The organism is Arcicella sp. BE140 (genome assembly GCF_031456255.1).
GTDB classification, from domain to species: Bacteria; Bacteroidota; Bacteroidia; order Cytophagales; family Spirosomataceae; genus Arcicella; species Arcicella aquatica.
Map to the genome: position 1 here is coordinate 57,672 of NZ_JAVDUE010000007.1, position 204,127 is coordinate 261,798.

Below are 204,127 nucleotides of genomic sequence, written 5' to 3' on the forward strand. Positions count from 1 at the left end.
TTCTTATCCTTAGCAAGTGACTTAAGTCACTCGCTAAGGATAAGAATTGATTTTTACCAAGGACTAATTCCTGTTTCATCCTCTATGTCATTGCTGTAAAACTGTCCTGTCGGAGCATTCTCATCTGTTAATGTATGTTTAATGATAAAAGTCGCCGCACTTTCTACTGTTCCTGGTCCACTATGGTGGTTAAAATCAGTGGCAGTATAGCCTGGATCAATCGCATTTACTTTAAATGACAAGTCTTTTAACTCAAAAGCCAATACTACTGTATAAGCGTTTAACGCAGTTTTAGACGTTCCGTAGCTTGCCGATTTAAAAGGGTAGTATTTCCAATTCGGATCGCTATGTAATGTCAAAGAGCCAAGTCCCGAAGTAATATTACTAATGCGTGGACTATCAGATTTTTTGAGCAGTTCCAAAAATACTTGTGTCACCCTAATAACTCCAAAGAAATTGGTGTCAAATACTTTTTGAATATCCTCAATGGAGGTATCTGAAGCAGTTTGAGGAAAATCTCCGCTTATCCCTGCGTTATTGATTAAAATGTCTAATTTGCCTTGCTCGTTTTCGATGCTATTTTTAGCAGCAATAATCGAATCAAGATTAGTAACATCTATTGCAATGGCTTTGATGTTTTGAAATCCATCTTCTTTTAGTGTTGTTACCACTGCTTCTCCTTTTGCAAGGTCACGAGTGCCTAAATAAACAAACAAATCTTTTTTCGAAAGTTGTTTTACTATTTCTAAACCAATACTTCTGTTGGCTCCTGTAATTAATACTGATTTCATTTTTGTTGTTTTTAAATTGATGATGCAAGTTGCATCGTTTAAAAATGAAATCATTTGCCATTTGGCAAAAAGCGATTTAGCGGATATTTTTTCTAATTCTGCTTAGTGAAGATTGCGTAATGCCTAAGTAAGAAGCGATATAAGAAAGCGGTATACGGTTCACAACAGTAGGATACCTTTCCATAAACTTTAAATAACGTGTTGTAGCATCTTCAGTCACCAAAGGACTTCTTCGTTCTACTTTTTGCATTAATGCTTTTAGAATAATTTTATGCACAATAGCATCCCAACCGACAATAGTGTTGAGTAATTCCTGCCAATCTTTTTTTGAAAAAATGATGATTCTGCAATCAGTAATCGCTTGCACATAAACAGTTGAAGGAAGTTCATTATCAAAGCTCTCAAAATCTACAAGGATATTGTTTTCTTCAATAAAGTATTTGGTAATTTCTTCGCCTTTATTATTATAATAACAAACGCGAGTAATACCCTCTAACATAAAGCCTACGTGTCGAAAAATTTTACCTGCTTCTGAAAAATATTCGTCTTTGTGAAGCACTATTTCCTTCGCTTTAGTAGCAACGAAGTCAATTTGCTGTTGGTTCAAATTTCCAAATCGCAATAAATATTCTATCAATTCTTTCATGATAGCAAGTTAGTCAAAGTTATCTTCTCTGGATTTGCCATTTGGCAAAAAAAGTTATTGATTGAAAAATCATCTCATGGCATAACTATAATATAATTTGAGTCTAAATAGAACACTTCCCAGTCATGCATGAGTATGCTAGATGGGTTTAAAGCTAACTCTTTGGAAAAATTATTCCCTTCCATTCTGACAAAAACCCTTCCATTTTGGAAGGGTTTTTTATCGCTCAAAAATCACTAAAAATTATATCTTATTGATTATCAGCGAGTAGTGTCCTTCTCTTTTTTCTTGGCTCATATTTTGGCATAAGGTTATCAAATAAAAAACTAAAACCATGATGACCTTCATTCTTTTACTCGCTGGGCTTTTATGCTTCGCATTCTTTTTAAAAGCCATAGATTTTTTTGAAAACATTTAACCTTAAACGAATCTAAAAATTCTTATAAAATCATGATGACAGCCCTCTTTGCACTATCCATCGCCGTATTTGGCTATTTGTGTTATGTTTTATTAAAACCAGAAAAATTCTAAGCAATGAATACTGAAATTTTAGGAGTAATCCTCACCTTTATCCTCACTATAGCTTGTGCTATTCCCTTGGGGAAATATATCGCAAAAGTTTTTGGTGGCGAGGCTACTTTTCTCGACTCAATCTTCAATCCTATTGAAAAACTTTTCTTTAAGTTTTCAGGTATCAATCCTAAACAAGAGATGACTTGGAAACAACATTTAGTAGCCCTCTTAACGATTAATTTACTGTGGTTTTTCTGGGCAATGTTTGTATTAATGAACCAAAGTTGGTTGCCTTGGAACCCAGACGGAAACCCATCGATGTCAGCAGATTTAGCCTTTAATACCGCTATTTCATTTTTATCAAATACCAATTTACAGCATTATTCAGGCGAAAGCGGAATGTCGTATTTAGGACAAATCTCTTGCTTGACTTTATTCCAATTTATCTCTGCTGGTGCAGGTATGGCTGTTTGTGCGATGGTATTTAATGCCATGAAAGAACGCACTACTGATAAACTAGGCAATTTTTACAATTATTTCCTTAAAGCTTGTACACGTATTTTATTGCCACTTTCTTTAGTAGTTGCGTTGGTTGTTTTATACAATGGCACACCGATGAATGTAGAAGGTAAAGCTTCATTTATATCAATGCAGGGCGATACTGTACAGGTTTCTCGTGGTCCTGCCGCAGCCATGATAGGCATTAAACAAATAGGTACGAATGGTGGCGGATATTTTGGCGTAAACTCTGCTCACCCACTCGAAAACCCCAACTACCTAACCAATATTGTAGAAGTAGGCAGTATCCTGTTGATTCCAATAGCGATGGTTTTTGCTTTGGGCTATTATTTAAAACGTAAAAAGTTAGCCTATACCATTTTTGGGGTAATGACACTCGGTTTTCTATTATTCTTGATACCGTCTATCTATTTAGAAATGAAAGGAAGTACAGACATTTCGACAATGGGAATTACCCAACAACTAGGCAGTATGGAAGGTAAAGAAGTACGTTTTGGCCCTGCGGCATCTGCTTATTGGGGTATTGCCACAACAGTTACCTCAAATGGTTCTGTGAATGCCATGCACGATAGCTTTACGCCATTAACGGGGATGTTCACGATGTTGGGTATGATGATTAATGCACTATATGGTGGGGTAGGAGTAGGCTTCTTGAACTTCTATATTTTTATCATCATTGCGGTATTTATTTCAGGCTTAATGGTTGGGCGTACACCTGAGTTTCTGGGTAAGAAAATAGAAGCAAAAGAAATGAAGATTGCAACCATTATTGCCTTACTTCACCCGCTGATGATTTTAGGGGCTACTGCCTTATCATCTTTCGTCTTTGTTAAAAATCCTGATATTGGCTGGTTAAATAATCCTGGTTTTCATGGCTTTTCAGAAATGCTGTATGAATATACTTCTTCGGCTGCCAACAATGGTTCTGGTTTTGAAGGACTAGGCGACAATACTGTTTGGTGGAACGTTACCTGCGGTATTGTGATGGTAATCAGTAGGTTTTTGCCAATTATCGGTCCAGTAGCCATTGCAGGGATTTTAGCTAATAAAAAATATATTCCTGAAAGTGCAGGTACTTTAAAAACCGATACTGGAACATTTGGATTGATGGTTTTTGCCGTAATTTTTATCGTAGCAGCCCTATCCTTCTTCCCAGCCCTGACATTAGGCCCAATTGCGGAATATTTTACAGCTTTTAGCTATAAGCCTTGAGCGATAAGCTTTTAGACTTCGGATTTGCTTATAAATCAAAAATTTAAAATACTTTAAAATATTCAAAGCTGATAGCTCATGGCTCACAGCTTAAAGCTTACTCCCATGAAAACCCAACCAACTTCGCTTTTTCAAGCAGATTTAGTCAAGGAAGCTCTTACAGCTTCTTTTGTAAAGCTAAATCCAAGAATAATGTTCCGAAATCCTGTAATGTTTACAGTTGAATTAGGAACACTTGTGATGCTATTTGTTACGATTTATAGCATCAACAATACAGATCAAGGCTCATTTGCTTATAATCTAACTGTTTTAATCATCTTATTGCTAACCCTTTTGTTTGCTAATTTTGCCGAAGCCATCGCCGAAGCAAGAGGTAAAGCCCAAGCGGACTCGCTCCGTAAAACTCGAGAAGAAACTCCCGCCAAATTAATTCGTTCGGTTGGGGAGATGTATTTGAATGAGATTCAAATCGTAAATTCAGCTCAGTTGAGAAAAGGAGATGTTTTTGTGTGTGAAGCAGGAGATACTATTCCTACCGATGGCGAAATCATTGAAGGCTTGGCGACGATTGACGAGTCGGCTATCACGGGGGAATCTGCCCCAGTCATTCGTGAGTCAGGTGGTGATAAATCATCTGTAACGGGTGGTACAAAAGTACTTTCTGACAAAATTAAAGTAATTGTTACGACAGAGCCAGGTGAAAGCTTTTTGGATAAAATGATTGCTTTGGTAGAAGGGGCTTCTCGCCAAAAAACACCTAACGAAATTGCTTTAACCATTCTTTTGGCTGGCTTTACCCTAATTTTTATCATTGTCTGTGTAGCCCTTAAACCTTTTGCAGATTACGCTAACACACCCATAACTATTGCGGCTTTTATATCACTATTTGTTTGTTTAATTCCTACTACTATTGGTGGTTTACTTTCTGCGATTGGTATTGCTGGTATGGACAGAGCTTTACGGGCAAACGTAATTACAAAGTCGGGTAAAGCGGTGGAAACAGCAGGAGATATAGATGTTTTGTTGTTGGATAAAACAGGGACAATAACCATCGGTAACCGTAAAGCCACCAATTTTTATGCAGCCAATGGCACAGATAATAAAACGTTTATGAATGCCACTATTTTAAGTTCTTTAGCCGATGATACTCCCGAAGGTAAATCGATTATTGAGCTAGCGGCTAGTCATGGCTTAAAGATTCCTGTACTACAAAGTGATGTAGAATTGATAAAATTCACGGCTGAGACTCGTTCATCAGGGGTGAATCTTCCAAATGGAACACGTATTCGTAAAGGTGCTTTTGATTCAATGAGAAACCTTGCAGAAAATGCAGGAAATACTTTCCCTGCTGAAATTACTGATAAAGTAAAATTCATTGCTAGTAATGGAGGCACTCCTTTGGTAGTAACTGAAAATGAAAAAGTGTTGGGCGTTATCGAACTACAGGATATTATCAAACCGGGTATTCAAGAACGTTTTGAACGTTTGCGTAAAATGGGTATCAAAACGGTAATGGTGACTGGTGATAACCCTCTGACAGCTAAATACATTGCTGAAAAAGCAGGTGTAGATGATTTTATCGCTGAAGCCAAACCAGAAGATAAAATGAACTATATCAAAGCCGAACAAGCAAGTGGTAAACTGGTAGCCATGATGGGTGATGGTACGAACGATGCTCCCGCCCTTGCACAGTCTGATGTAGGTGTAGCCATGAACTCTGGTACGGTGGCTGCCAAAGAAGCTGGTAATATGGTGGATTTGGATAATGACCCTACAAAATTGATTGAGATTGTAGAAATCGGAAAACAGTTATTAATGACCCGTGGTACACTGACTACCTTCTCGATTGCTAACGACGTAGCCAAATACTTTGCCATTGTGCCAGCGTTGTTTATTGCTAGTATTCCAAGTTTGCAGGGGCTAAATATCATGCACTTGCATTCGCCAGAAAGTGCCATTTTATCGGCTGTGATTTTTAATGCATTGATTATTCCTGCTTTGATTCCCTTGGCTTTAAGAGGGGTTGATTATAAGCCAATCGGAGCAAGTGCTTTATTAAGAAGAAACTTATTGATTTACGGTGTTGGTGGTCTTATCATTCCTTTTATCGGAATCAAGGTATTGGATTTAGCGGTTGGATTGTTTTTCTAAGAAAAAGAAATATAATTTTCAACTCACCACACTTTCAAATTTTCAAATTCATTTTATTCAGACAATGAAAACTCAATTATTCCCAGCTCTTAAACTCACTTTGATGTGTTTGTTGCTATTCGTTATTATTTATCCTTTAGTGGTTTTGGGCTTTGCACAGTTTGCTCCTAGCAAAGGTAAAGTGCCTTTTGTTGAGTACCATGGAAGAATTGTAGGAGCAGACAATATCGGTCAGAAATTCGACCAAGACCAATATTTTAATAGCCGTCCTTCGGCTGTGAGTTACAATGCTGCTGGTTCTGGAGGTTCAAACAAAGGGACTACAAACCCTGATTATTTGGCACAAGTGCAGGCTCGTATTGATACCTTTTTGGTGCATAATCCAACAGTTCCTAAAGCCGAGATTCCATCTGAATTAGTAACAGCTTCGGGTAGTGGGCTAGACCCACACCTTTCACCAAAAGGTGCTTTGGTACAGATAGATAGAATTGCCAAAATTAGAAATATATCAAAAGAAAAATTAGTAGCCTTAGTAAATGCCCAAACCGAAAAACCTCTTTTGGGCTTGTTCGGAACAGAAAAAGTGAATGTATTGAAATTGAATATTGCTTTAGAAGCTTTGAGTAGCAAGTAGTGAGCTTTGAGCCGTGAGCTTTAAGCTTTGAGCAAGAAGAGTTCACTCATGGCATGACTTCAAGTCATGCCATGAGTAGATTGAATGATTTATTATAGCTCAAAGCTCATTGCTAACTCTGAACCTATCAAACTATGAGATAAAACAATTCACAAAAACAATCTCATATCATGAAAACTATTTATTTTACTTTGATTGCCTTGTTCGTTTTTCAAACAAGTATTGTTGGACAAACTGAAAGCAAACCAAGCATTATTTGGTCGGCTTATCTGGAAACCTATTATGTCTATGATTTTAATCAACCAGCGAATCATGAAAGACCAAGCTTTTTGTATAATCATAACCGACACAATGAGTTTAATTTGAATCTGGGTTTTATCAAAGGTAGTTATAGTACAGAAAATACCCGTGCCAATTTAGCCTTGATGGCTGGTACGTATGCACAGTATAATTTAGCGGCCGAACCATCACTTTTACAACACGTTTTCGAAGCCAATGTTGGTGTAAAACTATCTAAAAACAACAACCTATGGTTAGATGCTGGTATTATGCCATCGCACATTGGTTTTGAAAGTGCTATTTCAAAAGATTGTTGGACCTTAACCAGAAGTATTTTAGCAGAAAACACGCCTTATTACGAGTCTGGGGCTAAAGTTACATTTATCAATCCAGATAATCGATGGACGCTTTCAGGAATGGTATTGAATGGTTGGCAGAGAATAAAACGTCCAGATGGAAACCAAACGCTTGCTTTAGGGACACAAGTACAGTTTAAACCAAACGATAAGACTACGCTTAATTGGAGTACTTTTATCGGAAATGATAAACCGAGTAATGAGAAGCAACAAAGGTACTTTTCAAACCTTTATGGTATATTTCAAGTATCTACAAAATTGGGTTTGATTGCAGGATTTGACTATGGTATGGAACAAGCGTCAACGGGTTCGTCAGATTATAATACTTGGTATAGTCCTGTTGCTATTTTAAAATATACAGCCAATTCTCAGTGGTCTGGGGCGGTTCGTTGGGAGTATTATCAAGATAAAAATGGCGTTATTATTGCCACTAATACACCTAATGGTTTTCAGACAAGTGGGTATTCGCTTAATGTAGATTATAAAGCCAGTGATAATATCCTTTGGAGAGTAGAAGGAAGATTATTAGAAAGCAAAGACAATATTTTTATGAAAGAAGGGCAAACCGTGAAAAATAATTTTTCATTAAATACCTCAATCGCTATCTCAATTTAAGATGCAAAAAGAGCAGTCAGCAGCATATTTTCTTGAACTAATCCGCCAGTCGAAGCGAGGGAAGTTTAAAATATACATTGGCATGAGTGCTGGTGTGGGCAAAACATTTAGAATGTTGCAAGAAGCCCACACCTTGCTTCGTAACAATGTCAATATAAAAATTGGTTATGTCGAAACCCATAATCGAGCAGAAACTCATGCATTGCTAGAAGGCATTCCTATGATTCCTCGTCGGAAACTTTTTTATAAAGGCAAGGAATTAGAGGAAATGGACGTTCAAGCAATTATCAATCAACGTCCCGAAATTGTGATTGTAGATGAGCTGGCTCATACTAATATCGAAGGTTCGAAGAATGAAAAACGGTGGCAGGATGTCATGGAGATTTTGAATGCTGGTATCAATGTTATTTCTGCGGTTAATATTCAACATCTCGAAAGCCTTAATGATGAAGTAAAGAAAATTACGAATGTAGAAGTAGCCGAAAGAGTACCCGATTGGGTTTTGCAACAAGCAGACGAAGTAGTCAATATCGACTTAACGGCTGATGAGCTTATTGTCAGGTTAAAAGAAGGTAAAATCTACGATTTGAAAAAAGTAGAAACTGCCTTGAATAATTTCTTTCAGCCCTCTAAGCTTTTGCAGTTAAGGGAGTTAGCCTTGAAGGAGGTAGCTCATCAGGTAGAGAGAAAGGTATTTAATGAGGTTTCAAGTAGTAAATTTACCCACGAACGTTTCTTAGCTTGTATCAGCTCTAATGCCAATACTTCTAAAAATATTATTCGAAAAACAGCACGTTTAGCATCGCATTACGATTCTAAATGGTTTGTTTTGTATGTACAAAGACCTTCGGAAGCGAGTGATAAAATAAATTTAGCTGCTCAGCGACACTTGATTAATAACCTAAAACTAGCTACTGAATTAGGAGCAGAAGTTATCAGAATACAAAGTGATTCGGTTGCAAAAAGTATCGTAGAAGTAGCCGAAAAATATGAAATCACAACGATTTGTATCGGGAAGCCACATTTTAGTTTATTCAGAATTATCTTGGCGACGAATTTATTTAATCAGTTATTAAAAAAACTATCGTCGTCAGATACTGATATTGTTATTTTAAGTTAAATAGATTACTCATTAATGGTTGTCTATTATTTCACTGGCAGGCAATCAAAAAAAGCTGAAAGCTCATTGCTCACCACTCACAGCTAATTACCATGAAAATCAAAGCAAAACTTCAACTGGGATTATTCTTCCTGTTTTCTGTCATCGTGCTGTTGGGTGGCATGGGAACTTATTATCTTAATCAGCTTAAAGCAGATTCCAGTAAAATTCTGCGTGACAATATCGAGTCATTAGAGTATGTGCAAGGCATGCAGGTAATCTTGAATACTTGGACAGCCGAGCAAAGCAAACAAAAGGCATTTGAGCAATTATTAGATAAGCAAGCACATAACGTCACCGAAATAGGGGAAAAAGAAGCCACACAAGCATTAAGGAAAGAATATACTAATTTTAAGAAAGATACTACTGCCAACCATTTGTTAAAACTCAACCAAGCATTATTTAAAATTGCTGAATTGAATCAACAAGGTATTGTTAGGAAAAATGACTTAGCCTTAAAAACGGCAGAGAGTGCAAGTAATTACCTGAAAACGGTGGCTATCGTTTGTATGTTGCTGACGTTCACCTTTATCGTTAATTTCCCTTCTTATATTGCTAATCCGATTAAAGAACTTACAAAAGGGATTCAAGAAATTACAAATAAGAATTACGAACAACGACTACATTTTTCTTCAGAAGATGAGTTTGGAGAATTGGCTTCAGCATTTAATTCAATGGCAGAGAAATTAAATGAATACGAACATTCAAATCTGGCTAAAATATTATTTGAAAAGAGTAGGATAGAAGCCATTATTAATAATCTGAATGATGCCGTAATTGGGTTAGATGAAAAGAATAGAATACTCTTCGTAAATATTGTAGCTATCAAAATGTTGAATGTACAAGCCGATGATTTAATAGGTAATTATGCTCCAGACATCGCACTTTATAATGATTTATTAAGAACACTTTTGAATGAAAAAGACGGCAACAAAGAAATCAAAATCTATGCCGACGAGCGGGAAAGTTATTTTACCAAAGAAAGCCTAATTGTAGAAAGTAATGATAAAGTATTAGGAAAAGTGATTTTATTAAAGAACATCACTCGTTTTCATGAATTGGACGAAGCCAAAACTAATTTTATCGCTACCATTTCACACGAATTAAAAACGCCTATTTCAGCCATTAAGATGAGTCTGAAATTATTGGAAAACGAGAAAGTAGGTACTTTGAATAGCGAACAAAGTCAGTTATTAGAAAACATCAAATCAGATAGCCAAAGGTTGCTAAATATCACAGGTGAATTATTGGATTTGACCCAAGTAGAAAGTGGTAAAATTTCTTTGACCATGCAAGAGGTTGAACCACATAAAATTATAGAATACGCTACTTCGGCAGTGCAATTTCAAGCTCAACAAAGTAATATTGAACTTGAAGTACAGCTTTCGGGCAATCTTCCAAAAGTGCAAGCTGACGCAGAAAAAACAGCTTGGATTTTGGTGAATCTATTAACAAATGCCATTCGATACAGCCCTGAAAATAGTAAAATCATTGTTTCTGCCATTCGTCAAAATAACATGGTGATTTTTACGGTACAAGATTTTGGGAAAGGTATTGCAATGGAATACCTAGAAAAAATATTTGACAAATATTTTCAAACACCTGATAGCCAGAAGGGAACAGGGTTAGGATTGGCCATTGCCCGACAGTTCATTGAAGCTCAAAACGGACATATCTGGGTAGAGTCTGTTGTTGGTGAAGGGAGTACTTTTTACTTTTCCTTGAGGGTTTAGTGTTGCCTTATGTAGCTTTAGGAATTAAATAATCCCCAAAGCTACATAAGGTATGAATTGATAGTTATTCTACTTCTACAACCATTTCAATTTCAACCGCCATATTTAACGGTAAAGCACTTACTCCTAAAGCCGAACGTGCGTGTTTTCCCTTTTCTCCGAATACCTGAATCATTAAATTAGAGCAACCATTGATTACTTTTGGATGGTCAAAGAATTGGCTATCACTATTCACGAATCCTACTATTTTTACGATTCTTTTTACTTTACTTAAATCGCCTAGTGTAGCTTTTAATACCGCTAATTGGTGAGTAGCAGCTAGTTCTGCGGCTTTGGCTCCTTCTTCTATGGTTAAGTCTTTTCCTAATTTCCCTGTGATATATTCTCCACTTGCTTTTAAAGGGCCTTTCCCTGAGAGAAATAATAAATTTCCTGTACGTACCACATTAACGTAGCTGGCAATGGGTTGTCCTACGGCTGGTAAAGTAATGCCCAATTTGGCTAAATTTTCTTCTGGCGTTTGGGCAAACGTTTGAAGACTAAGGAATAAAGCGAGAAAAAGAAGAGTTTTCTTCATGATGATTGTTGTTTTAGTAAGGATGAACAATACTCAAATATTGTTTAAAATTATTAGATATTCAAGTACATTATTAGGACTAAGCATTTATTCAGATGTATTTATGGCTGTATGGACTAATTTTTGATTCCAAAACCTTAAGACTTACCTTTGCTTTTATATAGGGTATCATATTGTAAAATATAAATAATGATTAAGTATTTAAATATTTTTGATTTTTCAAAGAAAGTAGATTATAAAGTAGAAATATTAGCAGGACTCACCGTTGCCATGACGATGATTCCAGAATCGCTATCCTTTGCCATATTAGCAGGTTTCCCACCATTAATGGGCTTGTATGCAGCCTTTATTATGGGTTTTGTAACGGCTGTTTTTGGAGGGAGACCGGGTTTAGTATCGGGTGGGGCTGGAGCAACCGTGATTGTACTCATTGCTTTAATGAAGTCGCATGGATTAGAATATGTTTTTGGGGCAATTATTATAGCAGGAATTATCCAGATAATGGTAGGGTTATTTAAACTTGGTAAGTTTATTCGCTTAGTACCTCAGCCCGTTATGTTTGGCTTTGTCAATGGTTTGGCTGTTGTTATTTTTATGGCACAAATTGAACAATTCAAAACAATTGTTAACGGACAATCAGTCTGGTTATCATCGACACCCTTATATACTATGCTGGCTTTGGTAGCTTTAACAATTGCTATTGTTTTAATTTTTCCCAAAATCAGCAAAGCCGTTCCAGCTTCCTTAATGGCCATTATAGCAGTCGGAATAGGAGTGTACTTTTTTAAAATTGAAACCAAAACGGTCAAAGATATTGCTTCTGTGTCTGGTGGATTTCCACCTTTTCATCTTCCTAATATTCCTTTTACATTTGAAACCTTGCAAATTATTTTCCCTTATGGTTTGATTATGGCAGGCGTAGGATTAACCGAAGGATTACTGACACTCAATGTAGTTGATGAACTTACACAAACCAAGGGAAATGGCAACAGGGAATCTTTGGCACAAGGAGCTGCCAATATTTTAAATGGGTTCTTCTTTGGCATGGGCGGTTGCCCGATGATTGCCCAAACGTTGGTGAATATTTCAGCAGGTTCCAGAGCCCGTCTTTCGGGTATTGTTGCTTCGCTGGCTATTTTATCAGTTATTCTGTTTGCTTCACCCCTTATTGAAAGCTTACCAATGGCGGCACTTACTGGCGTGATGATTATGGTAGCAATTGAGACATTTGAATGGATGAGTTTTAAAATCATCAACAAGATGCCCAATCAAGATATTTTTGTAGGAGTATTGGTAGCAGGCATTACCATTTGGTTTCATAATTTAGCTTTGGCAGTATTAATAGGCGTAATAATGTCTGCTTTATCTTTTGCTTGGGAAAGTGCCAAACGCATCAGAGCCAGAAAATTCATTGATAGTAATGGTGTAAAGCATTATGCCATTTATGGGCCGCTGTTCTTTGGCTCAACTACTGCTTTTGCAGAAAAATTTGATATTGCAAACGACCCGAACGAAGTAGTCATTGATTTTGCAGAAAGTAGAATTGCCGATATGAGTGCGATTGAGGCAGTTAATAAAATTACTGAACGTTACGCTCAACACAATAAAATGGTAAAACTTACTCATCTCAGCCCTGATTCCAGAGCTTTGCTGGCAAGAGCTGATAAAATAATAGAAGTAAATATTCTGGAAGACCCTACTTATCGTGTAGTTGAGGATTGATTTTTTACGCTTGTAGGACTAAAATTTCAAACATGATTGGTTTGTATATGCGATTGTACATATACAAACCAATAAGAATGATAAGATTAGTGAATTAATTCAGCTAGTTTTTTGTGAAGCTCTTCACTTCTAAGGTTTTTCGCAATGATTTTTCCATTTTTGTCTAACAAGAAATTCATTGGCACAGCACTTACGGCATACATTTTAGCAGCCTCGTTTTGCCAGCCTTTCAAATCCGACACGTGAACCCATGTCAATTTATCAGCATTAATAGCTTTTATCCAGTTGTTCTTTTTGTCGTCTAGTGAAACCCCTACAATTTCAAAATTTTTATCACGGTACTCATTATACGCTTTTACAACATTTGGATTTTCTTTCCTACATGGGGCACACCAACTTGCCCAAAAATCAACCAATACATACTTTCCTTTTAGAGATGCTAATGTAAAGGCATTGCCTGTAGTATCTGCCATGCTAAAGGCTGGAGCCATTCTGCCAACATCCACTAAAGCAGCTTTATCTAAAAATTCTTTTACACTTATTCCATAATAAGAGTCTTTTGCATTTTTAGCCAAAAGATTATAATACTCCTTCGCTTTATCTTCAGAGCCAGCTCTCATAAAATAGCTATTGATGATAAATGGACTAATGGTAGAATTAGGGTGCGTAGTAATGAATTGCTTACAGATACTATCAGCATAAGCTTCACCAGCAACAAAAAGCTCATGAGCTGTTTTTCGTAACGCAACACTGTCAGGGTCTTTCGTTTTTTGAACGGTCTTGTACAAATTATCTCCCTTGCTCATCAATGCATACGCACCTTCCATTTGCTTTCTATGTACCATCCAGTCTGTGTGTAGAGCAGAGCCTTTTACAGTGCCTTTATTCAAAGAATCTTTGGTTGCCTGTACTAAAATAGAACCACTTTGTACAAATATATTTAGACGGTCTTTCTTCGGATTTAAATATAAACTATAAATAGCAGGATACTTTAATTTGCCTTTGAACGCAAACTTTCCGTCAGTACTTACCAATGAATCTACATCAAAACCTTTGCCATTATACGTAGAGATGAAGATTTTTTCATCCTTAACTCCTTCAATTTTTCCACTAACATTGTATAATGCTTCTTTTTCTTTAGTAGGCTTGGTTTGAGCCATTATGCTTGAAGCAGACAAAGCCAATAAGCTTAGTGCCATTAATATTTTTTTCATAATCGTGCGTTGGTTGTTTGAAATGTTTTGTTAAAACTTATGATGTAAAAAAAGAGGAGTGTTGATAATTAAGCACAGAAAGTGCTTAATTATCAACCAAATAACAATTCACTCAATAATTAATATCCAGCATTCTGAGTTAGGTTCTTATTCGCTAATCGCTGGTTTTCAGGAATTGGATATAGCACCGCAGTCGATTTCCATGTCTTTGGTTTTTGCCCACCAATTACAGCATCAGCTCTATTTGTCCGTTTTAAATCTAACCAGCGGTGTCCCCACTCTCCAAAAAATTCTAGTTTTCGTTCTTTCTCAATCGCCAACAAGAGTTGCTCCTTTGTAATTGTACTTGACAAAGCTGCTAAACCTGCTCTTTTTCGAATAATATCTGCATCGGCTTTTGCTTCTACAAGTTTCCCTTGTTGTGCTTGTGCTTCAGAACGAATCAAGTATAATTCTGCAAAACGTAAACCAATGTTATATTCATTACCAGTACCTGTCCTTACTTTATACTTATTGATAAAGTAGTAATTGGTTGTGGCGATTTTGGTAACACCTGTCCAATTGATTTTTCTTAAGTCCACCTCTTCAAACGATTTATACAGCGTATCATAGAGTGAAAAATTTGGAATTACTCCTGTAGCAGCCAAGTAATTAGCCCCAAAAGTAGATACTCCTGTGGTGTTGGCTATTTGCCAAATCGTTTCAGTACTAGTATTTACAAAAGCATCTGCAGGTGCTGGCAAGGTATAGGCTTGTGCCGTAATTACCTGACTTGCCTGTGTTTCAGCATTTGCCCAATCTTTATTGTACAAATAGGCACGTGCCAACAATGTTGTGGCGGCATGTTTGTTGACACGTCCTTTGAAAGTACCCACATAGGTTGTAGGTAAATGCGTTTGAGCTTCTTTTAAATCTGTGATAATCTGAGCCCAGATAGTTGTAGCGGGTGTTCTTGGCGAATTTGCTTTAGCCTCATAATCAGCATCTGGCGTTAAAGACATGGGCACATCACCAAACAAATTGACTAAATAAAAATACGATAAAGCCCTGATGAATTTTGCTTCGCCCAATAACTGTTCTTTTACCGACGGCGTCAACGTTTGTGATTTGTTCAAACCAGCAATAGCATTATTGGCATTTTTTATTTGTTGATAGCCATAAAACCATGTCGTATTTTCAACCGAAGCATTAATAGACGTCAGTGCATTATTTTCAAATTCCTCAAAGGCACTGTTAGTATAATTATACTGAATATCATCAGCAGACATACCAGGATAAAAGCTAGCTCCTTGAATAAAATTTACCATAATGTTTCCATTGTATAAACCAAGTATTGCACTGTTTGCAGTAACATCGGCTTTGAATACATCATCAGAAACAACCTGAGTGGGTGGAGCCCCCAATTCTACAAATGACTCACACGAGGATAAAAGCGATAAAGAAGTAAAGGCTGTTGCCCATAAAACTCCTTTTATTTTTTTATGGATATTTATCATAGTATTTCCTTAATTAAAATGAGCAATTGATACCAAACAAAATAGTTCTAAGTGGTGGCAAAACCTGTGCAATAGTACCTGTCCCTAATCCCGGAGGGCCACCAGCAACTGTTGTTTCAGTATCTAAAATATATTTGTTTTTAGACCAAGTAAATAGGTTTTGCCCTTGTACATATAGTCTGCAATTAGTCATTCCCAATACTTTTGCAATGTTTTTAGGAACATTGTAAGCAATACTTGCAGATCTCAATTTTAAATAAGAAGCATCTCCCCAGAAAGCATCCGACGAACTATAGAAGTTATATGAATTATAAACCGCGGAACCTGCTACGGCTGTTGCCGCTGGAACATTGGTAATATCACCTTCTTTTTGCCAAACATCTAAATACGCTGTATTTTGGTTATTCAAAGTACCGGGTCTGTTATTAAGAATATTGGTTTGACCAAAACGATGGTTAAATTGGAAAAAGAAATCTAATTGAAAATTTTTGTAAGAAACACTATTTCCCAAACCTCCATAATAAGGCGTTCCGATTTTAGCAACGTATCGGTCGTCAAAAGTGATGGCTCCATCTTTATTAATATCCTCATATTGTGCTGCACCAGTTTTAGGGTCAACACCTAAATAGTGAAGTACCTTTGTAAAGTTGATTGGCTGCCCAACAATGTATGACCCGCTAGAGAATGTATTTTCTATGCCGGGAAATTCAACCAATTTATTTTTCGGTAAAGTAACATTAAAAGTAGAAGTCCATTTCCAATCGCCTGTTGAAATATTCGTCGTGCTTATATCGAATTCCAAGCCGCTGTTTTCAATCAAAGCAGGTAAGTTTGATAAAATTGAATTATAGCCCGTTTGGGTTGGCAAACGTAAGTAAGCAATCTGATTGCTTGAACGATTGTTATAATAGTCGGCTGTTAAAAGGATTTTATCTTTCAAGAAGCCCAATTCTAAGGCTACTTCAAACTTCTTGGTAGTTTCCCATTGAATATCAGCATTTGGTAAAGTAACAGGATTCATTGCTGGATTGCTCAGATACGTTCCTGATGTACTATAAAGCGGTAAGTACAAGTAGTTAGAAATCTGGTCGTTACCAGTAGTTCCATAGCTGGCTCTTAATTTACCAAAACTCAATACAGGTATTTTTTTAGCAAAATCTTCTTCACTAAATACCCAAGCAGCACCCAAAGCTCCAAAGTTTCCATAACGATTGTTCGGACCAAAACGAGAAGAACCATCTCTACGGAAAGTAGCATTGGCAAAATATTTACCTTTCCAATCGTAGTTTACACGACCAAAAAGAGCATTGTACTTGTATTCTACAATATTATTATAATTAATTGTAATCAAACCCGCTGCCGAAAGCGTATTCAACAAAGCCTCGCTACTATAGTTGCTTCCTGTGATGTAATAACCATCAGAAGTATTGTGTTGCCAGCTTGCTCCAGCTACTGCCAATAATTTACCTTGACCAATTTCTTTTGTATATTCTGCTGTTGGTTCAATAATATAGTTTTGGGCCTTGTTGTCTGCAAAAACCGAGTTACTTGTAGGGTTTGAAGCAGGGTTTAATACCGAAGCAGGAGTAAGGTTTTTTTGATCTAAATCTGTAATGGTATATCCAAAGTTTGATTTGATATTAAAGCCTGAAAAAACATTATATCTTACACTTGCATTACCAATCAAATTGGTAGTGTTTGATAGGTAAGTTCTTCCTAAAGTTGACAAGGGGTTGGTAAAGTTTGATGACCAAAATAATTTACCATTTGCATCATACAAAGGCAAGTTTGGCGGTAGATTATAAACCATACTTACATCACTTTGTGGTAGATTGGTGTTATCTTTTGAATAACTTACGGCAAAAGCAACATTTAGTTTTCTGTTTTTCGAGTTATGGTCTAAATTCAAACGACTGGTAAATCTTTTGCTTGAAAAGTCTCCTGGAAAAATCGTGGATTCAGTTCTGTAACCTGCATTAAACAAGAAGCGAGTATTGGCATCACCACCAGAAAGCGTTGTTTGAATGTCATTGATTTTACCAGTTCCACCCAAGAAATACTTTTGCCAGTCGGTCGTTTTGGTTTTATCCCAAACTAATAAATCTGGAGCATTGTTGGTATTAGGTGTTACGCCATCGTTTTTGAACGCTTGTGTTCTTAAATTATAATATTGCTCTGGATTAAGCATCGGGATAAAGCGATTCAACTCACTGAATCCAGTTGAAGCATTTACATCAAATTTTGTTTTTCCTGCTTTGCCTCTTTTTGTGGTAATCAATACTACGCCATTTGCACCACGTGAACCGTAAATAGAAGTAGCATCAGCATCTTTTAAAATATCAATACGTTCAATATCAGCAGGATTAATCATGCTGAAAGGGCTTACACCACCGTTAGCCCCCGACGTACCGAAAGCATTCAAGTTGTCTGTAGCAGGCGAACCGCCATTGAAGTTGGTGAAAGGCACGCCATCAATTACATACAAAGGAATTGTACCTGACGAAAGTGAGCCTTGACCACGAATTTGGATTTGTACGGCACTTCCAGGGAGACCATTGTTTTGAGCAATCTGAGCACCAGGAATACGACCAGGCAAGGCCGCCAATACATTGGCTACTGGTTGCTTACTAATTTCAGCTGAAGTAATAGAGCTTACTGAGCCTGTATTGATTCTTTTTGAGGAAGTACCATAACCTATCACTACTACTTCATCCAATGCCTTTTGTGAAGGCTTAAGACTTATTTTCAAGTCAGTAACATTTCCTACAGTTACTGTATATGACTCATAGCCTACATATGTAAATAAAAGGATGTATCCCTTTTTTGCCAAGATGCGGAATTTCCCGTGTTCATCGGTTATTGTTCCAAATGGTGTACCTTTGGCAGTTACAGATACCCCTATTAAAGGTTCGCCCGTTTCGGCAGAGGTAACAATACCTGTAACGTCCTCCTTTTGTTCTGACTCTGTAGATGTATTCGGTAAATTGTTTCCTTTTAATGCATTAAGCGAAATGCTGGTCGCTGGAATTCTGGATAAAATAATTAAATGTTCGTCTTTCACCGCATATTTAATCCCCATTGGCTTAAGCAAGCCATCCAATAAATTCCCTAGTGCTTCTTTTGAAGAATTGACACTTACTGTTTGATTTAGATTGATTTGGCTACTGCTATAAACAAACTTTACTTTAGCTTCTTTTTCTAAACGCGACAAAGCATTTTTGAGTGAAACGTTCTCAATTTTTATAGAAACACCTTGATTGAGAACACCTTGCGCAAAATTTACATGAGCGTTGATGATTCCCGTAAAAATCATAATTATGATGGCTTGATGCATTGTAAACCGCATAATTCTTAGGGTTAAGTCTTTGATTCGATAATTTTCTATCATACCTTTGATTTGGTTTTATTCTTTGTTGAAATGGAGGAATAAGACAATAGTTTCTCATCACCGTTACCAAACGGTGTGATGAAATGGAGTTAGCCAAGGCAGGAGTGCTGGGAACACTCTTGCCTTTTTTTAAGATTTTTTTTCTGTCATTAAGGATTACATTATTTTGGTTTATTGATTATTTAGTTTGGTTTTTTGCAAACATATTATCCGTAAAGTCAAGCCCTCCATCTCCTAATTACATCCCTCTGCTTTTAGCCATACGGTATTGTTTTCTCTCTCAAAAGTTCCATTTAAAGTTTGGCAAAGCACTTCAAATGTTTTTACTAAAGACTGATCTGTGAAGTCAGCCGTAATCAAACAATTCTGCAAATTGTTGTCTGTTAACTTTACAGTTACATCAAATTTTGCCTCAATCTTCTTAATAATATCACTCATTTTGGCATCTTCAAAATTCATATTGTATTCTGTGTTGGCCAAATATTCCTCTTTTTGTACGTTCACTTGTGCTTTTATTTCCTTTTCAGCTGGCATACAAATGGCTTTTTCTAGTGGTAGAATCAACATTTGTTTATTCGTATTAGGTAACGAAACCGTTACTTTACCCGTGAAAACCACTACTTCGATGTGTCCACCGATGTGTCTAATATTAAAACTTGTACCCAAAACTCGAGTATCCATCTGACCTGAATGTACAATAAAAGGATGATTAGCATCTTTGGCAACTTCAAACAACGCTTCACCATTTAAACTGACTTCCCGATTCTGTTTGTCAAAATGTTCTGGATATGTCAACGTACTTTTACCTTTCAACCAAATAATACTACCATCAGATAGCATTAGTTTCTTTGTTTGCCCGTCTGAAGAGGCGACTATCGTTTCATTCTTTAAATCAAACACATCATAGCCTATTGGACCCAAAGCAAATAATCCAATCAGTATGGCCAACACCGCCGCTATTTTAACATAATTGGCCAAGTTAAAAAAACGGATAGATTTTCGGGGCGAAACTGCTATCTCTTGCTTAATCTTAGAAAACATTCTTTGCTTTATCGCAAGCTTTTCGGCTTCTTTGATATTCTCAAAAGAATTTTGTTCAGTTGCCAACGAATCCATCCATTCTTCTACTATTCGTTTTTCAGCGACTGTACAAATGCCCTGTTGGTACTTCTCAATTAATATAATAAGCTTTGAATCTCCCATAGTTGTTTTAAGGTTTGAGTAGATAAAATATTATTTTGGAAGATTCATAAATGCCCAAATAATATTTTATGTATCCTCTTATAGTGAAGTAAATGCAAAGGCGTTATACACCTATCTCAAAATGAAAAAAAAATTCTTTTTTTTAAATTATGCATAAGTTTACCCTGAAAATGGCTACTTAATTAGGTAAATAGCTCGAAGAAAATGCTTAAAACCAGAAAATCACCCAATGAATTTCGTAAATGCTTTAAGGCTTTGGTTAAATGATTCTCAACGGTTTTATGTGAAATGTTTAGTTGAAGCGAAATTTCCTGAATGCTTAAATGTTGCGTTCTACTGAGTCGGAATACTTCCTGACATTTTTCAGGAAGTTCAGTAATGCTTTTTTCCAACATCATTTTTAAATCATTCAATGCCATTTGTTCATTGGTCGAATCATCGAACAATGCATCTCTGAAATGATTAAAACTATCAATATAATTATTGCGTACCTGAGTCGATTTCATAAAATTGAGCATCTGATACTTGACAGCTTGGAAGAGATAGCCTGAGAGTGAACTATTAATTTGCAGGTTTTGGCGATTAGACCAAAGTGAAACAAAAACATCTTGAATGATTTCCTCAGACGCTTCTTTTTCCCTTAGTCTATTATAGGCAAATGCATAAAGTTTTGCCCAATACCTTTCATAAATTTCATCAAAAGCAGAGGTTTCTCCTTGCTGAATCAGTAGGTATAGTTCTTGGTCAGTATGTGATATCGTTTTATTTATTTCTTTAAAGGTAAAGATTTTGAAAAGAAAAGAGTATTGTGAAATTACGAAAAATAATAACGCTTACCATACGAATCATAAAGCTACAAACAACTTATTTAGAATTTATAATTTTTCTAATAAATGTGTTTTTTAAATCCTTTAAAGCAGAAATAAACAAAATATAATTGATTTAATGGTAAATTCAACCCAATTAATAATTTTTTTGCAGAAAAATCAATGAATTTAGTGAAATTAGCACAGAACGTATATTTATGATGTTATTTCGTTATATTATTAATCTATATATTCTATAGGCAAAATTATATAATAAGGCTGATTGAACAAAATAATTCGCCTTTTTGTAGTATTATTGACCCCAAAAAATATAAAAAAAACTATATGATTATCATATAGTTCTATTTCCCGTAAAATATTTCTGTTCAATCAAAGGCTACTTTTTCTCTTTTTCCAACTGCTTTGAGTGCATGTATTCGGTGGGTGTAATATTAAAATGCTTTTGGAAATTGCGGGCGAAGTTACTTTGTGAGCTAAAGCCGACCATGTAAGAAACTTCGAAAATGCGATGATTTCCTTGGGCTAACAACTCTGCTGCTTTCTTGAGGCGAGTGATATTGATTAATTCGATGGGAGTTAAGACAGAGATAGCTTTAATTTTTCTGTAGAGGGTAATACGGCTCATATTCATAATTTCAGCCAGTTTTTCTACATCCAAATCAGTATCTTCAATGTTTTTGGTAATCGTATCATGTAGACTTTCCAGAAACAATTCATCCGCTTTGGAATGTGCCATGCTCTTAATATGAATCAAGGGAGAATTAGCAAAGTATTCACGAATAATATTTCGATTGTTCAACAAACTTGCCATTTGAGCTTGGAGGTATTCTTTGGAAAAAGGTTTTTCAATGTAGGCATCTGCCCCTAATTCTAATCCTTCTACCTTTGCTTGTATTGAGTTTTTTGCCGTAAGCAGTATGACTGGAATATGTGAAAATTCAAAGTTAGACTTTATTCTTTTACATAATTCAAACCCATCCATCACGGGCATCATTACGTCGCTGATGACCAATTGAATAGCCTCTCGTTCCAATATTTTCAATGCCTCTGCTCCATCTTCAGCTTTCAGAATAGTATATTTATTTCTTAACATTCTTTCTAAAAACTCTAGAATTTCTTCATTATCATCAACAAGTAAAATGATGGGTTGCATATCGTTTGTCATTAATTTCTAAGCGTTGAGTTGGTTTCTACTGGTAATTTTAATACAAATACAATTGAGCCATCTATCGTTTCCTTCAAAAATAAATCTCCATGAAGCAATTCTGTCAACGACCTCGCCAAGGCTAAGCCAATGCCTGTCCCTTCTTGTTTCGACTCTTTCAGGCGATAAAAAGGCTCAAAAATCTTTTCTTTCATCTCAAAAGGAATACTCAAACCATCATTTTCAAATTCAATCGTAATATAAACGGGATTTTCAGCTAAAGGTAATAATCGAATGGCTACCTTCTTTTTGGCAAATTTAATAGCATTGCTGAAAAGATTACTGAGGATTTTGTTCAGTGCTTCTTCATCAACCAATACGAAAATATCATTGGGAGGATACGCTATGGTGTAATCCAACTTTCGTTTTTTGGTTAATAAAGCAAAATTTGAATAAGCGTCTTTCAACATTTCAGTGATGTTTACTCGTACAAAATCTACCGTAAAGCTATTCGTTTCTACTTTCCTAAAATCCAGAATTTGTGTTACTAGTGCAATGAGGCGATTCGTGTTCCTGTCCATCATCATTACATCATCTTTAATATCAGGAATACCATCTACTTGCTCAAGCAGGTTTTCCACTGGCCCTTTTATTAAAGTAAGGGGAGTCCTGATTTCATGGGCTAGATTGGTAAAGAAGTCAATCTTAGCTTCATATATTTCCTTTGCTTTTTTATCTTCTATAATGGTAAGATAGCTTCGTAATAAGTAATAAATCAGCGATAATCCAAGAATGGCATATAAGAGATAAGCCCAGGTGGTAGCCCACCACGGAGGTAAGATATTGATTACCAATATCTTTTCTTCTTTACTCCAATTGCCATTGATAAATGCTTTTAAATGAAAAGTGTATTTTCTTGGCGAAAGATTGGTGAAATATACTTTACGATTGGGCTTAATAGCTGTCCATTCTTTGTCCAATCCCTGCATAAAATAGCTGTACTCCGTCATTTCTGGCGAGACATAGCTCAAGGCTGCAAAGTCGATATTAAAAGACGATTTGTCATAAGGCAGGGTGATTTCATTGGTATAAATAATAGATTTCTTCAAAAATGAATGGGCTCCATCAATGGTTTGTTCTTTATTTTCTACCCGAAAATCAGTAATATAAATGGGGGCTGTACTGTTGGTTTTTACAATTTTATCAGGCTCAAAGGTTATCATTCCTTTTACACTTCCGAAATACATTTTCCCTGCAGCATCTTTATAGCCCGAATTATAATTGAATTGATTACTCAATAAACCATTGTCTTTAGTATACGTTACCATCTCTTTATTGTCAGGGTTTAGGTGTACTAATCCTTTCGAGGTCGTCACCCACATTTTATGATTATTGTCTTCCAGCGCCTTGTAAATAAAATTGCTAGGAAATCCATCATTAGTGGTAGTACTCATAAGGGTTTTTCTGTCCTTGCTCAGTTTGCAAAGTCCGCCACCTTCCGTAGAAAACCATATACAATGTTTGCTGTCTTCGTAAATAGCATTGATGTCATTATTGGTCAGGCTGTTTTTATTATGAGGGTCGTGTTTGAAAGATCCTTTTTCTTTGGTAATAGGATTAAAATAGAATACTCCCCCATGCGTCCCCATCCAAATAGTATGGTTATAATCTTCTATCAACGAAGAAACCCAAATATTAGCAGGGGCTTCTGGTACTGCCTCAAAGCCATCAATTGTAGGATTATATTTTAACAAAGCATTAGAATTACCTACATAAATATCTCCAGATTTTGTTTGTAAAAAACTAACGATGAAACTACTCCTCAAATCATTTTTCCCTGTCCCTTCATCATAATGCTTTCGTACTTTTCCTGTGCGGATATCCATAATATCCAACCCATGTTCGAATGTGCCTATCCATACATCATTGCCTGCCGTCAATAATCCATGAATATTTGAATAGGCAATACTTGTATTTTCTCCAGTAGGCATAAACTGTGTAATGTCTCCCGTTTTAGGATTCAGCTTACTCAGTCCTACATCTTCTGTACCAATCCAAATATTTCCCAAACGGTCTTCACAAATCTCCCTGATGGCATTACCACTGATAGATTTCTTTGAATTATCAGCAAAATATTTCTGAAACAGTGAATGTTCTTTGGCATAATAGTTAATACCGCCAAAGTAGGTGCCGACCCAAACACCCCCTTCCTTATCTTTACATAGAGAGTAAACAGCATTATCAGACAATGAAAAAGGGTCGAGGAATTTCTTTTTAAGGTTCGTAAATTGTTTACTATTAGTATTCAAGATAAAAATACCCGATTCTGTAGCAATCCATAATTCATGAGCAGAATATTGTTGAATATCGCGTACATGTACTTTGGTTTTATCGGGGTTGATGCTCAATACATCTTTGTAGGTGGCTGTTGGTATATCAAATTCTTTTAATCCTTGGCTCGCTGTGCCAATATACATGGTATGTTTGCCCACAAAATACATTTTATGTATCCAGTGTGAAGAAACCTTAGGCGAATACTTAAAAACATCATAGCTTTCAAAAGCACCCGTTTTTGCATTAAATTTTTTAATTACCCCCTTGTCTGTAGAAGTCCATACTTCTCCATCATCATCGATTGCCAATGAAGTAGCAGGGAAAAACTTAGACAAAGGAAAGACAGTAGTAGTTTTGGTTTCAAAGTTATACCTACAGAGTGTTAACTGGGCAATAAACCAAAGCTGGTTTTTCCCATCTATTTCTAACCTATTTATTTCATTAAATTTTCCTGAATCTAACAAACGCACTAATTGCTCTTTTTGATTATCAAAATAGAATAATCCCTTTGTCGAACCTACCCAAAGCACTCCTTTTTTATCTGTTTTTAAACAATTAATCAAGTCTGGTTTAAAATCATGTAGCCCTTCTGTGGTTTTATAAATTTTAAAATGATACCCATCAAAACGATTTAGTCCGTCTTTGGTTCCAAACCACAGAAAGCCATTTTTGTCTTGGGTAGTGCAATAAACAGTATTGTTTGAAAGACCATTTTCTACCTGATAGTGCCTAAAAAAATAGGATTGAGCCATACCATGGTATGAACAAAACGACAAAATTGCGATGGCTCGTAAAAGGAATGATATATGTTTTTGTTTTTTCAAATAGTAAAATAGACGCTAATAATGAAAGATTGTCTTTGTGATATAAAGGTAAGAAATTATAAGACAGGCAATATGAAATGAAACATTTTGAAGAAATAATGATACTTATTGAATTGGGTATGGAAGATTGAAAGTCTAATTTTGTACTCATCTCTTCAAGTCCTTTGTTTAGGTAGCTGACTAATATATTCAATAATTTAACATAATGAAAAAACTGATTCTTTTAGGCTTGGTATTTTGTAAAACAGCCTTGACTTTTGCCCAAAGTACCAAAGCTCCAGCTTATCCTCTCATTACACACGATCCGTATTTTAGTATTTGGTCAACCACCGACAATTTGAATGCTTCGCCTACCAAACACTGGACAGGCACTGACCATTCGCTAATCGGTATGTTGAATGTAGATGGACAAACCTACCGTTTTTTAGGGGACGAACCTATTAGCTACAAAGCAATACTTCCTGCTGGTGATGAAGTAAATTATGCTACAAAATATACAGAAACCACTCCGTCTGCAAATTGGATGAGTCCAGATTTTGACGATAGTCAATGGAAGAATGGTTTAGCACCTTTTGGAAATACCAAAGGGGTTTCCAAAACCTTATGGTTGAGTAAGGACATTTGGGTTCGTCGTGAATTTACCTTAGAAACGCTTAACCTAAAAGACCCCATCTTGAAACTTCAACACGATGATAACGTAAAGGTATATTTGAATGGAGCGTTGATTTTTGATGCAGGTTGTTGTGCAGGTAAATATCTGTATTTGCCTATGTCGAATGACATGAAAAGTAAATTGAAGAAAGGAAAAAACGTTTTTGCAATTCATGTAATCAATACTGGAGGGGAGGCATTATTGGACTTCGGTATTGTTCAGAAGAATATTCCAGTCGCAAATAACAGTATGCACCTTGCCCAACAAAAAAGTGTAAAGCTAAATGCCACACAGACTATTTATGAATTTACTTGTGGTAAAACAGACCTTACTGTTACTTTCACATCTCCTTTATTAATTAACGACCTAGATATTTTAGCCAGACCAGTTTCATACATTAGTGTCAAAGTAAAGTCGAATGATAATGCTGTACATCAGGTGAAACTGTATCTAGGCGCTTCTACTGATATTGCAGCTAATACAAGTTCGCAACAAATTAATGCTCAGAAATACAACAGTAACAACCTGAGTATTCTAAAAGCTGGGACAATAGAACAACCTGTTTTAGAGAAAAAAGGGGATGACCTTCGTATTGACTGGGGCTATATCTATGTAGCAACGCCCACAGGAACGAATGTGAAACAATCTATCACCAATACTTTACCAAATCCGTTTCAAGCAGCTACTAAAGATATTTTGACAGGTAAAAAATTAGTACTCAATACAATTGTAGACATGGGTAAAATCGCAAGTTCAGGAAAAGAACAGCTGATTATGTTAGGCTATGACGATTTGTATTCAATTCAATATTTTGGCAAAAACCTGCGTCCTTGGTGGAATACAAATGGACAGACAACTATGGAACAGCAACTTGCCTTAGCATCACAAGAATATACTTCAATCATCAAAAAATGCCAAAGTATTAATGAGATGATTCATAATGATGCTTTGAAAGCAGGAGGAGAAAAATATGCCAAATTATGCGAATTGGCCTATCGTCAGAGTATTGCCGCACATAAATTATTAAAAAGCCCAGAAGGAGAAACTTTATTTTTATCAAAAGAGAATTTTAGTAATGGATCTATCAATACTGTTGATGTAACTTATCCTTCTGCTCCTCTTTTCTTGGTTTATAATCCTGAATTATTGAAAGGGATGTTAAATGGAATTTTTTATTACAGCGAAAGTGGCAAATGGACAAAACCTTTCCCAGCTCACGATTTAGGGACTTATCCACTTGCTAACGGACAAACCTATGGTGAAGATATGCCTGTAGAAGAGTGTGGCAACATGATGATTCTGGTAGGGGCTATTTGTAAAGCTGAAGGGAATATAGACTATGCCAAAAAACATTGGAAAACAATGAATATTTGGGCTGACTTTCTAGCCAAAGATGGTTTCGACCCTGCTAATCAGTTGTGTACAGATGATTTTGCAGGTCATTTAGCACGCAATATCAACCTTTCTGCTAAGGCGATTGTAGCACTTGAAACTTTTTCACAGTTGGCCAAACAAATGGGCGAAACAGCTACTTTCCAAAAATACGATTCAATTACCAAAGGCTTTGTGGTAAAATGGATGGAGATGGCAAAGGATGGCGACCACTATGCCTTAACTTTTGATAAAAAAGGGACATGGAGCCAAAAGTATAACTTGGTTTGGGACAAGGTTTTGAACTTAAATTATTTCCCGAAAGAAGTATTTGATACGGAAGTGAAGTTTTATTTAACTAAGCAAAATGAGTTTGGATTGCCACTTGATAGCAGAGCTACTTATACTAAATCTGACTGGGTAATCTGGACATCAGTATTGGCAAACGACTACAAAGATTTTGAGGCGTTGGTAAACCCAATGTTTGATTATGCCATCAAAACATCGTCTAGGGTTCCTATTAGCGACTGGCACCAAACCACTACTGGAAAAATGGTTGGCTTTCAAGCAAGAAGCGTTGTGGGGGGCTACTTTATGAAGGTGCTAGAGCAAAAAATGAAGAATAAGTAAAAATAGCCTAGCAATAAACAATTTTTAGCATGGCTAAAATTACCCGTAGTTAGAAACAATTAACCATTTTATACTTAACCTAAGCATAGGGACTATTCAAATCTGAATAAGTCCCTATCTTTTTTTATAACATTGTGATATATATTATTAATTGTTTTTCCAAGGAACAGATTATATGCTGATTTTACAAAACAATCAACTACTTTTGAGATAGAAACAAAATAATAAAATAATACAATTATTTATTTTTATTGTCCATAATGGCACTATTCTTGGAATAGTATAATAACCGTCAATATTATTTATTTTGACCATTTTTTAATATTAATATATAAATATATGAGTACCATTCTCGCCCGCCATCTACTCAAAACTCTTCCTTTGCCAATCTTGTTATTATCAAGTAATAATCAAGACTTTAATATTATTGAAATAAGTGATGCATACACCAAAATTTGTGGGCTAAAAGCTGTTGATTTAATAGGCAAGAGCGTTTATGAAATATTTTCGATGGATGCTACCACGATAGCTGAATTAAAGCAGTCATTGCAAGAAGCTACCAAGTATAAAGTGCCTCATAAAATAACTGGTAAACAATATGACTTTCAGGAAAATAATTCAGCTACCCAAAATAAATATTGGGAGATAGAACATGCCCCCGTATTTGATGATAAAGGGGAGATTATTTCTATCATGCATTCAGTGATAGATGTTACGGAGCAATTTATTCTAAATCAGCAACTAGCAGAGGCAAATATTATCATTGACAAAAGAAATGAACTACTTAAAAAAGCTGAAACTATTTCAAAATTTGGTACTTGGGAACTAGACCTCGTTACTAATGATTTGCAATGGTCTGATGGAGTGTTTAGTATTTGTGGTTATGAACCTCAGGCATTTGAAGTAACCTTAGAAAAAGGATTAGGCATAATTCACCCCGATGATAGAGGAATGGCTATCGAAGAAATGCAACTTACTATGCAATCGGGGAAAGAATATAGGATTGAAAAAAGATTTTTGTTAGAAGATAATACCATAAAACATATCATTTCCAGAGGAAGTATTATTAAAGATGTAGCAGGAAATCCTTTAAAATTGTTTGGTGTATTTCAAGACATCACAGATGAAAAAATACAGCAAATTGCCTTACAGAAAGCAAAAGATGAATTGAACAAAATCATGGATTCTTCGCTTGATATTATCTGTACAATAGATGGAGACGGTAATTTTGTACAAATAAGTGCTGCTTGTTTTAAAATTTGGGGTTATAAACCAGAAGAACTTATTGGTACTAATTTCATAAATCTTGTTCATGAGGATGACCGTGATGTTACCAATCAAAGTGGTATTGATATTAAAAGCGGTATCGAAACTACTAATTTCGAAAACCGTTACGTCAGAAAAGATGGTAGTATCGTCCCGATGGTTTGGTCTAGTCGTTGGGATGCCGTAGAGAATATACATTATTGTGTTGCCAAAGATGCTACAGAGAAAAAAGCTAGTGAAGCTGCCTTAGTAGAATCTGCTAAACAATACAAATATCTATTTGATAATAATCCTTCGCCCATGTTTATCTGGGATTTCAAGACATTAAAAATTGTTGAATGTAATGAGGAAGCACTCCTAAAATATGGTTATACTCGCGAAGAGATGTTGTCACTAACTATTTTAGATATAAGGCCCGAATCTGAAAAACCATTATTATATGCTGCAACTCAAAAGGAAGAAACGTATGGTAAAATTCACAAACGAATCTGGATTCATAAAACAAAAAATAATGAGTTGTTAAAAGTAGAAGTCATTGGTCATTTAATGGATTACAATGGCAGAAGGGTTTCGTTTGTACAAATAAATGACGTAACAGAAAAAGAAGGTGTATTACAAGAATTAAAAGACAGCGAAATAAAACTTCGTACTGCAACGAACATCGCCAAATTAGGGTATTGGCAAGTCAATATCGAGCAACAACATTTATATTGGTCTGATGAAGTCTATACACTTTGGGGAGTTTCCAAAAACTCTTTTGACCTAAATTTTGAATCTTTTGTCAATACTATACATCCAGACGATATAGCAATGTTCCTTCAAAAACAGAGAGAAGCATTGAATGAAATTAAGGTAGTTGATATAGCATATCGAATCATATTACCTGATGGACAGATAAAATGGATACATGAAATTGGTAAACCTATTAAAGACGATACAGGAAAAATTATTTCATTTGAAGGAACGGTTCAAGATATAAGCGAACAGAAAAATGCACAAAGAGCACTTGTTGAAAGCAATGAGCGATACAAATTTGTTTCAAAAGCAACATCTGATGCAATTTGGGATTGGGATTTACGAGATCAAACTATATATTGGGGAGAGGGCTATTTGAATATATTTGGACATACCTATGAACAGCTCTCTTCTATTGCTAACTCTTGGATTAAAAACATTCACCCTGATGATGTAGCGAGGGTTACGAAAGGCATTAAGATAGTTATTGAAAATAATGATAATATCAATAATTGGGAAGATGAATATCGTTATCGACGCGCTGATGGAAGTTATGCGTATGTAATGGACAAGGGTTTTACCATTAGAGACACTGATGGAAAAGCCATCAGGATGGTAGGTGCAATGAGGGATATTACTTTGCAAAAAGAAAAGGAACAACAATTAAAATTACTGGAATCTGTAGTGGTAAATACCAAGGATGCAGTAATGATTACAGAAGCAGAGCCTTTTGATTTTCCTGGCCCAAGAATAATATATGTAAACGAGGCTTTTACAAAAATGACAGGCTATACGGCCGAAGAAGTAATTGGAAAAAGTCCTCGTATTTTGCAGGGACCAGAATCTGACAAAAATGAGTTGTCTCGTTTAGGCAAATCATTGCGAGAATGGGAGACTGCTGAAATTACTATTATTAACTATAAGAAAAATGGAGAGAAGTTTTGGATAAACTTTACTGTCATTCCTGTGGCTGACGAAACAGGGTGGTTTACTCATTGGATAGCGATAGAAAGGGACGTTACTGAAATAAAAATTGCTGAAGAAGCCCAAAAACAGCTTAAACAATTAGAACTATCATTAGAAAAAGAGAAAGAGATCAATAGCCTAAAAACTAGATTTACAGCTCTCGCTTCTCATGAGTTCAGAACACCTATCGCTACTATTGTAAGTGGGATTGACATATTAGGCATCTATGTAGATATGATGCAGGATGAAAAATTGAAAGAAAAAATAAAACTTCATCTCAATAAGATTGTTTCTCAGTCAAATCGCCTCACCGAAATGTTGCGAGATATATTATTGCTTGAAAAAACCGCCGTAAATACCAAAGAATATAACCTTGAACTCATTGATATTGTCCAGTTGATTAATGATATCAATCAACAATATTATTCGGATAGAAACGATAATCGAACATTAGAAATACATTTGCCAGAAGAGCATAAACAGATTCTTTCAAATACCTCGTTTCTAAATCATATTATTAGCAATTTGGTAAATAATGCCTTTAAATATTCGTTGGGTTCAAAGAATCCAAGTCTGACATTATTGTTTCATCCTGATTGCTATCACATTGTTGTCACAGACTATGGTTTGGGAATTCCTTTGGGTGACCAAGAACATTTGTTTGAATTGTTTTATCGGGCAAACAATGTTTTACATATCGAAGGCACAGGGCTTGGACTGACTATCACTAAAGAGTTTACTAATAAGTTGGGCGGGCAGATTTCCTTTGTTAGTCAAGAAGGAATCGGGACAACTTTTACGTTGAAATTTCCTTATGAAGCACTGAGTATTACCCCTCGGCTAAATTAAGATATTGATAAAACTCAACAACCGTTTTGTTTTATAGTAACATTATTTAATTTTTTGTAACAATAGTTATATCGTTGCGGCTTTGCATATTGACAATAGGTTGATTTACAATGTATTATAAATTGTATCAAATTTGGAATTTTTGGAAAGATTAATACATCATTTTAAAAAACAAGAGTGATAATTTTGAATCAGTCAAAGGCATAAATCTATGTCTTACGTTTACTTCACTATTTAATGATGGAAAAAATGAGTTACTTTCAAACTTTTAAACGTATAACTATATTTTGTGTTGCCCTAATGTTACTTGTTATGCAGAAAGGATTAGGACAAAATAAGGATTTATATCATGAAAAACACCGCCCGAATTATCACTTTTCTCCACCAAAGGCTTGGATGAATGACCCCAATGGGCTGTTCTTTTATAAAGGAGAATATCATTTGTTTTATCAACATTTTCCAGACCAAAGTGTTTGGGGACCAATGCACTGGGGGCATGCTATTAGTAAAGATTTAACACATTGGGAAAACCTTCCAATTGCCCTATATCCTGATAGTTTAGGCTATATTTTTTCTGGAAGTGCTGTAGTAGACTGGAATAATACAAGTGGTTTTGGCAAAAACAATCAGCCGCCACTAATTGCTATTTTTACTTATCATAATATGGCAGCTGAAAAAGCTGGGAAAAATGATTTTGAAAGTCAAGGCCTAGCGTATAGTAATGATAAAGGTCGTACGTGGACAAAATATGCCAACAATCCTGTCATCAAAAATCAAGGTATCCGTGATTTTAGAGACCCCAAAGTATCGTGGGATGAAGCGCGTAAGCAATGGGTTATGGCTTTAGCCGTACAAGATCATCATGAATTTTGGGTATCAAAGAATTTAAAAGACTGGTCAAAATCAGGAAGCTTTGGCAAAGAATGGGGAAATCATGGTGGTGTTTGGGAATGTGCAGACTTGTTTCCTTTAAAAGACGGTAAGATTACCAAGTGGGTATTGATTGTCAATATAAATCCTGGTGCCCTAAACGGTGGTTCAGGAACACAGTATTTTATTGGTGAGTTTGATGGCAAAACATTTGTACTGGACGAGTCTTTCAAGCCTAGTGTGATGAATGGAAATGGAGTTTGGTTAGATTATGGCAAAGATAATTATGCAGGCGTGACGTGGTCAGATATTCCTAAAACGGATGGTAGAAGAATCTTAATCGGCTGGATGAGTAACTGGCAATATGCTAATATTGTTCCAACTACTCAATGGAGAAGTGCTACTACATTACCAAGAGAATTGACCTTGAAAGCGACAAGCCAAGGATATAGACTTGCGTCAACACCAGTCAAAGAACTTCAATCACTAAGAAATTTGGCAAAAAAACCTTTGCAGGTAAGTAATGTAACGATAAAAGATTCTTTAGATTTAAACACTAAGTTAGGTTTTGTTCCGACTTTATCAGAAGTGGAATTAGCATTTGAAAAACCTAAGCCAAATGACATCGTTAGTATTGAAATATCTAATGCTAAAGGCGAAAAATATATAATTGGCTATAACAGCGAAAAGAATACCTTTTTTAGCGATAGAACAAAGTCAGGTAAAAAGGATTTTTCTAATGATTTTGCAGCAAAAATTCATATCGCTCCAAGATTGTCTGACAGTAATATCATCAAAATGCATTTATTTTTTGATGTATCCTCAGCCGAATTATTTGCGGATGATGGTACCACAGTTATGACGGAAATTTTCTTTCCGAACGAAGATTATACAAAAATGAACATTAAAACTTCAGGAGCACCTATTAAGGTAAAATCACTGAAAGTCTGGAACTTAAAAAGAAGCTGGAAATAAAATTCATTGATGTAGCGTACAACTAGATAAACTGTTGGATAATAAAATCCAGCAGTTTATCTTTTTCTGCTTATAAAGCCTAGCTATTTTTACGCCTTTTAAATACTTAATTGTTGAAACAAAATCAGCTTATACCATCTCTTAATCTTAAATACATGAGAAAAATATATCAAATATTAGTGCCAATCTGCATAGTTTTGATGCTGTATGCTTGTAAGAGCAGTAAAGATGAAAAAACATTTCATATTGGTTTTTCGCAGTGTACTATGAGCGACAATTGGCGGAAGACTATGATTGAAGGAATGGAACGTGAACTTACTTTCCATAATAATATTGATATGGTTATCTCTAATGCAAATGGAAGTAGTAATAAGCAGATTTTACAAATTCAACAATTTATTAATCAAAAAGTAGATTTAATCATTGTATCGCCTAATGAAGCCAAACCCCTGACTTCTATCATAGAAAAAGCATATGATGCTGGTATTCCTGTAGTAATTGTTGACCGTAAAACAGCATCAGAAAAATATACGGCCTTTGTAGGGGCAGATAATAAATTGATAGGTCAAAATGCAGGGATATACGCTAACATTATTTTAAATGGTAAAGGTAATATTTTTGTAGTAGGAGAAGGTGCAAAAACCTCTCCGACTATCGACAGGCACCAAGGATTTGTAAAAACGATTAATCATTATCCTAACCTAAAGCTTGTTAAATCAGTCTTTTCAGCCCGTAAACCTCAAAATTTCCAGAATCAAGTATATGCTATTATCAGTCAACATCCTGATATAGATTTGATTTTTGCACATAATGATAGGCTTGCACTAATGGTAGCGGATGTTTGTAAAAGCTTGGGGTTGAATAAAAAAATAATTGGTGTCGATGGCCTATACGGCGATAATCAAGGAATTGATTTGGTCAGTAAAGGTATTTTATCGGCTACTATATTGTATCCTACTGGCGGAGAAGAGGCGATCAAAACGGCTGTTAAAATTTTGAAAAAACAGCCATTTGATAAAGAGAATCAACTTTTTACTACCATTATAGATAGTGAGAATGTAGGAATCATGTTGGCACAATATCAAAAAATAAAAGAACAAGAAGACGATATTAAACGCCAAGCGACAAGAATAAAAGACCTAACTCGTATCTTTTCGTCACAACAAAATACGCTTTACCTAACGGTAGTTTTTTTATTAGTGGTACTCTTGCTAGGGTTAATATTGTTGTACTTGTTGCGAGAGAAACAAAAATCGAATCAAATGCTAGGGAATCAGAATAGAGCGATTCTGGAACAGAAAGATGAGATTGAACGTATCTCGCAACTTGCCCGACAAGCAACCGAAGATAAATTACGTTTTTACTCTTACATTTCTCATGAATTTCGTACGCCCCTGAGTCTGATTCTGACCCCAACAGAAGATATACTTCAACGGAAATCTGTGGATGCCAAAGAAACTAGATATGCGCTACAATTAATTCATAAAAATGCGAATAGATTGCTACGTCTGGTAGACCAATTACTTGAATTAAGGAAAGTAGATGCTGGCAAAATGGAATTAGAAGTAAGTCAACAAGATTTAGTAAGTTTTGTAAAGGAAATTGTATCCGACTTCAATGTAAAGGCAAAAACTCAACAAATAGACTTACAATTTATCTGTCCGTTTAGCACAATGCCTATGGTTTTTGATACGGAAAAACTTGATAAAGTACTATTCAATATCATTTCTAATGCCTTTAAATATACTCCTAACGGTGGATTAATTCATATTTCATTATTGAAGAATATTGAGAAAATTGAAATATTGATTTCAGATAATGGAATTGGGATGAGTAAAGAAGAAAAAGAGCGGGCATTTGATTTATTCTATCGGGGCAATCAGAATATTTCCTTGGGTACAGGTTTAGGGTTAGCACTTTCACGTGAATTCGTTTCCCTTCATCAAGGTGATATTCAAGTAGAATCTGAAAAAGGGAAAGGAACTACGTTCAAAATCATTTTACCTTTTGTTCAAATGCAAAGTGGTAAAACCGAAGTAACTAAAAGTCTATATTCTCGCGAAAATATAGAGCCAGTTATACCTATCGTTTCAAACAGTTCAAAGACTCATGATAATACCATTGTATTGATAGAAGACAATCAAGATTTAAATCAATTTCTCACCCAAAAGCTCAATCAATCATACAATACCGTTGCGGTAGAAACAGCGGAAAAAGGGTGGGAGAAAATTTTGGATAATATTCCTGATTTAATCATCAGTGACGTAATGTTACCTGAAATGGATGGGTTTTCACTTACTCAAAAAATTAAAAATGACTTCAGGACTTCGCATATTCCTGTGATTTTATTAACAGCAAAAGGACAAATGGAAAGCCAGATTGAAGGTACAAAAGCTGGGGCAGATGCTTATATTTCAAAACCTTTTAATCAACAATTGCTAGAAGAAAAAATAAAAGGTTTACTTGAAAACAGAGACAGAATGCGTCGCCGTTTTTCAAGTGAAATTACTAATCCTAGTCAAATTCAAAAAAGTGAGCGTAAGTTTTTAGTAGAATTTGAATTATTGATTGAAAAGAATCTGAACGATAGTTCGTTGTCCGTTGAGAAATTGAGTAAAGAATTGGGAATGTCGCGCGTACAATTATTCCGAAAGATTTCGGCGTTGACTAACAAAAATGTAACTGATTATATTGGTGATTTTAAATTATTAAAAGCTAAGGCACTTTTAAAAGAAACCGATAAAACCATCGCCGAAGTAGCCTATGAAACTGGTTTTAACAATCCAAGTTACTTTACCACTTTCTTTAAACAAAAGACTAATCAAACCCCTTCTGAATGGCGAAATTCTTGATGTATCATTTATTGAAACGCTGTATCAATACTTATATTCAAGCGTTGATTATAGTGTGTGAATTTTACATACAATGCTGTTATTCAGTAAGTTAAATTAATGTATCAATACAGATACTCTTTGAAAGAATACTTACAGACATCCATATAATATTCTTCTAATTTTGGTTCATCAAAAAACTTATTAAAAGTTAACCATGAATCAAAACATTAAAATTTTCTTGTGGGCACTCTCTGCAGCTTTAGGGGGATTCCTTTTTGGGTTCGATACCGCAGTAATCTCTGGCGTAGAGCAAACGCTACAAAAATTATGGAATCTAAACGTAGTTGAACATGGCGTTACTGTTTCAATTGCTTTAATCGGAACAGTTTTAGGTTCTTTAATTGGTGGCTTACCCGCTGAAAAATACGGAAGAAGAATAACCTTGTTATTAGTAGCTATCTTTTATTTACTATCGTCTTTAGGTACTGCCTATGCTGCCAACTGGAGTATCTTTTTGGTTTTTAGATTTTTAGGAGGCCTAGGTGTGGGTGTTTCTTCTGTAGTTGCTCCCATGTATATTTCAGAAATAGCTCCAGCCCACAAAAGAGGTCGCTTGGTAGCCATGTTTCAATTTAATGTAGTGTTCGGTATATTGATTGCCTATCTTTCTAACTATTTGTTAGCAGATATTGGCGAGAATGCTTGGCGTTGGATGTTAGGTGTACAAGCACTCCCTTCTATATTATTTTTAGTAACTGTTTTTATCATTCCTGAAAGCCCGAGGTGGCTAATTCTCAAAAAAGGAGACGTCGCAACTGCTAGAAAAACATTGGAGGAGATAGACACTACAACCTCAGAAGAAATTATTGAGGCTATACGTAGCCATGCAGCAACTAGCGTTTCAAGCAATTTTACAACGTTGTTCAAACCTACGTATAGCAAGCCCGTAATGTTGGCAGTATTATTTGCCGTATTCAATCAAGTTTCGGGAATCAATGCCATTATTTATTTTGCTCCTCGTATTTTTGAAATGGCTGGTTTAGGAAAAGACTCCGCTCTTCTCTCTTCGGCAGGAATCGGTTTAATCAACTTAGTATCAACGCTTTTAGGCATTTCGTTAATTGATAAATTCGGCAGAAAAGTATTGATGTTTTGGGGTTCTATAGGCTTAATTGGTTCGTTGATATTAGTAGCGCAGGCCTTCTTTAGTGGTAATATTGGTCTTAACGTTTCTTTCTATTTATTCATCTTTATTGCCTTCTTTGGGTTCTCGCAAGGGGCTGTAATTTGGGTATTTATCTCAGAAATATTCCCGAATGAAGTACGTGCTTATGGGCAAGCCTTAGGAAGTTTTACGCATTGGATTTTAGCAGCTATCATCACGTTTACGTTCCCTTACATTGCAGAGACATTCGGTGGGGGCGTTACCTTCACATTCTTTGCTTCGATGATGGTTTTGCAACTATTGTTTGTATTGAAAATTATGCCAGAAACCAAGGGAACTTCTCTGGAAGGCATGGAAAAAACAATCGTAATGCATTAGTACACAATTATTATTTCAATCTATTTAAACAATGACTAATCCAAAAATAATCTGCTTTGGCGAAATGCTTTGGGATATTCTTCCTACTGGAAAGCAAGCTGGCGGAGCTCCCATGAACGTAGCAGTTCAATTAAAAAATTTAGGACTTAACCCATTGATTATTAGTCGTGTTGGCGATGATGAATTAGGAGAAGAATTGATTCAGGTGATAAGCCAAAAAGGCTTATCTACCGAATTAGTTCAACATGGCAAAACACATTTAACGGGGGTTGTAAAGGCCAATGTAAGTGATCAAAATGAGGTAACATACAAAATTGTACATCCTGTAGCTTGGGACTATATCCAACCAGAAGAGAGCCTGACAGCAGCAGTACAAAATACAGATGTTTTTATTTTTGGTAGTTTGGCAGCACGCAGTGAGGTTACCTCCAATACCTTACAAGCATTACTAAAACAGGCAAAATTCAAAGTGTTTGATGTGAACCTCAGAACGCCTTTTTATAATGAGGAAACGGTAACTTCCTTCTTGGAAATTGCCGATATGGTAAAAATGAATGAAAATGAATTGGCTCTGATAGCCAGTTGGTACGACGAATCTCCAGCGTTAGAAACAGCCATGTTGGCCTTAGCCAAACGTTTCGATATTCAAACACTCTGTGTAACCTTAGGAGCAGATGGTGCCATTTTATTGAAAGATGGAGTGTTTTACCAAAACAAAGGGTTTTCGGTTGAGGTAAAAGATACCATTGGTAGCGGAGATGCTTTTTTAGCTGGATTACTCAAGAATTTGTTACAGCTAAAAAATCCTGCTGAAAGTTTACGATTTGCTTGTGCAATGGGCTCGTTAGTAGCTACTTATCAAGGAGCAACCCCTCAGATTTCTGAATCCCAAGTAATGGCTATGATGTAAGTCTAATTTAACTGTATTTCCTTCCCTGAATTTTTAATAACTAAACAATTTCAACATGAAAAACTTTTTACTGAGCATTACCGTGCTGCTTTGTACGGTACAACTTGCCCTTGCACAGCAAAGAACCATTACTGGTAAAGTAGTGGCGGCTGAATCAAATGAGACGCTTATTGGCGCAAATGTGCTCATTACGGGTACGCCTAAAGGAACTTCAACAAATGTAGATGGACTTTTTACCATCACAGTACCCGAAAATGCTACTTCGCTTACCATATCGTTTGTTGGTTACACAACAAAAGACGTTTCGATAAAAGGAGTGAGTAATATCGTTGTTTCTCTGACTCCCGGTAAAGAACTTAGCGAAGTAGTAGTCGTTGGTTATACTTCTTCTAAAAAGCAAGATTTAACAGGAGCAGTAGCCATTGTAGATATGAAGCCTCTCAAAAATATTAGCTCGGGAAATCCTATGCAAGCCCTGCAAGGACGTGTCGCGGGGTTGTATATTGAAAAAGATGGTTCTCCTAATGGCTCAAACAGTAGAATCTTGATTCGTGGAGCAAATACCTTAGGTAATAATGACCCTCTATATATCATTGATGGAATTCCGACTACTCGTCCAGAAGTATTTCAAAATATTAGCCCAACTAATATTGAGTCTGTACAAGTATTAAAAGATGCTTCGGCTGAATCTATTTATGGTGCTCGCGCTTCCAATGGGGTAATTATTGTGACTACTAAAAATGGTGGTAATACCAATGGTAAAATAGAATTTCAGTTCAACAGCAGTGTTTCTTTTCAGTCTGAAAAGGCCATGCGTTTTAAAATGTTAAATGCGATTGATAGAGGCAAAGCCTTGTGGCAAGCATCTGTAAACGACGGACAAGATCCTGCTGCGGGTTATGGCGAAATCTATAATTTTGATTGGAATAAAAACTATAGCAATCCCGTTTTAAATGGCGTTTCGGTAAAACCTTTTGTAGGTGGCGACCCAAATACTCCTGTGGGCGATACCGACTGGCAAGATGTAATGTATAAAACAGGTATTGTTACTAGAAATGATTTTACGCTTTCGACGGGTAATAAAACTTCTTCGTTAGAAGTGAATTTCGGGCAACTCAAAAATACAGGGATGCTAAGATTTACAAATTATGACCGCTTGAATGGTAGTATCAATGCCATCACGCGTGCCTTTGATGATAAATTAAAAGTCGGTCTTAGCCTTCGTATTGCCAATTCCAACGAAACATTAACGGCTAACGATTTGGGAGGAGCATCAACAACTAGCCTAGCAGTTACTTTGGTGCCAACAATTCCTGTATTCCAAAAAGATGGCGTTACTTATGCAGGAGCCTCGGGTGGTGGTTATTCTGATAGAAATAACCCATTACACATGCAAGACATTGCAAAATGGAATAATGCAAACCGTTTGAGTACTTTTGGAAATGTTTTTATTGAAATTCAACCTATTAAAAACTTGTTTTTCAAAACCAATATTGGAGCTGACGATTCAAGATATTTGAACAAAGTAATTACGCCAACGTTTTCTGAAGGAGCATTTAACCGTACAACGAATAGTTTACTCTTCGACCAGAATCATTTCCTAAGCATTACTTGGTCAAATACATTACGCTATAACTGGGATTTAAACGAAAAACATCACTTTAAATTTTTAGCGGGTACGGAATACATTAAAACTGATTTAGATTTCCAAACTACTAAGAAAGAAGGTTATGCATTACAGACAGAAGATTACTTTACGCTGAATGCTGGTACAGGAAACACTACCGTATCGGGCGGTTCAACGGGTCATCGTTTGTTCTCACAATTTGGTCGTGTTGATTATAATTTAGATGATAAATATTTATTGGCTCTGACTATCCGTCGTGATGGCTCCTCTCGTTTTGGTACTGATAACAGATATGGTATTTTCCCTGCTGCATCATTCGGATGGAAGCTTGATAAAGAAAATTTCTTGAAGGACAGTAAATTGATTACAGAATTAAAAGCAAGAGTAGGAGTAGGGCGTGTAGGTAATCAACAAATTGGCGATTTAGCTCGTTTTGGACTATTTGACACAAGATACGGAACAACTCAAGCACAATTATCTGGAGGTTTCTGGGAGCAATACATGAACATTGGTACAGCATATTCATTATCAGGCGCTAATACAGGTACTTTACCATCAGGTTTTGTTCAGACACAAGCAGCAAATTCTGCCTTGAAATGGGAAACTACTGAAGAAATAAATGCAGGGATTGACTTTGCTTTCCTAAACAATAAAATCTTTGGTTCATTTGATTACTTTACTCGCCAAACAACTGGGATTTTGATTACACCTCCTGTGGCTTCTGCCCTTGGTGAAGGTCAATCAAAAGCAGTAAATGGTGCTTCTAAATCTAACAAAGGATGGGAATTTGTATTAGGCTATCATGGCGAAGTTGAGAATGGTATTAAATATAATGTAACAGCGAATTTTGCTCATTTCAGAGATAAAATCACAGAATTGCCTGAAAATGTACGTCCAGCTTATGCAGGGAACTTAGTCAATACGATTATCGGTCATTCACAATTCGATATTTTCGGGTATAAAACTAACGGACTTTTCCAGTCGCAAGCAGAAGTAGATGCTGCACCAACGCAAGTAGGAGCAGGACCTGGTAGAATACGTTATGTGGATATTAACAGTGATGGCAAAATTGACGACTTAGATAGAACTTGGATTGGTACAACACTTCCTACACTTGAATATGGTTTAAGACTAGATGTATCATACAAAAACTTTGATTTAGCCATCTTTGGTTCGGGTGTAGCAGGTAGATCAGGATTTGATGTATATACGTTATTCAACAATTTGATGAAGAGTAGAGAAAACGTTGGGCCAGGAGTATTTAACGGCTGGACACCACAAAATACCAACACGAATGTTCCTGCTTTAACGCTAAAGGATAATAACAACGAAGGACGTACCTCTGATTATTTCATGGTAAATACATCTTATTTCAAGATACGTAATATTCAGTTTGGTTATACACTTCAACCGAAAGCAGTGTTCTCAAGACTTCGTTTCTATGTCATGGCTGAAAACTTGTTCTGGATAAAAAGCAGTAGTTATTTAAGTCCAGACCCAGAACGCATTGACCTTGGCCCAGTTCCAATTCCGAAGACTTTTACATTTGGTGTTAATGCGTCATTCTAAGCATTCGGCTATCTGCTATCAGATGTCAGTTTATTGATAACGCTTAGCAAATAACACTATTCAACAGTAGTTGTTGTATAAATTTTAAAGCTGAAGGCTGACTACTGAAATCCGACAGCTTTTATAAACTCAGATTCAAAAAATGAAAAATAAGATACTTCCAATCATATTTGTTGCAGGCTTACTTGGTTTAGGCGCTTGCAAAGATGCCCTTGAATATACGCCTACGGGTGTATTATCATCCTCAGATTTAACCTCTCCCACTGCCATTGAAGGCTTAGTGACTTCAGCCTATGCTGCCATCGGTAACGGTGACATGATTGGACCCATTTATAGCAATTGGGTTTATGGCAGTGTCCGCTCAGACGATGCTTATAAAGGCGGGGGTGGTACTGGCGACGTGGGTGAAATTGATGCTATCGAGCATTACAATTTAGTTACTCCAACGATTGGCTCATTCGTTACACGTACTTGGCAAAATTTATTTAAGTCTATTTCAAGATGTAATGTCGCCTTGCGTGCGGTAAATACGCTTTCGGAAACGAGTTATCCTAATAAAAAAATACGTTTGGCAGAATTACGTTTCTTAAGAGCTCACAGTTATTTCACGATGAAACTTTTGTACAAAAATATTCCAATTTTTGATGAGACAGCTTCTAGTGACGATATCCTGAAAGTATCGAATACCCTCAGTAATGATGAATCATGGAATAAAATTGCGGCTGATTTACAATATGCTGTAGATAATTTACCTGCTAGTCAACCAGAAATTGGAAGAGCAAACAAAACGGCTGCTCAGGCTTATTTGGCTAAATTAAGATTATATCAGGCGTATGAACAAGACAATAATCATAAAGTAACCAATATCAATAAAACAAGGTTGCAAGAGGTCGTTACTTTAACACAAGCAGTTATTTCATCTGGGAAATATAGTTTGAGTGGAGACATTGCAGATAATTTTCTTCCAGAAACGGAGAATGGCCCTGAATCAATTTTCGCTATTCAATTTACGATTAATGATGGAACAACGGCTGGACGTTTGAGTTTTGAAGATGGATTAAATTACCCACATGGTGCTCCGCAATACGGTTGTTGTGGTTTCCATGCTCCAAGTCAGAATTTGGTAAATGCTCATGCTACTGATGCCAACGGCTTGCCATTATTTGACAGTTTTAACAATGGTAATGTAGATTTAGCCAACGCAACGGTTGATACACGTCTAGACCATACAGTAGGTATCGACGGACATCCATATAAATATGATAACACAAAACCATTCAGTAATAGTTGGGTACGTGATGCAGGGGTGTATGGTAATTTCCACTCGATGCGTTTCCAACAATTGGCTACTAGTTCATCATATTTCAAACTTGGACCATTTATGGGAACTGCTAAAAACTATGATATCCTTCGTTATGATGATATTCTATTAATTCAAGCAGAAGCGTATATTGAACTAGGTCAGCATGATAAAGCACTACCATTAATCAACCAAATCAGAAAAAGAGCTTCTGAAAGTACGGGTAGATTGAAAAAATTGGATGGAACATTCCCATCTAAATATAATGTGAAACAGTATTCAACAACTGGTTGGACACAAGATTTTGCTCGTAAAGCATTACAGTGGGAACGCCGTTTAGAATTTGCAACTGAAGGTTCTCGTTTCTTTGATTTAGTACGTTGGGGCATTGCAGAGCCTACATTAAACGCCTATATCAACATAGAAAAAACGAAAAGAACCTTTTTAGCAACTGCTAAATTTACCGCTGGGAGAGATGAATATTTGCCCATCCCACAGGCAGAAATTACCTTCACCAACGGTTTATACAAGCAAAATCCAGGATACTAATATCTGATAAATTGGGTTTACAGATTTGGAATAATGCAAAAAAGATAGCTTGAACGGCTATCTTTTTTCTTTTTATAAAATATGCTGCTAAATGCTAATCGTGGGAATTTCACCTTCTACAATCAACTTCCCTTCTGTAGCCTTCTGTACATCTTCAATACTTATTCCAGGAGCAATTTCCAATAACTTAAACCCTCCTTCTGGTAATACTTCCAATACTGCTAACTCTGTTACAATTTTTTTAACACAAGCAAGACCAGTTATGGGTAAAGTACAACTTTTTAATAGTTTAGACTTTCCGTCTTTACTTACATGTTGCATGGCAACGATGATATTTTTAGCAGATGCTACTAAATCCATTGCACCACCCATCCCCTTCACCATTTTGTTAGGGATTTTCCAATTGGCAATATCCCCATTTTCCGAAACTTCCATTGCTCCCAAAATAGTCAAATCTACATGTTCGCCACGAATCATGGCAAAACTTTCAGCAGAACTAAATAATGAAGACCCTGCTAGCATGGTTACTGTCTGCTTACCCGCATTAATTAAATCGGCATCCACTTGTTCTTCTGTCGGGAAAGGACCAATGCCCAGCAAGCCATTTTCAGATTGTAAAATCACATTAATGTCTGCTGGAATATAATTAGCCACCAGCGTAGGAATGCCAATCCCTAAGTTGACATAATAACCATCTTTCAACTCTTTTGCTATTCGCTTGGCGATCTGATTTTTATCTAACCCAATTCCTACTGTTGGACTAGTTTCGGTCTCTTTCGGCAATACAGGTTTTGCAATCGTCCTTTGTTCTATTCTTTTTTGATAATCTTTCCCTTGAAAAATACGGTGAACATATATTCCTGCCGTATGAATATCGTTAGGATTTAACGTTCCTGCTGGCACTAGCTCTTCTACTTCAGCAATGGTAATTGTCCCCGCTGTTGCCATCATCGGATTAAAATTGCGTGCCGTACCCTTGAAAACTAAATTGCCTGTCGTATCACCTTTCCATGCTTTTACAATAGCAAAGTCAGCTTTTAAACCACTTTCTAATAAATATTTTTTGCCATTAAATTCTCTTATTTCTTTTCCTGCGGCTACTTCTGTACCCACACCAGCAGGCGTAAAAAAAGCAGGAATACCAGCACCCCCCGCCCTAATTCTTTCGGCAAGCGTGCCTTGTGGAATAAGTTCAACTTCTAATTCTCCTGATAGCAATTGTCTTTCAAATTCCTTATTCTCGCCCACATAAGATGAAATCATTTTTTTTACCTGACGCGTTTTTAGCATTAATCCTATCCCAAAATCATCCACCCCAGCATTGTTAGAAATACAGGTCAAACCCTTTACTCCCTTTTGGATTAAAGCGTCAATACTATTTTCAGGGATACCACAAAGCCCAAAGCCCCCCAACATTAGCACAGCACCATCTTCAATATCTTTTACTGCTTCTTGGGCAGAATTCACTACTTTATTAATCATTTCTTGGATTGTTTTTGAAGATTATTTACAACTATATTCGGTATGATTGTGTTTGAGGTAACTAAACAATCAACCCTATATCCCTAGCATGCGAAATGGCTTCGTCAGTATGTTCAAATTGACAAGTCTGAATATTTTTGTTGGTTATCGACTTCATCAAAGATAACGTAATTTCTTCTTTTTTAGGGCTCACATTCCTGATATAAATAGCCACTACTTTTTCTGGATATTTATTGGCAATGGCAGCATAAATAGCAGGATCTTTTTGTGAATTGTCGCCTAATAATATAAATCGTTGCTTTGGGAATGCTTCAAACAGTCTTACGACTCTCATTAATTTCCCTTGATGTTTTGTTGCTCCTGTTTTTAATAATTGATACCAACGTTTAATCTCGTTCAATAAAAAAACACCTTTGGGTAATTGGTTATGTTTAAAAAAAACGTTTAAATCATCATACAGATTCCATTCGCTACTAGATACATAAAAGAAAGGATTCAATAAGGCAGGTTCTGTATGAGCCAAGGAAAGCAACCTGTAAAACTTTACTACATCAGCAAATGTTTTTCTGCTCAGTGGATTCTTAGTGAACATCACTCTTAATTTTTTCCCAGTTTTGGCTGAATGTGATACCAATACCGTATCATCAATGTCAGAAATAAATCCATATTGAGTAGCTTCTGGCACAAAAATTTTACCTTCTCCTGTAGTCAATACTTTATCTTGTGGGCCTACTAAATCTATAAAAACGGCATGCCATCCTGCTGAAATTTTGCTAGTGGATTTCCATTCAAATTTAAAAAAACCATCCTGTGCTGTTTTGCTATAATAATACTGATTATTCCACTGCAAACGCACACTAACTCCAGCAATGGGTTTAACAGAAAATATCTTAATTAAATGCATTACATTTGATATAAGATTATTTTCAACAACAGCACGTGGCGGTTTTCCTGCTAGAACATGACCATAAACAATAAGGTTATCTTGATGCCCATATCCATGATATACTTTAACGGTGGCATTTTGCTGGTATGATTTTTTGCTCATTCTAATTATAAAATTGAAAGATACTAAATAGATTGTTTAGCATAATATATGATTTACCTATGCAGGAGAAAAACACTCTAAAATTACTCTTTATTGTCAATACAGGTGCAGGGAGTAGTTCCAGAAATTGGTCTTTATTAATCACTGAATATTTTGTTTTAAAACAATATATCATCGAAATATATGAGTTACAAAAGAATTGTACCACAGAAGTCATTAATCAAAAAATCTTAGCGTTTTCTCCCAATCAAGTAATTGCGGTTGGAGGTGATGGAACAGTCAAATTAGTAGCTGAATGCTTGATTAATACCAATATTCCTTTGGGCATATTGCCAGCAGGGTCAGCTAATGGATTGGCAAAAGAATTAGGAATTAGTAACAACCCAGAGCAAGCGTTGGATACGCTAGTGACTGGAGATATTAAAAAGATACATTTAACAAAAATTAATCAACAACTATGTATCCACCTAAGTGATATAGGACTGAATGCTTATGCCATTAAAAAGTTTGAAAAACAGGGTATCCGTGGGATGTTGGGATATTTAATTGCTTCATTGAAGGTATTGTGGCAAAATCCCTTGATGGATGTTACTATTCATACTAATGATAAAGTTCATCACTTAAAAGCCGAGATGATTGTGATTGCCAATGCTACTCAATACGGAAGTGGTGCCGTCATTAACCCTATTGGAAAACTTGACGATGCTCTTTTTGAGGTAATAGTCATCAAAAAAATATCTCCTTATGAAATTTTCAAAATGATATCTCAACATCAGGAATATGACTCTGATAAAATAGAGGTTTTTCAGACTACATCACTCACCATGCGTTCATCTAAAAAAGTGCATTTTCAAATTGATGGAGAGTATATGGGTAAAATAAAAGAAGTAAAAGCTTCTATTATGCCTGAGGCACTTGAAATAATTGTACCTACATTAAAGTAGGTACTAAATATAGTATGATAACACCTAAATATTTTGAAAATTGCAAACTAGTCTATCGCTATTTCGTACATTAATATTTGCCAATTTCTAATAATCCATTATTAAACATGACTATCACCAATACCTCCATCATTAAAAAAATACTTCTCTTATTTCTAGTCTTGGCAGGAATGTACTTTGCCAAAGAATTCTTGATTCCATTACTGATTGGAAGTATTCTAGCTACGCTTTTTATACCGCTATGCAATTATTTAGAAAAGAAAGGATTGCCTAAAGGATTATCAGCCTTTATTTGTTTGCTCGTTTTAGTATTAATTATGGCTAGCCTAATAGCGTTGCTCGGTTGGAAAGTTGCTGAGGTAGTAAAAGATATGACTGAAATTAAACAAAAAGCGATTAAATGGGGAGTAAATGCACAAGAATATATCTTTAATCACCTCGGCATATCTGTAGAAGAACAATCCAAAATATTAAAACAAGAACAGCCTTCCCTTAGTAGCATTATGCAATTGACGTTGTCATCAATTACTGCGCTATTTACAGCATTAGTTTTATTACTAGCCTATGTATTCTTTTTATTATACTATCGCAACCATATAAAACAATTTTTCATGAAATTGGCATCACCTAGTCAACAACATGAAGTTGGACAAATACTTAGTAAAGCCACAAATGTTTCTCAACAATATTTATTTGGTCTTTCAAAGATGATTGCCTGTTTATGGATTATGTACGGCATTGGGTTTAGTGTGTTAGGCGTAAAAAATGCGATATTTTTTGCTATTTTGTGTGGGTTATTAGAAATCGTTCCTTTTGTAGGGAATATCACGGGAACTACACTCACGATATTAGTAACAGCTTTACATGGGGCTTCGCCATCTGTATTAGGAGGCATCGCTGTTGTTTATGGAATTGTTCAATTTATCCAAGGATGGGTACTCGAACCCCTCATTTTAGGACCACAAGTAAAGATAAACCCGTTATTCACTATCATTGCTTTAGTGGTTGGCGAACTTATTTGGGGTATTCCGGGCATTATTTTAGCCATTCCGTTAACAGCCATCCTGAAAATTGTTTGTGATCATATTGACCCTTTAAAACCTTATGGATTTTTAATTGGCGAAATTGACTATAATAAAGATTCCGATAGCTTTATTACTAAATTGAAACAGGGTATGTCTAAATTAGCTAAAAATAGATAACCCTACTCCTAAGATGATTATAGATAATTTTGATATAAAAGGCTTGACGTCTGAGCAAGTACTAAAAGCCAGAGAAGAACATGGTTATAATCTGCTCGACTATAAAAAACAAAATGGTTTTTGGTTTGCCTTAAAAAGTTTAGTGCAAGAACCAATGATTATTTTACTTTCGGTAGCAGCTATTATCTACTTTATCAGTGGAAGTAGTGGCGATGGACTTTTTCTGACATTTGCTATTGTTTTTGAAGCGGCAATCTCATTATATCAGGATTCTAGAAGTAGAAATGCTTTAGAAAAGCTAAAGGAATTTACAGAAACAAATTGTAAGGTAATTCGTGATGGAGAACAAATAGAAATTAAAAGTGAAGATTTAGTGGTGGGCGATTGCCTAATTATAGAAGAAGGCACTTCTGTTCCTGCTGATGGTATCATTATTCATTCTAATGATTTTTCTGTGAACGAGTCTATCCTTACGGGTGAATCATTGGCAGTAACCAAAGATTCTACAGCTGATAATAACCAAATTTTTAAAGGAACAAATGTAGCTAGTGGCTTAGCCATTGCTACAATTACTTATATAGGTAATGACACTAAATTAGGAAAAATAGGGAAAAGCTTAGAAGATATCAAAGAAGAAAAAACACCTTTAGAACTCCAGATTAACAATTTTGTAAAAAAGATGGTAAGTATTGGAGCTGTCGTTTTCTTGATTGTTTGGCTGATTAATTATTTGAATTCTAAGGATATTTTAGATAGTTTATTGAAAGCTTTGACCTTGGCAATGAGTATCATGCCTGAAGAAATCCCCGTAGCATTTACCACCTTTATGGCATTGGGTGCATGGCGATTGATGAAGATGGGGATAGTAGTGAAGCAAATGAAAACCGTTGAAACACTTGGGAGTGCTACAGTCATTTGTACAGATAAAACAGGTACAATTACTGAAAATAAAATGACATTAGCCAAACTATTCGTGCTTTCAAGTCAGAAAGTCACAGACTTAAGTGAAGAGCTAAAACAAGAAGAAAAAGACCTTATTAAGCAAGCCATGTGGGCGAGTGAACCTATTCCATTCGACCCAATGGAAATAGCATTGCATCAAGCATATAGTAAACTTGAGGAGAATGATGAAAGACCTAACTTTAAATTAGTACATGAGTATCCTTTAGGGGGAAAACCACCTATGATGACCCACGTTTTTGAAAACCAAGAAGGTAAACGTATCATTGCAGCCAAAGGGGCAGTAGAGGCTATCGAGCGAGCATCAAATGTTAGCTCACAAGAAAAGGATGAGATTGAAAATGCCATTAACCTACTTTCGCAGGATGGGTATCGAGTTTTAGCAGTCGCCATTGCTGAATTTGTAGGGCATGACTATCCTGCCAATCAAGAGGACTTTGATTTTGTATTAAAAGGAATCGTTGCATTTTATGACCCTCCGAAAAAGAATATACAAAAAGTATTAGAAGAGTTTTATAAAGCAGGTATTGCTGTAAAGATTGTAACAGGAGACAATGCGGCTACAACTGTAGCAATAGCCAAACAGATAGGCTTTAGAGGCTATGAAAAAAGCATTACTGGCGATGAGCTGATGCAATTATCAGATGAAGAACTGGCAAAAAGTGTGATTGAAACACAAATATTTAGCAGAATGTACCCCGAAGCAAAGCTAAAAATCATCAATGCCCTGAAAGCTCACAATGAGGTTGTGGCCATGACTGGTGATGGCGTGAATGATGGGCCAGCACTAAAGGCCGCACATATTGGTATTGCAATGGGCAAAAAAGGAACAGAAATAGCTAAAGAGGCGGCTTCTTTGATTTTGTTAGAAGATGATTTGTCAAAAATGGTAGATGCCGTAGCCATGGGTAGAAGAATCTACACTAATCTTAAAAAAGCTATTCAGTATATCATTTCTATTCATATACCTATTATACTTACTGTATTTATTCCTTTGGCTTTGGGTTGGCTATATCCAAATATTTTTTCGCCAGTTCATATTATTTTTCTTGAATTAATCATGGGACCAACCTGTTCTATTATTTACGAAAATGAGCCATTAGAGCAAAATCTGATGAAGCAAAAACCACGCCCAATGTCAACGTCTTTTTTTAGTTGGAAAGAACTTACTACTAGTATTATTCAAGGATTATTCATTAGTGTGTGTACAATTTTTACCTATCAATATGCTCTTTATTTAGGTTATGACGAAGCCATTACACGCACCATGATTTTTACGGTTTTAATTACAGCTAATATCTTTTTAACCTTAGTCAATCGTTCGTTTTATTATTCTATCATCACTACTTTACAATACAAAAACAACTTGGTGTTCATCATCATCAGTATTACTGTTGCCATGATGTGTGCTTTACTTTTTGTACCATTATTTACTACTTTCTTTGCTTTTGAAGCCCTCAATCTCAACCAAATTGCTATAAGTATAGTTATTGGTTTTATTAGTGTAATTTGGTACGAAGTAGTTAAATGGATAAAACGAAGACGAGCATTGATAGCTTAATAACATCGTCGTCTATTGTACGATACCAATCATAATATCCATAACATTGGTTTGTGTGGGACCGGTAATTAGTAAATTTCCAGTTTGTTCAAATAAATGATAGGAGTCATGATTAATCAGGTAATCTTCTATTGGTAAATTATTTTCTAGCGTATTTAATAGTGTTTTTCTGTCAATTACTGCTCCAGTAGCATTTGTTGGGCCATCAGAGCCATCAGTACCCCCACTTAGTATTGAAAATTGAATAGCAGTATCAAGCATATTCATTTTCTTGAGTTCCTGTAAAGCCACTAATACAAAGTGTTGATTTCGTCCACCTTTGCCATTGCCAGTAACTTTCAAGGTACTTTCGCCACCTTGTATGATACAAATCGGTTTATTTCCTTTATAATTAATGAGTAAGGCTATAAACTTCTTGGCTTCTATTGATGTGTCGCCTGTTACAATCTCAGGAATAATTAGTGTTTCATAACCCAATGCTTTGGCTGTTTTCTCGGCGGCCAATTGAGCAATTTTATTATTAGCAATGATTTTAGTAACAGTATTTTTAAAAAGTTCATCCCCAGCTTTTGGCGTCTCGTCAATCTTTCCTGAGATGCCTTTTTCTAAATAACTTTTAATGGAAATAGGCAAGGTTGAGCGTAGATGATATTTTACAATCACCTCAAATGCCTCCTGAAAAGTAGATGAATCAGGGACAGTCGGACCACTGGCTATCACATCTAAATCATCATTGGGTACATCGCTAATAATCAACGAAAACACTCTCGCTCCATTACAATATCGAATTAATTGTCCTCCCTTTATGGCTGAAAGGTGTTTTCTGACAATATTAATTTCATTAATGCTTGCCCCAGACTTTATTAAAAGGTCGAAAGTAGATTGTACATCTTTTAAAGATAACTCATGTGGTACATCACACCATAAAGATGATGCTCCACCACTGATTAAACATATTACAATATCGTTTGATGTTACTTTTTGTAATAAACCAAGGGTTGCTTTTACGGCTATTTCGCCTGCCTCGTCTGGCACAGGATGAGCACTTTCTAGGATTTTTATTTTTTTAGTAGCCACACGATGTCCGTATTTTGTGGTAACGATGCCTTCTTTGATATTGTCGCCTAGTATTTTCTCTGTTTCAAAAGCCATAGCAGCTACGGCCTTGCCTGCGCCAATTACATAGATATTCTGAAAATCACATTTCAAGAAACGTTCTCCACAAATTTGTACAGCATCATGTTCTACTCTTAGATATTCACCAAGTAGTTGCGAAGGCTGAACAGCATTAATTCCAGCATTAAAAATTTCAATAATATCCTCAGTCATGCTTTTAAAAAATCAATTCATAGTTAGTACTTCGTCCGCCAGCCATTTCTTTCTGTAAAATCCCTTTTGCCATTAAATCTTGAATGTCTCTTAAAGCCGTATCCGCGGAACATCTAGCTATTTTAGCCCATTTAGATGACGTAAGTTTCCCTTCAAAATTATCCATTAGTTTGTTCAATAAAAGCTTTTGTCGCTCATTCAAAGGAGTATCTCTATGTTTTTCCCAGAATCTTGCCTTGGCCAATACTTTTTCTAAAATGACATCTGTATTCAATAAGGCTTGGGTCAAGCAGTCTAAAAACCATGCAAGCCAAAGGGTAATATCAGACGTTCCTTTTTGTACTTTTTCCAAGATTTCATAATAACTATTTCGCTGTAATTGAATTTGGGCAGACATACTGAAAAACCGCTGAGAACTACCATCAGCCTTGGATAATTGCATGTCAGTAATGGCTCTTGCAATTCTCCCATTACCATCATCAAACGGGTGAATCGTTATAAACCAAATGTGTGCAATGCCTGCTTTCATGATAGGGTCTATGTACTGTGTTCCGTTAAACCATGTCATAAATTGTTGCATCTCTTCAGCTAATAACGAAGCTTTAGGGGCCTGAAAATGTACTCTTTCTCTCCCCATTGCTCCTGACACTACCTGCATATCGCCTGTTCGCCAACTAGCTATCGTGATAGGATACATACCACTTCTTCCCGTCGGGAAAAGCGCTGCGTGCCAATTAAACAACCGTTCGTCACTGAGCGGAATTTGATTATTTTGTGTAGCATCCAACATTACTTCTACAATGCCATCCACATTCCTATCAGAGGGAATTAAGCCAACAATATCCATTCCTAAACGCCTAGCTAAAGACGAGCGAACCTGTTGAGGATTTAAAAACTCCCCTTCTATTTCTGTTGATTTCAGGACATCCAAAGTAAGCGTTGCCAAAAAGGCTTCTTGTTGAAGGACAAAACCTAATTGCTCCATTTTGCCCATCAATTTACCCTGCAAATTCCTAACTTTGCCAAGGGGCATTGATAGTATTGAATCGTCCCATGTAAAGGCTGTCCAATTGATATGTTGATGTATGTAATTGCCCATAAAAATAGAATATGCGGTGAATATAGCATTTATTCTCCGCATAATATGCGGAGAATGTTTTTATTATTCTCCGCAAGCTTTTATTAAGCATCCTCAGACATTAATTTTATCATCAAGCATATGCTAGCTTAATAACACATCACATAACAGTTGTAATGATAGCTTACTTTTGTGTAAATCCAGAAACAAAATTTAATATGAAAACAAAATTTTTACTATTACTGCTGATTGGTATATTTAGTTCTTTCGCTCCCGAAAAAATTACTTGGGTAGCCATTGGAGATTCTATTACTTATTTAAACGACCATCCAAAGGAAACAGGTAATAGAATTACCAAAGGCTATATGAGTGGCGTAATAGAGAAGCTTCCTCAGTTAGAATACATCAACCAAGGTCATAATGGTTGGACTTCTGTAAGAATTGCCGAACAAATAGAAAAGCTTGGCTTAGTAAAAGCAGATGTTTATAGCATATTTTTAGGAACGAATGATTGGTGGCAGGGTCGTACACTGGGAACTTTGGCCGACTATCAAAATGCAACGGGTTTTAATACCGTATATGGTTCTTTCAGAATTATTATCAATAAAATCAAAAGCTTAAATCAAGATGCCAAAATTATCTTGATTACACCCATGCAACGCGCAGATTTTGTTTACATTGCCAATCCGAAAAACAATGCGTATGGCTCATATAGAGAGAAAAAGGGGCAAGAATTATCCCAATTTGCCGAGGCAGTGAATACCATAGGAAAGCTTGAAAACATTCCTGTAGTGGATTTATACCATACTAAAAAATTAAAAATAGCCAAGCTCGTTCATTTCAAACGCTTGAAAGATTCACAAACTGGGACATACAAAAATTATCGTTATCCAGCTTTTATAGACGTACCCTACAATCCTGAAACAGACGAATATCCATATCCCCTTGAAGCCATTGATATGACTTACGATGGCTTGCATCCATCAGATAAAGGATATGAAGTAATTACTAAAAAATTGGTTAAAGTGATGAAAAGTATATTATAGCTGTAATATTTATGATTGACTACGTTAAAAAAAACGGTCTGTGAACTAATTAGTTGACAGACCGTTTTAATTTATCCAATCGTAATTTTGTGTTCAAAAGGAGTTATACCAGTGAGGTATACATACAAGCCATCTGTTTTCAACGTTCCGAAATGTGAGCTGTACATTTCACCTTCCAAACTTTTAATCTTAGTATGTTGGTTTATTCCTTGTCCGAATTTTATACTATCCTTACCATAAGTATATTCGCCTGTTTTACCTGCTAATAAATAATTATTAGGCGAATTTTCTACTTCTTTCACCCCCGTCAATTGTCCTCCCTCTTTGAAACATAATTCAATCGTTACTGATACGCCATCAGCTCCTTTTGAACTGAATATCAATTCATTAATACCATCTTTTTCTTCAATACTAATGGTTGTATCTATCATTTTGACATTGCTTTGTGGGCGATGCTCAAAATCCATTTTATTCCAGAATCTGCCATCCGTACTTGGTGAGTGCTTGTAATCACCATTAGCTTTTTTAAACTGTTTAGGCAAAGGTTGGTAATAAGGGGCTTCGATTCTTTGATGCAATATGTACTTTCCATCTTGATAAGTAATTCCTTGGCTACGGAAATAACCTGTACTGAAAAAATCGATAGAAAAACGAAGGTATTTTAAAATGGCTTCACCTTTCCTAAAAGCAAATAAATTTGAATTTGTTGATCGTCCAGAAGCAATAATAATAGGGAAATCTGCTCCACCGAAAATCGTAGAAGTTGTATCATTCTTTCTGATTCTCACCAAATTGGTCGTCTTAAAGAATTTTTCAAAATTTACTGATGGAGCTTTAGGCGTTGGAAGTGGTTTTAAGTAGGTAGGTTCTTCTAAACAAAATGGTAATAAATCAACCATGATTTTTTCGTCAAACCCTTTTACCTTCTCAATGAATTTTGTAATAGAGGCAAATGCTGCATTATTATCTTTAATGGCTAAGTAGCGATAATCATGATAATGATTAAGCACATTAATAGTCATGAATTGGTCTTGTCTCCTTGAGTCAGTAGTAACCAAATCCCCATTTGGTTCTATATAAAAATACGTTAGGTTGAGGTTTTTACGAACAGGCTCTAACAATTTAGGACGCTTTAGCAAACGAGCCATCGTAATTAAGCATCTATCCGTTACCTCAGCATAAATCATACTTCTTTCCAGATAATGCCCATCACTATCGATATAAATATTTTCAGAAAGCCATTCATCAATGCGTTTTACATAAGCTGGATTTGGAAATAAATCATTTATTTGTGCCAAAGCTGCCGATACCACCCATCGATGGTTGGGAGTATGAATACCCCCCAATCTTAGCGATTCACCTGCCTTCAGGATAAATTCTTTGAGTAACTCTTTTAATGCTGCAAGTATGGGCGTAGTGTTGTGTTTAAAAATGGTAGCCGCAACACAAAGGGGTTCAAGAATGAATGCAGTGTCGGGTGGTGAGGCCAAATTACCTAAATTAAGCGTGCCATCTGCCTGCTGAGCTTTCAAGATAAAGCGGATAATTTTAGTCATTGCTATGACCAATTCCTCTTTTTGATAATATTGTGAGGTTGATTCAGCATACCCTGCAGCTAAATTGGCTAAATCAAACCCTAATCGTCTACGGATTTCAGTAATATCAGATGAAAAAACAGTTAATAATTTGGCAACTTCTTTATTATTGGCTTGAACTATTTGTTGGTGAAAATTTTCGTCAGAAGTACTTTCATGCTGAGCATAAGTCATTATTGGTGATAGCACTGCCAATGTTCCTAATCCAAAGCATTGTTGTAAAAAAGTTTGTCGTGTAATATGTTCCATATTATAAGGATAAAAGTAAAAGGTTGTCTTTTGTAAAAGATTAACACTCGACTTATTTACTTACTTAATAGTGACACATTAGCCTTTTTACTATGCTATCTGGCTCTATGGGTATTCATTTTAGTTATATATTTTTAGGCAGAGTAGGGTAGGAGATGATTATTAATTAAACCCTCAATGAACCACGAAAGCCTCTAGCGGCGTAATAAGATTCTGCACCATTATGATATATGAAGACCATACCATAGCGAAAATCAGCGAAAAGAGCACCCCCAAGTTTTCGAATAGCAGCAGGCGTTTGTATCCAACTAGATGTTTTTGCATCAAACTTTCCAAGTTTTTGTAATGCACGATATTGCTCTTCTGTTAAAATTTCAATACCCATGTAAGTTGCCATATCTACAGCATTGTTTGCTGGTTTATGTTCTTTTCTTGATGCTAGCGCTGCTCCATCGAAGCAAATACTTCTACGACCTTTGGGCGTTTCTTCTGAGCAATCGTAAAAAAAATATTCGCCCGTAATTTCATCATAACTAACAACATCTGGTTCTCCTCCAGTCTCTTCCATTTCATGAAGCGACCATAATTTTTCAGGATTAGCTTCTAATTTGGCTTGTATGCTAGCCCATTCAATACCTTGATGTCTGTTCATATTTTTCTCAAAACGTACTTTCAACACACTGAGTAATTTTGTACATTCTTCAGAAGACAAAGCATTTTTATTGACATTCATGTTTTTTTATATTAATACAGCAATAACGTTGCTAATTTTCATCATTTAAGCCTTTTCCATTAAGAATATGTGGCGTATATTTTTCAATCCTTGATTCCCTAGTTTTGGCTTGTTTCGGTGCAGCAAAATAAAGAAGATATGCTCTCTGTCGGCCTGGGGTTAAGGATTCAAAAGCAGTTTTTAACTCAGGAGCTTCATCTAATTTTTGTTGAAATTCGTCAGGAATAGAAAATTCTGAAGTTTTTTTAAGCGTCACTTGCAGTCCTGCTTTCTCTACTTCAATGGCTTCATAAATATACGTTTTGATGATAGATTCTAATTCCACTATTTCCTGCACATTCGTAAACCGAATCTGGCGTGTTGCCTGTGTATTCTCTGTTTGCTGAATCAAAATACCATTTGCATCATTTAATAAAGCTCCTTTGAAGAACAAAAGTGCACAGTATTCTTTAAAATCATGTATCAAAACGATGTTGCTTTTCTGAAAAGTGTAACAAGGTACACCCCATTTCAATTCTTCAGATAGCAGACAGTCAAGTACAATCATTCTCAACTTTTCTAATTCCTTTTGCCATTTTTCGGCTTTGTTAAAGTAAAAATCAACCTTTGGATTCATCATAATTATTTGTTGGAATAATTTTTCTATTGGCAGGTCTAAAATACCACGATACTATTGTCAGCACTAGTAATAACGTCGAAGGGAATATTTCATTTACAGCATCCTTTAATGCTATATGTGAAAGTATTGCTCCTGACATAGCAAAGAAAAAGCCAGCATAAGTCCATTCCTTCAGCAATGCAAACTTTGGGATAAGCACTGCTATAACTCCTAACAATTTCCAAACTCCTAATATTGTCAGAAAATAAATAGGATACCCCAAATGTGTAATGGCATCTACTTCTTCTTTCATTTTCAATAACTGTACTCCCCCAGTTGATAGCATTCCTAGCACTAACCAGCTAGTAGCAATCCAATAGATGATTTTGTTTCTCTTCGTCTTCATTATATCATTTTTTTTACAATATCTTCTAGTCGGTTATGAGCCATGTTGATTCCTTTCGCAAAAGGTAGCTGTAACATCTGGTCTCTAAGGGCAACAGATTTGTACACAATATGCATACTCAGTTTACTAGTATTTTCAGTAAGTTTCTCAAATGCTAAAAACTCCAACTGGACATCAAAAGGGGTATTTTCCATTTCAAACGTCCTAGTGATTTTTTGGTTTAAACTAAACTCATGAATCACTCCATTAAAGCCATGCTTGTTTCCTTTAGGGTCTGTGGTTACAAATTGCCAGCTACCATGCTTTTTATTTTCTAGTTTCAAAACTTTTGACCCCATCCATTGTTCAACAATATCAGGCTCAACATAGGCTTTAAAAAGTAATTCCACGGGCAAATCAAATTCCCTTATAACCATTAACTCCTGTTTGCCCTCTTCAGCAATGATTTTTGTTTTGGGTTCCATATTATTTTATTCCTTTGGTTTATATCCTTTCATAAGAGCTTCTAACTTATTAAACCTATCATCCCACATTGTGCGGAATGGTTCAATAAAGTCTGCGATTACTTTTATTTTTTCAGGATTCAAGCGATAGTGAATTTCTCTACCATTTTGTTCTTGTTCAAGCAATTCACACTCGACAAGTATCTGTAGGTGTTTTGATACAGTCGGTCTGGCGGTTTCAAAATTTGAGGCTATCGTACCTGCTGTCATTGATTGAGAAGCCAACAATAACAATATGGTTCTTCTAGTCGGGTCGGCAATTGCCTGAAAAACATCTCTGCGTAAATTCATTATGTAGTTATTTGACTACAAATATACATGTAGCTATTTGACTACATAATTTTTTTGAAAAAAACAAGAAAACTTTTTCATAATTAAAAACAATATCGTAATATTGCGATATAATAATATAATCAATGGGACTTACTAAAACAGAGATATTTACAGACGAGCAGAACAACTTGGCATCACTATTCAAAGTGTTAGGGCATCCTGCAAGGATAGCAATACTTCAGCATATTATCAATCAGAAAGCCTGTATTTGTAATGATTTAATTGATGAATTAGGATTAGCGCAGGCAACTATTTCTCAACATTTAAAGGAGTTGAAGAATATTGGTATCATTCAGGGAACCATTGAAGGAAAATCAGTTTGCTATTGTATAGAAGAAAAAAAATGGCATGAGGTTCAAGAGTTGTTTAATCTATTTTTTGAACAAAATGTAAAAGTTAATGAATGCTGTTAATGCATTTTTTTAGACTTTTAATATCGTAATATTGCAATATAACATTTATACTTAATAATCGACGCTTTATGAAATTATCAAACATCAAAGAAATCTTACCCACATTGAATAATGTGGAGTTTCAATTAGAGAGTGGCACATTTGTGCCAGAACATTTTCACGTGACAGAAATAGGCATGATTACAAAACATTTTATTGATTGTGGTGGAACGATAAGAAATGAGAAAGTAGTCAATTTCCAACTATGGGATGCAAATGATTATGAGCATAGATTGAAACCAACTAAGCTGCTTAACATCATCAAGCTTTCTGAAGAAAAATTAGGTATCGAGGATGCTGAAATTGAAGTAGAATATCAAGCCGAAACTATCTGTAAATATGCCTTAGCATTTAATGGAAACCATTTTATTTTAAAGAATAAACAAACAGCATGTTTGGCAAATGATGCCTGTGGAATTCCTACTGAAAAACAAAAAATAAACTTAGGAGAATTAAAAAGTAATGCTTGTTGTACTCCTAATTCAGGTTGTTGTTAAAGCATTGATTTTTGTAATCAATTATCCTATCTTTCTTATGTTCCATTAGTTTTATTCTTAGCGAAGTACTTACGTAACTCGCTAAGAATAAAGAATATTTTTTTGTATAATCTCATATTGAATTTTAATATTCTCATTAACTACTAATAAAACTATCTCTATCATCTGTCTCTCACACCATTTTGTCTGTCTATAATTCCGTAGAGCGCTGTTTTTTTCTTAACGCAAAAACATATCTACTCTACAGAAATATATGTAAAGCACTATTTAGTGTTACATTATCGAACCGAACCCTTACTAAACCAGCTTTAATACGCTAGATTTGGACAGAATCTTCATAAGTGCTTTAATTAGCAAAAACGCTGTAGAAGTGTTGGTTAAACGTACATTTCCCTTGAGAAAAAGTAAAAAATAAGGTTTGGATATTCTGGAAAAGATATAAAATTATATTTTTATAATATTATTTTAAACAATAAGATGAGTGTTTTAATATGTATTATTACATTTGTGTCTATTTTACACATTTCATTTTTAGTTTATGTAATCAATATTTAAGTTTGATAATTATTTGTTGTTTTATATAGCTTCTTTTAAATACTGTTTTTCAGAAAGATAGTATTCCTATTATTGAATGAATAACGTGATTAATCATGACAAATAAATACCTCCTTATTTTTTTACTTTTGCTGTTCCAACAATCTTTTGGACAAGTAAAAAACTATAACTTTATCAATATTAATAGCAAAGATGGGCTTGCTTCAAATACGGTTTATGCTATTTATAAAGATAAATTAGGTTTTATGTGGTTTGGTACTGAAGACGGACTTAATAAATTTGATGGACAAAATTTTACCGTTTACAGGCATAAACAAAATGAAAAAGAAAGTATAGGAAGAGGAGAAGTAATGGCTATTACTGAAGATATAAACAGAAATTTATGGATAGGAACAAAGCTAACATTGGCATTATATAATAGAAGTTCAGACAAATTCACCAATTTTGATTTTACAAAAACAGGCTGGATACATACGCTATCTTCTGATCATTCGGGTAATATATGGGTTGGTACATATAATGGACTTTTTTATTTTGACACTAAAACAAGAAAAACGAAGGCTATTAGTTTACATAAGGGAGATAGTAAAAAAGTAGGGTATGAATTGGTATTTTGTATATTTGAAGATAGTAAAAAACAGATATGGGTTGGTTCGCAATCAGGTTTATATTTACTTGATCGTAATCAAAGGGTAATAAAAAAGTATGTTCATCAAAACAATAATTCTAATTCGCTTTCTGACAATACCGTCAGAGCCATTACGGAAGACCGAAACGGGAACCTATGGATAGGTACAAACTTAGGCTTAGATGTAATGAACCCCAACACAGGAAAGATTGAGAGTTTTAAAAGTATTGAGTCTGATGAGAGAACGATTAGCAACAACATCATAAATAAAATTATTTTTGATGCGGATGGTAATCTTTGGGTTGGCACAGAAAATGGTATGTCGATTTTTGATATTACAACCCGCACAGCATTAAGAATAAAAAGCCTCTTGCCAGATAAAAATAACCCGTTTGGAAGCTTTGCTGGCTATAAAGTAAAAGACATTTATATCGGGAAAGACGGTATAAACTGGTTTGCTACCGTTAATGGAGGCGTAAATAAATATGATAAAAATTTAGCCTTTTTTCAGCATAGATTCCACCTGCCCAATGAAACATATGGATTAAAAGGGTCTTCGGTAATGGCATTTGCAGAAGCTGCTTCTGGGAACCTATATGTTGGTACAGATGGGGGAGGACTTAATATCTTTGATACTAAAAAAAACGTTTTCTATGATGTTCCTCTTTATTCCTCTCAAGGGAAGATTAAAAATATTTTGGCTTTAGAAAAAAAAGGAGACGATTTGATTATTGGCACTACCAACGATGGTATAGTTAGTATCAATGAAAAAACGCATCAAATAAAACCGTTGTTTGCTATTAAAGACAAATTGAATAAATCTGTTGTCTTGATTAATTGCCTAAAGGCAGATTCGAAGGGTAACCTATGGGTTGGTACAAATGGCGCAGGCTTATATATTTGTTTAGCCCAGTCAAATACATTTGTTCCTTTCAAGAATATACTTGATGAACACCTTAAAAAACAGTATACCTTAAATAGTTACATTACAGCCATAGAAGAAGATAAAGAAGGAAATATTTGGGTAGGCTCAAATGGAAGTGGTCTTATTATTTATAATGCAGACAAACAGACATTGAGTGCATTTAATCAAAAGAACGAAAATTTCCCCATCCATAGAATACTAAGCATTTACTCAGATAAACGCAATAGAACATGGGTGAGTGTGTGGGGAGAAGGATTATGCTTGTACAATAAAAAAAGAAGAAAATTTGAGCAGTATGGAGAAGAACACTTACTTTCTAATAATGTTATTTATAAAATATTAGAAGACAACGCTGGAAAGTTGTGGCTCAGTACTAACAAAGGAATTTCGATGTTTGATTTAAGTAAAAAAAGATTTAAGAATTTTACTTATCGAAATGGTATTCAAAATACAACCTTCAATATAGGTGCTGGAATCAAAACAAAGACAGGAGAAATGTATTTTGGGGGGCTTGATGGCTTTAATTTTTTCAACCCTATTCAATTATTTCAAAATACTAAAACTCCGTCGGTTGTAATTACTGATATAAAAATTAATAATAAACGTGCTAACCCTACTGAAAATAGTGAACTTAAAGAGGATATTACTTTAGCCAAAGAAATCAACTTAAGCTATAAACAAAATTTTTCTTTAGACTTTGTCGCTTTAAATTATACTGCGCCGCATGAAAACCAATACACTTATCAGCTTGAGGGCTTTGATAAGGAGTGGAACAATGTAGGTTCAGTGACGACGGCGGTTTATACTAACCTAGACCCTGGGAAATATATTTTTAGGTTGAAAGTAAAAAGTGAGGATGGAACTTGGCAAACTCCCGAAAAAACTATTCTTATTAATGTTCATCCACCATTTTGGCGTACTTATTATGCCTATATAATATATTTGGCAGTATTGATATTTACTTTATGGGTGATAAGGAGAAGGGGAGTACAAAAATTAAAAAATGAATTTGCACTAGAACAAGAGAGAACAGAGGCGGAGCGTAGGATGGAATTGGAACAACTGAAAATTAAATTCTTGACCAATTTGAGTCATGAATTGAAAACACCACTTACTTTAATTTTGAATCCTGTCGAAAACCTTTTGTTTCGAGAGAAAAACAATGATAAAATTGAAATGCTCAATCTTATCAATAGAAATTCAAAAAGGCTTTTGAATCTTGTTAATCAATTACTTGATTTTAGGAAAATTGAGGAAAATGAACTTAAGTTGAATTCAGTGCTACAAGACCTTGTTCCATTGGTGAAGGAAATCTTTGATTCATTTAAGTATATTGCGTCTCAAAAAAACATTCATCTTGAATTTGCCAGTAATATTGATGAGTATAATACTTATTTTGATAAAAATAAAATGGAGCGTATTTTGATAAATTTACTCTCAAATGCAATAAAGTTTACGAATGAAAATGGTAATGTATATTGTCATGTCAAATCTTTATCAAATAATGGTATCGAACTAATCATAGGCGATTCTGGCATTGGTATACCCCACCATATGCAAGCAGAAGTTTTTGAAAGGTTTTTCCAAGTAAGTAGTCCATCTCACATTCTTAATCAAGGTAGCGGAATTGGCTTATCTATTGCTCAGGAGTTTGTTAAGTTACATGGCGGAACCATCAAATTGGCAAGTGAAGAATATAAGGGAAGTGTTTTTACGCTATATTTCCCTTTTATTAAAGAACAACAAAAAATTAATCAAACCAACAAGGAAGACGAAAAAAATGAATCTGAAAGCTTGTCGTATATAGAAAAGAGTGAGGATGAAATCGAGGTTACCGAAAAACCTGTAGTCCTGATTGTTGACGATAGTTACGACCTACGTATATTCTTGAGGGAAAGCTTAAAATCAAAATATAAAATCATCGAAGCTGCCGATGGGAAACAGGGTTGGCAAAAGACATTATCATCACATCCAGAAATCATCGTGAGTGATGTTAATATGCCTAATATGGATGGAATAGAAATGGTGAACAAAATAAAAAAAGATGAAAGGACAAAGCACATTCCGGTTATCCTTTTAACTGTTTTGACTGATGAAGTAGAACAGCTAGAAGGGCTTAAAACTGGAGCAAATGACTATTTGACTAAGCCGTTCAGTTTCGAGGTGCTTAGCATTAAAATAGACAACCTTTTAAAACTAAACAGTACTTTCAAAAATACTTATAAAAAGCAAATTAATATTGAAACATCTGAAACAGAGGTTGTTTTGGAAGACGAAAAATTTTTATTAAAAATAAACAAATACATTGATGAACACATTCATGATTCTGAGCTATCAATTGAAGAGTTAAGCCAGAAAATGAATATGAGTAGAGGAACGCTTTATAGTAAACTCTTGAAGATTACAGGTGAAACTCCAATAGAGTATATCCGTTCAATAAAATTGACTAAAGCGTTGCCATTGCTTGAAAAAAGTGATATGAAAATTTCGCAAATTGCGTATGAAGCTGGCTTTTCAAATCCAAACTATTTTACGCGAGCTTTTAAAATCAAATACGAAATCTCGCCCACCGAATACATTAAGTTAAAAAGAGGAAAATAAAGCTACTTTATTATTTGAAGACATTTCAAGGCACTACTGACTTAGAGTTGAATTCCACCCTGAGTCAATAGTGCCTTCTCATTTTATAATTTTGCTACATATAATCCCTTTTTCTTCAATACCAATTTAGAGCGAATCATATAAACCAAGATAAGGATTTCAAACTTATAGTTTATTCATGTGCTATTTAAAATGGCAATTAAACCCTATTTTTTACTTTTTAGACGGGATATTGCCTCGAAATAGGGGTATTATATGATTATAAATGTGTCAAATTGACATTTTTTTATACAATTAAACATTTTAAATGCATATCTAACGATTAGTGCTAAATATTTGCTTTTCATTTTTTTTACTTTACACCGTCAAAACTACTATTGACAGCAATTAAGTGTTATTTTTTATTAAAACAATCATATCCTAATTCATTATGAAACAATTCAACTATCCAATCCTACAAAGGAAAAAGAAACTATACACTATTATGATGTATATTATTTTCTTTTGTATTTCGAGTATTACGCTGAGTGCCCAAACCCTGAAAGGGCGTATTACTACAGATGCAGGGAAGGAAATCCCCGGAGCCTCAATTTTAATTAAAGGAACAAATATCGGTACGGTTGCTAATAGCAATGGGGAGTATATCTTTAATAATTTACCTAAAAATGCTACGATTGTTATTACAAGTGTTGGGTATATAAAACAAGAAATTATCGTTGGTACAAAAACCGTTATTGATGTTACCTTACTTACTGATAACAGAGAGTTGGGCGAAGTTATCGTTGTAGGTTATGGTACTCAAAAGAAAAGAGACATAACTGGTTCAGTTGTGTCGGTTACCGAGGCAACCCTAAAAGAAGTACCAGCACCAAACCTTTTAAATTCTTTGAAGGGTAGAGCTGCAGGGGTATCAATCGTAAGTAATGGTTCTACTCCAGGTAGTCAAGCGTCGATTCGTATTCGTGGTAATCGCTCACTGACAACTGGTAATGGCGACGGACTTGATGGACCTTTAGTGGTGGTTGATGGTATTCCTTATGGAGGGCTAAATGATATTAATCCAGATGATATTTCAAATATTGAAATTCTTAAAGATGCCTCTGCAACGGCAATTTATGGTTCGCGTGGTGCGGGTGGGGTTATTTTAGTAACGACCAAAAGAGGTAAAATTGGAAAGCCAGTATTAACTTATGATGGGTATCATGGAATTACTAATATAATGGGCAAATACAATGTGATGAATGGAGAACAATATGCAAAGTTCAAAGATTTGTCCGCTGCTTATAATACCCAAGGTGCAGGTACAACAGCTTACCCTCTAACAGATGAGGAAAAAGCGAATTTAGCTGCTGGCGTTTCAACAGATTGGCAAAGCTTATTGTATAAACAAGGGTTTAATACTAGTCATCAACTTGGTTTACAAGGTGGTGTAGAAAACACGCAATATGGAATGGGAATTGGCTATTTCAACGAAACAGGAATTATGCCAAACCAAAACTTTGACCGTGCGACTATACGTGCAACATTAGACCAAAAAATCGGGAAGCATGTAAAAATTGGGTTAAATACAATTAATACCTTGACGCACAAGAACGACCCTGCGGGTGGTGGTATCCCAACAGAACTGGTACGTCTTTCGCCATTAGTTTCGGCCTATAACGCTGATGGGTCTGTAAATTTAAACCCTAAAAAAGGTACAATCGAAGCTCAAGCTGTTAGCCCCTTGACGCTTATCTCTCGTGGAGCTGATATACTTTCAAATGAGCGTTCTTTGAGAACTTTCAATAGCTTGTATGCAGAAGTAAATATCATCGATGGGCTTAAATACCGCTTCAATGCTGGTCTTAACTTTAGCCAAGTACATTTTAATGGCTATAGCCCTCCAAATACATTTGTTAACACAGGAACAGATCAAAGTGTATCAAGTGCAGATATTAGAAATACAGAGTATTGGGATGTGAACTTACAGCACTTATTATATTATGATAAAGTATTTGCTCAAAAACATAAAATAGGGTTAACTGCGCTATATGAAATTACAAAAAACCATAATTTAGGTAGCAATTTTAATGTAAAAGGTGTACCAGCCGATTATATTCAAACTGCAAACTTTACTTTAGCTTCTGGAGCAGTAACGGCTAATACTAGTTTTGGTAACTCTTTCGGAGAAACAGGATTATTGTCTTATATGGCTCGTTTGAACTATACGTTCAATGATAAATATACGCTAACAGCTACTTTCCGTAGAGACGGCTCTTCAACATTATCGCCAGGAAATCAATATTTTAATTATCCTGCTATTGGTTTGAGTTGGAATATCATTGATGAGCCATTTATGAAAGACCTTCCCGTCTTTTCTAACTTAAAACTAAGAGGTGGTTGGGGAATTTCTGGTAACCGTAACGTAGATGCTTATGCAACTTTAGGTGCATTATCGTCTGGATATTATAACTTCGGTACTACAACTGCTGGGCAAGCACTTGCTTATACAGTAACAAGTTTACCTGCAAGCAATTTAGGCTGGCAATCAACATCACAATCTGATTTTGGTTTGGAAATTGGGTTATTAAATAACCGAATCACGGGTTCATTTGATGTTTATAAACAAAATACTAAAGACATTTTACTTTCTGTAAACCTTCCTCAAAGTAACGGAGCAGGCTCTGCCTTGAAAAACTTAGGAAAAACCGAAGGTAGTGGGTTTGAATCTTCTTTAACATTCGATATTGTTAGAAATAAAAATGGCTTTAATTGGAGTACTGACGTAACTTATTTCTTTAATCGTGAAAAAATTACTCAGCTTACAACTCCTTCTGAATTAGATAATAAAGGAAACTTTTGGTTTGTTGGACAACCCCTCACAGTTATCTATGACTATAACAAAATCGGGATATGGCAACAATCAGATAAAGACAACGGTACGTTGGCAAAACAAACCTCGCCAGTACAAGTACCAGGAGAAATTAGGGTTGAAGACGTAGATGGTAATGGTAAAATTGATGCTAATGACCGCAAAGTTATTGGTAACTTCCAACCAAAATGGGAAGGTGGCTTTACCAATAGAATTAGTTTTAAAGGGTTTGATTTATCAATTGTTACATACGCACGTATGGGCATGAAAGTATTAGTTCCTTATTTGGCAGGAACATCGGGTGGTGGTTCTGGATTCGGATTCCTTAACCAAGGTCGTTCTAACCAATTAGTAATGGATTATTGGACAACAGAAAACCCAACAAATGCTTTCCCTAGACCAAATGCAGGGGGTGGTGTAAGAGATTTTACATCTACAACACAATACCAAGATGGTTCATTTATAAAAGTGAGAAGTATTAATTTTGGCTATACTGTACCTACAAAAATACTTAGTAGACTTGGAATTAGTTCTGCTCGTATATACGTGAATGCAACAAATCCACTTATCCTTTATTCACCATTAGTAAAAGATAAACTTGCGATTGACCCAGAAGGAAATGGATATGGTAATACAATTCAGGGCGGTAATTTTAACCGTGTAATTAGTGTAAACCTAAATAATCCGCCAGTACGTCAATTTACTTTAGGCGTAAATCTTAAATTTTAATGATTGATAACGACATGAAAAAAATAAAAATTTCCATACTAGCCTGTACTTTATTTTTAAGTTTAGGTTGTGAAAAAATACTTGAAGAACACCCACAATCTCAAATCGTACCTTCATATTTCAATAGTCCAGCGGGAGTACTTGGAGGTATTGCAGGGGTGTATAATGAAATTCGTAACCAATGGGGTACTGAAGGTTTCTCTTCAGAAATGCAAGCAGGAACTGATGAGTTTATTCAAGGTGCAAGTAGCGGGGGTGGTCCTGTTCATACTTTCAACGGACTCAATGGTACTAACTTTGGTTCGGCATGGGGATCATCATTTACATCTATTAATACACTAAATGGTGTATTGAAATTTGGCCAAGCTATTGACCTACCAGACGCAACTAAAAAACAATATCTTGCGCAAGCTAAGTTTTTAAGAGCATTTTGGTATTTCTATTTAGTTCAGACTTGGGGAGATGTACCTTTACATACTGAATTTATAACAGTTCCTTCTCAAGCTGCAAAAAGAGACCCAGCATCCGAGGTTTATAAACTAATTATTAAAGATTTAACTGAAGCGGCTGCTGATTTACCAGATAAACCAACCGCTCCATTCTTAGGTAAAGCAGCAACTAAGCCTGTTGCGCTGTTCTTCTTGGCTAAGGCTTACCTTACACGCGGATGGTTAACAAATTCACAGACAGATTTTGCCGAAGCAGCAAGAATATCAAGCGATATAATTGCTAATAAAGCAACTTATGGATTGGATTTATGGCAGGATTTCGGTGATGCCTTCGTACCTGCTAATGACTATGGTAAAGAAACGATGTTTGTAAGTGACCACTCAAATGATGCAAAATTTGGATATTATTCTGTTGGTGGTGGTGCCAGTGGTGGTGCTGGACAAAATCTTACACCTTGGTTTACTAACTGGAATTACCCTAATAATAGTGGCGTTAACTCAACTGTGAATGCGAGTGGTGTTTTGGTGAATTCAGGTACTTCATTGATGGTTCGTGATTCATATTACGGTCGTCCATATCAACGTATTCGTCCAAATAGCGTTAAACAAGCTACTGGAGACGTTGCTGGGAAGAATTATTTTCTTGACCAAGCTTTTGTAAAAAGAGATATTGATTCAAGATTCGCGAATACATTTTATACCGTGTATATCGCTAATCAATCAATTACGAATACTGCAACAGCTGCTAATAACAAAAGAGGTATTGGTTATACCACTCAAATAGGTGTTGATACTGCGGTTTGGCTTCCAGACTTTGAGGTTGTTGGAGCTCCACAATTCAATGGCACAAGACCATTTAAAGGAATTATTGTTCCACCGAGCCTTTGGAAATCAGATGTTTATCCTGCAATAAAGAAACACATGGATCCAAGCCGAGGAAGCAATTTCAATGACCCTTCAACTCGTCCAGTTGTGATTACACGTTTTGCAGAAGTATATCTTGTAGGAGCAGAGGCTTACCTTCAATCAGGTAATAAAGCAAAAGCTGCTGAACTATTAAATGTACTTCGTCAAAGAGCAGCATATCGTAAGACTAATTCCGCAGCTCAAAATGCCGCAGCAGCCGATGCTATGTTAATCAAAGAATCAGATGTAACTGTCGACTTTATTTTGGATGAGAGAAGCCGTGAATTATTTGGCGAATGGATGAGATTCCACGACTTAGTACGTACCAAGACATTGGTTAAACGTATAAAACTTTGGAATAATGAGGCTAGTCCTTATATAAAAGATTTCCATGTTTTGAGACCAATTCCACAATCTGAAATAGATCGTACTGTAGAAGGTCCTGTATTTACACAAAATCCAGGTTACTAAGACTTAATTGATGACTAGACTGCTCCAAATTTTTATTTGGAGCAGTCTTTTATTTGAGGAATTAATGCTTAAAATACTTTCAAATATTAATGATAATTGGCGATAATATAGCATAGTTTTATTTTGTCCCGATAGTATATTTTATAAAAAACCTATTTGATTTTTACCTATACAGAGCCCATTTTATAATATTATTTATATTAATTTGAAAAATTCATACCTATTGAACATTTTGAAGGAATATTTGGCAATTTGTGCTACTCAATTTTTTATTGATTTGCTTACTTTACACCATCAAAAAAGCGTGATATCGACTGCATACGTATATTTATTACCGAACACAGTTATACGGTTGTAGAATCAATAAAAGCTAATACTCAAACAAGCTCAATATTTATGAAACAAATTTACTTAGTACTTTTACTCTTATCAGTCGCGCATTGCTTTTCACAAAATAAATCGCAATTAAAGCTATGGTATAACCAACCTTCGGGAAATACTTGGGAAAATGCACTGCCTATTGGAAATGGATTTTTAGGAGCAATGGTCTATGGGAATGTTGAAAAAGAAACTATACAGCTTAATGAGCATACCGTCTGGAGTGGTAGTCCCAATCGCAATGATAACCCCGACGCTTTAGGAGCATTACAAGCTATCAGAAAACTGATTTTTGAGGGTAAATACAAAGAAGCTGAAAAATTAACGAATCAGTCAATTATTACTAAAAAATCGCATGGACAGATGTTTCAGCCTGTTGGCAACTTACATCTTACTTTTGAGGGATACCAAAAATATACAAATTATCATCGAGCGTTAGATATTGAGAAAGCAATTGCTACGGCCACTTATTCGGTCGGAGATGTCACATATACCCGTGAAGCCTTGGCTTCTTTTCCTGATAGAGTAATTGTATTGAGACTTACAGCCAACAAAGCGAATAGTATTTCATTTACAGCCACATATTCTACACCACATACTAAAAAATCAATAGCCACGACTCCAACCAAAGAACTTACTTTATCAGCCACTACCTCCGACCATGAAGGCGTAAAAGGTTTGGTTAGACTTAAAGGAATAACAAAATTCAACATTGAAGGAGGAAGTATGACCACTACCGATAGTTCTATATCGGTGAAAGATGCAAATGTGGCAACGATTTTTATTTCGATAGCTACCAATTTTAACAAGTATGATGATATAAGTGCCGACGAAAATAAAAGAGCTTCGGAATATTTGAATAAAGCTTTATCAAAACCTTATGATGCCATTGTAAATGGCCATATAGCTGCCTATCAAAAATATTTTAATAGAGTAAAACTGGATTTGGGGACAACAGATGCCGTAAAATTGCCTACAGATGAACGGTTGAAAAAATTCAGTAAGGCTTATGACCCTCATTTTGTTACACTATATTATCAGTATGGAAGGTATTTATTGATTTCCTCTTCACAACCAAGCGGACAACCAGCCAACTTACAAGGTATTTGGAATAATAAACTGCGTCCAGCATGGGACAGTAAATATACCATCAACATCAATACTGAGATGAATTACTGGCCTGCTGAGAAAACTAACCTTTCTGAATTGCACGAGCCTTTAATCAAACTTATAAGAGAATTATCGGAGACAGGCAAAGAAACAGCAAAAGTTATGTATGGTGCTCGTGGATGGATGGCACATCATAACACAGATATTTGGCGCACTAATGGTGCTGTAGATGGCGCATTTTGGGGTGTTTGGAATGCAGGAGGGGGCTGGTTAAGTCAGCACCTTTGGGAACATTATTTATACAATGGAGATAAAAAATATTTAGCATCAATATATCCAATACTGAAAGGAGCAGCAACATTTTACGTTGATTTTTTAGTAGAACATCCTAAATACCATTGGCTTGTGGTATCACCAGCTAACTCACCCGAGAATGCACCAGGAGCGCATGAGGGGTCTTCTTTAGATGCGGGGACAACTATGGATAATCAAATTGTTTATGATGTATTCAGTACAACCATAAGAGCCGCCGAAGCCCTTAGTAAAGACCATGTCTTTGTGGATACCCTTAAGCAAATGCGTAGTAAATTAGCCCCAATGCACATCGGTAAGCATAATCAATTACAAGAATGGCTCGATGATGTAGATGAGCCTAATGACCACCATCGCCATATTTCTCATTTGTACGGTTTGTTTCCATCTAATCAAATATCGGCCTATAGAACACCTGAACTATTTGCAGCAGCAAAAAATACGCTTATTCAGCGTAGTGATGTTTCCACAGGTTGGAGCATGGGCTGGAAAGTAAATTGGTGGGCAAAAATGCAAGATGGAAATCATGCCTATCAATTAATTAAAAACCAGCTTACACCATTGGGCGTAAATGCCGAAGGTGGGGGTACTTACAACAATTTATTTGATGCTCATCCCCCATTTCAGATTGATGGTAATTTTGGATGTACTTCGGGAATTACGGAAATGCTCATGCAAAGTGCAGACGATGCGCTACATTTATTGCCTGCTCTTCCAGACGTTTGGACGGAAGGTTCTATTCGAGGACTTCGTGCTAAAGGGGGATTTGAAGTAGTAGAAATGCAATGGAAAGATGCCAAACTTACTAAAGTAGTAATAAAATCTACTTTAGGAGGAAACCTTCGTTTGAGATTGCCTAATCAATTAAAATCAAGCACAGGAGCTACTTTAAGTAAAGCTTTGGGAAAAAACCCTAATCCATTTTATCAATTAGAAGAAATTCCAAGTCCAATTATTTCTGAAAAATCAAACATTAAGCCTCTTGAATTGAAGGAAACAGTGCTTTTTGATATACCAACACAAAAGGGTAAAATCTATACTTTTTCAACAAAATAAATCTTTGAAATTTTATTATCATGAAAATAAAAATATTCGTTTTAGTACTGACATATTTGATCACAATCAATATCACAAACGCACAAAAAACAACTTTAGTAAACCCTATCATGACGGGTTTTTACCCTGACCCAAGTATTGTACAAGTAGGGAAAGACTATTATCTTATCAATTCTACCTTTTCGTATTTCCCTGGCATTCCAGTTATGCACAGTCGTGACCTTAAAAATTGGAAACAAATTGGTAATGTAATTGACCGCCCATCGCAAATGGATTTTATGGGAGAGCGCATGACTCGTGGACTATTTGCGCCTGCTATTAATTACTATAAAGGCGTTTTTTATGTGACTTGTACTGATATTGACCACGACGGAAATTTTGTGGTAACTGCCAATAATCCCGCTGGTCCGTGGAGTAATCCTGTAAAACTGCCGGAGGTAAAAGGTATTGACCCATCGCTTTACTTTGATGAAGAAACCGACAAAGCCTATATCGTTTATAATAGTGACGCGCCTAATTACAAACCCCTTTATTCAGGACATCGCACTATTCGTATGTATGAATTTGACTATAAAAACCTAAAAGTTACAGGGGAAGAACAACAGTTAGTAAACGGAGGAGTAGACCTCAGCAAAAAACCTGTATGGATTGAAGGCCCACATATTATGAAACGTTTTGGTTGGTATTACTTGTATGCCGCTGAAGGTGGTACTTCTGTCAATCACTCAGAGGTCATATTAAGAAGTAAATCTGTTGCGGGGCCATACATCCCTTATGAAAATAATCCTATTTTAACACAAAGAGATTTACCTGAAAACCGCAAAGACCCTATTACTTCAGCTGGTCATGCGCAGTTTGTCGATGGACCAGACGGAAAGACTTATGCTATTTTTCTAGCTGTTCGTCCTTATGAAGGAGATTATTATAATACAGGACGGGAAACATTTATTGCTCCAGTGGCATGGAAAGATGAATGGCCAATCATCAATCCTGATAGCAAGGAAATCAAATACAGCTATACCACTGATTTTAAGGAGGAAAAACAAAAAGGAGCATTGCCACAATCGGGCAATTTTGCTTATACATTCAATTTCGACAAAAAACTAGACCCATCATTTTTGTTCATGCGAACAATTGACTCAAGTTCTTTTGCAATTTCTCCTAAAAAAGGTTTAACCCTAAAGCTAAAAGCAGCAACAGTAATGGATTTTGCCAATCCATCTTTTATCGGAAAACGCCAGCAACACCTTTACAGCACAGCCGAAACAGCCTTGACATTTTCTGCAACAAAGGAAAATGAAAAAGCAGGGTTAGTGATTTTTCAGAATGAAACGCACTTTTATTTTTTAGGTAAATCAATTGTAGAAGGAAAGAATGTATTACAACTTTTTCAAAGTAATACAAAAGATAAAACCATGACTTTATTGACCGAAGTACCTATTAACCCTAAACAAGAAGCGGTAAAACTGCGTATCAGTTCGGAAGGAGATAAGTACAGCTTTTATTACGCTATTGATAAAGAGAATTGGACTCTTATCAAAGATAAAGTAGATGGAAAATACTTGAGTACAAAAACAGCAGGCGGTTTTATTGGATGTATTTATGGGATGTATGCAACCTCGTCTGGAGAAGATAGCAATAATACTGCTTCTTTTAAATACCTGAAATACACAGGTAACGACAGTATGTTTAAGTAAATAATAACGTGGGATTATGTTGTTTCCAAAAACTTGAGAGACAAGTACTCATTAACAGTTTAAGTATTGAACAAAATGATAAAAAGATTTTTATTCCTGACTATATTAATATTTAGTCAAAAAGTATTTGCACAAGTAAAACAGGCACAAAATCCTATCATCTTTGCGGATGTACCTGATATGGCAATGATTCGTGTGGGGAATACGTATTATATGAGTAGTACAACCATGCATATGAGTCCGGGGGTGCCTATTATGAAATCAAAAGATTTGGTCAATTGGGAAATAGTTGGCTATGCTTACGATACGCTTGCTAGCATTAACGAACTGAATTTAACCAATGGCAAAAGTACCTATGGCAGAGGCTCATGGGCAAGTAGCTTACGACTGCATAATGGAACTTATTATCTGACTACTTTTGCACAAACCACAGGCAAAACACATATTTATACGACTAAAAACATTGAAAAAGGCCCTTGGAAAGCTATTTCATTCAGGCCTTCTTATCATGACCATACTTTGTTTTTTGATGATGATGGTCGTACATATTTGATTTATGGTAGTGGTAAACTCAAATTAGTAGAACTCAATGCTGATGCTTCTGGCGTTAAAGAAGGTAGTACTGAACAAGTAATTATCGAAAATGCCAGTACACCATCAGGAACTAACGGTGGTTTACCCGCAGAAGGTTCTCAGCTCTTTAAAGTAAATGGCAAATATTACTTATTCAATATTAGCTGGCCACGTGGCGGTATGCGTACTGTAGTAATTCACCGAGCTGATAAAATTACGGGGCCTTGGGAAGGGAAAGTAGGATTACAAGATTTGGGCGTTGCTCAAGGTGGACTGATTGATACCCCAGACGGGAAATGGTATTCGTACCTATTTCGTGATTTTGGTGGAGTTGGTCGGATTCCCTATTTAGTACCTGTAAAATGGGAAGATGGTTGGCCAGTATTGGGCGAAAATGGTAAAGTTCCCGAAAAATTAGACCTTCCAGCCAATGAAAGCTTAATCCCAGGTATTGTCGCTTCTGATGAATTTACCCGCAAAAAAGGAGATTCAGCATTACCTTTAGTATGGCAGTGGAATCATAACCCTGATAATAGCCTATGGTCAGTTGCTGAAAGAAAAGGATTTTTACGATTAAAAACAGGCAGAATTGATAGCAGTTTCCTTTTAGCCAGAAACACACTTACTCAGCGAACAATCGGGCCAGTTTGTTCGGGAATTACCTCTTTAGATATTTCAAAAATGAAAGAAGGAGACTTCGCTGGATTGAGTTTACTGCAAAAAAACTTTGGTTTGGTAGGTGTAAGCATAGAGAATGGGGAAAAATCAATCATAATGTATGATGCTTCATCTGGAAAACCTGTTGAGGTACAAAAAGTATCCCTAAAGCAAAATACCATCTTTTTAAAAGCTGAATGTGATTTTAAAAATCGAGCCGATACAGGTTATTTCTTTTACAGTCTTGATGGGAAAGTTTGGCAACCTATTGGCAGGTCTATCAAAATGCCTTATACTATTCCGCATTTTATGGGGTATCGTTTTGGCTTATTTAACTACGCGACTAAAAATATAGGCGGATATGCAGATTTTGACTTTTTTAGGGTTGAAAATCAAATTTCAAAACAAAATTAGTATAGCTGAAAAAGGTATCAACAAATAGATTAGATATTATTAAAAAACTTTTTCCTATAAAAATGAAAAATAAACTCTTTGCGATTATCCTTGTTTTAGGCAACTATATTGCTAATGCTCAACAGATTATCCCTTTATACGAAGGAGCTGTTCCCAATGCCAAAGTGACTAATATAACCGAAACAGGTGGCGACAAAGGAATGTATAAAGATGTAACCGTACCTACGTTGGAATACATAAAACCTGAAAAACCAAACGGGACTTCCGTGATAATAGTAGCAGGGGGTGGCTATAGCGTAATTGTATACAATGGCGAGGGGATAAGTACTGCCAAAGCGTTAGCAGACAAGGGAATATCAGCATTTGTGCTAAAATATAGGTTGCCCAGTGATGACATAATGGTAGATAAAAAAATAGGCTCATTACAGGATGCCCAGCAAGCCATAAAGTTTCTCCGAGAAAATGCCGACAAATATGGTATCGATAAAAATAAAATAGGCATTATGGGTTTTTCGGCAGGTGGACATTTGGCCAGTACAGCCGCTACTCATTTCGAAAAATCGTATATCGAAAATCCTAATAACACTAGCCTAAGACCCGATTTTCAGATCTTGGTTTACCCTGTTATCAGTATGAAGGAAGGTCTTACACATGGCGGTTCACGGGACAATCTGATTGGTAAAAATCCTACTGATGCTGACATTGAAGCTTTCTCTAACGAACTGCAAATCAAAGCCAATACACCGCCAGCCTATTTGACTCACGCTGCCGACGATAAGTTGGTAGATGTGGATAACAGCATTTCATACTTTGAAAATTTACGAAAGAACAAAGTTGAGGTAGAAATGCACATTTTCCCGAAAGGTGACCACGGATTTATTTTTCGTCACAAAGGTTGGATGGAACCACTTTTTGACTGGATGAAACGTAACAATTGGTTGTAATGTTCACTGTTTTTAACATAAAAATACAATGAAAAAATATCTAATTTTCTGTATTTCAGCATTGTTTCTAATAAATTTTGCTACTTTTTCCCAAGTGTGGAGTCCCATAAAAACCCAAAATGGGTTTGTGCAAGGGACTTTTGAAAACGGTCAACAGGTTTTCCGTGGTATTCCCTTTGCTCAACCGCCAGTAGGACAGTTGAGGTGGAAAGCGCCACAGCCTGCCACAAATTGGGAAGGTATAAAAGCAACCACGAATTTTGCCCCTGCTCCCTATCAAGGTGGAAACCCTCCATCTGGTAAAAGTGAAGACTGCTTGTACCTAAATGTATGGAGTCCAGCTAAAAACCCCAAAGAAAAACTACCTGTAATTGTATGGATTTACGGGGGTGGTTTTGCCTTTGGTTCTACCGCTGATGGGGTTTATTCAGGTGAAAAATTGGCAGAAAAAGGTGTGGTGTTCGTTTCAATTGCTTATCGAGTTGGTCAATTAGGCTTTTTAGCACATCCAGAATTAAGTGCCGAAACTCCTCAAAAAACATCTGGGAATTATGGTTTGCTAGACATGATAGCGGGCTTGCAATGGGTTAAAAGTAATATTGCAGCTTTTGGGGGCGACCCATCTAAAGTTACTATTTTTGGAGAATCAGCAGGAGGCATAGCCGTAAGTATGCTTTGTGCTTCGCCCTTGGCTAAAGGACTGTTTCATGGGGCTATTTCACAGAGTGGTGGTTCTTTTGGCCCAGCAAGGATAACCACATACCCTGGAGAAAATCAAAAATTACTGGCAGATGCCGAACAAAGTGGTTTAGAGTACATGAAAAAAGCAGGGGCAAGTTCGTTGGCTGAGCTTAGAAAAATAGACATCGAAAAACTTCCGCAAGGTTTTGGTATGCCTGGTGGTTGGCCTATTATTGATGGCTACGTGATTCCTAACGATCAATATACACTTTATGAGCAAGGTAAATACAACCATACACCTATTTTAGTAGGTTATAATTCTGATGAGGGGCTGAGTTTTAGTCCGCCAAAAACACCAAAAGATTATACTGATGGCGTACAAAAACGCTATGGAAAGTTTGCTGATAAGCTGATTCAAGCATACCCTGTAAACGAAACTACTGTGCCTAAAACTGCCCGAGATTTAGCACGTGATGCTGCTTTTGGCTGGCATACTTGGGCTTGGGCAAACTTACAGTCTAATACCAGTAAGTCGAAAGTGTATTATTATTATTTTGACCAACATCCTGATTTCCCTGAAAACTCACCACAATACGGACAAGGCACACCACATGGACACGACGTAGGCTTTGTATTTGGGCATACCAGTCCGCAAAGTAAATTAGCCACTGCTACTGATGCCAATATATCGGATGCTATGGTGAGCTATTGGACTAACTTTGCCAAATATGGTGACCCTAATGGAGCAGGTTTACCCCTTTGGCAACAATATACTAAAACTAATCATGCGGTAATGCACTTTTCCCAAAGCTCCAAAATGGGTACAGTTCCCAGTGAAAAATCTTTGGAAGTATTAGAGGAATATTATAAATGGCGTCGTACATTCGAGGGGAAAAAGTGGGCTAAATAAATAATCAGCCACTATTTAAAGAATATGAAAAATAATTACATTAATACGCTATTGTTTTTGGCTTTTAGCTTTACGGTTTGGGGACAGACAAAAGCACCAGAGCCACTTTTGCCAGTGCCTTCCAAAAATCAGTTGCGATGGCAGCAAATGGAATATTATAGTTTCATTCATTTTTCGGTAAATACTTATACGGATATGGCTTGGGGTTTAGGTAACGAAGACCCAAAAATATTTAATCCCACTAAATTAGACTGCCGTCAGTGGGCTAGAATATGCAAGCAGGCGGGTATGAAAGGCATAATTTTTACTGCCAAACATCATAGTGGCTTTTGTTTGTGGCCATCGAAATACACCGATTATTCCGTAAAAAATGCCCCTTGGCGAAATGGTAAAGGCGATATGGTAAAAGAATTGGCAGATGCTTGTAGGGAATATGGTTTAAAATTTGGTGTGTATCTTTCACCTTGGGACAGAAACCACCCTGACTACGGCAAACCTGAATACATTACCTATTTTCGTAACCAACTCACAGAGTTACTAACCAATTATGGCGAAATATTTGAAGTTTGGTTTGATGGAGCCAATGGTGGCTCTGGCTACTACGGTGGGGCAAACGAAACCCGAAAGATTGATGCTAAAACTTATTACGATTGGCAAAACACCTACAAACTGGTAAGAAAGCTACAACCCAACATTGTGATTTGGAATGATGGTGGCGACCGTGCAGATTTACGCTGGGTAGGTACAGAGGCGGGCTATGTAGGCGAAACCAATTGGAGTTTGCTCAACGCCACTGGCGATGTACCCGACCAAATGCTACGCCACGGTGTAGAAAACGGAAATGCATGGGTGCCAGGCGAGGTAAATACTTCTATCCGTCCAGAATGGTTTTATCATCCCAAAGAAGATAAAAAGGTAAAAACGTTACCTCAGCTCATGGATACCTATTATAATTCGGTAGGGAGAAATGGTACACTTTTGCTTAATTTCCCGATAATGCCCAATGGACTGATACATGAAACAGATGAAAAAAATGTGCTTGCCTTTGCCCAAGCAAGACGTGAGGCTTTTAGTAAAAATCTTTTAATAAATACAAAAAACCAAGCTACGAATGTACGAGGAAAAAGTAGCCAGTTTGCACCACAAAAAGCTTTTGACCAAAACAAAGAAAGCTACTGGGCTACTGATGATAGTATCACAAAAGCCTCATTGACGATGAGTTTTGCAAAACCTACGGCATTCAATCGTTTTTTGATTCAAGAGCCTATTTGGCTAGGACAAAGAGTAAAAGCTTTTACCTTAGAAGCAAAAGTAAATGACACTTGGCAACAAATTGCCAAAGAAACTACCATTGGCTATAAACGAATTTTGAGATTTAACACCGTCAAGGCTACGCAAATTAGGCTGAATATTACCGATGCTAAGGCTTGCCCACTCATTAGTAATATCGAAGTGTACCAAGCTCCGATTATTTTAACACCCCCACAAATTACCCGTAATCAGGCAGGAGAGGTGCATATTACTCCAACAGATGCTGAGTCAGAATTATTTTACACGCTTGATGGTAGCATACCAACCTCAAAATCAAGTAAATATACTGATGCTATTGACACAGGTTTGGGAAAAGTGACTGTAAAAGCCATAGCCTTTAGCCCACAAAATAAATTACAAAGCGAAGTAGCCGAAGAAAAATTTGAAATTGCTCGTAAGCACTGGTCGATAGTAGGAATACAGGATAAAAAAGCCCTTCATGTTTTAGATGGTAACGAATATACGTCTTGGCAAAAAGACAAAGTACCAACCGACTTAATAATTGACTTAGGTAAAGAGGAAAACCTTATAGGTTTCCGCTATCTGCCCGACCAAAATTGGTGGGCAGAAGCCAGTATAATTTCGCAATATCAATTTTATGTTTCAAACGATAATTCTAACTGGCAACTGGTAAGCGAAGGCGAATTTGCCAATATTAAAAATAACCCTACATGGCAAATAAAAGAATTTGCTGCCATAAAAGCCAGATATATAAAACTAAAAGCCTTGAAAAATATTCAAGAAAACGCTGCCTCTGGTTATGCTGAGCTTGATATTTTAACGAATTGATTTACTAATATTCAATTTTAACCTAATAACAATGAAAAGCACATTTTTATCCCTGATATTTACCACGATTGTTACTGGTACTATATCCTTTGCCCAAGCACAGCAGCCTGCTGTTATTGAAGACTTTAAACCGTCTTCTCTCAATCAGCCACAACAAGAATACCCAATGGTAAACTCGCAAGGTTATGCTCGTTTCAAAATAATAGCACCTGCTGCTGATAGTGTTCGTGTAAGTTTAGGTCTGGGTGGCAAAGGAGGAACCAAATTAGAGAAAGCCAGTGATGGTAGTTGGATGGGGACTACAGAAGGCCCAATGGACGAAGGTTTTCACTACTATAATATCAAAATTGATGGAGGTAAATTTAATGACCCAAGTGCTTTAAACTACTATGGATCAGTTCGTTGGGAAAGCGGTATAGAAATTCCTGCACATGACCAAGATTTTTACGCGCTCAAAAACGTTCCTCATGGTCATGTACAGCAAGTGTTATTTCCTTCTCCAAGCACCAATACTTCTCGCAGAGCATTTGTATATACACCACCAGGCTATGAAAAAGGTAAGGATAAATATCCTGTACTTTACTTACAACATGGCTGGGGTGAAGACGAAACCGCTTGGATGAACCAAGGTCATGCCAATTTAATTATGGACAACCTCATTGCAGAAGGAAAAATTAAGCCTTTCATTATCGTAAATACTTATGGTATGACCAACGAAGTAAAGTTTGGGAAAATGAGAGAGTTTAAAATAGAGCCTTTTCAAACGGTTTTGGTAGACGAGCTTATTCCATACGTAGATGCTCATTTTAGAACAATTGCTAAACAAACGCACCGTGCTATGGGTGGGTTGAGTATGGGTGGTATGGAAACTAAAACCATTACCTTGAATAAGCCAGAGGTATTTTCGCATTATGCTCTTTTAAGTGGGGGTACTTATGCCCCAACTGACATCAAAGACAAATCGAAGGTGAAACTTATATTTTTGAGCTGTGGCAGTAAAGAAAGACCTGAAGGAGTAATAAAAGCGGTTGAGGCATTAAAAGAGGCAAGTTTCAACGCTGTTTCTTACGTGTCAGATAAAACTGGTCATGAGTTCCAAACATGGCGTAGAAGTTTACATGAATTAGCTCCGTTATTGTTTAAATAACTATTAAAAAGAAGAGATTATATTTTAAGTAGTAATCCTTCATTTTGGAATAACGGGTTATCGAAAACTAGACAAACGCGATGTTGTAAAGATACATAGTTTGATGATATACGGTTTTAATCAGCACTGATTAAAACCGTATATCATATAAATAAAATGAAATGAAAAACCAGATAAATAACGCGATAGTCCATAAAATACAAATAGCCATTATACTAACACTTTCAATAGTTTTAGTCAAGCCATTTGTAGTAATAGGGCAAAATAAAAGCAATTCAGAAAGAGGAAATAGCCAAGCATCCATCGTTTCAGGAAAATACCGTAACCTGTTTTTGGAAGTAGGATACAGTCAAAACGAGATAGAGGCTAAGGTCGCAAAAGCATACTATGATGTTTTTGAAGGGCCTAACAAGGTATATTTTGCTGTTGGAGACTCTATGGCTTATGTATCTGATGTGAAAAATCATGACGCGCGAACTGAAGGGCTTTCTTATGGAATGATGATTGCCGTTCAACTAGATAAAAAAGATGTTTTTGATAGAATTTGGAGATGGTCAAAAAAATACCTTCAACACCAAAGCGGTCCACGGGAAGGATATTTTGCATGGAGTATCAATCCAGAAACCATGAAAAAAAATTCAGAAGGCTCGGCTTCTGATGGCGAATTATACTATGTGACTAGTTTATTATTTGCTGCAAACAAATGGGGAAATAATACGGGTATTCATTATTACAATGAAGCCCGAAGAATATTGGATGCCATGTGGAAAAAAGATGGCACAGGAAATATTTATAATCTGATTAATACAGAACATAAGCAAATTACTTTTGTACCAGAGGGTAGTAATTATAACTGGACAGACCCATCGTATCACCTGCCTGCATTTTATGAAGTATGGGCATTATATGCTAAAGATGGTCATGAACAGTTTTATAAAGAATGTGCCGATACGTCTCGGGTATTTTTACACAGAGCTTGTCATCCAGTAACGGGACTAAATTCTGACTATACAGAATTTAGTGGAGCACCTCATCCAACTCGCTGGATGCCCGCTGGTTTTCGTTATGATTCATGGAGAGTACCTATGAACATTACGATGGATTATACTTGGTTTGGGAAAGATAAAACTTGGCAAGAAGATTATGCAAAAAGGTTTCAAAACTTTCTTCGTTCAAAAGGTATTGATACCTATGACGACCAATTTAACTTAGATGGTTCAAAACCTGATTTTATTTTGCAAGCAGGTAGTGTAAAAAAGTTAAGACATTCGATTGGACTGGTATCTACCGCTGCTACGGCATCGCTTATTAATCATGAGAAAAACAAAGTCGATTTTGTGAGAGCGATTTGGAATGCTAAATTAGAACCTTATGAAGATGGATATTTTGATCCTTATTATGATGGACTTATGTATATGTTTAGTTTGATGCACCTGAGCGGAAAGTATCAAATTATCAAGCCTAAATAAATATTTTTTCATCCTAAAAGTTGATTTTTGAGAGGTTTATATCTAAATGGAGAATAGTAATAAAAAGCTTATTGCTATTCGTATTAACCATTTTAATAATAGATAGTTGAATTAAAGAAAAAAGTGATATTAATAATTTTTATTCTTGAATTTATTAAATAAAAAGTTGCTAGTATTATATTTTATATTTAATTTTACTATAAGCAATCCGCTAGTGTTGGATTCTCTCTGGTCTTCTTTTATTATCTATATGTGTTACTTTAACACATATATTGTGCATTATTATTCTCAATCGTTAGTGATTTAAAAACTATTACGTAACTCATCTTTTAAATCGTTGAAATTCTCAGTTAAATTACCTGAGCATTTTTTTGAAGTAAGTGTTCTATTGTGTTATACTATAATCTCTAAAAAATTTGCCTATGATAAATGTAAAGCCTAGAAATTTTTAAAATGATTTTGTGAAAGAGTTATTGAAGTTGAAAAATTAATAGTGATATATTTCCAGAGAGTCCTATTAATTTCAATTTCGATAGATGTTGTAATAATCTAATAAATTCATTTTTTCTATGAACAAAAATTAAAGAAAGAGATTAATTACAATTGCTAAATTTTTTGTAAGCCAATAATTCAAACAAAATTATTGGAGAGATTGTTTTTGCCTGTTCATAAAAAAATAAAGGATTTCCGAGAGAAAGTCCTTTTATTTTCGACATAGAGTTCTATGGTGTTATAAGTTAATTTTAAACTAAGTATCACTGCTTATGGTGAAATAAATCTTTTAAATATTATTAAGGGATTTCTTTTGATAATATCTGGCCTTTTAGATATAAAATGCTGGTTTTACTAAAAGTCAATATGAAATTTATCAGAGAGACATACTGACTTTATTATAGATGCATGCTATGATGATATTGCTTTATTACCTTGAATAATTTTAAATGAAATTATTCAAGGGGTGGATTTCTTTGCCCTTTATGTAAGCCAAGCACTATTAAACTAATAATGGATTTCTTTGAGAAAGAGTCACAAATTATTGGTAAGTGAGAAAACGATTTGCCGTGTTATTTTTCAATTTTTAATCTCAAATCTTATATTATGAAAAAACAATTATTGTTTCTATTAGGGCTTTTATTATGCTGTTCATTTGCAAGAGCTCAAAAAAATATTTTGGGTAAAGTCACGGGAGATGACGGGAACCCTATTCCAGGAGTCAATGTACGGATTCAAAATTCTCAAATTGGTAGTTCAACAGATGCTAGTGGTAAGTATAGTCTACAGGCCTCACCACAAGATGTTTTAATCTTCAGTTCGGTTGGTTATGTAAATCAAGAAATTAAAGTTGGAAACCGCAATGTAATTGATGTTGTATTGGTCTCTAGTGTAAGTGCTTTGGAAGAAGTGGTAGTAGTAGGTTATGGTACTCAAAAAAGATCTTCAGTAACAGCGGCGGTAGCCTCGGTCAGTGCAAAAGACCTAACAGCTTTACCTGTTCCAAGCATTGAGGGTGCACTACAAGGACGTGTCTCTGGTGTGCAAGTAACGAATAATGGTTCACCAGGTGTTGCTCCAGTAGTAAGAATACGAGGGGTTGGCTCTATTAATTATGCTGCTAATCCATTATATGTGATTGATGGTTATCCTGTAGGGAACATGAATGACTTAGATATGAAAGATGTAGAATCTTTAGAAGTACTAAAAGATGCAAGTGCAGCGGCTATTTATGGTTCACGTGCAGCTAACGGTGTAATATTAGTTACAACTAAAAAAGGTACAAGAGATAAAAAACTACATGTAAATGTTGAGACTTACTATGCTACACAAAATGCTTGGAAAAAATTGACTCCCTTAAATACTCAGCAGTACTTACAATACGGAAAAACTTTATTAACTGCCGCTGGAGTAACTACATTCCCTGACCGTTGGAGTCAAATGAACACTGAAACCTATCCTGGTTCTGGCGTTACTTTTGCCAATACTAACACTGATTGGCAAGATTACTTATTTCAAACAGGTATCTTAGCTAATAGTACAGTATCCATTACTGGTGGAAATGAAACTTCTCGTTTCTTGACATCTTTTGGTTACTACAAACAAGATGGTATTTATGTTGGAACTAATTATGAAAGAGGTAACCTACGTGTTAATTCTGACCATAACCTTGGAAAACACTTTACTATCGGACAAACGTTAACAGTTGCTATAGGGAGTAAATTAGATGAAGGTGTAGGCGGTGGACGTACAGCATTAGCCAATGTAATCAAAAGCTTGCCCTATACTCCTGTATATAATCCTACAGAAATTGGTGGATATTTTGGCACAACAAACGCTGATGGTTCTGACCCAGTAAACCCTCTGATTCCAGCAGTATTAATTAGAAGTCAAAATCGTAATGTAAGAGTATTGGGGTCACTTTTTGCAGAAATAAAATTTACAGATTACCTAAAATATAGGTTTTCTGCTGGTTTAGATTATAATTCAACAAGAAGCTTAAGCCGTACTCCAATTTATACTGCGGGACAAATGAGTAGCCCGTTTAATACTATTTCTGATACAAGAGGAGATTATTACGGAACACTTTTTACAAATCAACTTTCTTTTGATAAAACATTCAAAAAACACTCAATCAATGCAATTATTGTAGCTGAACAACAATTTGGCAAATCTGAAAGTATTACAGCTTCTGGAAACTATACAACTAATACTTTCACTATTGTTACGCCAAATGTAACAAGTCCAGCGGTGGGTGGTTCTAAAAGTGAAACTACTATTTTATCATATCTTGCACGTGTAAATTATGATTTTGGAGGAAAGTATCTTTTAAGTGCATCCATTCGTCGTGATGGATCTTCATTGTTCGCTCCAGGAAAAAAATGGGGAACATTCCCCGCAGCCTCAATCGGTTGGAGAATCAGTGAAGAAGAATTTATGAAGGAGATTGCATCGATTAACGAGTTAAAAGTAAGAGCAAGCTATGGTTTGGTTGGTAATACTAGTGGTTTACCAAATTATGCTTGGCAATCACTATTGGGTGCTGCTACTACTTATGTTTTTGCCAACGGAACAACACCCGGTTTATCAACTAACCAACTTGGTAATACAGAACTAGGCTGGGAGACAACTAAAATGGCTGATATTGGGGTTGATTTAGGGTTATTAAAAAATAAAGTTACAATTTCGGCCGACTACTATATTCGTGAAACGTCTGATAATAGTTTGATTCTAGCAAGACCATTAGCAACATCTCTTGGCTATACTAACAATACAATTGCCAATTTTGGAGGGATGAAAAACTCAGGTTTAGACCTTCAAGTTAGTTACAATCATAATGGAGGAGACTTTAAATGGAAAATTGGAGGAAATGTAGGCATTGTAAGAAACAAAGTAACGTCATTAGAAGCTCCAATTTTTGCAGGTGGTCATGCTGAAACAGGAGCAAGTGTAACTAAAACAGAAGTTGGAATGCCTGTACAATATCTTTACGGCTATGTGGTTGATAGAATTTATCAAAGTCAGGCAGAAATAGATGCAGATGCTGCTTTAGCAAAAAGTAAAAGTTGGGATAGCTATCAAGGTGGTTCATCAGCTCCTGGTGATATTCGTTTTAAAGATTTGAATGGTGATGGCAAAATAGATGATTCAGACCGTACAATGATAGGAAACACACTTCCTGATTTTACTTATGGTGTCAATTTTGACTTCAACTACAAGAACTTTGACTTTACGTTATTCTTACAAGGTGTTCAAGGAAATGATATTTATAATAACCTAAAAACGCAGACACAAGGGATGGTTCGTCTATTTGGAGCTACTACTGATGTGTTGAATGCTTGGACTCCTCAAAATACGAATACTAATATTCCAAGAGCTGTTAGTGGAGACCCTAATGGCAATACTACTCGTCCATCTAATAGATGGGTAGAGAAAGGATCATTCATGCGTGTAAAAAATATAAGTTTGGGTTATACGGTACCTTCAAGTATTTTAAAATCTTTTGCAGGAGGTTCTCTCTCAAGAGTAAGAGTGTATGTGTCGGCTCAAAACTTATTGACTTTCACAAAATACACTGGTTATGACCCAGAAATTGGCTCTCGTGATAATGCTCAACTTGTATATGGTATAGATAATGGACAATATCCACAAGCTCGTACTTTGATGGCAGGTCTTCAATTAGGTTTTTAATATTTATCCCGTAACAATGCTCTTTTCTTGGACAGTATCATTTCAAGGAAAATTAAAATTAAAAGAAAATGAAAAAGAACCTTATAATCATAGGAGTATTATCACTTGGCATTGCTTTTGGGTGTAATGATGAGTTAAATAAAACAAACCCAGGCGCACTTACCACAGATAGTTATTTTTCAAATACAACAGAATTAGAGTCAGGCGTTAGTGCTGTATATGGACTTTTAACAGGCTCAAACCTTTTTGGAAGAGAATACTTTTTCACGAATGATTTACGTAGTGATGACTTTGCAACAGGTGGTGGACAATTAGAAGCACCTCGTGCTCAGATGTTAACTGGTGTACATCAACCTACCAATTCTGTTCTTGGTGCTGTTTGGACGGGACTCTTTCGCATGATTCACCGTGCTAACGTAGTCATTGATGCCAAAGACAACATTAAAACATTTAATACAGCAGATGAGACTAAGAAAAAAAGAATTGTTGCCGAAGCAAAATTCTTAAGAGCAATGGCATATTATGAGCTTGGAACTATGTGGGGTGGTGTGCCTATTTACACAACAACTGCTACAAAATCATCCGATGCCAAACCTCGAAGTACACAAGATGAAGTTTTTGCCCAAGTAATAAAAGATTTAACAGAAGCCCAAGCTGACCTTCCTTCATCTTATACTGGTGCAGATTTAGGACGTGCTACGAAACATGCGGCACAGCTTGAGTTAGCAAGAGTTTTGATGTTCAAAGGAGATTTTGCTACTGCCAAAACTGAACTAACAAAGATTGTTTCTTCAGGCTTGTTTGGGTTAACAGATAATTATTTAGATAATTTTCTTGAAGAAACTGAATATAATAAAGAGTCTATTTTTGAGGTTGGTTTTGATAGTAAAAATGGAATGAGCTGGGATAACGGCGATAGCGATAATATAGCAGGAAGTAGCCCAAAAAGGTCGTCTATTCGTCACCAAGAATATTCTGCTGTAGGTTGGAGAAACCTTATCCCATCTAATGAAATTATAGATGAATTTGAACGTACACAAAAAGGAGATACAAAAAGAGATCCTCGTATGAATTTCACCCTCTATTTTAAAGGTGACTTGGTTAATCAAGGTAAAGGTAGATTAGAGGTAGATTACCCTGTTCAAGGTAATACATCTATTTTAGATGGCGTTGAACAAAGAATTAGTTGGAGAAAGTATTCATGCTTATACAAAAATGCCGATGGTTTTTTTGATTTAGATGGTATAAATATGCGTATCATGCGCTATGGTGAGGTATTAATAAATCTTGCAGAATGTGAAAATGAGTTAGGAAATATCAGTGCTTCAGTAGCACTTTTAAACCAGCTTCGCAATCGTGCTGATGTACAAATGCCAAATTATCCAACTAAAAATTATCCAGTGAGTACTAAAGAACAAGTTATGACTGCTATTCAACATGAAAAAAGAGTAGAATTTTCAGCAGAATGGTTGAGAGCAAAAGATATTGTTCGTTGGAGAAAACAAGGGAAATTGAAAAAAGAACCTTTTACGTATTTTGTTGCTAATAAGCATGAATTATTACCTATTCCTCAAACTGAAATAGATAATAATCCAAATATAAAAGGCAATAACCCTGGGTATTAAGATAGAGTATGCTTTAGATTAAATAATTTTTTCAATAAGTAGTCATTGGATTTCAACGACTACTTATTGAAAATTAATTGTTTCATACAACAAGTATTTTATAATCGTATATATAGTAGAGGTAATTGAGTTACATAAAAACCACAATCATGAAATATCATTTTTTCATTATTTTTTTACTCTTGTTTGGGGCTTGTACTTCTGAAGATACTTTATTTGAAAAAGTAAGTGCTAATCACACCAATATTACCTTTAATAATGCCATTAAAGTTACAGACTCGTTAAACGTACTTGAGTTTGAATATATCTATAATGGAGCTGGTGTAGGTGTGGGTGATGTAAATAATGATGGACTAACAGATATTTTTTTTGCTGGAAACCAAGTAAGTTCTCAGCTTTATCTAAATAAAGGAAATTTTGAATTTGAAGATATTACTACAAAAGCGAATGTAAGCACTAAATCGTGGTGTACGGGCGTGGCGATGATAGACATCAATCAAGATGGTAAATTGGATATTTATCTTTCTACAATCCATCCTCAAAGAAATAAATCTGCTCTTAAGTTACTATTTATCAACCAAGGAAATGATGAAAATGGTGTTCCGATTTTTAAGGAGTCAGCTAAAGAGGTAGGTTTAGCCGATGATTCACATGGTACACAAGCTACTTTCTTTGACTATGATTTAGATGGAGATTTAGACATGTATTTGTTAACGAATGCCATTGAAGGGTATGATAGAAATAATAGTATTGGACAACATCAGGACGCTTCTGGGCGAAGAGTAGATAAACTGTTTAGGAATGAAGGTAATAACAAACAGGGCTTACCTATATTTAAAAATGTTTCAAAAGAAGCAGGAATCTTGGATGATGGCTGGGGCTTAGGCGTAATCATCAACGATATAAATCAAGATGGCTATCCTGATATTTTTGTAGGCAACGACTTTTTCTCTAATGACCACCTCTATATTAATAATAAAAACGGCACTTTCTCGAATAAAATAAACGAGTATTTCAGACATCTATCCCAGAATTCTATGGGAGTAGATATGGCCGATATTAATAACGACGGATTAAATGATTTAGTAGTTTTAGATATGCTTCCAGATGATAATCTTCGTCAAAAAACTATGTTTGCCAATATTGAATACGATAGATTTCAAGATAATTTAAGAAAGAAATTTTACCCACAATATGTTCGAAATGTGCTTCAAATCAATAATGGGAATGGGTCTTTTAGTGATATCGGATACTTGTCAGGAGTAGCAGCAACAGATTGGTCTTGGAGTCCATTATTAGCTGATTTTGATAACGACGGTTGGAGAGATTTATTAATTACTAACGGGTATAGATTAGATGTAACAGACCTAGATTTTATTGTTTATCGTAGAGATTTTGAAAGCCTTGGCAATCCTAAGGAAAGGCTAAAAAAAATGCAAGAAGCATTTGCAACATTGACAGGCGTAAAAAAGCCCAATTTTTTATTTAAAAATAAAGGGAATTTACAGTTTGAGAATGCAACAAAATCTTTTGGTTTAGATGATGCTTCTTATACAAACGGCACGGCTTATGCCGACTTTGACAATGATGGTGATTTAGACTTAGTCATGAATAATATTGATGATAAAGCCTTTATTTATCGAAATAAATTGATGGATAAAAACAAAGACGCCTCATCTGTCAACAACCATTTTTTAAGAATAAAACTACAAGGCAATAGCCCAAACAAAAGTGCATTCGGAGCAAAAGTAAATATTTGGTATCAAGGAAAATATCAGTTTGCTGAACATCAAACAATCAGAGGGTATAAATCTACCGTCGAAGATTTTATCCATTTTGGTGTGGGAAATGCTTCAAAAATTGATAGTTTAAAAATCACTTGGGGTTCGGGCAAAGAGCAGTTGATAAAAAATGTTAGCTCAGACAGAGTATTGATTGTAAGTGAAAACAATTCTTTGCCTACGTCAAAGCAACTGCCAAAAGAGGAAATGTATACTTTTAAAGAGGTATCTCAAGAATATCAAATTGACTGGAGTTCAGAAGAATTTGACTATAATGATTTCTTAATTCAGCATACTTTACAACATAAACATTCTGAGTTAGGAGGGGGTATTGCGGTAGGAGACATCAATAATGATGGCTTAGAAGATTTTTTTGTGGGTGGTTCTGCTCATAAACAAGGAGCTTTCTTTATACAGAATGCTAATGGAAAGTTTACTAAAAAATATTTTACGGAGAAAACAGAAGAAGATATGGGCGTACTGCTCATTGATATTGATAATGATAAAGACCTCGATTTGTACTGTGTAAGTGGCAGCTCAGAATTTACTACGAACAATACTAAGTATCAAGACAGATTATATTTGAACGATGGAAAAGGGAATTTTAAACCTTCAATAGGCTATTTGCCCGTTACCAAATCAAGTGGTATTTGTATTAATGCTTGTGATTTTGATAAAGATGGAGACTTGGATATTTTCCGTGGGGGTAGAGTCCGTTCAACAGAATATCCACTAAAGCCTGAATCATATTTATTTCAAAATAACGGCAAAGGGCATTTCAATAACATTGCTCCCTCTATACATGAGTTAAGCCTTTGCGGAATGGTAACAGCTGCCTTATGGACAGATTATGATAACGATACTTGGATAGATTTAATCGTTGTAGGCGAATTTATGCCCATTTGTATTTATAAGAATAATCAAGGGAAATCATTTACTAAAATGATCCCTAAAGGTTTAGAAAAATCAAATGGCTGGTGGAATAGTATTTCTGGTGGAGATTTTGACAATGATGGCGATACAGATTATATCGTAGGCAATTTAGGGCTAAATACAAAGATAAAAGCATCTGAATCACAACCTGTTAGTGTATATGCTAAAGATTTTGATGATAATGGTATCATAGACCCTCTATTTACGGCTTATAATCAAGATAAGGAATATTTAGTACATCCAAGAGGTGCTTTAATAGACCAGTTAATTGCTATGAGGAGACGTTTTAAAACATTTAAAGAGTATGGCGAAACTACTTTTGACAAAGTTCTTCCTCCCGCAGATTTGAGAAATGTTACGAAATTACAGGCTTACACTTTTGCCAATTCCTACCTCGAGAATAAAGGCAATGGACATTTTGAACTAAAACCATTACCTATAGAGGCACAATTTTCTGTTATGTACGGTACACTCGTCAAAGATTTTAATGAGGATGGAAATTTAGACATTTTATCAGTGGGCAACGACTATGGAACAGAAGTACTTACGGGTAGATATGATGCTGGTATCGGGAATTATTTACAAGGTGATGGCAAAGGGAATTTTAAAAATGTATCTGTAAGAAAGAGTAATTTTTTTGTAAAGGGCGACGCAAGAGGAGTCGCTCAACTGCATTTGAAAGATGGGAAGAGCTTATACTTAGTTTCTCAGATTAATAATAAACTACTGTCATTTGTGCAGCAGAATGAAAAAAATAGTATTGTTAAAAACACAAAAAGAAAACAGGAAAAATACATTGGGTCGGGATATCTTTCACAAAGTAGTGCGAGGTATTAAGTAGATTACCATTTAAAACATTTGAGTAAACAATTAAAATTCCAGACAATGAAAAATAGGATATTACTTTTTTTTCTTATTGGCTTAATGATTAACTATTGCAACGTTTTTGGTCAACCACCACGTGGGCCTTTGGTAGTTTCTCCACAAGTGAATCTTGATAAAACCGTCACGTTTCGTTATCAGTCTCTTTTAGCAAAAGAGGTAAAATTGAATGCGCAGTTTGAAAAATCTCCTGTATCTATGACTAAAGATGCTCAGGGAATTTGGAGTGTGACTGTTGGCCCTGTTAATCCCGACATTTATCCATATAGTTTCCAAGTTGATGGTGTTACAGTGATGGATCCTGCCAATGTCGCATTTTTCCCTAACGAACGATTTAAGGCTAGTCTTGTAGAAATTCCCAATACACCTCCTTCAATATACGCTATCAAAGATGTGCCACATGGCACTGTCAGTTACGATTATTATCCTTCGATTTCAGGGACAGCAGGTTCGTTAGTAGTTTATACTCCACCCGGATATGCTAAAAATTCCAAGGTTAAGTACCCTGTGTATTACCTCATTAGTGGAACTACAGATACCGAAGAAACTTTTTTTAAAGTAGGAAAAGTAAACTTCATCATGGATAATTTGATAGCCGAAGGTAAGGTAAAACCGATGATAATTGTAATGCCCTATGGGAATATCGCTGCCAGACTGACTGAACAATTGGGTGGTCAAAAACCAGCTGACCCTATAGTACGTGATGATGCTGATGCGGTTAAACGTGCCAAAGACTTTGAAAATGATTTGATAAAAAACATATTACCTTATATCGAGCATAATTATCATATTGAAAATAACCGTGAGAGTCGTGCTATTGGTGGGTTTTCTCGTGGGGGAGGACAAACCTTGAGAACAGCATTTAACAATATGAATACCTTCGCTTGGGTCTGTAGCTATAGCTCATATCTTTCGCCAGCAGAAATGGATAAAAGTTTCGGGCATATAACGAGCAATGCGCCAAATACTAACAAGCAATTAAAATTACTATGGACAAGTGTTGGTAACGAAGACTTTTTGTACAAGGGAGCTGTAGAGTTTATGGATTATTTATCTGCTAAAAATATAAACTATAAGAAATATATCAACGATGGCGGTCATACTTGGATGAATGTGAAGAAATATCTTAATGAAACCCTACCACTATTGTTTAAATAACAAAAAGTAGCATCTCAAAAAGTATAGCATAATTCTAAAGCAATTATCTAAAGTATTCAAACGAATCAAAACCATGAAACGAATAAATTACCTCTTTCAAGTCTTATTGTTTTCTACTGTTACGGTTTTAGCACAACGACCACCGTCAATTAGTTCACCAGATGTACACGCTGATAATAGTGTTACTTTTAGGTATTTTTCTAAAGTCGCACAGAAAGTCACGCTTGTTGGTGAGTTTTTAGCCAATCCTGTTGCATTTAAAAAGGATACTTCGGGGATTTGGAGTGTGACTGTACCCGCTATTAAACCAGATATATATCCATATAGTTTTTTTGTAGATAGTGTACAAATAGCAGACCCTAACAATACTTATATCTTTGCCAACGAAAGATTCAAGCGCAGTATCGTAGATATTAAAGGAGAGAAACCTCTTGTTCATTCCCTTCAAAATGTCCCTCATGGAAAAATTAATTATTGCTATTATAAATCTTCAACCTTAGGGATTACTCGACAATTGCTTGTATATACTCCTCCGGGCTATGACGCTTTTTCTGGCAATAAGTATCCAGTTTTATACTTGATACATGGTGGTTCTGATACAGAAGAAACATGGACAAAAGTGGGGCGTGCAAACCTTATCGCCGATAACCTCATAGCAGCGGGAAAAGCTAAACCTATGATTATTGTGATGCCCTATGGCAACGTCAGACCGGCTCCAATGCCAGACTTTACCAAAGATGTTATCAATGACATCATTCCATATATACAAAACAATTATTCCGTACTAACGGATAGTAAAAATCGGGCAGTAGCAGGCTTTTCAGTAGGAGGGGGACAAACCCTTAATATTGGGCTTACTAATACAGATAAGTTCGCTTATGTGTGTTCTTATGCACCATATACCGCAACAGAGGAATTTAAAAAGAATTTTACTGACTGGAATCCAGATGCTACAAAAATAAATAAGCAATTAAAGTTATTTACAATTAGCGTTGGAACTGAAGACTTTTTATATGAAAGTGTAAAGCAGAATATCGCTATGTTTCAAGAAAAAAAAATCAAAATAGAGCCACTTATCGTATCTGGTGGACATACTTGGATGAATTGTAAATTATTTTTAGCTAACTCTTTACCACAACTCTTTAAATAAAAGCATCATTTATTCGCCTAAGTAGAAATTACATATTTAGTCTAAAACAACAACATAATTAAGCTTTTAATAATACAAATATGAAAAAAACAATAGTAAGTTTTTCTATATTTTTTCTAATGAACCTTATGGTTTATGCTCAGAAAATAGAAAAAGAAGGCCCAAAAGGCTTTGACCAAGTAAGAACGGGGATTGCTACGGGTAAATTAGATACCATAAAGTACGCTTCTAAAACCGTAGGGACTACTCGAAAAGCCTTAGTATATACGCCGCCTGGTTTTAATAAAAAAACGAAATATCCTGTATTATACCTTTTGCATGGTATTGGTGGCGATGAAAAAGAGTGGCTCAACGGTGGAAAACCTCAAGTAATTTTAGATAATCTATATGCTGAAGGAAAAATACAACCGATGATTGTGGTAATGCCTAATGGCCGTGCGATGAAAGACGATCGCGCCGTTGGCAATATTATGGCTCCTGATAAAGTACAGGCTTTTGCTACTTTTGAAAAAGATTTATTGAACGACTTGATTCCTTTTGTTGAAAAAAGCTATCCGACTTTAACAGACCGTGAAAACCGCGCGATTGCTGGACTTTCGATGGGTGGTGGGCAATCACTTAATTTTGGTTTAGGAAATTTAGACAAATTTGCATGGGTTGGAGGTTTTTCGTCTGCACCCAATACCAAAGTTCCACAAGAATTAGTTCCGAATCCTGAAGAGGCCAAAAAGAAACTTAAACTCCTTTGGATTTCGTGTGGTGATAACGACGGATTGCTTTCTTTTAGCAAACGTACACACGATTATCTATACCAAAACGATGTACCTCATATTTACTACCTCGAACCCGGTGTACATGATTTCAAAGTTTGGAAAAATGGGTTATACATGTATTCACAATTTTTGTTCAAGCCTGTTGATGTTTCATCTTTTAATAAATATACTATTTTAGGTACTCCTGCCAGCACGAATATTCGCAATGGTCAGTATCCTCAGATTCTTCCCGACAATCGTGTAGTTTTCAAGGTAAAAGCACCAAATGCCCAAAAAGTACAAATTGATTTAGGTAAAAAATACGATATGGTAAAAGATACCAGCGGAGTTTGGCATGTTACAACCGATTCTATTAGTCGTGGATTTCATTATTATTCATTAGTGATAGATGGCGTGTCCCTTGTCGACCCTGCTAGCGAAACGTTTTACGGGATGAGTCGCCAAGCAAGTGGCATTGAAATTCCGTATAAAGAAGGAGGTTTTTATGCTTTGAAAGAGGTACCTCATGGTGATATTCGCATTAAGAAGTATTTCTCGAAAGCCAGTAACTCTTGGCGTGAAATGTATGTTTACACTCCGCCAGGATATGACAAATCAACTGAAAAATATCCAGTTTTATACCTATTACATGGTGGTGGCGAAGACCAACGTGGATGGGCTACACAAGGACGTACAGACTTAATATTGGATAACTTAATTGCTGAACAAAAGGCCAAGCCAATGGTAATTGCCATGCTCGACGGTAATGTTGGTGGGCAAGGTGGCATAGCCAATTTTGGAGAAACACAATTACGTGCTTTTGAAAATGAATTGAAGAATGGAGCTATTCCTTTTGTAGAAAGTAATTTCAAAGTAGAAACCGATGCACAACATAGAGCTTTGGCGGGTCTTTCGATGGGAGGTTTACAAACACTTTATGCAGGCATCAAGAATACCAATATGTTTTCGTACTTGGGCGTATTCAGCTCTGGATGGTGGGCAAATAATCCTAAACTAACAGACCCTCAGTATGATTTTATGAAAAATAATGCGACTACAATCAATACTAACCTTAAAGAATTGTGGGTTTCGATGGGAGGGAAAGAAGATATAGCCTACAATAATTGTAAAATAATGTTGGGCAAATTTGATGAAATGGGTATCAAATACAAATACAGTGAATATGCAGGTGGACATACTTGGCCTGTTTGGCGACATGATATTTTCCAATTTTCACAAGTATTATTTAAGTAAATTTTAAATTATCAATATCCAATAAATAAAATGAATATTGGATATTGATAATTGTGTAAATCATTCCTAATCAACAAGGATAGTTTACTCATCAATCTATTAAAAATGAAACACAAAATATTTTTTTTAATTTTTTTGAGCTTATTTTATTTAACCAGTAATGCTCAAAATGCCAGTACTCAAGTGGCAAGCCCTGATAAGAACATTGTAGTAACTTGCGATGTGGAACAAGCATCTTATAGTATCGAATACAAGGGAGAAACTGTACTCCGTAATTCAAAATTAGGAGTAATACGTGAAGATGATGATTTCTCAAAAAATCTGCAATTGATAAAATCGTCTGCTCTTAAAGTAGTGAAAGATAGTTATGCTATCACTACAGCTAAAAAAAGCCATATTACGTATATAGCCACTGAAAAAGTATGGGAAACAAAAACGGCATCGGGGAAAAAGATGAATATTGTATTTAGGGTATCAAATGACGGTGTGGCTTTTCGTTATGAATTTCCTGAAAAATCTACAGATATTAAAAAGATTGTTGCCGAAGCGACTAGTTTCCATTTTAATGAAGGTTCAAGAGCTTGGTTACAACCCAAAACAGAAGCCCAAACAGGTTTTGAACATACCAATCCTTCTTACGAAGCGCATTATGAAATAGATATACCTACAGGTAAATCATCTCCTGGGTCTAATGGATGGATATATCCAGCTTTGTTCAAAACAAACAATACGTGGTTATTGATAACTGAAGCAGCGTTAGACAGAACCTACTGCGGTACGGCTTTACAACAAAAGTCGCCAGATAGCGAATACAAAATAAACTTTCCACAAAGTCCCGAAGTATTCACGAATGGCACTGCAACATTAAACCCTGAATCTGCATTACCTTGGAAAACCCCTTGGCGAATCATCGTAATAGGAAGTTTAAAAACCATCTCAGAGTCAACTTTAGGTACAGACTTGGCATTGCCTGCTAAAAAAATGGATGCTGACTTTATCAAACCCGGTAAATCATCATGGAGTTGGATTTTAGACAAAGACGATTCTACTGTTTATAAGGCACAGAAAAAATACATAGATTTTGCAGCCGACATGAAATGGCAATATTGTCTAATAGATGCCAATTGGGATGCCACTATAGGATATGATTCTGTAAAAGTATTGGCAGACTATGGCAAAACAAAAAATGTAGGACTACTTCTTTGGTATAATTCGGCTGGTAGTTGGAATACAGTAAAATTTACCCCAAGAGATAAATTACTTACTCACGAGAGCCGCGTAGAAGAATTTAGTAGAATCCAAAAAATGGGGATAAAAGGGGTTAAAATAGATTTTTTTGCTGGTGATGGTCAATCTATGATTAACTATTATCAGGATATATTAGAAGATGCCGCTACCTATCATTTATTGGTTAACTTTCATGGAGCTACTTTGCCCCGAGGTTTACACCGTACTTACCCTAATCTCATGACTACCGAGGCTGTTGATGGCTATGAAATGATAACTTTTTCGCAGTACGCTGCCAATAAAGCTCCAGAACATTCGGTAATGATTGCGATGGTTCGTAATGCTTTCGACCCGATGGACTTTACACCCATGAACTTATACAAAATACCTCGTATAAAACGTGTAACCACATCAGCTTTTGAATTGGCAACTTCAGTAGTTTTCCTCTCGGGAATACAACATTATGCCGAACGCCCAGAAGGCATGAAACATGTACCTGAGTATGTAAAAGACTTTTTGAGAAATTTGCCTGATACTTGGGATAACGTTAAATTTATTGATGGCTATCCCGGTAAATTGTATGTTGTAGCAAGAGAATCTGCTGGAAAATGGTATGTAGCAGGTATTAATGGAGAAAATACAGAGAAGCCTCTTAGTTTAGATTTAAGTTCTTTCAAAAATAAGAAAGGTAAATTAATCAAAACAGGTAAAAATGAGGTAGCTAATGAGCCTTCTTTTGAGCAAAGCAATATAACAATTCCTTCTGATGGCAAATTAGATGTTATCTTAAAAGGAAATGATGGCTTTGTGATTGTGTTCGAATAAATAACGTTTTTCAAGAGTACTATTTTGCTATAGTCATGAAGAAAATAGTACTCTTGAAATTTGAATCAATCTTGAGGATTGATTTTTTGTATTATAATTTATCTTATGTTAAATAGTATATTTACTTTTTCTCCTACTCCTATTTCCTCTACTCAATAGCCACTCCACTCCTGCTACTAAGAGATTGCAAAAGCTATATCCTTAGTTTCTGATCCTATGCCATCGCCTTTTCCTCTGTGATTTGTGTTATGCTGATTTGCCTTAATTATTTTGGCATTGTAAAATTCTGCAAAGTCAAGTTAAAATAATATCTATAGGTTTAGTATAGTACTTCCAAATAAGTACTACATTTGTATTCAAAATTAACTAATGATTATATCGGGGAAAGGATATTGAAAAAATAATTTGAAAGTCTGCCGAGTTATATCGGTAGACTTTTTATTTTAAAATGGAGATAGAAATAAAAAATATGATCGTAATTAATCTAAAAAACAAATGTTAATAGCATTGATAATCAACAAACTAAAAATTCAATAGAAATCTAATGATTGAAATTAAAAATATCTCCAAAACATTTCATCAGAAAAAACAATCATTCAAGGCTCTTGATGAAGTAAGTTTAAATATAGAACAAGGTGATATCGTCGGAATCATCGGTTTTTCAGGTGCCGGTAAAAGTACCCTAATTCGGTCGGTTAATTTGTTAGAAAAACCTGACCAAGGTCAAATTATCATCAACGGAAAAGATTTAACAACATTAAATAATAGGGAATTGGCTAGAGAACGTAAAAAAATCGGAATGATTTTCCAGCATTTTAACCTTCTTTCTTCCAGAACTGTTTTTGACAATGTTGCATTGCCTTTAGAATTGGACAATACCAGCAAATCTGAAATTGTAGAAAAAGTAAACCAACTTTTAAAAGTCGTTGGCTTGGAAGATAAAGCAAATGATTATCCAAAAAGCCTTTCAGGCGGACAAAAACAGCGAGTTGCCATTGCCAGAGCTTTGGCAAATGACCCCTATTTACTGCTTTGCGATGAAGCCACAAGTGCATTAGACCCCGCTACAACGCAATCCATTTTGCAACTGTTAAAAGACATCAATCAAAGATTGAACATCACCATTTTATTGATTACTCATGAAATGGAAGTAATAAAAGCCATCTGCAACCACGTTGCCGTTATAGACAAGGGAAAACTGATTGCAAAAGGAACGTTGGAAGAAATCATATCAAATAAAGAAAATCCTATCATCAAACAATTTATAATTCCTAAAACAGCGACTATACCTCAATCTTTAAGTAGCCAATTACAACCAGAATCATCTGAAGGTTTGTTTCCATTGATGGAAATTGAATTAAATGGACAAATTTCATTTGAACAACTTTTATCGGTTGTACACAGCAACTATAAAATTCCATACAAATTGTTTTCGGCAGAAGTGGAATATTTGGGTAAATCCAATTTTGGAAAATTATTCTTGTCCTTACAAGGAAGTTCGGAGGAAAATGAAAAAGTGATTCAGTATTTCAATCAAAATAACATTCAAAACACCATTAAAGGATATGTTTGAGCAAACAACTATTGCACTACTATTAAAAGGAATTTGGGAAACGGTTTTTATGACGTTTACAGCTGGATTTTTTGGTTTTTTAATCGGACTTCCTTTGGGAGTTATTTTGTTTCTTACAAAAAAAGGACAGCTACTTGAAAACCCTATCTACAATCGTATATTATCGGTATTGGTAAACGTATTCCGCTCCATTCCTTTTATCATTTTAATCGTGTGGCTCATACCATTTACAAGAGCATTGGTAGGGACCTCCATTGGCGTAAATGCGGCGTTGGTTCCGTTGAGTATTGGTGCTGCACCATTCATTACACGATTGGTAGAAAACAGTTTGCTTGAAGTGCCAAACGGATTGATAGAAACTGCCAGAGCATTAGGTGCAAGTCCTTTACAAATTGTTATCAAAGTGTTGTTACCTGAAGCGTTGCCGTCATTAATAAATAATGCAAGCATTACGCTCATTACATTAGTCGGATATTCTGCAATGGGCGGAGCTGTTGGTGCAGGCGGATTGGGACAAATTGGTTACCAATATGGTTATGTCGGCTACGATGCTTTTATTATGAATACGGTTCTGGTTCTATTGATCACATTAGTATTTGTGATACAATTTTCGGGCGATAAACTTTCAAAAAGATTTAATCATAGATAAAACAAATAGAAAATGAGAAAAATAGGATTATTAAGTTTGGTTACGGCAGGATTACTATTGTTTAATTCTTGCGGAAATTCAAAAAAGAATGACCCGAATTATATCAGAGTTGGGATTACTTCGGGTTTGGAACAAGAAATTGCCGAAGCTGCTAAAAAAGAAGCCAAAGAAAAATACAATTTGGAAGTAGAATTGATTGCGTTCAATGATTATGTTATTCCAAACGAAGCCTTGAACAATGGCGAGATTGACATAAATGCCTTTCAACACGTTCCGTATTTACAAGAACAATCCAAACAACGTGGCTACAAATTGGCGGTTGTGGGAAATACGTTTGTTTACCCAATTGTGGCATATTCCAAAAAAATTAAAAATATTGCTGAACTGCAAAACGGTAGCACGATTGTCATTCCAAACGACCCGACCAATGGCGGACGTTCATTATTGCTTTTACAAAAAAACGGGTTGCTGAAGCTGAAAGAAAATGTTGGGCTTTTACCAAAAGTAACAGACATCGTTGAAAATCCAAAACTATTGAAAATTCTGGAAATAGAAGCTCCGCAATTACCCACAGTCTTAGATGACAAAGAAGTTACGATTGCTATTATCAATAATAATTTTGCTGCACAAGCCGGATTAAATCCTGATGAATTAGGCATTTTGAAAGAAGAGAAAGAGTCTCCTTATGTAAATGTGATAGTAGCAAGAGAAGACAATAAAAACGAAGAAAAAGTGAAAAATTTCGTAAAAGCTTATCAATCAGAAGCTGTTGAAAAAGCTGCCGAAAAAGCTTTTAAAGGTCGTGCAATAAAGGGATGGTAGTTATCAAAGATTATATTTTACAACATATTCATAAGGTTTGATACATATGTAGATATTCATATTCTTTACAGACTTGAGCAATACACACAACAACATTAGGTAAATTGAACTTCACAATATCAAAATTCCTTTTTTTGATATTGTGAAGTTCATGCTACCACACCGCCGTTTTCTATGATACTAACTGATACAACACCGTGAGTGTTTTAAAATCATGACCCTGCCTTTGTGGTATTTATGTATTTTTAGTTATCCAAATACTATTGGCAACAATTACGCTTTAATTTTATTTCTCACCACCACCCAATGTTCTATACAAATCAGTGATGGCATTAAACTTTTCTTTTTTGATTTCTATGACTTCCAATTCATTTTGTAAAGAATTGTTCTGTGTAGTAATTACTTCTAAATAAGTAGCCATCCCACTCTTATAAAGCATAAATACATCATTTGAAGCTTTTGTGAGTGATGCTTTTTTTTGTTTAACTAAGTCCATTCTTTCATCTGCATACTTAGCTCTGGCAAGGGCATCAGATACTTCACCTACAGCTGTTAATAGCGATTGTTTAAAAGTACTTACTGCTTTTTCTTGATCAAGGATAGCAATATCATAAGCCGTTTTAAGCGACTTTTTCATAAAAATTGGCTGTGCTAAATTGACTCCAATATTTTTCACGATAGAACCTGGCAGATTAAACCATGTATCAAGCTTAAAAGAATTCATCCCTACAGATGGCGTAAAACTGATACTTGGATACATGGCAAGATTTGCAAGATTCCTTTTTGCATTGGCTGAAACCACAGCATATTCTGCTGCTTTTACGTCAGGTCGGCGACTCAAAAGCATGGCTGGAACCCCCAAAGGGAATATGGAAGAAGGCATGACATTGTCTATAATGTCAACTCTTACCTTACTGCTAGGGTATTCTCCACACAAAATATTAAGTGCATTTTCTTGGATTGCTATATTTTGTAAAGCTAATGGCACTAACAATTCTGCTGTTTTTTTCTGTGCCTCTATCTGTTCAACTGCCAAGGAATTTACTTGTCCAGATTTATATTGAAGCCGAATCATCGCTAGAGTGCTATCTCCCAAAATAATGTTACGTTTTGCTACTTTCAATTGTTCATCTAGTGCGATTAAGTTATAATAGGCTTGAGCAACCTGAACGATGAGCCTAGTTTTCAAGGCAGAAAGATTTTCTTTTTGTGCAAAATAGTTGGCAAGTGATGCCTCTCTATACATTTTGGCTTTTCCCCAAATATCAGCTTCCCAAGAAAGTCTTAAACTGGCAGCATAATCATCCATATAACTTGTCCCCAAAAATTGTTCAGTTAATGAACCGTTAAGAGAACTTTTAGAAAGCCAATTTCTATTTGCCCCTACGTTCAAATCTACAGAGGGATAAAGCCCCAATTTTGACTGTTTGTACATCAAATCCAACTGTTGCATATTCATTACTGCCACAACAATTTCATTATTTTTGAGAAGAGCCTTCTCAATGAGACTAACCAGTATTGTATCTTTAAAAAATGTCCTCCAATGCAATTGAATAGTATCAGCTGTTACAGTAACAGTTTCTCTATACTGTTCAGGAATGTTTAAGTTCGCACGGCTATATTTCTTCTCAATCATGCAAGAAGAAAGTAGTAATGATATAATAACGCTTAGGGATATATGTATTTTTGATAATTTCATTTCAGGTCATTTCAAGATTAAAATTCTTAGTTTTTCCTTGCTATTTTTTCTTGTAAGTATTGGAATAATATAAACAATAAAGGAATAACAATTACGCCCAAAACCACACCACTTAGCATGCCCATTGCGGCACTGGTACTGATAGAATGATTTCCTGTTGCAGTTCCTCCTTTTGAAAACATCAGAGGAAGCATTCCTACAATAAATGCGAATGATGTCATCACAATGGGTCTTAGTCGAGCTTTGGAAGCATCTAATGCTGCATCCAGAATGGATAATCCTGCACTCCTACGTTGTACAGCAAATTCTACTATCAGAATGGCATTTTTGGCTAATAGACCAATCAGCATAATAATCCCAATCTGTACATAAATGTTATTGTCTAATCCAATACTTTTAATCCCGATATAAGCACCCAGAATCCCCGTTGGAATAGATAATAAAACCGCAAGAGGCAATAAATAACTTTCGTACTGAGCTGATAATAGTAAATACACGAAAAGTAAACAAAGCCCCAAAATGGCTATCGTCTGATTTCCTGCCGATTTTTCTTCCAAGCTCAGGCCTGTCCATTCGTAGCTATAATCTGTTGGCATTTTATCCAAAACGGCTTCCAAACGTTCCATCAAAGCTCCGTTACTTATTCCGGGCATAGCATTGATATTAATTGTCAAAGCATTATAAAGATTATAGCGACTTACCGATTCAGGACCATATACTTTATGCAACGAGATAATTGATTTTACAGGAATCATTACTCCTTTATCGTTTCGAACAAAAATTTCATCAAAAGCTTGTTCGTCCATTCTAAATACACCATCTGCTTTGATATTTACCCTATAGAATTTCCCAAATCTGGAAAAATTTAAAGATTGGTCACCAGAGAAATAGCTTTGAACAGTACCCAAAATACCATTAATATTAAGCCCCATCTGTTTGGCTTTGTCTTCATCTACTTCCAGCTCTAATTGTGGATAATCAGCTCTGAACATAGTATAGGCTAATTGCACGCCAGAAACCTTCATTAAGTCGACAATTACTTTATCAGCCTGAGCTTTCAATGCTACTGAACTACGACCTTGACGATCTTGTAATACAATTTCAGCTCCGTTCGTAACGCCATATCCATCTACTGGGGGCATTCTCATCGTGAGGATACTACCTTCTTTAATGACAGATAGTTTTGCATCAACAACCTTCATCAATTCATCAATGTCTTGAATTTTCCCTCGCTGTGTTCTGGGCTTAAATTTAACAAAACCTACTGCATAAGCAGGGCTTGTACTATTGGTCATCAGGTTAAAGCCAGTAATGGTGGTATTATCTTCAATGGCTTCTATTTCAGACAAAAGCTTATTAATTTTATCGGCTACTTTGGTTGTAGGAGTCAATGCCGTACCCGGAGGCATACTAAGTACGTAAGTAAACATACTATCATCTTCCATAGGCACAAAACTCTTAGGAGTACTCATAATAGCCCAAGTAGCCACACCTATTATTGAAACCACAAAGCCCACAGCCAACCATTTGTGTATTGCTAAGAAATGAATACTCTTTACATAGCGATTGGTCAGATTATCAAAACCCACATTGAAACCAGAAAAAAAGCGTTTAATAAAACCTACCTTTGCATTACTTTCACGATGTGTATTTTTCAAGAGTAAAGCACATAAAGCAGGCGTTAGTGTCAGGGCATTTACAGCTGAAATAATGATGGCAATAGCCAGTGTATAAGCAAATTGCTTATAAAAAATTCCTGCTGAACCCGTCATAAAGCCAATAGGAATAAATACCGCAGACATCACAAGCGTAATAGAAATTACAGCACCTGTAATTTCCCCCATTGCCGAATGTGTCGCTTCTTTCCCACTTAAATGAGTCCCTTCCATTTTACTATGCACAGCTTCCACTACTACAATGGCATCATCTACCACGATTCCAATGGCTAAAACTAAGGCAAAAAGGGTCAATACATTAATCGTAAAACCCAGTACGAGCAGAAAGAAAAACGTTCCGATAATGGCTACAGGTACAGCAATTGCAGGAATAATCGTAGAACGAAAATCTTGCAAAAATAGAAATACAACCAAGAATACAAGAACAAAAGCTTCAAACAAAGTTGATTTTACCTGACTAGTTGCTTCGTCCAGTTTTTCCTTCGTACTCATTAATTTCGAGTATTTTATACTTGGAGGAAACGATTTGGACAGTCGTTCAATTTCTTTATCTATTCCTATTTCGATTTCATTAGCGTTCGAACCTGTTGTTTGTAAAATAGCAATAGTAGCCGTATTCCTTCCGTTTGAAGTACTATTGCCACTGTAAGAAATTGCTCCAAATTCAACTCGTGCTACATCTTTCAAACGAATAATATTATTCCCAGCATTCTTAACAACAATATTATCATAGTCTTCAGGTAGATTCTTCTTCCCTTTGTAACGAATTACATACTCTAAAGCAGCGTTAGATTCTTCACCCAATTTGCCAGGTGCAGCTTCTGAGCTTTGTTCGGCAATGGCATTACTGATGTCGGCAGGAACTAAATTATAATTGGCCATTTTGCGAGGATTTAGCCAAATACGCATGGAATAATCCTTTGTCCCAAAAACCATAGCCTGCCCTACGCCCGGAACTCTTTTGATTTGCGGAATAAGGTTGATATTAGCATAATTCTGCAAAAACTTTTCATCGTATTTTTTATTATCTTCTGTAAACAAGTTGAATATCATAATCATGCTATTCTGTTGTTTAGAAGTAGTGAGTCCCATCCTAATTACTTCTTGTGGCAAAATCGGTGTAGCTTGTTGCACACGATTTTGTACATTTACTGCTGCTTGGTCGGCATTTACGCCTTGTTTGAAGATGATTGAAATTGAAAATGTTCCATCATTACTAGCTGTAGATTTGATGTACTGCATATTTTCTACTCCATTGATTTGCTCTTCGAGTGGCGTAACAACAGAACGAATTACGGTTTCGCTATTACCTCCTGGATATGAACCCGACACCATGACTGTTGGAGGTGAAATGTCTGGAAATCGTGTTACGGAAAGTCTATCAAGTCCGACAATCCCTAACACCACAATTACGATAGAAATTACCGTCGCCAAAACGGGTCTATCAATTATTCTTTTTAACATGGTTTTTCAATTTTGAAATGCACCTATTTCCCCAATGAACTTTTTGTAATTTTAGGAATAACCGTCATTCCTTCATTCAATACATCAATACTAGTAAGGGCTATTTTCTCACCTACCCTAATTCCTGATTTTACGATATAATTACTGCCTGATTTACCTTCAATTTCAAAAGGCTTCATGATCACTTTGTTGCTATCAGCCAAGGAGAAAATGAAGTATTTATCCTGAATATCTTTAACACTCGCCATTGGTACTAACAATGCAGTTTGATAAGCTTTTTGCAAAACCACACCTGCGAAACCTCCCGAACGTAGTAGTTTGTCAGGATTAGGGAAAATGGCTTTCAAGGCAATGCTTCCGGTAGTGCGGTCGATATTCCCACTAGCAAATTCTAATTTACCTTTGTGTTCATATTCGCTACCGTCAGCCATTACCAATGAAACTGTATTTATGTTTTTTTGTAACCCTTTTTCTTTCATAAAAGCGATATAATCTGCTTCTGTGAGCGAGAAATAAACAAAAACCTGATTAATGTCTGAAAGAGTTGTAAGCGGAACAAGGTCTGTGGGGGTTACCAAATTGCCAATTCTGTTCGGAATTCTACCAATATAACCGCTAATAGGAGCTTTTATCAGGCTAAATTCTGCATTGATTTTAGAAGATCTCAACATGGCTTTTGCTTGGTTTACTTGTGCAGAAGCAGCCTCATAATTGGCTTGAGCCGTTTGTAATTGGATTTCAGAAACTACTTTTCCTTCTACCAAAGGGCGAATCTTTTCAACTTCCAATTTGGCATTGGCCTGTGCTGCCAAAGCAGCTTTTAATGTCGCCAAACTATTATTCACCTGTTCATTGAACACCTCTGCTTTGATTTTGAAAAGGGCTTGCCCTTTTTGTACATAATCGCCTTCCTTCACGAATATCTTCTCTAAATAGCCTGATACTTGTGCTTTTAAGTCAACATTGACAGACCCTTCAATGGCTCCGGGATATTTTTTTGCAACATCAGCATTTGCAATACTTATTTGAAGGAAATCCACTGTTGGCGGTAGTTGTTCAGGCTGTTCGTGGGCTTGTTCTTTACAAGAAAATATTACTAAGGAACATAGCAGAAATATCATTCCTTTAATAGTATGCCTTGTTTTAAAAGTGAGTTCTAACATTGAGTATAAGGATTAATTTATACTACAAAGAAAGTTTCACTGACTGATTTAATTATGGGAAAAATAACTGAAGTGTATATTTTCACACCTGAATTGAAGATTTATCTTTCCGAATTTTATAGGGAAAAGTATTTGGAAAGAGTACTTTTAATTAATGTTGGATTAAATAATAATTACTTAATAATCCATCCACGATTTGAATAAGCCAGCTTTATCTCGACTGATGATTACTTCTACTTCTGTGTTTTTTTCAATGTCAATTTTCAATTTTCCATTGAAATAATTATGTACTTGCTGAATGGCATCAATATGAATGATAATTTGACGATTTGCCCTAAAAAAGATTTTTGGATTGAGTTGTAACTCAAGTTCTTCCATTGTCAGTGGAATAATTTCTTCTGAACCATTAAGAAGCTTGGCTCTGGTAATTTTATGTTTAGAATAGAAGAAGACAATATCACTTACTTGAACCGTTTTATAACCATCTTTATAAGGAAGTAAAAATCTATTTCTAAAATCTTTTGGTTTTAAAAATTCTAATAATCCTTTCAAAGACTTCTGGTGAAAATCGACAGACAAAGCTTCCAATTTTGTGAAGGCTGTCTGTAAATCGTCTTGTTCAACGGGTTTCAATAAATAATCAATGCTGTTGTATTTGAATGCTTTTACGGCATATTCATCATAAGCCGTTGTAAAAATGATTGGGCAGTTTATGCTTACTTGTTCAAAAATTTCAAAACTCAGTCCGTCTGACAATCTTACGTCCATCATCACTACATCTGGTTTTTCATGGGTATTAAACCACATCACACTGTCAGAAATACTGTCTAATATCTCAAGGACTGTAGCTTTCGGTCTGATTATTTTAATCAAACGTTGCAACCTATCCGCGTTAGGTTTTTCGTCTTCTACTATCAGTATTTTTTCTATCATTGTTTTATTAACGGAATTTTTACTTTAAATGTAGTTTCATCCTTTATAATTTCAGGCTGTTTTTGCCAAAGCAAATCATATCTTCTAATGATATTTTGAATGCCTATTCCTGATGATTCAAGCTGATTTTCGATGGGAAGTAATATATTTTCAACAATTAATGCCTGTTCATCCGTATTGTAAATACTAATTTTCAAGGGATTTTTCTTATTAGTTTTGTTGTGTTTCAAGGCATTTTCTACCAATAATTGTAAGGTCAGCGGTGGCAAATACAGTTGTTTACTGGCTTGGTCAATGTTTACTTCAAATGCTACGCCATCACCTATACGGTTCTTAATCAAAAACATATACGAATTCAGAAACTTCAACTCTTCTTCTAATAGAATTATATCTTTCTTCGAATTGACCAACATATAGCGATATATCTTTGAAAAGTTTTCAGCATATTCATAGCCTAATTGTTGATTGAACAATATCAGTTCAGAAAGCACACTTAGGTTATTGAATACAAAATGGGGGTCTATCTGAAGTTTTAAAGATTGTAGTTCTGCTTCAACTGCTAGTTGGTCGAGTGCAGCAGCTTTCATGGCCGCATTTTTCCAGCTGACAATCAGGTAATTACAAGTATTAATTCCAATAATCATAAAAGCAATAATAATACTGACTACAATCCACTGAAAAAAACCTCTCACTTTGTCAGCCGAGTGGATTTCTATACAAGTTTCAGCCTCATCCATTAATCGGTACAGTTGGTCTAATATGGCAAGGCTTACAAAAATAATAACCAAATTTAGTGCCGTTTCAATGATTAATCGTTTCAAGGGTTTTTCTGTCCAAGAAATAGAATTATTGAGCTTGTTGCTAATGCAGATACTTGATTCAGAGATTAATAAGCAGAAAACAAATGATAAAGCTAAATCTTCTGTAATAGAAAGTACAGATCGTTTTAAGTAAGAAATCCAGTAAGAAGAATAAGGGTCAATGACATAAGAAACGAGATTCAATAAGATAAAAGCGAATATCACAATGATTATACGCTTACCTTTATTGCTTAAAAATGTATCTTTTTTACTTCTCATTTATTAAAAAAACTGTGATTGTAGGTTGAATTATTGATGATAGTTTTTGCTTGAAAGATAAGCATTTATATCCTTATGGATTTATAAGTTCCCAAAATTGAATTATTCTATATTAACTTTTATTTTTTTCTTGCTTAATCTACCTAATTCGCCACTGAAAGCCCTAATACAATTACCAAACCGTGTACTGTATTTTGATTATTAGTGTTTAAATCATACTATGCTAATGAATATTTCAAAACAAAGGAAGATGAATTTTCGTATTTCTTTCAAGACTTCCACAATGATAATCAACTATGTTAATAAAAAATCAAGAAGATAACAGTAATAATCTTTATTATAAAAATTGATTTAATTGAAGTAAATCCACATGTAGGCTTTCTTGAAATCGTATTACTCATATCTCAAAGCATGTAATTGGACTAAATGACTCAGCTTTTTAGGCAAGATACCAGCCAAAGCAAAGCCCTAAAAGTCTAATAAGCATCAAAAATCATTAATTCAACATCCTGTATTCATTAGGCGTATAACCTGTACTCTTTTTAAACATTCTATTAAAATGTTGTGGGTATTTGAATCCAAGCTCAAAAGCTATTTGACTTACCGATTTTTCTATATCAAAAATCCGTTCTTTGGCTACATCTATTAATTTTAAATGGATATGTTCTTGAGCAGATTTACTAGTCTCTTTTTTGATTAAATCACCAAAATAATTCGGAGATAGGTTTAAGCGACTCGCAAAATATCCCACCGATGGCAGCCCTAATTCCTGTGTAACTTCTGTTTGAAAATAGTCATTCAACAAATGTTCAAATCTTGTCAAAGCATCATTATTGATGCTTTCTCGAGTAATAAATTGTCTGTCGTAAAAACGAACACAGTAGTTCAAGAGTAATTCAATGTTGTTTGTAATAATTCTTTTACTGTGTTTATCAATCGCTTGACTTATTTCGTATTCAAGTTTACTCAATAAATCTTTGATAATTTGCTGTTCTTTCAAGGACAAATGAAGCGCCTCATGCGATTCATACGAAAAGAATGAATACTGACTCATTAGTTTTCCTAGCGCCGTTCCTTTTACTAAATCAGGATGAAAAAGTAACGCCCAGCCTGTTGGGTGATAATTTTCTTCATTATTTACTTCTATCACTTGCCCTGGCCCTATAAAAACAAGTGTTCCATCATCATAGTCATAGCTATTACGTCCATACTTCAATTCCCCACAATGTACTTCTTTCAAAAAGATAGCGTAAAAACCAAAATGAAAACGACTGTGATTTGGCAATGCTTTAGTGTTTGCATTATCAAACACACTTATTAGTGGATGTTGTGTTTCTACACCCTTTATGGCATTGTATTGCGAAATCTTTTCAAGCTTGATAATCTGTTCCATAACCTTAATTTTTAAATCCATTGACGTAAATATAGTACTAGGATTTTATCTATGCTTACCCCAATCTTTAAATCAGTAATGATGGTAGCAACATCAGGAATATATATACTTTTTGAAAATAATAAAGGGGAAAATTTGTATCGCCATTAAGGTTTTGACTAAGGTAGAACTAATAAACAATCACAAGATTCAACATGAAAACAAGAATATTAGGAAATAGCAGATTAGAAGTATCAGCCCTTGGAATGGGTTGTATGGGGCTTAGCTTTGGTTACGGCCCAGCTACCGATAAAGCCACCGCCATCAAATTAATTAGAGAAGCGTATGAACAAGGAATTACTTTCTTCGATACGGCTGAAGCTTATGGCAAAGATAATGAAGAGTTAGTGGGTGAAGCCTTAGCTCCTTTTAGAAAAGAGGTTGTAATTGCTACTAAGTTTGGATTCCGTGACGGCGATTCAAAGAAAGGACAAGACAGTCGCCCTGAGCGTATTAGAGAAGTAGCCGAAGAATCTTTAAGACGATTGAAAACAGATATCATCGACTTATTTTATCAACATCGTGTAGATACAACCGTTCCAATGGAAGATGTGGCTGGAACAGTAAAAGACCTTATTCATGAAGGAAAAGTAAAACATTTTGGACTTTCAGAAGCAGGGGTTGAATCAATCCGAAAAGCACATGCCGTACAACCCGTAACTGCTTTGCAAAGTGAGTATTCGATATGGTGGAGAGAACCAGAGTTAGCCATTTTACCTACGCTTGAAGAACTAGGCATTGGGTTTGTACCATTTAGTCCATTAGGGAAAGGCTTTTTGACAGGTGCTATTAATGCTGAGACCCAATTTGACCCAACTGATTTTAGAAATATTGTTCCCCGTTTTACCGAAGAAAACAGAAAGGCGAATCAAAAATTGGTTGAATTGTTAGCTGAAATTACCCGTCAAAAAGAGGCAACCCCTGCACAAATCGCATTGGGTTGGTTATTGGCACAAAAACCGTGGATTGTACCAATTCCGGGAACTACAAAATCTCATCGCTTAACAGAAAATATTGGAGGTGCTTCGATTGACTTATCTAAAAATGACATAAAAGCCATTGACGAGGCTTTTGCCAAGACTAACGTACAAGGAGATCGTTATCCTGCAAGTTTGCAGCAAAGAGTTGGAAAGTAAGCATTCTTTATCATAGCTACCGTTTCGGCTAAACATAAATATGGCTTCGCTCAATGAATAATTAAATTCCATTTATTCATTAATCCCAAATCCTTTAGAATAGGGTTTGGGATTTTATTTGCCATTAAAACATCATAAAATTGCGTTTATTCTTAAAAGAATAAAGAATTTACACTTCATATTAAATGTTATCATCTACTTTTGAAACAATTAGCTATATTTGAATTTTACAAACATACCGATGAGCTCAATAACAATAAAACAATTTTATGAAGAAATTTTTGGAGGTAATAATCCAGATTTAGATGATATTTTGAGTGTTAATATCAATAAAGACATTGGACATTTTAATGTTTTTGATATAGCCGAAATGTATAAAGTAGCTAAGGATAAACCAGAAATGCCTTACAACAGGAGGACTTATTACAAAATAAGTTTAATTTCTGGCAAGAATAAAGTGGAATATGCTGATAGAACCATCGAAGTATTGGAGTACGGAATTTTATTCGCAACGCCCAAAATACCATACAATTACACTCCTCAAGACAACAATCAAGCGGGACATTTTTGTGTTTTCACTAAAGAATTTTTGGCTAAATCAAAAATAGGAATAGATATAGATGTTCTTCCTATTTTCTCTAATCAGAGTGAGTTTATTTATCAAATAACGAAGGAACAGTTTGAACAAGTTGATACTCTTTTTGGTAAAATGCACACAGAAATTAATTCAGATTACGAATATAAATATGATTTATTACGCAATTATTTGATGGAGTTGATTCATTATGGTCAAAAACTAAAACCTATCACCCCTATTGGAAATATCAAAACTGCTTCTGCCAGAATAACATCTTTATTTATTGAACTGCTAGAACGTCAATTTCCCATAGAGAACACTACACAAATTTTGGTATTGAAAACACCAAAAGAGTATGCTACTACTTTAGGCATACACGTAAATCATCTCAATAGAGTACTGAAAGAAACCACAGGAAAGACTACTGGCGAAATCATTGCCAGCAGAATAAACCAAGAGGCGAAGGCATTACTCAAACAAACACATTGGAATATTTCAGAGATTGCCTATACCTTAGGTTTTGAAGAAGTGGCTCATTTTTCTAACTTCTTTAAAAAGCATAGTGAAAAGTCTCCTTTGACGTTTAGAGAATAGTTGTTTGATTCTTGCAAATATCGCTTTGATTCTTACAAATCATTATTATCCTTTTATTCGCAACTTTGCATTGTAATCAAAAACAAAAAACAATGACAAATAATGCAAATAAAATCGTCTTATTAACAGGCGGTAGTCGTGGACTTGGTAAAGAATCAGCACTTCAATTGGCGAAAAATGGCTTCGATGTTATTATTACTTTTCAAAATAATAAAGCAGATGCTGAAAATGTGGTAAATGAAATCAAAGCATTAGGAAGAAAATCGTCAAGCCTTCAATTGGATTTAGGGAAAGTAGCTTCATTTGACGGATTTGTTTCAGAATTGAAAGATATTTTGGAAAAAGACTTTGGAAAAACTAAAATTGATTCATTAGTCAATAATGCAGGAACAGGCTACTACGCTTCTATTGAAGATACCACAGAAGCTGGCTTCGATGAAATGGCAACTACACACCTAAAGGCTCCTTTTTTCCTTACGCAAAAATTACTTCCATTCATTAATGAAGGCGGAAGTATTGTCAATACTTCTTCTGGGCTAGCTCGTTTTAGCTATCCCAATTATGCTGCTTATGCCATTATGAAAGCTGGTATTGATTCATTAACACGTTACCAAGCATTAGAATTTGGTACTAAGAAAATCAGAGTTAATTCAATCGCTCCTGGTGCTATTGCCACTGATTTTGGTGGTGGTGCTGTAAGAGACAACCAAGCATTAAACGATATGATTGCAGGCAATACGGCATTAGGAAGAGTTGGTTTGCCAGATGATATTGGAGGTGTTATCGTATTTTTATGCTCAGAAGAGTCAAAATGGATCAATGCCCAAAGAATTGAAGTATCGGGTGGTGTTCATATTTAATGCTTTGTGTTCAGTGCCAAAGTAAATTTGGCTTGTCATACGAATCCACTTCAAGAAAACAATACCATCGTAATCAGAGCAATTTTAAGGTAATTCCATAAAACACAAAAAAGGCATGGCTTTAATGGTCATGTCTTTTTTGTGTTTTGCCAAATAGGAATACTCCAAAAAACTTTTTTATGAATAGGGAAAAAGTACAACTAAACGCGAAAAGCGACCATTGAAGCGCCCCCACTTTGTATCATCAAAAAACAATAACATTTCTAACATATACAAACATGAAAAAAGACAGTTTTAGCAATCGTATATTTTAGATTCTCTCTTTACTAATTTAAAATTGTACTTGAAAAATCAAACATTCAAAGATTATTAATTGGCTAAAAGAAGCGTTTGAATTGTGACATGGACACGCTATGACAATTTATGCAAACTTTAAAGAGGAAACCGAAGGATAGGAGAAACAACGAACAAACATAGCTTAATTACGCCGTCGTTTCTCTGTAAAAAAAGCGGAGTTGCTTTACTCTCTTTTTTACTAATTTATTCTTCATCGGTTCAAATGTTGCTATGACCTTATCTTTTTCTTTAATATAAATTACGAATGGTTGGTTTAGTCTATTTGTCAGATGGTAAATAGACACTAGTTCGGCAATATCCTCATGCCATGAAGCCATTCCATAAAGTGATGGAAACGGGGTTTTCTTGAGTGCTCCGTATACTTCTGAGGCAGATGAAATTGGCTGAATTTTGCCACTTCTGAAACGTGTTTTTTCTAGTGATGGATTAGTAAATTTTGCCACTGGGGTATTCAATTTACTCCATATATCTTTAGTAAAGGGTGTAGGTATAATCAAAGTGTCTTTTTTGTCTAGGTGTGGTGCAAGATTTAAAATGGCATCTACAACATGAGTAGCCTCATGCAATAAAACATATTGTATTGCATCTAATTTCCCAGCATCTATGATTATTTCAAATCCTGAATTTTTAGGATTATTGAAAATGGTTCTTTCTTTCCATGTTGCCCATTCAGAAATGGTTTCTTTCAGAATTCCTGCTCGAAAAGTAATATTAAATTGTTTGGTAGAATTAGTCGTTTCTACTGGCGAAGTCAGTGCTGTATTAGGCATATTGTCCATAAAACTAATACTCAGCAAATGCTCTTTTAATATTTTTTTATACAAAGGTGGTAATATAGCAAAGGCTTGCTCTACTTTCTCTTTTTCAACTGCTGTCAGTACATGGTTTGATGGCTCCATTCCAGCTTCAATAAACATCTTAAAAACACTCTGAGGAGCTATCAAAATACGATTCTCGGGAAAGGTACTTTCTTTACTTTTGATAGACTGAGCTGTAAGTTTATTCAATAATAAAAAGAAGAAAAGTGCAACAATTAGGTTTTTCTTTATCATACAAATAATTATTTTAATTACTGAGGGTGAGAAATCGATGTATTCACACCAAATTTAAAAAGATACAATAGCAGTTTTAAAAAACTATTGACTCCCCAAATCTAAACGTTTTAAAATAACCGACCGTAAATGTTCTTCATTTTCGTCGCCCCACTGACCCAAAGCTGAAAGTACAGGAATCAAGGTCTTGCCAAATTCGGTAAGACTATATTCTACTTTTGGCGGAACTACTGGATATATTTTTTTCGTAACCAAGTCGTGGTCTTCTAATTCTTTCAACTGAATATTTAAAACCCTTCTTGAAGCATCAGGTATTTTGCGTTGAAGCTCACTCGGGCGTTGATGCCCTTGATTGATAAACCACAACAAACGGATTTTCCATTTGCCATAAAGCACTTCGCCAATCAAATCCAAACCACAATTTAGGTTCGGTAAAATTTTCCTTTCATACATAAAACAAATTTAAACCACAGTTCCAAACTGTGCAATAGGGGAAAAATTTATCCCTATCTGAATCGTATTTCCGTAATTGCTTTAGAGCAATGTACGGATGAAATTTGCACAAAAAAAAAGAAATGGAACAACAATTTAATTTTAACAATGAGTTATTAGGCAAGATTGCCTTGGTTACAGGCGGAACCAAAGGTACTGGAAGAGCCATTGCAGAAAGGCTTTTACAAGCTGGTGCAACGGTTATTATTACCGCAAGAAATCCACCCGAAAAAGAGAACAGTAATTTGTATTTCATTCCTGCAGATTTAAGCAAGGCAGAAGATGCACAAAAAGTGGTCAGCGAAGTGCTATCTACTTATGGCACACTAGATATTCTTGTGAATAACCTTGGTTCTTCAGTAACTCCTGCTGGTGGTTTTGCTGTATTAACTGATGACGATTGGCAATCAACCCTACAAGCCAATCTGCTTGCTCCTATTCGACTAGACAGAGGATTTTTACCACAAATGTTAGCTAAAAAAAGTGGTGTTATTATTCACATAGCTTCTATTCAAGGTAAATTACCACTATATGCTTCTACGTTGCCCTATGCAGCCGCAAAAGCAGGATTGATTAATTATAGCAAAAGTTTATCAAATGAAGTTACACCAAAAAGAGTTCGTGTCCTAACTGTTTCGCCAGGATGGATCAATACAACCGCCTCGGAAGCTTGGTTGGGTGAGATTGCAAGAAATGCAAATAGTACCTTAGAAGAAGCTCAGCAAAGTGTGATGGACGCTTTGGGGGGAATTCCTTTTGGTCGCCCAGCCCAACCCGAAGAAGTTGCCGAATTCGTTGGCTTTTTGGTTTCACCAAGAGCCAATTACTTAACAGGGACAAATTTTGTAATAGATGGTGGCACAGTGCCAACAATTTAATAACCTAAAAAATAAAAAGATGAACTTACCAAATGTTATTGCAGATTTAACAAATGCACAAAACAATTTCGACAGTGTGGCTTACGCCAATTGTTTTTCCGAAACTGCCATAGTTTTTGACGAAGGCCAAAATCACAAGGGGAAAAAGGAAATCCAACAATGGATTAAAAAAGCCAATGAAGCGTACCAAGCCGTTATGAAACCTCTTGAATATGCTTCAACAGATGAAATTCTAAAAGCTGAAGTTTCGGGCAATTTCCCAGGAAGTCCTATTGTTTTGGCGTATCATTTTAAATTAAAAGACGGACTTATTGAGTATTTGAAAATTACGGGCTGACAAAGTGAGAAGCTAACAACTACATTTTTTATAGTGGCAAGTCACAGGAACACGCAGTTAAACTGCGTGTTTCGTCCACTAAATCAACATAGGATTTTCAAACGAACTCCTCTTGCCTTTTAATCACTTTTTGTCTGTGCATTTCACCCCACGAAACAAGGGCCGAAAGCACATCTTGTAAGGTATCTGCATAAGATAATAGTTCGTACTCTACTACCACAGGTACACCTATGTCCACTTTTCTTTTTACAAAGCCATTTTCTTCGAGATCTTTTAGTACCCCTGAAAGCACCTTAGCAGAAATACCATCTATGGTTCTTTGTAAGTCATTAAAGCGGGTATGTCCGTCTTTTAGGGCAAGAATTACCCGCAAAGTCCATTTGCCCCCTATTACGTACATAGCGTCTTCGAGGGCTTTGATGGAGTTCCTACATTTTTCTGTACTAATTACGTTTTTCATATTTGTATAGCTAACTAACCTAAAGGTTACTACTTACCTTATGTATAGTAGTAACTTTTGGAAAGCAAATGTAGATAGATTTGTGACATCATTAAAATAAATTTTCAAGAAATGTCAACAAAAAAAGTACTTCACATTAAAGCAAGCATCAATGGCGATGCCTCTAAAAGCAATCTGCTTTCAAACGCAATCATTGAAAAGCTCAATAATACGTATTCTGAATGCACGATTGAAACCCTAGACTTATCAGAAAGCCCTCTGCCTTTTCTTACTAATGAAATGTATCAGGCATTTTCTACCCCGAAAGAGGCACGTAGCCAAACGCAGACAGCAATCATTCAGCCTTCCGAAATTGCGATAAAACAAATCAAGGAGGCAGATATTGTAGTTCTGGCAGTTCCATTGTATAATTTTAGTATTCCTGCCAACCTGAAAGCATGGATCGACCAAATTGCTCGTGCCAATGAAACTTTTAGCTATGCAACAGGCTCTCTGCAAGGTTTATTGATGAATAAAAAAGTCTATTTGGCTATTGCATCTGGTGGGATATACACTGAAGGAATGATGAAAGCCTATGATTTTACGGAAAACTATTTGCGTGCTGTTCTCGGATTTATGGGCTTGACCGACGTAAGCACTTTTCGCCTAGAAGGTATTTCTGTGCCAAATTTGGGCGAACAAGCAGCTACAAAAGCATTGGAGGCTGTAGAGGCTTTCAGTTTTTAAAATCTTAACTAATTGGTTAGCATCGGCTTGGCTGTTGATAACAACACAGCCAAGTCGATGAATATCTTAGAGAACCGTATATAAATCACCATTATACTTTTTATTATGAATTTAGTCTATCGAATGGTGTTGGGTAAAAAGCCGAATTCACCATTGAGTTTTCTAAAGACCAAATGAATGAATGAACTAATTGATTTGATTTGTACATACAGACCTTAATTTTTGATTAGAAACTTGGCAGAGCTGATTATTAAAACTTAAACTTCAATATCTCTATTCTTTCTTACGCAAAATAACACCGTTTTCAGGGTCTTTTAATAAGATACTATTTTCGTCTAAAAGCCCTTTTATTTGCTCATAAGGAAGCTTATCAAGGTTTTCATTTTTCAACTGTAAAGAACGAATATACCCATTGGGCTCGATTAATTTAATGATTTTACAGCGACAAAGCGCATTTTCTGGTTCATTAATTACTTCTTTTACTGTCAATCCTTTGCCTAATTTGATGTATATTTCCCTAATACCGATAATTTTATTTCGTTCGCCTATATCAAAATTCCAAGAAGCAGAAATCACACTTGCAAATGTTTTGTCTTTTTCCAGTTTTAACAGCGAATGTTTGGGAGATGGATTTTCAGGAGCATTCTTTACCCGAGAGTGAACAGATACCAACCACGGTGCTTCAAATTGCATAAAACCTTTATGATTAAAATTTGAACCGTAACGAATAAAAGTGAAATAACCATCTTTATAGCTTACATTCATCACATTAGATACCACCATGTGGTAGCGGTCGGGATCAAAACTACGGGCTTGCGGAGAACCAGTATAACAGAGCCAGATACCTTCCAGACTATCAATCTCTGCTTTTGAGGGTAAGTAAGGCACAATACTTAAATCTTCTTTCAGGATTTTAAGTTTCTCCTTTTCTTTTAACCAAAAGAAAATACTCAATGAAACACCTAAGGTTAATAATATCAATAAGCTCCTTACAAAATAAGATAAATCACTCAAATCAAAAAAACCTCTGGTTTTGAAGGCCTCATACTGCTTTTGTGTACCTAATGGTATAGTAATATTTTCTTTGTAATCTATCAATTCAGGGTCTGTAGGGTTTTCAGCAAAACCTTTACGCCCCATACCAAATAGATAAATATAAGCGGAATCTACCAAGAATGACCTTGGATGTGTAACAATCTGATTGTAAAAAGCATCTTTGATTTGATTACCAGTAATGTCATACTTACGAAAAGGATACTCTGATGGTCGATGAGTTTTTTCAGGAGCATAATCCTCGTGGTGAAGCTCCGCTGAAGTAAAGGGAAGTTGATTACTTATTTCACTTAATACTTTAGCTACTTCTTCATAATTTTTTCGGTTTGAATTACGAACTACTTTCCGACCGCTTTCAGTTTCAAATTTTTCAATGACTTTCCCTAATAAATAAGCTATTTCTTCTTTACCAGATTTTAATTCCATTTCGTCGGATGAGTATTTACAACTACTCAGTATTTTATATAAATTATTGAATAATAGACAATTAACCATTTCCAGAAATTAAGATTCGGTTTCTGGAATGTATTCATTCAACTAAAATTAGTGATAAATTATCTGCCTTTCATACTTTTGAAGTATAGCCCCTTATTCATCAATATATTGGTTGACGGTACAAAGTTTTTTTTCGCTTGAAATTAAAACTACTCAAATTCAAGAGAACAACAAAGAGAATATTTTGCCAAGAAAGAATCAAAACATAAAAATATAAACAATTAACCTTAATAAAATGAAAAAAAACTTTCTTGTCTATTTAATTATTTTCCAAATGATTTCGCTGATGGTATTTGCAAAAACCGATACGCTAGAAATCGCCTCAACTAAAATGAATAAGACTTACAAAGCTGCCGTTACACTGCCAAAGTCTTATGAAAATAACCAAAAATCTTTCCCCGTACTTTATTTATTGCATGGTGGTATTGGGCATTTTAATGACTGGCTTACCAAATCTCCAGATAAAAACCTTATCCAGAACCTAGCCGACCAGTATAATTTAGTAATTGTGATGCCTGAGGGTGAAGTGTTTAGTTATTATATTGATAGCCCTGTTGATAAAAATAGTCAGTTTGAATCTTATATTGTAAAAGATGTAATCACTAAAATTGATAGGACTTACCGAACGATTGCTTCTAAAAATGGGCGAGTAATTACGGGTCTTTCGATGGGAGGCTACGGTGCTTTGTATTTATCAGGAAAATATCCTGAACTTTTTGTGGCTGCTGGAAGTATGAGCGGAGCCCTTAATCCTGATTTACAAGGATGGAAATTACCAAAAGAAGCCACAGAGAACCTCAGAAAAGCTTTTGACGCCATCATTGGCTCATACAATACTGACCCGAAAGGCTATGAACCCTATTCGGTGATTGCAATGGCCGATAAAATGAAAACCAATGGCGTGAGCCTTATTTTTGACTGTGGAACAGACGATTTCTTGATTGAACCTAACCGTGAACTTCACCGTAGGTTGGTCTTCAACAATACACCACACGACTATTCAGAAAGACCAGGTGGGCATTCTTGGCCATATTGGGAAAACTCTCTTTATTTTCATGCCCTTTACTTCTCCAAAATCCTTAAATCTGTCAATTCAGGTAAGTATTAAAAAATATAATTCGATGAAAAACGCTGTAATTATTTTGCTTGTCTTTGCCTGTACATTTTTTGCACAAAAAGTTCAAGCTGCCGTAACAGATACTTTGGCGATACAAAGTTTGGCAATGAATAAAACATTGAAAGCAGTGGTTATTACACCACAAAGCTATCAATCTTCCAAAAAGAATTACCCAGTAGTGTATTTACTTCATGGTGGAAGCGGTAATTACAAAAATTGGACTGAGCTCACACCCGACAAATCTCTTGTTGCGAGGATGGCTGATTTATTTGATGTCATTATCGTTATGCCAGATGGCGGTACTTCAAGTTATTATTTCGACAGTCCCTTGCTAAGGGATAGCCAATATGAAACTTTTATTTCAAAAGAAGTAAGGGAAAAAGTAGACAAGGATTATCGCACCATTAAAACCAGAGAAGGTAGAGCGATTACGGGTTTGTCGATGGGCGGGCACGGGGCTGTGTATATTGCCACCAAACATCCTGACTTATACTGTGCTGCTGGAAGTATGAGTGGAGTACTGAATATTAACCCTAGTACTTGGAAAGTTACCCCAGATTTTGCCAAAATTCGCATAGATAATTTTAAAAAAATGATTGGTGAACGTGAAGAATCAGGTCCTTTTTATCCCGGATTTAATCTTATTACGATGACGGAGCAAATCAAAGCTGCAAAACTTCATTTGATTTTTGATTGTGGTGTAGATGATTTCCTAATTGAACCAAACCGAGAAATGCACAAACTCTTAACGGCCAACGGAACGCCCCACGATTATACTGAAAGACCCGGAAAACATGAATGGCCGTATTGGGAAAATGCTTTGCCTTATCACTTGTTATTCTTCCAGAAAGTACTTCAAGCTAAAAAACAATAACATAAGATGCTGGCATTATTAGGATTTTCAACCATACTCCTGTTCCTGATATTGGTGATTTCAAGAAAATTATCAGTATTGTTATCTCTGATTATCATTCCAGTATTTTTTGCGATTGTAGGTGGTTTTGAGCCACAAGCTATCGGCGAAATGATTGTGGCAGGCATCAAACAAGTAGCTCCGACGGGTATTCTGTTGATTTTTGCCGTTTTGTACTTTGCTTTGATGATTGATGCGGGTCTTTTTGACCCCGTCATTTCTGGTATTATTCACTTAGCAAAAGGCGACCCTCTGAAAATTACAATGGGAACGGCACTGCTTACCATGATTGTCCATTTAGATGGCGACGGAACAGCTACATTTATGATTACTATTTCCGCTTTATTGCCCATCTATAAAAGATTAGGCATAAATAGGCTTATTCTGCCATGTATTGTAGCTTTGAGTGCTGGAGTGATGCATTTAGTGCCGTGGTCGGGTACGATGGCAAGGGCTTTACAAGTTATGCAAACTAATGCAGCTGGTTTACTTGTTCCTGTACTTCCTTCAATGATTGTAGGTATAATTTGGGTGTTGGGAGTATCGTGGTGGTTAGGAAAAAAAGAACGTAAAAGACTGGGAGTCATTGCATTTGATTATAGACACGCAGACGAGTTGACGGAATCACAAAAACGTACCAGAAGACCCAAACTTATCTTAGTGAATGCCATATTGACAATCTGTCTAATATTTTGTTTGGTTATGTCCATATTGCCACCATCTGCCTTGTTTATTATTGGATTCTCTGTGGCAATGCTTATTAATTACCCTTCTCAAACCGAGCAAAAAAGTCGATTACAAGAACATGCTGCCAATGTGTTTTTTGTATCTGTAATGATTTTTGCAGCAGGTGTTTTCTCAGGAATCTTAACAGGAACTAAAATGATAGATGCCATGGCTCAGTCGCTCGTAACCCTTATTCCTGCCGAACACGCAGGTTACCTTCCTGCATTGGTAGGAGTAACAAGTATGCCACTGAGTTTTGTCTTTACGCCAGACGCCTATTATTTCGGTGTCTTACCTGTCCTAAAAGAAGCCGCAATCCACTACGGTATTAATCCAATAGAAGTAGGAAGAGGAGCCATTTTAGGACAAATGACGGTGGGTTTCCCTTTAAGTCCGCTCACGGCTTCTACTTTTGTACTGGTTGGGCTTTCAGAAGTTGAATTATCCGACCATCAGAAATTTACTTTTAAATGGGCTTTTATGACTACTTTTTTAATGACATTGACAGCCATCATTACTGGTGCGATTCATTTACTATGAAAGAATTAAAAAAAATAAGAATTGGAGCAGGAGCAGGTTTTTCTGGTGACCGCCTAGAGCCTGCCAAAATATTGGCACAGGATGGAGAAATAGATTATTTGGTATTGGAATGCTTAGCAGAAAGAACAATTGCATTGGCTCAGAAAAGAAAAATGGTCGATTCATCAAAAGGCTATGACCCACTGTTGGAAAGGCGGATGGAAATACTGCTTCCAATTATTAAAGAAAAAGGTATAAAAATACTCAGTAATATGGGTGCGGCCAATCCTTTGGCCGCAGCAAAAAAAATTACTGAAATAGCAGCAAAGAACAATCTTACCATAAAAGTGGCCGCTGTTGTTGGCGACGATGTGCTTTCTCTGATTACAGGAAATGAAATTACCTTAGAATCAGGACAACCTTTAAACAGTTTTGGCAAAATAATCTCTGCAAATGCTTATCTCGGAGCAGACAGTATTCTACCAGCCATTGCCTCTGGTGCTGATATTATTATTACTGGTCGAGTAGCAGACCCTTCGCTAGTAGTAGCTCCGCTGATGTATGAGTTTGGCTGGTCGTATGATGATGTAGAACTCATCGGAAAAGCTACGGTAATTGGTCATTTGATGGAGTGTGCAGGACAAGTAACAGGCGGTTATTTTGCCGATGGAGTAAATAAAATTGTACCAAATTTAGAAATTCTGGGGCATCCGTTTGTAGATGTATCTCAAGACGGAACAGCACTTCTTGGGAAAGTAGAAAACACAGGTGGAATAATTAGCCTTGCCACCGTCAAAGAGCAACTTCTCTACGAAGTACTCAATCCTTTTGCCTACCTTACACCCGACGTTTCAGCAGATTTCACCACAGTTTCACTCAAGCAAATTGCACCAAACAGTGTACAAGTAAGTGGTGGTAGTGGCTCATCAAAACCCGAAAAATTAAAAGTTAGTGTAGGTTATCATGCTGGTTTTATGGGCGAAGGGGAAATTTTATACGCAGGAGCATTTGCGATGGAAAGGGCAAAAATGGCTGGTGAAATTATACGTTTACGTTTACAGGAACAATACCCAGATAAACTCCGTATTGACTATATCGGCAATAATTCGGCTCATTCAGGAATAAATCAAGATGATTCTACCGCGTATGAAATTCGCTTAAGAGTTGCAGGAATGGCAGATTCGCCAGAAATAGCGGCACTCATCGGCGAGGAAGTGGAAGCACTCTATACAAATGGACCATCGGGTGGTGGTGGCGTAAGAAAATCTATTAACGAAATCATTGGAATACAATCTATCTTGATTAGTCGCAATAGTATTAATCCCTCTTTTTCAATATTTGAATCATGAAAACTAAATTATACCATATCGCTCACAGCAGAGCAGGCGATAAAGGCAATACATTGATGTTGTCCTTGATTCCCTTCAAAGAAGAGGATTTTCCAAGTTTGGTGGAACAAGTAACAGTTCAAAAAGTAAAAGACCATTTAAAAGCTATCGTAAAAGGCAATATCATTCGTTATGAAATGCCCAATATTTCATCGCTACTTTTTGTGTGTGAAGAAGCTTTGGGTGGTGGCGTGACAACCTCCTTAGCCCTGGACCCACATGGAAAGACATTAAACTATGCCTTATTGGAACTTGAGGTAGATTTATGATAAGATAATGTTCATATTGTTTTCATTCAATCATACCCTATTCGGCTTTTAAGTTCTTTGTTATATTGGGATTGGGGCAGTAAAACCTTTTCAATTGTAAATCTTAGCTTCTGAAATAAGCGAAATATGAATTAATTCCTCCTGTAAGTAAAAATTGTCTTGTCCATGATGCTACTTGTTTTTTGTTTATTTTAATATGACAACGTTCAGCACCTCGGCGTACAACTAACCCATTTTAGCGGAAAAGTAGTAAAGAAATACGGAATCTGGAGATTTGTATTAGTATTGCTGATTTGTGCTAATAAATAACTTTATATTTGAGCTTTTCAACAAACCTACATTGAGCTTTCTAACAAAGATGCACCTTGATTTTTGGATGAACTTTGTAGAAACAAAATTCAAGAAAAATGACAAAGGTTTGGTTTATTACAGGTAGCTCAAAAGGTTTAGGCAAAAGCCTTGCCTTAGAAGCTTTGGCAAATGGTGATAACGTAGTTGCCACCGCAAGAAATGTTTCACAATTAAATGATTTAGTAGAGCTATTCCCGAATCAGGTGTTGGTTCTTCCGCTAGATGTAAGCAAAAAGGCTCAGATTGATACTGCCGTTGCTGAAGCAATAGCTCATTTTGGTAAAATTGACGTATTAGTCAATAATGCAGGATTTGGCATTACGGGTGCAGCCGAGGCATTTACTGATGAACAAGTTCGCAGTCAGTTAGACGTTAATTTGTATGCACCTATCGAAATCACTCGTGTAGTTTTGCCAATTATGCGTAAGCAACGCTCAGGACGAATTCTCCAAATTAGTTCAATCGGTGGGCGTGTTGGAAACGCGGGATTGACCATGTATCAAGCTGCCAAATTTGGGTTAGCAGGCTTTACAGAAGCTCTGAGCAAAGAGGTAGCTCCTTTAGGCATTAAAGTGACGTCTATCGAACCAGGCGGTTTCCGTACTGATTGGGCTGGTGCATCTATGAGCTTTGCCGAAGATATTGAGGGCTATGAAAGCACAGTTGGCGGTATAAAAGGATATATTTTATCAGGACAATATGTACCTGTGGGAGATCCTGCCAAAGCGGCTAAAGTGATGTTTGAACTGGCATCACATCCTGAGCCCCCCATACATTTGGTATTAGGAAGCGAGGCAACTGCTATTTTGAGAAATGCAGATGAAAACAGAAAAGCAGAATTTGAAAAATGGCTTACGGTAAGTAATTCTACCGACCACGACGAAGCAGAAAGTCTCTTTGAAACAGAGGAAGGTAGAAAATTTTTAAGGGATAAAGGGATAATTAAAAAAGCATAATTGCTTCATTTTCTATTAGCGAGTGAATCTATTCGCTCACTAATAGAAAATCAAAAGAGTGTGAAAATTGTATTGATGCTGGAAACAGACTAATTTGAGTTTAATATGAAATCTGAAAATGAAAAACGTGCGAGTATTGTGTACTCCTGCTATTACAAACAAAGCAGAGAAGGAGAGCAATTTGTGGCTGACCATGTGTTAAATTATCAAATTGCAGGTACTTCTATTCTCAACGATGGGAACAACCGGTATGAATCTCATGAGGGTTCTTTTCGTTTTATCAGACGTAATCAACTCCTAAAATTCAGCAAACATCCGCCCGTAGATGGTGAATATCAATCACTCAGTATTTTCTTTACCCAAGAAACCTTAAAAAGTTTTAGTTTAGCCTACGAAGTGCTGTCTGACCAAAAACAATACGAGCAGTATATATACGCTCTGCAAACAAATTCACTGCTGGAAAACTATGTTAATTCCTTATTGACCTATCGCCAAAGTACAATTTTTGAAAATTCGCAACTGGTTGATGTAAAGTTAAAAGAGGGTGTTTTATTGCTATTACACACTAATCCAGCATTAAAGGATATTCTATTTGATTTCAAAGACCCACACAAAATTGATTTGGAATCATTCATGAATAAGAACTATCATTTCAACGTTCACTTAGACCGTTTTGCCTACCTTACAGGTAGAAGTTTAGCTACTTTTAAAAGAGATTTTGACAAAGTATTTGGTGTTTCTCCAAGGCATTGGTTACAACAAAAACGCCTAAAAGAAGCTTTTTATCTTATCCATGAAAAAGGGAAAATAGCTTCAGACATTTACCTAGATTTAGGCTTTGAAGACTTATCTCATTTTTCTTTTGCTTTTAAAAAAACGTATGGCGTAGCTCCTTCCAAAATGCTTTCACCTTAAAATAGCAAAGTTTAATTACTACGTTTTCTGATTTTGTAGTTTACTGACATATGCAGATGGAGTAATCCCGAACTGTTTTTGAAAGTCTCTCGAAAAGTTGGTAGGAATGTTGTATCCAACCATATCTGCAATCTCGTTAATTTTATATTTGTTTTCCGCCAGTAACTCTGCCGCCTTTTTGAGGCGAGATAAATTTATCAATTCATTAGGCTTCATATCAGAAATACCTTTTATTTTTCGATACAGCGTAGGTCGACTCATATTCATCATAGATGAGAGTAAATCTACATCCAAATTAGTATCCGCTATTCGCTCGGCAATAATAGCGTGTAACTGTTCCAAAAACTGTTTATCGGCTGTTGAAAATGCAATCCCTTTAATATGCGTCAGCGGAGAGCGGGCGAAGTACTCTTTAATAATATTCCGATTATTAATCAAGTTGGTGATTTGGGCTGTTAGGTGTTCTAACGCAAAAGGCTTTTCAATATAGGCATCTGCTCCTACTTCTAAACCTTCTATTTTTGAGTTAATCGAACTTTTTGCTGTTAAAAATATAATCGGGATATGGCTAAACTGTACATCTGTTTTTATTCTTTTACAAAGCTCTATTCCGTCCATTACTGGCATCATAATATCGCTAATCACCAAATGTACGTTTTCTTGTTCTAATATTTCAATGGCTTGCTCGCCATCTAATGCACGCATAACATGATAAGAAAGACTTAGTTCACGGCTTAGATAATTCATAATTTCTACATTATCTTCAACAATTAGAATAACAGGTTTGCCCGTGTCGTCTGCTTCGTTTGGTTCATTACTGAATACTTCGGTTTGATAATCATCATTATTGCCTTTCAAATCCATTTCATAATCTTGATGAATGGGTAGTGACAACAGAAAAGTGTTTTGTTGCTCGTTGCGAAGATGCACTTCAACTTTACCTTTATGAAGTTCTGCCAGCGAACGTGCCAACGGAAGCCCAATACCAGTTCCTTCTTGTTTTTGATTGACTTTTAGGCGAAAGAAAGGTTCAAATATTTTCTCTTTGTTTTCATTGTCAATGATAAATCCGTCATTGGTAAACTCAATATGAAAAAGTAGGTCATCACTACTAAAAGGCAATAGTTTTACTTTCACCGTGCTGTCAGCATATTTAACGGCATTATTGATTAGATTGCTAATGATTTTTTTACAGGCTTCAATATCTACGTAAGCGTGTAGCGTTATTCTTGGAAGCTCAATTTTATAGTTTAGTTTTTTCTGTTCGGCTGCTGGTTTGAAGGTAGTAAATACATCCGTGAGCAACTCATTGATGTCTGTTTTGGTAAAATTTAAACTAAAATTATTCGCCTCTGCTTTTCGGAAATCTAGTAATTGATTGGTAAGGTCGATGAGGCGATTGGTGTTTTTTTTTATCATATTTAAATTATCAAATGTTTCTGGATTAGTATTTTTATTAGATAATAGTTTATCTAAGGGCATTTTAATTAATGTCAATGGCGTTTTTATTTCATGTGCCACATTCGTAAAAAAATCAATTTTAGCATTATATATCTCCCGTTCTTTCCCAATTTGGATGGCCTCAATTTCTCTTTTATTTTTTTCGCTCATCGCTAAATGATAGTACCAAAACAGAACAACCGCAATCGTACAGATTAAAACAAAGTATGAAACATAGGCCCAACCAGAAGCCCACCACGGTGGCATAATGTCAATACTTAGTTTTGTTTCTTGGATGTTCCAAACATTATCGTTGTTCGCTCCTTTAATCCGTAAAACATAATGGCCAGGCTGTAGTTTTGAAAAAGATATTTTTCGCTGGTTTGTCAGACTATACCACTGGTTATCAAGGCCTAGCATTTGATACTGACAACTATTCATCTGAGGGATAACATAACTAAGCGCCGCTACATCAAAGCTCAGACTGGAACGGTCATAAGGCAACTTAATTCTTTCAGTATAAATTGGAGACCTAGTGAGTGGCGCATCTTTATCAGCAATAGTAAGCTCCTTGCTGTTAGCTCGGATTCCGGTGATATACACAGACGGAACATAAATATTTTTGATGAACGACTCTGGCTTAAAACTAATCATTCCAGCTACCGTACCAAAAAATAGCACACCATCTTTACTTTTATAAGAAGAATTATAATTGAATTGTTCGCTGGGAAGCCCATTGGCTTCAGTATAGTTGGTGAATTTATCTGTTTTAAGGTCGAGCATAGACAAGCCTCTGGAAGTAGCAATCCAACAATTACCTTTGTCGTCTTCTAACACACGGAAAACCTGATTATCCAGCAGGCCATTTTCGATATGATAGTTTTTAAATTTTCCAGTAATATCGTTGTATCTAGAAAGCCCGTGTTCTGTACAAAACCAAAAATCACCATTTTTACTTTGGAAAAGGCTATTAATGTAGTTATCAAGTAACCCGTTTGTTTTACCTGCAACATACTGAATCCTGCCTTTTTTATTCGTTTTTGGATTAAAATAAAATATTCCTTTCCCATAACTAGCTACCCAAAGCGTTCCATGTGAGTCTTGGTGAATACTTTGAATTTGAGTATTGAAAAAATCTATTCGGGTAAAATCGTCAGTATCTCGATTATATTTATACAACCCAGACCACGTACCTACTAAAATATCTCCTTCTCGGGTTTTGTACAAAGTTACAATAAAATTACTCCCAAAAGAACGTGGAGAATCTCTCGAGTAGTGCCGAATAACTTTATTGGTTTTCAAATCCATTACATCAAGTCCGTGTTCATAAGTACCAATCCATAGGTGGTCACCGTCGGCTACCAATCCATGCAAATTTCTATAAGCAATGCTTCCTTTTTTTCCATCAGGCAGGAAAGATTTGAATTTACCCGTTTTTAAATCCAATTGATTGAGCCCAGCATCTTCTGTCCCAATCCACAGTTTACCGTACTGATCCATACAAATTTCATGAATCAGGTTTCCGCTAATACTATTACTCGGTAAAGGAAAATACTTTTTGAAACGATTAAATTCAGATGAATAGTAATTAACGCCTCCAAACTGTGTGCTAATCCAGATGCCGTCTTCTCTATCTTTAAATATTCCATTAATAATATTGTCAGTAATAGAATATGGATTATACTTTTCTTTCTGAATATGCTTAATTTGATGTTTTTTCAGGTCTAAAATAAAAAGTCCTGATTCAGATCCAAGCCAAAACTGTCCATTGTTTTCAAAGATGGAATGCACATGAATCCCATCCTTTTGTCCTGTTTGTTCAGAAATATCAGCAATTTTTCCTGTCTTATAATTGAACAACCATATTCTCTTCATATTCCCGACCAAAAGTGCCGAGTCTGAAACTGTATGAAGCACCATATTGGTAAAAACTTCCTTCCCTCCTGTCAATTTGGAAATATTATATTCCAAAAATTTACCTTTTTGAGGATTATAGCACCTAATAGTACCATTACCATTAGCAATCCATACTTTCCCAGCTTGTGAAACATGAATAGAAACGGTATAACCTGCCCAACCAAACGATTGAATTTTACCCGTCTTTCTATCAAATCTATACAATTGATAATCAGAAATAATCCATACTCCTCCGTCATGGTCGCCTCTCAGCATTCGAATCTCGCTTGGGCGAATTAAATTAAAAGCAGTAAATCGCTCTGTGAGTGGATTATAAATATATACTCCTTTATGAGTCCCAATCCATAATTTTTCATCTTCATCTTCATACAACGACGATATCGCATCATTGCCTAGGCTAGTAGAATCGCCTTGTTTGTTTCTAAATATTTTGAAAGTATTTCCGTCAAATCGATTCAAGCCATTACGGCTGGCAATCCAGATAAAGCCTTTTTTATCTTGAATAATATCGTGGGTTGTATTGCCCGACAGGCCGTCGGAGACTTTGTAGCTTTTGAAATAATATCGAACGTCCTGACCCACACAAGTCATACTAAGGAGTAAACCACAAATAGTAATAAGAAGATTTTTCACTTAATTCTTTCTAATAATGCTAGCATTTCAGGTTCATATTCCATAACAACTTTTGTAAATATATCCCTATATAATCATAGTTTTTTAACAAAAATAAACATTGAGACAGATTGATTTTAAATTGAGACTCAGCGATTATCCCATTAATTAATTAAGCAGGAACTTCGTGAAGAATTTTAAATATATCCAATTAATTAATCAAATAGTAACAATTATGGATCTAGTAAATCCATGTAAACAACAATTTTGATGAAAAAAAACTTGTACAAATTAGCACAAGATACGAAAAAGTTTTTGCAAAAAGGCCTGTCTACCAAGACGAGCCTAGTAGCGCTTTTCAGTATGTTTGTAGTGATGTCTGGAGTGGCTCAGGCTCAGAAGAGTACCACTATTTCTGGTAAAATTATAGACAAACAAGGTGCTTTACCAGGTGTTTCAATTCTTGAAAAGGGTACCACCAACGGAACGAGGACTGATACTGATGGAAAATTTACTTTACAACTTTCTTCAGAAACGAAAGTATTGACGATTTCGCACGTGGGTTATTTTACAAAAGATGTTGATGTAAAAAACAACTCTTCTATTGAAATTACGCTTGAAGAAGACCTAAAAGCATTGAGCGAAGTAGTTGTAATCGGTTATGGCTCATTGAATAAAAGAGAGGTTTCTAGTGCCATTACTCACTTAAATGCAAAAGATTTATTGCGAGTGGGTGGGAATAACCCATTAATGGCCATTCAAGGAAAAGTAGCGGGGCTTTCAATAACCAATACCGCTAGTGCTGACCCAAATTCTTCGCCAAGTATTCAGCTTCGTGGGGCATCTTCACGTAGTGCAGGTCTTGGTCCATTATTTGTCGTGAATGGAATTCCTGGTGGAAATATCGACAACATCAACCAAAACGAGATAGAATCTATTGATGTACTAAAAGGTGGAGCGGCTTCTGCGATTTATGGGACACGTGGAAGTAACGGGGTTATCGTAATCACTACTAAAAAAGGCTCTTCTGAATCTCGTTTGTTTTACGATAGTTATGCTACTTTTGATTATCTAACGAATGAATTATCGGTTCTTTCGAAAGAGCAATTCTTAGCTAATAAGCGTGGAGTAGATTTTGGTGGAAATACCAACTGGATGAAAGAAGTAAGTCGTGCGCCTTCGTTTTCACAAAAACATACTTTACAATTCTCAGGAGGAAATGGACAAACAAATTATTTTACTTCATTAGACTTTAGAGATGCCAATGGAATTGACTTACGTTCGGCCAAAAGAGAATACGGCGGGCGTGTTAATATAAATCACACTTCAGCAAACAACCTAATTGCCTTAACCTTTAGTGCAGCACCACGCTACGCCAAAACAAGCGGAGCAGATTACAGCGGATTTAATTATGCATTAACACTAAACCCTACGTTATCGGTTAAAGATGTAGCAGGTAAATACAATTATATTACTTCTGGTTTTTTTGCGAATAACCCCGTTGAGGTTGCAAAAAATGTTTTGGCCGACCAAGAGTTTAAGCTGTTAGACTTCAATGGTTCAGCCAAATTGAATATTCTTCAAAACTTAAATACTAGCGTAACTTTTGGGGAAGTAAGTTCTTCGTATCGTAACATGAACTTTACGCCATCTACCATTACACCAGTAATCAATGGTAGTGGCCGTAATACAGCCTCTCAATCATTGGATGAGTACGATCAGAAAAGTGTTGAATGGTTAGGAAACTATTTCTTAGATATTAACAAACATTCTTTAAAATTGCTTGCTGGATATTCATATCAATACTTTACAGCATCAGGCTTTAATGCAAGCAATGAGAAATTCCCATCGAATGTACTTACTTACAATGCATTAGGGACGGGACTTTGGAACTTAGAAAAAGGCATTAATAATGTGGGTTCATACAGAAATAGCTCAACTTTGATAGCATTCTTTGGTCGTTTGAACTATGATTTTGATCAGAAATATTACTTATCTGTAAGTCTTCGTAAAGAAGGTTCTTCAAAATTTGGCTATGATAATAAGTGGGGGTACTTCCCTGCTGCTTCGGCTGCTTGGCACTTAACACAGGAAAACTTCTTGAAGGGTGTTTCTTGGTTGAATGAATTAAAATTACGTGCCGATTATGGTGAAACTGGTAACCAAGATTTCGGAAATTACTTATCTCTTGATACATACGGAGGTTATGGCTATTATCCTTATAATGGAACTTCTTACCAAGTATGGGGACCAAGCCAAAACACGAACTATAACTTACGTTGGGAAAAAGCAATTAACTTTAATGCAGGTGTTGACTTTGAACTTTTCGACAATAAAATCAGCGGTAGCGTAAACTACTATGTACGTACTAACAAAGATTTGTTAGGTTCATATAATGTGCCGAACCCACCCAATATTCAAGGAAGCACGTTTGCCAACGTAGGTACCATGAGAAACACAGGTGTTGAATTACAACTAAGTGCTGCTGTAGTAAATAAAGGAGATTTTAGTTATAACCTTAGCTTAACGGGAGCATTTAATGATAATAAGTTTGTATCCTTCTCTAGTGACTTGTTCAAAGGACAAACTTATATTGACGTAGTAGGAATGCCAGCTCCAGGAAGCCCTGGAACAATTCAGCGTTTGCAAGAAGATAAACGAATTGGTAGCTTCTACGCACTTAAATCTGCAGGAGTAAATGATAAGGGAGTATTGTTAGTCTATAACAAAAATGGCGAAATCATTCCAGCAAACCAAGCCAACAACGACGATAAGCAATTTGTTGGAAATGGTCTTCCTAAATTCACTACAGGTATTTCAAATACATTCAAATACAAAAATTGGGATTTGAGCATCTTCCTTCGTGGGGCATTTGGCTATAAACTATTTAATACTTATGCTTTTTATTTGGGTACACCAGCCACTCAGGAAAATGCTAACGTCCTTACATCAGCTTATGATGGTGGTAAATATTCAAAGCTTACTAGTACATCTACTTATTCATCCCTTTCAGATTATTTCTTGGAACCAGGTGGATTCTTGAAAGTTGATAACATTACCTTAAGTTATACTCAGCCATTGAAACTTAAGTATATGAAATCTGCACGTATATATGCTACCACCAGAAATTTAGCTACGTTCACAAAATACACAGGCGGCGACCCAGACCTCGTACAAGTAAACGGGCTATATCCGGGTGTCAATAGTTCATTAAACTACTACCCTTCTACAACACAATTGTTGTTGGGTTTACAACTTACTTTTTAATTTCCTGATTAAAACTCCAAACATGAAAATGAATCTTATTTCAAAATACTTATTTCGGTTTTTTACCTGTATGCTACTGTCGATGACGGTGGGGTGTACTAATCTGGACGAAGAGCTATACGACAGGATAACATCAGAAAACTTCCTTCAAACACGTGATGACGTAACACGAGATTTCCTGCGTGCATTTGAACACAGTTATTGGAGTATTCAAGGTGGCAATACATTTATGCTACAAGAAAATAGTTCAGACGAAATGATGACGCCCAACCGCCAAGGAGACTGGTTTGATGGTGGTCAGTTTCAGCGTGTTCATTACCACACTTGGACTCCCAACGACGGTTTCACTAGTGACCCTTGGAATGCTCTTTACGGTGGTGTAACGCTAGCAACCAATTCACTCGAAGATTTAGAGGGAATCTCTGATCCTGCTAAATTCGAGATGACACGTGCTGAATTAGACGGTATGATTGCCGAGCTAAAAGTACTTCGTGCATGGTTAAACATTCGTTTGTTAGATTTTTATAGAAATATCATTATTGTTACCAAAGTAAAAGGACAAAGCGAAGGTGGGCTTCAAGTACCACCACAGGAAGCGTTCAATTACATTGAAAAAGAACTAAAAGACGCTCTTCCAAAACTTTCTACAAATGCTACTTTGGGAAATAATGTAGGAGGACGCTGGACGAAAGGAGGTGCGGCTGCACTTCTTGTAAGACTATATCTGAACGCTAAGGTATATACTGGTACAGACCGCTTTGCAGATTGTGCTAAAGTGGCTCAAGATATTATCAATGGTGAATATGGTAGTTATGAACTTGAAAATCGTTGGGATGCTCCTTTTGACTATACTAACCCAACTTCAAAAGAAACAATTTTCGGCTTTCCGGGAAGTTTCAGCTTAACACACTGGCAGTATGATGGCGGAATGTATTTTTGGATGTTGCCAAACATGGCTCCTAGCTATTTTGGATTCACTGATTTTGGTAATGCCAACCCTAAATACGCTATGCAACCAGGCCTTAATGTGGATGGTGTAGAGTATAATTTTACCTTAGGAAAGCCATTTGTGAAATTCCAAAAATACAAAGATGATCTTCGTTTGAAAAAATATAAGAATCTAGGAAATAGCAAACGTGAAGGAATGTTCTTGTATGGCTATTTACCTTATATTAATTCGACTGGTAAGCAGGATACTGTTAGAGGTTTCAAAGGTCCTTATCCTCTTTATTTAAGAGACCAAGTTGGTAAGTTCCTTGACGCAAAACCAGGGACATTGATAGCCGACAAGGTTTCAAATATGAATAATGCTGATAACAACTCAGGTATTTTTCCAGTGAAGTATCCGTTCTATCCAAGTAGCGATCAAAACAAAATTTCTTCAGCCTATGCTGAAATTCGTTATGCTGAAATTTATTATTCTTTGGCAGAATGTAAATACAGAGCTGGCGACAAAGCTGGTGCTGCGGCATTATTGAATGCTGTTCGTAAACGCAATTTTCCAGAAGGTTCACCAAGTCTTTATAAAGCTAATGGTAGTGATTTGACCGACCAAGAAATGCTTGATGAATGGATGCGTGAATTTTTGGCAGAAGGTAGAAGAAGAACAGACTTAGTACGTTGGGGCGTGTTCAGTACTGGTACTTGGTGGGATAAAAGCCCTGATGCTGATAACCACACCGACATATTCCCAATCGGACAAAATGTATTAAATGCTTCTCCTCAATTGAAGCAAAACCCTGGTTACTAAATATTATATTAATGAAATATAACAAGCCCTTGGCTGTGCTAAGTACCGCAATTATGTTTGCGGTACTCGGCTCGGCCAGTACTTTTATTGGCTCAAAGCCAACAACAAAACATATCGCTAATATAAAGCGTCCACGTGAAGCATGGGTTTTACGCTCTGTACTTGATTCAAAACCAAGAATTTTGAGCATTGCATTGCATAATAATCTGTGGCTCGCATATAATACCCAAACTGCGGCCCTATATAAAGCTTGGACGGGGAAAATAGATTTCAACGGTCCCGTTTATACTTCTTCGCATGGACCTCAACCCGTTTCATCAGGAATTACCTACATGGAAGAACCAGATGAAAACCCTTGGCGAATTGAGGTTGATGGAAAGGAAGTTACTCCCGAAATTAGCTACAAAGGCCATACCATTCTGGATAATCAGGTTACGCTCAAATACGAACTAAATTATCAAGGTCAGAAAATATTGGTTGAAGAAAAACCTGAGTTTTTTGATGCTGGGAACGGCAAGGCTGGTTTCGAGCGTGTATTTACCGTAAAGAACATTCCTGCTAGTATGGCTTTATTGCTGAATATGCACTTGGCTTCATTGTCTGCTACAACAGATTATACAACTGATGGTAAATTTGTAGTAGTCAATCAGCATGATGACAATACCCCAAATCAGTCTTTTAAAGCTGTAGAGGGGAAATTGCTACTTAATGATAATGGAAAAACAACTTTTTCTATTCACCTAACCCAAAAACAAGAGCAACTTTTATCAGAGCAAAAAATAAGTAAATCAGAAATGGTTGCTGGACTTTTTGCTAAAAGTGACTGTAATACTTGCCATAATCAGGAAGTAAAAACAGTTGGGCCGTCTTATAAGGCAATTGCTGAGCGTTATGAAAACAATGAACAAAACAAGAATACGCTTGTTGCCAAAGTAATCAATGGTGGTGCAGGCAACTGGGGCCAAATCCCGATGTCAGCTCACCCTGCATTGAAAAAAGAAGATGTGGAAACAATGGTATCCTACATTCTGAACCTAGATGCAGCCAAAGAAAGGGCACAAGCTGCAAGCAAATTGATGCCCAAACCAACTTATAAGATTGTACTAAAATCAGAAAAACCTAGTCAAATGGCAACGGCTTCTGAAAAAGCAGGTATTGCGGTAAACATATACCAATTTGCTAGTGGTATCGGAGAAGTACCTGAAATCAATGACGAAATGTTACCTGTAAAATCTGGGTCAATCAATGCCTTGCATTTGGATGAACAAGATTTTGGCGATTTGAAAGATAACTTTGTCATTTATGCCAGCGGTTTTATCAACATTAAAAAGACAACAAATATTGTTTTTAGATTGGTTTGTGACGATGGCGGTAAGCTATTTATTGACAACAAACTTATCACAGATAATGGCGTAAATCACGGACTTCAACCCACCGATGGAGAAGTAATTTTGAAGCCCGGAAAACATCCATTTAGGGTAGAATATTATCAAGGCTCGTATGGGAAAGGGCTTTCCTTACAATGGAGACCTTATGGTAGCAAAACTTTTGTAGTAATACCCCCTTCTGTTTTTACTTATCAAGGAACAGCTATTAAAAAGACAGGACAAACAGCCATAAAAGTTCAAAAAAATGATATTCCTGGCGACCAATCTCCATTGGTTGCGGTGCATCCAAGCTTTACGTTGTCACAGGCTCGACCAGACAATTTTCAGCCAAGAGTAGGGGGAATGGATTTCCTTTCTGATGGCAGAATGGTGGTTAGTACTTGGGACTCACTAGGCTCTGTTTATATTGTTGACGGACGCAAAGCTGCTTCGCCAAATGATATTACAGTAAAACGTATTGCATACGGACTGGCCGAGCCATTGGGCTTGAAAGTGGTTGATGATGAAATTTATATCATGCAAAAGCAGGAACTCACTAAGCTAGTTGACTTAAACAAAGATGGGCTTATTGATGAATACCAAACAATTTGTAATGGTTGGAAGGTTTCGGCCAACTTCCATGAATTTGCTTTTGGGCTGGTATATAAAGACGGTTATTTTTACGGAACACTTGCAACCGCCATCAATCCGGGCGGAGCAAGTACAAAGCCACAAATTCCTGACCGTGGGAAAGTAGTAAAAATCGCTAAAAAGGATGGCTCATTTACCTTTGTAGCCTCAGGTTTAAGAACCCCTAACGGAATAGGTTTAGGGGTAGATAATGAGATTTTCATCGCAGATAATCAAGGAGACTGGTTGCCTGCTAACAAAATCGTTCATTTGCAAGAAGGTGCATGGTATGGTTCTCGCTCAGTAGATTTTGAGGGAACTGCCAATCGGAAAGAAACGCCCCCTGTTGTTTGGCTCACGCAAGATGAAATCGGCAATTCGCCTAGTCAACCTGCCAAACTTAATATTGGGCCTTACCAAAATCAAATGATACACGGCGACGTAACACACGGAGGTATAAAACGAGTATTTGCCGAAAAAATTCATGGTATTTACCAAGGGGCAGTATTTCGGTTTACCCAAGGGTTAGAAGCAGGTGTAAACCGCCTCGTTTGGGGGACAGATGGCTCGCTTTATATTGGTGGCGTTGGTTCAACGGGCAACTGGGGACATACTGGTAAGCTAAGTTATGGTTTGCAAAAACTGACTTTCAATAATAATATAGCATTTGAGATGCTGGCGGTTCGAGCCAAATCGGATGGCGTAGAAATTGAGTTTACAGAACCTTTGAAAGAAGGTGTTGGAGAAAAACCGTCAGACTACGATATTCGTCAATGGTGGTTTAAGCCAACTGGCGATTATGGCGGGCCTAAATTGGATAATGAAAGTTTGCCTGTAAAATCGGTGGGTGTATCTGCCGACCGCAAGAAAGTAACCCTACAACTGGCGGGTATGAAAAGCAAACATGTGGTTTATATACACTTGAATCGAAACTCAATTGTTAGTCAAAATGGCAATAATTTATGGAGTACAGAAGCTTGGTATACCATGAATGTTTTACCATAATATAACCCAGTAAGTGACTTAAAGGCTATCATAATCGGAAGTAAGAGCTTCTCACTATGATAGCCTTTATGGTATTAATTGTATAAGATAAACTGCTTTGTATACAAGAACCAATCAAATGGTGAAATAAAGTACAAATCATTTTTTTAATCTAAGTGGGGAGCCATAGCTCATAGCCATTTTAAGTAGCTCTCTTCTTTTCATCATCTTTTGTTTTTAAGGTAAAGGTTCTATCTTAAACCAATCAAAATCAGCATAACCCGAATCATTGATTTGAGAAACACGAGTACAATACAGTCCAATCTTTGCACCAATCCAATGCCCTACAATTGCTTGAAACTCATTACCAACATCCTTAAATTCTTTTCCATCAATGCTATAACTAAACTGACATTTAGCATTTTTCATCACTTTTACCCGTAAATAAACAGGTGTTTTGGCTGGGATAGTAGCCAATGTCGTTTCTGTTTCTGCCTTCCCTTCTGATGCTTTGTGACATTCAACGTATACTAATGTTATTTCATCTTTGCCTTTACTTTTCAGAGCAATAGTAGCATAGCTTTTTCCTAAAATTATCAAGCCTGTTTTCTCATTTTCTAAGCGAACATTGGGTGTAAAAAGCACTTTAGTAGTGGCCATAAAGTTTTCTGTCGGAAACTTTTGAAGTAAAATATTCGGTACTTCCCAATAGTTTTTAGCCTCGTCTGGCACTTTGTAAGAATACAAACGTAAGTGTCCTTGGTTGGTCATACTATGCCAAATGCCTTTGGGGTTTGCTTGCCATTGCCATTGTAGCCCAAGCGTATTGGTATTAAATTCATCCGACTCGGCAGGAGTAACTATTGGGTGTATTTTACCAACATTGGGTTTACGGTAAGTAATCACTGGTTCACCTTTATTATCACCGTCTGGATCAATGCCTATCACTGGCCAATCGTTTACCCATTTCATAGGTTGCAGATGCACCACGCGACCATATACGTCTTTATCTTGAAAATGCAAAAACCAATCTTCACCCGTTGATGTATTTACCCATGCTCCTTGGTGTGGACCATTTACAGTACTTTTCCCTTGGTCCATTACTACTTTTCGTTCGTATGGTCCATATACGTTTTTAGAACGAAGTACTAATTGCCAACCCGTAGAAACTCCACCCGCTGGAGCGAAAATGTAATAATAACCATTTCGTTTATAGAACTTTGGTCCTTCCAATGTTGGGTCAGTCTCATGTCCATCAAAAACGATTACTCCTTCATCCATTACTTTCGTTCCAGTAGCATTTAAATTTTTGATAGTTAATACACTTTTGATACCTGCACGACTTCCTGCCCAACCATGTACCAAATACACCTGTCCGTCTTCATCCCACAAAGGACAAGGATCTATCAATCCTTTCCCTGCTTCAACCAATATTGGTTCCGACCAAGCACCTGCTGGATTTTTAGTTTTTGTTAAGTAAATACCAAAATCAGGATCAGGATAATAAAGCCAAAACTCTCCTTGATGATAGCGAATAGCAGGAGCCCAAACGCCATTTCCATGTTGGGTTTTAGAAAAATGTTCAATAGGAGGTTGACGTTTTAGCGCATGACCAATAAGTGTCCAGTTGACTAAGTCTTTAGAATGTAAAATGGGTAAGCCGGGAACAGCATCAAAACTTGAGGCTGTCATATAAAAATCATTGCCCGCCCTACAAACATCTGGGTCTGAATAATCTGCATCTAACACAGGGTTTTTGTACTGCCCATTTCCTAAGTCAGCTACCCAAACCTTTGAAACATAGTTATCTTTTTGTGCCTGTCCTATTAATGAAAGACCTAAAAGACAAAGTATATAAACGTATTTTTTCAGCATCATCGTTATATTTTTAAAGCTTTTTCCACCAATTTTTAATAGTATCTCTTGACCCAAAAATGCGTTCTAAACTATAATTGTCTGCCTCTTTCTTTTTTAACTGACGGCTCCATGCTACTCTTTGAGCCATATTAGCCCCTGAACCATAAGATGCATATTCGGCGTATAAAACTGTTTTCTCATTATCTGTATTTCCCCAGTTGTTCCAACCTATAGGAAGAATATGGCTATCCATTTCCGTTCTGATAAAAACAGTTTTAGAATACGGTCGCCATGGACGACCCAAATATACTTTTTGGGCTGACGAATCAGCAGTGAGTTTGCAATCCAAAAAGACAAATCCGTAGGCTTGATAAGCAGGCGTTGCAGCGGCAGTAATGAAAGAGTTTGAAAGGCTTTTGATGATACATTTTTCAAAAACACAGATAGATTTTCCAAAAATAAAATCTGTTGTCCCTTCTATCTGGCAATCCACATAATATTGTTGACTGCCTTCTCTAGCAGCGTATAGCGTGTCTTGGTTACCCAAAATCAAACAGTTTTTGCATATAAATCTATCGCCTTCTACATGCAATGCTACAGCCTGTCCCACTCGTCCTGACGTATTCTGAATCGTAAGGTTTTCGATAATAATATCAGGAGCATCAACCAAAACGGTAAAGGAATTATAAGTACTGAATTGACTTTTGCCCGTAGCATCTTTTTGTCCATTAGGGTATACTTTTCCGGAATAATCATCATTCGTAATGATAACACCACCACTGCTTTCGCCTAGTAAATGAAGGTTAGGTTTGTTAGGAGGAATGACAATCTTTTCATGATAAATTCCATTTTTAATAAATAGCGTTACTCTTTCTTGGGAATGGTCACGAAAAGCCATAATGGCTTCTTGTATCGTTTTGAAATCTCCAGAGCCATCTTGGGCAACCGTAAATTTGGTCGGATATTTTGATTTTTGGGCAAAAGCATCCGCTAACCCTACTATTAGAAGCAGGATAAAGAGTATTTTTTTCATGTGTCGAGTATAATGAATGATTGAGCCTAGCATTTAGGAGAGATAAGTAATTTACCTCTCCTACCATAATAGGTTATTTTACTAAAGCTGCTTCTGTCGCACCCTCTTTCCACGTTATCTTTTGTTGTGCTTTCTCGAAGTCAGTATTAAGGACTTTGATATTTTGACTACGCTGTCCAGCGATGGTGAAAAATCTTTTGGCAGTAGTTCCCAGCGTAATTTTATCAAATACCAAGGCTTGGCTATTTTCAATAGCAATCACAGGTTCTGTTTTTGCTGTATAAAGCGTAATATTTTTGCAGGTAATTTCAGCAGCATCTATCAATTCGACGCCGATTTCAGATTGCAAAGTTGCATTTTCAATCGTGATATTCTTTACAGGCATTTCTGGTAAACCACGAATAAAAACTCCTTTGGTCGCTCCATGACAAACAATATTTTCAAATTTCATGTTTCTGAAAATTGGCGTACCTTCATTTACGACTGGTCTTTCGTCTCTTGGACTATCTGTAGCAAATTTTACGAAATAGTACATATCAAAGAAAATAGCTTCTTGAGCTATATCTTTCATATAAATATTTTTAGCATAAATATTTTCTACAATACCGCCCCTGCCCCGTACCGACTTGAATCTTAGTCCTTTATCAGTACCCATAAAAGTACAGTCGTACACAAAGATATTACGTGCACCACCACTCATTTCGCTACCTATCACAAAGCCTCCGTGTCCATTATACACTACATTGTTACGAATAACGCCATTTTCTGTCGGCATGCCACGTTTGCGTCCTTCTTCATCTTTTCCTGATTTAATACAAATAGCATCATCACCTACATCCAAAGCACAACCTTCTATCAAGAAATTCTTACAAGATTCAATATCCATCCCATCGCCATTATGCGCATACTCTGGGTTTTTCACAGTCAGATTTCTGAAAGTAAGGTTTTCAGACATCAAAGGATGTAAACACCAAGCAGGAGAATTTTGGAAAGTGATGCCTTCAAGCAATACATTTTTACATTGCGTAAGTACCACCAAATTAGGACGTAAAAAATCTTTTATATCCGCAAAATCTTGAGGTTTTTTTCCTTCTGTCAATAACATACTTTTGCCCTCAGTACTAGCCTTTAAAAACTGTTCACTTGGGTACCACACTTTGCCGTCGGGTCTTACAATTCCTCCAGAAGCCACTTTTTCTTTCCACTCCCCTTCTGTCAATTGAGCTTTATTTACAGCACGCCAAACATCACCATTGCCATCTATAATTCCTTTACCAGTAATGGCTACATTGACAAGCCCAATACCTGAAATTGGCGACTGATTACGAGCAGCCTTTTTGCCTTCATAACTTCCCTCTACCAACGCGTATTTACTTTTATCTGTTGTAAATAAAAGCGTAGCTGCCTTTTGGAGGTGTAAGTTTACATTACTTTTTAATTCGATAGGCCCTGTTAACCACAAGCCTTTAGGAACTAATACGACACCACCACCTTTTTTGCTACAGGTTATAATAGCATTATTGATGACCTCCGTATTAAGCGTTATACCATCAGGCTTTGCTCCTTTTGACAGGATATTAATAGTGTCTCTTCTAAATGTGGGTTGTACAACTTTGGGCAAATGTTCCCAATTGTACTCAGATGATTTTTGAGCTGCTGCATTGAAAGTAGATAATGTCCAAAAGGCAACCATCCATCGTAAGTGTGTACATTTCATGAATAATGATTTTTAATTTTAGTAAATTTTAAGCGATAAATTGTCAGCTTTAGTATTAAACTCAATCAGTTATATTAACCTAAAGCATCCTACTTATCGTTTTTTAAGGTTAATTTATAACTTACCTTAAATCAATCTGATAAGGTAGTTTATGGTAAGCACAATAAAGATTCATGACAGATTCTAGCTGTCATCAAAGCTTATTATGTATGCACGGAGATAATGATTTTTGCTATGGAAGAGCATTAAACACGAATAAAATTGAGCTATCATTCGGCTTACTTTCCCGAAATTCTCACAATCTTTCTAAGTAAACAAATATTTTTTTTGTTTTTTTTATGCAATCGTTGCCGGCAACGTTGCCAAATCAATAAATTGACATTTTCAGTCCCGAGCGTGGGAACAACTGAGAGGGAAGCCTGATAGTGATATTGGAAATACCAAAATATGATTTCTACATTTATTGTTTTCAATACTAATCAAAGCAATAATTATATCTTTCTAATAAATCTGATTAACAGGAACACTTGGATTAAATTCTTGCTCAGACTTTAGCCCATTACAAATCAACCTTATATTTTATTAGGATAAAAATAGATTTGCTTATTCCTGTTTTTTGTTTGTTGCAGAACTTTGTGTCAAATAAAAAAATAGGAAAAATGAAAATAGTCATCACAGGTTCTCTTGGGAACATCAGTAAGCCACTAACCATAGCGTTAGTAGAAAAAGGACATTCAGTTACGGTTATCAGTAGCAAAGCTGAAAGACAAAAAGACATTGAGGCGATTGGAGCACAACCTGCTATTGGTTCAATGAAAGACGTGGATTTTTTATCAGCAACCTTCAACGGGGCTGATATAGTGTATGTGATGGAAGTACTTGGGGAGAATGCTTTTTTTGACCCAACTGTTGATGTAATCGCTGAAATTACTAGCATTGGCAATAATTATAAACAAGCTATTGAACAATCCGGCGTAAAGAACGTTGTTCATCTTAGTAGTATTGGTGCTCATACTGATACAGGAAATGGTATACTTGCCTTTCATTATAATGTTGAAAATATTTTGAAGCAACTGCCTAATGATGTTTCCATCAAATTTATGCGTCCTGTTGGCTTTTATTATAATATGTTTGCATTTATACGAACAATTAAAGCGCAAGATGTAATCGTGTCTAACTATGGTGGTGATGAGAGAGAGCCTTGGGTTTCTCCTTTAGATATCGCTTCTGTAATTGCTGAAGAAATTGAAAAACCTTTTGACGGCAGAGAAATTAGATACATAGCAAGTGATGAAGCGTCGCCCAATGAAGTTGCCAAAATGTTAGGAGAAGCCATCGGCAAACCAGATTTGAAATGGATAGCAATTACTGATGAAGAAATGCTGAACAATATGGTAGCGGCAGGAATGAATCCACAAACTGCCAAAGGTTTTGTAGAAATGAATGCAAGTAGACGTGGCGGTGTTTTATACGAAGATTATAATCGTTACAAACCTACATTGAGAAATGTAAAAATTGTAGATTTTGCTAAAGAGTTCGCTCGTGTGTATGAACAATAAATAAAAGCAAAATGGCTAATAATCAAATTCAGAGAATAAAAACAATTACCGAGTTTCATCGGCTGAGAGGTTTACCTAAACCTCAGCACCCTTTAATCAGTGTGATAAATTATGCCGAAATTAAACATTCTACCGATAGTAATTTGAGTAGTTGGGTACTTGATTTTTATTCTATTTCAATAAAAAGAAATCCAAATACCAAAATAAAATACGGACAACAGGAGTATGATTTTGATGAAGGTGTGATGTTTTTTATGGCTCCCAATCAAGTTTTTAGCGTTGAAGTTGGTCAAAACATACATGTAAAACATTCGGGTTGGATGCTCCTCATCCATCCTGATTTTCTATGGAATACATCGTTAGCAAAAACGATCAAACAATATGAGTTTTTTGATTATGCCGTGCATGAGGCTTTATTTCTGTCGGACAAAGAAGAAACTATCCTTGGCAATATCATACAAAATATCCAACAAGAGTATTATACCAATATTGATAAATTCAGCCAAGGGGTAATTGTTGCACAGATAGAAGTATTACTTAATTATTCAGAACGGTTTTATCATCGACAATTCATTACTCGTAAAAAAGCTAATCACCAAATCCTCGAAAAATTAGAAAGTTTACTGGCTGACTATTTCAATAACGATGCTTTGTTGAAAAAAGGGATTCCGACAGTTCAATATATTGCTGAAACATTAAATGTATCTCCCAATTATTTAAGTGGCTTACTCAAGATATTGACAGGGAAAAGCACCCAACAACACATACAAGACAAATTAATTGATAAAGCAAAAGAAAAATTATCAACGACTGATTTGTCTGTCAGTGAAATTGCATACGAATTAGGCTTTGACTATCCCCAAACATTCGGTAATTTATTCAAGAAAAAAACCAACTTTTCTCCTTTGGAATTTAGGCAGTCATTTAATTAGACTGCCTCATAAAAGCTATTATTTGTTCAAAAATAATTGAACTAGACAGTTACGTATTCTTGGTATTAGCTAATAAATATTTTTATCTTTAACCTTTGATGAATTAGACTATTTGAGCAATAAAATTTTATACAGATGACTTCAGAAATTATCTCGACAACGCCAGATTGCGAAATTGTAACTTCAAGAATTGTAAATGCACCAATAGAGATTGTTTATAAGGCTTGGACCGATCCAAATCACTTGAAAAATTGGTGGGGTCCCACTGGCTTTACGAATACTTTCAACGAGTTTGATTTAAGAGAAGGAGGTAAATGGTGTTTTATCATGCATGGGCCAGACAAAGGGAATTATGCCAATGAATGTGAGTTTATAAAGATAGATAAGCCAAACCTTATTGCGTGGAAACGTCATTCTAAGCCGCTATTTCAAGTAGTGGCAACTTTTGATGTAGTATCTAGCAACAAGACAAAAGTTGTTTTTAAAATGCTTTTTAATTCAGCAGAAGAATGTAACAAAATCAAACCATTTGTGGTCGATAAAAACGAAGAAAACATGGATAGACTTGAGAATGAATTAATAAAAATGATTGCTTAAAGCTACTGTTAGGTTTTGTATTATTTATTTCCCGCAGATTTACAGAGATAAATAACGCTGATTTTCAAAGATTTTAAAATAATAATTCATTCACAACTAATTTATTCCATATTCTTCAATTTTGCGATAAAGGGTTGTCAGTCCAATGTTTAATAAGCGGGCAGTTTCAGTTTTGTTGCCTTTTGTATGTTTCAGTACTTTTTGAATATGCTGTTTTTCAATAGTTTGTAAATCAAAAGAGTTGATTTGACTAGCAACATTTTCACTAGGAAATTGAATAGCAATCGGTAAACTATCTATGGTCAATTGCCCATTTTCATTCAGGATAATGGTTCTTTCAATTACATTTTTTAACTCGCGGATATTACCTTTCCAGTCATAATTCTCTAATTTCTCTAGAAAACCTTGTTGTAAGTCAGCAATGGCAATGTTGAATTTCTTTGAAAACTCTTTCGTAAAGAAACGAGCAAGCACCTCGATATCTGTTTTTCGTTCACGAAGAGGTGGTAGAGCAATTTGAAAAACCGAAAGTCTATAAAATAAATCCGACCGAAAATGTCCTTCGTTCACTTCCTGACTTAAATCACGATTAGTGGCTGAAATAATCCGAACATCTACCTTGATAAGTTTGGTATCCCCTACTTTCATAAACGTTCCTGTTTCAAGTACTCTTAATAATTTGGCTTGCAAATCCAAAGACATTTCACCGATTTCATCCAGAAAAATAGTACCTCCATCGGCTTCTTCAAACAATCCCTTTTTATCTTTGGTAGCTCCTGTAAAAGAACCTGCCTTATGTCCAAACAATTCAGATTCAAGAATTTCTCTAGAAAAAGTAGCACAGTTTACAGCCACAAAATTCTTGGATGCTCTTATACTTTCCTGATGAATTGCATTTGCAAAAACCTCTTTCCCTGTTCCTGTTTCGCCTGTCAATAAAACAGTCGTATTGGTTTTAGCTACTTTTAACGCTAAACTGATTACCTCCTTAATCTGTTTAGATTTTCCAAGTACTTTCTCAAAACCTTGATGCGTATTCTGAACCGTTAATGGTTGATTTTGAACTTTATCCATTGCCAAGCTAAGCATAGGCAATATTTTTTCGTTATCGTCTCCTTTTACTAAATAATCAAAAGCACCATTCTTCATGGCTTTGATGCCATCTTGAATAGTTCCATAGGCAGTCATTACGATGATTTCGAGCTGAGGATATTTTTCTTTAAACTTTTGGGTAAACTCCACACCATTGCCGTCAGGTAATTTCACATCTGATAATACCACTTGTATCACCTGATTTTCAAGGATTTTCCAAGCAGATTTTAAATCTCCTACTTCTGTTACAGCATAATCTTCTAACTCAATAATCCTTTTGAGTAGCCCCCTGAGTTGCTTTTCATCATCGATAATCAGTACCGTTCCTTTCATCCTTATTTTCTCTGTGCTATTGCCCAATTTGACTTATATTCGGCTAATTTAATGCTTTTTTAGCATTTCGACTTTCACGTTTTTCCATAGAGATATTTAAATCAAAAAAGTTTTGAAGTATATATCTCTAAGTGGGCACGATTTATGATTACTAAGTAATAGCTTGTATCATTAGAATTTGATGTAAAATATTAGCTATTGTTGTTTGCAAAAACCGTCAAATAACTGTGTATAAAATGAGTAAACTCCTTTTAATTAGCCAATTATAAATTGGTCAGTCATTAATAAATAGTATTTATCGGCTGAATAATTCACTAGAAATGACTTTTGTCATTGATTTCTTGCGTAATTTTGTGTTATGATTGAAAGACCAATAACCGACTGGTTACCTCTGACCAAAAAAGAGGTGGAAAAACGTGGATGGGAGGAATTAGATGTAATTCTAATTTCAGGGGATGCGTATGTAGATCATCCAGCTTTCGGAACGGCTGTGATTGGTCGTATTATAGAAAGTGAGGGGTTTAAAATTGCCATTGTGGCTCAGCCCAATTGGAAAGATGATTTACGTGATTTTAAAAAATTAGGGAAACCAAAATACTTCTTTGGCGTAACGGCTGGCTGTATGGATTCAATGGTGAATCATTATACTGCCAACAAACGTTTGCGTTCAAATGATTCATATACACCGGGTGGCGAAGCGGGTTATCGTCCTGATTATGCTACTACCGTTTATACTAAAATCTTAAAAGAGTTATACCCTGATGTTCCAGTGTTGATTGGTGGCATTGAAGCTTCTCTTCGTCGAGTTACGCACTATGATTACTGGCAAGATAAGCTTTTGCCTTCTATTCTATACGATTCAGGAGCTGATATGTTGGTTTATGGAATGGGCGAACAGCCTCTTCGTGAAATTTTACGCTTGGTAAAACAAGGTGTTCCTTTAGATACCATTCGCAACATCAACCAGATTTCATATTTACAGCCTTCTACAGAGCCTCTTGGAGAATTCAACAATTGGGATACTGTGGAAATTTCAAGCCATGAAATTTGCTTGAAAGATAAAATCAAATACGCTGCTAACTTTAAAGTAGTGGAAGTGGAATCAAACAAATGGCAAGCCAACAGAATTATTCAGAAGGTAGGTGATAAAACATTGGTGATTAATCCTCCTTTTAAAACAATGGAGGAAAAAGAGATGGATATTTCTTTTGATTTGCCTTATACTCGCATGCCACACCCCAAGTATAAAAAAAGAGGCCCGATTCCATCTTACGAGATGATTAAGTTCTCCATTAATATGCACCGTGGTTGTTTTGGGGGATGCAGTTTCTGTACGATTTCGGCACATCAGGGGAAATTTATTGCCTCGCGCAGTGAGAAATCAATCATGAAGGAGGTGGATCAAATTGTGAAACACCCTGAATTTAAAGGATATATATCTGATTTGGGCGGTCCCTCGGCGAATATGTACCAAATGAAAGGGAAAGATGAGTCAATTTGTAACCGTTGTCAAAGTCCGAGTTGTATTCACCCCGTTATTTGCTCGAATTTGGATACTTCACACACACCGTTGACGGAGATTTATAAAAAAGTGGATGCTCACCCAAGTGTCAAAAAAGCCTTTGTTGGTTCAGGTGTTCGTTATGATTTGTTGGTGGATGATTTTAACAAAAATAACCAAGATGGCAACCATGATATCTACATGGAACAGTTGATAACGCGCCATGTTTCTGGTCGTTTGAAAGTTGCTCCAGAACATACATCTGATGCAACTTTAAAGGTAATGCGTAAGCCTTCTTTTAAATATTTCAGAAAGTTTAAGGAAAAATATGATAACATTCAGGCGAAGCATAACTTGAAACAACCGTTGATTCCTTATTTTATTTCTTCACACCCAGGTTGTGAAGAAGTTGATATGGCCAATCTTGCTGCTGAAACCAAAGATTTAGGCTTTCAATTGGAGCAGGTGCAAGATTTTACGCCAACACCTATGACGGTGGCAGAAGTAATTTATTATTCAGGGGTGCATCCTTATACCTTACAGCCTATCATCACAGCAAAAACAAAGGAAGAAAAGCTAAATCAGAACAACTATTTCTTTTGGTATAAACCTGAATTTAAAGATTGGATTCGTAAGCGTTTGCACAAACTCAATCGCCCAGATTTGGCTGAACGTTTGTTGAAAAGCCAAAAGCAGGCAGCCATTGATAAAGTAATTGGTCAAGACCTTGTTTCTAAAGCACAAAAGAAGAAGAGAAATAATTTCAGGCGATAATAAAAAATAAGGTGTTCAAATTGATAATTTGAACACCTTATTTTTTTACAATCTTCTTAGATTCTATTGCATGAATTCCCCATTCTCTCTAGGCAGGAACTTAAGTCTCTGCCTAGAGAGAATGGGGAAAGACTATCAGTATAAGCACCTATAGCAAAAGTATGAATAAAGTTATAAAATATGTAAATTTGAAAAGTCTTAAATTACATGATAAATATGTTTTTGAGGGACTAAAAAATACAGCATACCATTACTGAGTACAACTAAATTGACAATTTTATGCAAAAAATCTATCTAGTATTAGCATTTTTGGCGACAGCCTTATTAACAGCAGCCTATTTGCCAGAAAAGGATAATCCCAATAATGAAAATACTGGATGGAGCGAATACCTAGGAGGACCAGAACGTAATCACTATTCTAGTCTCACGCAAATCAATAAATCAAATGTCAATCAATTAAAAGTAGCTTGGGAATACCATACCCTTGATTCTGGACAAGTACAATGTAACCCGATTATAGTAAATGGTGTGATGTATGCCGTTACAGCTACCAACAAACTCTTCGCATTAGATGCTGCTACAGGCAAAGAATTATGGAAATTCACTAATACAGCAAACGTCTCTCTCAATACCAATCGTGGCGTTACCTATTGGGAAAGTAAAGATAAAAATGATGCTGATGTGCCTAGAATTGTCTTTGCTCTTGGCTCTTACTTATATGCCGTTGATGCTAAAACGGGGCAACAAATAGAAAGTTTTGGTGATAAAGGCAAAGTAAGTTTAAAAGAAGGCTTGGGAAGTACAGCCATTAATAAATTTGTTATTTCCAATACCCCTGGCACTTTATATGAAGATAACATCATCATGCCACTGCGTCTTTCGGAAGGAGCAGATGCTGCTTTAGGCAATGTGCAAGCTTTTAATGTACGCACAGGCAAACTCTCTTGGGTTTTTCATACGATTCCCGAACCTAACGAATTTGGATACAATACTTGGCCCAAAAATGCTTATAAAAATACAGAAGTTGGGGGGGCTAACAACTGGGCAGGAATGGCCGTTGACCGCCAAAGAGGGATTGTTTTTGTGCCTACTGGTTCTGCCGCATTTGATTTTTATGGTGGCAATCGTAAAGGTCAAAACTTATTTGCCAATTGCTTGATTGCCCTCGATGCCCACACAGGCAAAAGATTATGGCATTTTCAATTTGTTCACCATGATATTTGGGACAAAGACTTGCCTGCTCCTCCAAATTTGGTAACCATCACAAAGAATGGAAAGAAAATTGATGCCGTTGCTCAAGTAACTAAAACAGGACACGTATTTGTATTTGATAGAGTAACGGGTAAGCCTTTGTTCCCTATCAAAGAAACACCTTTTCCTAAATCAACTATACCTGAAGAAAGCACGTGGCCAACCCAGCCAATTCCTACTTTGCCTGCTCCTTTTTCTAGGCAAACAATCACTGAAGCAGATGTTAATCCATATTCAAATGATAAAGCAGCTTTATTAAAAACTATCAAATCATCCCAAAAAGGTTTATTCCAACCTCTTAACAAAAAAGAGACTTTGTTGTATCCTGGTGCCGATGGGGGTGCTGAATGGGGCGGTGCTGCCGTTGACCCTGACGGTATTATGTATGTAAATGCCAACGAAATGGCATGGATATTTAGCCTAAAATCAACCCCAAAAGAAGATGAACTTGCACACCTGAGTCCGGGACAAAGACTTTATACTAATACTTGTTTGGTATGTCATGGCAAAGAACTCAAAGGGAACCCTAAGAGTGGTTATCCATCATTAGTTGATATTTCGCAAAGAAGAGACCGTGAATATGTTACTAAAATCATTGCTTCAGGAAAAGGAATGATGCCAGGTTTTGGGCATTTATCAGCTATTGATAGACAAGCCTTGGTAGCGTTCTTGTTTGGTGATGAAAAAGTAGAAGCAAGTGTTTCAAACGTAAAAGCTAAGACGCCTTACATTCCTTATCAATTCAATGGTTACAACAAATTCATTGACTCTAAGGGCTATCCCGGTATTCGTCCACCTTGGGGGACACTTACGGCCATTGATTTAAATACAGGAAAACAACTTTGGCAGAAGCCATTTGGAGAATATCCAGAACTAAAAGCCAAAGGTATTCCTACCACTGGCTCTGAAAATTATGGTGGCCCAGTTGTTACAGCAAGTGGTCTATTATTCATCGCCGCTACTAAAGATGGGATGTTCAGGATTTTCGATAAAAAAACAGGTGATATTCTTTGGGAAACGAAGCTACCAGCCGCTGGTTTTGCTACGCCAAGTACCTATTGGTTGAATGGCAAACAATATATCGTCATAGCATGTGGCGGTACTAAGCTAGGTACTAAAAAAGGAGATAGCTATATCGCCTTTTCGTTGTAAAATATAACAGTCGGCTACCGCAATAGTGGTCGACGATTTATCGCCTATATAAGGCTATTTTGATAAAATCTCTTATTTTATTTAGATGAATCTTCTTTGTCTCTAGTCCTTTAGCAGACTTAAATAACATCCATTATTAATAAAGCCCCTAGTTTATATATCTTGGTGGCAATATGCCCAACCCCAATAGCACAATGATAAGTTGCTTCATGACTATTCCAGTCCCTTACAAATTTTCTGACATTCACTGGTAATTTATAGTAACTATTAGTATTCCAATTTCAAGAATTTCCTTTGCCATTTAAATGGCATTAATGATTTAATATTGACCTGCTTTATATTTATAATTATTTCAATAAAAATATTTAATATTTTGGTAAGAATGTATTTTTTTGTACTATTGTATCATAATGATAAAATAATATTACTTGAGTGTTTATCCAATTTAGAAAATCAATCAAAAACACAATACATATATCTTAAATCAACCTGAAAATTACATGAATCAAAGAAGAGACTTTCTCAAAAAGATGGGATTGGCAAGTGCAGGCTTACTGATGGCACAGTCAGAAATGCTAATGGCACGATCGTTTGCTAAGCCTAAACAAATAGGCTTGCAATTATATACCCTTCGTGATGAATTATCAAAAGATGTAAAAGGAACCATCAGTAAAGTTTCAAAAATTGGCTTTAACCATGTTGAGACTTTTTTTGGCTATACTGGTGATACTAGCAAAGATTTATTTTGGAATTTAAAAGCAGGTGAATTAAAGCAATTATTATCAGACAACAATCTGGTAACACACAGTGGCCATTATCAGTTAAACGACTACCTTACCCCAAACAATGGTAAAGATGATGCTCTCAAGTTTCAAATTGAACAAGCCGCCACTTTAGGACAGAAATATTTAGTTGTGCCAGTACCTCCATTTGGTTTAATCGACAAAATGACGTTGGATGACTATAAATTTATGGCAGCACAATTAAACAAAGCGGGTGAATTATGCCATAAATCTGGTATACAATTGGGTTATCATAATCACTTTTGGGAGTTTAAGGTTTTACAAGATAATAAATCGGGATATCAAGTATTGCTAGAAGAAACAGAACCTGATTTATTAAGTTTTGAATTGGATTTGTTCTGGACAGTGAAAGCAGGACAAAATCCTGTAGCATTATTCAAAAAATATCCAAAACGTTTTGTGATGTGGCACGTGAAAGATATTGATAAACAATTCGCCAAAGCAGTTTATCCAGATGCCAACAAAAAAGGTATTTTTGATACTTTACGCGAAGTGAAATTTACAGAAGTGGGTACTGGAGCCGTTAATTTCAAAGAAATTTTTGCTCATAACAAAGACCTTCAATACATTTTTGTAGAGCAAGACCAGATTTATAAAGAAGATAAATTTGAAAGTGTTAAAATGAGCTACGATTATATTAAAAAGAATCTTATTTAAGAATAGGGTTATTATTCTCAAAATCATTTATCCCCTAGCGAGTGATTTAAATCACTCGCTAGGGGATAAATATTATGGCTTATTCTAAAATTGTGATACACAAAAAACTTTCTTATGAACCAAGAAACAAATTATGTAAAGCGAACTCAGAGAGACTACAGTATATCACTTAAGCTACAAATTATTCAAAAGATTTAGCGAGGACAGCTATCTACTCATGGTGCTTGCTACAAATAAAGTAGGCTAGCTCCGCAAAACCACAAATTGTTTCGTTTTTATACTACATTATTTTTATTAATCAAATTTACTAACCAAAGTAGTGATGGCACGAGCTGGAATGGTAATAACTTGGTTGATTTTGGTAGCCACTTGTGGTTTTAAATCAGCATCTTTAGATGTAATATAAGCTTTAACAGTGCTAACTTTTACGTTCTTTACTGAAAGCGTTACATCAACAGGATTAATATCAGCATTGATGATTACGGTGATAAGCTGCTTATTGGCAAGGTCTTTATAAGAAGAAACTAACAATAGGTTTTGTGTATCATCATTTTCAATATCAGCCGCAATACGTTCTGCATTTGGTCGTATAAATCTACTAAAATTGCCAAAACTCCATAACATTTTGCTAGCACTAAAACTGCCTCCTGATTTGGCTTTATCAATATAAACTAGTCCATCTTTATAATCATAAGGAGATATAGCTATCCACCAGTGCCAAGCTGTAGCATTACCATTCACTAAATCATTATGGATTGTTCTTGCTATATATAAAGCAGGGTCTATGCCAAGGTCTTTTTTATTTCCATTCATTTCGCCAGCGTTATCACCAAGAATACAATATTCCGACATCCAATATTTTAGTGAGGGTATCTCCGCAACCTTATCCGACAATAGTTTTCTTTTATCACGAGCTTGTATAAAAGGAGAGCTTGTAAAATAGCTATGTCCTGAAATTGCCTTTTCTACATTAGGCAGGTTCCCTACATAGTTTGGAGAAGTTTGATTAAAAAAATCGACAACTTGATTTCCTTTAGCAACATTGTTATTGGCTGAATATAAAAATTCTAGTTGCCCAGCTTCTGCTATATTAATCTTTGTAGAAACGTTTTCTTTTAATAAACTTGCACTAAGCGAACGCGTTATTCCTGCTATTTCATCATTTTTGAAAGGTGTTCCTTCTTGTCCTCCGTCACTCCACTCCCACTGCGGTTCATTCACTGGGCTTATGTAATTAAACGTAATACCTGTTTTGTCTTTTACGCCTTTAATAAAGGTAGTCAAGAAACTAGAAAAAGCATCAAAGTTATCTGCACTAAGGTTTGATTTTCCAGCGGTAGCAAAGGCCTTTTTATTAACAGTATACTGTATAGGTGGGGAATTTGTAAAAGCTAAAAATTGGTCAACCTTACGCTGTTTGGCAGCATTCAAAAACCATATTTGACCAGCTTGTCTATCCCATTGATACGTACCATCGTCATTTAAAAAAGACTCTGCCCTTCTCCATTCGTCATTAATACCACTGTTATCCCCTTTTGCTGCACTTCCTGCACCAATATTGAATCGCCAAAGAGACAAACCAATACCTTTGGGTTGACCATTACTACTAGTATCTTGGCTAAACAATAAATCTGCTATACCGTTTCTGCTTGCATCTGGCCAATTACCCACAAATTGACATGACCACGCATCAGAAGCTCCGAAATGTTCTATTTTCTGGTACGTTTTAGTGGCATCAATATTAATATTCCTTTTCTTATTTTCAGCAATTGGTTTTACATTATCTGGTACAACCTGTGCTTTTGAACAGCTTAATATGGAAACTAGCAATGGACAAATAATCATCCTTCTCATTTTAAATAGTGTTTGGAGGGTTATATTTGATTTTAAGCTCATTTGTTTAGCGTTATGATTCGTTTAGTTCTTCAAAACAAAAATACCTTCTATTCAATTGTTTTCTTTCTTGAATAGAAGGTATTTTACTGAATTAGTACCCGCTGGTTTGACTCAATTTACCATTTGAAGCTTGAATTTCAGCTCTTGGTATTGGAAGGAAGTAATTTTTTTCCTCAAAATGACGTCCTGTTAATGCCTCTTTTTTATTATAGGTAACAGTATTACCATTCTTAGTTACCTCTATTCCATAAGCAGGAACGTTCTCTGTAACATTAGCGACTTTCCAACGACGTACATCATAAAAGCGATGTTCTTCGAAAGCCAATTCTACCTGACGTTCACGGCGAATAATTTCACGCATCTGAACCTGTGTTAAACCTGTCGGCAATGCTGGCATATTTACACTTGGTCTGCGTCTGATGCTATTAATTGCATCATAAACTGTTTGGTCAGGACCAGACGCTTCATTTTGAGCTTCAGCATAGTTTAAAAGAATTTCTGCATATCTAAAATAAATCCAAGGCTGTGTGCCTGCAATATCCCAAGGGTTATCTATAGGCAAATTATCATTCATGTATTTTTTCAGATAATATCCAGTTTTTGACGTATTCCAGTTAGATGGCCCATCTTTACTATCTTTTCCCCCAGGGATAAAAGACTGAACTGTATTGGTTCTATAAGGGGCATCATTATAGAGAACTGTCATATAAAAACGTGGGTCACGGTGCAAATAAGGTGCTTGTGCATTATAGCCAGAAGTTGGGTCTGTAATAGGCTTGCCATTATCCATTTCGTAAGCATCTACCATGTTCTGAAGTGGTACATTGCCTCCCCATCCTCCAAAGCTATTAGGAGCATTTGAGATTTCTAAACATACATGGCGAGCACCCTGAGTATATAGACGTTCATAGATAATTTCAGGATTATTTTCTGCTGTTAAAAATAGTTTATCGTATCCATTCGTAAAAAGACTATACTTCCCCATGTCTATCACATCTTTGGCAGCTTTTGCGGCTACCTGCCAAGTTCCACTATTATACAACGGACTAGCAGCATACAATAACAAGCGTGATTTAAGCGCTAGTGCTGCCCCTTTTGTTGCACGCCCTAGTTGCCAAGTATTACCATTACTTACTGGTAAAAGGTTACTAGCTTCGTCTAATTCGGCTACAGCATAGTCAATACAATCTTTAATTGATGATTTTGTATAAATATCTGCATTAGCTAAATCTTCTCCTAATTCAAGTACTTTATCTTTCATCAATACGACACCTCCATAATTACGAATTAAGTCCTGATAACGAAAAGCTCGAATAAATTTCAATTCTCCTTTCAAGCGATTTCTTTGCGAAACGCTCATCGGAACTTTATCTATATTACCCAATGCATAATTAATCTCACGAATACTACGATAACTTCTACCCCAAATTGTACCTGCAATCCCTGTATTCTCGGGCGCTAATTGCCCTCTTTGGATAAGCCAAGTATTGTCATCATTATTATAAATAGATTCATCTGTTACTGATGACCACATGGCATATTCAAAACCTCTGCCAAATCCTGGAGGTGTACCTTCTGCTTCTTTGTCTGTCAGACGCACACCCAAATAGCGATTGATAACGTAAGATTCAAATAAAGAAGAATCTGAAAGAATTGAAGCGTCAGACACTCTATCTGTAGGAACTATATTTAGAAAATCGGTTTTACAAGCATTAACATAAAGCAAGATTCCTGTAATAATGAATGATATAACAATTATATTTTTAGATTTCATGTTCATTAATTTTAAATATTAAAACTTAACATTTACACCGAGATTGATAATTCTCTGCTGCGGATAAAACTGACCGCTGTTACTATTTCCTTCTGGATCATAGTCTTTCACACCTGTAATCGTAAGAAGGTTAAACGCATTTGCATACACACGAACCTGCTTAATTTTTAACTTGCTTAACAACGACTTTGGAAGAGTATAGCCTATTTCAACATTTTTCAAACGAATAAAAGATGCATCATTTAGCCAGAAAGTACTGTTGTATAAACCACCATTAATTGATGATGATGCTCTAGTATCTACTCTTGGATAAGTACCATTTGGGTTACTTGGACTCCAACGATTATCTGCCCAACTGCTATAAAAATTACCAACTTGACCTGACTCTGGTAAAACATATTGACTTACATTGGTTTGTCCAGAAAGTACAAATGACATATCGAAATTTTTATAGCCAGAATTAAATACTACCCCATAAGTAATTTGAGGAACATTGCCATATTCTGTTCTAACTTGGTCATCAGCAGTAATTTTACCATCTTTATTATAATCTTCCATGATTAAATCGCCCAGTTGCGTACCCGAAACATGAGGATACTTATCTAAATCTGCTTGTGTTCTGAAAATACCAATCGCATTATATAACTGATAAGTATAAAGTGGGCGACCTGTCTGACGTTGGTATGATAAAGCACCTGCGGCTTCGTCAATAAAAATTACCTTGCTTTTTGCATAAGTGAAATTGGCAGAAATATTATATCTGAACTCGCCAATATGGCTATAGCCAATACTTGTTTCAAAACCACTATTGTTAATTTTACCAATGTTTTCATCTGGTACCAACGTTCCTGAGCCGTATGGGTTTACAATACCTGAAACATTTGGAATAGATGCATTACGAGTAGCAAGAATATTAGAACGTTGTTGTTGGAAATAGATAAATTCTAAAGAAATATTCTTAAACAATACTGTGTTTAAACCTAAGTCCATTTTTTTAGCAGTCTCCCAAGTAATATCTGGGTTGGCTAGTTTTGTTAAATCAATACCTGAATGAATAGTATTCGATCCAATAACATAAGTATTATTGAATGAATAATTATTATAATATTGGAACTGACCAACATTATCATTACCTAAAGAACCATAAGAAGCTCTTAGTTTTAAATCATCAATAGCTTTAACTTTAAACCATTGTTCTTCCGAGATTCTCCAGCCTGCTGAAATAGAAGGGAAAAAACCATACTGCTTTCCTTCTGGGAAAATAGACGAACCATCTACACGCATTTGTACTTCTGCCAAATACTTCTCGCTGAAATTATAGGCAATTCTGCTGATATAACTTTTTCTGGTAAATTTGTAGCTACTTCCATAGTTGTTTTTATCTGTTGCAGCCGCACCACCTTGCGATAATTCTGGAGTAGCCACTGTAGGATAGTTGATTCTAGAAGCACCGAATGTTTCTTGTGTATTTTTGCTTTGTTCGTAAGCTACAAAAGTACTAAGATTGTGTTTCCCTGTATGTAAATTATAATTCAACTTGATGTTTTCGACCATTGAAGCAGTATTTACTTGTGATTCTGTCAAGCTTGCTAATCCTGCAGAACCTCCAGTAATTACTCTATTATAAGTATTACTGGTTTTATCGTAAGAATACAACGGATAAGGTGTGCTGAATGATTTAGAAAAATTATAAGACCTATCAGCTGAATAGAATCCGTCGATAGACAAACCCTTTACAAAAGGAAGTATATAACTAGCTCTTAGAATACCATTGAAAACCGTGGTTGGATTTCTATTAATCCCTCCAACATCCGTACCCAAAACAACAGGATTACTGTTTTCAACTCCTGTAGACGGTAATCCATTTGGATAAACAGATACTACTGTTGGGTATGCTCTGTAAATAGAACGGAAAATATTTCCAGCACCTTGGGTAGGATATTGGCGGTCTTCTTGACGACCCGCCAATGATAAACTTACTTTGAAGTTATCAGTAATATTAGCCTCTACATTAGATCTAAAGTTATATTGACTATAGTTTGTTACACCATTTTTGTACAAACCGTCTTGATAGATTGTTCCAAGCGATAAGTAATACTTGGTATTTTCAGTACCTCCATTGATACTTAAACTATGCTGGTTCTGAAGCACCATACTCTTTAATGCTTCTTTTTGCCAGTTAGTATTTGGATAATTAATTGGGTCTGAACCATTACTAAATTTTGTAATTTCGTCAGCACTATAATGTTGGTTCATGCCCCCTGCTGGATTATTATAATAATCAATCTCGTTCAGAATAGTAGCATAAGTAGGAGCATCAGCCAATTTAGGTAGTCTTGTTGGGGAACTAAAGCCTTGGTTGAAACTATAAGAAATGGTTGGTTTTCCTGTTCCTCCTTTTTTTGTAGTTACTAAAATTACACCATTGGCAGCTCTACTACCATAAACAGCTGCTGAGGCATCTTTCAAAATTGAAATACTTTCAACATCGTTTGGATCAAGACGCTCTAATCCGCCTATTTGTCCAGGCACTCCATCAACCACAATCAATACATCATTATTTCCTGTAGAAGCAAAACCTCTTATCGTATAACTTGACCCATCATAACCAGGTTCTCCGCCCCTATTATTAGCAACAAATCCTGAAAAACGTCCCGCTAATGAGTTGGATAAATTGGGTTGTGGACTTTTTACAATTTCAGAACCTTTTACCTCTGATACCGAACCTGTTAAAGTCACTTTTTTCTGTGTTCCATATCCTACAACTACCACCTCGTCTAGTGATTTTACATCTACTTTAAGACTAACGTCCATCACTATACGATTACCGATTGAAACCTCCTTTTTTTCATAACCAACAAAGCTGAAAAGTAGTACATCTGAACCTTCGGGTACTGATATACTATAATTCCCATCCGCATCAGTATTTGTTCCTCTCTGTGTTCCTTTCACAAAAACACTAACTCCTGGCATCGCATCACCTTTCTCTGAATCGGTCACTTTTCCTTTAATTATTTTGTCAACAGGTAAAGGAAACTCAATGTATTCTCCGTTTGGGGACTGACTTGATGAGATGTTATCACTAAGGATAATTTGGCCTTCTATAACTTTATACTTAAGATTTAATGGACTTAAAAGCCCTACTAACACTTCAGAAAGGCGTTGTTGCTTAGTAACATAACTAACTTTACGATTTACCTGAATAGCCTTTGAGCTATAAATAAATTTTACTTTCGTCTGGTCTTCTATTTGTTCCAAAATATCTATTAGCTTTTGATTAGAAGCATTTAGCGTAATAGATTTATTAAGAAACTCCTGAGCCTTCGTATCAATTCCATACGAAAAACTTGTAAAAACTAATGATAAGGCAAGTTGAATAACCGATATTTTCATAGCAAGCAGTAGGAAACCACTGGTTTGTCGAATTTTTTGCATATTTTTGGTTGATTTGTTAATTGTTCTTGTAAGCATGACAAATTCAGCCTATCACTTTCTAAAAGTGTAGGTAAGCTCCATACGGGGAGCATTCGGGCTGGCAATGGTGCGAACATTGTCAGCCTTACTTTTTTTAAAATGATTTTTTATTTTTTCATCCTATATATGTTTAATTTCTATTAATGTTTTGGTTAATATTAGTCTCCACACCCTCTTCCGCCTATTAAAATTACCGTTCCTTTCGTCTCATAACTGCCATTGATTGTTGCACAAATTATTTCAAGTTTGGCATGTAAAGATTGTGTAGTAAAATCTGCAGTAAGCGGACAATCGTAAAGTTTTTCATTATCTACGTCTATTCGAATACCATACACATTAGAAAGTTTAGCTAGCACTTCTGATAATGGCGTATCTCTAAACTCAAACACATTATCTTGCTCACCTTGTGGTTGTGGATTATCAATCAACCCTGTCACAAAATGATGTTGTCCATCATAAAACGTAACTTTATGATTAGGTGACAAAACAACACCACTATTTGGTTTAGTATCTTTTTCAAAAACGGATACTTTACCTGTTATTACTTCCACATCTATGTTATTACCCACAGAGGGTGCTTTTACATAAAAGCTAGTACCTAGTACTTTCGTTACAATTGTTCCTGCGTGTACCAAAAAAGGTTTATTGGGGTTTTTAGCAATGTTGAAGAAAGCATCACCCATCAAATAAACTTCGCGATTATTCCCTTTAAATACTGATGGATAACTCAGCCTACTATTTTTATAAAGTGTAATTTTACTACCATCACTCAAGTTCACATAAATGGGTTTTTCATTATTGTTTACTTGTTCGATTAATGGCAGGTTAGACGATGCTGTAAGTTCTTCATAAATAGGTGTTTTACCTAAATCATTTTGATGATAAAAAACCCACGATATTCCTATGGCAACAGCAAGCACAGCGGCGATTTTTATCCATCTACTAAAAGAATATACTGTGTTGTTTGTTACCTCATTTTCTTGGCCTTTAATCTGATGGATTTCTTCCATAATATCCTGCACATGGCTTTCAACCTTTGAAGAAGAAATCTCTTTAAAAGGCTTTACTTTAATGGACTTGATAATGTCCTTAGCCTCCATGGCAGTACTAGCCTTGGCAGGGTTTGAGGCAATCCATTGTTCCCAAAATATTTTATTTTCTGCATTAGGAGATTTAACCCATTGCACGAAATTTTCATCCAACAAAAAATCTTCTATTTCAAAATTCTGATAGTCTTTCATTATATTATTATTAAAGCTTAGAGCCTATGCTTTAATAATAATATGCAAAGAGCTATCAGTATCTACTGTAATAATTATAATTTTTTTATAAAAATTTATAATTATGCTAAAAAACAGAAAGATTATTGAATATTACTAAATGAGAGGAATGTTACTTGATTGAATACCAAGTGGATAGCAGAACAAGAAGATTTATATATTCTCCCGTCCATTCATTACGAAGTTTCCGTAGCGCTTCGTATAGTAAATTATAAACTGATTGACGGTTTACTCCTAATACTTCGGAGATTTGTTCATTATTTAGGTTTTGATAGAACTTTAAATAAACCACCTCTTTTTGTCGTTTGGGTAATTTGTTCAAGAGCATCTCTATTTTTTCTACTTGTTCTGTAGTACTTTCTTGTTCTATTAACTGTGCTTCTATTGAAAAATCAACGATAAAATTATAATCGTCTGATGCTTCTTCTTGTTGCGAAAACCATTTTTTGTATTCTCTGAAAATTCGCCTTCTCAATGATTTCAACAAATAATACTTCACATAATCTGTATCACCAAGTGTAGATCGACGAAGCCAAATTTCTAAGAAAACATCTTGGATACAGTCTTTTACATAATCTTCCTCTGGTACTAAACGAACGCCATAATTGAAGAGTATTTTATAAAAATAGATCATTAATTCTTCATAAGCACTTTCGTCTCCCGCCTTTATTTTTAGCCAAAGGTTAGTTGCCTTGGCATCTAAAGAGCCTTCAATTAAGGGTTTTATGTTTTCTTCATCCACTTTCATTTCTAACAAAGATAAGAAAATTGTCTTGAATAGATTGGTTAGAACCTTCTACACCTAGTATCAATCATAAAAGAGTTATCGTAAAAAACTACTCTAACTTTTATGATTTTTCTTCATGGTTTCTAGAGAATTGTAAATAAAAACTCCTATTTAGGACAAGCTTACTTATCAACTTATCCATATTCCAAATGTTTATTAAGGCGTAAAACTAATCAAAAAAAGATAATATATAATTATTTATCAAATAAATAGTATTTATTCTTGCCTTCTAATACACACTTTTTTTGACTTCTGCTTGTCTGTTTTTAATATGAAGCTCTTGCGTAAATATTTTACTTCCCCTACTAATACGTCTACTGAAAATCGAGGCAGAAACGTATTGAACCTTGGGCATAACTAATATACATCCAAATAATAAGCCCTATCCAGATGGTCAGCATCCCGACGATTATTATTTTGAATGGGAAAAAGGTAGAAGTGTAAAGGAATACTAAATCATCTATATACCCAAAGGCAAAGGCTTTTTTGAAAGTAGGGGTTTACCCCTCAGAAGATTGATGCTGGCACTATAATTCTATTATATCCTAATGTTTGGCATCGTTTCCAACATGAAGAAAATACAGGGTGGAAAGAATACTGGGGAGATTTTTCGGGTGCCTATGCCAAATATTATATCTTCCAATCAATATCATTTACTGTTGAAACTCCGAAAAGCCCAACAACTTATTCAAGTTTCACATCTTACACTTGAGAAAGTAGCTTATCAATATGGCTTTGAAGCTGTATTTTATTTTTCATGAATCTTTAAGAAGAAAATGAATTACAATCCTTCCGAAATTAGGAATAGAAACTCAAAGACTGAATAATCACCTTTAAATCAACATAGGCCAATGAGATGGTAGCCTATGTTGATTCTTCTAAGTTAGAATACTCTAAATTCCCACAATCCTGCCGTTCCTTTCAAGAAGGTTAATCTTAGGTATTGTGCTTTTACGCTGCGTTCGTCGATGTGTGGCGACTGTATTTTAATATCGGCATGACCTCCATAAGGTTTCCAACTTTTATTATCAATCGAATACTCTAATACATAGGCATGCCCAGCAGTTGGCTTTACAAAATAAGATTCTACCTTTTTGATGGCTATTTTCTTTCCTAAATTTACTGTAAAAGTTGCTGTACTATCGTTAGCTTTCGCCATCCATCTAGTACCATTTGCTCCGTCAAGAGCATTTTGTGGCAAATAGGTTTCTGTTCTATTAATACTTTTATCTTTTATGTAAGGTACTTTATAATCTGCTAACGTAGATGATGCCTCGGCTTGTTGAATTTCAATTCCTTTCTTAACTAGACTTGGAAACGGGTCAACGCCTTTATTAGTTAACTGGATAGGCTTAATTGTACCATCTTCATTAAATTCCATTTTATCAATCCACACTTGTCTGTTCGTACTCGACCGTCCAAATTCTAAATAGGTAAAGTAATAATCATCTTTGATATGAAATACATTACCATGACCTGGCCCATAGATTTGTTCTTTCACATCTGTTTTAGCGATAATGTCTTCTTCTGGATAAATGAATGGCCCGAAGGGTGATACTTTACTATATTGATAAGCATACACATAGTTTTCGTGTCCGCTTAGAGTATAGAGATAATAGTAAATGCCTTTTCGTTTGAAGAAAATCGGTCCTTCAGAATATCCCCCTCTTTTGGTAGGCAATTTAACAATCGATGCTGTGTCTAAGCTAACCATATCAGGATTCAATCGTCCTGCTCCACGCTGTGCCCAAAAAAGATATGGCTTTTGGTCATCATCAATAAATACTTCTGCATCAATACCTTTAGTGCCTTTGGGAGCATCCATCTTTAACAATGGTGCCGCATTGGCTTTAGAAAAATCTCCCTTCGCCAAACTAAAAGGTCCTGCTGGCGAGTCTGCCACTGCTACATAAATATCATGATTTACAGTAGGATAATAATAATATTTGTCTTTTACTTTGACAGGATAGCTGGGTGCCCAGAACAATTGTTTTTCGGCAGCAGGAAAATAAAACCCCTTGAAAGACCAAGTCTTTAAATCTTTAGACGACCAAAGTACGGGGGGACCAGCAGTAGCAAGACCTTTGTTGTAGCCATCCGTAGTGGCATAGCAATAAAATGTATCTCCAAACTGAACAATACTTGGGTCGGCTATCAGGTCTGGAATAACAGGGTTATTATTGACAGATTTTTGCGCTTGCGTTAATTGGAAACACAATAAGAAGATACTTGATAATAAGAGTATTCTTTGGGTCATATTTTTAGTGGTTTAGTGCTTAAAGCCTAGTAGATGTATCTAATAATTATACATTTACTAGGCTTTCATTTGTTATTATATTTATGCTTTATTTCTTCAATTCCTTATAACGCTTCATCGCTTCTAAATAATAATAATCAGCATAGGTCAAAGGTACGTCAACTTCAGTATCTTGAGGGATATGTCCCACACAATGTTCGATTAAAAATCCACCATTTGTTCCAATAGCCGCTTTATAAGGCACATTTGATAATGAATAAATCATTGTTTCAGCATCTTTGATATACGTTTTCTTTAAATTTTTATCCACATACCCGCTTAGTTCTAATAATGCCGAAGCCATTACAGAGGCCGCAGAAGCATCACGTAGGGCAGTTGGAATATTAGGAGCGTTAAAATCCCAATAAGGAATTTTGTCTGTAGGTAAATTAGGATGCGTCAAAATAAAGTTCGCAATCTTTTTAGCCTGTTCTAAATAAATCGGATTTTTCGTTTCACGATACATCACCGTATAACCGTAAAGTCCCCAAGCCTGCCCTCTCGCCCAAGCAGATTCATCTGCATAGCCTTGTGCTGTTTTTTTCTGTTGTACTGCTCCAGTTTCTGAATTATAGTTAATCACGTGATATGAACTATAGTCAGCACGGAAATGATTTTTCATCGTCGTGTTAGCATGAGTCACCGCAATTTTATAGTAACTAGAATCTCCAGTTACTTTCGTTGCCCAGAAAAGTAATTCAAGGTTCATCATGTTATCAATAATTACCAGAAAGTCTCCTTTTTTTGAATCCCATGATTTAATACAACCCACCGTCGGATTAAAACGTGTTGACAAAGATTTCGCACTTTGAATCAAAATATCTTTGTATTCAGGTTTAGGAGCAATATCTTTTGCATTGCCAAAACTGCAATACATCATAAAACCCAAATCGTGTGTGGTTTTATTAAATTTCTCTTTTTCTAATACCCCTAAAATCCTATTGTTTTCTTTTAACAAAGCCTCGTCCTTTGTTTGTTGATATATGTACAATAATGACCCTGGATAAAAACCACTACACCACCACTCAGAACCACTGAATTCATATTTACCTGTTTTAGGGAAATAGGTTTTAGGAAATTTATCTGGAGGAAGATTTTTCATCAATACTTTATATTGCTTACCCGCATCTTCAAAGTTTTGCTTAATTGTTTTTAGCAAAATTGCTCTACTAGGGTGTGCCTTGGTTGTTTGTGCTGTCGATAACGACACGCTAATCAAACATATCATTACTGTATTGATAGCAATGCTAAAAAAATGTTTCATAGTTTTGTGATTGTAATATATGGTTTATTAATCCTTGTTTCCTCCTTAAAGCCTTTATTTACTGCTTTTTTTTAATGCCTTCCATTCTAATACCTGTACTTTTTGGGGAGGATTGTTTACTTTTCCTTCGCCATCAGCTTGGTCTACTTTCTCTACAAAAAGGTGTAAATCTCCTTTAGTTTGCCAAAGTTCGGTATCATAAGTAGGTTCCCACGAACCTACAGAGGCTTCGCTAATATCTTTCAATATCCATTTTCCTGTTGCAAGATTAGTACATAATGCCGTAGATACTTTGTCGTCTCTTTCAGCATCTCTGAAAATGAGCATTGCGGATAATGTATTTTGTTTAGATGACCAAGCTAAAATCTGAGGTCTGGCAATAGGGATACGCTTCGTACCCACTCCGCTTAAACTAAAAGGCGTTTTTCTAAAACCTAGATTGCTTACTTGCCATTGTTTGTTCGCTAAATAAATAACATGGTATTGTGGCACGCTCTCATTAGCTTCTCGCCAGTAAGTAGCAATGTATGGATTCCCTTCGGCATCGGCTACCATCGACGTCTGATTGATTAATTCACTTTTTTGAGGAATCTTACAAGCATATTCAGCATTGCTGGCAGTGATTGGTAATTGATAAGGTACTCCTTGTGAAGTCTCCCAAGTTTTGCCTCCGTCTTTTGAACGAGCATAAGCCATATCATGATTACTGGCAACATCAGCACTTTCACGCCATACCCACGAAAGGTGTATTGTTCCTTGTTTGTCTAAACACGCTTGCCAATAAGCATTCCTTCTTCCTTCGCCATCAATCAGATTTTCTTGGATTGTATTCCATTTTTTAGTTTTCAAATCATACTGATTCATCACTAAGTTCCCTTTTCCAGAAGCACCATTTCGATAAAGAAACATGAGGTTTCCATTGGGCAATCGATAGAATTCAGGATACGTAACATTTTGTTCTGTACGCCCAGTCATGCTTTGTTTCTCTCCCATTGCCAACGAAAATGGTTTTTGACTAACCGCATATCGAAGGGCATTGTTGTGATGGTCCCAAGATAAGTGCAAATAGCCATCGCCATCTACCATCATTGAAATACAATTATGAGCATCACTAGCATTCCCTTTAAAGGCTGTCTTTTGTAATTCCCAGCTCTTTTGTCCTAACTTACGCTTGCCAAGTACCACAAAAGCATCTGCATCGTAATAGGCTATAAACTGATAATTCTTAAAAGAAACTAAGGAGTTTTTACGGAAAACTACGGCATTGACCGAATTCTTCGCCCAACCCTCTCCTACTTCAACAGTTTGAATATTGTCTTGTGCTTTTGAAAAGAAAACGATGCTACAAAAAGCTAAGGTTATGAGTACTTTATAATTCATGAACAAGGATTTATAGTATTCAAATTTATTCAACGGCATGGTCGCCTAATACGGACTCGCCCGACCAAACCTTTTGAGAGGTCCATTTGGTTGCTGGACTGCTCCAGAAAATATCTGTTTCAGGTAAGCCTAACGGCAATAAAATGTTGGCACAGATGTATAAACTTCCTGTGGTAATATAGACATCCGCTAAATCAGGCTGTGAACCGTATAGTCCGATAGCTAACCAGCCGTCTTTGGTAAATGTGCTTGGGCTTTCAGTAGTTTTTTTGATAACAGCCGTTAAAGCACTACGCACTTGTGCAGGGTTTAATTCTTTAGGTAACCCTTTTCGCCATGCAATATCTGCTAAATGATGAAAGGCTGCTCCCCGATATACAATAGAACGCCCCGTAACTGGGAAAGAACCATCGTTGTTGATTAATCTCTCTTGGATAACAGCATAGCGTTCATTTCTGGTTTTAAGCTTCTCGGTAGTCCAGTTAAAAAGGTTTGTTTTAGGACTTAATTCTTTAATCATATTCGCCAAATAGGGATGAATTACGTAGCTATTGTAATAGTCCCAATGATAAGGTGGGCCATCAGAATAAACACCATCACCAACATACCATTGTTCAAGTTGACGGAAACAATATTCTACCCGTAAATTATCCCAAGGATAGCCATATTTACAAAAAAAAGTTTCTATCATGCCCGAAAACAATATCCAGTTTGAAAAACCAGGTTTAACATTTCGGGTAGCTAAAAACGCTTTTATAACATTCTCTTTTGCTTGAGCATCAAGGTTTTCCCATAACCAAGGACTTCTCACTAAAGCTAGTGCTAAGAAAGATGCATCTACAAGTGGTTGTCCGCCTTTTTCAAAAGCCATATAATCTTTTGCTTTCGGGTTTACAGCATTGGCAATAGCTTTTAATGCGTAATTTCTATATTGATTTCTAAGGGCTACTTCTTTAGCCGAACCTCCTTCTAAATTTAACCACGGAGAAATACCGCTCATTAGCCGGGCAAAAGCTTCTAAATAGGCTACTTCTTTACGAGTATTAGGATTGTCGATAAATTTAGACATCGTCTGAGGCATCACAATGCGAAGGCTATCCTTTGCCAGACTACTTAAGATGGGTTTTGCTAGTTGGTCAAGATGTTGTAACCAAAAAGCACGGTCGTTATTGGTGGTTTGCTGTGCGTATAAACCTACAGGTAAAACGAGTGCACAGACAAGAAATAATTTTTTAAACATAATGAGCCTAGTAAAAATTAAAAGTTTTATCCTACTCGCAAAAGCGAAGATATATACAATTTCTACTCCTTTTATACTGAACTCCCATGCGATTCAAAGGATGAATAACATTTGCTTACTTTCACCCTACTATTAGACTATTTTAGCCCCTTTCTATTTGGTGACTTTAGGATTTATGGACGCTAGGAATCTGTGCGATTATTAGTGTTGAAAGCATCTGAAAAGGAATTAATGAATAGTTAACGCTAATCAACTAAGTTTTTAGTAGTGTTAAATACTAAACTTATCATAAATTTGTTTATAGAAATGCAATTACTTGAAGTATTGTCTACAAATCTTTTTATAAGCTCATTAATTATTAAACCCGTTAACTATCACATGAAAAGAAACATCTCACTTTGCCTTTTAAGCATCATCGTGTTTGGGCAAATGGCTCTTGCCCAAAACAAGAAACAAACAGTTAGTTCTAAAATCGAGAAAGTCACCGTCTTCACCAGTGGAGCACAAGTCAGCAGAAAAGCTAAAACGAATCTAGTAGCAGGCAAATCAGAATTAGTTTTTTCAGGTATTTCTCCGAATATCGATGTACAAAGTATTCAAGTAAAAGGCTTTGGTAACTTTACTATTTTGTCTGTCATTCATCAACGCAATTACCTAAATGAACAAAAAAGAAGAGAAGAAATCACTGTATTGGAAAACCAAAAAGAAAGTCTGAAAACAAAATTACGTGTCGAAAGAAGTATGTTCTCTGTTTTCAAAAATGAAGAAACTATGCTTACTAAAAACCAGTCTATAGGTGGAAGCAATACAGGAGTTAAAACAGCCGACTTAAAAGAAGCCGTTGATTTTCAAAGAAATAGATTGTCGGAAGTATTAATGAAACAGATAGAATATGAAAGAAATATTCAGAAAATAGATAGTAGTATCCGTATGTTAGACTATCAATTGAAAGCCTTGAATCAGACCAATGATTATGCCACTAGCGAGGTATTGGTAACTGTTTCTGCCAAAGAACAAGGAGCTGCATCTTTTGATTTGAGCTATTTTGTAAAAAATGCAGGTTGGTATGCCACTTACGATTTAAGGGTAAAAGATATTAGCAGCCCTATTGATTTATCTTTAAAAGCTAATGTATATCAGAGTTCAGGGGAAGACTGGAAAGATGTAAAAATGACAATCTCTAACGGTGACCCAACTGAAAGTGGAGTCGCTCCAAGTTTAAAACCTTGGTACTTATATTTTGGTCAGGCAAGAAATGAATTATCTGAAACACTAGAATCGAAGGTGCAAGGCCTTTCAAATGGCAATGAGGTAAGAGGAACTGTAACCGAAAGAGGAACAGGCTTGGGCTTGCCAGGAGTCCAGATTATGGTAAAAGGCACTAGTATTGGAACAGCCTCTGATGCTAATGGCAATTATAGCTTGAAACTTCCCAAGGATGCTCAAACTTTAGTGGTTTCGTCCATAGGTTATAAGAAACAAGAGGCATTTATCAATGGTAATATGGTAAATATATCGTTGGAACAAGATAGTCAATCACTTAATGAAGTCGTTGTTGTTGGGTATGGTGCTCAGCGTAAGATGTCTCTAACAGGTAGCATAACTTCAGTTGCTGCCGCCCCTTTAGAAACGACACAAAAGTATCAGCCTACTACGCTAGTTTTTGATATAGAAGTGCCTTATACCATTTTGAATGATGGCAAGGTATATTCGGTAGATATTAAAACCCAGTCTGTCCCTGCTTTGTATGAATATTTTGCTGTTCCTAAATTAGAAAAGGATGCATTCTTAACAGCTAAACTGATTGACTGGCAAGAACTTAATTTATTAGAAGGCGAAGTGAATCTTTATCTTGAAGGAGCTTACCTAGGTAAGTCTATTTTAGATGTTCGTCATGCTAAGGATACACTCAATATTTCGTTAGGGAAAGATAAAGGAATTATTATTGAACGTAAAAAGCTAAAACAGTTTAGCAACCAACAGTTTTTGAGCAACAATAAAACAGAAAACCGAGCCTACGAAATTAGTATAAGAAATAACAAGCAACAAAGCATTAACATCGTTATTCTAGATCAGTTCCCGATTTCTACCACCAAAGACATTTCGGTAGAAGAACAAGAATACAAAGATGCAACGATGGACAAGGAAAGTAAAATCCTTACTTGGAAATATGAGCTTCCTGCCAAACAAGAGAAAAAACACGTCATAAGATATGGCGTTAAGTATCCTAAAAATCAGGTGTTAGTGTTGGAGTAAAAAGAATTTTAATTGAAAGCAAAAAGGGTTGTTCTGATGCGAACAACCCTTTTATTTTCAATAGGTCTATGGTTAATCAAATCTTTTTAGTTCAAAGAAATAAAACGGTCTGGTGTATTTGCCAGTGGTTTTACCGTTCCTACTTGTACATTTTTAACTATTTTAGACTCTCCATCACTGATTTCGAACGTGTATTTACCATCTTCTAATTCTGTAAGGTCAAACTTACCACGATAAGCCGTATCGTTTTTTCTAATATATTCGTAATGTAGGACATCTCCCGATTCACTCTTTAAAATCACTGATAATCTTTTGCCTGCTAGTTTCTCTACCATTACATTCATTTTCATGGTATTAACCGTTTGATAAACACCAACTGCGAAAGTTTTTTGGGCGTTTAAGTTTCCATTATTATCTGTCGTTGCATTACTGATAAATGATACTGCTGACAATAAAGCGATTGCGAATGTTTTTACTAAAGTTTTCATTTTTTTGTTGTTTAGATTTTAAAGTATTTATTTTGAAAGGTTGAGGTTAAATGTTTGTATTTACATTTTTTCAATCATGCTAATACTATTAACAGAAGTATGCCAAAAAATATAAACAATTGACTATCAATATTTTAATATTTATTGACTATTTTAAAAGTGTACGCTTATAGTACAGTTAGTGTTCGATTTGAGGACGACTCTTTACTTTTTATAATAAGTTTATCATTTCTAAATGGGTTGTATCAAACAAAAAGGAGCTAGATATTGAATCTAGCTCCTTTTTGTTCTAAAAAATTATATTACAATTAATCTGTTATTCTTGGTAAGATACCCTTTCTTATTCCTAGCATCTTAAATCTAATATCTTGTGTCTGCCTTAACTAATCAATCCTTTCGCTTTCAAATCATTCAGTGTTCTGTTAAGGCTTCTCACAGTGATGCCTAAATAATTAGCGATTTCTTGTTTAGGTAGCAGTTTATTAAAGTCAGGAAAATTAGCTTTTAATCTTAACAATTTAGACTCAACAGGATGTGATTGATTATAAGAATGCCTGATGGCTTTATAATTTATTTTATTGGCTAAAGCTTTTAATATCAATCGATTAAATACGTTATTTTTCAACAACAATTCATTAAAATACGCTAAGGGTATTTTGTACAAAACCAATGGAGAGGAAGCTTCAATCGTACAAAAACTAATATCTTCTCTGATGGCTTCTATTTCTCCAAATATTTCTCCTTCTGCAAAAAACTCTTGGATAAAATCATTTCCCGTATCTTCTGTTAAATAACATTTAGCCATTCCGCTTTTAATTACATATACAGAAAATACATTTTGCCCACTCTTTATAATTTGTTCGGTTGGTTCAAAAGTTTGTTCAATAATATTTCCTTCTGTACCCAATTGGTATAGGTGGTTAACGTAATTCAACAATTCTTTATTAATTCTAATCATTTTTAGGAATTTGAGACAATTGTCCTTTTAACTAAGCAAATGCTATTTTTTCTTTGTAGCCTATAAAGTTAAAATTAGAAAATATAAAACGAACATCAATATGCAATTAAACCAATTATTAAAACAAATTGAATTCATCAAAGAGATTGATAAGCTAAAATATATTCAACGTAAAACCAAATTATTCAATAGTGATAGAAATGAAAACGATGCCGAACATAGTTGGCATTTGGCAATGATGGTATTGATTTTAGCAGAACATTCTAATGCTCCTATTGATATTTTAAAGGTATTGAAAATGGTATTGATTCATGATATTGTTGAGATTGATGCAGGAGATACTTTTTTGTATGATACTACCAAAAATCATGTAAATACTGAAGAGGAGCTGATTGCCGCACATCGCATTTTTGGCATCTTGCCTGAGAACCAAGCACAAGAGCTTATCAGTATATGGTTAGAGTTTGAAGAAGGTAAGAGTAATGAAGCAAAATTCGCCAAAACAATGGACAGACTGGAACCTATTTTACAAAATATGTCAAATAATGGAGGTACTTGGGCAGAGTTTAATGTTAGCTATGACACTGTCATTGAAAAAACAAAAGGTATGGTAAAAGGCTCAACCACTATTTGGGAATATACCGAAAACCAACTTCATGAGGCTGTTGATAAAGGTATTCTGAAATAATACTTAAAGGGAGTCTTTATTAATGAAAACAAAGACTCCCTTTAAGTATATTTGTTATTATTCAATATCCATCACAAAAGCATATTTCCCTGAGCCTACATCAAGTGTTCCGCTTTGGGTAGCTTTGATGCTTGTACCACTTTCAGTGATAGAAGTAAGCTTCTTGGTAGGAAAAGTAAGCGTGGCAGTCGAGTTGGCTGGGATTTCTACATCCCATAAAAGTTTACCATTTTCAATTTTCCAAGCTGATGATACCAAACCGTGGTTGGTCTTTAAACTTCCTTTTGCATAGGTTAATTCTCCGCCCAGTTGTGGTTTTATGGTAATACCCTTATAACCAGCTCCCTCAAATTCTTTGGTATCAATGCCAGCAATATTTCTGTACATCCAATCGCCAACGGCTCCGTAAGCATAATGGTTGAAAGATGTCATTCCTGGGTCTTGAAAAGTACTATCTGATTTCATACTATCCCAACGTTCCCAAATGGTTGTAGCACCATGTGTTTTAATCGGGTATAACCATGAAGGGTAAGTATCTTGTAAAAGTAATTTATAGGCTACATCATTTCTGCCAAAACGACTCAACACAGGATTCAAGAATGGCGTACCTAAGAAACCCGTTGTTAAATGATAGTCATAAGACTTGATATTGCTAACTAATCTTTCTACTGCTTGTGGGCGAAGTACTTCTGGCAACATATCAAATTGTAATGCTAAGATATAAGCCGTTTGTGTTTCAGAAATCAATCTTCCAGATGTCGTCATGTATTCATTCTGAAATTGTTTTTTAACTTTAGCCAACAAACTTTCATAGTCTTTAACATCATCGTTTTTACCTAAAACCTTAGCAGTATTAATCATCAGTTGTACACTGTAGGCATAAAAACATTGGGCTACCAAATAATTATCAGTAATGGCCGATTTCATACCAATCATTCCTTTAGAATCATCTACACGGTACGACAGCCAGTCTGCAAACTGAAAACCTGTATTCCATAAATCATTTTTAGCTTCTTTACGTATATACTCCACACTTTTTTTCATGGTTGCATATTGGTCTTCCAATACTTGTTTATCACCAAAGGCTACGAAAACATTGTATGGAATAATAATACCTGCATCACCCCAGCCTGCCGCTTGCATAGGTTGTCCAAAACCAGTAGCTTTCAGTACGTCAGGAATAACGTGTGGTACTGCACCATTAGGATATTGGTCTGCGGTTACATCTTTCAACCATTTAGCAAAAAACTGATTGGCATTAAAGTTATAAGAGGCCGTTCTTGAAAATACCTCTGCATCGCCCGTCCAGCCCAAACGTTCATCACGTTGCGGACAGTCTGTCGGCACATCCAAGAAATTTCCTTTTTGTCCCCATTGTATGTTTTTCTGTAATTGGTTTACCAAAGCATTTGACGTTTCAAAGCTTCCTGTTTGTTCCATGTCCGAATAAAGAGCATAAGCGGTAAAATCTTCTGGATTAATTTTTCCTTCAATGCCTTCTACCCTAACATACCTAAAGCCAAAGAAAGTAAAATGAGGCTCGAAGAAATCTTTGCCGTTACCGCTCAGAATATATGTAGCCTGTGCTTTTGCCGAACGCAGATTGGTAAAATATGGATTACCAAATTTATCCATCATCTCAAAATGAGAAAGTGTGATTTTATCGCCTGCTTTACCTTGTGCCGTAAGTGTTACCCAACCTACAAGGTTTTGTCCAAAATCTAAAATAGTCTCTCCATTCGTCGCCTTAAATACTTTTACGGGCTTGAAACTCTCATGTTTTTTGATAGGCTCATTTACAGAAGCATTGATATAATCTATCGGGAAAGTCTTTTCAATAGCATTTTTCCAAGATTTATCGTCAAATGCTACACTAGCCCAGTTGGCTACTCTTTTACGAGCATCAATTGTTTCACCATTATAAATTTCAGCATAAGTAATATCGCTTTCAGCTACTTTCCATGAATTATCTGAAATAACAGTTTCTTTTGAACCATCCGAGTAAGTCAATTCTAATTGGAAAAGTAAAGCCGTTTCTTTTCCATAAATATTTTGTTGATGTACCCACGCCAAACGCGTTCTATACCAACCACTACCAAGCGTTGCCCCAATAGCATTTTTACCAACATTTAGCAAATTGGTTACATCATAAGCTTGATATTGAAGGTGTTTATTGTAGCTCGTCCAACCGGGGGCTAAATAAGCATCGCCCATTCTTTTACCATTGAATTGAATTTCGTACAATCCTCTAGCGGTTACAAAAGCGGTAGCATTCGTGATTTTCTTTTTTGTTTCAAAGCTTTTTCTAAACATCGGCACTACACCATTTACAGTATCGTTTACAAAGCCCGAGTTTATCCATTTGGCTTTCCAATCTGTTTTGTTTAAAGCCGTTTGAAAACTAGCAGTTGCCCATTCTGACGTTTGCCCTTGATTATCCCAAGCACGTACCTGCCAAGTAAACCGTGTATTTGAAGGTAATTGAGACCCTCCGTAGCTATTAAAAATGGAAGACGAAGAAGCTACTTTTCCACTCGACCAAATAGTTTCTTTGCCCTTCTTTACCTGAATTTCATAAGCCGTTTGTAACACATTTTTTTTGTCGGTGCTAAGTACCCAACTAAATCGGGGTTTTTCTGCATCAATACCGATAGGATTTACTCGATTTTCTGTTTTCAATTGCTGAAGTTTTAATTGAGCCATTGAAAGATTTGCCATTAAAAAAAAGGCAAAAAACAATAGTTTTCTTTTCATGTTTCTTAATTGGATATTAGATAAAAATGATGGTAACAGCATGATAATTTTGAATAGTTTGGAATTTTTAACACCAAAATCAATAAAACATGCTATTTATTCATAAAATAAGTATAAATATATCTTGGAATAAAACAAAGACTCTCATGTACTTACCCTTATTTTCAATCACTTTTTTATCTTTAATCGCATTCAAAAACATATCTGCCTCACTTTCAGCATCTTATATTAAAAATATCAAATAGGTATTATTGTATATTATTGATACATAAAGCATTCTCACAAAAAAAACGCCTTTTTTCAAAGACGTTTTCGGTAATTATGATAAAAGTGATTAGGAAACTATCTGCCCATCCAACCGCCATCTACCGTTAGGATTGTCCCTTGCACATAATTTGAAGCATCTGAGCAAAGGAAAACCGTCGCTCCTTTGAAATCTTCTGTTTCTCCCCAACGGCCAGCAGGAATCCTATCCAAAATACTTTTAGATCTGTTTTCATCTCCACGCAAAGCTTCGGTATTATCTGTAGCGATATAACCAGGGGCAATGGCATTCACATTTAAACCTTTTGATGCCCATTCATTGGCAAATGCTTTTACCAAACTACCAATCGCTCCTTTGCTAGCGGCATAACCTGGCACATTGATACCCCCTTGAAAAGTTAATAATGAAGCTGTAAACACTATTTTCCCTTTCCCTTGAGCAATCATCATTTTACCTATCTCGCGGGTTAAGATAAATTGTGCATCCAAGTTAATACTCAGTACATTATCCCAATATTCGTCTGAATGTTCAGCGGCTGGATTCCTCAAAATTGTTCCTGCATTATTTATCAGAATATCTATCACTGGATAATCTGCTTTTACTTGATTAATAAATGTATAAAGTGCCGTTCTGTCTGAAAAATCACATTGATATGCCTTGAATTTTCTACCAATGGCTGTTACTTCCTTTTCTACCTGACTTCCTGAAAGCTCTAACGAAGCCGAAACACCAATAATATCCGCACCTGCTTCTGCTAAAGCCAAAGCCATTGCTTTGCCAATTCCTTTTTTACAACCAGTCACTAATGCAATTTTGCCATCAAGGCGAAATAAGTCAAGTGTATTCATTTCAATTATCTATTTTTAATAAATGGTTTATAATATCATCCATATTAATACAAAACAATATACTTTTCTAATTAAACTATCAATCTCATTGAAATTTAATATTTTATACTTGTTCAATCAAAGTGTAATCCTAATATAATGAGTCTTCCTCCGAAGGAACAATACTATTTTGGATAAAATCTCTTCTTTGCATTTTATAGCGTTTTTTTGATTTATTACAATATTTATCCCTGCAAATTCAAAATATAATTTTAAATTTGCAGGGATAAATATAAAATTATGATTTACAGAGAAGTCACTTCCGAATTACTATTTAGGGTAAACCATTTCCCTGTCTCGGCTATACTTGGCCCACGTCAGGTTGGAAAAACAACCTTAGTAAAAGCACTTCAAAACGAATTACCTAAGAAAAGTACTTACTTCGATTTAGAGATACCTTCAGATTTGAATAAGTTTGTAGCTGACCCAGAGCTTTTTCTTAAAAGTTTACAGCATCAAACTGTTATTTTAGATGAAATTCATCGTTTACCTAATATTTTTGTTTTGCTCAGAGGCTTAATTGACCAACAAAGAGAAGCTGGTCGTTTTATTCTGTTGGGGTCTGCTTCACCTAATTTATTGAAAAATACTGCTGAGTCTCTCGCTGGTCGAATTTCTTATTTGGAAATGCATCCATTACATTATCGAGAAATTACTCCTGATAATTACCAAAACCATTGGGTTTGGGGTGGATTTCCTGCAGTATATCTTGCCAAAAATGATAAAATAAAAAACATCTGGTTAAATGATTTCCTGATGAGTTACCTTGAAAGAGATTTACCTCAATTAGGACTCTCTGTTTCGCCTTTATTAATGCGCAGACTTTTAATGATGCTTGCTAGTATTCAAGGCGGTATCCTGAATTATTCTACCTTGGCAAACTCATTGGGTATCAGTCAGCCCACGGTAAAAAATGCGATTGACTTTTTAGAGCAAGCTTTTATCATCAGGCGATTGCAACCCTATTTTGTTAATATTGGTAAACGCTTGGTAAAAAGCCCTAAAATTTATATTAGAGATAGCGGTTTATTGCACCACCTACTCAATATCAAAGATATTAATAGTCTGTTGGGGCATATCGTAGCTGGTAGTTCTTGGGAAGGTTACATTATTCAAGAAATTATAAGCCTTTTACCGCAAGATGCTTTGCCTTTTTATTATCGTTCACAAGACGGGGCAGAATTAGACCTAATTATTGAACAAGGAATAAGCATAAAACTCGCTATTGAAATCAAACTTTCTGACTCTCCAACACTTTCAAAAGGAAATAGTACTTCGTTACAAGATATTGGCAATCCACCATTATTAGTAGTTACTCCTTCCGCCCAAGATTACGAACTTCGTCCTAACATTTGGGTTTGCTCAATTGCTACTTTGTCACAAAATTTAAGCCGATTTGGCTTAAATAATTATCAATCCTAGATAACTTTATTCCTGCAAATTCAAAATATAATTTTGAATTTGCAGGAATAAATATTTACCTTATCAAGATTTCATTATAATCACAGGAAGGCATCTGAAAAACGATAACCTTTTTGCCGTTTTCTATTCCTTTTTTTCCTTTAATCAGCAATATTTTTCCCTGCTGTGCTAAACTTATATTTATTTTCCCTATCGATTCTGGAATACTTAGTTCTACAGGCTTTTCTGCTGAAAAGAACAATTGACTACCTTTCTTTTCTAAAACTGCTGTGGTTAATTCTTTTGCCCTAATGCTATAGGCTTGATAAGCGATTTGCTTTCCTTTTCCTAAAAACAGATAATTAAAACCTTCTGCCTTTGTACTTACAATCGCATAAACGGCTTCCGTTTTAATATTACCATGCGTCACAGCCTTTCCTGTTGCATTAGAGAATACCAATTCCTTAGCCCCTGTATTACTCTCAATCGTCAACCCTACAAAGTCAGCGGGTGCATTATTCGGATTAAAACTTTCGATAGATTTTATTGAACGAGGAGATTTGGAAGTCGATGGTTCATAAACTGCTACAAAGGGTTGATTCCAAGCTTCTCCCGACTGGCGAGCCACTAAAGTAGGCATTGATAAGGCTGCAATACTATCTGGAATCATCATATTTCCTCTAAATGTTTTAGCGGGAGGGGCTTTTACCGAGAAGATTTCACGATTGGGAGAACCTTTCATCCATACATTCATCAACACGTCCTCACGGTCTTTAACTTTTAGTTTAAACGTAGCATTAAAATCTTCCGAAGTGACTACCGATTTTTTATTCCAGAAATAATCATAAGCAAATAGATGTCCTCCTGCAAATGATAATTTAGGCGTTTCAGTCAGCGTTAATGGAGTTCCTTTAGTAGAAGTTAATACGAGTTCATGACCTAAGTTATGATAAAAATAATCGTGCATTTTATCACCACCCTTCTGCTTTTTTGAACGAAAAATATCAACATAATAAGCTGTAGAATCGCTTGTACGAATAATACTCGTTAAGCGGTTTTGGTCTGATTGAGATTCAGGTTCTAAAAAATATAATTCGCCAAAAGTAATTGCACTGAAATAACCGTCCTTCTGATTTGAAGCAGGATACGAACTAAACACATCAAAACCATGATTGCTTTTCATGACTGGATAAGCCGATATACCATCAACAGCGACCGTATTATGAGCAGGAAACTGAGAATAATATTCAGCATAATCTTGTTGAAAATAACTTGTCCCTATCCCACTCTCTGGCCCCAGAATAATTCCTTTACCGTAAATCTCCATCGAAATTCCATTAGCGTGCATGTGATTTCCCTTAGACCCAGCCATTGCCACCATCAAGCCATTCTTAGGGTTCATGCCATTCCGTTGAGCAAAATAACTAACCGATGGTGCTGAGAAAATGGGTGTAGCAAAAGTGCTAATGTCAGCATTACTAAGGGTCGTTTCCTTACTGTCATTATTATGATTCAAGCCTGCCATAGTTTTATGTCTATTCAATGCTTGAATAAATGCTGAATACGCTTTTACGTTGGCAGGCTTATGATATTTTTTAGCATTTTCTACCATTCTTTCGGCAGCTTCAAGACTTACAGCATGATAATGAGAGTCGCCAAAAGCAGTAGTATAACCATTCGGAAAAAGATATTGTGCTTCTGCTAAAACAGCTTTTTCAATAACAGGTAATTCTGGTAAAATATCATAATCATAGTGTTTATCGAACCAATCTACAAACCCAACAAAATCGTGTAAAACGCCCGCAGAATAGCCTGGAGATTCATTCCAGATACCTGTGTTTTCATCATACCCTAATTTTAATACTTTAGCAATTGACCATTGACGTTCAGAGTCTACATTCAATACTTGATTCAAATAATATTGACTTCCCTTAGCATCGTCATAGCCTTTATTTTCATCTAAAATAAAAGCTATTTCAAGAATATTCTTGGCCTGAATTAAATCCCAGTTATTATAGGCTACGCCATTTTTAATCTGCAAATCAGCCCATTTTCGAAAGGTGTCTGAATAAATTGTAAGCTTTTTAGGTGTTTTTTTACTAACATAATTGAATAGATTGTCATAAATCTTTGTCAGATTGATTAACATCGCCGTTTCTTGGATGACCTCAAAAGTAGATAACCCTGTGATTGTTTGATGATGCCCATTGCTTAAATCATGAGGTTCTTTGCGATAATACATGCCATTCATATAAGTATCGAATAAATCAAAAGCAAGTCGAGCATATTTTTCTTCTCCTGTTCTGCGATATAATGTGCTTGCTGAAGCCGCTATCTGCATAATATTAGTATTGATAGCTTCTAGCGTTCTTCCTGTTTTTGAAATATCTGCCCATTCTAATGGTTGTTCGGCTTTCGAACGGTTTACCAAAAGTACGCCTCTGGCATCATCCATATAAGGCTGAATATCTTCAAGTTTGGGTGCTCCAAATATGGTTGTATTATCTCTCGCACCGGGGAATCTTACCGTTGGTACTGGTGCAGTTCCTTCGGCATGGTCATATACGCCTCCTTTGATAAATACTTCTGTGGATTTTGTTTTCCAATACATCTGTAAACGAGAAACTATCCAACTACTATCGCTTTGATGACGATTCACATAGGTATCTACCTCAACTTTTAATTTACTCGTCGGGTTTCTTAATGTATCATCCTGTATGCGTGGATACCCCTGAGGATAATGCTTTGGCAAGGCAATCTGGCCTAAAGTAATATTTGATAATAGACAAATTATTAAACTGAATATTAGCGATTGAGGATATTTCATGCTCTGTTTTTTAACGATTGACGTATTTATAAGCTCTAGCAATACTTGAGGTTGAACGCCTATTATTTTTCTAGATAAAAAACCTGTTCAACTGGCTCAGCAGTTTGTACTTTTCCAATAATACCATATTGCCAAGCAACAATGGTTACTTTCATAGGCAGTTTGGTTTTAGGAGGTATTTTAGTAAAAACAATGTGATTATCTTTAATATACACTGGTCCTTCTTTTATATAAAACTTAACAGGTAAATTACTATCTGAAGTAGCCTCCAACACAATACTTTTCACACCAAGCTTTTGGTTCTTGATGGGTTTGAAGTCAATATGCTGAGCAATACCTTCAGTATTTTTCAAAGGAAAACGCATATCTAATTGCTGAACGGTAGACTTATATCTCACATCACCCTCATTATGAGCCAATAACCAAATATCATTACTCCGCTTAGGATTATTAAAACCCATTCTATAAAAACTCAATTGAAAAGTGGAATCGTCTAGTTTTTTAACGGGTCCACAAATACGATCTATTACGAGTTTGGTTGTAGCAAAGTCAGCGACAGGCTTTATCCGAGAAGTATCGGCGAAAAAGGCATTCAATCTGAAACTAATGCCATCTGCCAAAGGCATAAATTTTAACTGATAGTTAGCATGCGTTTTAACTGGTTTTAAAACAGTTCCATTTTGTACAAAACCAATATATTGATTCTTTTTATTGCGAGCTTTAGCATAAAATTTTTCTGTTTTATCTGCCATTTCTTTATCAAAACACCAAGATGCTTCATAACGATTTCCTTGATATCGCGTATATACATTAGGTTTCGCTGTGGCAAGGCTGTCTTTCCGCCATCTATCCATCAGCCAGCCTTGGGCAGGGTCTATGGGTATAAGCGTTTTATTATTGTTTTTGGGCAAGCGGTATATAGCTGCTTTTTTGATAAACATTGCTACATAATTGACCATCGCATCGCTATAATCAAAATGTCCGTGACCAGCATCGGCAAAAAATGAAATGGGTGCTTTTGGATGTTTAGCTACATAATCAAATCCAGGCTTTAGTCTGTTTTCCCACCATTCAAATTCTCCCATTACAAATAGTCCAGGAATGCCTTCAATAGTACGATTTCCCCAATCAGGATTTGGTTTACCACTACCCGTTAAATTCGTCAAAGGCGTATCTCCATGAATCGATACAATAGCCAAAGTGCGATTTGGATTCCAAGCACCAAAATTCCAAGGATAACTTGCCAAGGCAGAATGCCCCATAGGCACTATGGGTGCAGTAGCTAGTTCTGTGTATCCCGATACCTCAGCAAGGTCGTTCATCATGGTTTGAAAACGGTCTTGTATGCCTTTATGGAAATCGAAAGTAATGTCTAATCCCGGTGTTACCCATACTTCAGCAAAGCCAATTTCAGCCATCGTTTTTCGGAAGTTGGCATTTTCAAGCATTCCTTCTTCCACCATATTGTGCATACAAAGTATTACGCCTTTTACCTGCTTACAGTTTTCAGGAATCCAAAGAAAAGCCTGTGGATTGCTATTTGTTTCAGGGTGAACAATTCCTTGTACTGGGACAGACCATTGCCAAACCTGTGCTTTGACCGTCAAAGAAATGATGCACAAAATCAATATGAATACGTTCTTCATTCTTGATGATTATTTTTAAAACTTTACTAATTAGATTGTTTAATTACTCGTTTCCGTTCTCAGTACCTTATCATTCAGTATTTCCACGATATTTATTTTAGGATTACTCCCATTCAATTTATCAATCGTTATTTCCTGTACTCGACCATCTTTAAGTTCAACACGCACTTTGTTGCTCGTCAATGCCTCTACTTTCTTGATAACAGATTGTTTTTCATAAGGCTCTACAACTGTGAGAAAATTGGCTTCTTTCCCTTGGCTTCTTGATGAATACGTTTTGCGTCTAGCATCTTCATTTCCTAAAGGATAGTCCCCTCCTAGAATGGCTTTAAAAGCAACTGCTTTTACGCCTGATAAGTCTATTACAGTAATGGCAGTGTCTTTAGTACTGGTTGGCATAGCTGGTAAAGCCGTTTCTATAACATTCCCTGCAATTTTTATCGGACCTCCATAATAATCTTTTCCTTCCAGTGCTGGCGTTTGTATATTCTTCTTTTTTTGTGGTAGAGAGGAAATCAGTATTTCTTTCCCATTTTTCAGGACAATACGGGCATTTCCCCAAAAAAGTGTATTAGTTTTATCAGAAGAGGTTGTTGTCACTAATTCCAATTCCTTGAGATTGTCTATGGCTTGATTAATCTCAACAGCCCCTAATACCCACGTTCCTGTTTTACCTTCCTGTAATGTTTTACCTCCCGAACGAATAGCAAAATGAACTTGCTTAGCCACAGGATGTGCCTCGGCAGCAGTACCAATCATCAATTCTTTTTGTTGTGGCCAAGCCGAAAAAACATCTATTTTCAAATCACCGTCGGCACTAAAAGGAACTCGTGTACCTGTATTGTCGCAGTCTTTACCCCAACAAGTAAAAAAACTAGCTTTAGATGTCCCATTGACCGCCCACCAATTACAATCAGTAATAAACTGAGCGCTTCCCAGCGGGTCAGTATTCATCTGAGTGTCATGTTTTATAAACTTTTTATTCGTGGCTTCTAAACCTTGAAAACCTTTCATTTGAAAAAGACAGTCATAGGTATGTTCTTGTTCACCTTTCAAATAATCAGCTAATACGATATAGTCATCGGTCATTACCATTAACCGTTGCTGTTGGATTGGTTCAGTATGTCCAGTCACTTGCCCATATTCAGGTGTTTTTTGAGGTACAAAAATGGATTGTCCTTCTTGCCAAGTTTTTTCAGCAAAAGATATATTGCCTGCCCAATCATACATCATCCCACCATACGGCGGATTACTCCAACGAGATTTTGTTTCTACCAGACTAGCCTGCATCATTTTTCCAGTATAAAAAAGTTTTTGGAAACTTTCGGTTGCCTCTTGCATCTTCTGGTCAACCACTACCATATTTTTAGACAGAGAAGTCTGAACATAAAACTTGTACATATACGAAGGATAACCATACCAAACCATTTCGGGATTAAAAAAGCTACGGCCATAACGTGACATGCTTAACAAGCCCGTTCGGTCAAAGTGTCCATGAGCACCACCATGTGTTCCGTAATGCAAGGATGCTTGTATCTGTTCGTTTATTGGACGACCTTCTTTCTGAGAACGTAGCATCACAATACCCATGTTATCTGCATAGGCAGATTGTTTATCTAATACTGAATTAGTTTCAGGAAGGCCAGCAACACCATATAATAAATCTCTGGTCGTACCTCGTTTTACAATAGCAGCATATTCTGGGTCGTGAAAGAGGTAATAAGCAAGGTCATATCCTTCACCACCCACCATTGTTTCCTGCGCATCGTTTACGCCAAACATTACACCTCTATAATCAGCAAATTTTGGGATGGCATCCCACATATCTTTTAGGCAGATACTATTCTTTTTAATAGGCCCCCACTTGTCAAAATTTATTCCATTTTTCCCTGTGCCTTTAATAGCCCCGGGCATTAATGAATAGTAAGGCGTAGTACCGATAGGCACTTGCATATCTTTGAAATTAATTCCCCAAGGTGCTAGCGCTAATGCTACTTGCGAAAACTCAGTTGCACACCAAACATTATAGCCTACAGAGCATTCATACCACCAACCATCATTCATCACACCATGAGCAAGATGATCAACAATAGCACTTGGGCTATAAAATATATCTTCCACCAAATGCCAGTCCTGAATAGCCAAAGCACAATATAATGCACCGCACATCTCACTCAGCTTCCAGTTATTAATAGCCCCCTGACGCATATCTAGTTGAACAGTTTCAATAAATAGCCTAAAGGTATATTCAATATTTTGTTCATCTGTCTGGCTAAATACATTGGCTGTCTTAACCATATCATAAGCCATGGCAATATGCTGAAAGAAATGTCCTTCTTGTACAAATGATTGATGACAACCCCTAAACGTACTTGAATATCCCATAATTGGGTCGCTTAATCGACGCATAAAAACGGCTATATTTTCAGCATACTTTTTATCTCCTGTCAATTGATAAGCTATGCCAGATGCCATTAAGTTATATTCTTCCTGTGTTTGAAACAACTGCATTCCTTTATCTGCATTGTCGTTAGTCAGTTCAGTAGCCAAGGCAGGTACTATCCATTTATCTGCTAATTGAATGTATTTATCTTTTTCCTTTTTAGCCCAATCATAATTCATTACTTTATCTCTCACTACTTGCCAGCGGTCGGCAGTATGAAGAATATTCGGACTAGGCAATGTTGATGCCGTAATTAGCTCAATACTCGCATCAGGCAATTGCCTTCCATTTGCCATTATTACGATATTTTGCTTTTCCCTCCCTCCTGCTGGCACTCTGTCAGCTATTTTAACGGTTACTATGCAATTTTTACTTTCAGCAGGCTTTAATTCAAATTCAGCAGGTTCAATGCTTGTAATCATTGATTCCCACCCATATTGGTTTGTCCTCAAATTTACTGATTGTACTTTATCGCTTGTATTGCCAACATTCAACTCATACTTTACTGTTGTACCCTTAGCCCCAGACTTTCCTTTGATGTCTGTGCTAACGGCCAATACTTCTCCTTGTGTTAACTGAACTTGTTTAATAAGGACTTGCTGATTATTTGAGCTTGTTTGTTTAATACTAACCTCTTTAACAGCCTGTAAAAAGGCTTGTCTTTGGGCATTTTTTATCCCAAAGCTTTTGAAGGGTATTATTATTTGTTGCCAACCCTTATTGTTAATAGCTACATTTGCTTGTATTTCGGGCTGTAGATAATCTTTGTTATAATTGGCAGTACGTAAGGTAACTTGAAGGCTTGTATGCTCGTCTTTTTCCAAATATATCCAAAACCTAATCCCATAATAAGGTGTATAGTTTTTTACTCCTTCATCTATTCTTCTAAATCCTTTGTTATAGCGTTTGCCATCGACATAACGATACGTAATACTATTGTTTGTTAACGCAACGACTCTATCTTTATCAACCACTGATACGCCCTTCCAATCAGAGAAATCACCTTTCCCAATATTTTCAAATAAAGTTCCTGAGCCTGCTATTAATTGATAATACGATGCAACAAAAAGAATTAAGACTACGAATATATTTTTCATTAGTTATGCCACTAGACTTTACCTAATTAGTCTAGCACGTTTGATTTAGTATTTTTTCTTGTAAGAGCTAAATCGATTAAGCATTCTTTAATAACAAACATTAAATATGTACTTAATCTAATAAATTTGAATTAAAGAAGGAAAAGGAAGGACTGCATACCCTATTTTTTGAAAGTATTTAGTTAAATAATACTGTAAAGGAGGTATGTCAAAAAGAGTGGAGTTGTACTAATGCAAGAATAGAGGTCGTTATCAATAGCTTTATTTCCCTAATATGTGTGTCATATAATCATCAGCCATTTCAATCAATGCTTCAGAATGTAATAGTTTACTATATTCGATTCCCTGCAAAGCCAAGGCATGAATAAGTTGATTTAAGGTACTTGCTTTTCCTTTGCCTTGCAACAATGCTTTGTATTGAAAATATTTTATCCCAAGTGGCTCTAATACATCTTGCATTTTCAAGGGTGTATTACGGTCTTCACTAATTTTGGTTGTATTAAAAAGTAGTTGTAGGGCAGTAGTATAAAGTTTAGCATAAAAGAAATTTGCTACTTCTTCATCAGCTAAAATTTTATTAAGTTTTTCATGCATCTCAGGGCTCAACGAATGATTTAACCTATTCGCATCACCATTAATTTGTCTTATTTCCTTTTCAGAAAGCATATTTCCCCCTTGACTTGTACTACCTTTCATTACTACATAGTTCATAATTTTAACACATTAGAAAGTGGAATGTTGAATTGAGTTACAAAAATTATCAAAATCTGCTGAATTAAAAAGTCTTTCGTAACTGATTCTTGTTTCTGAATACATATTAACACAAAAATGATATTGAATTGTTAGGTACTCCTATAAAAAACCTGATGTTGGTTACATCAGGTTTTTTATAGGAAATGCTCCTAATGGTTATCCTCTCCCCTACCCTTTTATTCAAAAACTGAATTATAGGATCCCTAAAAAAGCACCGTATTCATCTAATAATCTTTTAAGCCCTTCAAAGTCTTCTTTGCTTCTGGTTGTATATACTTTCTCTGTTTGTTCTGTAAGGTTATTTGTCCAAACACTTAATCCCTCATAATTTACCTCAGGCTTACTATTTTTAGCCACTGGTTTATAGCCTAAACCACTTGCTTCAACCACTTTTTCAATATCTACTATGGTAGTAATAGGCTCAATATCATCCGTAATTCTCCCTAGTGTTTGAATAACCTTTTTATCAATCTTTCTTTTGCCTGTCAAAATTTCATTTCTCAAGGTAGGTTCTACTTTGGACAATCCCTCAGCAAATTGCGCATCTCTCTTAATGGTAGAAGTCCCTACCTTATATTCTTTCGCTAATTTCTCAACAGTTCTGCCTTTTTCTGGTGCATGAGCATTGGGTTCATTGTGGACCCAATGCCCTGTTCTATCATACTTGCCGGGACCTGTTTTTTCATTCAAAAACCTTAGTCCTCTGAAATAAGATACTTGTTCCGGACTCAGGTTTCTTCTTCCTAGTTGTAAATCAATCATGTAATCTTTCACTTCCTCTTTGGAATTGAAAGGCATCAATTGCACACTGAAATTTAAATTGTTCTTTTTACAAATCTGAAAACGGTTATGCCCATCTACCAATACATAAATTGGTTCATCTGGGTATGCTGCTCCTGCTTCAATCGCACTTCGCTTGGTTTCCCAAAGTGTCAAAGCATCACGACAGCCATTTTTGATGATATTTTGTTCTAACAAAGAAAACTCTTCCGCCCCCAAAGGAGGAATAAATACTCTTAGTTCTTCCAGAATTTCTATGTTCTTTTTTACCTGTTCATCAGATATCAATTTATTATTAACAAACGTACTTTTTGTTGTCGCAGCAATGGCTTTTCCTAAATCTAGTTTTTTCATCTTTCCTCTTATTTAACCAATTGAAGGTATTCAATATATTCATTGCAGAAATCAGCATACAATTTGGCGGCTTCAGAAGTACCAGAGAATTTTGAGATAGTGTTCAACATTACCTGTGCTTTCTGGAAATCAACCAAATGTTTGATTTCTGTTTTGAAAATTCTAATTGGTAAATTTTCTCGAACGGCTTCTTTGATATTATCATGAACCGAGTTCTTCTTTACCATCGTAAAAACCAAGCCGTCTATGTCCAACATTGGATTAAGGTTTTTCTTTACATCATGTACTTTATCCAATAATGTATTCACTCCTTTCATCGCCGCCATTTCGGGAAGCATCGTCACTAAACAAGCGTCAGAGGCATACATGGCAGATACTGTAAGTTTACCCAACGATGGTGGACAATCAATCAATACATAGTCAAACTCGCTTAATAAGGGAATAATACGGTTTTTTAAACGCAAATCTCCTCCTGTTAATAATATTAATTCGTATTCTGCTTTGGCTAAATCAATGTCCGATGGCGAAAGATATAGATTTTCTTGTATCTCAACTACTGGAAACTCAGCATCATTAATCAATGAATCTGCTACCTGTACCTCTGGGTTTTCAATTCCTAAGATTTGAGATAAATTCCCTTGTGGGTCTAAATCAATCATTAATACCTTGAAACCTTTATTTGCCATAGCTTCGCCTAAACATGAAACTGTAGTGGTTTTGCCCACTCCACCTTTATGATTTACTACTGAAACTACTCTGGCTTTTTGATATAAATCTTTAGAGTAGCCATATTTCATCAGAACCCCTTCTAAAGCAACTAAATGGTTTTCATTTAATTTACGATTTCCAGCCACCGCCTGTCGTAATGTACCAGAAGGTAAGGATGCTTCTTTTTCTATTCCTGCTATCGACAACGCAGGATTATGTCTAAAGAATTTTAAAGCATTTTCTTGTGTAAGCATTTCTAAATGATTTAGGATTTTATCACATATTTGTTACAAATCTATTATTTATGTAACAAATATGCAACAAAACAATGTATAATAATCCAATTAAATTATACATTGTCTAAAAAACATTTAAAATCATGTTAAAACGTAAGTAATTCATCTTCTATTCTCAATAATTAGGGATGAAAAGAAAGATAAATATAACGCACTTAAATATACGTCAATCAAGTAATAGACGATTAATCACGTTGGATTTAATTGTTTTTACAACAGGTTTATTCCTATTTTCTTTCCCTCTTTTTGTAAGGCTATTGCGTCAGAATGAGCGTGAATCTGTTGTCTATAAGCACTTTCTACTATTGAGATAATAGCTCCGTTAAAAGATGGATTAATGTCTAAGTATTGAATAATATTCTCAACCGAAACAGTATTGCTATAATATTTTTTAAACGATTCAAATGGGAATTGAGTCTCTAATGAAGTGCTTAATTTGTTCACTACATATTGGTAGCAACTTTCATCTGTTTTCAGCAATTCAATAATTCTATTCTGGCAATAGGTATGATATTTCTTTTTAAGATTAAATACATTCATATTCAAGCCTTCTTCTCGGGCTTTTTCTAAATGCGCTTTTCTCTTTTTCTCTCTTTCCTCTTTTTGTTTACTTTCTTTTTCTTTTAATAATTCAGCAAATTTATCGTCTTCAAGTAATTGGATAATATAACCAACAATATTTCGGATAGTCTTTCCTCCTTTTGCTTCTGCAAAAGCATAAGCAATTGTTTCTTTAATAGTCTCCAATGGATATGCTTGTAACCATTTCAGAATCAAATCTTCAGATGCACCATGTTCTCCAACTAATTTCAAAATTTCACTGAGGTCTTTGTTTTCAGCCGACTTCTTTTTATGCTCATTTACGACTTCAAAAGTAGCTTCTATAATACTTCCATCATCGTTTGGCACAGCGATATTGTCGTTTCTATGAATCGTAAAAACTAACAATACCACAGTATTGGCTTTTTTCTTTTCTTCATAAGTAAAATACAAATCGCTGGTTTCCTGCAATTCCTTTTGGGCTACATTAATTACTCTTTTTCTAAAATCAGTATATTTGGCATAACGATCACCTAGCCCAAGAATATCTTTCAGCTTTTCAACTTCAAATTTAAAAGTCCCTAATCTTTCAGATTCTTTACAAAATTCATAAAACCTGATGGCATAAATACTTTTTAATTGTAAAAGCGACCGAATATCAATGACAGTGAAATTAGTCTTGAGTTGTAATAAATAGGGCGTTAAGGTAGGAGAAAAGTCTATATTGAACTTTCCCAGACCATTGTTGTACGTATAACCAGCTATGATGGTAGTATTAATTAAACCACCATCAAATTTGTTATAAATGGTTTTTTTCAGAAAATTATCTAGTTCAATATTAATCCTTGAATAGATAGCGGTTGTACTGATTCCTGTTATCTTTTTAAACTCTTGTACAGAAATAGTGATGGTATCTAGTCTATCTTTGGTATGGTCTATCTTTGAAATCATGTGCAAAAGTATTTTAACCTGTATCGTACTCAAATCATATCGAGCATTGATTACAGGATTACTTTTTACTAATTTGAAGGGCGATTGCGATACGGCTGCCATTGCATTAGCAACTTTATCCGTTTTTTTATTTCCCATAGCTACACTGAAACATAGATATCAACAGAGGAAAGAGACTTCTAAATTTTAATAATCTCTTGCAATTTAACACTTCAATGATAACCAACAAAATTCTTAAAATATATATTTATCTACAATTTGAGACTAAACATTCAATTTGTCTCTAGTCTGCATTCAATTTGTCTCGCTTATGCATTCAGATTGTCTCTAGTCTACATTCAATTTGTCTCACTTATGCATTCAGATTGTCTCTAGTGTGCATTCAAATTGTCTCATTATACAGCTATAATATATTAAAAATCAAACAGTTACGATGCCTAAAATATTTAAAATATATTTAAAGAATAAAAACAACAAAGAAAATAAAGTTGATGAATTGTTATTTTTTGATATTTATTTTAAAAGTTTTTTATTTAAAACAAGACTTAAAGCTAAAAAACGTATGATTTTGAACTTTAAGATACCTACTTTGATTTTTTAATTTGTTTTAATCACAAATATTGGTCAGAATAAGCCTATGTTTTTGCTTTTGTTTCATAATCAATAAATAGATTCGAAATTAATTCAATTTGTCTCTCTTTAAGACTCGAATAATATCACTCCTATTTTTAAAATTAATTCAATTTGTCTCGTTTCTTAGTATAAGTAGTCTATTCAAAGGAACTTTAATTAATTCAAAAAGTCTCTGTTGGTTAACAAGAGGATTTTATTAAAATGACTTGTATTCATTCAAATTGTCTCGTTTGTGACTCCTGAAATCTACTTTGAATGCATTCAAAAAGTCTCACTTTGCTGACTAATAAATAGTTAGCTATTCATTCAAATTGTCTCGCTTCAGAGTTTAGTAAATCTATTTGAACTACTTTAAAATTAATTCAAATTGTCTCTCTTTGCAGCCATTTCTTTCGCTTAGAATTCGTAAAAATACATTCAAAAAGTCTCGCTTGTAATATCTTTCTGGATTTGAATTAATTCAATTTGTCTCGTTTATGCATTCAAATTGTCTCTTTTAAAAATCGCTACAGATGTATTGTTATCTTGGAGATACTGAAAAACAATAAAACAACACCCTTATTGAAGGTAAAAGGCGAGTGGAGTATAATATTAAAAGATACATGTAAAGACATTCAATTTGTCTCACTTCTAATATTGGTATTAGTATGAGAGCATTGGGTCCACAATGAACCCAATGCTCTATTTACAGTATAGTTTGTTATAAACAAACAAGCATGTAGACCTAGAAAAGAACATGTTATAAATATTTTAAAATATTATTTCATAAAAAGGGTATATAATTTATCCTTCTACATCTTTATCATGAAACCAAATAAAGTGCAATAATTCCTATGCAGCATTATAAAAACTATAGACCAGAAGATTTTGCTTCTGACGCGTCATTCAGAAGATGGGTGTTGGAAGGAAATGATTACGATACAATATTTTGGGAGAATTGGATAGACAACAATCCAGAAAAAAGAGAAGACATTGAAAATAGCAAAAATATATTATTATCAATTACCAATGCCTTTAATCAAATATCAGATGATGAATTACAAGAAGAATTAGAAAAACTTGAATTTAAACTGGATGAAAAGGAAGATGCTCAATCAAAATTGAAGACATTTTTATTCAACAGACGGTTTTTTTATGTAGCGGCATCTGTAGCGATGTTATTAGGCGGATTTTGGTGGTTTGTAAAACAAACAGGAAATATGCGGTATGGTGATATGTTATTCCATTCAAATAAAACAGTATTAGTCAATAACGATTTGATAGAAAAAGAAAACTATACAGGGCATCAAGTAACGGTAGCATTGGCAGATGGTAGTATTGTAATCCTGCAAAATGAAAGTAAGATTAGTTATCCAAAGACATTTGCGAAGGAAAAAAGAGAAGTATATTTAGAAGGAGAGGCATTTTTTGAAATTGCAAAAGACCCACAAAAACCATTTTATGTATTTGCCAATGATTTAGTAACTAAAGTATTGGGAACAAGTTTTTCGGTTAAAAACGATAAAATTTCCAAAAAAGTAAAAGTTATTGTAAAAACTGGTAGAGTTTCAGTATTTGAAAGAACAGAAGAAAACCTGAATAAGCAACAAACTCAAACACAATTAGATGGTTTAGTCCTTACACCAAATCAGCAAGTGGTTTTTGACGAAGTAGATAAAAGAATGCAACGTTCGACGGTAGAAAATCCTGAGATTTTAGCGATGCCAATTCAAAAAAACTTGTTTGAGTTTGACCATACGCCCATTGCAGATGTATTTAAAAAGTTAGAAGAATCGTATGGATTGAAAGTAATGTTTGATAAAGATGTAATGAAGAATTGCTATTTAACGGCCTCGTTGGCTGATGAACCATTGTTTGAAAAACTACTTTTGATTTGTAAAACAATAGATGCTAGGTACGAAGTTATCGATGCACAAATAATAATTTATAGCAAAGGATGTATTTAAATTAACCCAATAAAATGTATGATGAAATAGCCCAATCAAAGAAAAAACTTATTGAAAAATAAGGCGAAAGTGCTGCAACACTCTCGCCTTGTGAACCCCAAAAATCTGTTGGCTAAGATTACACCCATATAAATGGGTGACTGGGAGAATTTTGCCAAATCAAAACAATGACAAAACAAACAAATGTATGAAAAACAGATTACTATTTCAAAAAACAATTTTAAAAATCATGCGAATAAGTCTGTATCAAGTACTTATGGCGATTGTATTCACAACCATCGCACAAGCTCATAAGACAATCGCTCAGGAAATACTTGAACGCAAAGTTTCAGTGCAATTATATAATCAGAATATTGAGTCTATTTTACATACAATCGAGAAAGCTTCTGAAGTACAGTTTATGTACAACCATCAAATTTTTGATGGTAAACAGAAAATATCATTTAATGCTGAAAACGAAAAGCTCAATAAAGTATTAGACAGACTATTAAGTCCGTTAAAAATAGATTATGAATTAGCAGGAAACAGAATTATATTAAAAAGAGGCTTGAAGTCGATTGCTAGTATTAGCACAATCGAAAATTTAAGTACTGAATTAATTCAAGCAGAACAGTTAGTAAAAGGAAAAATAACTGATGAGAAAGGAGAGGGGATACCCGGTGCCAATGTCTCCATTAAAGGAACGCAAAAAGGAACTTCCTCTGATGCATTGGGTAATTATACTATTTCAGTACCTGATGAGAAGACAGTTTTGATATTTTCTTCTGTTGGTTTTGAGAAAAAAGAGATTGTTGTTGGGAAACGTATAAACATTGACGTGACGCTAGCTAACGATGTTAAATCACTGGAAGAGGTAGTCGTAGTGGGGTATGGTACAGCAAAAAAAGCGACGTTAACAGGGTCTGTGTCAACTGTTAATGCAGCTACTTTTAAAGATAGAGGCCCAGTGTCAAGTCCATTAGCAGCTTTACAAGGACAAGTTGCTGGTGTTACCGTAACCCGTAGTTCGGCACAGGCTGGTCGTGAGGGTTGGAATTTCCAAATTCGTGGTGCTTCATCAGCCAATGCTACAGAACCATTGGTCATTGTAGATGGTGTTCCTGTGCCAAATGTAAGTGCTTTGAATTCTTTTAACCCGAATGATATTGAAAATATCTCATTTTTGAAAGATGGAGCTGCGGCTATTTATGGGTCAAGAGCGGCTGGCGGTGTTGTTTTGATTACTACTAAGAGAGGAAAGTCTGGCAAAATGACTATCGAATATAATGCTTCTACTTCCTTCAAAAAAGTAGGTCTGTTACCAAAACTAATTGATATCAATGGTTGGGGACCAATGATGAAAGAAGCCAGAACCGCAGATGGATTTGCACCTACCGATATTTGGTATAATTACGGTAATGTATCAATGTTAGCATTGGCCGCTGGTAAACAATGGCTTACGAAAGCAGAATATGATGCTTTGAGTCCGAATGGAGCAAGTTTATTCTCGGATGTTAAAGATTTTACCTTTTTTAATGGAACAGAACAAGATATGTTGTGGGGAAATGCTCGTTCTTCAGAACATCAGTTGAGTATCTCTGGCAGAACAGAAAAAGCAGGATACCGTATCTCATTAGGATATTTAGACGACGGAAGTTTATTGAAAGTTGGAAATAATTCAGCCAAGCGTTATAACTTCCGTATGGCTCATGATTATCAGTTTACTAGTAAACTAAGGATGGAGACCAATATCTCTTTTGAAAAACAAGATATTACACAACCTACTTACCTTGGAGATATTGTAAATAACGGTAATCAGCCGGGTAAGCCCTTAAGTGGACTAGGATTGACTGGAAAGCCATATATTTGGGGCTCAGGTTTAGGCAATGCCTCTGTAAACCAGATTGCGAGTTTAGGTGGAGATAATGATGAGTACAATAATCGTTTAAATACGAATTTAAATTTAACGTATAACTTTTCACCATCATTCAAGGCAGTAGGTTTTGCTGGATATTATTTGTTCAATACAGATATTAGAACTTTAGGAAATGCGATTCCTTGGTATAATTATGCAGGTGATATTTTACTTTCAACATTACCTACACGTAGCTTTTATCAACGCTCTACCAGACAAGAAGCTAATTATAACTTGAATGGATATTTAGAATATGATAAACAAATTGGAGATAAACATAACATCAAAGGAGTCGTAGGAGCTCAGTTTGAGCGTTTTGAGAAAAATATCTATATCGCTAAAACCTTTGATGTGTTAGCTAATGTACCACCGTCGTTATCGCTAAGTACAGGTGATGGGACTTCAAAAACAGTCCAAGAAACACAATTTCATACAGCATTGGCGGGATATTTTGGTCGTTTGAACTATAACTATGCAGATAAATACTTTGTAGAGGCTAATGCACGTTATGATGGTTCTTCAAAATTCCGTGCACAAGATCGTTGGAAATTATTTTATGGTATTTCTGGAGGATGGCGTTTGAGTGAAGAAACCTTTATGAAGGATTTAGGCATATTTGATGAATTAAAACTAAGAGGTTCGTATGGTATAATGGGTAATCAAAGTGGAATTGATAACTATGACTATATTCAATTTTTGAACTTAGCATATTCAACATCTTCTACTGATGCAAACTACCCAATTATTGGTACTAGCCCAGTAGTGCGTGTTGCACCTACAGGTACATTGGTAGCTTATGACCGTACATGGGAAAGGTTGGAGTCTAAAAACATAGGACTTGATTTTACTTTGTTGAATAGAAAACTATCAGGAACATTTGAATATTTCTGGAAAAGAAATAATAATATGTTATTAAGTAGAACTTATTCAGCTGTGATTGGTGCCTCAGCTCCTAAAGGGAATAATGGTGATTTATCTGTTTGGGGGTGGGATTTTTCTTTGAACTGGAGAGATAAAATTGGGGATTTCTCGTACCGTATTGGGGGGAATATTTCAGATAATCAAAATAAGTTAGTGAATTTTGGTGGACAAAATATTATCAGTAGTGCCAACAGAGGTTTCAATAGTGCCGTTGAAGGTTACCCAATTGATTCATATTTTGGTTTAGTGTATGATGGACGTATTCAAACAGCAGAGCAATTAGCCAATTATAGAAAATACATTACTGGAAATAATATCGGTATGCCAGCAGGTGCAGAAACCGCTCAAGCTAATAATAAATTGGCCTTGGGTGATAATATGTACAAAGATGTAAATGGCGATGGAAAAATTACGTTCCCAGAAGATGCGGTTTTTTTAGGAACAGACAGACCTCGTTTATCATATTCATTTAACGGTGGTATTGAATATAAAGGCTTTGATGTGAATTTTATATTCCAAGGAGTAGGTAAAAGAACAATCGTTCGTGACGGTAACTGGCGTATTCCAGCGGCTGTAATTTTCCAAGCTCAGAATGCGGCTTTCCAAGACCAATGGTGGACACCAACTAGGACAGACGCTACTTTGCCTCGTATTTCGAGTACTGGAACAATCAATAACTACAACTATTTTCCTTCTAACTGGGTAGCTGAAGATGGCTCTTATTTAAGATTGAAAAATATAGTAATAGGTTATACTATTCCAAAAAGCATAACTCAGAAAGCTAAAATTGAACGCTTAAGAGTTTACTTTTCAGGAAATGATTTATTTGAATTCTCAAAAATTAAGGATGGTTGGGATCCAGAAGCACCAAGAACAGTTTCAAATGCTGGTGATTCTGATAACCTAAACGTAAGTACAACCAGTCAACGTTATCCATTTTATCGCTACTTTACTTTTGGTGTTAACTTAACATTTTAAGACTTTAATAGCTGATATTTCATTATGTACAATTACAATCATTGAGAATTTTAAAATTAATAAGGAAATGAAATTTAACAATAGATATTTAAAAATAGCACTAGCAGGACTATTACTAACCAACGTTAGCTGTAATAGTTTGGTTGATATGAAACCTATCAATGAGATTTCTGATGCAGATTATTGGAAAACTGCCGATCAGTTTAAACTAGCTGCTAATGAATTTTATACATATTTACGCACTTTTACTGATGTAATTAATGATAATCCACATTCAGACCGTCGTAGTGATATCGTTTATGTAACAGGTGGTTCTGTTTATAGCAATGGTTCAAATACTATTCCAGCATCTGATGGTAATTGGAATACTGCTTATGCAAGGATTCGTGCTACTAATTATTTATTGGATAAAGCAACCACCTATAGTCAACCTGCTGAAATACAGAAATATATAGCCGAAGCAAAGTTTTTTAGAGCATACATCTATTTCGATTTATTACAGCAATTTGGAGGAGTACCAATCGTTTCAAAATTATTGACAACTACTTCACAAGAGCTTACTAATCCAAGAAATACCAGAGATGAAGTAGTAGATTTTATTGTGCAGGATTTAGAAGCGGCCATAGCCATACTACCAACAGAAAGTGCTATTGCAACCACTGATAAAGGAAGAATAAGCAAAGGAGCGGCACAAGCTTTTTTAGGAAGAGTAGCCTTATATGAAGGGACATGGCAGAAGTCAAGAGGAAATACAACACGCGCGAATACTTTATTGGATAAAGCCATTGCTAATTCTGACGAAGTTATCAAAAGTGTTCAATATGAATTGTTTGCACCTGTTGCCTTAGGAGACTCTGCACAAAAATATCTGTTTATTTTGGAGAACCAGCAGTCAAACCCAGCAAACATTACTAAAGCAGCTAATAAAGAGTATATCCTAGCAAATAGATATGATTTTGCCACACGTCAAATACGTTTTAATGTTACTCACACATTGTTAAACAATGTTGTATGGGTTACTCGTAAATTCGCTACCATGTATCTTAGCAAAGACGGTTTACCTATTGAAAAATCGCCATTGTTTAAGGGATTCGCCACGACTACTTCTGAATACCAAAACAGAGATAACCGTATGAAATATAATATGATGCTTGATGGCAATTATTATTTTGACAACGAGAATCCGGGCGCTAGAACAAACTGGAAAGGTGATGCTGCTGAACTTGCTTTATCACGTGGAAAGCATAAATCAAATACTGCTTCTGGATACGGAAACCAAAAGTTTTGTACAGAAAGACGTTTAGATGATAATCAAGAGGGGTATGACTATCCCGTAATCAGATATGCTGAGGTATTATTAAACTATGCTGAAGCAGTGTATGAAAGAAACGAAGCAATATCAGATGTTGATTTAGACAAGTCGCTTAATTTGGTTCGTAATCGTGTAAACAAAACGATGCCAAAATTAAGCAATGGCTTCGTGCAAGCTAATGGACTTGATTTAAGAACAGAAATTAGAAGAGAGAGAACGATTGAGTTATATTTAGAAGGATTTAGAAGAGATGATTTGATTCGCTGGAAAACGGCGGAAGTAGAAATGCCCAAGCCAATTGAAGGAATTACGTGGACTGGTACAGCTTATGAGACTTATTGGTCAGGTATTAAAAATAATGTTGTCAATGGTAATTATCGTTTAGAATCGAGTAGAGTATGGCAAGAAAAGCATTATCTATTGCCACTTCCATCACAACAACTACAATTAAACACTAATCTTGTACAGAATACAGGCTGGTAAAATATTACTTATATATTATATTTCTTTTAATAGGGACAACACATTGTGTGTCCCTATTTTTATTGAAAACTATTGTAGAGAAGATTATTTAAAAAGTACAATTGTATTATTATGTATTTATATTTATAATAGTCTATAAATCAAATATCTAATTTGATTATTTGTGATAAGTATCTGTGGCTAATTATTAGCTAAGTTATAGTTTAATGTTTCCAATCTAACCCATTTGTCCTAAAAGGAACAACAGGTAAATTGGACTCATTTACTAAATTGGGCATCGCAGTTTCGTCCCAAGCAAAACGGACATATTTAGGTTTGGTAATTTCAGTATTTGAAACAATGATTTTGTTGCCTTGTATTTCAGCTTTAGCCTTTAAAAATGTCCCATCCACGCCTGCAATCTGAAACCAATTAGGCTCTTTTCCATCATTTGTTTTAAAAGATTGTACCTCGTCAAAACGAAGGATAATCTTTCCCTTTTTGACCTTCATTTTTTTGTAGTGAGGGTTTTTGTAAGGAATGCCTTTTTGTCCATAGTCTTTAGCTAAAGCAATGGCTGATAGTCTTTTGCCTACTTCCCATTTGTACGAAGGATGTATGTCAGCAAGGTTATCTACCAAGTCGGTTACTACAACCATCCCAGTATTTGGAATTTTAAGCGTTAATGCTTGAGCTTCCCAAAACTTAGGGAGTGTTTCGTTCGTGTGACTTATTTTGTCTTTACGTTTGCTATAATAATATGGGGCAATCTGCACAAAATAGAATGGGAGGGAAGCGTCAGCCCATTTGTTGCGCCAAGCATCAATCAGTAGTTTAGACTTTTCGGTATAACGCAAAGTCTCGTTGAGCATACAATTGGATTCACCCTGATACCATAATATACCTTTGATACTAAAAGGTGCCAATGGTGCAATCATACTTTCATAGTTTTTTCCAATATCTGAACCATCTATTTTACTAGTTTCGCCTAAGTCTTTGGCAAAAAAGGGAGAAGACTGGTAACTTTCAAGGGGTGTCCATGGTTCAATACGACTACCACCCCAAGAACAGCTAATAATTCCAACTGGCACATTGAGGGTATTTTGTAATTGTTTAGCAAAATAAAATCCTATTGCCGAAGCTTTTCCCATAGGTTCCCCTGCTGCTTCCGACCAGCCCTTTGTACTGATATCTGTCAAGTTAACTTTTTTATCAACCGTCAGTAATCTGATACTAGAATATTGCTTGGTTAAATCAATCGCCGAACTATCAATACCTTTCTGAGGCTTTGCATAATTTTTCAATAAGCTCATAGGGTATTCCATGTTCGATTGCCCCGAACATAACCATACCTCACCAACCAAAATATTGTTTAATAAAATGGTAGAATCGCCCGAAATAATCAATGTTCTAGGTTCAAAAGAAGGCTTTTCGGCTTGTAAGGTAGTTTTCCAAACCCCCTTTTCATCTGCATGTGCTACAGATTGTTGTGTCCCAAATTGTATAGATATAGTTTTCTGTGGGCTACTCCATCCCCAAATCGTAATAGGTTTATTGGCTTGCAAAACCATGTTACTGCCCAATACGTTAGGCAAACGAATTTGTGCTTGAATGGCAGAAAGTAATAGGATATTAACAAATAAGAAGGAGAAGATTTTCTTCATGTGAAATGTTAATTAATATTCAAGATTTTAATAATATGTTACAATAATACTAAAAGTAATTACTGACAAACATATACTAATAAGATGGCGAAGGCAAAAAATAGCCTAAACATCAAACACTGACATTTAGGCCATTTTAGCTACTTAGTTTTATGATTTTACTTTAAAATCATAAAACTTCAAATGTGTAAGTTTTACCTTTTTGAGTGGTAAAATCATATAAGAAAGTCGGAGTGATTTCTGGAAGTTCAATGGTTGCTTTTGGTGAAATAATAGGTTTTTCAGTTATTTCCGTTACAAATAAAGGATTACTATTTTCTCCTTTGGCAACTTGTAAATTAACACTTTTAGTTTTTAATGCCGTAACAGTCCGCAAACGACAATTCCCGCCAATGGTTGATTTGATTTGTAGACTTTTTATTTTCCCATTTTTCCAAGTCATTTTTACAATCTCAAAACCACCACGTGTTTTTAAGCCTGTAATACTTCCTTTTTCTTTCCAGAAATCGGGTAAAGCAGGTAGTAAATAAATAGCTCCATCATAACTCTGCACTAACATTTCGGCAATGCCCGAAGTACAGCCAAAGTTTCCATCTATTTGAAAAGGTGCGTGAGCATCAAACAAATTGGGATAAGTACCCCCACCAGCTGCATTCACCCCTAAGGGTGATAATTGGTTTTGAATCAATTTATGGGCATGGTTTCCGTCTAACATCCTTGCCCACCAGTTTACTTTCCAACCCATACTCCACCCAGTTGAAATATCCCCACGTTGATTAAGCGTATTGCCTGCTCCTACAAATAACTCAGGAGTACGATATGGCGAAATCTGACTTGAAGGGAACAACCCATATAAATGAGAAATATGACGGTGCTTATCGTTCGGGTCATCTATATCTTCCATCCATTCTTGTACTTGGTTATGCTGACCAATACGCATAGGCGATAAGCGATTACGAACAGTTTTAAGCGTATCCACCAATTTATCATCTTTTTTTAATATTTCAGCCGCACGTATTGTCACACTTAACATATCAAATACAATCTGATTGTCCATCGTCACACCAGCATCAAAAGAAGAACCTTGATGAGCAGCAGGAGCATTTTCTGGAGAAGTTCCTGGGTTTATCACCAGGTACTTATTACGAGGATCTTCCACCAAATCATCTACAAAGAATAAAGCTCCGCCTTTTAAAATGGGGTAAATTTCAGCTAGATATCCTTTGTCGCCCGTATAAAGATAACGTTCCCACAAATGCTGACATAACCAAGCACCACCCATGCTCCAAACACCCCAAAAAATACGGTCAACTGGGCCTGTTATTCTCCACAAATCTGTATTGTGGTGTGCTACCCAGCCTCTTGAACCATACATCGTTCTGGCTGTTTCCTGTCCCGTTTCTGACAATTCTTTAATCATCTTAAACAAAGGCTCGTGCATTTCAGATAAATTAGTTTTTTCAGCAGGCCAATAATTCATCTGCGTATTGATGTTGATAGTATATTTACTATCCCAAGATGGAAACATCTTTTCATTCCAAATGCCCTGTAAATTAGCAGGTTGTCCACCAGAATTGGAAGAAGAAATCAATAAATAACGACCGTATTGAAAGTATA

General features: G+C 35.8%; 130 protein-coding genes and 1 pseudogene. 73 read left to right on the top strand and 58 right to left on the bottom strand.

Annotation, left to right across the window (positions count from 1 at the left end; all coding sequences use genetic code 11):
* Positions 1-53: 53 nt before the first annotated feature.
* Together J2Y60_RS11800 and J2Y60_RS11805 are read right to left on the bottom strand one after the other, a co-directional pair.
* Positions 54-791 carry an SDR family NAD(P)-dependent oxidoreductase gene (locus J2Y60_RS11800; protein ID WP_309918098.1) on the bottom strand — a complete coding sequence of 246 codons (738 nt, stop codon included), beginning with the start codon at positions 789-791 and terminating at the stop codon, positions 54-56.
* Between the two features lie 76 nt (positions 792-867).
* Positions 868-1,437, bottom strand: a complete 570-nt coding sequence (locus J2Y60_RS11805; RefSeq protein WP_309918101.1) for a Crp/Fnr family transcriptional regulator — start codon at positions 1,435-1,437, stop codon at positions 868-870.
* 453 nt (positions 1,438-1,890) lie between these two features.
* On the opposite strand from J2Y60_RS11805, the gene kdpF reads away from it, so the two are divergent.
* The 7 genes from kdpF (at position 1,891) to J2Y60_RS11835 (ending at position 10,608) form a co-directional block, all read left to right on the top strand.
* Positions 1,891-1,968, top strand: a complete 78-nt coding sequence (gene kdpF / locus J2Y60_RS24775) for a K(+)-transporting ATPase subunit F (RefSeq protein WP_407652867.1) — start codon at positions 1,891-1,893, stop codon at positions 1,966-1,968.
* A gap of 3 nt (positions 1,969-1,971) precedes the next feature.
* Positions 1,972-3,681, top strand: a complete 1,710-nt coding sequence (kdpA, locus tag J2Y60_RS11810; protein ID WP_309918104.1) for a potassium-transporting ATPase subunit KdpA — start codon at positions 1,972-1,974, stop codon at positions 3,679-3,681.
* 105 nt (positions 3,682-3,786) lie between these two features.
* Positions 3,787-5,832 carry a potassium-transporting ATPase subunit KdpB gene (kdpB, locus tag J2Y60_RS11815; protein WP_309918106.1) on the top strand — a complete coding sequence of 682 codons (2,046 nt, stop codon included), beginning with the start codon at positions 3,787-3,789 and terminating at the stop codon, positions 5,830-5,832.
* 64 nt (positions 5,833-5,896) lie between these two features.
* The gene (locus tag J2Y60_RS11820; RefSeq protein WP_309918109.1) at positions 5,897-6,466 is read left to right on the top strand and encodes a K(+)-transporting ATPase subunit C; all 570 of its coding nucleotides are present in this window, start codon (positions 5,897-5,899) and stop codon (positions 6,464-6,466) included.
* A gap of 170 nt (positions 6,467-6,636) precedes the next feature.
* Entirely contained in the window at positions 6,637-7,716 is a 1,080-nt protein-coding gene (locus J2Y60_RS11825) for a porin (RefSeq protein WP_309918112.1), read from the top strand.
* Between the two features lies 1 nt (position 7,717).
* On the top strand, positions 7,718-8,836 hold the full coding sequence (locus tag J2Y60_RS11830; protein ID WP_309918115.1) for a sensor protein KdpD: 1,119 nt from the start codon (positions 7,718-7,720) through the stop codon (positions 8,834-8,836).
* Positions 8,837-8,928: 92 nt separating this feature from the next.
* Positions 8,929-10,608 (top strand): ATP-binding protein, encoded by a 1,680-nt coding sequence (locus J2Y60_RS11835; protein ID WP_309918118.1) that lies wholly within the window; start codon positions 8,929-8,931, stop codon positions 10,606-10,608.
* A 64-nt stretch (positions 10,609-10,672) separates the two neighbouring features.
* Here the strand turns inward: J2Y60_RS11835 and J2Y60_RS11840 are convergent, their stop codons facing one another.
* A complete protein-coding gene (locus J2Y60_RS11840) occupies positions 10,673-11,185 on the bottom strand; it encodes a RidA family protein (RefSeq protein WP_309918120.1) in 513 nt (170 codons plus the stop codon).
* Between the two features lie 189 nt (positions 11,186-11,374).
* On the opposite strand from J2Y60_RS11840, the gene J2Y60_RS11845 reads away from it, so the two are divergent.
* Positions 11,375-12,907 carry a SulP family inorganic anion transporter gene (locus J2Y60_RS11845; RefSeq protein ID WP_309918122.1) on the top strand — a complete coding sequence of 511 codons (1,533 nt, stop codon included), beginning with the start codon at positions 11,375-11,377 and terminating at the stop codon, positions 12,905-12,907.
* A gap of 86 nt (positions 12,908-12,993) precedes the next feature.
* Here J2Y60_RS11845 and J2Y60_RS11850 read toward each other — a convergent pair whose 3' ends face one another.
* The 7 genes from J2Y60_RS11850 to J2Y60_RS11880 form a co-directional block, all read right to left on the bottom strand.
* Positions 12,994-14,121, bottom strand: coding sequence for a TlpA disulfide reductase family protein (locus J2Y60_RS11850; RefSeq protein ID WP_309918126.1), 1,128 nt, complete (start codon positions 14,119-14,121; stop codon positions 12,994-12,996).
* A 119-nt stretch (positions 14,122-14,240) separates the two neighbouring features.
* Positions 14,241-15,617 carry a RagB/SusD family nutrient uptake outer membrane protein gene (locus J2Y60_RS11855; RefSeq protein WP_309918129.1) on the bottom strand — a complete coding sequence of 459 codons (1,377 nt, stop codon included), beginning with the start codon at positions 15,615-15,617 and terminating at the stop codon, positions 14,241-14,243.
* A gap of 13 nt (positions 15,618-15,630) precedes the next feature.
* A complete protein-coding gene (locus J2Y60_RS11860) occupies positions 15,631-19,005 on the bottom strand; it encodes a TonB-dependent receptor (RefSeq protein ID WP_309918131.1) in 3,375 nt (1,124 codons plus the stop codon).
* 234 nt (positions 19,006-19,239) lie between these two features.
* On the bottom strand, positions 19,240-20,208 hold the full coding sequence (locus J2Y60_RS11865; protein ID WP_309918133.1) for a FecR family protein: 969 nt from the start codon (positions 20,206-20,208) through the stop codon (positions 19,240-19,242).
* A 182-nt stretch (positions 20,209-20,390) separates the two neighbouring features.
* The gene (locus tag J2Y60_RS11870; RefSeq protein ID WP_309918527.1) at positions 20,391-21,023 is read right to left on the bottom strand and encodes an RNA polymerase sigma-70 factor; all 633 of its coding nucleotides are present in this window, start codon (positions 21,021-21,023) and stop codon (positions 20,391-20,393) included.
* Between the two features lie 388 nt (positions 21,024-21,411).
* Positions 21,412-22,188, bottom strand: coding sequence for a response regulator (locus tag J2Y60_RS11875; RefSeq protein WP_309994640.1), 777 nt, complete (start codon positions 22,186-22,188; stop codon positions 21,412-21,414).
* A gap of 11 nt (positions 22,189-22,199) precedes the next feature.
* Positions 22,200-25,265, bottom strand: coding sequence for a two-component regulator propeller domain-containing protein (locus J2Y60_RS11880; RefSeq protein WP_309918138.1), 3,066 nt, complete (start codon positions 25,263-25,265; stop codon positions 22,200-22,202).
* A gap of 277 nt (positions 25,266-25,542) precedes the next feature.
* Between J2Y60_RS11880 and J2Y60_RS11885 the strand changes: the two genes are divergently transcribed.
* The 8 genes from J2Y60_RS11885 to J2Y60_RS11920 all read left to right on the top strand — a co-directional run bounded on the left by J2Y60_RS11885 (position 25,543) and on the right by J2Y60_RS11920 (position 43,983).
* Positions 25,543-27,990, top strand: a complete 2,448-nt coding sequence (locus J2Y60_RS11885; RefSeq protein WP_309918141.1) for a glutaminase domain-containing protein — start codon at positions 25,543-25,545, stop codon at positions 27,988-27,990.
* 339 nt (positions 27,991-28,329) lie between these two features.
* Positions 28,330-31,806, top strand: coding sequence for a PAS domain S-box protein (locus J2Y60_RS11890; protein WP_309918144.1), 3,477 nt, complete (start codon positions 28,330-28,332; stop codon positions 31,804-31,806).
* Positions 31,807-32,118: 312 nt separating this feature from the next.
* Positions 32,119-33,651, top strand: coding sequence for a glycoside hydrolase family 32 protein (locus J2Y60_RS11895; RefSeq protein WP_309918147.1), 1,533 nt, complete (start codon positions 32,119-32,121; stop codon positions 33,649-33,651).
* A 155-nt stretch (positions 33,652-33,806) separates the two neighbouring features.
* Positions 33,807-36,503: a substrate-binding domain-containing protein gene (locus J2Y60_RS11900; RefSeq protein WP_309918149.1), complete on the top strand. Its 2,697-nt coding sequence runs from the start codon at positions 33,807-33,809 to the stop codon at positions 36,501-36,503.
* Positions 36,504-36,699: 196 nt separating this feature from the next.
* Positions 36,700-38,028 (top strand): sugar porter family MFS transporter, encoded by a 1,329-nt coding sequence (locus tag J2Y60_RS11905; protein ID WP_309918152.1) that lies wholly within the window; start codon positions 36,700-36,702, stop codon positions 38,026-38,028.
* A gap of 31 nt (positions 38,029-38,059) precedes the next feature.
* The gene (locus J2Y60_RS11910) at positions 38,060-38,938 is read left to right on the top strand and encodes a carbohydrate kinase (RefSeq protein ID WP_309918156.1); all 879 of its coding nucleotides are present in this window, start codon (positions 38,060-38,062) and stop codon (positions 38,936-38,938) included.
* A 55-nt stretch (positions 38,939-38,993) separates the two neighbouring features.
* Positions 38,994-42,134, top strand: a complete 3,141-nt coding sequence (locus J2Y60_RS11915) for a TonB-dependent receptor (protein WP_309918159.1) — start codon at positions 38,994-38,996, stop codon at positions 42,132-42,134.
* A 142-nt stretch (positions 42,135-42,276) separates the two neighbouring features.
* Entirely contained in the window at positions 42,277-43,983 is a 1,707-nt protein-coding gene (locus J2Y60_RS11920) for a RagB/SusD family nutrient uptake outer membrane protein (protein ID WP_309918162.1), read from the top strand.
* 87 nt (positions 43,984-44,070) lie between these two features.
* Here the strand turns inward: J2Y60_RS11920 and J2Y60_RS11925 are convergent, their stop codons facing one another.
* The 3 genes and pseudogenes from J2Y60_RS11925 to J2Y60_RS11935 form a co-directional block, all read right to left on the bottom strand.
* On the bottom strand, positions 44,071-44,766 hold the full coding sequence (locus J2Y60_RS11925) for a 3-oxoacid CoA-transferase subunit B (RefSeq protein ID WP_309918529.1): 696 nt from the start codon (positions 44,764-44,766) through the stop codon (positions 44,071-44,073).
* 12 nt (positions 44,767-44,778) lie between these two features.
* Positions 44,779-45,465, bottom strand: a pseudogene (locus J2Y60_RS11930) (CoA transferase subunit A); the annotation flags it as partial.
* Positions 45,466-45,526: 61 nt separating this feature from the next.
* Positions 45,527-46,513: a phosphatase domain-containing protein gene (locus J2Y60_RS11935; protein ID WP_309918165.1), complete on the bottom strand. Its 987-nt coding sequence runs from the start codon at positions 46,511-46,513 to the stop codon at positions 45,527-45,529.
* Positions 46,514-46,572: 59 nt separating this feature from the next.
* On the opposite strand from J2Y60_RS11935, the gene J2Y60_RS11940 reads away from it, so the two are divergent.
* From J2Y60_RS11940 to J2Y60_RS11950, 3 genes are all read left to right on the top strand, one after another.
* Positions 46,573-47,457: a diacylglycerol kinase family protein gene (locus J2Y60_RS11940; protein ID WP_309918167.1), complete on the top strand. Its 885-nt coding sequence runs from the start codon at positions 46,573-46,575 to the stop codon at positions 47,455-47,457.
* A 107-nt stretch (positions 47,458-47,564) separates the two neighbouring features.
* The gene (locus J2Y60_RS11945; RefSeq protein ID WP_309918170.1) at positions 47,565-48,659 is read left to right on the top strand and encodes an AI-2E family transporter; all 1,095 of its coding nucleotides are present in this window, start codon (positions 47,565-47,567) and stop codon (positions 48,657-48,659) included.
* Positions 48,660-48,672: 13 nt separating this feature from the next.
* A complete protein-coding gene (locus J2Y60_RS11950; protein WP_309918173.1) occupies positions 48,673-51,180 on the top strand; it encodes a cation-translocating P-type ATPase in 2,508 nt (835 codons plus the stop codon).
* A 12-nt stretch (positions 51,181-51,192) separates the two neighbouring features.
* On the opposite strand, the gene J2Y60_RS11955 is transcribed toward J2Y60_RS11950, so the two are convergent.
* Positions 51,193-52,509, bottom strand: coding sequence for a DUF4147 domain-containing protein (locus tag J2Y60_RS11955; RefSeq protein WP_309918176.1), 1,317 nt, complete (start codon positions 52,507-52,509; stop codon positions 51,193-51,195).
* 4 nt (positions 52,510-52,513) lie between these two features.
* Positions 52,514-53,608 carry a Fic family protein gene (locus J2Y60_RS11960; RefSeq protein WP_309918179.1) on the bottom strand — a complete coding sequence of 365 codons (1,095 nt, stop codon included), beginning with the start codon at positions 53,606-53,608 and terminating at the stop codon, positions 52,514-52,516.
* Positions 53,609-53,805: 197 nt separating this feature from the next.
* On the opposite strand from J2Y60_RS11960, the gene J2Y60_RS11965 reads away from it, so the two are divergent.
* On the top strand, positions 53,806-54,633 hold the full coding sequence (locus tag J2Y60_RS11965; protein ID WP_309918182.1) for an SGNH/GDSL hydrolase family protein: 828 nt from the start codon (positions 53,806-53,808) through the stop codon (positions 54,631-54,633).
* 71 nt (positions 54,634-54,704) lie between these two features.
* On the opposite strand, the gene J2Y60_RS11970 is transcribed toward J2Y60_RS11965, so the two are convergent.
* The 6 genes from J2Y60_RS11970 to J2Y60_RS11995 all read right to left on the bottom strand — a co-directional run bounded on the left by J2Y60_RS11970 (position 54,705) and on the right by J2Y60_RS11995 (position 59,008).
* Complete coding sequence (locus tag J2Y60_RS11970) at positions 54,705-56,477, bottom strand: hypothetical protein (RefSeq protein ID WP_309918185.1); 1,773 nt, start codon at positions 56,475-56,477, stop codon at positions 54,705-54,707.
* A gap of 166 nt (positions 56,478-56,643) precedes the next feature.
* The gene (locus J2Y60_RS11975; RefSeq protein WP_309918188.1) at positions 56,644-57,210 is read right to left on the bottom strand and encodes a DUF4256 domain-containing protein; all 567 of its coding nucleotides are present in this window, start codon (positions 57,208-57,210) and stop codon (positions 56,644-56,646) included.
* A gap of 31 nt (positions 57,211-57,241) precedes the next feature.
* The gene (locus tag J2Y60_RS11980; RefSeq protein WP_309918531.1) at positions 57,242-57,826 is read right to left on the bottom strand and encodes a YdeI family protein; all 585 of its coding nucleotides are present in this window, start codon (positions 57,824-57,826) and stop codon (positions 57,242-57,244) included.
* Positions 57,810-58,214 (bottom strand): DoxX family protein, encoded by a 405-nt coding sequence (locus J2Y60_RS11985; protein ID WP_309918190.1) that lies wholly within the window; start codon positions 58,212-58,214, stop codon positions 57,810-57,812. Before J2Y60_RS11985 ends, J2Y60_RS11980 begins: the two co-directional genes overlap by 17 nt.
* Positions 58,214-58,678: an SRPBCC domain-containing protein gene (locus tag J2Y60_RS11990; RefSeq protein ID WP_309918193.1), complete on the bottom strand. Its 465-nt coding sequence runs from the start codon at positions 58,676-58,678 to the stop codon at positions 58,214-58,216. The genes J2Y60_RS11985 and J2Y60_RS11990 overlap by 1 nt, the downstream gene beginning before the upstream one ends.
* A 6-nt stretch (positions 58,679-58,684) precedes the next feature.
* On the bottom strand, positions 58,685-59,008 hold the full coding sequence (locus J2Y60_RS11995) for a metalloregulator ArsR/SmtB family transcription factor (RefSeq protein WP_309918196.1): 324 nt from the start codon (positions 59,006-59,008) through the stop codon (positions 58,685-58,687).
* A gap of 125 nt (positions 59,009-59,133) precedes the next feature.
* Here J2Y60_RS11995 and J2Y60_RS12000 point away from each other — a divergent pair, with 125 nt between their 5' ends.
* The 23 genes from J2Y60_RS12000 (at position 59,134) to metQ (ending at position 102,375) form a co-directional block, all read left to right on the top strand.
* Positions 59,134-59,463 carry a metalloregulator ArsR/SmtB family transcription factor gene (locus J2Y60_RS12000; RefSeq protein WP_309918198.1) on the top strand — a complete coding sequence of 110 codons (330 nt, stop codon included), beginning with the start codon at positions 59,134-59,136 and terminating at the stop codon, positions 59,461-59,463.
* A 68-nt stretch (positions 59,464-59,531) separates the two neighbouring features.
* Entirely contained in the window at positions 59,532-59,999 is a 468-nt protein-coding gene (locus J2Y60_RS12005; protein WP_309918201.1) for a DUF6428 family protein, read from the top strand.
* A gap of 650 nt (positions 60,000-60,649) precedes the next feature.
* On the top strand, positions 60,650-64,708 hold the full coding sequence (locus tag J2Y60_RS12010; RefSeq protein WP_309918204.1) for a two-component regulator propeller domain-containing protein: 4,059 nt from the start codon (positions 60,650-60,652) through the stop codon (positions 64,706-64,708).
* Positions 64,709-65,138: 430 nt separating this feature from the next.
* The gene (locus J2Y60_RS12015) at positions 65,139-68,288 is read left to right on the top strand and encodes a TonB-dependent receptor (RefSeq protein ID WP_309994642.1); all 3,150 of its coding nucleotides are present in this window, start codon (positions 65,139-65,141) and stop codon (positions 68,286-68,288) included.
* 14 nt (positions 68,289-68,302) lie between these two features.
* Entirely contained in the window at positions 68,303-70,114 is a 1,812-nt protein-coding gene (locus tag J2Y60_RS12020) for a RagB/SusD family nutrient uptake outer membrane protein (protein ID WP_309918210.1), read from the top strand.
* Between the two features lie 396 nt (positions 70,115-70,510).
* A complete protein-coding gene (locus J2Y60_RS12025) occupies positions 70,511-72,970 on the top strand; it encodes a glycoside hydrolase family 95 protein (RefSeq protein ID WP_309918213.1) in 2,460 nt (819 codons plus the stop codon).
* Between the two features lie 20 nt (positions 72,971-72,990).
* A complete protein-coding gene (locus J2Y60_RS12030; protein ID WP_309918216.1) occupies positions 72,991-74,667 on the top strand; it encodes a glycoside hydrolase family 43 protein in 1,677 nt (558 codons plus the stop codon).
* A 75-nt stretch (positions 74,668-74,742) separates the two neighbouring features.
* Positions 74,743-76,311, top strand: coding sequence for a glycoside hydrolase 43 family protein (locus tag J2Y60_RS12035; protein WP_309918219.1), 1,569 nt, complete (start codon positions 74,743-74,745; stop codon positions 76,309-76,311).
* 62 nt (positions 76,312-76,373) lie between these two features.
* The gene (locus tag J2Y60_RS12040) at positions 76,374-77,255 is read left to right on the top strand and encodes an alpha/beta hydrolase (protein WP_309918223.1); all 882 of its coding nucleotides are present in this window, start codon (positions 76,374-76,376) and stop codon (positions 77,253-77,255) included.
* A gap of 28 nt (positions 77,256-77,283) precedes the next feature.
* The gene (locus J2Y60_RS12045; protein ID WP_309918226.1) at positions 77,284-78,846 is read left to right on the top strand and encodes a carboxylesterase family protein; all 1,563 of its coding nucleotides are present in this window, start codon (positions 77,284-77,286) and stop codon (positions 78,844-78,846) included.
* A gap of 147 nt (positions 78,847-78,993) precedes the next feature.
* Complete coding sequence (locus tag J2Y60_RS12050; RefSeq protein WP_409014226.1) at positions 78,994-80,946, top strand: alpha-L-fucosidase; 1,953 nt, start codon at positions 78,994-78,996, stop codon at positions 80,944-80,946.
* 31 nt (positions 80,947-80,977) lie between these two features.
* Positions 80,978-82,093 (top strand): alpha/beta hydrolase-fold protein, encoded by a 1,116-nt coding sequence (locus tag J2Y60_RS12055; protein ID WP_309918233.1) that lies wholly within the window; start codon positions 80,978-80,980, stop codon positions 82,091-82,093.
* 161 nt (positions 82,094-82,254) lie between these two features.
* On the top strand, positions 82,255-83,562 hold the full coding sequence (locus J2Y60_RS12060) for a glycosyl hydrolase family 8 (protein ID WP_309918236.1): 1,308 nt from the start codon (positions 82,255-82,257) through the stop codon (positions 83,560-83,562).
* Between the two features lie 1,098 nt (positions 83,563-84,660).
* A complete protein-coding gene (locus tag J2Y60_RS12065) occupies positions 84,661-87,744 on the top strand; it encodes a TonB-dependent receptor (protein WP_309918238.1) in 3,084 nt (1,027 codons plus the stop codon).
* A gap of 68 nt (positions 87,745-87,812) precedes the next feature.
* Positions 87,813-89,369: a RagB/SusD family nutrient uptake outer membrane protein gene (locus J2Y60_RS12070; RefSeq protein WP_309918241.1), complete on the top strand. Its 1,557-nt coding sequence runs from the start codon at positions 87,813-87,815 to the stop codon at positions 89,367-89,369.
* A gap of 149 nt (positions 89,370-89,518) precedes the next feature.
* Positions 89,519-92,920, top strand: a complete 3,402-nt coding sequence (locus tag J2Y60_RS12075; RefSeq protein WP_309918243.1) for a VCBS repeat-containing protein — start codon at positions 89,519-89,521, stop codon at positions 92,918-92,920.
* Positions 92,921-92,968: 48 nt separating this feature from the next.
* Positions 92,969-94,123: an alpha/beta hydrolase-fold protein gene (locus J2Y60_RS12080; RefSeq protein ID WP_309918245.1), complete on the top strand. Its 1,155-nt coding sequence runs from the start codon at positions 92,969-92,971 to the stop codon at positions 94,121-94,123.
* A gap of 73 nt (positions 94,124-94,196) precedes the next feature.
* On the top strand, positions 94,197-95,273 hold the full coding sequence (locus J2Y60_RS12085) for an alpha/beta hydrolase-fold protein (protein ID WP_309918248.1): 1,077 nt from the start codon (positions 94,197-94,199) through the stop codon (positions 95,271-95,273).
* Positions 95,274-95,353: 80 nt separating this feature from the next.
* Positions 95,354-97,279, top strand: a complete 1,926-nt coding sequence (locus J2Y60_RS12090) for an alpha/beta hydrolase-fold protein (protein ID WP_309918251.1) — start codon at positions 95,354-95,356, stop codon at positions 97,277-97,279.
* A gap of 105 nt (positions 97,280-97,384) precedes the next feature.
* Positions 97,385-99,331 (top strand): glycoside hydrolase family 97 catalytic domain-containing protein, encoded by a 1,947-nt coding sequence (locus J2Y60_RS12095; RefSeq protein WP_309918254.1) that lies wholly within the window; start codon positions 97,385-97,387, stop codon positions 99,329-99,331.
* A 544-nt stretch (positions 99,332-99,875) separates the two neighbouring features.
* Entirely contained in the window at positions 99,876-100,904 is a 1,029-nt protein-coding gene (locus J2Y60_RS12100; RefSeq protein ID WP_309918258.1) for an ATP-binding cassette domain-containing protein, read from the top strand.
* The gene (metI, locus tag J2Y60_RS12105; RefSeq protein WP_309918259.1) at positions 100,897-101,553 is read left to right on the top strand and encodes a methionine ABC transporter permease MetI; all 657 of its coding nucleotides are present in this window, start codon (positions 100,897-100,899) and stop codon (positions 101,551-101,553) included. The genes J2Y60_RS12100 and metI overlap by 8 nt, the downstream gene beginning before the upstream one ends.
* 12 nt (positions 101,554-101,565) lie before the next feature.
* Positions 101,566-102,375 carry a methionine ABC transporter substrate-binding lipoprotein MetQ gene (gene metQ, locus J2Y60_RS12110; RefSeq protein ID WP_309918261.1) on the top strand — a complete coding sequence of 270 codons (810 nt, stop codon included), beginning with the start codon at positions 101,566-101,568 and terminating at the stop codon, positions 102,373-102,375.
* A gap of 286 nt (positions 102,376-102,661) precedes the next feature.
* Here the strand turns inward: metQ and J2Y60_RS12115 are convergent, their stop codons facing one another.
* From J2Y60_RS12115 to J2Y60_RS12140, 6 genes are all read right to left on the bottom strand, one after another.
* Positions 102,662-104,074 carry a TolC family protein gene (locus tag J2Y60_RS12115; RefSeq protein WP_309918265.1) on the bottom strand — a complete coding sequence of 471 codons (1,413 nt, stop codon included), beginning with the start codon at positions 104,072-104,074 and terminating at the stop codon, positions 102,662-102,664.
* A gap of 26 nt (positions 104,075-104,100) precedes the next feature.
* Positions 104,101-107,214: an efflux RND transporter permease subunit gene (locus J2Y60_RS12120; RefSeq protein ID WP_309918268.1), complete on the bottom strand. Its 3,114-nt coding sequence runs from the start codon at positions 107,212-107,214 to the stop codon at positions 104,101-104,103.
* A gap of 23 nt (positions 107,215-107,237) precedes the next feature.
* Positions 107,238-108,377 carry an efflux RND transporter periplasmic adaptor subunit gene (locus tag J2Y60_RS12125; RefSeq protein WP_309918271.1) on the bottom strand — a complete coding sequence of 380 codons (1,140 nt, stop codon included), beginning with the start codon at positions 108,375-108,377 and terminating at the stop codon, positions 107,238-107,240.
* Positions 108,378-108,554: 177 nt separating this feature from the next.
* Positions 108,555-109,310 carry a LytTR family DNA-binding domain-containing protein gene (locus tag J2Y60_RS12130; protein ID WP_309918274.1) on the bottom strand — a complete coding sequence of 252 codons (756 nt, stop codon included), beginning with the start codon at positions 109,308-109,310 and terminating at the stop codon, positions 108,555-108,557.
* Positions 109,307-110,389 (bottom strand): histidine kinase, encoded by a 1,083-nt coding sequence (locus tag J2Y60_RS12135; protein WP_309918277.1) that lies wholly within the window; start codon positions 110,387-110,389, stop codon positions 109,307-109,309. The genes J2Y60_RS12130 and J2Y60_RS12135 overlap by 4 nt, the downstream gene beginning before the upstream one ends.
* A 496-nt stretch (positions 110,390-110,885) precedes the next feature.
* A complete protein-coding gene (locus tag J2Y60_RS12140; RefSeq protein ID WP_309918281.1) occupies positions 110,886-111,782 on the bottom strand; it encodes a helix-turn-helix domain-containing protein in 897 nt (298 codons plus the stop codon).
* 194 nt (positions 111,783-111,976) lie between these two features.
* On the opposite strand from J2Y60_RS12140, the gene J2Y60_RS12145 reads away from it, so the two are divergent.
* From J2Y60_RS12145 to J2Y60_RS12155, 3 genes are all read left to right on the top strand, one after another.
* Entirely contained in the window at positions 111,977-112,957 is a 981-nt protein-coding gene (locus tag J2Y60_RS12145) for an aldo/keto reductase (protein ID WP_309918284.1), read from the top strand.
* 241 nt (positions 112,958-113,198) lie between these two features.
* Positions 113,199-114,128: a helix-turn-helix transcriptional regulator gene (locus J2Y60_RS12150; RefSeq protein ID WP_309918287.1), complete on the top strand. Its 930-nt coding sequence runs from the start codon at positions 113,199-113,201 to the stop codon at positions 114,126-114,128.
* Positions 114,129-114,220: 92 nt separating this feature from the next.
* Positions 114,221-114,988 carry an SDR family oxidoreductase gene (locus J2Y60_RS12155; RefSeq protein WP_309918291.1) on the top strand — a complete coding sequence of 256 codons (768 nt, stop codon included), beginning with the start codon at positions 114,221-114,223 and terminating at the stop codon, positions 114,986-114,988.
* A gap of 482 nt (positions 114,989-115,470) precedes the next feature.
* Here J2Y60_RS12155 and J2Y60_RS12160 read toward each other — a convergent pair whose 3' ends face one another.
* Together J2Y60_RS12160 and J2Y60_RS12165 are read right to left on the bottom strand one after the other, a co-directional pair.
* Entirely contained in the window at positions 115,471-116,397 is a 927-nt protein-coding gene (locus tag J2Y60_RS12160; RefSeq protein ID WP_309918294.1) for a hypothetical protein, read from the bottom strand.
* An 84-nt stretch (positions 116,398-116,481) separates the two neighbouring features.
* Complete coding sequence (locus J2Y60_RS12165; RefSeq protein WP_309918297.1) at positions 116,482-116,850, bottom strand: helix-turn-helix domain-containing protein; 369 nt, start codon at positions 116,848-116,850, stop codon at positions 116,482-116,484.
* Positions 116,851-116,972: 122 nt separating this feature from the next.
* On the opposite strand from J2Y60_RS12165, the gene J2Y60_RS12170 reads away from it, so the two are divergent.
* Both J2Y60_RS12170 and J2Y60_RS12175 read left to right on the top strand, forming a co-directional pair.
* The gene (locus J2Y60_RS12170) at positions 116,973-117,767 is read left to right on the top strand and encodes an SDR family oxidoreductase (protein ID WP_309918299.1); all 795 of its coding nucleotides are present in this window, start codon (positions 116,973-116,975) and stop codon (positions 117,765-117,767) included.
* 19 nt (positions 117,768-117,786) lie between these two features.
* Positions 117,787-118,104, top strand: coding sequence for a nuclear transport factor 2 family protein (locus J2Y60_RS12175; protein ID WP_309918302.1), 318 nt, complete (start codon positions 117,787-117,789; stop codon positions 118,102-118,104).
* Between the two features lie 97 nt (positions 118,105-118,201).
* On the opposite strand, the gene J2Y60_RS12180 is transcribed toward J2Y60_RS12175, so the two are convergent.
* A complete protein-coding gene (locus tag J2Y60_RS12180; protein ID WP_309918305.1) occupies positions 118,202-118,564 on the bottom strand; it encodes a helix-turn-helix domain-containing protein in 363 nt (120 codons plus the stop codon).
* Positions 118,565-118,675: 111 nt separating this feature from the next.
* On the opposite strand from J2Y60_RS12180, the gene J2Y60_RS12185 reads away from it, so the two are divergent.
* Positions 118,676-119,290, top strand: a complete 615-nt coding sequence (locus J2Y60_RS12185) for an NAD(P)H-dependent oxidoreductase (protein WP_309918308.1) — start codon at positions 118,676-118,678, stop codon at positions 119,288-119,290.
* Between the two features lie 273 nt (positions 119,291-119,563).
* Here J2Y60_RS12185 and J2Y60_RS12190 read toward each other — a convergent pair whose 3' ends face one another.
* Positions 119,564-120,769: a hypothetical protein gene (locus tag J2Y60_RS12190; RefSeq protein ID WP_309918310.1), complete on the bottom strand. Its 1,206-nt coding sequence runs from the start codon at positions 120,767-120,769 to the stop codon at positions 119,564-119,566.
* A gap of 304 nt (positions 120,770-121,073) precedes the next feature.
* Between J2Y60_RS12190 and J2Y60_RS12195 the strand changes: the two genes are divergently transcribed.
* The 7 genes from J2Y60_RS12195 to J2Y60_RS12225 all read left to right on the top strand — a co-directional run bounded on the left by J2Y60_RS12195 (position 121,074) and on the right by J2Y60_RS12225 (position 127,992).
* Complete coding sequence (locus tag J2Y60_RS12195) at positions 121,074-121,946, top strand: alpha/beta hydrolase family protein (protein ID WP_309918313.1); 873 nt, start codon at positions 121,074-121,076, stop codon at positions 121,944-121,946.
* Positions 121,947-121,959: 13 nt separating this feature from the next.
* Positions 121,960-122,829 (top strand): alpha/beta hydrolase family protein, encoded by an 870-nt coding sequence (locus J2Y60_RS12200; protein ID WP_309918316.1) that lies wholly within the window; start codon positions 121,960-121,962, stop codon positions 122,827-122,829.
* A gap of 6 nt (positions 122,830-122,835) precedes the next feature.
* Positions 122,836-124,134: a citrate:proton symporter gene (locus J2Y60_RS12205; RefSeq protein ID WP_309918320.1), complete on the top strand. Its 1,299-nt coding sequence runs from the start codon at positions 122,836-122,838 to the stop codon at positions 124,132-124,134.
* Positions 124,131-125,462 (top strand): acyclic terpene utilization AtuA family protein, encoded by a 1,332-nt coding sequence (locus tag J2Y60_RS12210; RefSeq protein ID WP_309918324.1) that lies wholly within the window; start codon positions 124,131-124,133, stop codon positions 125,460-125,462. Before J2Y60_RS12205 ends, J2Y60_RS12210 begins: the two co-directional genes overlap by 4 nt.
* Positions 125,459-125,770: a hypothetical protein gene (locus tag J2Y60_RS12215; RefSeq protein ID WP_309918327.1), complete on the top strand. Its 312-nt coding sequence runs from the start codon at positions 125,459-125,461 to the stop codon at positions 125,768-125,770. The genes J2Y60_RS12210 and J2Y60_RS12215 overlap by 4 nt, the downstream gene beginning before the upstream one ends.
* Before the next feature lie 407 nt (positions 125,771-126,177).
* On the top strand, positions 126,178-127,077 hold the full coding sequence (locus J2Y60_RS12220; protein WP_309918330.1) for an oxidoreductase: 900 nt from the start codon (positions 126,178-126,180) through the stop codon (positions 127,075-127,077).
* A gap of 105 nt (positions 127,078-127,182) precedes the next feature.
* Positions 127,183-127,992: an AraC family transcriptional regulator gene (locus tag J2Y60_RS12225; RefSeq protein WP_309918333.1), complete on the top strand. Its 810-nt coding sequence runs from the start codon at positions 127,183-127,185 to the stop codon at positions 127,990-127,992.
* 18 nt (positions 127,993-128,010) lie between these two features.
* Here J2Y60_RS12225 and J2Y60_RS12230 read toward each other — a convergent pair whose 3' ends face one another.
* Entirely contained in the window at positions 128,011-131,982 is a 3,972-nt protein-coding gene (locus J2Y60_RS12230) for a two-component regulator propeller domain-containing protein (protein WP_309918337.1), read from the bottom strand.
* 249 nt (positions 131,983-132,231) lie between these two features.
* Here J2Y60_RS12230 and J2Y60_RS12235 point away from each other — a divergent pair, with 249 nt between their 5' ends.
* The 3 genes from J2Y60_RS12235 to J2Y60_RS12245 are packed head-to-tail and all read left to right on the top strand — an operon-like array spanning position 132,232 to position 139,980.
* On the top strand, positions 132,232-135,228 hold the full coding sequence (locus tag J2Y60_RS12235) for a SusC/RagA family TonB-linked outer membrane protein (RefSeq protein WP_309918338.1): 2,997 nt from the start codon (positions 132,232-132,234) through the stop codon (positions 135,226-135,228).
* 28 nt (positions 135,229-135,256) lie between these two features.
* Positions 135,257-136,978, top strand: a complete 1,722-nt coding sequence (locus J2Y60_RS12240) for a RagB/SusD family nutrient uptake outer membrane protein (RefSeq protein WP_309994645.1) — start codon at positions 135,257-135,259, stop codon at positions 136,976-136,978.
* An 11-nt stretch (positions 136,979-136,989) separates the two neighbouring features.
* Positions 136,990-139,980 (top strand): PA14 domain-containing protein, encoded by a 2,991-nt coding sequence (locus J2Y60_RS12245; protein WP_309918343.1) that lies wholly within the window; start codon positions 136,990-136,992, stop codon positions 139,978-139,980.
* A 216-nt stretch (positions 139,981-140,196) separates the two neighbouring features.
* On the opposite strand, the gene J2Y60_RS12250 is transcribed toward J2Y60_RS12245, so the two are convergent.
* From J2Y60_RS12250 to J2Y60_RS12260, 3 genes are all read right to left on the bottom strand, one after another.
* Positions 140,197-141,834, bottom strand: a complete 1,638-nt coding sequence (locus J2Y60_RS12250) for a glycoside hydrolase 43 family protein (RefSeq protein WP_409014227.1) — start codon at positions 141,832-141,834, stop codon at positions 140,197-140,199.
* 13 nt (positions 141,835-141,847) lie between these two features.
* Positions 141,848-142,849 carry a pectinesterase family protein gene (locus J2Y60_RS12255; protein WP_309918349.1) on the bottom strand — a complete coding sequence of 334 codons (1,002 nt, stop codon included), beginning with the start codon at positions 142,847-142,849 and terminating at the stop codon, positions 141,848-141,850.
* Between the two features lie 73 nt (positions 142,850-142,922).
* Entirely contained in the window at positions 142,923-144,566 is a 1,644-nt protein-coding gene (locus tag J2Y60_RS12260; RefSeq protein ID WP_309918352.1) for a glycoside hydrolase family 28 protein, read from the bottom strand.
* A gap of 659 nt (positions 144,567-145,225) precedes the next feature.
* On the opposite strand from J2Y60_RS12260, the gene J2Y60_RS12265 reads away from it, so the two are divergent.
* From J2Y60_RS12265 to J2Y60_RS12275, 3 genes are all read left to right on the top strand, one after another.
* Positions 145,226-146,125: an NAD(P)H-binding protein gene (locus tag J2Y60_RS12265; RefSeq protein WP_309918355.1), complete on the top strand. Its 900-nt coding sequence runs from the start codon at positions 145,226-145,228 to the stop codon at positions 146,123-146,125.
* An 11-nt stretch (positions 146,126-146,136) separates the two neighbouring features.
* Complete coding sequence (locus tag J2Y60_RS12270; RefSeq protein WP_309918358.1) at positions 146,137-147,057, top strand: helix-turn-helix transcriptional regulator; 921 nt, start codon at positions 146,137-146,139, stop codon at positions 147,055-147,057.
* A gap of 135 nt (positions 147,058-147,192) precedes the next feature.
* Positions 147,193-147,654 (top strand): SRPBCC family protein, encoded by a 462-nt coding sequence (locus J2Y60_RS12275; RefSeq protein WP_309918361.1) that lies wholly within the window; start codon positions 147,193-147,195, stop codon positions 147,652-147,654.
* Positions 147,655-147,750: 96 nt separating this feature from the next.
* On the opposite strand, the gene J2Y60_RS12280 is transcribed toward J2Y60_RS12275, so the two are convergent.
* On the bottom strand, positions 147,751-149,106 hold the full coding sequence (locus tag J2Y60_RS12280; RefSeq protein WP_309994648.1) for a sigma-54 dependent transcriptional regulator: 1,356 nt from the start codon (positions 149,104-149,106) through the stop codon (positions 147,751-147,753).
* Between the two features lie 331 nt (positions 149,107-149,437).
* Between J2Y60_RS12280 and J2Y60_RS12285 the strand changes: the two genes are divergently transcribed.
* The 3 genes from J2Y60_RS12285 (at position 149,438) to J2Y60_RS12295 (ending at position 155,217) form a co-directional block, all read left to right on the top strand.
* The gene (locus J2Y60_RS12285) at positions 149,438-151,354 is read left to right on the top strand and encodes a YgiQ family radical SAM protein (protein WP_309918368.1); all 1,917 of its coding nucleotides are present in this window, start codon (positions 149,438-149,440) and stop codon (positions 151,352-151,354) included.
* Between the two features lie 279 nt (positions 151,355-151,633).
* Positions 151,634-153,757, top strand: coding sequence for a PQQ-binding-like beta-propeller repeat protein (locus J2Y60_RS12290; protein WP_309918371.1), 2,124 nt, complete (start codon positions 151,634-151,636; stop codon positions 153,755-153,757).
* 500 nt (positions 153,758-154,257) lie between these two features.
* Complete coding sequence (locus J2Y60_RS12295; protein WP_309918374.1) at positions 154,258-155,217, top strand: sugar phosphate isomerase/epimerase; 960 nt, start codon at positions 154,258-154,260, stop codon at positions 155,215-155,217.
* A 294-nt stretch (positions 155,218-155,511) separates the two neighbouring features.
* On the opposite strand, the gene J2Y60_RS12300 is transcribed toward J2Y60_RS12295, so the two are convergent.
* From J2Y60_RS12300 to J2Y60_RS12320, 5 genes are all read right to left on the bottom strand, one after another.
* Positions 155,512-157,071, bottom strand: coding sequence for a glycoside hydrolase (locus J2Y60_RS12300; RefSeq protein WP_309918377.1), 1,560 nt, complete (start codon positions 157,069-157,071; stop codon positions 155,512-155,514).
* Between the two features lie 133 nt (positions 157,072-157,204).
* A complete protein-coding gene (locus J2Y60_RS12305) occupies positions 157,205-158,887 on the bottom strand; it encodes a RagB/SusD family nutrient uptake outer membrane protein (RefSeq protein ID WP_309918379.1) in 1,683 nt (560 codons plus the stop codon).
* 18 nt (positions 158,888-158,905) lie between these two features.
* Entirely contained in the window at positions 158,906-162,322 is a 3,417-nt protein-coding gene (locus J2Y60_RS12310) for a TonB-dependent receptor (protein ID WP_309918382.1), read from the bottom strand.
* 197 nt (positions 162,323-162,519) lie between these two features.
* A complete protein-coding gene (locus J2Y60_RS12315; RefSeq protein WP_309918386.1) occupies positions 162,520-163,602 on the bottom strand; it encodes a FecR family protein in 1,083 nt (360 codons plus the stop codon).
* 151 nt (positions 163,603-163,753) lie between these two features.
* Positions 163,754-164,389, bottom strand: coding sequence for a sigma-70 family RNA polymerase sigma factor (locus J2Y60_RS12320; RefSeq protein ID WP_309918389.1), 636 nt, complete (start codon positions 164,387-164,389; stop codon positions 163,754-163,756).
* Positions 164,390-164,997: 608 nt separating this feature from the next.
* Here J2Y60_RS12320 and J2Y60_RS12325 point away from each other — a divergent pair.
* Entirely contained in the window at positions 164,998-165,189 is a 192-nt protein-coding gene (locus J2Y60_RS12325; protein ID WP_309918393.1) for a hypothetical protein, read from the top strand.
* 122 nt (positions 165,190-165,311) lie between these two features.
* Here the strand turns inward: J2Y60_RS12325 and J2Y60_RS12330 are convergent, their stop codons facing one another.
* From J2Y60_RS12330 to J2Y60_RS12345, 4 genes are all read right to left on the bottom strand, one after another.
* The gene (locus tag J2Y60_RS12330; protein ID WP_309918396.1) at positions 165,312-166,685 is read right to left on the bottom strand and encodes a family 43 glycosylhydrolase; all 1,374 of its coding nucleotides are present in this window, start codon (positions 166,683-166,685) and stop codon (positions 165,312-165,314) included.
* A gap of 88 nt (positions 166,686-166,773) precedes the next feature.
* The gene (locus J2Y60_RS12335) at positions 166,774-167,988 is read right to left on the bottom strand and encodes a glycoside hydrolase family 88 protein (RefSeq protein ID WP_309918399.1); all 1,215 of its coding nucleotides are present in this window, start codon (positions 167,986-167,988) and stop codon (positions 166,774-166,776) included.
* Between the two features lie 54 nt (positions 167,989-168,042).
* Positions 168,043-169,368 carry a BNR repeat-containing protein gene (locus J2Y60_RS12340; RefSeq protein WP_309918402.1) on the bottom strand — a complete coding sequence of 442 codons (1,326 nt, stop codon included), beginning with the start codon at positions 169,366-169,368 and terminating at the stop codon, positions 168,043-168,045.
* A 25-nt stretch (positions 169,369-169,393) separates the two neighbouring features.
* Complete coding sequence (locus tag J2Y60_RS12345) at positions 169,394-170,608, bottom strand: DUF2264 domain-containing protein (RefSeq protein WP_309918406.1); 1,215 nt, start codon at positions 170,606-170,608, stop codon at positions 169,394-169,396.
* Positions 170,609-170,986: 378 nt separating this feature from the next.
* On the opposite strand from J2Y60_RS12345, the gene J2Y60_RS12350 reads away from it, so the two are divergent.
* Complete coding sequence (locus J2Y60_RS12350; protein ID WP_309918409.1) at positions 170,987-172,864, top strand: mucoidy inhibitor MuiA family protein; 1,878 nt, start codon at positions 170,987-170,989, stop codon at positions 172,862-172,864.
* Positions 172,865-172,950: 86 nt separating this feature from the next.
* On the opposite strand, the gene J2Y60_RS12355 is transcribed toward J2Y60_RS12350, so the two are convergent.
* Together J2Y60_RS12355 and J2Y60_RS12360 are read right to left on the bottom strand one after the other, a co-directional pair.
* Positions 172,951-173,352 carry a hypothetical protein gene (locus J2Y60_RS12355; protein ID WP_309918412.1) on the bottom strand — a complete coding sequence of 134 codons (402 nt, stop codon included), beginning with the start codon at positions 173,350-173,352 and terminating at the stop codon, positions 172,951-172,953.
* Between the two features lie 379 nt (positions 173,353-173,731).
* Entirely contained in the window at positions 173,732-174,310 is a 579-nt protein-coding gene (locus tag J2Y60_RS12360) for a Crp/Fnr family transcriptional regulator (RefSeq protein ID WP_309918415.1), read from the bottom strand.
* Positions 174,311-174,410: 100 nt separating this feature from the next.
* Between J2Y60_RS12360 and J2Y60_RS12365 the strand changes: the two genes are divergently transcribed.
* Positions 174,411-174,998 (top strand): HD domain-containing protein, encoded by a 588-nt coding sequence (locus J2Y60_RS12365; protein ID WP_309918418.1) that lies wholly within the window; start codon positions 174,411-174,413, stop codon positions 174,996-174,998.
* Positions 174,999-175,055: 57 nt separating this feature from the next.
* Here J2Y60_RS12365 and J2Y60_RS12370 read toward each other — a convergent pair whose 3' ends face one another.
* Together J2Y60_RS12370 and J2Y60_RS12375 are read right to left on the bottom strand one after the other, a co-directional pair.
* Positions 175,056-177,752, bottom strand: a complete 2,697-nt coding sequence (locus J2Y60_RS12370) for a family 78 glycoside hydrolase catalytic domain (protein WP_309918421.1) — start codon at positions 177,750-177,752, stop codon at positions 175,056-175,058.
* Positions 177,753-178,094: 342 nt separating this feature from the next.
* A complete protein-coding gene (locus J2Y60_RS12375) occupies positions 178,095-178,865 on the bottom strand; it encodes an SDR family oxidoreductase (RefSeq protein ID WP_309918424.1) in 771 nt (256 codons plus the stop codon).
* Between the two features lie 279 nt (positions 178,866-179,144).
* On the opposite strand from J2Y60_RS12375, the gene J2Y60_RS12380 reads away from it, so the two are divergent.
* Complete coding sequence (locus J2Y60_RS12380) at positions 179,145-180,326, top strand: ATP-binding protein (RefSeq protein WP_309918427.1); 1,182 nt, start codon at positions 179,145-179,147, stop codon at positions 180,324-180,326.
* 55 nt (positions 180,327-180,381) lie between these two features.
* Here J2Y60_RS12380 and J2Y60_RS12385 read toward each other — a convergent pair whose 3' ends face one another.
* The 7 genes from J2Y60_RS12385 to J2Y60_RS12415 all read right to left on the bottom strand — a co-directional run bounded on the left by J2Y60_RS12385 (position 180,382) and on the right by J2Y60_RS12415 (position 192,838).
* A complete protein-coding gene (locus tag J2Y60_RS12385) occupies positions 180,382-183,132 on the bottom strand; it encodes an alginate lyase family protein (protein WP_309918430.1) in 2,751 nt (916 codons plus the stop codon).
* A 62-nt stretch (positions 183,133-183,194) separates the two neighbouring features.
* Positions 183,195-184,778, bottom strand: a complete 1,584-nt coding sequence (locus tag J2Y60_RS12390) for a hypothetical protein (protein WP_309918432.1) — start codon at positions 184,776-184,778, stop codon at positions 183,195-183,197.
* A 39-nt stretch (positions 184,779-184,817) separates the two neighbouring features.
* Positions 184,818-188,318, bottom strand: a complete 3,501-nt coding sequence (locus tag J2Y60_RS12395) for an alginate lyase family protein (protein WP_309918435.1) — start codon at positions 188,316-188,318, stop codon at positions 184,818-184,820.
* Between the two features lie 261 nt (positions 188,319-188,579).
* Positions 188,580-189,029, bottom strand: a complete 450-nt coding sequence (locus J2Y60_RS12400) for a hypothetical protein (RefSeq protein WP_309918438.1) — start codon at positions 189,027-189,029, stop codon at positions 188,580-188,582.
* A 234-nt stretch (positions 189,030-189,263) separates the two neighbouring features.
* Positions 189,264-190,205, bottom strand: a complete 942-nt coding sequence (locus tag J2Y60_RS12405; protein ID WP_309918441.1) for a hypothetical protein — start codon at positions 190,203-190,205, stop codon at positions 189,264-189,266.
* An 8-nt stretch (positions 190,206-190,213) separates the two neighbouring features.
* Positions 190,214-191,167 (bottom strand): AAA family ATPase, encoded by a 954-nt coding sequence (locus J2Y60_RS12410; RefSeq protein ID WP_309918443.1) that lies wholly within the window; start codon positions 191,165-191,167, stop codon positions 190,214-190,216.
* A 252-nt stretch (positions 191,168-191,419) separates the two neighbouring features.
* Entirely contained in the window at positions 191,420-192,838 is a 1,419-nt protein-coding gene (locus J2Y60_RS12415; RefSeq protein ID WP_309918446.1) for a replication initiation protein, read from the bottom strand.
* A gap of 295 nt (positions 192,839-193,133) precedes the next feature.
* Here J2Y60_RS12415 and J2Y60_RS12420 point away from each other — a divergent pair, with 295 nt between their 5' ends.
* The 4 genes from J2Y60_RS12420 to J2Y60_RS12435 all read left to right on the top strand — a co-directional run bounded on the left by J2Y60_RS12420 (position 193,134) and on the right by J2Y60_RS12435 (position 200,867).
* Positions 193,134-193,301, top strand: a complete 168-nt coding sequence (locus J2Y60_RS12420; RefSeq protein WP_309994650.1) for a hypothetical protein — start codon at positions 193,134-193,136, stop codon at positions 193,299-193,301.
* 865 nt (positions 193,302-194,166) lie between these two features.
* Positions 194,167-195,279 carry a FecR domain-containing protein gene (locus J2Y60_RS12425; RefSeq protein WP_309918450.1) on the top strand — a complete coding sequence of 371 codons (1,113 nt, stop codon included), beginning with the start codon at positions 194,167-194,169 and terminating at the stop codon, positions 195,277-195,279.
* Between the two features lie 187 nt (positions 195,280-195,466).
* Positions 195,467-199,072, top strand: coding sequence for a TonB-dependent receptor (locus tag J2Y60_RS12430; protein ID WP_309918454.1), 3,606 nt, complete (start codon positions 195,467-195,469; stop codon positions 199,070-199,072).
* 67 nt (positions 199,073-199,139) lie between these two features.
* The gene (locus J2Y60_RS12435) at positions 199,140-200,867 is read left to right on the top strand and encodes a RagB/SusD family nutrient uptake outer membrane protein (RefSeq protein ID WP_309918457.1); all 1,728 of its coding nucleotides are present in this window, start codon (positions 199,140-199,142) and stop codon (positions 200,865-200,867) included.
* A gap of 203 nt (positions 200,868-201,070) precedes the next feature.
* On the opposite strand, the gene J2Y60_RS12440 is transcribed toward J2Y60_RS12435, so the two are convergent.
* Together J2Y60_RS12440 and J2Y60_RS12445 are read right to left on the bottom strand one after the other, a co-directional pair.
* Complete coding sequence (locus J2Y60_RS12440) at positions 201,071-202,510, bottom strand: sialate O-acetylesterase (protein ID WP_309918460.1); 1,440 nt, start codon at positions 202,508-202,510, stop codon at positions 201,071-201,073.
* A gap of 169 nt (positions 202,511-202,679) precedes the next feature.
* Positions 202,680-204,127, bottom strand: a 1,448-nt coding sequence (locus J2Y60_RS12445) for a glycosyl hydrolase family 95 catalytic domain-containing protein (RefSeq protein ID WP_409014225.1), incomplete at its 5' end; no start/stop codon positions are given.

Bases quoted from the DNA above. Each gene is read 5' to 3' on its own strand.
- J2Y60_RS12135 (WP_309918277.1), bottom strand. From the start codon at position 110,389: ATGAGAAGTAAAAAAGATACATTTTTAAGCAATAAAGGTAAGCGTATA.
- J2Y60_RS12435 (WP_309918457.1), top strand. From the start codon at position 199,140: ATGAAATTTAACAATAGATATTTAAAAATAGCACTAGCAGGACTATTA.
- metI (WP_309918259.1), top strand. From the start codon at position 100,897: ATGTTTGAGCAAACAACTATTGCACTACTATTAAAAGGAATTTGGGAA.
- J2Y60_RS11945 (WP_309918170.1), top strand. From the start codon at position 47,565: ATGACTATCACCAATACCTCCATCATTAAAAAAATACTTCTCTTATTT.
- J2Y60_RS11905 (WP_309918152.1), top strand. From the start codon at position 36,700: ATGAATCAAAACATTAAAATTTTCTTGTGGGCACTCTCTGCAGCTTTA.
- J2Y60_RS12115 (WP_309918265.1), bottom strand. From the start codon at position 104,074: ATGAAATTATCAAAAATACATATATCCCTAAGCGTTATTATATCATTA.
- J2Y60_RS12260 (WP_309918352.1), bottom strand. From the start codon at position 144,566: ATGAAATGTACACACTTACGATGGATGGTTGCCTTTTGGACATTATCT.
- J2Y60_RS11990 (WP_309918193.1), bottom strand. From the start codon at position 58,678: ATGGAACCCAAAACAAAAATCATTGCTGAAGAGGGCAAACAGGAGTTA.
- J2Y60_RS12040 (WP_309918223.1), top strand. From the start codon at position 76,374: ATGAAAAATAAACTCTTTGCGATTATCCTTGTTTTAGGCAACTATATT.
- J2Y60_RS12325 (WP_309918393.1), top strand. From the start codon at position 164,998: ATGAAGAAAATACAGGGTGGAAAGAATACTGGGGAGATTTTTCGGGTG.
- J2Y60_RS12050 (WP_409014226.1), top strand. From the start codon at position 78,994: ATGGAATATTATAGTTTCATTCATTTTTCGGTAAATACTTATACGGAT.
- J2Y60_RS12295 (WP_309918374.1), top strand. From the start codon at position 154,258: ATGAATCAAAGAAGAGACTTTCTCAAAAAGATGGGATTGGCAAGTGCA.
- J2Y60_RS12245 (WP_309918343.1), top strand. From the start codon at position 136,990: ATGAAATATAACAAGCCCTTGGCTGTGCTAAGTACCGCAATTATGTTT.
- J2Y60_RS11975 (WP_309918188.1), bottom strand. From the start codon at position 57,210: ATGAATGTCAATAAAAATGCTTTGTCTTCTGAAGAATGTACAAAATTA.
- J2Y60_RS12395 (WP_309918435.1), bottom strand. From the start codon at position 188,318: ATGAAAAATATATTCGTAGTCTTAATTCTTTTTGTTGCATCGTATTAT.
- kdpB (WP_309918106.1), top strand. From the start codon at position 3,787: ATGAAAACCCAACCAACTTCGCTTTTTCAAGCAGATTTAGTCAAGGAA.
- J2Y60_RS11940 (WP_309918167.1), top strand. From the start codon at position 46,573: ATGCAGGAGAAAAACACTCTAAAATTACTCTTTATTGTCAATACAGGT.
- J2Y60_RS12100 (WP_309918258.1), top strand. From the start codon at position 99,876: ATGATTGAAATTAAAAATATCTCCAAAACATTTCATCAGAAAAAACAA.
- J2Y60_RS12305 (WP_309918379.1), bottom strand. From the start codon at position 158,887: ATGAAATCTAAAAATATAATTGTTATATCATTCATTATTACAGGAATC.
- J2Y60_RS12410 (WP_309918443.1), bottom strand. From the start codon at position 191,167: ATGCTTACACAAGAAAATGCTTTAAAATTCTTTAGACATAATCCTGCG.
- J2Y60_RS12165 (WP_309918297.1), bottom strand. From the start codon at position 116,850: ATGTATGAAAGGAAAATTTTACCGAACCTAAATTGTGGTTTGGATTTG.
- J2Y60_RS12315 (WP_309918386.1), bottom strand. From the start codon at position 163,602: ATGAAAGACTATCAGAATTTTGAAATAGAAGATTTTTTGTTGGATGAA.
- J2Y60_RS12055 (WP_309918233.1), top strand. From the start codon at position 80,978: ATGAAAAGCACATTTTTATCCCTGATATTTACCACGATTGTTACTGGT.
- J2Y60_RS12355 (WP_309918412.1), bottom strand. From the start codon at position 173,352: ATGAAAACTTTAGTAAAAACATTCGCAATCGCTTTATTGTCAGCAGTA.
- J2Y60_RS12080 (WP_309918245.1), top strand. From the start codon at position 92,969: ATGAAAAATAGGATATTACTTTTTTTTCTTATTGGCTTAATGATTAAC.
- J2Y60_RS12075 (WP_309918243.1), top strand. From the start codon at position 89,519: ATGAAATATCATTTTTTCATTATTTTTTTACTCTTGTTTGGGGCTTGT.
- J2Y60_RS11950 (WP_309918173.1), top strand. From the start codon at position 48,673: ATGATTATAGATAATTTTGATATAAAAGGCTTGACGTCTGAGCAAGTA.
- J2Y60_RS12345 (WP_309918406.1), bottom strand. From the start codon at position 170,608: ATGTTTAAAAAATTATTTCTTGTCTGTGCACTCGTTTTACCTGTAGGT.
- J2Y60_RS11995 (WP_309918196.1), bottom strand. From the start codon at position 59,008: ATGAATTTACGCAGAGATGTTTTTCAGGCAATTGCCGACCCGACTAGA.
- J2Y60_RS12145 (WP_309918284.1), top strand. From the start codon at position 111,977: ATGAAAACAAGAATATTAGGAAATAGCAGATTAGAAGTATCAGCCCTT.
- J2Y60_RS12095 (WP_309918254.1), top strand. From the start codon at position 97,385: ATGAAACACAAAATATTTTTTTTAATTTTTTTGAGCTTATTTTATTTA.
- J2Y60_RS12200 (WP_309918316.1), top strand. From the start codon at position 121,960: ATGAAAAACGCTGTAATTATTTTGCTTGTCTTTGCCTGTACATTTTTT.
- J2Y60_RS11955 (WP_309918176.1), bottom strand. From the start codon at position 52,509: ATGACTGAGGATATTATTGAAATTTTTAATGCTGGAATTAATGCTGTT.
- J2Y60_RS11980 (WP_309918531.1), bottom strand. From the start codon at position 57,826: ATGAATCCAAAGGTTGATTTTTACTTTAACAAAGCCGAAAAATGGCAA.
- J2Y60_RS12385 (WP_309918430.1), bottom strand. From the start codon at position 183,132: ATGAAATATCCTCAATCGCTAATATTCAGTTTAATAATTTGTCTATTA.
- J2Y60_RS11885 (WP_309918141.1), top strand. From the start codon at position 25,543: ATGAAAAAACTGATTCTTTTAGGCTTGGTATTTTGTAAAACAGCCTTG.
- J2Y60_RS12185 (WP_309918308.1), top strand. From the start codon at position 118,676: ATGTCAACAAAAAAAGTACTTCACATTAAAGCAAGCATCAATGGCGAT.
- J2Y60_RS12420 (WP_309994650.1), top strand. From the start codon at position 193,134: ATGCCTAAAATATTTAAAATATATTTAAAGAATAAAAACAACAAAGAA.
- J2Y60_RS12030 (WP_309918216.1), top strand. From the start codon at position 72,991: ATGAAAATAAAAATATTCGTTTTAGTACTGACATATTTGATCACAATC.
- J2Y60_RS12130 (WP_309918274.1), bottom strand. From the start codon at position 109,310: ATGATAGAAAAAATACTGATAGTAGAAGACGAAAAACCTAACGCGGAT.
- J2Y60_RS12375 (WP_309918424.1), bottom strand. From the start codon at position 178,865: ATGAATACACTTGACTTATTTCGCCTTGATGGCAAAATTGCATTAGTG.
- J2Y60_RS12425 (WP_309918450.1), top strand. From the start codon at position 194,167: ATGCAGCATTATAAAAACTATAGACCAGAAGATTTTGCTTCTGACGCG.
- J2Y60_RS12370 (WP_309918421.1), bottom strand. From the start codon at position 177,752: ATGAAAAGAAAACTATTGTTTTTTGCCTTTTTTTTAATGGCAAATCTT.
- J2Y60_RS11840 (WP_309918120.1), bottom strand. From the start codon at position 11,185: ATGAAGAAAACTCTTCTTTTTCTCGCTTTATTCCTTAGTCTTCAAACG.
- J2Y60_RS12400 (WP_309918438.1), bottom strand. From the start codon at position 189,029: ATGAACTATGTAGTAATGAAAGGTAGTACAAGTCAAGGGGGAAATATG.
- J2Y60_RS12220 (WP_309918330.1), top strand. From the start codon at position 126,178: ATGACAAAGGTTTGGTTTATTACAGGTAGCTCAAAAGGTTTAGGCAAA.
- J2Y60_RS12250 (WP_409014227.1), bottom strand. From the start codon at position 141,834: ATGCTGAAAAAATACGTTTATATACTTTGTCTTTTAGGTCTTTCATTA.
- J2Y60_RS12275 (WP_309918361.1), top strand. From the start codon at position 147,193: ATGACTTCAGAAATTATCTCGACAACGCCAGATTGCGAAATTGTAACT.
- J2Y60_RS12330 (WP_309918396.1), bottom strand. From the start codon at position 166,685: ATGACCCAAAGAATACTCTTATTATCAAGTATCTTCTTATTGTGTTTC.
- J2Y60_RS12140 (WP_309918281.1), bottom strand. From the start codon at position 111,782: ATGGAACAGATTATCAAGCTTGAAAAGATTTCGCAATACAATGCCATA.
- J2Y60_RS12350 (WP_309918409.1), top strand. From the start codon at position 170,987: ATGAAAAGAAACATCTCACTTTGCCTTTTAAGCATCATCGTGTTTGGG.
- J2Y60_RS12035 (WP_309918219.1), top strand. From the start codon at position 74,743: ATGATAAAAAGATTTTTATTCCTGACTATATTAATATTTAGTCAAAAA.
- J2Y60_RS11965 (WP_309918182.1), top strand. From the start codon at position 53,806: ATGAAAACAAAATTTTTACTATTACTGCTGATTGGTATATTTAGTTCT.
- J2Y60_RS12365 (WP_309918418.1), top strand. From the start codon at position 174,411: ATGCAATTAAACCAATTATTAAAACAAATTGAATTCATCAAAGAGATT.
- J2Y60_RS12430 (WP_309918454.1), top strand. From the start codon at position 195,467: ATGAAAAACAGATTACTATTTCAAAAAACAATTTTAAAAATCATGCGA.
- J2Y60_RS12300 (WP_309918377.1), bottom strand. From the start codon at position 157,071: ATGAGAAGGATGATTATTTGTCCATTGCTAGTTTCCATATTAAGCTGT.
- J2Y60_RS12265 (WP_309918355.1), top strand. From the start codon at position 145,226: ATGAAAATAGTCATCACAGGTTCTCTTGGGAACATCAGTAAGCCACTA.
- J2Y60_RS11920 (WP_309918162.1), top strand. From the start codon at position 42,277: ATGAAAAATAAGATACTTCCAATCATATTTGTTGCAGGCTTACTTGGT.
- J2Y60_RS12380 (WP_309918427.1), top strand. From the start codon at position 179,145: ATGATTTACAGAGAAGTCACTTCCGAATTACTATTTAGGGTAAACCAT.
- J2Y60_RS12170 (WP_309918299.1), top strand. From the start codon at position 116,973: ATGGAACAACAATTTAATTTTAACAATGAGTTATTAGGCAAGATTGCC.
- J2Y60_RS12160 (WP_309918294.1), bottom strand. From the start codon at position 116,397: ATGATAAAGAAAAACCTAATTGTTGCACTTTTCTTCTTTTTATTATTG.
- metQ (WP_309918261.1), top strand. From the start codon at position 101,566: ATGAGAAAAATAGGATTATTAAGTTTGGTTACGGCAGGATTACTATTG.
- J2Y60_RS11880 (WP_309918138.1), bottom strand. From the start codon at position 25,265: ATGGCTCAATCCTATTTTTTTAGGCACTATCAGGTAGAAAATGGTCTT.
- J2Y60_RS11830 (WP_309918115.1), top strand. From the start codon at position 7,718: ATGCAAAAAGAGCAGTCAGCAGCATATTTTCTTGAACTAATCCGCCAG.
- J2Y60_RS11845 (WP_309918122.1), top strand. From the start codon at position 11,375: ATGATTAAGTATTTAAATATTTTTGATTTTTCAAAGAAAGTAGATTAT.
- J2Y60_RS11895 (WP_309918147.1), top strand. From the start codon at position 32,119: ATGCAGAAAGGATTAGGACAAAATAAGGATTTATATCATGAAAAACAC.
- J2Y60_RS11900 (WP_309918149.1), top strand. From the start codon at position 33,807: ATGAGAAAAATATATCAAATATTAGTGCCAATCTGCATAGTTTTGATG.
- J2Y60_RS12015 (WP_309994642.1), top strand. From the start codon at position 65,139: ATGAAACAATTCAACTATCCAATCCTACAAAGGAAAAAGAAACTATAC.
- J2Y60_RS12320 (WP_309918389.1), bottom strand. From the start codon at position 164,389: ATGAAAGTGGATGAAGAAAACATAAAACCCTTAATTGAAGGCTCTTTA.
- J2Y60_RS12180 (WP_309918305.1), bottom strand. From the start codon at position 118,564: ATGAAAAACGTAATTAGTACAGAAAAATGTAGGAACTCCATCAAAGCC.
- J2Y60_RS12215 (WP_309918327.1), top strand. From the start codon at position 125,459: ATGAAAACTAAATTATACCATATCGCTCACAGCAGAGCAGGCGATAAA.
- J2Y60_RS12045 (WP_309918226.1), top strand. From the start codon at position 77,284: ATGAAAAAATATCTAATTTTCTGTATTTCAGCATTGTTTCTAATAAAT.
- J2Y60_RS12175 (WP_309918302.1), top strand. From the start codon at position 117,787: ATGAACTTACCAAATGTTATTGCAGATTTAACAAATGCACAAAACAAT.
- kdpF (WP_407652867.1), top strand. From the start codon at position 1,891: ATGACAGCCCTCTTTGCACTATCCATCGCCGTATTTGGCTATTTGTGT.
- J2Y60_RS12270 (WP_309918358.1), top strand. From the start codon at position 146,137: ATGGCTAATAATCAAATTCAGAGAATAAAAACAATTACCGAGTTTCAT.
- J2Y60_RS11855 (WP_309918129.1), bottom strand. From the start codon at position 15,617: ATGATAAATATCCATAAAAAAATAAAAGGAGTTTTATGGGCAACAGCC.
- J2Y60_RS12340 (WP_309918402.1), bottom strand. From the start codon at position 169,368: ATGAATTATAAAGTACTCATAACCTTAGCTTTTTGTAGCATCGTTTTC.
- J2Y60_RS11935 (WP_309918165.1), bottom strand. From the start codon at position 46,513: ATGAGCAAAAAATCATACCAGCAAAATGCCACCGTTAAAGTATATCAT.
- J2Y60_RS12010 (WP_309918204.1), top strand. From the start codon at position 60,650: ATGACAAATAAATACCTCCTTATTTTTTTACTTTTGCTGTTCCAACAA.
- J2Y60_RS12415 (WP_309918446.1), bottom strand. From the start codon at position 192,838: ATGGGAAATAAAAAAACGGATAAAGTTGCTAATGCAATGGCAGCCGTA.
- J2Y60_RS12195 (WP_309918313.1), top strand. From the start codon at position 121,074: ATGAAAAAAAACTTTCTTGTCTATTTAATTATTTTCCAAATGATTTCG.
- J2Y60_RS11970 (WP_309918185.1), bottom strand. From the start codon at position 56,477: ATGGAACATATTACACGACAAACTTTTTTACAACAATGCTTTGGATTA.
- J2Y60_RS12155 (WP_309918291.1), top strand. From the start codon at position 114,221: ATGACAAATAATGCAAATAAAATCGTCTTATTAACAGGCGGTAGTCGT.
- J2Y60_RS12360 (WP_309918415.1), bottom strand. From the start codon at position 174,310: ATGATTAGAATTAATAAAGAATTGTTGAATTACGTTAACCACCTATAC.
- J2Y60_RS12210 (WP_309918324.1), top strand. From the start codon at position 124,131: ATGAAAGAATTAAAAAAAATAAGAATTGGAGCAGGAGCAGGTTTTTCT.
- J2Y60_RS11960 (WP_309918179.1), bottom strand. From the start codon at position 53,608: ATGGGCAATTACATACATCAACATATCAATTGGACAGCCTTTACATGG.
- J2Y60_RS12085 (WP_309918248.1), top strand. From the start codon at position 94,197: ATGAAACGAATAAATTACCTCTTTCAAGTCTTATTGTTTTCTACTGTT.
- J2Y60_RS11915 (WP_309918159.1), top strand. From the start codon at position 38,994: ATGAAAAACTTTTTACTGAGCATTACCGTGCTGCTTTGTACGGTACAA.
- J2Y60_RS12060 (WP_309918236.1), top strand. From the start codon at position 82,255: ATGAAAAACCAGATAAATAACGCGATAGTCCATAAAATACAAATAGCC.
- J2Y60_RS11910 (WP_309918156.1), top strand. From the start codon at position 38,060: ATGACTAATCCAAAAATAATCTGCTTTGGCGAAATGCTTTGGGATATT.
- J2Y60_RS12255 (WP_309918349.1), bottom strand. From the start codon at position 142,849: ATGAAAAAAATACTCTTTATCCTGCTTCTAATAGTAGGGTTAGCGGAT.
- J2Y60_RS12090 (WP_309918251.1), top strand. From the start codon at position 95,354: ATGAAAAAAACAATAGTAAGTTTTTCTATATTTTTTCTAATGAACCTT.
- J2Y60_RS11800 (WP_309918098.1), bottom strand. From the start codon at position 791: ATGAAATCAGTATTAATTACAGGAGCCAACAGAAGTATTGGTTTAGAA.
- J2Y60_RS12065 (WP_309918238.1), top strand. From the start codon at position 84,661: ATGAAAAAACAATTATTGTTTCTATTAGGGCTTTTATTATGCTGTTCA.
- J2Y60_RS11875 (WP_309994640.1), bottom strand. From the start codon at position 22,188: ATGCAACCCATCATTTTACTTGTTGATGATAATGAAGAAATTCTAGAG.
- J2Y60_RS11835 (WP_309918118.1), top strand. From the start codon at position 8,929: ATGAAAATCAAAGCAAAACTTCAACTGGGATTATTCTTCCTGTTTTCT.
- J2Y60_RS12290 (WP_309918371.1), top strand. From the start codon at position 151,634: ATGCAAAAAATCTATCTAGTATTAGCATTTTTGGCGACAGCCTTATTA.
- J2Y60_RS12025 (WP_309918213.1), top strand. From the start codon at position 70,511: ATGAAACAAATTTACTTAGTACTTTTACTCTTATCAGTCGCGCATTGC.
- J2Y60_RS12240 (WP_309994645.1), top strand. From the start codon at position 135,257: ATGAATCTTATTTCAAAATACTTATTTCGGTTTTTTACCTGTATGCTA.
- J2Y60_RS12335 (WP_309918399.1), bottom strand. From the start codon at position 167,988: ATGAAACATTTTTTTAGCATTGCTATCAATACAGTAATGATATGTTTG.
- kdpA (WP_309918104.1), top strand. From the start codon at position 1,972: ATGAATACTGAAATTTTAGGAGTAATCCTCACCTTTATCCTCACTATA.
- J2Y60_RS12190 (WP_309918310.1), bottom strand. From the start codon at position 120,769: ATGGAATTAAAATCTGGTAAAGAAGAAATAGCTTATTTATTAGGGAAA.
- J2Y60_RS12120 (WP_309918268.1), bottom strand. From the start codon at position 107,214: ATGTTAAAAAGAATAATTGATAGACCCGTTTTGGCGACGGTAATTTCT.
- J2Y60_RS12390 (WP_309918432.1), bottom strand. From the start codon at position 184,778: ATGAAGAACGTATTCATATTGATTTTGTGCATCATTTCTTTGACGGTC.
- J2Y60_RS12150 (WP_309918287.1), top strand. From the start codon at position 113,199: ATGAGCTCAATAACAATAAAACAATTTTATGAAGAAATTTTTGGAGGT.
- J2Y60_RS11985 (WP_309918190.1), bottom strand. From the start codon at position 58,214: ATGAAGACGAAGAGAAACAAAATCATCTATTGGATTGCTACTAGCTGG.
- J2Y60_RS11890 (WP_309918144.1), top strand. From the start codon at position 28,330: ATGAGTACCATTCTCGCCCGCCATCTACTCAAAACTCTTCCTTTGCCA.
- J2Y60_RS12235 (WP_309918338.1), top strand. From the start codon at position 132,232: ATGAAAAAAAACTTGTACAAATTAGCACAAGATACGAAAAAGTTTTTG.
- J2Y60_RS11865 (WP_309918133.1), bottom strand. From the start codon at position 20,208: ATGGGAGATTCAAAGCTTATTATATTAATTGAGAAGTACCAACAGGGC.
- J2Y60_RS12205 (WP_309918320.1), top strand. From the start codon at position 122,836: ATGCTGGCATTATTAGGATTTTCAACCATACTCCTGTTCCTGATATTG.
- J2Y60_RS11820 (WP_309918109.1), top strand. From the start codon at position 5,897: ATGAAAACTCAATTATTCCCAGCTCTTAAACTCACTTTGATGTGTTTG.
- J2Y60_RS11825 (WP_309918112.1), top strand. From the start codon at position 6,637: ATGAAAACTATTTATTTTACTTTGATTGCCTTGTTCGTTTTTCAAACA.
- J2Y60_RS12405 (WP_309918441.1), bottom strand. From the start codon at position 190,205: ATGAAAAAACTAGATTTAGGAAAAGCCATTGCTGCGACAACAAAAAGT.
- J2Y60_RS11860 (WP_309918131.1), bottom strand. From the start codon at position 19,005: ATGATAGAAAATTATCGAATCAAAGACTTAACCCTAAGAATTATGCGG.
- J2Y60_RS12000 (WP_309918198.1), top strand. From the start codon at position 59,134: ATGGGACTTACTAAAACAGAGATATTTACAGACGAGCAGAACAACTTG.
- J2Y60_RS11850 (WP_309918126.1), bottom strand. From the start codon at position 14,121: ATGAAAAAAATATTAATGGCACTAAGCTTATTGGCTTTGTCTGCTTCA.
- J2Y60_RS12225 (WP_309918333.1), top strand. From the start codon at position 127,183: ATGAAATCTGAAAATGAAAAACGTGCGAGTATTGTGTACTCCTGCTAT.
- J2Y60_RS12020 (WP_309918210.1), top strand. From the start codon at position 68,303: ATGAAAAAAATAAAAATTTCCATACTAGCCTGTACTTTATTTTTAAGT.
- J2Y60_RS12310 (WP_309918382.1), bottom strand. From the start codon at position 162,322: ATGCAAAAAATTCGACAAACCAGTGGTTTCCTACTGCTTGCTATGAAA.
- J2Y60_RS12125 (WP_309918271.1), bottom strand. From the start codon at position 108,377: ATGTTAGAACTCACTTTTAAAACAAGGCATACTATTAAAGGAATGATA.
- J2Y60_RS11805 (WP_309918101.1), bottom strand. From the start codon at position 1,437: ATGAAAGAATTGATAGAATATTTATTGCGATTTGGAAATTTGAACCAA.
- J2Y60_RS12285 (WP_309918368.1), top strand. From the start codon at position 149,438: ATGATTGAAAGACCAATAACCGACTGGTTACCTCTGACCAAAAAAGAG.
- J2Y60_RS12440 (WP_309918460.1), bottom strand. From the start codon at position 202,510: ATGAAGAAAATCTTCTCCTTCTTATTTGTTAATATCCTATTACTTTCT.
- J2Y60_RS12070 (WP_309918241.1), top strand. From the start codon at position 87,813: ATGAAAAAGAACCTTATAATCATAGGAGTATTATCACTTGGCATTGCT.
- J2Y60_RS12005 (WP_309918201.1), top strand. From the start codon at position 59,532: ATGAAATTATCAAACATCAAAGAAATCTTACCCACATTGAATAATGTG.